The sequence below is a fragment of the Enterobacter cloacae complex sp. IR5428 genome, assembly GCF_049238585.1.
Taxonomy (GTDB): Bacteria; Pseudomonadota; Gammaproteobacteria; order Enterobacterales; family Enterobacteriaceae; genus Enterobacter; species Enterobacter intestinihominis.
In genome coordinates this window covers 114,644-345,329 of record NZ_JBMKHV010000004.1, presented here as the reverse complement: position 1 = coordinate 345,329, position 230,686 = coordinate 114,644, and the positions used below count along the sequence as shown (strand labels likewise).

Below are 230,686 nucleotides of genomic sequence, written 5' to 3'. Positions count from 1 at the left end.
CATTGAACATCCTGATCGGTACCTTCATGTTCACCGCTTTCTTCGGTGATGATGGTGTGCTGCGGGTAAGATTTGCGGATCGTTTCGATAATAATCGCTTCGGCGGCTTTATCGACGTTAGTCACGAAATCATTGCTGCCTTTCTGGCTGGTTTCTACGGAGTCTGGGGTTTCGTAGTGTTTGGCAATTACATTACCCGCCTTGCGCGCTGCGCGCACGGCGATGGTCAGCATCGGATGCATCGGTCTCTCTCACTGGATGTTAAAGAACAGGAAAATCGGCGCAGAGTATAGCAGCGGGATCGGATTATGTCTCTCGTTTATGATAATATGCCCGAATATTCTTCAGACACTGAATCCAGACATCTAAAAATTATGCTGCAAAACATTCGAATCGTGCTGGTCGAAACATCGCACACCGGCAACATGGGCTCTGTGGCCCGCGCTATGAAAACCATGGGCTTAACGAACCTGTGGCTGGTTAATCCGCTGGTGAAACCAGACTCTCAGGCTATTGCGCTGGCGGCCGGCGCCAGCGACGTGATAGGGAATGCACAGATTGTGGACACCCTGGACGAAGCCCTGGCCGGTTGCAGTCTGGTGGTGGGGACCAGCGCGCGCTCCCGTACGCTGCCCTGGCCGATGCTGGACCCGCGCGAATGCGGCCTGAAAAGTATCTCAGAAGCGGAACAGGCGCCGGTTGCGCTGGTGTTTGGTCGTGAACGCGTTGGCCTGACCAACGAGGAACTACAGAAGTGTCACTACCACGTGGCGATTGCCGCAAACCCGGAATACAGCTCGCTGAACCTGGCGATGGCGGTGCAGGTGATTGCCTACGAAGTGCGCATGGCATGGCTGGCGACGCAGGAGAAACCGGTCGAACCTAAAGAAGAGACGGCCTACCCGCTGGTGGACGATCTGGAGCGCTTCTACGGCCACCTGGAGCAGACGCTGCTCTCGACCGGCTTTATCCGTGAAGGCCATCCAGGGCAGGTGATGAACAAGCTGCGCCGTATGTTCACCCGGGCGCGCCCGGAAAGCCAGGAGCTGAACATCCTGCGCGGGATCCTGGCGTCTATTGAGCAGAAGAATAAAGAGTAGTGCCGTGTGTTCGCCGGGTGGCGCTTCGCTTACCCGGCCTACAAAGCCCGTAGGCCCGTGCAAGCGCAGCGCCGCCGGGCAAAAAATACGGCACAGAAGGTTAAATACCTGACTAAAACAGTCAAGTAAATAGTTGACCAATTTAGTCAGGAATGTCAGACTTGGCCCTGCTATGCAATACCCCCATTTTACAATAAAAAACCCCGGGCAGGGGCGAGTTTGAGGTTAAGTAAGACATGAGACTGACATCTAAAGGGCGTTATGCCGTGACCGCGATGCTGGACGTTGCGCTCAACTCCGAAGCGGGCCCGGTTCCGTTGGCTGATATTTCTGAACGACAGGGGATCTCCCTCTCTTATCTGGAACAGCTGTTCTCCAGACTGCGTAAAAATGGACTGGTTTCCAGCGTTCGTGGCCCAGGCGGCGGCTATCTGCTGGGTAAAGACGCGGGCAGTATTGCAGTTGGCGAAGTGATCAGCGCCGTTGACGAATCCGTTGACGCGACCCGTTGCCAGGGTAAAGGCGGCTGCCAGGGCGGCGATAAGTGCCTGACCCACGCGCTGTGGCGCGATCTGAGCGACCGTCTGACCGGCTTCCTGAATAACATCACCCTGGGTGAACTGGTGAATAACCAGGAAGTTCTGGACGTATCGGGTCGTCAGCAAAGCCATGAATCACAACGCAGCACCCGCGCGCAAGACGCTATCGACGTCAAACTGCGCGCGTAATAAAAAGATAAGTATTTCAGAATCAGGCCGGGGCGGTCACGCCCCGTGTACTCGGTCGTACATCCAGCCGGTTGCCTGATTCCTTGCATTGAAGCGATGTACGGAGTTTAAAGAGCAATGAAATTACCGATTTATCTCGACTACTCCGCAACCACGCCGGTGGACCCGCGTGTTGCCGAGAAAATGATGCAGTGTCTGACCCTGGACGGAAACTTTGGTAACCCAGCTTCCCGTTCACACCGTTTTGGCTGGCATGCTGAAGAGGCGGTTGATATCGCCCGTAATCAGATTGCTGACCTGGTCGGTGCCGATCCGCGTGAAATTGTTTTCACCTCCGGTGCGACCGAATCCGACAACCTGGCGATTAAAGGTGCAGCCAACTTTTATCAGAAAAAAGGCAAGCACATCATCACCAGCAAGACCGAACACAAAGCTGTGCTGGACACCTGCCGTCAGCTGGAGCGTGAAGGGTTCGACGTGACTTACCTGGCGCCGCAGAGCAACGGGATCATCGACCTGAAAGAGCTCGAAGCGGCCATGCGTGATGACACCATTCTGGTTTCCATCATGCACGTTAACAACGAAATCGGCGTCGTCCAGGACATCGCGACCATCGGTGAAATGTGCCGCGCGCGCGGTATCATCTACCACGTAGACGCGACCCAGAGCGTGGGCAAACTGCCTATCGACCTGAGCCAGCTGAAAGTCGACCTGATGTCCTTCTCCGGCCACAAAATCTATGGCCCGAAAGGGATCGGCGCGCTGTACGTTCGTCGTAAGCCACGTATCCGCATCGAAGCACAGATGCACGGCGGCGGTCATGAGCGCGGCATGCGTTCCGGTACGCTGCCTGTTCACCAGATCGTGGGCATGGGCGAAGCGTACCGCATCGCGAAAGAAGAGATGGAAACCGAGATGGCGCGCCTGCGCACGCTGCGTAACCGTCTGTGGGACGGCGTGAAGGATATGGAAGAAGTGTATCTGAACGGCGATCTCGAGCAGGGCGCACCGAACATCCTCAACGTCAGCTTCAACTATGTTGAAGGCGAATCGCTGATCATGGCGCTGAAAGACCTGGCCGTTTCTTCCGGTTCTGCCTGTACGTCTGCAAGCCTGGAGCCATCCTACGTGCTGCGTGCGCTGGGCATGACTGACGAGCTGGCACACAGCTCTATCCGTTTCTCTTTAGGTCGTTTCACTACCGAAGAAGAGATTGACTACACCATCAAACTGGTTCGTAACTCCATCGGCCGTCTGCGCGACCTTTCTCCACTGTGGGAAATGTTCAAGCAGGGCGTGGATCTGAACAGCATTGAATGGTCACATCACTAATCGGTACATAAGGAGAATTCAATCATGGCATACAGCGAAAAAGTTATCGATCATTACGAGAACCCGCGCAACGTTGGCTCTTTTGACAACAGCGACGAATCTGTCGGTAGCGGTATGGTTGGCGCGCCAGCGTGTGGCGACGTGATGAAGTTGCAGATTAAAGTCAACAATGAAGGTATCATTGAAGACGCGCGCTTCAAGACCTACGGCTGCGGTTCTGCTATCGCCTCCAGCTCCCTGGTCACCGAGTGGGTGAAGGGCAAGTCTCTGGACGAAGCACAGGCAATCAAAAACACGGACATTGCTGAAGAACTCGAACTGCCGCCGGTGAAAATTCACTGTTCAATTCTGGCAGAAGACGCGATCAAAGCCGCCATTGCGGATTACAAAAGCAAACGTGAAGCAAAATAATTGAGGTTTGAGTATGTCGATTACCCTTAGCGACAGCGCTGCCGCGCGAGTAAGCTCTTTTCTGGCGAACCGTGGTAAAGGCTTTGGCCTGCGACTGGGCGTACGTACCTCCGGCTGTTCTGGTATGGCTTACGTACTGGAGTTTGTTGACGAACCGGCGTCTGATGACACCGTGTTTGAAGACAAGGGCGTGAAGGTGGTGGTCGATGGCAAAAGCCTGCAATTTCTCAACGGCACTCAGCTGGACTTTGTAAAAGAAGGCCTGAACGAAGGGTTCAAATTTACGAACCCGAACGTCAAAGACGAGTGTGGTTGCGGCGAAAGCTTCCACGTTTAACCGCGTTCCGCTGTTATACCGATTAATTCGTGTTGCAGAAAGGCGGCAAGCGAGTGAATCCCCGGGAGCTTACTTAAGTAAGTGACTGGGGTGAACGAGCGCAGACAACGCATCTGCAGCGCGAAGTAAGAAGGTATAACCCCACCGTGGCTGTGCTACGCGTGGGGTTTGTTCTAACAGGCTACCCCTGAGATTGTTATGGATTACTTCACTCTCTTCGGACTACCCGCTCAATACCCGATTGATCTCCAGGCGCTGACGATCCGTTTTCAGGATCTCCAGCGTCAGTACCATCCGGATAAATTCGCCAGCGGGACGCAGGCAGAGCAGCTGGCTGCGGTATCACACTCCGCAACCATCAACCAGGCCTGGCAAACGCTGCGTCATCCGCTGGCGCGTGCAGAATATCTGCTCTCGCTCCACGGTTTTGATCTGGCGAGCGAACAGCATACCGTGCGCGACACCGCGTTTCTGATGGAGCAGCTGGAGCTTCGCGAAGAGCTGGATGAAATTGAACAGGCTAAAGACGAAGCGCGTCTGGAACGTTTTCTCCAGCGCGTAAAGGGCATGTTCGATACCCGCCATCAGCAGATGGTTGAGCAACTGAACAACGAGACCTGGGACGTGGCGGCAGACACTGTGCGCAAACTCCGTTTTCTCGATAAACTGCGAAGCAGTGCTGAACAACTCGAAGAAAAGCTGCTCGATTTTTAATTTCGGAAGCAATTATGGCCTTATTACAAATTAGTGAGCCAGGCTTAAGCGCCGCACCGCACCAGCGTCGTCTGGCGGTCGGTATTGACCTGGGCACCACCAATTCTCTCGTGGCGACCGTGCGTAGCGGCCAGGCGGAAACGCTGGCTGACGAGCAGGGCCGCCATCTGCTGCCTTCCGTGGTCCACTACCAGCAGCAGGGTCACGCGGTCGGCTTTGATGCCCGCGCCAATGCCGCGCGCGATCCGGCTAACACCATCAGCTCGGTTAAGCGCATGATGGGCCGCTCGCTGGCGGATATCCAGACCCGTTATCCGCATCTGCCGTACCAGTTACAGGCCAGCGAAAACGGCCTGCCGATGATTGCGACATCTGCCGGTCTGCTGAACCCGATTCGTGTTTCTGCTGACATCCTCAAAGCGCTGGCGGCGCGCGCGACGGCGACGCTCGGTGGCGATCTGGACGGCGTGGTAATCACCGTTCCGGCCTACTTTGACGATGCACAGCGTCAGGGCACCAAAGACGCCGCGCGTCTGGCGGGCCTGCACGTGCTGCGTCTGCTGAACGAACCGACAGCGGCAGCCATTGCCTACGGCCTCGATTCCGGTCAGGAAGGGGTGATTGCGGTTTACGATCTCGGCGGCGGGACGTTTGATATCTCTATCCTGCGCTTAAGCCGCGGTGTGTTCGAAGTGCTGGCCACCGGCGGGGATTCCGCGCTCGGCGGCGATGACTTCGACCATCTGCTGGCGGACTACATCCGCGAGCAGGCGGGCATCAGCGATCGCAGCGATGCGCGCGTCCAGCGTGAACTGCTGGATGCGGCCATCGACGCCAAAATCGCCCTGAGCGATGCGCAGTCCGTCAGCGTGAACGTCGCAGGCTGGCAGGGTGAGATCACCCGCGACCAGTTCAGCGAACTGATTGCGCCTCTGGTTAAGCGTACCCTACTGGCCTGCCGTCGCGCATTGAAAGATGCGGGCGTTGAGGCTAACGAGGTGCTGGAAGTGGTCATGGTTGGCGGCTCAACCCGCGTGCCGCTGGTACGTGAGCGCGTAGGGGAATTCTTTGGCCGCACGCCGCTAACCTCTATCGACCCGGACAAAGTGGTTGCCGTGGGTGCCGCTATCCAGGCCGATATCCTGGTCGGCAACAAGCCGGACAGCGAAATGCTGCTGCTGGACGTCATCCCGCTGTCTCTGGGTTTAGAAACCATGGGCGGCCTGGTGGAGAAAGTTATTCCCCGTAACACCACCATTCCGGTGGCGCGCGCACAGGAGTTCACCACCTTCAAAGACGGCCAGACCGCGATGTCCATCCACGTGATGCAGGGCGAGCGCGAGCTGGTGCAGGACTGCCGCTCTCTGGCGCGCTTTGCGCTGCGCGGAATTCCGGCGCTGCCGGCGGGCGGGGCGCATATTCGCGTCACCTTCCAGGTGGATGCGGACGGTCTCCTGAGCGTGACGGCGTTGGAAAAATCCACCGGCGTCGAATCGTCCATTCAGGTGAAGCCGTCCTACGGCCTGACCGATGGCGAAATCGCCTCCATGATTCAGGACTCAATGAGCTACGCCGAGCAGGATGTGAAGGCGCGTATGCTGGCGGAACAAAAAGTGGAAGCCGCACGCGTGCTGGAAAGCCTGAACGGCGCGCTTGCTGCCGATGCCGCGCTGTTAAGCGCCGCTGAGCGCCAGGTGATTGACGAGGCTGCTGCGCGCTTAAGCGTAGTCGCCGAAGGCAATGACGCTGACGCAATAGAAGAAGCCATTAAAAACGTTGATAAACAAACCCAGGACTTCGCTGCTCGCCGCATGGACAAATCTGTCCGCGTCGCGCTGAAAGGCCAGTCCGTGGACGAGGTTTAATATGCCAAAGATTGTTATTTTGCCTCATGCGGACCTCTGTCCGGATGGCGCTGTTCTGGAAGCGAAGACCGGTGAAACCATTCTCGATGTAGCCCTGCGTGCAGGTATCGAAGTGGAACACGCCTGTGAAAAATCCTGTGCCTGCACCACCTGCCACTGCATCGTGCGTGAAGGTTTTGATTCTCTCGCCGAGAGCACCGAAGACGAAGACGACATGCTGGATAAAGCATGGGGTCTGGAGCCTGACAGCCGCTTAAGCTGCCAGGCGGCGGTGACCGATGAAGATCTGGTCGTGGAATTCCCACGCTACACCATCAACCACGCACGCGAGCATTAATATGGGACTGAAGTGGACAGACAGCCGTGAAATCGGCGAAGCGCTCTACGACGCGAACCCGGATCTCGATCCGAAGACCGTACGATTCACCGACATGCATCAGTGGATCTGCGATTTAGAGGATTTTGACGACGATCCAAACGCATCCAATGAAAAAATTCTGGAGGCGATTCTGTTAGTCTGGTTAGATGAAGCAGAGTAAATCACTTAACGGGCTGCCTTCAGGCGGCCCGTTTGCTAATAAGGACAAATAAAATGACCGAAGCGATGAAGATTACGCTCTCCACGCAGCCAGCCGACGCACGCTGGGGCGAGAAAGCCACCTGGAGCATCAATAACGACGGTATTACCCTGCACCTGACGGGTAACGATGATTTGGGCCTGATCCAGCGCGCCGCGCGTAAAATTGACGGCCTGGGCATTAAGCATGTCACTCTGGCTGGCGAAGGCTGGGACACCGACCGCAGCTGGGCTTTCTGGGCGGGTTACAAAGGGCCGAAAGGCACCCGTAAAATTGAGTGGGCGAACCTCGATGAAGCCGGTCAGAAAGAGCTGGAAAGCCGCCTGAAAATTATCGACTGGGTGCGCGACACCATCAACGCCCCGGCGGAAGAGTTGGGGCCTGAGCAGCTGGCGCAGCGCGCGGTTGACCTGCTGTGCGGCGTGGCGGACGACAAGATGTCCTACCGCATCACCAAAGGTGAAGACCTGCGCGAACAAAATTACATGGGTATCCACACCGTGGGTCGTGGCTCCGAGCGTCCTCCGGTCCTGCTGGCGCTGGATTACAACCCAACCGGCGATAAAGAAGCGCCGGTCTTTGCCTGTCTGGTCGGGAAAGGTATCACCTTCGATACCGGCGGTTACAGCCTGAAGCAGAGCGCGTTCATGGATTCCATGAAGTCCGACATGGGCGGCGCGGCGACCATTACCGGCGCGCTGGCGTTCGCCATCACCCGTGGTCTGAACAAGCGCGTGAAGCTCTACCTGTGCTGCGCGGATAACATGGTGAGTGGCAACGCCTTCAAGCTGGGCGACATCATTCGCTACCGCAACGGTAAAAATGTTGAGGTGATGAACACCGATGCCGAAGGCCGTCTGGTGCTGGCCGATGGCCTGATCGACGCCTCTGCGCAGAAGCCGGAGCTGATTATCGACATGGCGACCCTGACCGGCGCGGCGAAAACTGCCCTTGGCAACGATTACCATGCGCTGTTCAGCTTCGACGACAAGCTGGCCGCTCGCCTGCTGGCCAGCGCGGCGGCGGAAAACGAGCCGTTCTGGCGTCTGCCGCTGGCCGAGTTCCACCGCAGCCAGCTGCCGTCTAACTTCGCCGAGCTGAACAACACCGCGAGCGCGGCGTACCCGGCGGGAGCCAGCACAGCAGCAGGCTTCCTGTCTCACTTCGTTGAGAACTACCATGAAGGCTGGCTGCACATTGACTGCTCCGCAACCTACCGTAAAGCGGCGGTTGAGCAGTGGTCAGCAGGCGCAACCGGTCTGGGTGTGCGTACCGTGGCGAACCTGCTGACGGCTGAGTGATCTTTTTTGCCGGGTGGCGCTACGCTTACCCGGCCTACAAAACCCGTAGGCCCGTGCAAGCGTTGCGCCGCCGGGCAATTGTGAAGTAGCCAAACTATGTCAGAAACCAAAAACGAATTAGAAACCCTGCTGGAGCAGGCGGCGACCGAGCCCGCCCACCGTCCGGCCTTTTTCCGCACGCTGCTGGAATCCACCGTCTGGGTGCCGGGCACCGCCGCGGAAGGGGAGCAGGTTGTCGAAGACAGCGCCCTGGATCTGCTGCACTGGGAGAAAGACGACGGCACATCGGTGATCCCGTTCTTTACCTCGCTCGAGGCTTTGCAGGAAGCGGTAGAAGACGAACAGGCGTTCGTGGTGATGCCGGTGCGCACGCTGTTCGAAATGACCCTGGGGCAGACGCTGTTCCTCAACGCCAAACTGCCGACCGGGAAAGAGTTCACTCCGCGTGAAATCAGCCATCTGATTGGTGAAGAAGGCAACCCGCTCAGCACCCAGGAGGTGCTGGAAGGGGGCGAAACGCTGCTGCTGTCTGAAGTGGCCGAGCCGCCCGCGCAGATGATTGACTCCCTGACCACGCTGTTTAAAACCATCAAGCCGGTAAAACGCGCGTTCCTCTGCTCCATCAAAGAGAGCGCTGACGAAAAGCCTGTTCTGCTGATTGGAATTGAGGCCGATGGCGATATCGACGAGATCATCCAGGCGGCGGGAAGCGTGGCGACCGACACCCTGCCGGGCGATGAGCCGATTGATATCTGTCAGGTGAAGAAAGGTGAGCAGGGCATCAGCCACTTTATTACCGAGCACATCACCCCGTTCTACGAGCGTCGCTGGGGCGGCTTCCTGCGCGATCTCAAGACCAACCGCATTATCTGATTACGGCGGGGTGACCTTCACCCCGTTGCTTCCAGCAACAGTAAATCCATCAGCAGCACCAGATTCGACTCAAACGACGTCACCCCTGCGGCTTCGGCAGCGAAATGTACCGCTTCGTCATAGAGGGCAAAATGCACGTCGGCCATACCTGCCAGCGTATTGGCCGACGCGCGGGTAAACGCGACAATCGTCATGCCGACGTTTTTGGCGATCCGCGCTTTATCCAGCACCTGCTCCGTTTCGCCGCTGCGCGAAACGGCAATAAATACCTGATAGCGTGCGGCGTTGCTGAGAAAAATATTCCGGCTGTCCCCCGGTCCGGAGATGAACGCGGTTTTTCCCAGCACCTGCAACTTCTTGGTCAGGTACTCGGCAAAAAGATATGAAAACCCGGCGCCGTAGAGAAAGAAGCTCTCTTTCTGGCGCAGCAGGCTGGCAAACTGCTGGCGTTTGTCCTGGGTAACCCACTGGAAGGTCTGCTGATAGTTGGCAATAAACCGGGCAAAAAGCGCGGGCATTTCTGCATGTTGCGCAGACTGTACGGTGATATGCGGCGTGTCAGAAAGCAGCTGCTTGCAGTGCCAGATAAACTCGCTAAATCCGCTGAAGCCCAGCTTCTGGCACAGCCGCATAATCGTCGCGGTGGAAACAAATGTCGCCTGCGCCAACTCGCGCACCGTGATATTGCCCACCAGCAGCGGATGCTCAGTGAGGTGGGCGAGGACGCGATACTCCGCGCGGGTCAGTGACGACCCGCGTGTTAACAGCGTTGCCAGGCGGTTATCCATTATTTCGCCGGTTCTACCGGCAGATCGTCCCGTGCACCCCATTCACTCCAGGCGCCGTCATACAGCGTCACGTCATTCGCGCCAAGGGTTGCCAGCGCCAGGATCACCACGCAGGCCGTCACGCCGGAGCCGCAGCTGGCAATAACCGGACGATGCAAATCCACGCCCTGACGTTCAAAAATGGCACGCAATTCATCGGTGGTTTTCAGCTCGCCTTCAAACACCAGATCGCCCCACGGCACGTTCAGCGCCCCCGGGATATGTCCGCGCTTCAGCCCCGGACGCGGCTCATCCGCTTCAGCGTTGAAGCGTGGAGCGGGACGCGCATCGACGATTTGCGCCGTGTTTTCATGGCTCACGACCAGCACATCGGTCAGGCGTTTCACCACGTGTGCGTCGAACGTGGCATCGAATTCGCCTTCCGGCAGCGTCACGTCGCCCTGCTGAAGCGGCAGCTCGTCGCGCTTCCAGCCCGCAAGCCCGCCCGCCAGAATCGACACTTTTTCCACGCCGAAGTTTTTCAGCATCCACCACGCCCGCGGGGCGGAGAAGAGGTTACCCTCATCGTAAACAACGAGGTGTTTGTCTTTGCTGATGCCGAGCTCGCGCATCGCCACGGAAAACGCTTCCGGACGAGGCAGCATGTGCGGCAGGGGAGAGGTGTGATCGGAGAGGGCTTCGATATCGAAAAAAACCGCGCCAGGCAGGTGCCCTGCGCGATATTCAGCGGGAACGTCACGATGCTCCTGGCCCGGAGGGGCCATGCGCGCGTCGATAATCTGAACTTCCGGGTCGTCGCCGTGCTCAATCAGCCAGTCGGCGGCGACAAAATATGAGGTGGACATGGTTGCCTCCATTCTTTTCCGTAAAAAAGGATTGTCGGTGTTTTTTCTGACACCGACAAGTTAACCACGTTCAACTCGCGAGCAAGCCCCTATTTTTTCACCGCTTCACCGTCCTGCCATGCCTTTTGCAGCGCAGGCCAGTAGTCGCGGTTGGCTTCGATCATCTCATCCAGAATCGCTTTCGCGTGCTCCATGGTCGGCACGGTGCGGTTCAGGGTGAACGCCTGAAGTGCTTTCTCATAGCTGCCTTCGATTGTCGCCTCAACCAGCAGCTGTTCAGAAGCGAGCTGCTGTTGCAGGAGCGTCTGGTGGAACAACGGCACCTGACCCACGCGGACAGGCTCCGGCCCTTCGGAGGTGATATAGGCAGGTACTTCCACCACCGCATCGTACGGCAGATTGGTAATCGCCCCGCGGTTTTCCACCATCACCAGATGACGTTGGCGCAGGTTGAACGCCAGCGAGCAGGCGACATCGACGATAAATTCGCCGTGAACACCTACGTGGAAGGCGTCCGGTAAGATCCCGCTGCGCTGGTACTCTTCGGCGGCGGCAAACAGCTTTTTCTCACGTCCGTTCATCACTTCGTTGGCACGGGTATAGTCCGGGTTCTGATGCTCCACAATCTGGTTCGGCATCAGGTAGTACTGTAGATACGGGTTCGGCAGATACTCCGGGAAGTTGTCCATGATCGGCTTAATGTTGCGCCAGGTTTTTACCCACGACGGATCCGAATGCTGCGGGTCGGTTTTGGCCGCATCTTCCGTCAGCAGGCCAAACTTCGCGATATGTTTGCGCAGCTCCGGCAGCTTGTCTTCGCCGTCCACCAGCACGCGGGTAAACCAGCCGAAGTGGTTCAGACCGAAGTAGTCGACCTCCAGCTTGCGACGATCGACCCCCAGAATCGCCCCCATGTTACGCATGGCAGCCACCGGCATATCGCAGATGTTCAGCACGCGCGCGTTCGGGCGCAGGCGGCGCACGCCTTCCGCGACGATCGCCGCCGGGTTGGAGTAGTTCACGATCCAGGCTTTCTCGTGCGCGTAGCGATCGACCAGATCGATAAGCTCCACCATCGGCAGGATCGTGCGCAGTCCGTACGCCAGCCCCCCGGGGCCGCATGTTTCCTGGCCGACCACGCCGTGACGCAGCGGGATCTTTTCATCCTGCTCGCGCATCTTGTACTGGCCGACGCGCATCTGGGCGAAGACAAAATGTGCGCCGCTGAAGGCCACTTCCGGGTCACTGGTGACGGTAAATTTGATGCTCTGGCTGTGGTCGCGAATGACCTTCTCTACGACGGGCGCAATGGTGTTCTGACGCGCCTCGTCGATATCGTAAAGGCGAATTTCGGCCAGCGGGAAATCCTGCAGGCGCACCATCAGGCTTTTCACAATACCCGGCGTGTAGGTGCTACCGCCGCCGGCAATCGACAGGATAAATGGGGGTGTAAACATCTTTAGCTCCTCTCAGAGAAACGTCTCAACGGCTTCTCGCATTTTTTTGACGTGCAGCCCGTAGACCACCTGAACGTTGTTACCTTGTTTGATAATCCCTTTCGCGCCAGTCGCCTTCAGGCGCGGCTCGTCGATGATGGAGACATCCTTCACCGTGACGCGCAAGCGGGTGTAGCAGTTATCTACCACTTCAATGTTTTCCCGGCCGCCCAGCCCCACCACGATGGATTCGCCAAGCCCGTCATTATTGCCTTTGGCCTGGTACTCCTGCTTGCTGTAGAGGCGCGTCTCTTTATCGTCATCCTCACGGCCCGGCGTCTTCATGTTGAAGCGCAGGATCAGGAAGCGGAACACCACAAAGTAGAGGGCGAACATGATCAGCCCGACCAGGAGGTACATCGGCCAGTTGGACTTCTCCGTGCCGAGCGGCAGGTTGTAAAGGATGAAGTCGATAATCCCATTGGCGCCGATGGCGTGAACGCCCAGCAGCGAGAACAGCATCATGCCGATGCCGGTCAGCACCGCGTGCACCACGAAGAGCAGCGGGGCGACAAACAGGAAGGAGAACTCAATCGGCTCGGTCACGCCGACCAGCAGCGAAGTCAGCGCCGCCGGGATCAAAATGGCTTTCGCAATGGCTTTACGCTCCGGCTTCGCGGTCATGTACATCGCCAGCGCGGCGGCAGGCAGGCCGAACATTTTGCTGATGCCGCGCGCATCCCACACCACGGTGCTGCTGAGCTGCTTCACGTCCGGGCAGGCCATCTCGGCAAAGTAGATATTGCGCGCGCCCTGATAGGTTGCGCCGCATACCTCCTGCGTGCCGCCCAGCTCGGTATAGAGGAACGGCGTATAAACCAGATGGTGCAGGCCGGTGGGGACCAGAATGCGTTCCAGGAAACCGTAGATTGCTACGCCAAACGGCCCGGAGCCTTTGATGGCCAGCGCCAGGGCGCTAATGCCGTGCTGGGCAAACGGCCACAATTCACTCATCACCACGCCGAGCAGCATGGAGACGGGGAGCATGACGATAGCGACAAAGCAGTGGCCGGAGTAAATCGCCATCGCGCCGTTAAACTGTACGCCGGAGTATTTGTTGTAGAGATAACCGGAGAGCGCGCCGGTCAGGATCCCGGCGAACACGCCCATCTCCAGCACCTGCACGCCCAGCACCATGGTCTGTCCGGCCGCTTTCATCTGCTCGGCAGGCGCAAGCGCGCCCTGTAGCTGCAGCGTGACGTTCATGGCGTTGATGAACACCACAAAGGTCACCAGCCCAATCAGCGCGGCATAGCCTTTATCACGTGTCGCCAGACCAATCGGGATACCGACGGCAAACACCAGTGCCAGGTTAACCAGTACCGATACGGCAGATTTCGCGATGAGTTGGCCGATATTCTGAATCAGAGGATGGCCAAGAAACGGCAGGTACTCGGCAAGATTGCCGTTACCCAGCACGTTACCAAAGGCGATAAAAAGACCGACAATCGGTAAGATAAGTACCGGTCCGTACAATGATTTTCCGAAATTTTGTAGGGCGTTCACGGCTCGTTTCATGGCTTTCTCTCTTATTGAACCGCGCACTCGGGGTGCGTCATGGTCATAAAACTAGCAGTCTTCAGGCACGCTTATCCAGCTATCTTCTTGTTTTAAAGACAAATGACGTGAAAGGTAACATGTGACGTTATGTGCTGTGATCGCGGTTCCATCACGGCGTAGCGGCGTGATGCGATTCTGCGAGGCGCTTTCAAGATTCTAAAATTGGACTTTTTGAATTAATGAAACTTGCGGATAATACTTATCCGGACGACGACCAACAGGCTCCATGGGCCAGGGACAAAGGATGAAACCGTTTCGCTTAGCCGCGCTCTCTCTTGCGCTGCTTACCACGTTTACGCTTGTCGGCTGTGATAACAGCGACGATAAATCTCAGGCTGCGGCTCCCGCGGCATCCTCCGCATCAACACCGAAAGCCGCGGAAAAGCCCAATGCAGAAACGCTGGCTAAACTCGCCGCCCAGAGTCAGGGAAAAGCGCTGACGTTGCTGGATACCTCTGAAGTTCAGCTCGACGGTGCCGCCACGCTGGTGCTGACCTTTTCTGTTCCGCTGAATCCCGATCAGGATTTCGCGAAAACAGTGCATGTCGTGGATAAGAAAAGCGGCAAGGTTGACGGGGCGTGGGAACTTGCGCCTAACCTGAAAGAGCTTCGACTGCGCCATCTGGAGCCTAACCGCAGCCTGGTCGTCACCGTTGAACGCGACCTGCAGGCGCTGAATAAAGCGACCTTTGGTATTGATTATGAAAAAGCCTTAACCACCCGGGATGTCGAACCGACGGTCGGTTTTGCCAGCCGGGGCTCACTGCTGCCGGGTAAAGTGGTGGAAGGCCTGCCGGTGATGGCGCTCAACGTTAACAACGTGGACGTGAACTTCTACCGCGTGAAGCCGGAGTCGTTGGCTTCCTTTGTCAGCCAGTGGGAATACCGCAATTCTCTGACCAACTGGGAATCTGATAACCTGCTGAAGATGGCAGAGCTGGTTTACACTGGTCGATTCGACCTTAATCCGGCGCGCAATACGCGCGAAAAATTGCTGTTGCCCCTGAAGGATATTAAACCACTCCAGCAGTCTGGCGTTTATATCGCGGTCATGAACCAGGCAGGGCACTACAACTACAGCAACGCCGCAACGCTCTTTACCCTGAGCGATATCGGCTTGTCCGCTCACCGCTATCACAACCGTCTGGACATCTTCACTCAGAGCCTGGAAAACGGTGCGGCGCAGTCCGGCGTGACCGTTACGCTGCTGAATGACAAAGGCCAGACGCTTGCCGAGGCGAACAGCGATGCCGACGGTCATGCGAAGCTTGAAACCGACAAAGAAGCCGCGCTGATCCTGGCCAGTAAAGACGGCCAGACCACGCTGCTCGATCTCAAGCTGCCTGCGCTCGACCTGGCGGAGTTCGATATCGCCGGTAGTCCTGGCTACAGCAAACAGTTCTTTATGTTTGGCCCGCGCGATCTCTACCGTCCTGGGGAAACTGTGATCCTTAATGGCCTGCTGCGCGACAGCGACGGAAAACCGCTTCCCGATCAGCCTGTGAAGCTTGACGTGCTGCGTCCGGATGGACAGGTCGCGCGTACGATTGTCGTCAAGCCAGAAAACGGACTCTATCGTTTTAACTATCCGCTGGACAGCGGGGCGCAGACCGGTATGTGGCATATTCGCGCTAACACCGGCGACAACCTGCAGCGGCTGTGGGACTTCAACGTTGAAGATTTTATGCCGGAGCGTATGGCGCTCAACCTGACCGGGCAAAAAGCCCCGGTATCACAGCAGGATAATGTCGACTTTAACGTTGTGGGGTACTACCTGTACGGCGCGCCAGCTAATGGCAATTCGCTGCAGGGCCAGCTTTACCTGCGTCCGCTGCGTGAGGCGGTGGCTACGCTGCCGGGCTTCCAGTTTGGCGATATCGCCGAGGAAAACCTGAGCCGCAGCCTGGATGAAGTACAGCTTACGCTCGACGAGCAGGGGCGTGGACAGGTTAGCACCGAAAGCCAGTGGAAAGAGGTACACTCTCCGCTGCAGCTGATCCTGCAGGCCAGTCTGCTGGAGTCCGGCGGCCGTCCGGTAACGCGTCGTGCTGAACAGGCTATCTGGCCTGCGGCTGAACTGCCGGGGATTCGTCCGCAGTTCGCCAGCAAGGCCGTTTACGACTACCGCACCGACACCACCGTCAACCAGCCGATTGTGGATGAAAACGGCAACGCCAGCTTCGACATCGTTTATGCCGACGCCAGCGGTACGAAAAAAGCGGTTTCCGGGTTACAGGTTCGCCTGATCCGCGAACGCCGGGACTATTACTGGAACTGGTCGGAGAGTGATGGCTGGCAATCCCAGTTTGATCAGAAAGACCTGGTCGAAGGTGAGCAGGAGCTGACGCTCAAGGCCGATGAGACGGGTAAAGTCACCTTCCCGGTGGAGTGGGGCTCATACCGCCTGGAAGTTAAAGCGCCTGACGAGATGGTCAGCAGCGTCCGTTTCTGGGCAGGATATAGCTGGCAGGATAACAGCGACGGCACCGGTGCGGCACGCCCTGATCGCGTGACGCTAAAACTGGATAAGCCAGCCTATCAGCCAGGCGATACCATCAACCTGCACATTGCAGCACCGGCTGCGGGCAAAGGCTATGCGATGATCGAATCCAGCGAAGGACCGCTGTGGTGGAAAGAGATCGACGTACCGGCAAATGGGCTGGATCTCTCCATTCCGGTAGATAAAGCCTGGAAACGTCACGATCTCTACCTCAGCACGCTGGTGGTTCGTCCTGGCGATAAGTCCAAATCCGCCACGCCGAAACGCGCGGTTGGTCTGTTGCATCTGCCGATGGGTGACGAAAATCGCCGTCTGAATATTGCGCTGGATACTCCGCAGAAGATGCGTCCGAACCAGACGCTCTCTGTGAAAGTGAAAGCCAGCGTGAAAGAGGGGGCTGTGCCACAGAAGGTGAACGTGCTGGTCTCGGCTGTTGATAGCGGCGTGCTGAACATTACCGACTACGTCACGCCGGATCCGTGGGAAGCTTTCTTCGGTCAGAAGCGCTATGGCGCGGACATCTATGATGTTTACGGCCAGGTGATTGAAGGTCAGGGACGTCTGGCCGCACTGCGCTTTGGCGGAGACGGCGATGAACTGAAACGCGGCGGTAAGCCACCGGTGAACCATGTCACCATTATTGCTCAGCAGGCGCAGCCGGTTACGCTTGATGCCAACGGTGAAGGCACCATCACGCTGCCGATCGGTGATTTCAACGGCGAACTGCGCCTGATGGCGCAGGCCTGGACGGAAGACGATTTCGGCAGCAGCGAAAGCAAAATCATTGTGGCGGCTCCGATTATCACCGAGCTTAACACGCCGCGATTCCTCGCAAGTGGCGATACCTCTCGCCTGACGCTGGACCTGACCAACCTTACTGACCAGCCGCAAACGCTGAACATTGCGTTAACCGCAACCGGTAAGGTGTCGCTCGAAGGTGCTCAGCCAGAGCCGGTTAAGCTGCCGCCTGGCGCTCGTAGCACTCTGTTTATTCCGGTGCGCGCGCTGGAAGGCTATGGCGATGGTGAAGTAACTGCTCAGGTGACGGGGCTTCAGCTCCCTGGTGAGACGTTTGCGCCGCAGCAGAAGAGCTGGAAAATTGGTGTACGCCCCGCATTCCCGGCGCAAACGGTGAATACGGGCACGATGCTGAACCCTGGCGAATCCTGGAGCGCGCCAGCACAGCATATCGACGGTTTCTCGCCTGCCACGCTACAGGGACAGCTGTTGCTCAGCGGTAAACCACCTTTGAACCTGGCGCGCTACATTCGTGAACTTCAGGCCTATCCATACGGATGTCTTGAGCAGACCACCAGCGGCCTGTTCCCGTCCCTCTACACCAACGCGGCACAGCTTACGGCGTTGGGCATTAAAGGCGACACCGACGATAAACGCCGTGCGGCCATTGATATCGGCATCTCCCGTCTGCTGCAAATGCAGCGTGACGATGGCGGTTTTGCCTTATGGGATAAAAACGGCCCGGAAGAGTACTGGCTTACCGCCTATGTTACGGACTTCCTGGTGCGGGCAGGGGAGCAGGGTTACAGCGTGCCTGCCGAGGCGGTGAATAACGCCAACAGCCGACTGCTGCGCTATTTACAGGATCCGGGGATGATGTCCATCCGCTACAGCGACGACACCCAGGCCAGCAAATTTGCTGTCCAGGCGTATGCTTCGCTGGTGCTGGCTCGTCAGCAAAAAGCGCCGCTCGGTGCATTGCGTGAAATCTGGGATCGCCACGCTCAGGCTGCTTCCGGGCTTCCGTTGATGCAGCTGGGCATGGCACTCAAACTGATGGGGGATACACCGCGCAGCCAGCAGGCGCTGGATCTGGCTCTCAAAACACCCCGTAACGACAGCCGAAACTGGATGGCGGATTACGGCAGCCAGCTGCGTGATAATGCCCTGATGCTCTCCCTGCTGGAAGAGTACAAGCTGCTGCCGGATGCGCAAAACAGGCTGTTGAACGCGTTATCTGAAGACGCGTTCAGCCAGCGCTGGCTGTCAACCCAGGAGAGCAATGCGCTGTTCCTGGCTGGACGTTCACTGCAAACCTTGTCAGGCGCGTGGCAGGCAACGACCACCCTCTCTGAACAGACCCAGAGCAGTGATAAAGCGCAGGTAGAAAACCTGAACGGCGACCAGCCTGGTGCCTTGCAGGTGACGAATACCGGCACGACGCCGCTGTGGGTACGACTGGACACTACTGGCTATCCGGAGTATGCGCCCCAGCCATCTTCTCACGTCTTGCAGATTGAACGTCATATCCTGGCGACAGACGGCAGCAGCAAGTCGCTCTCTTCACTTAAGAGCGGTGAGCTGGTTCTGGTGTGGCTGGAAGTGAAGGCAAGCCAGAACGTACCGGATGCGCTGGTGGTGGATCTGCTCCCGGCAGGTCTGGAGCTGGAAAACCAGAATCTGGCGAGCAGCAGCGCCAGCTTGCAGGACAGCGGCAGTGAAGTGCAAAACCTGCTGAATCAGATGCAACAGTCTGATATTCAGCACATGGAATTCCGCGACGATCGCTTTGTGGCCGCCGTGCCGGTCAATGAAGGTCAGCCGGTCACGCTGGTTTACCTGGCCCGTGCCGTTACGCCAGGAACCTATCAGGTGCCTGTTCCGATGGTCGAGTCCATGTACGTTCCGCAGTGGCGAGCAACGGGGTCGGCCAGTGGCCCGCTGATCGTTGTTCCGTAAGATGCAGATAGCACGCCTGATTCGCTCCCGCTGGCTGTGGCTTGCGGGAGCGCTTCTCTTTTTAGGGGGGCTGATTGTCGCCGCTGACCGCGTGTGGCCGTTGCCCCTGAAAGAGGTCAACCCTGCGCGAGTGGTGGTGGATGAGCAGGGTGTTCCGTTGTGGCGTTTTGCCGACAGCGAAGGCATCTGGCGCTATCCGGTTACCATTGAAGAGGTTTCCCCACGCTATCTTGAGGCGCTGATCCAGTATGAAGATCGCTGGTTCTGGGATCACCCTGGCGTCAATCCGCTTTCTGTACTGCGTGCCGCCTGGCAGGATCTCACCGCCGGGAGAGTGGTTTCTGGCGGGAGCACGCTTACCATGCAGGTGGCACGCCTGCTGGATCCGCATCCGCGTACCTTTGGCGGTAAAATTCGTCAGCTGTGGCGGGCGATGCAGCTGGAGTGGCATCTCTCCAAGCGTGAAATCCTGACGCTGTATCTCAACCGTGCCCCGTTTGGCGGCACGTTGCAGGGCGTGGGCGCGGCAAGCTGGACTTATCTTGGCAAACCGCCGTCTCAGCTGAGCTATTCCGACGCGGCGCTGCTGGCTGTACTGCCACAGGCACCCAGCCGTCTGCGCCCCGACCGCTGGCCGGAACGTGCCGAAGCGGCGCGGAACAAAGTGCTCGACCGCATGCTGACTCAGGGCGTCTGGTCTGAGAAGCAGGTGAAAGAGTCCCGTGAAGAGCCGGTCTGGCTGGCCCCCCGGCAGATGCCGCAGCTGGCGCCGCTCTTTTCCCGCATGATGTTGAGTAAAAGCCGCGACACAAAAATAGTCACCACGCTGGATGCAGCTTTGCAACGACAGCTTGAAGAGCTGGCAATGAACTGGAAATCGCGCCTGCCTGCCCGCAGTTCACTGGCGATGATCGTCGTGGATCATACATCCATGAAAGTGCGTGGCTGGGTAGGCTCGGTAGATATCAATGATGACAGTCGCTTTAGTCACGTGGATATGGTCAATGCGATCCGATCGCCGGGATCGGTCCTCAAGCCATTCATCTATGGCATGGCGCTGGACGATGGCCTGATCCATCCCGCTTCGTTATTACAGGATGTTCCAAGAAAAACGGGGGATTATCGCCCCGGCAACTTTGACAGCGGTTTTCATGGGCCGGTCAGCATGAGCGAAGCCCTGGTGCGTTCCCTCAACCTGCCTGCGGTGCAGGTGCTGGAAGCGTACGGCCCAAAACGTTTTGCAGGCATGCTGAGCAACGCGGGATTACCGCTCATACTCCCTGCGGGTGCGCAGCCCAACCTCTCCCTGATCCTGGGGGGCGCAGGGGCACGCCTGGCTGATATCGCTGCCGCCTACAGTGCCTTTGCGCGGCAGGGGCAGGCGGGTCGGTTGCGTTTACAGCCGGGCGATCCGCTGATCGAACGTCCGCTGCTGTCGCAGGGGGCGGCGTGGATCATTCGTCGCATTCTCGCCAGTGAAGCACAGCCCCTGCCGGACAGTGCGCTGCCCCAGGTTGCGCCGCTGGCGTGGAAAACGGGCACCAGTTACGGCTACCGGGATGCCTGGGCCATTGGGCTGAACGCCCGGTATGTCATTGGAATCTGGACCGGACGTCCGGACGGCACGCCCGTTGCCGGGCAGTTTGGTTTCGCCAGCGCAGTTCCGCTCCTGAATCAGGTCAATAACATGCTTCAGTCCCGCTCGATGGTGGATGAAGCCCGTCTGCCGCGCGATCCGCGTCCTGCAAGCGTAGGACGGGGCGTGATTTGCTGGCCGGGGGGCCAGTCCCTGCCTGAAGGGAGCGAAAACTGTCGGCGTCGGCTGTCAACCTGGCTGCTGGAAGGCAGTGAACCGCCTACGCTGCTGCTGCCGGAACAGGAAGGTATTCGCGGGATCCGTTTCCCGGTCTGGCTGGATAAAGAAGGCAAACGCGTCGCAGCGGATTGTCCTGATGCGACAGAAAAAGTGCTGGATGTCTGGCCGCTGCCTCTGGAGCCCTGGCTGCCTGCTGCCGAAAAACGGGCAGCTCGTCTCCCCGCCCGTTCAGCGGTTTGCCCTCCGCTGGATAACCATAATGCGGCGCCGCTGATGTTGTCAGGCGTCAGAGAAGGGGCGGTAATTAAACGTCTTCCGGGTGAGAAAAACATGACCCTGTTCGTTTCAACCAGCGGCGGGGAGGGGCAACGATGGTGGTTTTTGAATGGCGAACCGCTGGACGGACATCAGAAGAATTATTCACTGCAATTATATTTGTCGGGTAAATATCAGTTAGTTGTATTAGATGAAACAGGACAAACGGCGACGGTCAATTTTGAGTTAGATCGCTAAGTGTTACTCCTCAAGAGTTAGCTTGATAATTATCAATATCCGTTCCTGAAAAAAAACGAGAATGCGTTTTTATTTTAAGGAACGAGCAATGGAAAAAAATAAACATCAGGGAGAGGGGACTATTCCCGCCATATCCCGGCGTCAGTTTATTCAGGCAGGATCGGCGCTCGCCGCTCTGCCTTTTGTCGTCAAAACCGGCAAAGTACAGGCACAGGGCGCGGCGGTTTCAGACACTACGCCTGAAGAAAAAGTGGTGCAAACCTGTAGTACGTTTGACTGCGGCGGCAAGTGTGATATTCGTGCTCACGTCAGTGAGGGCGTTGTGACCCGAATTTCTACGCGTCCGGATGACGCGTTGGATCCGCAAATGCCCATAATGCGCGCCTGCGTGCGTGGCCGGGCTTATCGGAAATTTGTTTACCATCCCGATCGACTGAAATACCCAATGAAACGTGTAGGGAAACGTGGCGAAGGAAAATTCGAGCGTATTACCTGGGATGAAGCCACCACCCTTATTGCGAATCAATTAAAAACTATTACGCAAAAATACGGTGCGGCTTCACGCTATGTTCATGTGGGCACCGCTGTGTCCGGCGGGACTTTTTCCGGCGATAAAATGGTTCGTCGTCTGCTCAACTTAACCGGCGGCTATCTCGAAAGCTATCACTCGGTCAGTATGGGTAACACGGCGGCAGCAACGCCGTATACCTATGGCACCGCTGCCAGCGGCAGCTCTCTTGACACGCTGCTGGACACCAAACTGGTCATCCTCTGGGGACATAACCCGACGGAAACGATCTTTGGTCACAGCAACCACTTCTACCAGAAGATGAAGCAAAACGGCACTCGCTTTATTGTTGTCGACCCTCGCTATTCCGATACGGTTTCCTCCCTGGCCGATCAGTGGATCCCGCTGCTTCCCACCACGGACAACGCCCTGATGGACGCGATGATGTATGTGATCGTCACGGAGAACCTGCACGATCGCGACTTTATTCAGCGCTACACCCTGGGCTTTGACGAAGACACTATGCCAGAAGGCGTTCCGGCCAATGAATCCCTGATGGCTTACCTGAGCGGCGCAAAAGATGGCGTGGCGAAAACGCCCGAGTGGGCAGAGAAAATCACCCACGTGCCTGCACAAACAATTCGGCAACTGGCGCGCGACTACGCAACCACCAAACCCGCTGCGCTGATCCAGGGCTGGGGACCGCAGCGTCATAACTGCGGCGAGCGCACCGCGCGCGGCTCGACGTTGCTGGCTACGCTCACGGGTAACGTCGGGGTGAAAGGCGGTTGGGCAGCAGGCTATGGCGGCTGCGCAAACCGGAAATTTGCCGCAGGACCAGAAATGCCGGACAACCCGGTCAAAGCCAAAATATCGGTGATGAACTGGGTGCAGGCCGCCGACGATGCCTCTCAGGTCACCGCGGACGTCGGCCTGAAGGATGCCGAAAAGCTGGACAGCAATATCCGCATCCTGTTCTCGCTGGCGGGAAATTATCTGGCTAACCAGAACCCGGATCTTCATCAGGCAACCCGTGTCCTGGAAGACGAGTCGAAAATCGAGTTTATCGTCGCAAGCGATCTGTTTATGACGCCGAGCGCCCGATACGCCGACCTTCTTTTGCCGGAAACCAGCTTTATGGAACGCTGGAATATCGGCGAAACCTGGGGCACGGCAAGCTATCTGATCCTGTCAGAAAAGCTCATTGAACCTGAATTTGAACGCCGTTCAGACTACGACTGGCTGCGGGAGGTCGCTGCTAAGCTTGGCGTCGAACCCGCGTTCAGTGAAGGGCGTGACGAAAAAGCGTGGATTGAGCACATCTGGGAGCAGACGCGTCTTTCCATGCCTGACGAAAACCTGCCGGACTTCGCGACGCTACAGAAGACGCGTCAGCACCTTTTCAAAAGCGCGCCGTTCGTCGCCTTTGAAGACAATATTCGCGATCCGCAGAATCATCCGTTCCCGACGCCGTCCGGAAAAATTGAGATCTTCTCGAAGCGTCTGTACGACATGCATCACCCGGAAATTCCGGCGCTGTCGCACTACGTGCCTGCCCATGAAGGGCCGGAAGACGCGCTGGCGAAACGCTTCCCGCTCCAGCTGATTACCTGGAAAGGAAAAAACCGCGCTAACTCCACCCAGTACGCCAACCCGTGGTTAATTGAGGCGCAGCAGCAAAAGCTGTGGATCAACCCGCAGGATGCGCAAAATCGCGGCATTGCGCAGGGAGATACCGTGCGTATTCATAACGCGCGCGGCATTTGCGAGATCCCGGCGGAGGTCACGCCGCGCATCATTCCAGGCGTTGTGGCCATGCAGGCGGGTGCCTGGTGGCAGCCGGACGAGCAGGGTATTGATAAGGGCGGCTGCGCGAACGTGCTCAGTTCCGCACGTATTACCGCGCTTGCGAAAGGGAATTCCCATCAAACCATGCTGGTGGAGGTAGCTAAAGCATGAGTCAGTTTAAACATTACGCACCGGTAAGCGACAAACAGCTGGGTTTTTATATCGACTCTTCTCGCTGCTCGGGCTGCAAAGCATGTCAGGTAGCGTGCAAAGATAAAAACAACCTTGAGGTCGGACGTCGTTTCCGTCGCGTGTACGAAGTTAATGGCGGGAGCTTTATCCCGACCGGGCAGGGTGGCGTCAGCAATAACGTTTTTGCCTACACGCTCTCTATCTCCTGTAACCACTGTGCCGACCCAATCTGCACCAAAAACTGTCCGACCACTGCGATGCATAAGCGTCCGGGGGACGGTATTGTGCGCGTAGATACTGATAAGTGCGTCGGCTGCGGCTACTGCGCGTGGTCATGCCCTTACGGCGCGCCACAGCTCAACGAGCAGACCGGGCAGATGTCCAAATGTGATTTCTGCGTGGATCTACAGGCGAAGGGGGAACAGCCTGTCTGTGTGGCAACCTGTCCTCTCGAAGCGATTAAATTCGGGCCGATTGATGAACTGCGGGCGAAGTATGGTGCGGTCTGTGATGTGAAAGGCTTGCCTGATTCCTCCATCACCAAACCGAACCTGGTGATCAAAGCGCATCAGGGCGCAGAGAAAGAGGGGAAACGTCATGCATGAGTTACCGCTGCTGATTTTTACGCTGTTCCTGCAAGGATCGGTTGGCGTTACGCTGTGGCTGGCCTTCGGAAGCACGCAACGCAGCGCGCTGCTGCCGGCTGCCGGAGCGTTTGTGCTGGCCAGCCTCGGTCTGCTCGCCTCCGCGTTGCACATGGGCTATCCACTTAATGCGTTCAACGCGCTGCGTCACGTATCCAGCTCCTGGCTGAGCCGTGAGATTATCTTTGCCAGTCTTTATCTTGCGGCACTTGGCCTCGCAACGCTGCTGATGTTTGTCAAAAAACCAGGCTGGAAGCCGCTGTTGGTTGTGGCAGGTCTTGTCGGGCTGGTAGATGTGTTCTGCATGGCGCAGATCTACATGCATGCATCCGTGGTGACGTGGCATCACATTAATACCCTGGTGCTGTTTATCGGTTCGGTGGGAATTATCGGTTCAGCCTGCATGGCCGTTGGGGCACGTTCCCAGACTCGCGTGCGAACGGCGATTGTCATTATCACGCTGCTGGTGATTGCACGTCTGGTGATGCAGCCCGTCTGGCTGGCAGATATTACGGCTATGGACAACACCGTTGTGACGTTCCCACACGCACCGTTACAAATGCTGGAGCAACTGCGAACCGTGCATCTGCTGAGCTGGTGCGTTTCCGTTGCGGGTATGCTGTGCTTTGCTGCGGGCGGCTTAAAAGCGGCGCGAGGCACAATGCTGTTGGGCAGCGCCTTGCTGATTGTGGGTGAGCTGATGCTGCGCTTTGTTTTCTTCAGTATTGGCTGATGGGCGGATTAACCTTTGCCCCGGCGATGGACGTGACGCATGCGTGCGTCCGTCGCCGTTTTCGCCACTCTTCCTGCTGCGCCTGCGCGGACGTCTGTCCCGTGCAGGCTTTTTCTTTTACCGACACCGGCGTCTCGGTTGATGACAGCCGCTGTATTGAATGCGGTGACTGCCTGTTTGTCTGCCCCGCTGTAGCCATCACCGGCATCACGCCGCGAAAACGTTTTCTGTGTGGCGATACGCTTGTTGGGCCTTTTACTGACCGTGCGCCAGGGGTGAATGAGCTTCTGCTGTGGCACGCGCAGCACCACGTTCGTTTTATCAGTATCGACGCGGAGCAGAATCCTGACTGGTTGCTGGCGATTGCCCGGCTGAATCTGGCGCTTCGTCGACGTGGTGAAGCAGCGTGGGCGTTTAAACATATACCCGTCAACGAGGTAAATACCGCCCGGCGTGCGCTGATGCACGTTCCCCGTGAGGATGTCCGGGTCTGTTGCGTCGTGCCCGGTCAGCGTGAGCTGCGCAGGGCGTTTTCTGCGTTTAGCGAGGCAGAGATAACTCTCGATACCGAATCCTGCGTACTCTGCGGCGCGTGCTGGCGGAGTTGTACGGAAAACGCGATTCGGTTTGAGAACGCTGAACTGGTCGTGGAAACCGGACGCTGTACGGGGTGTGGCGGCTGCGAAGCGGTATGCCAGCATGCGGCGATAAACGTGACGCAAACAGACGGGACAGCGAAAAGCGTGACCATACCGGCATATGAAGCCGTTTGTTTGACGTGCCACCGGCATTTCTGGTCATTTAGTTCTGATGAAAAGCAGTGTCCGCTCTGTTTTCACCATCAGTACGGCATGCGAAATACGAGCTGTTGCTAATCTTCGTCTCATTTTAAAAAAATGTTATGCATAACCATAGGCAATGGCGCTATTGCTCTTTATAATCCGCGCCACACCATACTCAGGTATGCAAAAACAACAGAACATTTTACAGAGGTTATCAATGGCTATTGAACGTACTTTTTCCATCATCAAACCAAACGCGGTGGCAAAAAACGTTATTGGCAGCATCTTCGCTCGCTTTGAATCAGCAGGGTTTAAGATCGTTGGCACCAAAATGCTGCACCTGACCGTTGAACAGGCTCGCGGTTTCTACGCTGAGCACGAAGGTCGCCCATTCTTTGACGGTCTGGTCGAGTTCATGACTTCTGGCCCAATCGTGGTATCCGTACTGGAAGGCGAAAACGCGGTACAGCGTCACCGCGATCTGCTGGGTGCAACCAACCCGGACAACGCGCTGGCAGGTACTCTGCGCGCTGACTACGCAGACAGCTTCACCGAGAACGGCACCCACGGTTCCGACTCTGTTGAATCTGCTGCGCGCGAAATCGCGTTCTTCTTTGCAGAAGGCGAAGTGTGCCCGCGCACTCGCTAATAATTTCGTAAATGCCGCGTGCAAACGTGGCATCCCTGCGCCAGACTTTGTACAATGCAACGCCCCGGACGAGCAGACTGCTTACCGGGGCGTTTCTTTTCAACCCACCAAGGGCCACAACGTGTAACAACGAGGCCGGAAAAAATTATGTCTGAATTAGTGAATACCTCCGAAGTCGCCATTCCTGCGGTTCCCAATAAAAATGGAAAAATTAACCTGCTGGACCTGAACCGTCAGCAGATGCGCGAGTTCTTTAAAGAGATGGGCGAGAAGCCGTTTCGTGCCGATCAGGTCATGAAATGGATGTACCACTATTGCAGCGACAACTTTGATGACATGACGGACATCAACAAAGTGCTGCGCAATAAGCTTAAAGAAGTGGCGGAAATCCGCGCACCGGAAGTGGTGGAAGAGCAGCGCTCTTCAGATGGCACTATCAAGTGGGCCATTGCCGTTGGCGATCAGCGTGTTGAAACCGTGTATATCCCGGAAGACGATCGCGCCACGCTGTGCGTCTCTTCTCAGGTGGGCTGTGCGCTGGAGTGCAAATTCTGCTCTACGGCGCAGCAGGGCTTTAACCGTAACCTGCGCGTGTCGGAAATTATCGGCCAGGTCTGGCGTGCCGCGAAAATCGTGGGTGCAGCGAAAGTCACCGGTACACGTCCAATCACCAACGTGGTGATGATGGGGATGGGTGAACCGCTGCTCAACCTGACCAACGTCGTTCCGGCGATGGAAATCATGCTCGACGATTTCGGTTTTGGTCTGTCCAAGCGCCGCGTTACGCTCTCTACTTCCGGCGTTGTGCCTGCGCTGGACAAACTGGGTGACATGATTGACGTTGCGCTGGCCATCTCCCTTCACGCGCCAAACGACGCCATCCGTGACGAAATTGTGCCGATCAACAAAAAGTACAATATCGAAACTTTCCTGGCTGGCGTGCGCCGTTACCTGGAGAAATCCAACGCTAACCAGGGCCGCGTGACCATTGAATACGTGATGCTGGATCATGTTAACGACGGTACCGAGCATGCACATGAGCTGGCTGAACTGCTGAAAGATACGCCATGTAAGATCAACCTGATCCCATGGAACCCGTTCCCGGGCGCGCCGTATGGCCGTAGCTCGAACAGCCGTATCGATCGCTTCTCAAAAGTGCTGATGGAGTATGGTTTCACCACCATCGTACGTAAAACGCGTGGCGACGATATCGACGCAGCCTGTGGTCAGCTGGCGGGTGACGTTATTGACCGTACCAAACGTACGCTGCGTAAGCGTATGCAGGGTGAGTCAATCGCGGTTAAAACCGTTTGATTATTATGCAGACACGGCGCATTTTTTGCGCCGTGAAGCATTAATTTACTGAATAACCAGCCACAATCATCACGACTGATTAATAATTACGGTGCGTTTCATACGACTTTCGGGCAGTATGTAACGACGTAACAACAGTTTAGCGTGAAGGCCTGCCAGCGCTGTCATCTGCGGCCCGACAGTCTTATACTGTTTGTTCCAGGTTAACTGACCTAAAGTTTCGCGGTGCGGGTGGCATTGTGACTCACCGGCACCTGAACCCTTATTTTCACGTACCAGTAGTTGTAGCGAATGAATACTGAAGCCACTCACGATCAAAATGCAGCACCCTCCACTGGCGTTCGTCTTCGCAACGCCCGTGAACAACTCGGACTCAGCCAGCAAGCCGTTGCAGAACGCCTGTGCCTGAAGGTTTCCACCGTTCGCGACATTGAAGAAGATAAGGCACCCGCCGATCTGGCTTCAACGTTTCTGCGCGGTTATATCCGTTCTTACGCCAAACTGGTTCATATTCCTGAAGACGAATTACTGCCGATGATGGAGAAGCAGGCGCCTGTGCGTGCGGCAAAAGTTGCGCCGATGCAGAGCTTCTCTCTGGGCAAACGTCGTAAAAAACGCGATGGCTGGCTGATGAGCTTTACCTGGCTGGTCCTGTTCGTGGTTGTCGGCCTGACGGGCGCATGGTGGTGGCAAAACCACAAAGCGCAACAGGAAGAGATCACCACCATGGCCGATCAGTCCTCCGCTGAGCTTAATCAGTCTGGTACTAACGGCGCGCAAAGCGTGCCGCTGAGCACCGAAGGGGCTGCGACCTCCAGCGAACCTCAGGCGACAGCAACCAGCACCCCTGCAACCGATCCAGCGGCGACGCCAGAATCGACGGCGAATACCGCACCGGCTACCCAGGCCCAGGATCAGAACGCGGTCGTATCACCTTCTCAGGCCAATGTTGATACCGCCCCTGCGGCAACGGCACCGGCAGATAACACCGCGGCGTCACTGCCAACTGACCCGGCGGGTACGGCGGCACCTGCCGTTGACCCGAATGCGCTGGTGATGAATTTCACGGCTGATTGCTGGCTGGAAGTGACTGACGCGACAGGTAAAAAGCTGTTCAGCGGCCTGCAACGTAAAGATGGCACGTTAAATCTAACGGGCCAGGCACCATACAAGCTTAAAATCGGCGCACCGGCAGCGGTACAGATCCAGTATCAAGGAAAACCTGTCGATCTGAGCCGCTTTATCAGAACTAACCAGGTTGCGCGTCTTACCGTTAATGCCGAACAATCAGCAGCACAGTAACAGACGGGCAATGCGGGAGATTTTACATGCATAACCAGGCTCCTATTCAACGTAGAAAATCGAAACGGATTTACGTTGGGAACGTGCCAATCGGCGATGGGGCGCCTATCGCCGTCCAGTCGATGACCAATACGCGTACTACGGATGTAGAAGCGACGGTTAATCAAATCAAAGCATTAGAACGCGTCGGCGCGGACATTGTTCGCGTCTCAGTGCCGACCATGGACGCCGCTGAGGCGTTCAAACTGATCAAGCAGCAGGTGAGCGTTCCGCTGGTTGCCGATATTCACTTCGATTACCGTATCGCGCTGAAAGTCGCTGAATACGGTGTCGATTGTCTGCGTATTAACCCAGGCAACATCGGCAACGAAGAGCGCATTCGCATGGTGGTTGACTGCGCCCGCGACAAAAACATTCCAATCCGTATCGGCGTAAACGCTGGCTCTCTGGAAAAAGATCTCCAGGAAAAGTACGGTGAGCCGACGCCGCAGGCGCTGCTCGAATCCGCCATGCGTCACGTCGATCATCTGGATCGCCTTAACTTCGATCAGTTCAAAGTGAGCGTGAAAGCGTCTGACGTTTTCCTGGCCGTTGAATCGTATCGTCTGCTGGCAAAACAGATCGATCAGCCGCTGCACCTTGGCATCACCGAGGCGGGTGGGCTGCGCAGCGGCTCAGTAAAATCGGCAATTGGTCTCGGCCTGCTGCTCTCTGAAGGCATCGGTGACACGTTACGCGTCTCCCTGGCCGCCGATCCGGTGGAAGAGATCAAAGTCGGTTTCGACATCCTGAAATCACTGCGTATCCGCGCGCGTGGGATCAACTTCATCGCCTGCCCAACCTGTTCACGTCAGGAGTTTGACGTGATCGGCACCGTGAATGCCCTGGAGCAGCGTCTGGAAGACATCATCACCCCGATGGACGTTTCCATCATCGGCTGCGTGGTGAACGGTCCGGGTGAAGCGCTGGTGTCCACGCTGGGCGTTACCGGCGGTAACAAGAAAAGTGGTCTCTATGAAGATGGCGTTCGTAAAGATCGTCTGGATAATAGTGATATGATCGACCAGCTTGAAGCCCGCATTCGCGCAAAAGCGACGATGATGGACGAAGCGCAGCGCATCAGCGTTCAGCAGGTTGAAAAATAACGTGATGGGAAGCAGGCTGCTTCCCATGTATGATTGAACCCATTCTTTGGGTTCTTTTTTGTATATAGAAAGAGAATAAACGTGGCAAAAAACATTCAAGCCATCCGCGGCATGAACGATTATCTGCCTGGCGAAACCGCCATCTGGCAGCGCATTGAAGGCACACTGAAGCAGGTGCTCGGCAGCTACGGTTACAGCGAAATTCGTTTGCCGATTGTAGAGCAGACCCCGTTATTCAAACGCGCGATCGGCGAAGTAACCGACGTGGTTGAAAAAGAGATGTATACCTTTGAGGACCGCAACGGCGACAGCCTGACCCTGCGTCCTGAGGGGACGGCGGGTTGCGTACGCGCCGGCATCGAACATGGTCTCCTGTACAATCAGGAGCAGCGCCTGTGGTATATCGGCCCGATGTTCCGCCACGAACGTCCGCAAAAAGGCCGCTACCGTCAGTTCAACCAGCTTGGCGTGGAAGTGTTTGGTCTGCAAGGACCAGATATCGATGCCGAACTGATTATGCTGACTGCCCGCTGGTGGCGTGCGCTCGGTATTTCTGAGCACGTTTCCCTGGAGCTGAACTCTATCGGTTCTCTGGAAGCGCGTGCGAACTATCGCGATGCGCTGGTGGCGTTCCTGGAACAACACAAAGAGAAGCTCGACGAAGACTGTAAGCGTCGTATGTACAGCAACCCGCTGCGCGTACTCGATTCCAAAAATCCTGACGTACAGGCGCTGCTGAACGATGCGCCAGCGCTGGGTGACTACCTGGATGAGGATTCCCGCGAACACTTTGCTGGCCTGTGCAAGCTGCTTGAAGCGGCGGGCATTGCTTATACCGTTAACCAGCGTCTGGTGCGCGGTCTGGACTACTACAACCGCACCGTATTTGAGTGGGTCACCACCAGCCTCGGTTCGCAGGGCACCGTCTGTGCTGGCGGTCGTTATGACGGACTGGTCGAGCAACTGGGTGGTCGCGCAGCACCGGCTGTAGGCTTCGCGATGGGCCTTGAGCGACTTGTTTTGCTGGTTCAGGCAGTTAATCCGGAATTTAAAGCCGATCATGTTGTCGATATATACCTGGTGGCCTCAGGTGCGGATACGCAGTCTGCGGCGATGCAGCTTGCCGAACGCGTGCGCGATGCGCTGCCGGACGTAAAGCTGATGACCAACCACGGCGGCGGCAACTTTAAAAAACAGTTTGCTCGTGCCGATAAGTGGGGCGCAAGTATTGCACTGGTGCTGGGTGAGTCCGAAGTGGCCAACGGCGAAGTGGTGGTTAAAGACCTGCGCTCTGGTGAGCAAACTACGGTAACGCAGGATGGCGTTGCGGCGCACTTGCGCACTCTATTGGGCTAAGGAGAAGGACTGCGTGGAAATGTACGAGAACGAACACGACCAGGTTGATGCGGTTAAACGCTTCTTTGCTGAAAACGGCAAGGCACTGGTTGTAGGGGTTATTTTAGGTGTTGGTGCGCTGGTTGGCTGGCGTTACTGGAACAATCATCAGGCTGACTCTGCTCGCGGTTCATCCCTGAACTACGAAAACACCGTTAGCGCAATCCGTGCCGATCAGCCGCAAACGCTGACGGCTGCGGAGAAATTTGCCGCTGACAACAAAAACACCTACGGTGCGCTGGCTGCGCTGGAAGTGGCTCAGCAGTATGTTGATAAAAACGAACTGGACAAAGCCGCTGCGCAACTGTCTCAGGGGCTTGCTGCTGCCAGTGACGAAAATCTGAAAGCGGTGATCAATCTGCGCCTGGCACGTATTCAGGTTCAGCAGAAAAAAGCCGACGACGCGCTGAAAACGCTTGATACCATCAAAGGTGATGGCTTTGCCGCTATTGTCGCCGATCTTCGCGGTGAAGCACTGCTGAGTAAGGGTGATAAAGCGGGCGCGCGTAAAGCGTGGCAAGCTGGCGTGGATAGTAAAGCTTCACCTGCGCTGAGCGAAATGATGCAGATGAAAATAAATAATTTGTCCGTCTGAGAGGGACCCAATGCAATTGCGTAAATTACTTCTGCCAGGACTGCTTTCTGTTACGTTATTGAGTGGTTGTTCACTGTTCAGTGGCGAAGAAGACGTTGTCAAAATGTCCCCGCTGCCGACGGTTGAAAACCAGTTCACTCCGTCCACCGCCTGGGACACCTCCGTGGGTGATGGTATTGGCGATTTTTATTCCAACCTGCACCCGGCATTTGCTGACGGCGTGGTCTATGCGGCCGATCGCAAAGGCACCGTTAAAGCGCTGAACGCTGATGACGGAAAAGAAGTGTGGTCCATTAACCTGGCGGAAAAAGACGGCTGGTTCTCCCGTAAACCTGCGCTGCTTTCTGGCGGCCTGACCGTTGCCGGCGGTCACGTGTATGTGGGCAGCGAAAAAGCGCAGGTTTACGCGCTGAATGCCAGCGACGGTTCGGTTGCATGGCAGACCAGCGTTGCCGGTGAATCCTTGTCACGTCCGGTTGTCAGCGACGGCCTGGTGTTGATCCATACCAGCAACGGCCAGTTGCAGGCGCTGAACGAAGCCGATGGTCTGGTAAAATGGACGGTTAACCTGGATATGCCAGCGCTGTCTCTGCGTGGTGAATCTGCTCCGGCGACTGCATTTGGCGCCGCCATTGTGGGTGGTGACAACGGTCGTGTCAGCGCAGTACTGATGCAGCAGGGTCAGATGATCTGGCAGCAGCGTATTTCCCAGGCGACCGGTTCAACTGAAATCGACCGTCTGAGTGACGTGGACACCACGCCGGTCATCGTTGACGGTGTGGTTTACGCGCTGGCGTATAACGGCAACCTGACGGCGCTGGACCTGCGTAGCGGCCAGAACATGTGGAAACGTGAGCTGGGTTCCGTGAACGATTTCATTGTCGACGGCAACCGTATTTATATGGTGGATCAGAACGACCGTTTGCTGGCGCTGAGCACCGAAGGTGGCGTGACGCTGTGGACGCAGAGCGATCTGCTTCACCGTCTGCTGACCGCACCAGCACTGTATAACGGCAGCCTGGTGGTGGGCGACAGCGAAGGCTATATGCACTGGATCGATCCAGAGAATGGCCGCTTCGTGGCGCAGCAGAAAGTGGACGGCTCAGGCTTCCTGACCGACCCGGTTGTGGCTGACGGCAAACTGCTGATTCAGGCAAAAGACGGCACGCTGTACGCGATCACGCGTTAATTACACGGCGGTTGTAGTATACTAAACGGCTCCTGTTCACTCAGGAGCCGTTTTGACATTTTTAAGAACGCTGCGAAAGCGACGTTATTTTGAATTTTATGAGGCTTCAAACATGGTACCTGTGGTCGCGCTTGTCGGGCGCCCTAACGTTGGAAAATCCACTCTTTTTAACCGTTTAACACGCACCCGTGATGCGCTGGTTGCGGATTTCCCGGGGCTGACGCGTGACCGTAAGTACGGTCGTGCAGAGGTGGAAGGACGCGAGTTCATCTGTATCGATACCGGGGGTATTGACGGTACGGAAGACGGCGTAGAAACCCGCATGGCAGAGCAATCTCTGCTGGCTATCGAAGAAGCGGATGTGGTTCTGTTTATGGTGGATGCGCGCGCTGGCCTGATGCCCGCGGACTCCGCTATCGCTAAACATCTGCGTTCACGCGAAAAGCCAACCTTCCTGGTGGCGAACAAAACTGACGGCATTGATGCCGATCAGGCCGTTGCGGATTTCTGGTCTTTAGGTCTGGGTGATATTTATCCTATCGCGGCCTCGCATGGCCGTGGCGTCACCAGCCTGCTGGAAACCGTTCTGCTGCCGTGGGTTGATGAAGTAAACCCGCCGGAAGAGGTGGACGAAGACGCCGAATACTGGGCACAGTTTGAAGCCGGAGAGGAAGGCGAGGAAGAGCCGGAAGATGACTTCAACCCGCAGGATCTGCCGATTAAGCTGGCTATCGTTGGTCGCCCAAACGTAGGTAAGTCTACGCTTACTAACCGTATTCTGGGCGAAGAGCGCGTGGTGGTTTACGACATGCCAGGCACAACGCGCGACAGCATTTACATTCCAATGCAGCGCGATGAACGTGAGTACGTACTTATCGACACTGCAGGGGTGCGTAAGCGCGGGAAAATCACCGATGTAGTGGAAAAATTCTCGGTGATCAAAACACTTCAGGCGATTGAAGACGCCAACGTGGTGCTGCTGGTTATTGACGCACGTGAAGGTATCTCCGATCAGGATCTCTCTCTGCTCGGCTTTATCCTTAATAGTGGGCGCTCACTGGTTATCGTCGTCAACAAGTGGGATGGTCTGAGCAATGAAGTACGCGAACAGGTGAAAGAGACGCTGGACTTCCGTCTGGGCTTTATCGACTTTGCCCGCGTTCACTTCATCTCTGCCCTGCACGGCAGCGGCGTAGGCAACCTGTTCGAATCCGTTCGTGAAGCCTATGACAGCTCTACCCGCCGCCAGAGCACGGCGATGCTGACCCGTATCATGAATATGGCTGCTGAAGACCACCAACCGCCGCTGGTGCGTGGCCGTCGCGTGAAGCTGAAATATGCCCACGCCGGGGGGTATAACCCGCCTATCGTGGTGATCCACGGTAACCAGGTGAAAGACCTGCCGGACTCCTACAAACGCTACCTGATGAACTACTTCCGCAAGTCGCTGGACGTGATGGGTACGCCTATCCGTATTCAATTCAAGGAAGGGGAAAACCCGTTTGCGAATAAACGTAACACCCTGACGCCGAACCAGATGCGTAAGCGTAAGCGTTTGATTAAGCACATTAAGAAAAGCAAATAATTCTTACCGAACTCACTAAAACCCGCGCCTGTCGCGGGTTTTTTTCGCTCATTCAAAAGGTCTGCCTTCCCTGTGTGATGTCAATCACTATTCGCTTTTAACCATGTTTATATCTAAGAAAGTAGACAATCGTCGAATTTTCATCTTAAAGTCCAGGGTTCGGTACTAGACAAAACTAGCGCCTGGTTATCAAATGGTTAACCAATATTTCGCCGCATGTAAAAAATCGATCGGATACGTAACCGTTCGGCGTACATGCTGGTGTTTACAAGCACGACACATACCTTTCGGGAGAATTATGCAATCCTCTGTTAATCAAAAAGAGAGCCGAACCTTCTTCGGCCATCCTTATCCGCTCGGTTCGCTGTTCTTCACTGAGATGTGGGAGCGTTTCTCGTTTTACGGTATTCGCCCGCTATTGATCCTGTTTATGGCCGCCACCGTGTATGACGGCGGAATGGGCCTGGCGCGTGAAAACGCCTCGGCGATTGTCGGCATCTTCGCGGGCACCATGTACCTCGCCGCACTGCCGGGCGGCTGGCTGGCGGATAACTGGCTCGGCCAGCAGCGGGCCGTCTGGTACGGTTCGATTTTGATTGCACTTGGGCACCTGTCGATTGCCCTGTCGGCCATTATGGGCGACAACCTGTTCTTCATCGGCCTGATGTTCATCGTGCTCGGCTCCGGCCTGTTCAAGACCTGTATCTCGGTCATGGTCGGTACCCTCTACAAAAAGGGCGATGCGCGTCGTGACGGCGGTTTCTCGCTGTTCTATATGGGCATCAACATGGGCTCGTTCATTGCTCCTCTGATTTCCGGCTGGCTGATTAAAACCCACGGCTGGCACTGGGGCTTTGGTATCGGCGGTATCGGGATGTTGGTCGCCCTGATTATCTTCCGCGTGTTTGCCGTTCCGGCCATGAAGCGCTACGACAGCGAAGTCGGTCTGGACTCCACCTGGAACAGTCCAGTAGTGAAACGTAACGGCGTGGGTGCCTGGCTGCTGGCGCTGGCTGTGGGTGTTGCAATCATCGTCACGTTGATTGCCCAGGGCGTGATTGTGATTAATCCGGTCGCGGTGGCCAGCGTGCTGGTATATGTGATTGCCGCCTCCGTCGCGCTCTACTTCATCTACCTGTTCATCTTCGCCGGGCTGAATCGCAAAGAGCGCGCAAGGCTGCTGGTATGCTTTATTCTGCTGGTCTCCGCCGCGTTCTTCTGGTCCGCGTTCGAGCAGAAGCCAACCTCCTTCAACCTGTTCGCCAACGACTACACTAACCGCATGATCGGTGATTTTGAGATCCCGGCGGTGTGGTTCCAGTCGATTAATGCCCTGTTCATCATTCTGCTGGCACCGGTATTTAGCTGGGCATGGCCGAAGCTGGCGAGCAATAATATTCGCCCGAGCAGTATCACCAAGTTCGTGATCGGTATTTTGTGCGCGGCGGCGGGCTTCGGCCTGATGATGCTGGCGGCACAGAACGTGCTGAGCAACGGTGGAGCAGGGGTTTCTCCGTTCTGGCTGGTAGGCAGTATCCTGATGCTGACGCTCGGGGAACTGTGCCTGAGTCCGATTGGTCTGGCAACCATGACCCTGCTGGCGCCGGAAAGAATGCGCGGTCAGATGATGGGCCTGTGGTTCTGCGCCAGTGCGCTGGGTAACCTGGCTGCGGGCCTGATTGGTGGTCACGTGAAGGCCGACCAGCTGGATATGCTGCCAGACCTCTTTGCCCGTTGCTCCATCGCGCTGTTGATTTGTGCTGCGGTGCTGATCGTCCTCATTGTTCCGGTGCGTCGCATGCTGGAAAATGTGCAGACAAAACCGGCTACCGAAGCCTGATACTATTCAGCATGCCGGGGCAGTTATCCAGCCCCGGCCCACCTCAACAGGAGAGAGCATGTCGATAACCTGTCCGGATTGCCACGCAGCGCTCGAGCCGCAAAACGGTATCGCGCACTGCGACAGCTGCAATAACGATATTCCCCTCGAAGCGCGCTGCCCTGACTGCCATCAACCGCTTCAGGTACTCAAGGCCTGCGGTGCGGTGGACTATTTTTGCCAGAACGGCCACGGGCTTATCTCTAAAAAACGCGTGGAGTTTGTTCGGGCTGAAGGTTAATCGCACACGCAGCCTTCACCTTTCTGCCACAGTTCCACCAGCGACTCGGGTGCTTCCTGCTCGGGTACCAGCACGATGATATCGGCGTAGTGCGCCTGATTTTGGCCGGTCCAGATAATCTGGATGCGGAAATAGCGCTGGTCACCGCTGCCGGGGGAAGAGGCTTGCCCGGGCGGCTGGCCGCGCGGGAAAGCCTGCTCCAGAATGCTCACCAGGCGCTGGCGCTGGGCCTCATTAAGCGAGGAGAGCGCAATGGTGCGCTGGCCGCTCAGCTTAGGGATAAAAGCGACGCCGCCTTCCCGGGCCAGCTCAACCACGGCGTCATCCGTCAGTTCCGGAACCTGCATTACAGCACTCCTACCTGTTCCCAGGCTTGTTTTATAGCCGCCCCAACGTCGCTACCGGAGCGTTTCTCGCCGTGCGCTATCGTCAGTTTTGCAAAGGCATCAAAATCCGCATCCTGCGCCAGGTTGCGATCGCAAACCGTGTCGTACCAGGCATAACCCGCTTTTTCCCAGGCGTAGCCACCGATCGCCGTTGCGGCCAGGTAAAACGCGCGGTTGGGGATACCGGAGTTAAGGTGTACGCCGCCGTTATCCTCGCGCGTTTTGATGAAATCTTTCATATGCCCGGGCTGCGGATCTTTACCGAGCAGCGGATCGTTATAGGCCGTGCCGGGTTCAGACATGGAGCGAAGCCCTTTCCCGTTGATGCCCTCCGCCAGCAGCCCTTCACCAATCAGCCAGTCTGCTTTATCGGCGGTTTGCTTAAGATAGTATTGCTTCACCAGCGAACCGAACACGTCGGATAACGACTCGTTCAGCGCGCCCGATTGTTCAAAGTAGATGAGTCCGGCTTCGGTCTCCGTCACGCCGTGGCTAAGCTCATGCGCTACCACGTCGATGGCAATGGTAAAGCGGTTGAAGATTTCCCCGTCGCCATCGCCAAAGACCATCTGCTGGCCGTTCCAGAAGGCGTTTTGATACTCACGGCCATAGTGCACGGTGCCGGTGAGGATCAGCCCTTTGTTATCGAGCGAATCGCGCTGATATTCCTTCCAGAAGAAATCATGGGTAATACCCAGATAATCGTACGCTTCATCCACCGCCACATCTCCGTTGGAGGGCTGGCCTTCATAGCGTACCTGGGTACCCGGCAGCTCCTGGGTCTGTTTCGCATCGTAGATGTCACGCTCAAGCTGACCGGCTTTATTCACATGCGGCGCGGCGGGTTTGCCCGGCATATGGGCCATCAGCGTCTGGACGTGGGTTAAGGTCTGACGGGCGCAGCGCTGCTGCGGCTCAGAACCGCTTTCGATAATACGGCGAAGAATATACGGAGGGATGACGCTATGTAGATGGGGCATGCTGCTCTCCTTATTAAAAAAGGCAATAGCAGCAGTATAGTTTGTAACCGGCGAAGATTTATCCGCTTTTACGCTGACGCGTTTTTTTCACCGGTTTGATCTCTTTCACTTCACTCTCGACCCAGCCGTCAGAAAGCCGGGTGGTGAGCACATCCCCTGCTTTAACCTGCTTCGTCTGCTTCAGCACTTTGCCGTCCGTCGCGGTGGTCACGCTATAGCCGCGGGCCAGCGTGGAGAGTGGGCTGACGGCTTCCAGATGGGTGACCGCATTGCCAAAACGCTCGCGGGTGGCGCTCAGGCGTGAGCGGATATTTTCCGCGAGGCGGAACTCAAGCTGCTGGATCCGCGTTTGTGCGCGATAAATCTTTGGCTGCGGATTCTGCTGGTTCAGACGCTGAGTCGTGCGCTGCTGGCGCGATATCGCTTTCTTAAGCTGGTTATCCAGCGCGAAGTTCATCCGCTGACGCAGACGCTCCAGTACGGTTTGCTGACGCGCCAGACGCAATTGCGGATGCTGCTGTTGCAGACGATGATGAAGCTGGGTAAAGCGGCGGGTACGGTTGGCGAGGAAGTAGTCCATCGCCATCTCCAGGCGCTGCTGCCCGTTCTGGATCTGGCGCAGCAGCTCCTGCTGATTACGGCTGACCACCTCTGCCGCCGCGGACGGCGTGGGCGCGCGTAAATCCGCGACAAAATCGGCTATCGTCACATCCGTTTCATGGCCGACGGCGCTCACCACAGGGATAAGGCTGGCAAAGATTGCCCGCGCCACGCGCTCGTCGTTAAAGCTCCACAGGTCTTCCAGCGAGCCGCCGCCGCGCCCGACGATCAGGACATCGCACTCCTGACGCGCATTCGCCAGCTCAATCGCGCGCACGATCTGCCCCGGCGCATCGTCACCCTGAACGGCAGTTGGGTAGATAATGACGGGCAGGGAAGGGTCACGGCGCTTCAGGACGTGCAAAATATCGTGCAGCGCCGCGCCGGTTTTCGAGGTGATAACTCCAACACAGTGGGCAGGTGAGGGCAGGGGCTTTTTAAACCGCTGGTCAAACAATCCCTCAGCCGAAAGCATGGCTTTTAACTGCTCGTACTTCTGCTGCAACAAGCCTTCACCGGCGGGCTGCATGCTCTCGACGATAATCTGATAATCGCCGCGCGGCTCATACAGGGTAATGTTGGCGCGAACCAGAACCTGCTGGCCATGCTGAGGGCGGAACGTCACGCGACGATTGCTGTTGCGGAACATCGCGCAGCGCACCTGAGCGGTGTCGTCTTTTAGCGTAAAGTACCAATGACCGGAAGCAGGCTGCGTGAAGTTAGAGATTTCACCGCTGATCCAGACCTGTCCCATTTCCTGCTCAAGCAGCAAACGCACCGTCTGATTAAGGCGGCTGACAGTATAAATTGAGGGGGATTGAGAGGATAACATGTGAGCGGGATCAAATTCTAAATCAGCAAGTTATTCAGTCGATAGTAACCTGCTGAGAGGCGATCGCAAGCATTTTTTTCAAAAAAGTGTAGATGCAATCGGTTACGCTCTGTATAATGCCACGGCAATATTTAACCACCCAGGTCAGAGATATTGCCCATGCTACGTATCGCTAAAGAAGCACTGACGTTTGACGACGTCCTCCTCGTTCCCGCTCATTCCACCGTTCTGCCGAATACTGCCGACCTCAGCACGCAGTTGACGAAAACCATTCGTCTGAACATTCCTATGCTCTCCGCAGCAATGGACACCGTGACTGAAGCGCGTCTGGCTATCGCTTTGGCACAGGAAGGCGGCATTGGCTTTATCCACAAAAACATGTCTATCGAGCGTCAGGCGGAAGAAGTTCGCCGCGTGAAGAAACATGAATCCGGTATCGTGTCCGATCCTCAGACCGTTCTGCCAACCACCACCCTGCACGAAGTGAAAGCGCTAACCGAGCGTAACGGCTTTGCAGGTTACCCGGTTGTGACCGAAGACAACGAGCTGGTGGGCATCATCACCGGTCGTGATGTGCGTTTCGTGACTGACCTGAACCAGCCTGTCAGCGTCTATATGACACCAAAAGAGCGCCTGGTGACCGTTCGCGAAGGCGAAACCCGCGACGTGGTGCTGGCGAAAATGCACGAAAAACGCGTTGAGAAAGCGCTGGTTGTGGATGCGAACTTCCACCTGCGTGGCATGATCACCGTTAAAGATTTCCAGAAAGCAGAACGTAAACCGAACGCCTGTAAAGACGAGCATGGCCGTCTGCGCGTCGGCGCTGCGGTTGGCGCGGGCGCAGGTAACGAAGAGCGCGTTGACGCGCTGGTTGCCGCGGGCGTTGACGTGCTGCTGATTGACTCCTCACACGGCCACTCCGAAGGCGTTCTGCAACGTATTCGTGAAACCCGTGCTAAATACCCGGATCTCCAGATCATCGGCGGTAACGTGGCTACGGGCGCAGGTGCTCGCGCACTGGCGGAAGCCGGTTGCAGCGCGGTGAAAGTGGGTATCGGCCCTGGCTCTATCTGTACTACCCGTATCGTCACCGGCGTGGGCGTTCCGCAGATCACCGCGGTGTCTGACGCGGTTGAAGCGCTGGAAGGCACCGGTATTCCGGTTATCGCGGACGGCGGTATCCGCTTCTCTGGCGACATCGCCAAAGCGATCGCCGCAGGTGCCGCAGCCGTGATGGTGGGCTCCATGCTGGCCGGTACCGAAGAATCCCCGGGCGAAATCGAACTCTACCAGGGCCGTTCTTATAAATCCTACCGCGGTATGGGCTCCCTGGGCGCGATGTCCAAAGGTTCCTCCGACCGTTACTTCCAGACCGATAACGCCGCTGACAAACTGGTACCGGAAGGCATCGAAGGCCGCGTGGCCTATAAAGGCCGTCTGAAAGAGATCATCCACCAGCAGATGGGCGGCCTGCGTTCCTGTATGGGGCTGACCGGCTGTGGTACCATTGACCTGCTGCGTACCAAAGCGGAATTCGTACGCATCAGCGGTGCGGGTATCCAGGAGAGCCACGTGCACGACGTGACGATCACCAAAGAGTCCCCGAACTACCGTCTGGGATCATGATTTTCTTCGCCCGACCTCGTGTCGGGCGATTTATTTAATCTGTTTCACTTGCCTCGGAATTAGCGTCAATGACGGAAAACATTCATAAACATCGCATCCTCATCCTCGATTTTGGTTCTCAGTACACTCAACTGGTGGCGCGTCGCGTGCGTGAGCTGGGCGTTTACTGTGAGCTGTGGGCGTGGGATGTCACGGAAGCACAGATTCGCGAGTTCAATCCAAGCGGCATCATTCTGTCCGGCGGCCCGGAGAGCACCACCGAAGAGAACAGCCCGCGCGCGCCGCAGTACGTATTCGAAGCGGGCGTACCGGTGTTCGGCGTGTGCTACGGCATGCAGACTATGGCGATGCAGCTGGGCGGCCACGTAGAAGGCTCTAACGAGCGTGAGTTCGGCTACGCGCAGGTAGAAGTCGTCACCGACAGCGCGCTGGTGCGCGGAATCGAAGACTCCCTGACCGCAGACGGCAAACCGCTGCTGGACGTGTGGATGAGCCACGGCGACAAAGTCACCGCTATCCCGTCGGACTTCGTGACTGTAGCCAGCACCGAAAGCTGCCCGTTCGCGATTATGGCGAACGAAGAAAAACGCTTCTACGGCGTGCAGTTCCACCCGGAAGTGACTCACACCCGTCAGGGTATGCGCATGCTGGAGCGCTTCGTGCGTGATATCTGCCAGTGTGAAGCCCTGTGGACCCCGGCAAAAATCATCGACGACGCCGTGGAGCGTATCCGCCAGCAGGTTGGTGATGACAAAGTGATCCTCGGCCTCTCCGGCGGCGTCGACTCCTCCGTGACCGCGATGCTGCTGCACCGCGCCATCGGCAAAAACCTGACCTGCGTCTTCGTGGACAACGGCCTGCTGCGTCTGAACGAAGCCCAGCAGGTCATGGACATGTTCGGCGACCACTTCGGTCTGAACATCGTTCACGTGGAAGGCGAGCAGCGCTTCCTGGACGCGCTGAAAGGCGAGAACGATCCGGAAGCGAAACGTAAAATCATCGGCCGCGTATTCGTGGAAGTGTTCGACGAAGAAGCGCTGAAGCTGGAAGACGTGAAATGGCTGGCGCAGGGCACTATCTACCCTGACGTGATCGAATCCGCCGCCTCCGCAACCGGTAAAGCACACGTCATCAAATCTCACCACAACGTGGGCGGCCTGCCGAAAGAGATGAAGATGGGCCTGGTTGAGCCGCTTCGCGAGCTGTTCAAAGACGAAGTGCGCAAGATTGGTCTGGAACTGGGTCTGCCGTACGACATGCTCTACCGTCACCCGTTCCCGGGCCCGGGCCTCGGCGTACGCGTGCTGGGCGAAGTGAAGAAAGAGTACTGCGACCTGCTGCGTCGTGCGGACGCGATCTTCATCGAAGAGCTGCACAAGGCTGACCTGTACAACAAGGTAAGCCAAGCGTTCACCGTGTTCCTGCCGGTTCGTTCTGTAGGCGTAATGGGCGATGGACGTAAGTACGACTGGGTTGTTTCCCTGCGTGCTGTGGAAACCATCGACTTCATGACCGCGCACTGGGCGCACCTGCCGTATGACTTCTTAGGCCGCGTGTCTAACCGCATCATCAACGAAGTGAACGGCATTTCCCGCGTGGTGTATGACATCAGCGGCAAGCCACCGGCGACGATCGAGTGGGAATGATTTCGCGTCTGGCTACAGCCTGTAGGTAAATGCAGTAAAGTATCTCTAAGCCCGCGTAACTGCGGGCTTTTTTGTTTTTTATGTCTGGCACTTTCTGGCAGCGTTAGCAACGAAGAGCATAATTTCAGAACGCACTGTGGCGCAGAAAGTAACAGAAATTTATGCTGTTGGCCTCTCGTACCATGAATTAGAGAATTGGATATTCCCATCTACAATACGCCATGTGATTTTTTCATATTGCATAGAGACGGATTCCATATGATTTAACTTATCATTGCCTGATAATTTAACATTGGGCACACCACAATTAACACCCGTTATTTTTACATTTTCCATTAATACGGTGTAATAACACACCTCCTGGCCCGCATCATTGATATGATAAAATTTTACTTCTGCACTTTTTAATGTTTGCCCTGTAGCTGCTGCTTTGTAGAGATAGGGACTGGAACTGTCGACTTCTTTTTCAAAATTAAATGATGAATGTTGGCGTGTTCCGGTGATCTTTCCATTGGCAGTATCGACGGGAAGGTTAACACCATGGCCCATACTGATTACCTCGATAGAGCCCTCACGATCCTGAACATCTACAGAGCCTTTGATATCTGCACCACCATCATCTTTTAGCCAAAGATAGGGAGGGATAGGCATTTTATTTACTCCTTATTAGTTTAATTAACTTCATTGTTATGATGTAGAAAAAGATAGAGGTAAGAGTGTTGAATGAAATTAATACATAATCATAACTATAATAGATATCTTCGGGTGTTGGGTTGTTGCTAATTAAATAGGAAATTCTAATAGCTGTTTCGTGACTTATTAATGGATGTTCAGTTAAGTAGCAAACATCTAACCATGAAACAATAGCGAATATGCCGATGAAAAGAACCATTCTAACAGAACTAAGGACAAGTTTTCTGATAACCACCAATACTGACCTCAATTGTTCCATAGGATTCTAAATCAAGACCTTTAACCTTTGCTGTCTTTGTTCTTAATAGTGCGTTTCTTAATCTATTGTAATCTGATTGGCTTGGTAAAGTTATACACCCTTCTGATACCTGACCGGGATGTAGCCTAAATCCACCTCTGGCTACGCTTTTGTAAAATGTAGAATCATCTATATTCCCATCGTCGCGAAATAAAGCAAACCATTCAGAATGATCAACATGATAACTAAAAGTGCTTTTATATGTATCGACTCCCCAGGCTCTAAATCTGTTAGCCATACTTCCTTTAGGCCTGTCTACTATATAATATTTACCTTTTGGTAGCGGTCCAACGTTAGGAATGATGCCACATGCTCCTTTGTTTCTGTATGCACCGTTACCAGAAAAAGCCATAAAGACTCCAACACCATCAAATTCAAGTGGTGAGTAATCAGCATCATTTATAATAAACTTTCCATGCAAAGTCATGTATCTCTCTTTTCTTTATAGATGCTTATGAAAATTATCTGCATATAGTGCGTGTGTTTTTAAAATAAACTATACATAAAGTGCGCATTTAATTATTTTACTCTAAAAAAGGTTGGCTTGCCTTTGGAAAGTAGATCTATATCAATTTTACAGCTACACCCGATAGTAGATCGTTTTAAGGGATGTGTTCATAAAAATATAAAGTGAAGTTCCACAGATAATCCCGACAAAAATCATCCCTACAGTTGTGCTCGGAACCTCGACGCAACGAGATTAAGGACAATATATAAGAAAGCCGATTATCGAGAATAGCGTAAAGCCAAAATACAAGGACTGAGCTGATATGATTGAGTGGGAATAAGCCCGTAAACCTTTCTGCACGTCATAAGCAGTTAAGACTGATAACCCCCCCTTTTACAGAGGGTTTTTCTTTTGTAACTGATATCCGAACGGGACGTGAGCTACTGGCTCATCTGCCGGGATCCACGGCAGCCGATACTGCGTCGCCATGCCCCTGGCGCCAGACCATACTGACGCTTAAAGCTGCGGTTGAAGGACTGCTGAGAATCAAAGCCCAGCGCGATCGCCACGTTCAGAATCGGTTCATCGCTTTGGGCTAAGCGCTCAACTGATTTTTGCAGCTTTTGCGCGCGAATATATTCAGCGAGAGGGGAGCCGGTATGTTCTTTGAAGATCCGCTGGAGATGCCATTTCGAATAGCCGGCTCGCCTGGAGACGGTTTCAATGTCCAGGCGGCTATCAAGGTTGTTGTCGATCCAGTCGAGCAAATCGTGAATGAATGCACCCGTGTTCATCTTGCTTCCCCCTACGCCACGCATTAAAAGCATCTTTGTTTGTTGCACTTAAAGGTGGCCCGTTTTGATATTAATTGCAAGTTTTATTGTTACATTTAAATCCCTTCTCAAAACCCGTGATTTACCTTCGCCGCAAATAGCACATAAAGTGCAACAATTATTCTTGCACTTAATTAAGCGCCTTCCTACAATCGCCGCGATAGTGTATTCGCAACTGTTACAGTTTTGTGGCGATGAACGACACAAATGGCCTTAAGCCAGACCGGACAAAGGAAGTGGCGCGGCGCCTCCCGCTGCGTCTTGCCCGGCGGCTACAATAACCGGAATAAAAATAATGAGCCTGCAAAAAACCTGGGGTTACTTTCATCTGAGCGCGACGGGGGTGGTTTTACTCTCCGCGCTTCTCGTCGGGTGCGATGACAGCGTCGCGCAAAATGCCGCACCGCAAGCGCCCGTCGTCAGCGCAGCTGACGTGGTGGTGAAATCCATTAGCCAGTGGGACAGCTTTAACGGTCGCATTGAAGCGGTGGAAAGCGTTCAGCTGCGCCCACGCGTCTCCGGCTACATTGATAAAGTGAATTACACCGACGGCCAGGAGGTGAAAAAGGGCGAGGTGCTGTTCACGATTGATGACCGAACCTATCGCGCGGCGCTGGAACAGGCGCAGGCGAACCTGGCGAGAGCCAAAACGCAGGCCAGCCTGGCGCGAAGCGAGGCTAACCGTACCGATAAATTAGTCAATACCAACGTGGTATCTCGTGAAGAGTGGGAGCAGCGCCGTTCCGCCGCTACCCAGGCGCAGGCCGATATTCGCGCGGCGCAGGCGGCGGTTGATGCCGCGCAGCTCAACCTCGACTTCACCAAAGTGACCGCGCCTATCGACGGTCGCGCCAGCCGGGCGCTGATCACCAGCGGTAACCTGGTGACTGCGGGTGACAGCGCCAGCGTGCTCACCACCCTGGTCTCACAGAAGACGGTTTACGTCTACTTCGACGTGGACGAGTCCACCTATCTTCACTATCAGAACCTGGCCCGCAGCGGGCAGGGGGCGTCCAGTCACCACACGGCGCTGCCAGTGGAGATTGGTCTGACGGGTGAGGAGGGCTATCCCCATCAGGGCAAAGTGGATTTCCTGGATAACCAGCTCACGCCGAGTACCGGTACAATCCGCATGCGCGCGCTGCTGGATAACTCACAGCGTCAGTTCACGCCGGGACTCTTCGCACGCGTGCGCCTGCCGGGCAGTGCGGAATTTAAAGCCACGCTTGTTGACGATAAGGCGGTGCTGACCGATCAGGATCGTAAGTATGTTTATGTCGTTGATAAAGACGGGAAAGCGCAGCGCCGCGATATTACGCCGGGGCGTCTGGCCGACGGTTTACGTATTGTACAGCAGGGGCTGAATCCCGGGGATAAAGTCATCGTCGATGGTTTACAAAAAGTGTTTATGCCGGGTATGCCGGTTAACGCGAAAACCGTTGCCATGACCGCCAGCGCCGCCCTCAACTGATCCCTTACCTGAGAATCCAATCCATGGACTTTTCCCGTTTTTTCATCGACAGGCCGATTTTTGCCGCCGTACTGTCGATTCTGATTTTTATCACAGGATTAATCGCCATCCCGCTGCTGCCGGTGAGCGAATATCCTGATGTCGTGCCGCCAAGCGTGCAGGTGCGCGCCGAGTACCCGGGCGCTAACCCGAAAGTGATTGCCGAAACCGTGGCGACGCCGCTGGAAGAGGCGATCAACGGCGTTGAAAACATGATGTACATGAAATCCGTCGCGGGCTCCGATGGCGTGCTGGTGACTACCGTCACCTTCCGTCCGGGTACCGACCCGGATCAGGCGCAGGTACAGGTGCAAAACCGCGTCGCACAGGCCGAGGCGCGTCTGCCGGAAGACGTTCGGCGTCTGGGCATTACGACTCAGAAACAGTCGCCAACGCTGACGCTGGTGGTGCATCTCTTTTCGCCTGGCGGTAAGTACGATTCACTGTATATGCGTAACTACGCCACGCTGAAGGTGAAGGACGAGCTGGCGCGTCTGCCCGGCGTGGGTCAGATCCAGATTTTCGGCTCGGGTGAATACGCGATGCGCGTCTGGCTGGATCCAAACAAGGTGGCGGCGCGCGGACTGACGGCCTCGGACGTGGTGACGGCGATGCAGGAGCAAAACGTACAGGTATCCGCCGGGCAGCTTGGCGCCGAGCCGCTGCCGAAAGAGAGCGATTTCCTGATCTCCATTAACGCCCAGGGCCGTCTGCATACCGAAGAAGAGTTTGGCAATATTGTCCTGAAAACAACGCAGGACGGTACGGTCGTCCGCCTGCGCGACGTGGCGCGTATCGAGATGGGTTCCGGCAGCTATGCGCTGCGCTCCCAGCTGAACAATAAAGACGCGGTCGGGATTGGTATCTTCCAGTCGCCGGGGGCAAACGCCATCGATCTGTCTAACGCGGTGCGCGCCAAAATGGACGAACTGTCCACGCGATTCCCGGACGATATGAAGTGGGCGGCACCTTACGACCCAACGGTATTTGTGCGCGACTCGATCCGTGCGGTTGTACAAACGCTGCTGGAAGCGGTGGTGCTGGTCGTGCTGGTGGTGATCCTGTTCCTGCAAACCTGGCGCGCGTCGATCATCCCGCTGATCGCGGTGCCGGTATCGGTGGTGGGTACCTTCAGCATTCTTTACCTGCTGGGCTTCTCGCTGAATACCCTGAGCCTGTTCGGGCTGGTGCTGGCCATCGGTATCGTGGTGGATGATGCCATCGTGGTGGTGGAGAACGTCGAGCGAAATATCGAAGAGGGGCTCGCCCCGCTTGCGGCGGCGCATCAGGCGATGCGTGAAGTGTCCGGGCCGATTATCGCCATTGCGCTGGTGCTGTGTGCAGTGTTTGTGCCGATGGCATTCCTCTCTGGCGTGACCGGCCAGTTCTACAAACAGTTTGCGGTAACGATAGCCATTTCCACGGTGATCTCTGCGATCAACTCGCTGACGCTTTCTCCGGCGCTGGCCGCGCTGCTGTTGAAGCCGCATGGTGCCCCGAAAGATTTCCCGACCCGGCTTATCGATCGTCTGTTCGGCTGGATTTTCCGTCCGTTTAACCGCTTTTTCCATCGCAGCTCGACCGGCTATCAGGGACTGGTAGGTAAAACGCTTGGCCGACGCGGTGCAGTGTTTGCGGTTTATTTGCTGCTGCTTTGTGCCGCGGGTGTGATGTTTAAAGTCGTACCCGGCGGGTTTATTCCGACGCAGGATAAGCTGTACCTGATCGGCGGCGTGAAAATGCCGGAAGGCTCGTCGCTGGCGCGTACCGATGCGGTGATCCGCAAAATGAGCGAAATCGGGATGAATACCGAAGGCGTGGATTATGCGGTCGCGTTTCCTGGCCTGAACGCGCTCCAGTTCACCAATACGCCGAACACCGGGACGGTCTTCTTTGGCCTGAAGCCGTTCGACCAGCGTAAACATACTGCGGCGGAAATTAACGCGGAGATCAATGCGAAAATCGCGCAAATCCAGCAGGGCTTTGGCTTCTCGATTCTGCCGCCGCCGATTTTAGGGCTGGGTCAAGGGTCCGGTTATTCCCTGTATATTCAGGATCGTGCTGGTCTGGGCTATGGCGCGCTGCAAAACGCGGTGAACACCATGTCCGGGGCGATTATGCAGACGCCGGGTATGCATTTCCCCATCTCAACCTACCAGGCTAACGTTCCGCAGCTGGATGTGCAGGTTGACCGTGATAAAGCGAAAGCGCAGGGCGTATCGCTTACCGATCTTTTCGGCACGCTGCAAACCTATCTGGGCTCGTCATATGTAAACGACTTTAACCAGTTTGGACGGACCTGGCGCGTAATGGCACAGGCCGACGGGCAGTTCCGCGACAGCGTGGAAGATATCGCGAATTTACGCACACGCAATGACCAGGGCGAAATGGTGCCGATTGGCAGTATGGTGAAAATCACGACCACCTACGGGCCGGACCCGGTGATCCGCTACAATGGTTACCCGGCGGCGGATCTTATTGGTGATGCTGACCCGCGCGTGCTCTCTTCCGCGCAGGCGATGACGCAGCTGGACGCCATGTCTAAGCAGATCCTGCCGAACGGGATGAATATTGAATGGACGGACCTGAGTTTCCAGCAGGCCACCCAGGGCAATACGGCGCTGATCGTCTTCCCGGTCGCGGTGCTGCTGGCGTTCCTGGTGCTGGCGGCGCTGTATGAAAGCTGGACGCTGCCGCTGGCGGTGATCCTTATCGTGCCGATGACGATGCTCTCCGCGCTGTTCGGCGTCTGGCTGACCGGGGGCGATAACAACGTCTTCGTGCAGGTGGGGCTGGTCGTGCTGATGGGGCTGGCCTGTAAAAACGCGATACTTATCGTGGAGTTTGCCCGCGAGCTGGAAATTCAGGGCAAAGGCATCATGGAGGCTGCGCTGGAGGCGTGCCGCCTGCGTTTACGCCCGATTGTAATGACCTCTATCGCCTTTATTGCCGGGACCATTCCACTGATCCTTGGTCACGGGGCAGGGGCAGAAGTCCGCGGCGTCACCGGGATCACCGTCTTCTCCGGGATGCTGGGCGTGACGCTGTTTGGTCTGTTCCTGACGCCGGTCTTTTACGTGACGCTGCGTAAATTCGTGACGCGCGGCAAAGCGGAAAGAGAGGTGTTGCCTGCGTAGGACGTAGCAGATAACAAAAAGCCGCCTTCATTGTGAAGGCGGCTTTTTTTTCGCAATCCGTCAGGATTAAGGCGCTTTTTTATGCTGCGTACAGAGTTCCGGCACCGGATCGCACCCGCTGGTATCGGCTTTTTTCACCTCTTCCAGCGCGCTGGCGACGGTATGGCGCGCTAAAACCGCTAACGAAGCCTGCTCTGCTTCATCAGCGATTGATTTGAAGTACCAGCAGGCGTTGGCGCTGACCACACAGCGGGCCGGGACGTCAGGACGGGACGCCCACAGCTTTTTATCTTCAGTGACGGAAAGGTAGATATCACGCAGGGTGATCTCTTCAGCCGGGCGGCCAAGGTGAATAGAGCCGTTGCGGCCAAGCGTGGAGACGATAATGCCGTCCCGGGCGAGAGGAACCATTAATTTGCGGATAAAGCTCGGATTCGCTTCCAGGCCGTAAGCCAGGATTGCACTCGTCGAACGTTCACCCGATTGCTCCGCCATCGCTACGCTGAGAACCATCTGCAAAGCTGTCGGGAAGCGGTAATCTAACATTTTTCTGTCCTGGGTTGCGGTGAATCTTGTTCTTTTTGGCACCGCAGAGGTGAATAATCAGTAAGTAACAATATAACAAATACGGTAATTTTATTGAAGCAATCTGCGGCATACGTGAAGTAACGCTGCGCTGACACATGTCAGGACGTGTAGCGCCGGGTTTACGTTCATGCGAACGCCGGATTCGGGAAATCAACGGTCACCATAAGACCACCTTCGGCTGACGTATTCAGATTGACCCTGCCGTTGTGTTGCTGCGTAACGGCTTTGACGATGGCAAGCCCCAGTCCACTCCCGCTTTGGGTCTGATTAGGATCGCGGAAAAATCTGTCGAACACGCGCTCCCGCAGTTCAACCGGGATACCGGGGCCCGCGTCTGAGACGCGCAGCTGAGCGGACGTATCACGCGATTGCAGTTGTACCTCAATGCGTCCACCCTCAGGGCTGTACTTCACGGCATTCTCAATTAAATTGTCGATCAGCGACACCAGACGTTCCCGAATGCCTGCGACATGGATTTCATCGTCACCGAAGAATTCAAACTCAATCCCGCGTGCCGATGCCAGCGGCTCCAGTGCGGCCATTCGCTCCTGAATAAGCGTTGTCAGCGGCACAGGCTCCATTACCGTGTCGATGTGCGCTTCGCTGTGCTTCATCAGCAGAAGCTGATTGACGAGACGAGCAGCACGGCTATTGCTGCGAACAATGCCTGCAAGCAGCTCCTGCTGGCTTTCGCTGATGACCCAGGACTGCAGCGCCTCGACGTTGATTCGCATCGCGGCCAGCGGCGTACGCAGCTCGTGCGCGGCATCGGCAATAAATACCCTTTCCCTTTCGGCGCTTTTCCGCACCCTGGCGAGAAAGTCATTAATCGCGTCCACCGTCTGGCGCAGCTCCCTGTGCCTGGGAACGGCTTTTAAGGGAGAGAGATCGTCTGGCGTGCGCAATGAAATTTCATTCACAACCCTGTTCCAGGGGCGCATCGCGATGCGGATTGACAGCCACGCGGGAAAAAGAAGAAAAGGGATGCATACCAGCAGCGGCATGACGTAATAGCCGCGCGAGTTCAGGTAGATAAAGAAATTCCAGCTGCCAGCCGGGGTGAAAAGGGTGACTTCAACGTCGGAGCGCGCGGATTTGAGCGTGCGGCTCGTCCAGGTGTGGTCTCCGGTCCGGACGCGCTGCATTTCCCCCAGGCGGCTATTTTTCACCTCCGTTGGCGCGCCACGCGAAGAAAAAATAATCTCATTATGCTTGCGAACGATCAGGTTGATAGCGAGTTCCGGATCTTCACCGCCGCCATACCCCTCCCGCAGCGCCTTGCTGAACGCGGCCAGCACCTCATTACGCGCCTGCGGCCTATCCTCCATGCTCTCAACAAGGGAAAAGAGGGTTTCGTAAGTCTCACTGCCCGTGAGTATTGGAGGGCTGCGCAGGTCCTCCAGCAAAATGAAGGTTAAAAAGAAACACCAGAGCAACGTAAGCAGCAGCATCTGGGCGACCAGCATTCGCCTGACCAGCGTAGGGAGCCTGAGGCGGTACCAAAAATTACGCATCAACCTGCCGCCTTCTGAACCGGTACGGTATCAATGACGTACCCTACGCCCCGCACCGTTCGCACAAAGCCATCGCCAATTTTTCGCCGCAGGTTACCCATATGCACGTCGAGCGCGTTGCTGAGATTTTCTTTCGTGCCGAATATCCTCTCTTCCAGATACCGCCGCGTAAGCACGCGATCGGCGCGCAGCATTAACGTTTCAAGCAGCGCATATTCGCTTGCCGTCAGCTCAACGTGGCGTGCGCTCACCGTTACGCGACGCGTCGGAATATGAAGCGACAAACCGCGAATTTCTATTGCCTCATTTTCAAAACCGTAACTGCGTCGCGCAAGGGCTCTCACGCGTGCCAGCAGCTCGGCGAGAACAAAAGGTTTGACCAGATAGTCGTCCGCGCCCGCGTCCAGCCCGCACAGGCGGTCCTGCAGCGTGCCTCGCGCCGTCAGGATAATGACGGGGATCCCCCGGAGCTGCTGACGCAGACGCGTCATCAGGCTCATGCCATCGCCATCGGGCAGCCCCAGGTCGAGCAGGATAAGCTCCGGCACGCAGAGCTCAAGCTGATGCAGCGCATCCTCTTTCCGGCGTACCCATATGACATCAAATCCTTGATCTGCAAGGGCGAAACGTACGCCGTTGCCGAGATCCAGGTCGTCTTCAATTAGTAGAATTTTCACAAAGGTAACGGTATCAGCAGTGGATGAAGAACAGCTTAAGAAAAAAACGGTATCAGGAAATCATTCAACTTTACAGAACCAGCACGTGCTTCAGCGTTTCTTCATTTTCGGCTCATAAGAACCTTAGGGAGGGTATTCAGAATGAGCGCGCTGGCGTTTAACACCGCTTGAATCGTAACCATCTGAATCCAAAAGGGCTTCTTTAATGAGAAACTGCAAACTGCGTCACAGGTTCCCCCGTTCACTCATCGGTCGCAGCGTGAAAAGCATCCTGTCGGGGGCCGTCCTGGCGTTACTGGCTACCCCGGCGCTGGCGGCCGGGCAGCGCCAGGACAACGTGTTAACCCTGGGGGGCGGCGTGGATGTTGCGCCACGCTATTCCGGTTCGGATAAGAGCCGCGTTACTGCGGCTCAGGTGGTTGATTACGCGATGGCAAATGGGTTCTTTATCAGTACCACCCGCGGGCTCGGCTACGGCAACCGCGTTGGCAACCTGGATTACAGCGCTGCGCTGAGCTATCGCGCAGGACGTAAGGATCGCGACGTAAGCAGCGATTCAATCGCCTCCGGCAGCGACTATCTGCGGGGGATGGGTGACGTCAAAGGCTCAGCCGTCGTTGTGCCGGGGCTGGGGTACAGGGTAACTGACTGGCTTAACGTGCAGCTGCAGGCTGAGGTCCCGGTTTCGGAAAGAGACAACGGTGAGGCTGTGCACTTCGGCATTGCCAGCCCGCTCTACACCTCTCCTGAAAACTCGGTGACGCTGGCGCTGACCGGCAGCTGGGGATCCAGCAAGTACATGCAAACGTACTACGGGGTCAGCGCCGCCCAGTCGGCCGCATCGGGATTTGCCCGACATGATGCCGGATCGGGCATATACGCCTATTCGCTGAACCTGGACTGGACCCATAAGCTCACCTCCCGCTGGAGCCTGCTTGCCGCAGCTGGCGTTACGCAGCTGACGGGAGAGGCGGGCGATAGCCCCATTGTTCAGCGAAAAACGTCTCCTGTGGGAAGTTTGAAGGTGACGTATAGCTTCTGATGGTTCAGTGAGGGCGAAGGCGCGTTTGTGACAAAACCGCACATAACCCCGTTACAGGAGCCGGAAGTACATAAAGCCCGTAGGATGGCGTGGCCCGAAGTCGGACCGTTCATCATGCGGGCTTTTTTTATCACTGTTGACCCGATAACGCCTGTTCAATCGTACGGGTAACAACGTCCGGCTGGCTGACCATCGATACATGGCTTGCCGCAACCTCCGTGGTGTTGGCGTTGATTTTCTTCGCCATTGCGCGCTCAAGCTCAGGATTGATCATCCGGTCATTTTTGCTGACCACATACCAGCTCGGTTTGTCATGCCAGGCGGCATGCGCGACTTTCTCCCCAAACGCATTGGCCTTAATGGGGCTCTGCGTCGCGGCAATCACGCTGCGCTCAACGTCCTTCACGTCAGGGGCAAAATTCTCGCTGACCGCTTTTGTCGGCAGATATAAATACCCCTCTGCCGTTTTAGCGAGGCTGGCGCTCCCTGGCGGAGCAGGGAAGCTATTTGCCAGTTCTGCCGTCGACTGGCCGGAATCCGGCGCAAAAGCGGCAACGTAAACCAGTGACTTCAGCGGGCATTGTTTCCCGCCTCGCTGATTACCGTCCCGCCCCAGGAGTGACCGACCAGCACCACATCCCCATGAGCCCGGGCAATAGCACGCTGCGTGGCGGCGACATCATCTTTCAGAGACGTGAGCGGAAGTTGTACCGCAATGACCTCGGTATGGTGTTTTTGCAGCCGGGTGATCACCTTATTCCAGCTGCTCCCGTCGGCAAACGCCCCGTGCACCAGCACCACGCTGGCTTTCGTCTCTGCCAGCGCGCTGGTGGAAACCGCCAGCAGCGCCGCTGTTAATACAGACAATGCTTTCATAACAGGCTCCTTAAAAGTGATGAACCGCCGCGTGGGGCGGTACGGTGAATTCAACGGTTTTATGGTCGATGGGCTTATGCGTCGGGTCGGCAACGATGATGGTTACCTTGTGTTTCCCGGCGGGCAGCCCGACCAGGATCACCGGCTCGCCGCTGGTATCAGCCCAGTGCCAGGGCGCGTCATCCACCACTACGTGAATATGGCCGATACGCGGAGTGACTTTCAGCGCGTCGGGTCCAAATACAGGTTCAATGCGCAGGTTTTCGACGCGGTACTGAATAAAGACCGCACCTTTACTCAGCGGTCCCGCCAGCGGTGGGTCGACGATCAGTTTTGCTGGCGGCTGGGGTTTTTCCTGCGGTGCTACGGCGGCCGGGCCATTAACATCAGCGGCGCTCAGGCCATCCAACGGTGCGGCCAGTGCGCCAGCAAAGGACGTCAGCGCAAATACAGGAAGCAGGAAATATCGACGAATCATCTGTGGCTCTCCTCATCAGTTTATTATGGCGAGGGACACAGAAGACCATTTTTATGTATCGGGGATGTTTGCTTTTGCGGGCGTTTTGTACCGGTTTGTCAGCGTAGCGCTCGGGATACAGTGCGATACAGTTTGTTTGCCTGGGCTGCGCACGAGCGCCACTGCGAACCCCGCAATGACCAGCGTCAGTCCTGCGGAAACCCACATTCCGCCTGTTATACCCAGCGACTTATTCAGCCACGCATACGCAAACGGAGAGGCGGCTGCCATCAGTTGGCCTGGAATAAGCAGCAGCCCGGTGCGGCTGGCATAGCGCTCTGTACTAAACAGTTCCAGGGGTAGCGTCGCTTTGACGATAGTCACCAGCCCGTTAATGGCACCAAAGCCGAACACAAATCCGGCGGCACACCAGGCCAGCATGTCGCTGCTCAGTCCGATGAGAAAACAAAGCGGCATGGCGAGCGCAGTGAAAAGCGTCAGTTTTAGCGGAGTGATGCGCGCCCCTGCCAGCACCTCCATAAGGCGCGCACCGGTCTGCCCCATTCCCCACAGCATGCCGACGGCGACCGGCAGGCCGAAGCTGGCGATAAATTCGGGAAGGTGGGTAGAGGTGCCGTTAGAGACGAAGGTGATGAGAGCAATGAAGGTTGCATAAAGCCAGCCGTTACGCCTGTCATGAGGGGAGACCTGCGTACATGCTTTGGGCTTGACCGTAAAGCGCTGGCGCGGGAAGCGCCGAAGAAGCAGGGCACTGAGCAGACCGAACAGGGCGTAGATCTTCAGCGCATCCTGCCAACCCATCACGTTCAGTAAGGCGTCTCCCAGCGGCCAAAAGACAGCGGACGCCAGCCCGCCCGCCAGGGTGACACGAGAGATTGTCCTGCGTGCCTGCGGTCCGTATAGGTTCACAAGAGCAGAGAAAAGCGCATCATACAGCGACAGGCGCATCCCGATGCCGGTCAGCAACCAGGCGCCATACCAGCCTGAAAGTGTGGGCGTAAAGGCCATTGACAGACAGCTTACGGCGATCAGCAAGGTCCCGCTCATTACCACCCTTTGTCCACCAAAACGCGCCAGCAGAGGAGCGACAAACGGCGAGACAATAGCCATAACCAGCATGGCCAGCGTCAGGCCGAGATAGATTTCGAGGGACGACCAGCTTCGGTCTGCTGTAATGGCATGAGCAAAGGTTCCCGGCATGTAAAAGGAGATCCCCCAGTTAATGAGCTGATTACATCCCGCAGTGAGCGCAAGACGGCGAGGGAGTGCAGGTGTTTCCATTATTTTTCATTCCGTTAGGCAGTTGTCCCGAGCATACAGGGCGCGGTATTGTGCTGGCAGAGCCGTATCCTTATTCACCGTATAAGAGAAACTTTGCATGACGACGCTCAATCTGGGACACCTCGCCACTTTTCGTCTGGTCGTTCAACGCGGCAGCTTTTCTGCGGCAGCAGATGTAATGGGTATTTCCCAGCCCGCCGTCAGCCTGCAAATACGCCAGCTAGAGCAGTTTCTTCAGACGCGGCTGATCGAACGTACGGGGCGTGGAATCAAAGCCACTGCTGCCGGTGAGGCGCTACGGGTGCACGGTGAACGTCTTGAACTGGCGGTCGAGGAGACAATTCGTTCGGTTAGCGCGTTCAATCAGGAAGTGAGCGGCACCATCACGCTCGGCACGGGCGCGACGGCCTGTATTCATCTGCTTCCAGCGCTGTTGCAGCAGCTTCGTGAGGAGTATCCCCTGTTACGGATCGGAGTGACGACGGGAAATACGCCGGATATCGTCAGGGCGATTGAGGAGAATCGGCTGGATATGGGGCTGGTCACGCTACCGGCGAGCGGTCGTACGTTGGCGATTATGCACGCGATGGAGGAAGAGTTTGTCTGGATTAGCGCGCAGGTTCAGCTGGAAGAAGGGGAGCAGTTTACGCCAGACTCTTTATACGCTCAGCCGCTCATTGCGTTTGAGTCGGGCAGCGGTACGCGAACGTTGATTGACGGCTGGTTTGAAGCCCGCGGACTAGCCGTCTCACCGGTTATGCAGCTTGGCAGTATTGAGGCCATCAAACGCATGGTACGTGCAGGGCTGGGCTACAGTATTGTGCCGCGAATGGCGGTGGAGCATGCCGACGACCGGGAGGGATTACGCGTTCAATCGTTAACGCCCGTTCTGCGCCGGCAACTGGCGATAGTGATGCGTCAGGATAAGATCCTCAGCAAAGGGATGACGGTGATTATTCGGCTGTTACAGCGTGAACATGGACGTTAGCGCTCGGGCGAATCCACTACAAGACCTGATTGCTGCGACTGAATTTTGTCCTGATGGTGATACCAGGCGCCAATGGAGGAATAAACAAAGCGGCCAAAGAAAAACAGGAAACTGATGAGCAGTATGATGCGGGTCATCCGGGTGTTAAATCGATGTCGTTTTCGCATACGCGTAGCCTGACTCACTTTCTTTTCCTGAGTATACCCTTTTGGGCGATACGGCTATTAAGGCACAGCCGCAAGTCGGGGTCAATTCAGCGAAATGTAAAATACCGTCAATGCTTACATTAATTTATGTTATTAAAAACAACGCTTTTATTTATCGCATTGATAATTACAGGAAAAATATTCAAATAAAACGTAAGAAATGTTTATTCAGATAAATTAATTTGATTTAGGTCAACGGCATCTCGTCGTTGATATTTAAAATCCCACCTCCACTGTGCTTGCCAGGAATTTTCCGGGCATCGTGTACGTCAGGTTGGATGCCTGTCTTCATTTACCCTCTGGAGCGCAAGGGTTGTAAACGAGCATCTATGAATATTCACCACATCCTGAAGCAAAATAAAGACCGCTGGTGGGCACTTCCTCTTATATTACCCGTCGTGTTACTCCCGGTGCTTAGTGTGGCTAATACCTTAACGCAGCTGGGCGACGGTATCGTTGCGCTCTATTATCTCCCGCTCTCCTTTCTGCTGACGCTGATGTTGTTCTTTGGCCTGGAAGCCCTTCCCGGAGTGGTGGTGTCGCTGTTTTTACGTTATTACCCGTCCGTTGGGCTGTTTGAAACCGTGACCGGCATTCTACATTTTATCGTCCCCCTGGTGCTCAGCTGGGGCGGTTACCGCGTGTTTGCGCCCCGACGCAATATGACCGCTTACGGTGACATACGCCTGATGGGGCAACGTATCTTCTGGCAGGTGTTTTGCCCGGCAACGCTTTTTCTGGTGCTATTTCAGTTTGCGGTTTATCTCGGGGTCTATGAGAGCCGCCAGAGCCTTGCAGGATTGAATCCCCTCAATATTCGGACCCTTATTAACTATCAGGGGCTGCTGGTGAGCGGGCTGACGGGTGTGCCGCTAAGCTACCTGCTGATCCGCCTGATACGTCATCCGCGCTATTTCAAGGGACTGATGTCCCAGCTCCGCACGCAAATAGACAAAAAGGTGACGGCCGTTGAGTTTGTGGTGTGGTTTTTAGCTCTTGGTGGGTTGCTGGCCATGCTGCTGCTGCCCATGAATGAAAACAGTTCCATTTTCAGCACCAACTACACTTTGTCACTGCTGATGCCCGTGATGCTCTGGGGGGCGATGCGCTTTGGCTACAAGCTAATGTCAATCATCTGGACGCCGGTCCTGCTGGTGTCGATTCACTTTTTTTATCACTACATTCCGGTGCAGGGGGGTTATGGCATTCAGCTGGCGATCACCTCATCCAGCTATCTGGTCTTTTCCTTCGTTGTGACGTACATGTCGATGCTGGCGACACGTCAGCGGACCATCAATATTCGCTCCCGCAGTCAGGCTTTTCTCGATCCGGTGGTGCATATGCCCAACCTGCGGGCGCTGTCGCGAGAGCTGGCCAGTAACCCCTGGTCGGCGCTCTGTTTACTGCGCGTGCCCGAGCTGGAAGTGCTGGGGCGTAATTACGGCGTACTGCTACGGATCCAGTATAAGCAGCAGCTGGCGCAATGGATAAATGGCACCCTTCAGCCAAAAGAGCAAGTCTATCACCTCACCGGATATGACATGGCGGTGCGACTGGAGGCGGAGTCGCATCAACAGCGCATTGAGACGCTGGACGAGCATATTAAGCAATTTGTTTTTATCTGGGATGGTATGCCGGTGCAGCCTCAGGTTGGCGTGAGCTACTGCTATGTACGCTCACCCGTCAATCACCTCTATCTGGTACTGGGGGAACTGGGCATCGTGGCTGACCTCTCCCTCTCAACGAATCACCCGGAAAATCTTCAGCAGCGCGGGGCTGTTCACTTGCAGCGTAGCCTGAAAGATAAGGTGGCGATGATGAGCCGTTTGCAGACAGCGCTGGAGCAGAACGCTTTTAGCCTGTTAGTTCAGCCCGTTCGCGGCCTGCGCGGCGATCATTACCACGAAGTGCTGCTGCGAATGCGTGATGATAACGGGGCGCTGATCTTTCCCGAGCAGTTCCTGCCCATAGCACAGGAGTTTGGTTTATCGTCGCGTGTCGATTTATGGGTACTGGAGCGTACGTTGAGTTTCCTGGCACAGCACCGCCAGCGTTTGCCGGGCCAGCGCTTTGCCATCAACCTCGCACCTTCTACCGTCTACCGGGCGCAGTTCCCGCTTGAAGTGAGCCGCCTGTTAGCCAGATATGCCGTTGAAGCATGGCAGCTGATCTTTGAAGTGACCGAAAGTAGCGCCTTTGGTCATGCGGATCTGGCGGCATCCACCCTCAGGCAATTGCAAAAAATGGGAATACGGATCGCCATTGATGATTTTGGCACCGGCTACGCCAGCTATGCGCGGTTAAAAAGCGTGGACGCCGACATTCTCAAAATCGACGGCGGCTTTATTCGCAATATTGTCAGCAACAGCCTGGATTACCAGATCGTGGCATCCATTTGCCATCTGGCCCGGATGAAGAAAATGCTGGTGGTGGCAGAATGTGTGGAAACAGAAGAGATACGTAGCGCGGTGCACGCGCTAGGTATCGATTATGTGCAGGGCTACTTGATTGGATTGCCAGTTGAGCTTGATACGCTGCTCGAAACACAGCCTTCTCAGGAGAACGCCTTAGCCGTTACGCTGCCGCCTCAGAACTCTCTTCTTCAATCTTCAACAGCCAGCCGGTGACCGCTTCCCAGTACTGCTGCTCTTTTTCCAGATCCAGCAGCACCAGCGCGTTCTGGCTAAACCAGTCGTGCGGGAAGCTCAGCGTCCAGTGATAGTCATCCGTTTTAAGCTTCAACGTCGGCGGCGTGGTGGTCGCCTGTCGCTGATTATTGAGCAGCACGCCCAGGCGCAGAAGCTGAATGAGTGGCAGGAATTGCTTTTTCTTAAATAGCGTAAAGCGCGGCAGATCGTCGAGCTTGATGGCTTTGCGGTGATAGCGCACCAGCGTCGCCATCATGGTTTGCTGCTCCTGGTTGAAGCCAGGCAGATCGCTATTTTGCAGAATATAGGCTGAATGGCGATGCATTCCGCTGTGGTTAATGTTCAGCCCCACCTCATGCAGCATCGCGGCCCATTTTAACAGCGCGGCCAGCTGCGGATGCGCCAGCTTTGGATTCTGCTCCTCCCACTGCTCGTACATCTGAACCGTGGTTTCCAGCACCCGTTTCGCCTGTTCGCGGTCGATATTGTACTGGTTGGCAAGGCTCTGCGCGGTGCGGCTGCGAATATCCTGGTGACGGAAACGGCCTTCCATCTCATACAGCACACCTTCGCGCAGGGCGCCGTCAGAGAGGCGCAGCTCTTTGATCGCCAGCGCGTCAAACACGCCGCAGAGGATCGCCAGCCCCGGTACGAACACCGCTTTACGCTCGTCGGACAAGCCCGGCAGACTCAGGGCGTCGAAGCTCTTGTGCTTAAGCACCTCTTCGGTGAGTTTCACCAGGCGCTCAGGCGTAATAAACCCGTCCTTTTCACCCATCGCCAGCAGCACTTCATGGGCCGCTTTAATCGACCCCGATGCGCCCAGCGCCACGTTCCAGCCCTGAATACGATACTGCCAGGCCAGATTTTCCAGTTTTTGCACGGCGGCCATGCGCGCGCGCTGGAAGTTTTCGCGGGTGATGACGCCGCCCGGAAAATACATTTGCGCGAAGCTAACGCAGCCCATACGGCGGCTTTCAACCAGACGCGGCTCGAAATCTTCGCCAATCACCAGTTCGGTTGAGCCTCCGCCGATATCAATCACCAGCTTGCGGCCTTTTTCCGGCTGCGTATGCTCCACGCCCATAAAAATCAGGCGCGCTTCTTCGTTACCAGAGATGATCTCAATCGGGTAGGGGATAACCTTTTCCGCGCGCTTAAGAAATTCCGGCGCGTTCAGCGCCTGGCGTAGCGTATGCGTCCCGACGATGCAGACGCTGGACGGCGAAAAGCCTTGCAGACGTTCTGCGAACAGCGACAGGCAGTTAAGCCCGCGCTCCATTGCCTCTTCGCTCAGCATGTTACGCGCGTCGAGCCCATCGGCCAGATGCACGCGCTGCTTCAGACGACCGATGATCTGCATCGCGCCATCCACCTCGCGGGCGATGACCATATGGAAACTGTTTGAGCCAAGATCGACCGCAGCGAACTCCTGCGGGCGTGGGGTATTATCGTTTATTGGCATAGGTTAATCGGGTTGCTCAAGTGATTTGATGTAATCGTAAATCGCCAGCTGCGACCGCACTTTACGGCGATTGCCGCGCGGTACATAGCGATTACTGAGTTCTTTGTCGATATAACGTGCTTTCACCGTATCGCTGAACAGGATCTCGATAATGTCCAGGATACGCTGCTTCAGGCGAGGATCCAGCAGCGGTGCCGCCACTTCAATACGGTAATCAATATTACGCGTCATCCAGTCGGCGGACGAGAGGTATACGCGCTTATCACCGGCGTTATCGAAAATATAGACGCGATCGTGTTCAAGATAGCGATCCACAATGCTGATCACGCGGATGTTGTCGCTGATGCCTTCCAGTTCCGGAATGAGCGAGCACATGCCGCGAATGAGCAGATTTACCGGAACGCCGGAGCTGGAGGCCGCATACAGGCGATCCACCAGGCCTTTGTCCACCAGATTGTTGAGCTTCAGCGTGATGCCGGACGACAAGCCGTTCTGCGCATTGGCAATCTCTTTGTCGATCATATCGTACAGCAGGCGCCGTGAGTTCTGCGGTGACACCAGCAGATAATCGAAGCTCACCGGGCGGTACGGGTTCTCAATGAAGTTGAACACCCGACGCACTTCGTTGGTGATGCGGGCATCGGCAGTCAGCAGCGAATAGTCGGTGTAAATACGCGCGGTTTTCTCGTTAAAGTTCCCGGTACCGATATGGGCGTAGCGCACCACATCGTCGCCCTCTTTACGGGAGATCAGGAACAACTTGGCGTGAATCTTCAGCCCCGGCGCGGAGAAGATGACGTGCACGCCCGCTTCCGTCAGTCGGCGCGCCCAGTGGATGTTGGCCTCTTCGTCGAAGCGAGCCTGGAGCTCAACCACCACGGTCACTTTCTTGCCGTTGTGCGCTGCGTGGATCATCGCATCGATGATGCGGGAATCTTTCGCCACGCGATAAATGTTGATTTTAATCGCCAGCACGTTCGGATCGAACGAGGCCTGACGCAGCAATTCCAGCACGTGTTCAAAGGTGTGATACGGATAGTAGAGCAGCACATCCCGCTCGCGGATGGCATCGAACCCGTTGCGGAATTTATCGAACCAGATATGGCGCAGGCGCGGCAGCGGTTTGTTTACCAGATTGGCTTTGCCGACGTTCGGGAAGCCAATGAAATCTTTAAAGTTGTGGTAACGCCCACCGGGGATTATGGAGTCGTAGCGGGAGATGGTCAGCTTATCGCGCAGCATCTCCACCATCGCGTCCGGCATATCGCGCTGATAGACAAAACGCACCGGCTCTGCCGTCAGGCGCTGCTTGAGGCTGGAAGACATCAGCTCCATCAGGCTGGCCTCCATCTCATGCACCAGATCGTACTCGGCGTCACGGGTCATCTTCATCGAGTAGGCGTTGAGCGCGTCGTAATCGAAGAAACCTTTGAAGATATCGTCCAGACAGTAGCGCAGAATGTTATCCAGCAGGATCATCGGCTTACGTCGGCGCGGGGTTTCCGGCGGCAGATTTACAAAGCGCGGGACTTTATCAGACGGTATTTCCAGCAGCGCGTAGTTAATGGTCTCACCACGAATGATTTCTACCGCCAGATAGGTGTAATCATCTTTCAGGAACTGCACCAGATCGGTTTCACGGTTGATCAGAATCGGGGTGATATGCTGGCGCAGATAGTGTTTGAAATAGTGGCGCAGCCAGTTTTGCTGATTCGCGGAGAGCTGGCGTTCGTTGATCAGGAAGATTTGGTTGCGTGCCATTTCCAGCAGCAGCTCGTTATAGAGGCCATCAAATTCCTGATCGGCTTTCATGACGCGAGACTGGATTTTTCCAAGCAGATGCCGCGAGTGGGAGTTTAAGCCCTGTTCTTCGCTGATGATGATTCGGCGTTTCAGTTCGGCGAAGCGAACCTTGTAGAACTCATCCAGATTGTTGGAATAGATGCCTAAAAAACGCATACGCTCAATCAGCGGGTTGCTTTTATCGGCCGCTTCCTGAAGTACACGTTCGTTGAATGCTAACCAGCTTAGCTCTTTCTCGATATATAACTTTTCCTGACCCATTACAGCTCACACTCCAGTTCAATCACAGGACGTGGTAAATCCGTCTCGTCCTTATTATGGCGAGCATTTCCACGATATGTCCAACAGTGCCAGAAAAGTATGACAGTTATTTTTTTTGTTGGGGATTTTAGGGGGTTGGAGAAGGGAATATCGGGTAATGCAATATGTAGGTCGGGTAAGCGCAGCGCCACCCGACAGAACAAACTACTCTTCAGCCGCATGACCCTGCGGGGGCAACTTCACGCCGTCCAGCCAGGCGGCACCGTCGCGCATCTCAAGACGGCCGTCAACAAACCAGCTTACCACCAGCGGATAAATGGCATGTTCCTGAGCCTGTACACGTTCGGTCACGTCGTCTTCGTTGTCACCGTCAAAGACCGGTACTTTTGCCTGCAAAATGACCGGACCGCCGTCCAGCTCGTCGGTAACGAAATGCACGGAGGTACCATGCTCCTCATCGCCGTTCTCCAGCACCTGACGATGGGTATGCAGGCCAGGATATTTCGGCAGAAGAGAAGGGTGGATATTCAGCAAACGTCCGTTGTAATGCGCGACGAAGGCCGGGCTCAGGATACGCATGTAGCCCGCCAGCACCACCACGTCAGGCGCGTAGGCGTCAATCTCCTGCACCAGCTCACGGTCAAAGGCTTCACGCCCGGCGAACTGGCTGGCTTCCAGCGCGTGCGCAGGAATGTTCGCTTCCCGCGCGCGCTCAAGGCCGAACGCATCGGCCTTGTTGCTGAATACTGCCCGAATGGTGCCATTGATTTTCTTCTGTTTGCAGGCGTCTATGATTGCCTGCAAATTGCTTCCGTTGCCGGAAATGAGCACCACGATGTTTTTCATTCAATGACCACACGCTGTTCGGAATCGGAAGCTTTAATCGTACCGATTTTCCACGCGTTTTCACCTTTTTCTGTCAGCAGCTTAACCGCTTTATCCGCTTCGCTGGCGGGCAGGGCGATAACCATACCTACGCCGCAGTTAAAGGTGCGGTACATTTCATGCTCGCTCACGTTGCCTGCGGTTTGCAGCCAGTTGAAGACGGGCGGCCACTGCCATGAAGAGGCGTCGATCACCGCCTGGGTATTGTCCGGCAGCACGCGCGGAATGTTTTCCCAGAAGCCGCCGCCGGTAAGGTGAGCGATGGCGTGCACGTCAACGTTCTCAATCAGCTCCAGCACGTTTTTGACGTAGATACGGGTCGGGGCCAGCAGGTGATCGGCCAGCGGTTTGCCGTCCAGCTCGGTGGTCAGCGGGTCGCAACCGCTCACTTCGAGGATCTTACGCACCAGAGAGTAGCCGTTGGAGTGCGGACCGCTGGAGGCCAGCGCAACCAGCACATCGCCGTCAGCCACTTTGCTGCCGTCGATAATTTCTGATTTTTCTACCACGCCGACGCAGAAGCCTGCGACGTCATAATCTTCACCGTGATACATGCCAGGCATTTCTGCGGTTTCACCGCCGACCAGCGCACAGCCGGATTGCAGACAGCCTTCGGCGATACCGTTAATGACGCTGGCTGCGGTATCCACATCCAGCTTGCCGGTCGCGTAGTAATCCAGGAAGAACAGCGGCTCAGCGCCCTGTACCACCAGGTCGTTGACGCACATCGCCACCAGATCAATACCAATCGTATCGTGACGCTTAAGATCCATCGCCAGGCGCAGTTTTGTACCGACACCATCCGTACCCGAGACCAGCACAGGTTCACGATATTTTTGCGGCAGCGCGCACAGTGCGCCGAATCCACCCAGGCCACCCATCACTTCCGGGCGGCGGGTTTTTTTCACCACACCTTTGATTCGGTCAACCAGCGCATTACCTGCGTCAATATCAACACCGGCATCTTTGTAGCTGAGAGAAGTTTTGTTGGTCACGGCTTAAATCCCCACGCGATTGCATAGCTAGTAAGAAAAATCGGCGCAATTCTAACAGTCCAGGCAAACGTTTGCGAGCCTATTCTCGGCGCGGGGATCTTTTTTTCTGTGCGGACTGTCCAGGGCAACAAACTTGACTCCGTTCACGAAAATGAAACCGGTTTCGGCGATCTGCTTGCAACGGCTATCCCCTTTGCACATCATCAAAATGAAACCGGTTTCTGTAACTGTTTTTGCAGAAAATAACGCAGAATGAGGGAAAGCGAATGTCAGGATTTAAAGCAGGTTTTCTGTGGGGTGGGGCCGTTGCGGCGCACCAGCTTGAAGGCGGCTGGAAAGAGGGCGGCAAGGGCGTTAGCGTTGCCGATGTCATGACGGCAGGCGCCCACGGGGTACCGCGTGAAATCACCAACGGCGTGCTGGAGGGGAAAAATTACCCAAACCACGAAGCCATCGACTTTTACCACCGCTATAAAGAAGACATCAAACTCTTTGCCGAGATGGGGTTCAAATGCTTCCGCACCTCCATTGCCTGGACGCGTATCTTCCCGAAAGGCGACGAGCTGGAGCCGAACGAAGCGGGACTCAAATTCTATGACGATCTTTTCGACGAGTGCCTGAAGCACGGCATCGAGCCGGTGATCACGCTTTCCCACTTCGAGATGCCTTTCCACCTGGTAACGGAATACGGCGGCTGGCGTAACCGTAAGCTGATCGACTTCTTTGTCCGCTTCGCGAAGGTCGTTTTTGAGCGCTATCAGCATAAAGTGAAGTACTGGATGACCTTTAACGAGATCAATAACCAGGCCAACTTTCACGAAGACTTTGCGCCGTTTACCAACTCCGGGCTGAAATATGCCCCGGGAGAAGATCGCGAGCCGGTGATGTTCCAGGCGGCGCACTATGAGCTGGTGGCCAGCGCCCTGGCGGTGAAAGCGGGGCGTGAGATCAACCCGTCACTGCATATCGGCTGCATGATTGCCATGTGCCCCATCTATCCGCTGACCTGTGCCCCGGACGACATGATGATGGCGATGAACGCCATGCATCGCCGCTACTGGTTTACCGACGTTCACGTGCGCGGCAAGTATCCGCAGCATCTGCTCAACTACTTTGAACGTCGCGGCTTCGCGCTGGATATCACCGAAGAAGATAAAGTGGCGCTGACGCAAGGCTGCGTGGATTACATCGGGTTCAGCTACTACATGTCGTTCGCCACCAAAGCGACGGCGGATAATCCGACGCTGGATTACGACGAGAGCAAGAGCCTGGTTTCTAACCCGTACGTGCAGAAATCGGACTGGGGCTGGCAGATCGATCCTGTCGGGCTGCGCTACTCTCTGAACTGGTTCTGGGATCACTATCAGCTGCCGCTGTTTATTGTGGAAAACGGCTTTGGCGCGATCGACGTGCAGGAGAGCGACGGCACGGTGAACGACCAGTACCGCATCGACTACCTTTCCGCCCACATCCGCGAGATGAAAAAAGCGGTGGTGGAAGACGGCGTAGATCTGATGGGCTATACCCCGTGGGGCTGTATCGACCTGGTCTCTGCCGGCACTGGCGAGATGAAGAAACGCTACGGTTTTATCTTTGTCGATAAAGATAACGAAGGTAACGGCACGCTGAACCGCAGCAAGAAGAAATCGTTCGACTGGTATAAGCAGGTGATTGCGAGCAACGGCGATAACCTGTAATTGTCGGGTGGCGCTAACGCTTACCCGACCTACACTACACGTAGGCCCGCGTAAGCGCAGCGCCACCGGGCAAGACCCCGCACCCAAACCGGAGCCCAGCCTCCGGCTTTTTTGTTTTTGATTGATGTACATCAAGCAACATGGGTATGGCGCAATCCGAAAAAAGCGGTATAATCCCGCGATTTTTTTGCGGATGCCACCTCAGAGGAGAAAGAGAATGAAGATTGTGGAAGTGAAACACCCACTCGTTAAACACAAGTTGGGCCTGATGCGTGAGCATGACATCAGCACGAAGCGTTTTCGCGAACTGGCTTCTGAAGTGGGTAGCCTGCTGACCTACGAAGCGACCTCTGATCTGGAAACGGAAAAAGTGACCATCGAAGGCTGGAACGGCCCGGTACAGGTTGAGCAGATCAAAGGTAAAAAAATTACCGTGGTGCCCATCCTGCGTGCGGGTCTGGGCATGATGGAAGGCGTGCTGGAGCACGTCCCAAGCGCGCGTATCAGCGTGGTAGGTATCTACCGTAACGAAGAGACGCTTGAGCCGGTCCCATACTTCCAGAAGCTGGTCTCTAACATTGATGAGCGTATGGCGCTGGTAGTTGACCCGATGCTGGCGACCGGTGGTTCGATGATCGCCACCATTGACCTGCTGAAACAAGCAGGCTGCAGCAGCATCAAAGTGCTGGTGCTGGTCGCGGCGCCGGAAGGTATCGCGGCGCTGGAAAAAGCGCACCCGGACGTTGAACTCTATACCGCGTCTGTCGACCAGGGACTGAACGAGCACGGGTACATCATCCCGGGGCTCGGCGATGCCGGCGATAAGATTTTTGGGACTAAATAATCGAATAACGATAAAGAAGCCGACTTTGATAGTCGGCTTTTTTTTGAATAAAAACCAACAATGACACTCAGAGGAAAACACTATGACGCGCCGTGCTATCGGGGTGAGTGAAAGACCGCCGCTTTTACAGACAATCCCGCTTAGTTTGCAGCACCTGTTCGCCATGTTTGGCGCAACCGTGCTGGTGCCAATCCTGTTTCACATTAACCCGGCTACCGTGCTGCTGTTTAACGGCATCGGTACGCTGCTTTACCTCTTCATCTGTAAAGGCAAAATCCCGGCCTATCTCGGGTCGAGCTTCGCGTTTATCTCCCCGGTACTGCTGTTGCTGCCGCTGGGTTACGAGGTCGCGCTGGGCGGCTTTATCATGTGCGGCGTGCTGTTCTGCCTGGTCTCCTTCATCGTGAAGAAAGCGGGTACCGGCTGGCTGGACGTGATGTTCCCGCCTGCGGCAATGGGGGCAATCGTTGCCGTCATCGGCCTGGAACTGGCGGGTGTCGCGGCGAACATGGCTGGGCTGCTGCCTGCGGACGGTCAGTCACCGGATTCTAAAACCATTATTATTTCGCTGGTGACGCTGGGCGTGACGGTTTTCGGTTCCGTCCTGTTCCGCGGCTTTATGGCGATTATCCCGATCCTGATCGGCGTGCTGGCGGGTTACGCGCTCTCCTTCGTGATGGGCGTTGTGGATACCACACCGATTGCCGAGGCACACTGGTTCGCGCTGCCGACCTTCTACACCCCACGCTTCGAATGGTTTGCTATCTTCACCATTCTGCCTGCTGCACTGGTGGTGATTGCTGAGCACGTTGGCCACCTGGTGGTGACGGCGAACATCGTGAAGCGTGACCTGATCCGCGACCCGGGCCTGCATCGCTCCATGTTTGCCAACGGTTTCTCCACCATCATCTCCGGTTTCTTCGGCTCCACGCCAAACACGACTTACGGGGAGAACATCGGCGTAATGGCGATCACCCGCGTCTACAGCACCTGGGTTATCGGCGGCGCGGCGATCATCGCTATTCTGCTCTCCTGCGTCGGCAAACTGGCGGCGGCGATCCAGATTATCCCGGTTCCGGTGATGGGCGGCGTTTCCCTGCTGCTTTACGGGGTGATCGGTGCGTCCGGTATTCGCGTGCTGATTGAATCCAAAGTGGATTACAGCAAGGCGCAGAACCTGATCCTGACCTCCGTTATCCTGATCATCGGCGTGAGCGGCGCGAAGGTGCACATCGGCGCGGCAGAGCTGAAGGGTATGGCGCTGGCGACCATCGTCGGCGTGGGCCTGAGCCTGATTTTCAAGCTGATCTCGGTCATTCGTCCGGAAGAAGAAATCCTGGACGCTGACGATAGCGAAAAAGCACCACATTGATCCTTTAACCGGGCGGACGATCCGCCCGGTTCTCTCCTTGCTGGTTCCGTGTTAAACTCCATTCCGATTTTATGTAAGATCTCTGGTTGAGGTATTTCTGAACGGACCGGCACAGCTCTCTCTGCCACTTTATCTCCCTGACGACGAAACTTTCGCGAGTTTCTGGCCGGGTGATAACCCCTCTTTACTGGCTGCACTGCAAAACGTGCTGCGCCAGGAACACAGCGGATACATCTATATCTGGTCACGCGAAGGCGCGGGACGCAGCCACCTGCTGCATGCCGCCTGTGCGGAACTTTCGGCGCGCGGTGACGCGGTAGGCTATGTGCCGCTGGATAAACGCACCTGGTTTGTGCCTGAAGTGCTGGAGGGCATGGAACATCTCTCCCTGGTCTGCATCGATAATATTGAATGCGTGGCGGGAGACGAGCCGTGGGAAATGGCGATCTTTAACCTCTACAACCGCATTCTGGAGTCGGGCAAAACCCGGCTGCTGATCACCGGCGATCGTCCGCCGCGTCAGCTCAATCTGGGGCTGCCGGATCTGGCGTCTCGTCTGGACTGGGGGCAAATCTACAAGCTGCAACCGCTGTCGGATGAAGACAAACTCCAGGCACTTCAGTTGCGCGCCAGACTGCGCGGATTTGAACTGCCGGAAGACGTAGGGCGCTTCCTGCTCAAGCGTCTGGATCGGGAGATGCGCACGCTCTTTGATACGCTCGATCAGCTCGATCGCGCCTCCATCACCGCCCAGCGCAAGCTGACCATTCCGTTTGTGAAAGATATTCTTAAGCTGTAGTTATGCCGGGTGGCGGCTGCGCCTTACCCGGCCTACATTTGGCACCCGTAGGCCCGGTAAGCGCAGCGCCACCGGGCTAAAGATCCCCCATCAGGTGCTCAACCAGCAGCGGAATCGGTCTTCCCGACGCCACGCTTCTGCCGTTCTCACGCCACAGCGCCGTCCCGCTGATATCCAGATGTGCCCATGGGATCGCCGGCTGACAGAAGTGATGCAGCAGCCACGCCGCCGAGGCGCTTATCGCTGCATTGTTAGTCGGTGTGTTGCACAGATCGGCAATCGCGCTGTCGGTCTGCTTTTTCAGCCGTGCGTCCAGCGGCAGAGACCACACCTCGTCACCGCTCCGTTTTCCTGCCTGCGTCAACGCGGCGCGCAGCGGTTCATCCTGGGTCATCAGCCCGCTCAGCTCATACCCCAGCGCTTTCACCACTGCGCCCGTCAAAGTCGCCATATCAATGATGTAGCGGGCCTGCGGGTACCGCTGGCTGGCCCAGGCAATGGCGTCAGCCAGCACCAGCCGGCCCTCGGCATCGGTATTATTGATTTCAACGGTGGTGCCGTTACAGGCTGTTGCCACCGTGCCGGGCTGCATGGCGTCGGGGCCGATGGCGTTTTCCGCCAGCGCCAGCACGCCCATGATGCGCACGGGTAATTTCAGCTCCGCAACTGTCAGCATCAGCCCCAGTACGTTGGCCGCGCCGCACATGTCATATTTCATGGTGTACATGCCCGCGCCTTCCTTCAGCCACAGGCCGCCGGTGTCAAAGGTAATGCCTTTTCCCACGTAGCAGCGCATCGGGCCGTCGTTGGCACCATCATAATGAATAGCCAGCAGACGCGGCGGGCAGGTCGCCCCTTTGCCAACGGCGTGCAGCAGTCCAAGACCCTGCTCAGCAATATCTTTTTCGTTCAGCACCTCGCAGCGCAGGGCAGGGCTGGCGGCACACAGTTTTTGCGCCTCTTCCACCACAAACTGCGGCGTGCAGCGGTCGGACGGCATATCCGCCAGACGTCGCGCCGCGATCATGCCGAGCGCAATGGCCTGCTGCTGGCGGAAGGTCGTCTCCAGCTTCGCCTGCTGTTCCGGCAGGCAGAGGGCAGTGATGCAGGTAAGACGCACCGCTTCGTCCGTCTTCTTCAGCTTCAGGTCACTGAGCCTGTGCGCCTGATTAAAGAGAAAACGCAGCACCTGCGCCAGCACCACATCGTCGATATCCGTCACGTCCAGCACGAGTTCGGCGCTGGCGGGGGCGGTAAGCAGCGGTCGCAGGGCGGTGAGCAACCCTTCGGTCAGGGCGTCATGCCAGATCGTGTCCGGCAACAGAGTAATGCGCGCAAACGGCGCGCAGCCAAAGCGCGCGTCCGCGACGGTGCTCTGCTGGCGCATTTCAGCGATAAGAGCGCTATCCGGTAACAGGGAACTGTCAGCGCGCGCAATCAAATGGCTGTTCGGCTTCGCGTCTGAAAGCGCGTTGATAAACTGGTAAGTGATCATCATGATTCCTCAATCGGCGCGCGGATCCGTGCGGCATAGGCCTGCATCCACTCCTCATCTACCGCGTGATAGTGCGTTTTCTCCCGCAGGCGTTCAGTACGAAAAACGGTGAGGGGCTGGCGAGCCGTCGCCACCACGAACGAGAAGGTTTTTATGTTAGTCGCGGCGCCAAATTCTCCTTTGCTGTTCATGCACACCACGGAGAGATCGCCCGCGCGACCGAAGCGCGACATCAGCTTGTCTTCCAGTTCGAATACGACTGAATCCGCCGCCTGCTGCGGCGTCATCCCTTGCGCCATCCGGCGAACGATTTCGTAGCTGGTACAGCCCTTCATCAGGTCTTCACCGACGCCTGTGGCGGTGGCCGCGCCGGTTTCGCTGTCGCAGTAAAAGCCGGAGCCGATGATGGGTGAGTCACCGAGGCGACCGCGTTTTTTCATAAACAGGCCACTGGTGGAGGTGGCGACGCTCATCGAACCCTGTTTATCAAGGCCAATGATGCCGACGGTGTCATGTCCGTCGTAGGGGCTTAACCCCTTATCCAGCGTTTCGCGGCAGCGCTTGCGGTAGTGCTGCATGGCGCGATCCGTGAGCATGGTTTTGTCGGCAAAGCCCTGGCACAGCGCCCATTCGCGCGCGCCCTGGCCGACCAGCAGGCTGTTATAGCGCTGACGGCTGAGCGCGTGCGCCACGCGCACCGGGTTGGCGATATCCACCAGATTCCCCACGGCGCCGAACGCCAGCGTGTCGCCGTCCATATACGCCGCGTCCAGCTCCACCTCGCCGTTCTCGGTCGGCAGGCCACCGTAGCCGACGGATTTATACAGCGGAAAGTCTTCCACGGCAGCGACGGCATCGACCACCGCCGAAGCGACCGGTTTTCCCGCCGCCAGGGCAGACGCGGATTCCGTTACCCCTTCAAGTGCCATTCGCCAGGTTGCGATAATTCCCCACATGCTTTACTCCTGTTTTGCAAGGGTGGTGTCGGGTTGCGTAGCGGTAGTCAGCTCCGCGGCGCGGTACTGTTTATCCACGATACGCATGAAAGGCAGGTACAGCATGGCGCCAATCAGCAGGTTGATCAGCTGCATCACGCTGCCGCTCAGGTGCCCGGTGACGATAAAGCCGCTGATAACCGGCGGCAGGGTCCAGGGAATAAACACCCCGGTGGTGACGGCGACCGCGCCAATTTTCATCGCCGCATACTGCACGGTGACCAGCACCAGCGGCACCAGATTAAACGGGATGAGCATGATCGGGTTCATGATCACCGGCAGGCCAAACAGGATCGGTTCGTTGATGTTAAATACCGAGGCTCCTGCGCCGAGGCGCGCCACCTCACGCATGTTTTTGCTGCGGGCGAAAATCAGCATCGCTATCACCAGCGACAGCGTGGCGCCCGCGCCGCCCATCCAGATCATGTCAAAAAACTGTTCGGTGATGATGTGCGGCGGCGTCGTTCCCGCCTGGATCGCGGCGATGTTGTCGGTCTGGTTTTCCATCCACAGCGGGCGAATAATGCCGTTGATCATCGAACCGGAGTTAATGCCCACTGACCACAGAATGGTGATACTGAATACGGTCATCAGCGCACCGAAATAAGAGGTACCGTAGTGGCGCACCGGGGTGGCAACCACTTCATAAATAAACTGGTGGATGGTGTGGTAGTGGGTGTTTTCGAAGATGATGCGGATAATAAGCACCAGAATCATCACCAGCAGGGCCGGGATCAGCGCCGCGAACGACTCCTGCACCGCCGGTGGTACGCCGTCCGGCATTTTGATGACCAGTTTTTTGCGCTTCAGCCAGCAGAACAGTTCCGTCCACAGCAGGGAACCGATCATCGCCACAAACAACCCTTTGCTGCCAATCCACTCCACCGGCATCACGGTAATGCCGCCGTTTTCCGCCACTTTGATAAAGGGCGTCAGGATCAGGAAGGCGACCAGCGCCAGGATGCCGCAGGAGATGCGGTCCTCGCCATAGTGCTCAGCCAGGCGGTAGGCCACCAGGAAGCTGATAAACAGCGACATGGTTGAGAATACCGCGTTGAATGGAATCTCTATAATCGCACTCCAGCTCTCACCAAAGGCCTGAGACATAAACTGCTGATAGGCCTGATTCGGGAAGGAGGAGATCACCAGCAGGATGGAGCCGACGATGATAAACGGCATGAATGAAACGTAGGCCCCACGAATGGCCCCAAGATGACGCTGCTGGGCCGTTTTCGCCGCCAGCGGCATCAGTTTTGCTTCAAGAAATCCCAGAACATTGTTCATTGTGAACTCCGTACAAGATTGAGAGGTGTTGTTTATGTTATGTCTGTGGATTATCAGTGAAGCGCGGCGAGCGAAAGGTGAAATCGGTCACAAAGCATTCGCTGTTCTACTATAAATCTCATAAGATTAGTTGCGGAGAGAGACGCGATGGAAATCAAACTGCATGCTAACGCCACCACCACACCGCGTATCCGTCGCTATCTTCAGCAGTCAGATAAAAGCGACAGAGAGCTAGCTGTTGAACTGGGGATCTCGGTCACCACCGTCAGGCGCTGGCGCAACCGCGACCAGGTTTCGGATAACCACACAACGCCAAAAGTGATACACAAAGCATTGAGACAAGAGCAGGCGGCACTGATAAATGCCCTGCGGGATATCACTGGGGCACCGCTGGATGAACTGCTGCTGCTGGTGAATGACGGACTCGGGATCGCCGTTTCCCGCGCGACCCTGAACCGCTACCTCAAACCGGCTTCGGTAAGACAAAAGGGGGCGTCGTTGCAGGGCAAAAAGGCACTGAAGGCCGGTATCATGCCGCAGAAGCTACTTCTGCATCATCAGCCGCTATCGCTGCATATGGACGACGGTGGGGAGCAACACCTGCTCTGGGCGCGTGAACCCGTCAGCGGCTGGTGCTACGCCCGGCTTTATGCCGGTGTCTCGCCGCAGTTGCTGACCCGCTGGACGAACGAGGTGCTGGCTGCCTGTCCGGCTGATATTCAATCTATTGAGACTTTTGGGCTAGAAGTGAACTTGCCGGAGCATAACGTCACCGTAAAAGTGCATTCACAGTATTATCTTGCCCTTCAGGTCGCCGTGCCGTTACGTGAGATCATTCCGCGCGTGAATAGTGAACCGGCGGGAGAACTGTTGATCCAGCTGTGTGAATTTTTCAACCGGGGAAAAGCGCAGAAAAAGCTGGGGGAGAGTACGCCGCAGGCGTTTCTGGAAGCGCTGCGGCGTAACGATTAGACGATCCCGAGTACGTCTTCCGGCGGACGGCCGATACGCGCCTTGCCGTTCGCCACGACAATCGGGCGCTCAATCAGCTTAGGATTGTCGACCATCGCCTGAATCAGCCGATCTTCAGTGAGACTGGTATCGTTCAGATTGAGCGATTTATACAGATCTTCTTTCTGACGCATCAGCTCGCGTGCGCTGCCCATGTTCAGCATCTTCAGCAACTGGCGGATCGTCTGCGCGTCCGGGGGCGTCTCCAGATACAACACCACTTCCGGATCGATGTCGTTAGACTTCAGCAAATTCAGAGTCTCGCGGCTCTTGGAGCAGCGAGGGTTATGGTAAATTTTTACCGCGTCTGTCATGACTTCTCCTTTATTACATCTTCTCGTACGGCTTAAAGCGTTGTTGCAGGCCACGCAGCTGGTCGATTCGCGCATCGTAGCGGGCCTGTTGCAGGCTGCCGAGCTTCACCTGTGAGCTGGCGCTGCTTAGCAGGGAAATGGCCTGATCGAGGCGCCCCGCCAGCGCCAGACCTTCCGCACGCGCGGCCAGCTCCTGATCGCGATTACCCAGTTGCCCCTGTGCCTGGGCGAGCAGCTCCCAGCCGTTCTGGTCATCTTTATTGTTAAAGGTATAGCGGTTCAGAATGGTCACCGCCTCGCCGGGCTGGCCGCCCTGTAAGTAGGCGTTCGCCAGGTTAAGTTGCAATACCGGATTGTTGCGAATGTCTTTCGCCCCTTTCAGACGGTTGATCGCATCGGTCGCTTTTTTCTGTCCTAAATCGATATCGGTTGCGAGGTCGAGATACCACGGATTGTCAGGCGCCGACGCCAGCAGCGGCTGTAGCGCTTTACGCGCTTCATCGTACTTGCTGGCCTCCATCGCCTGGAGTGCCTGACCATACTGCGCGGCGTTCTTCTCGCGCACGTTGCCTTTCGCCAGCGCGTCCAGCAGATCGCTGGTGAGCTGATTACGTCCGGAGTTGTACATGCCAAGCGTTCTCACTTTGGCCATGTAGAAATCCTGCGAGGACTGCACGACGACCGGACGCATCTGGTTAGCACGGTTACGCGCATCCGAGAGACGGCTTTCCGGCAACGGGTGGGTCAACAGAATTTCAGGCGGGCGCGACGAGTAGCGTGCCTGGTCGAGCAGTTTTTCCAGGAAGCTCGGCATGGCCTGCGGGTCAAAGCCGGAACGCTGTAAAACCTGAATGCCGATGCGGTCTGCTTCCTGCTCGTTCTGCTGGGTAAAGCTGATCATCCCCTGACGCGTTCCCGCCAGCGTCCCGGTAAGCGCCGCCATCCCGGCCTGCGGGCTGGCCATCGCCAGCAGAATAGAGCCCAGCGCGCCCACCCAGGTCAGGGGGGCGTTACGCTTCTGATCTTCCATCGCACGCGCCAGATGGCGCTGGGTGACGTGCGAAATTTCGTGCGCCATGACGGACGCCAGCTGGCTTTCGTTATCGGAATAACGGAACAACGCCGAATGCAGCACCACGTTCCCGCCAAAGAAGGCGAAGGCGTTGATTTCGTCGTTATTGATTAAATAGAAGTGGAAGGGCGTTTTTACCGAGTCTGCGTGCGCCACCAGTCGCATCCCCAGACCGTTGATGTACTGCACCAGCAAAGGGTCATTAATCAGCGGAGCACTGCCGCGCAGCTGGCGTACGTAATAATCACCCATCTGCATCTCCTGCCCGATGGAGAGCGTGCTTCCTGCCGTGGTGCCCATGTCCGGCAATGAATCGGACGAGTCAGCGAAAGCGGGCAACACCTGACCCACCGTCACGGCGGCAATCAGTGTCGCAACCAGTGTTTTTCTCAACTGCCTGAACATAACCACTGTCCTGTATGTTGGATGTGCTAATTTGACCGATGAACCCGCATAACGTTCATCTCCGCTGCTCTGCGAGTGTAGCCGTGTTAAGAGATGAAGAAAATCCCATTCATCAGGGTTTTGCGAAACCTGACAGTGAAACAAAAAGGAAAGTCTTTTTTGTGACAGTTAGATACAATTCACCGTCTCACTCCCGCCATTCGATTCAGGGAAGGGTTGTATGCTCGAAATGTTAATGCAGTGGTATCGGCGTCGGTTTAGCGATCCGGAAGCCATTGCTTTGCTGGTCATTCTGGTTGCCGGATTCGGTATCCTGTTCTTCTTTAGTGGCCTGTTGGCACCGCTTCTGGTGGCAATTGTGCTGGCGTATCTGCTGGAGTGGCCCACCGCGCGTCTGGAACATATCGGCTGTTCCCGACGCTGGGCGACCAGCATTGTCCTGGTGCTGTTTGTCGGCATTCTGCTGCTGATGTCCTTCGTGGTGATGCCCATCGCCTGGCAACAGGGGATCTACCTGATCCGCGACATGCCCGGCATGCTGAATAAACTGTCTGATTTTGCCGCCACGCTGCCGCGCCGCTATCCTGCGCTGATGGACGCCGGGATCATCGATGCGATGGCCGAAAACATGCGCGCCCGCATCATGACCATGGGTGACTCGGTGGTGAAATACTCTCTGGCCTCGCTGGTGGGGTTGCTGACGCTGGCGGTTTACCTTGTTCTCGTGCCGCTAATGGTGTTTTTCCTGGTCAAAGATAAAGAGCAGATGCTGAATGCGGTGCGCCGCGTGCTGCCGCGCAATCGCGGTCTCGCAGGACAGGTCTGGCAGGAGATGAACCAGCAGATCACCAACTACATTCGCGGCAAAGTGCTGGAGATGATTGTGGTGGGCGTGGCGACCTGGATTGGCTTCGTGATTTTCGGGCTGAACTACTCGCTGCTGCTGGCGGTGTTGGTCGGATTCTCGGTTCTGATCCCGTATATCGGCGCGTTTGTGGTGACCATTCCGGTAGTCGGTGTGGCGCTGTTCCAGTTTGGTCTGGGTACGGAGTTCTGGAGCTGTTTCGCCGTATACCTGATTATTCAGGGACTGGACGGGAACCTGCTGGTACCGGTGCTGTTCTCAGAAGCAGTTAACCTGCATCCGCTGGTGATTATCCTGTCAGTGGTGATTTTCGGCGGGCTGTGGGGATTCTGGGGCGTGTTCTTCGCCATTCCGCTGGCGACGCTGATTAAAGCCGTGGTCCACGCGTGGCCGGATGTGCCGGCGGTGGAAGAGAAGTAGATTTAGTGCGGGCTGATGCCCTCACCCCAACCCTCAGCCCACGGGGAGAGGGGGCAAACACTAAAAACGGCAACCTGGGTTGCCGTTTTGCTGTTTATCAGGCGCTTTGTTTCAGCCAGTTCAACACCACGTCGTGGTGGTTGCTGGTTTTGAAATCATCAAACACGTGCTCAACTTTACCGTCAGCGTCAATCAGGAAGCTGATGCGATGAATACCGTCGTACGTTTTGCCCATAAAGGACTTCTCACCCCAGACGCCAAACTGCTCGCAAACCTGGTGGTCTTCATCGGAAAGCAGCGTGAAGTTCAGCAGCTCTTTTTCCGCAAAACGTGACAGCTTCTCTGGTTTATCGGTGCTGATGCCCAGCACTTCCACACCGACCTTTTTCAACTCATCCATGTTGTCGCGTAAACCGCAGGCCTGTACGGTACAGCCCGGGGTCATGGCTTTCGGGTAGAAATAGACCAGAACACGCTGTCCCTGGAAGTCGGTCAAATTTACTTGCTCGCCGTCTTGATCCGGTAAGCTAAATTTCGGTGCGATATCACCGGCTTTCAGTGGGTTCATTACTCAACTCCATCCTGTTCGTGCTGCGAATAATCGACGACGCTTATACTGCCTTGCGCGTGTAATTCTGTACAGAGGGCTTTGAACGCTTGCTCGATATTTGACGCATCCTGCGAGGCAGGGCTGTGGGCGGTAATTTGAATAAACAGCGTCGGGATGGCGTTTTCATCGCCAGGCTGCGTGCGGGAAACCAATTCGGCAATGTTCATCTGATGGCTGTCAAACAGTGCCGTAAAACGTTCAATCAGATGAGGTGAATCAGGCACTTCAACCTGTACCCAGACTGTGGCAGGCAGAGCCGGACGCGGGCGCGCGGTGGTGCGCTTCATCACAATCAGTAAATCCAGCTCTGCGCCTTTCAGCGGCAGGGTAGATTCGATGAGGGTAATGGCATTCCATGTTCCGGAAAGCAGCATGATGAACGTGAACTCTTCGCCAAGCATAGCCAGCCGGCTGTCTTCGATATTGCAACCGCAGCTGCTCACGTGGCGAGTGATGGTATTCACGATACCCGGCCTGTCAGCACCCAGCGCAGTGATAACCAGGTAATGTTGTGATGAGGTTGTCAAACCTGTTCTTCCTTTGCGTGGTTAAGTCTTCCTAAGGAAAGCATAAAAAAAACATGCATACAACCGCCTGAGAGCCTCAGGTCGCTTGCTTTTATTACAGTTCCAAACGTAACATTGAGGCTCTTGTTCGCACAGAGGATGGCTCATGTTCACGGGAAGTATTGTCGCGCTTGTTACACCGATGGATGAAAAAGGTAATGTCTGCCGGTCAAGCATGAAGAAGCTCATTGATTACCATGTCGCCAATGGAACCTCGGCGATCGTTTCGGTAGGGACTACCGGTGAATCCGCCACGCTGAGCCACGAAGAGCACGGCGACGTTGTGATGCTGACCCTGGAACTGGCGGACGGGCGTATTCCGGTCATCGCGGGTACGGGCGCAAACGCAACGGCAGAGGCCATTAGCCTGACTCAGCGTTTTAACGACAGCGGCATTGTTGGCTGTCTGACGGTGACCCCTTACTACAACCGTCCAACTCAGGAAGGTTTGTTCCAGCATTTCAAAGCCATCGCTGAACATACTGACTTGCCACAAATTCTGTATAATGTGCCGTCCCGTACCGGTTGCGATATGCTGCCGGAAACCGTTGGCCGTCTCTCGAAAGTAAAAAATATTATCGGGATTAAAGAGGCGACAGGGAACTTAAGCCGCGTTCATCAGATCAAAGAGCTGGTTTCAGACGACTTTATCCTGTTGAGCGGTGATGATGCGACCGCACTGGACTTTATGCAGCTCGGTGGTAACGGCGTTATTTCCGTGACGGCGAACGTGGCGGCGCGTGATATGGCTGACATGTGCAAACTGGCCGCAGCCGGTCACTTTGATGAAGCTCGCGTGATTAATCAGCGTCTGATGCCGTTGCATAATAAATTATTTGTCGAACCCAATCCGATCCCAGTGAAATGGGCATGTAAGGAGTTGGGGCTTGTAGCAACCGACACGCTGCGTCTGCCAATGACACCGATTACCGACCATGGTCGTGAAATTGTCGCTGGCGCGCTGAAGCATGCCGGTTTGCTGTAAAGTTTAGGGAGATTTGATGGCTTATTCAGTACAGAAGTCGCGCCTGGCCAAGGTTGCGGGTGTTTCGCTTGTTATGCTCCTCGCTGCCTGTAGTTCAGACTCGCGCTACAAGCGCCAGGTGAGCGGTGATGAATCCTATCTGGATGCGCCGCCGCTTGCTGAACTTCACGCGCCTGCCGGCATGATCCTGCCGATCCAGAACGGTGATTATAATATTCCGGTTACCAACGGCAGCGGCCTGGTGGGTAAAGCGCTCGATATTCGTCCGCCAGCTCAGCCTCTGGCGCTGGTGAGTGGCGCGCGCACGCAGTTCACCGGTGATACAGCTTCTCTGCTGGTGGAAAGCGCACGCGGTACCACGCTGTGGCCGCAGGTTGTGAGCGTCATTCAGTCGAAAAACTATACGATTGATAAACGCGACGACGCCAGCCAGACCTTAACCACCGACTGGATTGAGTGGAACCGTCTCGATGAAGACCAGCAGTATCGTGGTCGTTATCAAGTCTCCGTTAAGCCGCAGGGTTATCAGCAGGCGGTTACCGTTAAGCTGTTGAATCTTGAGCAGGCAGGTAAACCGGTTGCCGATCCGTCCGCCATGCAGCGGTACAGTACCGAAATGCTGAACGTGATTGCAGCGGGTCTGGATAAGAACGCTGCTGATGCCGCAAACGCCGCGCAGAACCGTAACGGCTCAACGTTTGACGTGCAGAGCGGTGCAGACGATACCGGCCTGCCAATGCTGGTGGTGCGTGCGCCGTTTAACCAGACCTGGCAGCGTCTGCCAGCCACGCTGGAAAAAGTGGGCATGAAGGTGACCGACAGCACCCGTTCAACGGGCAGCATCACAGCGACCTATAAGCCGCTGTCTGAAAGTGCCTGGCAGGAGCTGGGGGCAAGCGATCCACAGTTGCCTTCCGGTGACTACAAAATCCAGGTCGGCGACCTCGATAACCGCAGCAGCCTGCAGTTTATCGATCCGAAAGGACACACGCTGACCCAGGCGCAGAACGATGCGCTGGTCGCTGCCTTCCAGGCCGCATTCAGCAAATAATAGTGAGGGCTGGTTGATCCAGCCCTTTTTATTTTCGTGCCACGCAAACGTGTGCGTGGCATAATATAGCCAGTTTTGAATACAAATCATCACACCAGGAGTAATGAAGATGCAGAAGCAAGCTGAGTTGTATCGTGGCAAAGCGAAAACCGTATACAGCACGGAAAACCCGGATCTGTTGGTGCTCGAATTCCGCAATGATACGTCAGCAGGAGACGGCGCACGCATTGAGCAGTTCGATCGTAAGGGCATGGTGAACAACAAGTTCAACCACTTCATTATGACCAAACTGGCCGAAGCCGGTATCCCGACTCAGATGGAAGCGTTGTTGTCCGATACGGAATGTCTGGTAAAAAAACTGGATATGGTGCCGGTTGAGTGCGTGATCCGTAACCGTGCCGCAGGCTCCCTGGTGAAGCGTCTGGGCATTGAAGAGGGTATCGAACTGAATCCACCGCTGTTCGATCTGTTCCTGAAAAACGACGCCATGCATGACCCGATGGTCAACGAATCCTACTGCGAAACCTTCGGCTGGGTCAGCAAAGAGAACCTGGCGCGCATGCAGGAACTGACCTACAAAGCCAACGACGTGCTGAAAAAGCTGTTTGATGACGCGGGCCTGATCCTGGTCGACTTCAAGCTGGAGTTCGGTCTGTACAAAGGCGAAGTGGTGCTGGGCGACGAGTTCTCTCCTGACGGCAGCCGCCTGTGGGACAAAGAGACGCTGGATAAAATGGACAAAGACCGTTTCCGCCAGAGTCTGGGTGGCGTGGTCGAAGCGTACGAAGCGGTTGCTCACCGTTTAGGCGTTAAGCTCGACTAAACTGCGCATTTGCCAAAGGATGTTGGCATCCTTTGGCGTCTTATCCTTGTTTACTATGGTAATCCTTTCATTAACCGCCTACGATCATAGCTATTATAAATGGAATAGTTCGAGGTGTTTATGCGCTGGCAAGGGCGTCGTGAAAGTGACAACGTAGAAGACAGACGCAGCAGTGGTGGCGGTGGTCCGTCTATGGGCGGGCCAGGTTTCCGGTTACCCAGCGGCAAGGGCGGTATTATTCTGCTGGTCGTCGTGCTGGTAGCGGGCTACTACGGTGTCGACCTGACCGGTTTGATGACCGGTGAAACCGGGCAACAGCAGCAGTATTCTCAGCGCTCCATCAGCCCGAATGAAGATGAAGCGGCGAAATTTACTTCCGTTATTCTCGCGACGACCGAAGATACCTGGGGTCAGCAGTTCGAGAAAATGGGGCGGACTTATCAGCCGCCAAAACTGGTGATGTACCGGGGAGCAACCCGCACCGGCTGCGGCACCGGGCAGTCCGTTATGGGGCCGTTCTACTGCCCGGCGGACAGCACCGTCTATATCGATCTCTCCTTCTATGACGACATGAAAAGCAAGCTGGGCGCCGACGGCGATTTTGCCCAGGGCTACGTGATCGCGCATGAAGTCGGCCACCATGTGCAGAAGCTCCTCGGCATTGAACCTAAAGTGCGTCAGATGCAGCAGAATGCGTCTCAGGCGGAGGTGAATCATCTCTCCGTACGCATGGAGCTTCAGGCCGACTGCTTCGCTGGCGTCTGGGGACACAGCATGCAGCAGCAGGGCGTGCTGGAAACAGGCGATCTGGAAGAGGCCCTGAATGCCGCACAGGCGATTGGTGACGATCGCTTGCAGCAGCAAAGCCAGGGGCGCGTTGTGCCGGACAGCTTTACCCATGGCACCTCAGAGCAGCGCTACAGCTGGTTTAAGCGTGGCTTTGACAGCGGCAACCCGTCGCAGTGTAATACCTTCGGCAAAGCTATGTGATGTTGGGGGTTGAACAGCTGGTTAACCAGCTTCAGCGTACCGGGCACCGCCGGCTGGTGGTGCTTAGCGGCGATGAAGCGTGGACGTTGAGCCAGGCGACCATCCTGCGCGATACGTTACCAGGAGACTGGCTGTGGCTGGAGGAAAACCCCTCTAAGGCCATCAGCGGCCTGCTGGGACGTGAATATCTGCACGCCGTTTTTGACGCGCGTCGCGGGTTTGACGTCTCGGCCTTCGCCGCCCTCAGCGGGACCCTGCGCGCCGGAAGCCTTCTGGTGCTGCTGGTGCCGCCGTTCTCCGTCTGGGCTAACAGGCCCGACGCGGATTCTCTACGCTGGAGCGACAGCGCAGAGCCGATCGCCACCCCGCACTTTGTTTACCATTTTTGCCGGACGCTGGCCGCCGATTCAGATGCTATCGTCTGGCATCAACATCGTCCGCTGTGCCTTCCCGTTGCGCCAGATTTACCCGCCTGGCAGCCCGCCAGCGGTGAACCGCAGCGCGAGCAGGCTGCGATCCTCGATGCGCTTCTGACCATGCCTGCTGGCGTGGCTGCCGTGACGGCCCCGCGCGGACGAGGAAAGTCCGCCCTGGCGGGCATGTTGCTCAACGGCATTCAGGGTAGTGCTGTAGTGACCGCACCGGCAAAAGGGGCGACGGATGTCATCGCGCGTTTCGCCCGGGAACATTTTCACTTTATGGCCCCGGATGCGCTGCTGGCCTCCACAACAGAAGCTGACTGGCTGATTGTCGATGAGGCGGCCGCCATCCCCGGCCCGCTGCTCGAGAAACTGACGATGCGCTTTTCCCGCGTGTTGTTGACCACTACGGTGCAGGGTTATGAAGGCACGGGCAGGGGATTCCTGCTGAAGTTCTGCGCCCGGTTCAGCGGTCTGCGGCGATATACCTTATCAACTCCTGTACGCTGGGCTGCCGGATGTCCTCTTGAGCGAATCGTGGCGAACGCGCTGCTGTTCGACGATGCGCTTATCGATCGCAAACCGGCAGGGGAGGTAAGTTTAACGTCGCTGGAGCCCGGGGTGTGGGAGAGCGATCCGGCGCGCGGGGCAGGCGTGTATGAACTGCTGTGTGCCGCGCACTACCGGACGTCCCCCCTCGATTTACGCCGGATGATGGACGCGCCGGGACAGCATTTTACCGTTGCTGAAACCGACTCAACCCTCGCCGGTGCTCTCTGGCTGGTGGAGGAGGGCGGCTTATCCCCAGAGCTTAGTCGCGCGGTGTGGGCGGGGTTTCGTCGGCCGCGTGGAAATCTGGTGGCACAGTCGCTGGCGGCGCACGGCGGATCGCCTCTCGCGGCGACGCTGAAAGGCCGACGCGTCAGCCGTATTGCGGTTCATCCTCATCGCCAGCGGGAAGGCATCGGCCAGGGGCTGATCCGCAGTGCCAGCGGAGAAGATTATCTCTCGGTCAGCTTTGGCTATACCGACGAGCTGTGGCGTTTCTGGCGGCAGTGCGGGTTTGTGCTGGTGCGAATGGGCAGCCACCGGGAGGCCAGCAGCGGGTGCTATACGGCGATGACGTTGCTGCCGCTGAGCGAGGCGGGGCATCAGCTCTGCGAAGAGGCGCATCAGCGTTTATGTCGTGATATGCGCGTCCTGTCGGCCTGGAATGGCGAAAAGATCCCGGTGATGGATGCATGGGAAGCTACCCTTAATAGTGACGACTGGCTGGAGCTGGCGGGGTTTGCCTTTGCGCACCGGGCGTTTTCAACCTCGGTTGCGGCGCTAACGCGATTGTTGTTAGCCGTGGATATGCCGCTCCCGGCGCTGCGCGGGAAAATGGAAGGGAATACACACGATTTCGGGCGCAAAGCGTTGCTGGCGAAGCTACGCGAGGAAACCGCTCACGCGCTTGAAAGGCTTGATTACTCCCGTAGCCAGCGGCTGAAAGCCGACATTTTGCAATGGCAATTTTTTCAATGACTTCTTCAGTAAAGTGGCATGGTCATTACCCCGCAGAGGCGTAAAATCCTGCTTAACAATTAAGGAGATCGCCATGAAACATGACCATTTTGTTGTGCAAAGCCCGGATACACCTGCTAATCAGCTACTGCTTCTGTTTCATGGCGTGGGCGACAATGCCGTCAATATGGGACAGATTGGCAGCTGGTTTGCACCCGTTTTCCCACACGCGCTGATCGTCAGTATCGGCGGCGTGGAGCCCTGCGGTCCGGACGGGCGGCAGTGGTTTTCCGTCGAGGGCGTGACGGAGGAAAATCGTCAGGCACGTATTGATGCCGTTATGCCAGCCTTTATCGATATCGTGCGTTACTGGCAGCAGCAGAGCGGCGTAGGTGCCAATGCAACAGCGCTGATTGGCTTCTCTCAGGGCTCAATCATGTCGCTGGAAAGCGTAAAAGCGCAGCCCGGACTGGTGTCCCGCGTTATTGCCTTCAACGGGCGTTTTGCGACGTTACCGCAAAGCGCGACCACGCAGACCACGATCCATCTCATTCATGGGGGTGAAGACCGGGTAATTGAGCTTTCGCATGCGGTTGCGGCCCAGGACGCGCTGATGCGTGAAGGCGGGGATGTGACGCTGGATATCGTGGACGATCTGGGGCATGCCATTGACGATCGCAGCATGCAGTTCGCGCTCAATCATCTGCGTTATACCGTACCTAAGCACTACTTTGATGAAGCGCTCAGCGGCGGTAAGCCGAATGATGATGATATCGTCGAGTTTATGTGAGGTTTCCCCTCTCCTTAGGGAGAGGGAAAACAGAGCGATTACTTCTTCTGGTCCTTCTTCGGCCAGTCGTCTTCATCGTCCCACTTGTCGTTAAAATCACGGTGCGGCGGAAGATCCGGTTTGTTGGCAAGGAACTTTTTGTGGTCAACGCGCTTGAGATCTTTAATCACGTTAAGCAGCACGCCTACCAGAAACACCAACACCAGAATCCACCAGTACTTTGAAAGCCAGTCCATTCGCTAATCCTCTTTAAGCACCCGTCAGGCGACGAGCTGCTCCATAATACGTTGATACATGCGGGCCAGCAGTTGTAAATCGGCAGCGTTCACGCATTCATTGATTTTGTGAATCGTCGCGTTAACCGGACCCAGTTCGACAACCTGTGCGCCCATGCGGGCGATAAAGCGTCCGTCAGACGTGCCGCCCGTTGTCAGCAGCTGTGGCTTAATCTCATTATAGTGCGCGATGGCGTTCACTACCGCATCCACCAGTTTACCGCGCTGCGTCAGGAACGGCTGGCCAGACAGCCACCAGTCGAGGGTATAGCGCAGCTGGTATTTCTCTAGCAGCGCAATCACGCGCGCTTTTATCATCTCGTCGGTCAGTTCGGTGCTGAAGCGGAAGTTAAACTGGACGAAGAGATCGCCGGGAATGACGTTGTTGCTGCCGGTGCCGGCCTTGATGTTGGCTATTTGCATGCTGGTTGGCGGGAAAAATTCGTTGCCTTTATCCCATTCAATGCCCACCAGTTCGTTCAGCATCGGCGCGGCGCGGTGTACCGGGTTATCCGCCAGGTGCGGATAGGCAACGTGGCCCTGCACGCCATGAATAGTCAAATTGCAGGTCAGGGATCCACGGCGGCCATTTTTCACCACATCGCCCACCACTTCGGTGCTGGACGGTTCGCCCACCAGACAGTAGTCCAGACGTTCATTGCGCGCCATCAGCGCCTCAACGACCTTCACGGTGCCGTTGTGGGCGCTGGCTTCTTCATCGGAGGTAATCAAAAACGCAAGACGGTTTTTATGGTTCGGATGCTGGGCGACGAAACGCTCTGCCGCCACGACCATCGCAGCCAGGGAACCTTTCATATCCGCAGCGCCTCGTCCGAAAAGCATGCCGTCGCGGATGGTTGGCTCAAAAGGCGGGTTGATCCAGCGGTCTGCGTCGCCTGCGGGAACTACGTCGGTATGTCCGGCAAACGCCAGCGTCTCCCCCTGACCGCGCCATGCCCAGAAGTTCTGCGTATCGCCAAAATCCATGTGCTCGACGGTAAAACCGATGGCACGCAGGCGTTCAATCATTAATGCCTGACAACCTGCGTCGTCCGGGCTAAGGGAAGGACGGCGAATAAGCTGCTGAGTCAGCTCAATGACCGGGCATGACATAGACTACACCTCAACGAATAAATCTGAATAAAGGGTTTCACTGAAACCCAGCAGCATAGGCTGACCTGGCTTGCAGAGCAATGGGCGTTTGATGATTGCCGGCATTTCAAGCATCAGTTTGGCTGCGCTGTCGGCGTTGTTGATCGTGGCCCGGAGAGATTCATCCAGTTTTCGCCAGGTGGTCCCGCGGGTGTTCAGCAGCGCTTCCCAGCCCAGTTCGTTGATGGCGGAATGGAGAAACGCGGGGTCAAGCCCGTCGGCACGGTAATCATGGAAGCGATAGTCGATGTTGTGTGCTTCCAGCCAGCGGCGGGCTTTTTTAATCGTATCGCAATTCTTAATGCCGTACATCACAACCATAGTGAATCCTTTTGTTCTTGTGTGGATTAAAAGTTCAATATTTTCGAAGATATATCCTTAAGTGGAATATAACATATTCGGAATTTTTCGTGATTTACAATTCTCCATAATTCAACGAACAGCTGTACGCTGAATAGTGTTCCATCTTTTAAGCATAGTTGTCCACTCTGTATAAATTGCCAATAAACTCAGGGGGAAATTAAAAATGCTGTCATTTTTCTGACTATTTCAAAATATTGCTGTAGGTCACATAAAATTTACCCGTCAACGCTCATAGTGATCCTAAACCTACCTGCACAGCGAGGCTCAATCACAGCAATCGGTTAAAGTGGCTTCACAATGATGATACGTTTTCGTAGAATGCACATAATAATAAGAGAGGTTGTTATGATTGAACATGAACTGGGGAACTGGAAAGATTTTATCGAAGGCATGCTTCGTAAATGAATTTCCGGTAAGAAATGCAAGAGCACTTAATTAACTAAAATAACCATAGTGTGAAAGAATCACACAATAAAAAGGCGGCCTGTAAAGCCGCCTTTTTTTTATTTCAACGGGTTATTCCGGCTTATCCTTCAGCGGGAAACGACGGCGTATCAGCACAAAGAACAGCGGTACGAAATAGATAGCCAGAATCGTCGCGGAAATCATTCCCCCCATAACGCCCGTTCCCACCGCGTGCTGGCTGCTGGAGCCTGCACCGGAGCTGGTGGCCATCGGCAGGACGCCAAACACAAACGCCAGAGAAGTCATCAGGATCGGGCGCAGGCGCTGACGACAGGCGTGCAGCGTGGCGGCCATCAGTTCGTGACCTTTGGCATTCATCTCATTGGCAAATTCGACGATCAGAATGGCGTTTTTCGCCGACAATCCGATTACGGTGAGGAGTCCGACCTGGAAATAGACATCGTTTTCCAGGCCACGCATCCAGGTTGCCAGCAGCGCGCCGATGACCCCGAGAGGCACCACCAGCATTACCGAGAACGGCACTGACCAGCTTTCATACAGCGCCGCCAGGCAGAGGAACACCACCAGCAGCGAAAGGGCATACAGGGCAGGCGCCTGCGCGCCGGAAAGCCGTTCCTGGTAGGACATCGCCGTCCACTCCAGGCCAAAGCCGGTCGGTAACTGCTGAACCAGTTTTTCCATAATGTCCATTGCAGTACCGGTACTGACGCCAGGCGCGGCTTCACCGACAATCTCCAGCGCCGAATAGCCGTTGTAACGCTCCAGACGCGGCGAACCGGTCTCCCAGCGTGACGTCGCAAACGCCGAGAACGGCACCATGCCGCCGGTGTTATTGCGCACATACCAGCGGTTGATATCGTCCGGCAGCATGCGGTATTTGGCAGCAGACTGAACGTAGACCTTTTTCACGCGACCGCGATCCATAAAGTCATTCACGTAGCTTGAGCCCCATGCCGTTTGCAGGGTGTCGTTAATGTCGTCGATGGAGACGCCCAGCGCCTGCGCTTTACGCTGGTCGATATCCACCTGTAGCTGAGGGCTGTCATCCAGACCGTTATGACGAACGCGGGTAAGCTGCGGATCTTTCCCGGCCAGCTCGAGCAGTTTATCGCGAGCTGCCATCAACGCGTCATGCCCGGCACCCGCGTGATCCTGAAGCTCCATATCAAATCCGGCTGAGCTGCCCAGGCCACTGATAGCGGGCGGGCTGCTGGCGAAAACGCGCGCTTCCTTGATTTTGTTGAACGCTTTAGTTGCACGTTCAATGATGGCAAAGGAGGAGCCGCTATCGCTGTCGCGCTGGTCCCAGTCTTTCAGGCGCACAAACATACGCGCCACGTTCTGCCCGTTACCGCCAGGGCCAGAGCCGACGGTGGAGAAGACGGAGACCACGTTATCCTTCTCCTGAGTATGGAAGTAGTTCTCAACCTTCTGCACCACTTTCAGGGTCTGCTGCTGGGTCGAGCCGCTCGGTAACTGTACGGAGGTGATAAACATGCCGCGATCTTCCAGCGGCAGGAACGAGGTTGGCAGCCGCAGGAATAAGAAGACCATGCCGCCGAGCAGCAGGACATAGACCACCATCCAGCGCACGCTGCGGTGCAGTACTTTACCCACGCCCGCTTCATAGCGCGCCGCATTTCGGTTAAACATGCGGTTAAACCAGCCGAAGAAGCCTTTTTGACCGTGGTGTTCGCCCTTATGCAGCGGTTTGAGCAGCGTCGAGCACAGAGCAGGGGTAAGGATCATCGCCACCAGTACGGAGAGCACCATCGCAGAGACGATGGTGATCGAGAACTGGCGATAAATCGCGCCCGTAGTGCCGCCAAAAAACGCCATCGGGATAAATACCGCCGACAGCACCATGGCGATACCGACCAGCGCACCCTGAATTTGCCCCATCGATTTACGCGTGGCCTCGCGGGGCGAAAGCCCTTCCTCGCTCATGATGCGCTCGACGTTTTCCACCACCACGATGGCATCATCCACCAGCAGGCCGATGGCCAGCACCATGGCGAACATGGTCAGGGTGTTGATGCTGTAACCGAAGGCATACAGCACCGCAAAGGTTCCCAGCAACACCACCGGCACCGCAATGGTGGGGATCAGCGTGGCGCGGAAGTTTTGCAGGAACAGGTACATCACGAGGAACACCAGCGCGATAGCTTCGAGCAGGGTTTTCACCACATCTTCGATGGAGGCTTTTACGAATGAGGTGGTTTCGTAGGCGACTTTGTACTCCAGTCCGTGCGGGAAGTAATGCGACAGCTCATCCAGACGCTCTAACACCCGCTGCGCGGTCGCCATTTCGTTAGCGCCGGAGGCCAGTTTCACCCCCAGGCCGGACGCAGCATTGCCGTTAAAGCGGCTCAGGTAGTCATATTTTTCCGCCCCCATTTCCACGGTGGCGACATCCCCCAGACGCACTTCCGAACCGTCCTGATTCACGCGCAGAGTGATATTGCGGAACTGTTCAGGCGTCTGGAGCAGCGACTGGGAGTTGATGGTGGCGTTAAGCGCCTGGTTATCCACGGACGGCGTACCACCGAGCTGCCCCACGGCAATCTGTGCGTTCTGCGATTCGATGGCGTCGGTGACATCTTTGGCGGTCATCTGCACGCTGTTCAGCTTGTTGGGATCCAGCCAGATACGCATGGAATACTGCGAGCCGTAGGCGTCGATATCACCCACGCCGTTGATACGGCTGAGCGGGTCCTGAATATTACTGGCGACGTAGTCCGCGATGTCCTGCTTATCCATCGAGCCATCGGTTGAAACAAACGCGATGGTCAAAATATTGGTGTCACCGGTCTTACGCACGGTCACCCCCTGGTTCTGCACCGCCTGAGGCAGTTTACGCAGGGCCGATTGCAGCTGGTTTTGCACCTGCTGCACCGCTTCGTCCGGATCCGTGCCCGCCGTAAAGCTCAGGGTTACCGTCGCCTGGCCCGTGGCGCTGCTCTGCGAGGACATGTACATCAGGTTATCAAGACCCGTCATGTTCTGCTCGATAACCTGCGTGACGGTATTTTCCAGCGTCTGTGCCGAGGCGCCAGGGTAGTTCGCCGTGATACGCACGTTAGGGGGGGCGAGGTCGGGGTATTGCTCAACAGGAAGGGAAGTAATCGCCAGGACACCCGTCAGACACAACAGGATTGCTAGCACCCAGGCAAAAATGGGGCGATCGATGAAAAAATTCGCCATTAAAATGTGACCTCGTTTTGCTGCACGTCATTATTGTTTATTGCCCGCCTAACTTTAGCGGTAAGGCCTAGGTCAAACGTGGAGAAATAAAGGAGATAATGTAAATTATCATGCGCTTTTTTCAGCGCGCCTTCTTTCCCGCTATTTTTCAGCCTGCGCCGCAGGTGTCCGGAACGTCACGCTGACCTGTGTACCGCCCTGTGGCGGCTGAGAAAAGTGTAATGTTCCGCCGAGCCGTCCCGCGCGTTCGCGCATGATATTCAGCCCGTAATGCCCCGGCGGTTCACTGGCGTCGCCGATACCAATACCGTTGTCGCGGATCGTGACCGTGTGAGTACCGTCCGCGGTGGTGACGCAGCTGACCACAATCTCGCTGGCGTCGGCATGTTTAATCGCATTCAGCACTGCCTCACGCACAATCTGTAAGAGGTGCACCTGTTTTTGCGCGTCCAGCGCAAGCGATGAGAGACGGCAGTCAAGCACCAGCTTCGCGCTGGTCTGGCTTTGCAAACCGTCGAGAGACTCCTGTAGCGCGGCAGGAAGATTGGCGTGGTTGAGCGTCAGGCGGAAGGTGGTGAGCAGCTCGCGTAGCTGATGCCAGGCGTTATTCAGCTCGCGGGAGAAGGCCGTAATGATGGTCTGCGCCGGGGCATTGTCGCCCGGCACGGCATGCTTCAGCAGCGTAAGCTGAATACGCAAATAGGAGAGCACCTGCGCCAGCGAATCATGCAACTCGCGCGCGATGGTGGCGCGCTCTTCCATCAGCAGCAACTGCTGATAATGTTTCTGCGCCTGATTGAAATAGAGCCCCCGGCCCAGCATCGTCGCCACGCTTTCCATGAGCGGCAGCGGAACATCCCCGGTCGCGCTTTGCCAGCGCAGTTCGCCGTACAGGGTGTCCTGCATTAATACCGGTAAATTGTGCATTTTCTCACCCGGGGACTCCTGTCCTTCGTAAAGCTGCCAGTCGTCACTGGTGCGCAATTGCAGGTAATTCATCTGCGTATAGTCATGCACAATTTGCAAAATATGCCGGAAGCAGTGGCTGTCTATCTGCCCGGTATTCAACGCCTGTGAGCATTTGAACAGCATTTCGAGCTGCTGATGCGCTTCATTCAGGTGGCGGGTTTTTTCGGCAACGGAGTGCTCCAGGGAACGGTACAGGGTGTGTAATTCCGCCGACATATGGTTGAAGGCGCGGGAAAGCTGGCCCAGCTCGTTGGGAAGCATAATATCCGGCGCGGGGGTATCGAACTGCCCCTGTTCGATACGCTCGCTCGCTGCCACCAGATTATTCAGCGGCAGCACAACCTGACGGCGGATGCGCCGCAGGGTCATCACCGCCAGCAGCAGGATGCCCAGGCCGCCCGTCAGCGACATGAAAATCACCAGCTGAATCTTATGTTCGGTGTAGTGCTGTAGCGCCAGCACAAAGGCATCTATCCGGCCCACGAAATCCTCTATGTGGCTCTGATACCACCCGGTATCGCCGCTGGCGATACGCGTGTCCATCTCCTGCCAGCCAAGCTGCAACTGCTGGTAACGCTGTTTGACGTCCTCTGGCACATACCAGCGGTTTAGCTTCTGCAACGCAGGCGCGCTCAGCGTTTTCTGCCAGACCGCGCGGTGCTCTGCCAGTGACGGGCTGGCGCGCTGCATTTCGTAGCCCAGGCGGTAGCTCTGCATGCGCAGCGATCCGGCGATGTTAATCGCCTCGGCGTCGCGCTGGCTGCTGGCGAGTGTAACCAGCGCAATGGCGCTGATCAGAACGGACAAGACAATCATCGAAAAGAAAGCCCGAGCCAGGCTTCCCGATACGGGGCGTTTAACGGTCACTCATCAGCTTCCTGAATTAAATTGATCTGCCACAGGTTCACTGGAAATAGTTCGCCTTCCTGGGCATTTGAACATTGCGTCGCCATGCCACTGTGGGTAAATACGATAACAATATAAAGAATAAGGTTATTGAACCAAAAACAGGTGTTGTTATGAATCGTTTTATTATGGCCAACGCTCAACAGTGTATCGGTTGTCGCGCCTGCGAAGTTGCCTGTGTGATGGCGCACAACGGGGAGCAGCACGCGCTGAGCGAGCGCCATTTTCATCCCCGCATTACGGTCCTTACCTCTGGCTTGCGAAAAAGCCCAGTGACCTGCCACCACTGTGAAAATGCGCCCTGCGCGCAAAGCTGCCCGAACGGAGCCATCACGCAACACAGCGACAGCGTACAGGTCAATCAACAAAAATGCATTGGCTGTAAAGCCTGCGTGGTGGCCTGCCCGTTTGGCACGATGGACATGCTGATCACCCCGCTTGAAAACGACAGCGTAAAGGCCTCGGCGCACAAATGCGACCTCTGCCTGGAAAGGCCGCAAGGCCCGGCCTGCGTTGAAAACTGCCCGGCGGAGGTGCTTACGCTCGCCACCCCAGCCGTGCTGGATAAGCTGGTTAAACAGCGCCGACAGCGCAGCGCAAGGCTGGACGCGCTGCCGTGGCACAGCGAGGCGGTTCAATCAGCCCCTCCGCAAACCAAACGGCAACAGATGCAAAACACCCCGGCGCGCGGTGAGCCGGATAAGCTCAGCCCCGACGCGCGCGCCGGCCATTTTAACGAGATCTACTTGCCGTTTCGCCCGGAACAGGCGCAGCGCGAAGCATCCCGGTGCCTGAAATGTGGCGACCACAGCATTTGCGAGTGGACCTGCCCGCTGCATAACCATATTCCGCAGTGGATTGAGCGGATCAGGGCGGGGGATATCATCGGTGCGGCTGAGCTTTCTCACCAGACTAACTGTTTACCGGAAATTACCGGCCGCGTCTGTCCACAGGATCGATTATGTGAAGGCGCCTGCACCCTGCGGGATGCGTCAGGGGCGGTAACCATCGGTAATATCGAACGATATATCTCGGATCGGGCGCTGGCGATGGGCTGGACGCCGGACGTCAGCCACGTTACACCGGTCGGTAAGCGCGTCGCCATCATTGGTGCCGGTCCGGCAGGGCTGGCCTGTGCCGACGTACTGGTGCGCAGCGGCATCGGTGTGACGGTCTACGATCGCCATCCAGAAATCGGCGGATTGCTGACCTTTGGTATTCCGGCCTTCAAGCTGGATAAATCCCTGTTAGCGCGGCGCAGAGAGATATTCAGCGCGATGGGTATCCGCTTCGAGCTGAACTGCGAGGTGGGAAAAGACGTGTCGATGGCCCAACTGCAAAACGACTACGATGCCCTGTTCATCGGCGTAGGGACCTATCGTTCCATGAAAGCAGGTATCCCTCATGAAGACGCGCCGGGCGTGTACGACGCGCTGCCGTTTTTAGTGGCAAATACGCGGAATGTGATGGGCCTTGATCCTGCCGCAGACGAGCCGTTTATTGACACGCAGGGGTTAAACGTGGTGGTGCTGGGCGGGGGCGATACGGCGATGGACTGCGTGCGCACCGCGCTGCGACATGGCGCGGCGAAAGTAACCTGCGCCTATCGGCGGGACGAGGCCAACATGCCGGGCTCAAAGAAAGAGGTTAAAAACGCGAAAGAAGAGGGCGCGGCGTTTGAATTTAATGTCCAGCCGGTTGAGCTCACGCTGGATACCGACGGGAAGGTCAAGGGTATCCGGATGCTGCGCACCCGTCTGGGCGAGCCGGATGCGCAGGGGCGGCGTCGTCCTGTCCCGGTGGCGGGCAGTGAGTTTGTCATGCCAGCGGATGCGGTGATCATGGCGTTTGGGTTTAATCCGCACGCCATGCCGTGGCTTCAGGCGCAGGGCGTCGACACCGACGACTGGGGGCGCATCAGGGCCTCCGTGGAGAGCCGTTATCGTTACCAGACCTCGAATCCGCAGATTTTTGCTGGCGGTGATGCGGTACGTGGTGCGGATCTGGTGGTCACCGCGATGGCGGAAGGGCGCCATGCCGCGCAGGGGATCATGGACTGGCTTGGCGTGCCGCCGCGCAATATGCATTAACGCAGACGGGCGACAAAGCGGGCATCACGGCGTAGTATAAACAGACTCATTTTGCCGTGGAGCCCGTATGTCCCTGAACATTACCGTTATTAAAGACAAAATCCTTTCTGAAAATTACTTTGTCCTGCGTAACATCACTTACGATCTCACCCGTAAGAGCGGGGACGTCATTCGCCATAAACGCGAAGTCTACGACCGGGGCAATGGTGCAACCATTCTGCTGTATAACCGTGAAAAGCAAAGCGTGGTGCTGATCCGCCAGTTTCGCATCGCGACATGGGTCAATGGCAACGCGGACGGACGTCTGATTGAAACCTGTGCAGGTCTGCTGGACGACGATGAGCCGGAAGTGTGTATCCGCAAAGAAGCCATTGAAGAGACGGGCTTTGAGGTGGGGGCGGTGCAGAAAGTCTTTGAGCTGTTTATGTCCCCTGGCGGGGTTACCGAGCTGGTTCACTTCTTCATTGCGGAGTACACCGATGCCCAGCGCACGCACCGGGGCGGTGGCGTGGACGATGAAGACATTGAAGTGCTGGAAATGCCTTTCGCTCAGGCTGTCGACATGGTGAAAAGCGGCGAGATCCGCGACGGTAAAGCGGTGATCCTGTTGCAGTATCTGCAAACCAGCGGTTTGATGAATGCTGCGTCGGTAGCGTGATAAGTTGTATTTCAGATAAATCTATCCGATAAATCCGATTGAGCCAGCCCGCCCAGGGCACGAAGATACGCCCCAGATTGACCTATTCGTTTCCGGGGCTGTGCCGTTCATGCGCTACTGCGTTATTTTTCTCTTCTTCATTTGCGTGCTTCCCGCACCTTTGGTGTGGGCTGCGCCTGCGCAGCAGTCTTTTTCAGACTGGCAGGTGACCTGCAATAACCAGAATTTCTGCGTAGCGCGCAACACCGGCGAGCATCGCGGTCTGGTCATGACGCTGAGCCGCAGTGCGGGGGCAAAAACGGACGCCAGCCTGCGCATCGATCTCGGCGGTCTTTCGACGCCTCCGGTGAAAGAGCCTGACATTGCCCCGCGCCTGCTGCTCGACAATGTGCCGCTTCAGCTCACGTCGCAACACTGGCAGTTAACCCCCTGGCATCTTAAAACAGACGATACGGGCACCATCACCACGTTTCTGAAAACCATTCAGGAGGGGCAGGCGCTGACCCTGCGCGGGGGGAAGCAGACAATCTCTCTGGCCGGTCTGAAAGCGGCGCTGCTGTTTATTGATGCCCAGCAAAAACGCGTCGGAAGTGAAACGGCATGGATTAAAAAAGGAGATAGTCCACCGCTGAGCGTGCCGCCTGCGCCGGCATTAAAAAAGGTGGCAGTGGTGAACCCCACGCCAACGCCGCTGACGCATAACGAACTTAACGATCTGCTGGATTACGGTACCTGGCGCATGAACCACAGCCAGTGCTCCCTCGATCCGAACCGGCGTGAAGTGCGCGTGACCGCGTTGACCGATGACAAAGCGCTGATGATCATCAGCTGTGAGGCGGGGGCGTACAACACCGTCGATCTGGCGTGGCTGGTGTCGCGTAAAAAACCGTTTGCTGCCAGAAGCGTGAGATTGCGCCTGCCGTTTACCCCTTCCAGCCAGAGTAGCGACATGGAGCTGATGAATGCCAGCTTCGATGAAAAAACGCGCGAGCTGACCACGCTGGCACTGGGACGCGGGATTGGCGACTGTGGGATCCAGACCCGCTGGCGTTTTAACGGCCAGCGCTTCCGCCTGGTGCGCTACGCGGAAGAGCCAAGCTGCGATAACTGGAATGGGCCAGATGCCTGGCCCACGCTGTGGATCACAAGGTAGGGCGCTGTCGCTTACCGGGCCTACGTTTTAGCGATTTGTAGGCCCGGTAAGGCGTAGCCGCCACCGGGCACGAAGACTGCACTACAGCACGCTCAGCGCCTTCTCCACCACATTCTCAACGGTAAAGCCGAAGTACGGGAACAGCTTATCGGCCGGGGCGGATTCACCGTAACCCTTCATGCCGACAATCGCCCCTTTCAGACCCACATATTTGTACCAGTAGTCGGCAATGCCAGCTTCAACCGCCACGCGCGCCGCGACGTTTGAAGGCAGCACCGATTCGCGGTACGCCTCATCCTGGGCATCAAAGATATCCGTTGAAGGCAGGGAAACCACGCGCACCGCGTGACCCTCGGCGGTCAGTTTCTCGGCCGCTTTTACCGTGATTTCCACCTCTGAACCGGTGGCAATCAGGATCACGTCCGGCTTACCGCCGCTGTCTTTCAGGATGTACCCGCCGCGGGCGATATTTTTCACCTGCTCCGGCGTGCGCTCGATCTGCGCCAGGTTCTGGCGCGACAGGATCAGCGCTGTGGGTCCGTTATGGCGCTCTACGGCCAGCTTCCAGCCCACAGCCGCTTCAACCTGATCGCACGGACGCCAGGTGCTGAAGTTTGGCGTCAGGCGCAGGCTCGCCAGCTGCTCTACCGCCTGGTGCGTCGGCCCATCTTCACCCAGTCCGATGGAGTCGTGGGTATACACCATGATTTGCCGCGCCTTCATCAGGGCCGCCATACGCGCCGCGTTACGGGCATATTCGACAAACATCAGGAAGGTGGCGGTGTACGGCACGAAGCCGCCATGGTGGGCGATACCGTTGGCAATGGCGGTCATCCCGAACTCGCGCACGCCGTAGTGGATATAGTTCCCGGCAATGTCTTCCTTCAGGGATTTAGAGCCAGACCAGATGGTGAGGTTACTTGGCGCCAGATCCGCCGAGCCGCCCAGCAGTTCGGGCAGGACAGGGCCAATCGCGTTCAGGGTGTTTTGTGACGCCTTACGGGTGGCAATTTTCGCCGGGTTAGATTGCAGGTTTTCAATCAGCGCCTGAGTTTTCTCTTCCCAGTCTTCCGGCAGGCCACCGCTCATGCGGCGGTTAAATTCGGCCGCCAGCTCCGGATACGCTTTTTTGTAGGCAGCAAACTTCTCGTTCCAGGCCTGCTGCGCTTTTTCACCTGTTTCGCGAGCATCCCAGGCCCTGTAGATCTCTTTTGGGATCTCAAAGGCCGGGTGTTTCCAGCCCAGTTTCTGGCGGGTCAGCGCCACTTCCTCTTCACCCAGCGCCGCGCCGTGCGCCTCTTCTTTACCCGCTTTGTTCGGCGAGCCGAAGCCGATGGTGGTGCGGCAGACGATCAGGGACGGTTTGTCCTTTACACTCTGCGCTTCCTGAATCGCTTTTTTCACCGCCTCAGGATCGTGACCGTCGATTTCGTGCACCACGTGCCAGTGATAGGCTTCAAAGCGTTTTGCCGTGTCGTCGGTAAACCAGCCCTCGGTTTCCCCGTCAATGGAGATACCGTTGTGATCGTAGAAGCCAATCAGCTTGCCCAGCCCCAGGGTGCCCGCCAGCGAGCAGACCTCGTGGGAGATCCCCTCCATCAGGCAGCCATCACCCATAAAGACATAGGTGTAGTGATCGACAATCTCGTGGTCGGGCTGGTTGAACTGCGCGGCCAGCGTACGCTCTGCAATCGCCAGGCCGACAGCATTCGCCAGCCCCTGGCCCAGCGGGCCGGTAGTGGTTTCAACACCCGGCGTATAGCCGATCTCCGGGTGGCCCGGCGTTTTGGAGTGCAGCTGGCGGAAGTTTTTTAACTCCTCAAGCGGCAGATCGTAACCGGAGAGGTGCAGCAGGCTGTAGAGCAGCATCGAGGCATGACCGTTGGAGAGAATAAAACGGTCGCGATCGTACCAGGTCGGATCGGTCGGGTTGTGCTTCAGGAAGTCGTTCCACAGCACTTCGGCAATATCAGCCATACCCATGGGGGCGCCAGGGTGGCCGGAATTGGCTTTTTGTACGGCATCCATGCTGAGGGCGCGAATGGCGTTGGCGAGCTCTTTACGGGACATAGTTCACTCCGTGGCAAGGTTAAAGTTTGGCGGCGAGAAGATCTTCGAGTTTGCGCTGGTCGACGGCGAACTGGCGGATGCCATCTGCCAGTTTTTCCACGGCCATTGGATCCTGATTGTGCTCCCAGCGGAATTCCGCTTCGGTCATGGGTTTCGGTTTTGGCAGAACGGTAGAGGTCGGTACCAGCTTGCGGATCACCGTCTCTTCACTCTCCTGAAGCTTTTTCAGCAGGTCAGGAGAGATGGTCAGACGGTCACAGCCCGCGAGCGCCAGGATCTGCTCGGTGCGGCGGAAGCTGGCCCCCATCACGATGGTCTCGTAGCGATGCTGCTTGTAATAATCGTAGATATTACGCACCGATTTTACGCCAGGATCTTCTTCCACCACGTACGGATCCATTGGCTGTTTCGCCTGATACCAGTCGTAGATACGCCCGACAAACGGTGAAATCAGGAACACGCCCGCTTCGGCGCAGGCACGCGCCTGGGCGAAGGAGAACAGTAGCGTCAGGTTGCAGTGGATCCCCTCTTTCTCCAGCACTTCCGCCGCGCGGATGCCTTCCCAGGTAGACGCAAGCTTGATCAGAATGCGTGACTTATCGATCCCCTGCTCCTGGTAGAGTTCCACTATGCGGCGGGCCTTGTTAATGCTTTTTTCCTGGTCGAACGAGAGGCGGGCGTCCACTTCGGTAGAGACGCGCCCCGGTATGCTTTTAAGAATTTCCGCACCGATATTGACCGCCAGCTTGTCGCTGGCTTCGGCGACCTGCTGTTCCTGCGTTTTCCCGCGCTGTTTGCCGTAGGCAAGGGCGTCATCAATCAGATGACTAAAGTGCGCAAGACCGGCCGCCTTGAGTAGCAGAGAGGGATTGGTGGTCGCGTCTTCCGGCTGGTAGTGACGAATCGACTCGATGTCGCCGCTGTCTGCAACCACGGTGGTAAATTGTTTGATGCCGTCTAGCTGGTTCATAATTACTCCTTGGAAATAAAAGAGTTAGTCGAGTGCGTTAGTTCACACTTCTGAGAAAATCATGATGGACTTAACAAAAAAGCATAGCAGACGGGGGAGGCATTGCTTTCTGAGACGGGTAACATGGCTGTTATAAATTGATAACAATTTTTATTCTGCAATGGTGAGAGTTTGGCAGCCTTCAAAGTTTAGGAGCCTGCCTGCGGCGATACTATGCGGCACACCAGGGTGTGCATAGGAACGTCGACATCACCCTTTTTGACCGAAACGTGAAAGGAATAACAAGATGGATGATCAGTTAAAACAAAGCGCTCTCGATTTTCACGAGTTTCCTGTTCCGGGTAAAATCCAGGTATCCCCGACCAAACCGCTGGCGACCCAGCGCGATCTGGCGCTGGCCTACTCGCCGGGCGTGGCTGCTCCGTGTCTGGAAATCGAAAAAGATCCGCTGGCAGCGTACAAATACACTGCGCGCGGCAACCTGGTGGCCGTTATCTCTAACGGTACGGCGGTGCTGGGGTTAGGGAACATCGGTGCGCTGGCTGGTAAGCCGGTGATGGAAGGGAAGGGCGTTCTGTTTAAGAAATTTGCCGGTATCGACGTCTTCGATATCGAAGTGGACGAACTGGATCCGGATAAATTCATCAACGTGGTGGCGGCGCTGGAGCCGACCTTCGGCGGCATCAACCTGGAAGACATCAAAGCGCCGGAATGTTTCTATATCGAGCAGAAGCTGCGCGAGCGTATGAACATTCCCGTGTTTCATGACGACCAGCACGGCACGGCGATTATCAGTACCGCCGCCATTCTGAACGGCCTGCGCGTGGTAGAGAAAAATCTCTCCGACGTGCGCATGGTGGTCTCCGGCGCAGGCGCCGCGGCCATCGCCTGTATGAACCTGCTGGTGGCGCTGGGCATGCAGAAGCACAATATTGTGGTCTGCGACTCCAAGGGCGTGATCTACAAAGACCGCGAGCCAAACATGGCGGAAACCAAGGCGGCCTATGCGGTGGAAGACGACGGCAAGCGCACGCTTGAAGACGTGATTGACGGTGCTGACATTTTCCTCGGCTGTTCAGGCCCGAAAGTGCTGACCCAGGAGATGGTGCAGAAGATGGCGCGCGCGCCAATGATCCTGGCCCTGGCGAACCCGGAGCCGGAAATTCTGCCGCCGCTGGCGAAGGCGGTGCGTGAAGACGCTATCATCTGCACCGGACGTTCGGACTACCCGAACCAGGTGAACAACGTGCTCTGCTTCCCGTTCATCTTCCGCGGGGCGCTGGACGTCGGCGCCACGGCGATCAACGAAGAGATGAAGCTGGCCGCCGTTCATGCTATCGCAGAGCTGGCGCACGCCGAGCAGAGCGAAGTGGTGGCCTCCGCCTACGGCGATCAGGATCTGAGCTTCGGCCCCGACTACATCATCCCTAAACCATTTGACCCGCGTCTGATCGTGAAGATCGCGCCAGCGGTGGCCAAAGCGGCGATGGACTCCGGCGTGGCGACGCGGCCGATTGAAGATTTCGATGCCTACGTCGATAAACTCACCGAGTTCGTTTACAAAACCAACCTGTTTATGAAGCCGATCTTCTCCCAGGCGCGCGCCGACGCGAAGCGCGTGGTGCTGGCGGAAGGGGAAGAGGCGCGCGTGCTGCATGCCACGCAGGAGCTGATCACCTTAGGGCTGGCGAAACCGATCCTGATTGGTCGTCCGAGCGTGATCGAGATGCGTATTCAGAAGCTCGGCCTGCAAATAAAGCCGGGCGTGGACTTTGAGATCGTTAACAACGAATCCGATCCGCGCTTCAAAGAGTACTGGAACGAATACTATTCGATCATGAAGCGTCGCGGGATCACCCAGGAGCAGGCGCAGCGGGCGGTGATCAGCAACACCACGGTGATCGGCGCGATCATGGTTCATCGCGGTGAGGCGGATGCGCTGATCTGCGGCACCATCGGCGAGTACCATGAGCATTTCAGCGTGGTACAGGAGATCTTCGGCTATCGCGAGGGCGTCCATACTGCCGGCGCAATGAACGCGCTGCTGTTGCCAAGCGGTAACACCTTTATCGCCGATACCTACGTCAACGACGATCCCTCCCCGGACGAACTGGCGGAAATCACCGTGATGGCGGCGGAAACCGTGCGCCGCTTTGGTATCGAGCCGAAAGTGGCGCTGCTGTCGCACTCAAACTTCGGGTCATCCAAATCCGCAGCGGCGTGCAAAATGCGCCAGACGCTGGACCTGGTGCGCGAGCGTGCGCCGGAGCTGATGATCGACGGCGAGATGCACGGCGACGCCGCGCTGGTGGAGAGTATTCGTAATGAACGTATGCCGGACAGCCCGCTGAAAGGCTCGGCGAACGTGCTGATTATGCCGAACGTGGAAGCGGCGCGTATCAGCTACAACCTGCTGCGCGTGTCGAGTTCTGAAGGGGTGACCGTAGGGCCGGTACTGATGGGGGTGTCAAAACCGGTACATGTGTTAACGCCGATTGCCTCCGTGCGTCGTATCGTCAACATGGTGGCGCTGGCGGTGGTTGAGGCGCAGACGCAGCCGCTGTAATTTATTGCCCTCGCCCCTCACCCTAACCCTCTCCCCATAGGGGAGAGGGGACTGCTCTGAGCCGTCTTTTCACCCTCGCCCCTTTGGGGAGAGGGCCGGGGTGAGGGGTAAGGGTTAAACCCAGTCCCGAACCTTAATAAACTCACTCAAGGCAGCCTCCGGGCTGCCTTCTTTTGGCGCGTAGCTGTATTCCCAGCGCACCAGCGGCGGCATCGACATCAGAATGGACTCCGTGCGCCCGCCGGTTTGCAGGCCAAACAGCGTCCCGCGATCCCACACCAGATTAAACTCCACATAGCGCCCGCGACGGTAGAGCTGGAACTCACGCTCGCGCACGCCGTAGTCGGTGTCTTTGCGGCGTTCGACAATCGGAAGATAGGCGTCGGTAAAGCCTTCACCCACCGCGCGCATAAAGCTGAACGCGGTATCAAAATCCGGGGTATTGAGATCGTCAAAGAACAGCCCGCCGATGCCGCGCTGCTCGTCGCGGTGCTTCAGATAAAAATAGTCATCGCACCACTTTTTGTATTTCGGGTAAACGTCTTCGCCAAACGGCAGACAGAGGTCGCGCGCGGTGGTGTGCCAGTGCACGGCGTCCTCTTTAAAGCCATAGTAAGGCGTTAAGTCGAAACCGCCGCCAAACCACCAGACCGGATCGGCTCCCGGTTTTTCCGCGATGAAAAAGCGCACGTTGGCGTGGCTGGTTGGCACAAACGGGTTATGCGGATGCACCACCAGCGATACGCCCATCGCCTCGAAGCTGCGGCCCGCCAGTTCAGGCCGATGCGCCGTGGCGGACGCTGGCATTGCATCACCGTGGACGTGGGAGAAGTTGACCCCGGCCTGTTCAAAAATACCGCCGTTACGCAGCACGCGGCTGCGCCCGCCGCCGCCCGCTTCGCGCTGCCAGGTGTCTTCCTGGAATTCACCGCCGTCTGCGGCGGTCAGTTTCTGGCAAATCGCGTCCTGGAGCTGCATCAGGAAAGTTTTGACCAGCTGTGCATTCGGTTTCATCAACGTTTCCTGGAGTGCGCTTTTTGATTATCGAACCAGTTGAAATAACTGATGACCCCGGAGGCGATGGCGTTCGCGATCTTCTGACGAAACGCCTTAGTGCCGAGTAAACGCTCTTCTTCCGGGTTGGTAATGAACGAGGTTTCCACCAGCACGGACGGAATAGACGGTGACTTCAGCACCACAAACGCGGCCTGCTCGGTGCTTTTACTGTGCAGACGGTGCACGGGTTTAATCCGTTTGAGGATATGCGAGCCGAGCGTCAGGCTGTTTTTGATGGTATCGGTCTGCACGAGATCGAACAGAACCTGCTGTAACAGATGGTCTTTGTCGGTGGCTTTTTTCCCGGCCACTTCATCCGCCCGGTTTTCGCGATCGGAGAGGTATTTCGCCATGGCGCTACTGGCGCCACGGTTGGAGAGCGCAAATACCGAGGCGCCTGCGGCGGAAGGGTTTGTGAAGCCATCCGCGTGAATGGACATAAACAGATCTGCGCCGTGCTTGTGGGCAATCTCCACGCGATCGTACAGCGGGATAAACGTGTCGCCCGTGCGCGTCAGGCGGGCGTCAATACCGTTACTGCGTAAAATTGCGCGTACATTTTTTGCAATTGCCAGCACGACGTGTTTTTCTTTCGACCCGTTTCGGCCAATGGCGCCGGTGTCGATCCCGCCGTGGCCCGGATCGAGCATGACCAGACGCTTTGCGCCAGCTTTTTTGGTTTTCGGCTTGCTGTGTCCGTTACTGGTTTTAAGCGTGCTCTCTTCTTTTGCCTGAGCCTGCTTTGCGATACCCGATAACGTTAAGGCCGCCAGCCCCGCTTTGAGAACCTGACGACGCGATGTGAGTGCTTTTAATGGTTTGAATGTGCTCATGCGGCCTGAATTGTAAAAATTGGGGTCCTGGTGTTATATCGTATCGTGTTTCCCGTTACGACAGTCCTTATTGAGAATTGTTTTACTTTTCATTTCAATACGTGACAAAGTGACATTATGCCAAATTTTGGCGAGTTTTTCCCCGGTTATTGGCTAAACGCCCTGTTCACGCCATAATCACTGTTTTTAAACCCGAAAAGGCGGTTAATACCATGGAGATACGCGTTTTTCGCCAGGAAGATTTCGAAGAGGTGATCACCCTTTGGGAGCGCTGCGATCTGCTGCGTCCGTGGAACGATCCGGAAATGGACATCGAACGGAAGGTGAATCACGACGTCAGTCTGTTTCTGGTCGCTGAGGTCAACGGCGAAGTGGTCGGGACGGTGATGGGTGGGTACGACGGCCACCGCGGCTCGGCCTACTATCTGGGCGTGCACCCGGAATACCGCGCGCGCGGCATCGCCAACGCGCTGCTTAACCGTCTGGAAAAGAAACTGATCGCCCGTGGCTGCCCGAAAATCCAGATTATGGTCCGGGAAGATAACGACGTGGTGCTGGGCATGTATGAACGTCTGGGCTACGAGCACGCGGATGTACTGACGCTGGGTAAGCGCCTGATCGAAGATGAAGAGTACTGAGTTCCACCCTGGCGACTACGACGTTCACGGTCGTCTGCGTCTGCCTTTTTTGTTCTGGTGCGTTCTGCTGTTGCAGGCCCGCACCTGGGTGCTGTTCGTGATGGCTGGCGCGTCGCGCGGGCAGGGCGATACGTTACTGAATCTCTTTTATCCCGATCACGATGCGTTCTGGCTGGGGTTACTGCCGGGCGTACCGGCGGTCCTAGCGTTTCTGTGCAGCGGACGGCGGCAAGCCATTCCGCGCTTCTGGCGCGCGCTTCGCTGGCTGTTGATCCTGGCGCAGTTTGTGCTTCTGGTCTGGCAACCCTTGCTCTGGCTGTACGGCGAGCCGCTTTCGGGTATCGGGATTGCACTGGTGGTGGCGGATATTGTCGCGCTGCTGTGGCTGGTCACGAATCCCCGTTTACGCGCCTGTTTTACGCAAGAGCCAGATTAAAACGGCACTTTTTGCCGATACTGCACTCCAACAAGCGTTGATTTACTACGTAAGGACGTCTCAATGAAATCGCTGCGTTTACTTTTATGCGCTCTCCCGCTGGCGTTAACCGGCTGTTCCACGCTCTCATCCATCAACTGGTCTGCGGCCTATCCGTGGAACTGGTTTGGATCCTCAATGGAAGTGACCGAGCAGGGCGTGGGCAAAATCACCGCCTCGACGGCGCTGGATCAGGATGCCATTCAGGATGCCATCGGCAGTGATTATCGCCTGCGCAGCGGCATGAAAACCGAGAACGGCAACATCGTGCGCTATTTCGAAGCGTTGAAAGATGACAAGGTGGCAATGGTCATCAACGGCGATAAAGGTACGGTCAACCGCATTGCGGTGATGGATGAAGAGATCCCGACCTCAGGTGGCGTGAAGGTGGGAACGCCGTTTGGCGAACTCTATCAGAAAGCGTTTGGCCACTGCGCCAGTGTGCCATCGGAGGAGAGCGTGGCGGTCGAGTGTAAGGCCGACGGCAGCCAGCATATTAGCTATGTGTTCAGCGGCACCTGGAACGGTCCGGAAGGGTTAATGCCGTCTGACGACACCCTGAAAAAGTGGAAAGTGAGCAAAATTATCTGGCAGCAGTAATTTGCGCCTGAGCAAGCCGCCTCGCTGAAATCCGGGTATAATAGCCGCCATCAATGCCACGCTGTCGTGGCATCTTTATTTCAGGAGGAGCGATGTCTCAGGTTCAGAGTGGCATTTTGCCAGAACATTGCCGGGCGGCGATTTGGATTGAAGCCAACGTCAAAGGGGACGTGGATGCCCTGCGCGCGGCCAGCAAAGTTTTCGTTGATAAACTGGCCACCTTCCAGGCCAAATTCCCCGAAGCCCATCTGGGCGCGGTGGTCGCCTTTGGCAGCACCGTCTGGCGTCATCTGAGCGGCGGCGAAGGCGCAGAAGAGCTGAAAGACTTTATTCCTTATGGCAAAGGTCTTGCGCCCGCCACCCAGTATGACGTTCTGATCCATATCCTCTCCCTGCGTCACGACGTGAACTTTTCTGTCGCTCAGGCTGCGATTGAGGCCTTTGGTGACAGTATCGACGTGCAGGAAGAGATCCACGGTTTCCGCTGGGTGGAAGAGCGCGATTTGAGCGGCTTCGTCGACGGCACCGAAAACCCGGCCGGGGAAGAGACGCGTCGCGAGGTGGCTGTAATCAAGGATGGCGTGGACGCGGGCGGCAGCTATGTGTTCGTCCAGCGCTGGGAGCATAACCTCAGGCAGCTTAACCGCATGAGCGTGCATGACCAGGAGATGATGATTGGCCGTACCAAAGATGCCAATGAAGAGATTGACGGCGATGCGCGTCCGGTCACTTCCCACCTGTCCCGCGTTGACCTTAAAGAAGACGGTAAGGGGCTGAAGATTGTTCGCCAGAGCCTGCCGTACGGCACCGCGAGCGGTACGCACGGCCTGTACTTCTGCGCTTACTGCGCACGCCTCTACAACATCGAACAGCAGCTGCTGAGCATGTTTGGCGATACCGACGGTAAGCGTGACGCCATGCTGCGCTTCACCCGCCCGGTGACCGGCGGCTACTACTTTGCGCCGTCCGTTGAGCGCCTGCTGGCGTTGTAAATCGCTCTCCATTCGTAGGCCGGGCAAGCGTGAGCGCCACCCGGCAATTTCTCCCGCACCTCTTATTCCCTTTTCTGCTTCTAAATCACCAAACGGTATATAAAACCGTTACTCCTTTAGACTCCGTTATAAATATTATGACTATAAGATAGTCATCACATTTATAAGGGTGCGCAATGGCCGTTACTGTACTGAAAAAAGGATCGCTGGCACTGGCAGGTTTACTGCTGGTGGCGCAGGCGCAGGCAACCGAGTTGCTGAACAGTTCTTATGATGTTTCGCGCGAGCTGTTTGCCGCCCTTAATCCCGCATTTGAACAGCAGTGGGCGAAAGAGAACAACGGCGACAAGCTGACCATCAAGCAGTCGCACGCTGGCTCATCTAAGCAGGCGCTGGCCATTTTGCAGGGGCTGAAAGCGGACGTGGTGACCTACAACCAGGTCACGGACGTGCAGATCCTGCACGACAAAGGCAAACTGATCCCGGCGAACTGGCAAAGCCGCCTGCCGAACAACAGTTCGCCATTTTACTCCACCATGGGCTTCCTGGTGCGCAAGGGCAACCCGAAGAACATCCACGACTGGAACGACCTGGTGCGTTCAGACGTAAAGCTGATCTTCCCGAATCCGAAAACCTCCGGCAACGCACGTTACACCTATCTGGCGGCGTGGGGCGCGGCGGACAAAGCTGACGGTAACGATAAAGCGAAAACCGAACAGTTTATGACCCAGTTCCTGAAAAACGTCGAGGTGTTTGATACCGGCGGTCGTGGCGCAACCACCACCTTCGCCGAGCGCGGGCTGGGCGACGTACTGATCAGCTTTGAATCCGAAGTGAACAATATTCGTAAACAGTACGAAGCGCAGGGCTTCGAAGTGGTTATCCCGAAAACGAACATTCTGGCCGAGTTCCCGGTGGCGTGGGTGGATAAAAACGTTAAGGCTAACGGCACAGAAAAGGCGGCGAAAGCCTACCTGAACTATCTGTACAGCCCGCAGGCGCAAACCGTTATCACCGACTACTACTACCGTGTCAACAACCCGGACGTGATGAGCAAGCTGAAAGACAAACTCCCGCAGACCGAGCTGTTCCGCGTGGAAGATCATTTTGGCGCCTGGCCTGAGGTCATGAAAACGCATTTTGTCAGCGGCGGTGAGTTGGACAAACTGCTGGCAGCGGGGCGTAAGTAATGTTTGCAGTGTCCTCCAGACGTGTGCTGCCGGGCTTTACCTTAAGCCTCGGGACCAGCCTGCTGTTCGTCTGTCTGATTTTGTTATTACCGCTCAGCGCGCTGGTGATGCAGCTCGCTGAGATGAGCTGGTCCCAGTACTGGGAAGTGATTACTAACCCACAGGTGGTGGCGGCCTACAAGGTCACCCTGCTGTCTGCGTTCGTGGCCTCGATTTTTAACGGCGTGTTTGGCCTGCTGATGGCGTGGATCTTAACTCGCTATCGCTTCCCGGGCCGCACCCTGCTCGACGCGCTGATGGATCTGCCGTTTGCCCTGCCGACGGCGGTTGCCGGTTTGACGCTGGCGTCGCTGTTTTCCGTGAACGGCTTTTACGGTGAGTGGCTGGCTAAGTTTGATATCAAAGTGACCTATACCTGGCTCGGTATCGCGGTGGCCATGGCCTTTACCAGCATCCCGTTTGTGGTACGTACCGTGCAGCCGGTGCTGGAAGAGTTAGGACCCGAATACGAAGAGGCCGCAGAAACGCTCGGCGCCACGCGCTGGCAGAGTTTTCGCAAGGTCGTGCTGCCGGAACTCTCTCCGGCGTTGCTGGCGGGTATCGCGCTCTCCTTTACCCGCAGCCTCGGTGAGTTTGGCGCGGTCATTTTTATCGCCGGGAACATCGCGTGGAAAACCGAAGTAACCTCGCTGATGATTTTTGTCCGTTTGCAGGAGTTTGATTATCCGGCCGCGAGTGCGATTGCCTCGGTGATCCTTGCCGCGTCGCTGCTATTGCTGTTCTCGATTAACACTCTGCAAAGTCGCTTTGGTCGACGTGTGGTAGGTCACTGATGGCGGAAGTTACGCAATTGAAGCGCTATGACGCGCCCCGCATCAACTGGGGCAAATGGTTTCTGATTGGTACCGGCGTGCTGGTCTCCGCATTTATTCTGGTCGTGCCGATGGTGTACATCTTCGTTCAGGCCTTCAGTAAAGGGATTATGCCCGCGCTGCAAAACCTGGCCGATCCGGACATGCTCCACGCCATCTGGCTGACGGTCATGATTGCCCTGATCACCGTCCCGGTGAATCTGGTGTTTGGCGTATTGCTGGCCTGGCTGGTAACGCGCTTTAACTTCCCGGGGCGTCAGCTGCTGCTGACCCTGCTGGATATCCCGTTTGCGGTGTCACCGGTGGTGGCGGGTCTGGTTTATCTGCTCTTCTACGGTTCCAATGGCCCGCTGGGCGGCTGGCTGGATGAACACGACCTGCAGATCATGTTCGCCTGGCCGGGGATGGTGCTGGTGACCGTCTTTGTCACCTGTCCGTTCGTGGTACGCGAGCTGGTGCCGGTGATGCTCAGCCAGGGCAGCCATGAAGATGAAGCCGCGGTGCTGCTCGGCGCTTCCGGCTGGCAGATGTTCCGCCGCGTCACGCTGCCGAATATCCGCTGGGCACTGCTTTACGGCGTGGTGCTGACTAATGCCCGTGCGATTGGTGAGTTTGGTGCGGTGTCGGTGGTATCCGGCTCGATTCGCGGCGAAACCCTGTCGCTGCCGTTACAGATTGAATTACTGGAACAGGACTACAACACCGTCGGTTCCTTTACTGCCGCAGCGTTGCTGACGCTGATGGCGATTTTGACCCTGTTTTTGAAGAGTGTGGTGCAGTGGCGTTTAGAGAATCAGGAAAAACGTCAGCATCAGGAGGGAAATCATGAGCATTGAGATTGCCAATATTAAGAAGTCTTTTGGTCGCACCCAGGTGCTGAATGATATCTCGCTGGATATCCCTTCCGGACAAATGGTGGCGCTGCTGGGGCCGTCTGGCTCCGGTAAAACCACGCTGCTGCGTATTATCGCCGGGCTTGAGCACCAGACCAGCGGACATATCCGCTTCCACGGTACGGACGTAAGCCGTTTGCATGCCCGCGACCGTAAAGTGGGTTTTGTATTCCAGCACTACGCCCTGTTCCGCCACATGACGGTATTCGACAACATCGCGTTTGGTCTGACCGTACTGCCGCGTCGTGAGCGTCCGAATGCGGCCGCCATCAAAGCGAAAGTGACCAAACTGCTGGAGATGGTGCAGCTGGCTCATCTGGCGGACCGCTTCCCGGCACAGCTTTCTGGCGGGCAGAAACAGCGCGTGGCGCTGGCGCGTGCGTTAGCCGTGGAACCGCAAATCCTGCTGCTGGACGAACCGTTTGGCGCGCTGGATGCGCAGGTGCGTAAAGAGCTCCGCCGCTGGCTGCGTCAGCTTCATGAGGAACTCCAGTTCACCAGCGTTTTCGTGACCCACGATCAGGAAGAGGCGATGGAAGTAGCCGACCGCGTGGTGGTGATGAGTCAGGGCAACATTGAGCAGGTTGACGAGCCAGAGCAACTCTGGCGTGAACCGGCGACCCGCTTTGTGCTGGAGTTTATGGGGGAAGTAAACCGCCTTCAGGGTACTATTCGCGGCGGTCAGTTCCACGTTGGCGCGCACCGCTGGCCGCTGGGGTATACCTCCGCGCACCAGGGGCCGGTGGATCTGTTCCTGCGCCCGTGGGAAGTGGACGTCAGCCGCCGTACCAGCCTGGACTCACCGCTTCCGGTGCAGGTGCTGGAAGCTAGCCCTAAAGGTCACTACACCCAATTAGTGGTACAGCCCCTGGGCTGGTACACCGAGCCGCTGACCGTGGTTATGCGTGACGACGAGCCGCCGCACCGGGGGGAACGCCTGTTTGTGGGGCTGCAACACGCGCGCATTTATCACGGCAACGAGCGCATCGAGACGCGCGAGGATATTGCTCTGGCGGAGTCAGCCTGATAGGTTATTGAGTATGTTTTTCGCCCGGTGGCGTGATGCTTACCGGGCTTTTTATTGAGTAAAAAACGTGAATACACTCGAACACACCATCGGCAACACCCCTCTGGTCAAACTTCAGCGCATGGGGTGTGACAACGGCAGCGAAATCTGGGTCAAACTTGAAGGCAATAACCCGGCGGGGTCGGTGAAAGACCGGGCGGCGCTGTCGATGATTGTTCAGGCCGAAAAGCGCGGCGAAATAAAGCCCGGCGACGTGCTGATCGAAGCCACCAGCGGTAACACCGGTATCGCACTGGCGATGATAGCCGCCCTGAAAGGCTATCGTATGAAGCTGCTGATGCCGGATAACATGAGTCAGGAGCGCCGTGCCGCCATGCGTGCCTACGGGGCCGAGCTGATTCTGGTGAGCAAAGAGCAGGGGATGGAAGGGGCGCGAGATTTAGCGTTAGCGATGGCGGAGCGCGGGGAAGGCAAGCTGCTCGACCAGTTTAATAACCCGGACAACCCGTACGCGCACTACACCACCACCGGCCCGGAAATCTGGCAGCAAACCGGCGGGCGCATCACCCACTTTGTCTCCAGCATGGGGACCACGGGCACGATCACCGGTGTGTCACGTTTTCTGCGCGAGCAGGAGCAGCCGGTGACGATTGTCGGCCTCCAGCCGGAAGAGGGAAGCAGTATTCCGGGCATTCGCCGCTGGCCCGCGGAGTATATGCCGGGCATCTTTAATGCGCAGCTTGTGGACCAGGTGCTGGATATTCATCAGCGCGAGGCGGAAAATACCATGCGTGAGCTGGCCGTGCGTGAAGGCATCTTCTGCGGCGTCAGTTCGGGTGGCGCGGTAGCGGGGGCGATTCGGGTGGCTAAGGCAAACCCGGGTGCAGTAGTGGTAGCGATTATTTGCGATCGCGGCGATCGCTACCTGTCGACCGGCGTCTTTGGTGAAGAGAGTTATTCGCAGGGGGCGGGGATTTAAGCGTCATGGAGATGATTTTATTCCGGGATAACACCCGGGCGCAGCAAACCGATATTGTCGCCGTTCAGTCGCAGGTGGTGTACGGCAGTGTGGGAAACAGCATCGCGGTGCCAAATATTCGCACCCATCGACTGAACGTTACCGCCGTGCCGACGGTGCTGTTCAGCAATACGCCACACTACGACACCTTCTACGGCGGGGTGATCCCGGACGAGTGGTTCAGCGGCTACCTGAAGGCGCTGGAAGAGCGCGAGATCCTGCGCGAGCTTAAAGCAGTCACTACCGGCTATATGGGCAGCGCCAGCCAGATCGTGCTGCTGGCGCAGTGGCTGAAGGCGATCAAAGTGCAACATCCCGATCTGCTGGTGCTGGTCGACCCGGTAATCGGAGACATCGACAGCGGGATGTACGTGAAGCCGGATATTCCTGAAGCCTACCGTGAGCACCTGCTCCCGCTGGCCCAGGGCATTACGCCCAACGTGTTTGAGCTGGAAGTGCTGAGCGGCAAACCGTGCCGTACGCCGGAGAGCGCCATTGCCGCCGCGCAGGGACTGCTGTCTGACACGCTTAAATGGGTGGCGATCACCAGCGCGCCAGTGGCTGACGATCCGCAAAATATCCACGTCGTGCTGGTGAGCGAGGAGGGCGTTACCGTAAGCGCACACCCGCGCGTTGAGACGGACCTGAAAGGGACGGGGGATCTGTTCTGTTCGGAGCTGGTGAGCGGTATCGTCGGCGGTAAAACCGTGGCCGACGCCATTCGCATGGCGGGCGACAGGGTGACTGACGTGATGATCTATACGCAGTCGAAAGGCTACGACGAGCTTATTCTGCCTGCATAAACAAAAATGGCGCCCGAAGGCGCCATTTTACCGTGCGGCAAGAATTACTTCTTGATGCGGATAACCGGGGTTTCACCCACGGTAACGCTGCCAGACAGTTTGATCAGCTCTTTGATTTCGTCCATATTGGAGATAACAACCGGAGTCAGGGTAGACTTCGCTTTTTCTTCCAGCAGTGGCAGATCGAATTCAATTACAGGGTCGCCAACTTTAACACGCTGGCCTTCTTCCGCGATACGTTTGAAGCCTTCGCCTTTCAGTTCAACGGTGTCGATACCGAAGTGAACGAACAGTTCGATACCGCTATCGGATTCGATAGAGAACGCATGGTTGGTTTCAAAAATCTTACCAATGGTACCGTCAACTGGAGCAACCATTTTGTTGCCAGTTGGTTTGATAGCAATGCCATCACCAACGATTTTCTCAGCAAACACTACATCCGGCACGTCTTCGATATTGACGATCTCGCCGGAGAGCGGAGCAACAATCTCAATAGTTCCGGAGTCGCTATTGCTTTTGTCACCGAACAGTTTACTAAATAAACCCATTAGACTTATCTCCTAAGCAGTAATTTGGGCCGCATCTCGTGGATTAGCAGATTGTTTTTTCTTCAATGAACTTGTTAACCAGCGTCATTAACTCGTCCGTTGTCGGTTGAGCAAGAGCCTGCTCTGCTAATACCTTCGCATCTTCGAAGTTCGTGTTACGGATAATCTTCTTGATGCGCGGGATGGAAATGGCGCTCATAGAGAATTCGTCCAGACCCATACCCAGCAACAGAAGTGTAGCACGTTCGTCGCCTGCAAGCTCACCACACATGCCAGTCCATTTACCTTCTGCATGAGAAGCATCAATAACTTGCTTGATCAAATTCAGTACAGACGGCGACATTGGCTGGTAGAGATGTGAAATCATATCATTACCACGGTCAACTGCCAGGGTGTACTGCGTTAAATCATTGGTACCGATACTAAAGAAATCAACTTCTTTGGCTAAATGACGTGCAATGGTCGCGGCTGCCGGTGTTTCCACCATCACGCCGATCTCGATTGACTCGTCAAATGCTTTACCTTCGTCACGCAGTTCCTGCTTGTAGATTTCAATCTCTTTCTTCAGTGCACGCACTTCTTCAACAGAGATGATCATCGGGAACATGATGCGCAGCTTACCGAAAGCGGATGCACGCAGGATAGCGCGAACCTGGTCACGCAGGATCTCTTTGCGATCCATGGCGATACGCACAGCACGCCAGCCCAGGAACGGGTTCTCTTCTTTCGGGAAGTTCATGTACGGCAGCTCTTTGTCGCCACCGATATCCATGGTGCGGACGATAACGGCCTGCGAGCCGCACGCTTCCGCAACCGCTTTGTACGCTGCAAACTGCTCTTCTTCCGTTGGCAGGGCGTCGCGGTCCATGAACAAGAATTCAGTACGATACAGACCTACACCTTCCGCACCGTTGCGCTCAGCGCCGTCAACGTCACGTACGGTACCGATGTTAGCGCACACTTCAACCTGATGGCCGTCCAGCGTGATGGCTGGCAGATCTTTCAGTTTAGCGAGTTCCGCTTTCTCGGTAGCAACCTGCTCCTGAACGGAACGCAGCTGCTCGATCACATCGTTAGTTGGGTTGACGTAAACCACATTGTTTACGGCATCCAGAATCAGATAGTCGTCGTTTTTCACCTGCGAGGTGACGCTACCGGTACCCACGATGGCTGGCAGCTCCAGAGAACGCGCCATGATAGAGGTGTGGGAGGTACGTCCACCTGCATCAGTAATGAAACCCAGCACCTTGTTCAGGTTCAGCTGTGCGGTTTCAGACGGGGTCAGGTCAGCGGCAACCAGGATGACTTCGTCCTGAATCGCGCTCAGATCGATGATGGCCAGACCCAGGATGTTGCGCAGCAGGCGCTTACCGATGTCACGTACGTCAGCCGCACGCTCTTTCAGGTATTCATCGTCCAGCTCTTCCAGGGCAGTTGCCTGACCTTCGATAACTTCATGCGCAGCCGCGTCGGCCGTCATGCCTTTATCTTTAATCAGGGCTATGATTTCCTGCTCCAGCTCCTCATCTTCGAGCAGCATAATGTGCCCTTCGAAGATGGCTTCTTTTTCTTCACCGAAAGTTTCGCCAGCTTTAGTTTTAATCGCTTCCAGTTGCGCAGATGCCTTGGCACGACCGCTCAGAAAACGTTCAACTTCCTGATCAACCTTGTCGGCAGAAATTTTTTTCCGGTCAATGACGATTTCGTCTTCTTTCAGCAGCAATGCTTTGCCGAAAGCGATACCCGGGGATGCTAAAATGCCTGAAATCATAACCCTACCTTACTTGTGACTGATATTGAAAAGAACCCGGTAAACTTACTCGAGTTCAGCCATCAGCTTAACCAGATGCTCAACTGCTTTCTGCTCGTCTTCACCTTCAGCGGAGATGGTAACAACGGTACCCTGAGTCAGACCCAGAGTTTGCAGCTTGAACAGGCTTTTTGCGCTAGCGCTTTTGCCGTTGGAAGTCACAGTGATTTCAGAAGTGAAGCCTTTCGCTTCTTTAACAAACTGAGCAGCAGGGCGGGTGTGCAGACCGTTCGGAGCGGTAATGGTAACTTCTTGCTGGAACATTGTATTTCCCCAACTTATAGGTTTAGTGTTGTGGAACTAAAGTCTAGCCTGGCGACTTAACTTTAGCCTGTATAGTTAGCGCTGACGTTTCAATCGTCATTAAACATTATGCAGTGAAAGCAAGACTTGAACCAAATCATAAAATCGATTCAGCAGCGCTATTTCGTTCACCGATTAATTTCGCGCATCAAAATAATTGCTGGTTTAAATACCAGACCCAACGGGGTGAAGCAATGCCAGGAGGGGTAAAACTTTGAAGCAGGCCACAAAAAAGCACCTGAAAAGGTGCTTTTTTACGCGTTTTTAACATGCTGGCATCACTGTTGCAGTTCTTTCTCTGTGAACAGATCGGCAAACAGTGCTGTGCTTAAGTAACGCTCACCCGAAGACGGTAGGATAACCACAATATTCTTGTTGGTAAAGGTTTCGTCTTCCAGCAGTTTGAGAGCTGCAGCAACCGCCGCACCGGAAGAGATACCCGCCAGAATGCCTTCCTCGTCCATCAGGCGACGCGCCGTGGAGATGGCTTCTTCATTGGTGATGGCGACCACTTTATCGATCAGCTTCAGATCGAGGTTGCCTGGAATAAAGCCAGCGCCGATACCCTGGATTTTGTGCGGACCTGGTTTGATCTCTTCGCCTGCCAGCGCCTGAGCGATAACCGGCGAGTCGGTTGGCTCAACGGCAACGGTAATCAGATCTTTTTTACCTTTCGTGCCTTTAATATAGCGAGACACCCCGGTCAGCGTACCGCCGGTGCCTACGCCGGAGATAAACACATCAACCTGACCGTCGGTATCTTCCCAGATTTCCGGGCCGGTGGTTTTCTCATGAATTTCCGGGTTGGCCGGGTTGCTGAACTGCTGGAGCAGCAGATACTTTGCAGGATCGCTGGCGACGATTTCTTCGGCCTTCTGAATCGCGCCCTTCATGCCTTTCGCGCCTTCCGTGAGGACCAGATTCGCACCCAACGCTTTCAGCAGCTTACGGCGCTCAATACTCATGGTTTCAGGCATAGTCAGCGTCAGCTTATAGCCGCGCGCCGCCGCAACATAGGCCAGGGCGATACCGGTATTGCCGCTGGTGGGTTCAACCAGCTCAACGCCAGGTTTCAGCACGCCACGCTTTTCAGCATCCCAAATCATATTCGCACCGATACGGCATTTAACGCTGAAGCTTGGGTTACGAGATTCGACCTTCGCCAGAATGCGTCCATTACCGATACGGTTCAGTCGAACCAGGGGCGTATGACCGATAGTCAGCGAGTTGTCTTCATAAATCTTACTCATGGCCTGTCCTTAACTGTATGAAATTGGGATACCGACCCAGCATACCTGTTGAACAGGTATGGGGAAGTAAGGAAATCGCATATCTATATGCTGCAAGGAAATAATGGGGATCAGTATGGAATAAGGGGCGGCATAAGCCATCCCTCTTTTACACATTTTTGCATTACTTCCATAACGCGTGCTTAGCACGGTAGCAGTCCACCCACATCGCCGTCGCGCCGCAAACGGCAACGGGCATGATGAACAGATTCAGGAAAGGGATCATGGTGAACAGGCTGGTAAGGGCACCAAACTGCATATTGGCAACCTTCTGAGTGCGCAGGGCAGTGCGCATCTCTTTAAACGGCACTTTGTGGTTATCGAACGGATAATCACAGTACTGGATAGCAAGCATCCAGGCGCTGAACAGGAACCACAGCACGGGTGCGACCGTCTGGCCGATCCCGGGTACAAAATAAAGGATGAGCAGCACAATCGCCCGCGGCAGGTACCACGCAAACTTCTGCCATTCGCGCTTCATGATGCGGGGGACATCTTTCACGATCCCCAGTACGCCCGTGTCAGGCGGCGCCGCACCGGTCAGGCGCGCTTCCAGCTGTTCGGCCAGCAGACCGTTGAACGGCGCGGCTATCCAGTTAGCTATCGTCGAAAAGAAATAGCCGAAAACCAGCAGCACGGAGATAACCGCAATCGGCCAGAGCAGGTAGTCCAACCACTGTAACCAGTCCGGCACATAGCTCATCAGGGAAGGGATCCAGCTTTCCAGTCTGGTGAACAGCCACCAGAACGCGCCCCCCATCAGAATAATGTTGATCAGTAACGGCAAAACAACGAAGCGTCGAATGCCCGGCAGGGAGACCAGTTTCCAGCCCTGAGAAAAGTACCAGACCCCGCTACGTGGGGCAGAAGAAGATGTTGAAACCATACCAGGCTGTACTCCTTTTTACACAACCAGTGGAATTGCCCGCCTATATTATCCAGTTACGGGCCAATGACCAGTTCGGAAATGTTCGAAAAACCAGCAAAAAGCACGATTTAGTTCATCTTTATGCTGTGAATGCTCTGCATACACTTGCACTTGACGTAAACGGCAAATACTCTTAGTGAGTAAATGTTTGCCGTGGTGGCAAGGTGTTAGAACAACAGAGAATATAATGATGCAGGATTTGCGTCTGATATTAATCATTGTTGGCGCGATCGCCATAATCGCTTTACTGGTACATGGTTTCTGGACCAGCCGTAAAGAGCGTTCCTCTATGTTTCGCGATCGTCCACTGAAGCGCATGAAGTCCAGTCGCGAAGACGATGACGTTGAAGACGACATCGACGGTCTTGACGACGACGGCGTGGGTGAAGTTCGTGTTCATCGGGTCAATACTGCGCCCGGCGCAGCGCATGGAGAGCATGAAGCTCCCCGCGCTCCGCAGCACCAGTATCAACCACCGTATGCCTCTGCCCAGCCGCGCCAGCCAGCGCCGCCGCCAGTGGAAGAACCTGTTCGTCATCCGTCGCAGCAGCCTGTGCAACAGCAGCCCGTTGCGCCACAGCCTGTACAGCAGCAACCTGTGCAACAGCCTGCACAGCCAGTGCATCAGCCACAGCCAGTGCATCAGCCACAGCCAGTGCAACAGCCGCAGCCGGTAGAACAACCGCAGCCTGAATCTGCACCGCCTGCGCCACAGCCCGCTCCGCGCGTTGAGCCAGAGCCTGTTGTTGAGCCAGAACCGGTTGTTGAAAAGCCGCAGCGTAAAGAAGCGGTAATCATCATGAATGTGGCTGCTCATCATGGCACCCATCTGAACGGTGACGTGCTGCTCAACAGCATCCAACAGGCAGGCTTCAAGTTCGGCGACATGAATATTTTCCATCGCCACCTGAGTCCTGACGGCAGCGGTCCGGCGCTGTTCAGCCTGGCCAATATGGTCAATCCAGGCACGTTTGACCCGGAAATGACCGGTGATTTCGTCACGCCTGGGGTTACGATCTTTATGCAGGTGCCGTCCTACGGTGACGAGCTGCAAAACTTTAAGCTGATGCTACAGTCCGCTCAGCACATCGCCGACGAAGTGGGCGGTGTGGTGCTCGACGATCAGCGTCGTATGATGACGCCGCAGAAACTGCGCGAATATCAGGACCGCATCCGCGAAGTTAAGGAAGCTAACGCGTAATCGTCGCGTTTACTTCAACTCCTCCTCAACCCCCGCCTGTCGGGGGTTTTTCTCATTGATGGTGCGATATGGACTCAATCGAACAACAACTTACTGAACTGCGAACCACGCTTCGCCATCATGAATATCTCTATCATGTTATGGACGCACCGGAAGTGCCGGATGCGGAATATGATCGCCTGATGCGTGAACTGCGCGAGCTGGAAGCGCAGCACCCCGAACTGATTACGCCCGATTCCCCAACGCAGCGCGTTGGCGCGGAACCGCTGGGTGCTTTCAGCCAGGTGCGCCACGAAGTGCCGATGCTGTCGCTGGATAACGTGTTTGATGAAGAGAGTTTTCTGGCTTTCAACAAGCGCGTGCAGGATCGCCTGAAGAGCGTCGACAATCTGAGCTGGTGCTGCGAGCTAAAACTGGATGGTCTGGCCGTCAGCATTCTTTATGAGAACGGCGTGATGGTACGTGCCGCAACGCGCGGCGACGGCACCACCGGGGAAGACATCACCACCAATGTGCGCACCATTCGTGCGATCCCGCTGAAGCTGCGTGGCGATAACATTCCTGCGCGGCTGGAAGTGCGCGGGGAAGTTTTCCTTCCGCAGGCGGGGTTTGAGAAGATCAATGAAGAAGCGCGTCGTACCGGGGGTAAAGTGTTTGCAAACCCGCGTAACGCGGCGGCAGGTTCGCTGCGCCAGCTCGATCCGCGTATCACCGCGAAGCGACCGCTTACTTTCTTCTGCTACGGCGTCGGGATCCTGGAAGGCGGTGACCTGCCGGATACCCACCTGGGTCGTTTAATGCAGTTCAAAGAGTGGGGTTTGCCGGTAAGCAACCGCGTGCAGCTTTGCGACTCTCCAGAGGCGGTGCTGGCGTTCTATCACAAGGTTGAAGAAGATCGTCCCACGCTTGGGTTTGATATTGATGGCGTAGTGATCAAGGTTAACTCCCTGGCATTGCAGGAACAGTTGGGTTTTGTTGCCCGGGCGCCACGCTGGGCAGTGGCCTTTAAGTTCCCGGCGCAGGAGCAGATGACCTTCGTTCGCGACGTGGAATTTCAGGTAGGACGTACGGGGGCGATTACGCCTGTGGCGCGTCTGGAGCCTGTGCAGGTGGCTGGCGTGCTGGTCAGTAACGCTACGCTGCATAACGCCGATGAAATTGCCCGTCTGGGGCTGCGAATTGGTGACAAAGTGGTGATTCGCCGCGCGGGCGATGTGATCCCGCAGGTGGTTAACGTAGTGGAATCAGAACGTCCTGCCGATACCCGTGCCATCGAGTTTCCTGCCCATTGTCCGGTATGTGGTTCGGACGTTGAGCGCGTGGAAGGTGAAGCGGTAACGCGCTGTACGGGCGGGTTAATCTGCGGCGCGCAGCGTAAAGAGTCCCTGAAGCACTTTGTCTCCCGCCGGGCGATGGACGTCGACGGAATGGGTGACAAGATCATCGACCAGTTAGTTGAGAAAGAGTATGTGCATACGCCAGCGGACCTCTTTACCCTGACGGCAGGTAAGCTGACCGGTCTTGATCGTATGGGGCCGAAATCTGCCCAGAACGTGGTCAATGCGCTCGAGGCGGCCAAAAATACTACCTTTGCCCGTTTCCTTTACGCGCTCGGCATTCGTGAAGTCGGAGAGGCGACGGCGGCAGGGCTGGCGGCGTATTTCGGCACGCTGGAGGCTCTTGAGAAAGCCACCATCGACGAACTACAGAAAGTCCCTGACGTTGGTATAGTGGTCGCTACCCACGTCTTCAACTTCTTCGCCGAAGAGAGCAACCGTGAAGTGATCGGTAAATTACTGGAACAGGGCATTCACTGGCCCGCACCGGTAGTGGTTAATGCAGAAGAGATCGACAGCCCGTTTGCAGGTAAAACGGTGGTGCTGACCGGCAGTCTGAGCCAGCTCTCGCGTGATGACGCGAAAGCGCGCCTGGTGGCGCTTGGGGCAAAAGTGGCGGGAAGCGTGTCAAAGAAAACCGACCTGGTGATCGCCGGGGAAGCGGCCGGTTCGAAGCTGGCAAAAGCGCAGGAGCTCGGCATCGAGGTGATCGATGAAGCGGAAATGATGCGCCTTTTAGGAGAGTGATGTGGAAAAAGAGCAGCTCGTTGAGATCGCCAATACGGAGATGCCGTTCGGTAAATATAAGGGCCGCAGGCTGATTGATTTACCGGAAGAATATCTGCTGTGGTTTGCCCGTAAGGATGAGTTTCCTGCCGGGCGTCTTGGCGAGCTGATGGCTATCACATTACTGATCAAAACAGAGGGGCTGACCCAGCTGGTGCAGCCCCTGAAACGTCCTTAAACTTTCGCGGCGCGGGTCTCTTCCTGCGCCAGCTTTTCAGTCTGTGCCTTGTAACGCCGCGCCAGTACCGCACACACCATCAGCTGGATCTGATGGAAAATCATCAGCGGCAGTACCATCATCCCAATGACCGACGTCGGGAACAGAATATTGGCCATCGGGATCCCGTTGGCCAGGCTCTTTTTCGATCCACAGAATACGATGGTGATTTCATCGGCCTTATTGAAGCCGCATTTGCGGGCCACAAAGACGTTAACCGCGATCACAATGGTCAGCAGAACAATGCTTACCACCACAATAAACAGCAGCGATCCTGCACCCACCCTGTGCCAGATGCCGTTCACCACGGCTTCGCTGAAGGCCGTGTAAACCACCAGCAGAATGGAGCTTTGGTCCGTTTTCCCGATCCATTTTTTGTGTTTCGCCACAAACGCCCCAATCCAGGGGCGGGATAAGTGTCCGAGCACAAACGGCAGTAGCAGTTGCAGACAAATTTTACCCACCTGCTCCAGATTACCTTCTGCACCATGCATGTTCATCAGCAGACCGACCAGCAGCGGTGAAACAAAGATCCCGAGCAGGCTGGAAGCCGAAGCAGAACAGACCGCCGCCGCGACGTTGCCGCCCGCCAGCGAGGTAAAGGCAATAGCAGACTGCACGGTGGCCGGCAAAATGCACAGATAAAGGAAACCGGTATAGAGTTCCGGATCGACATTCACCGGCGCCCACCAGGCAAACAGCACGCCCAGAACAGGGAAGAGGATAAAGGTGCTGCACATTACCCAGAGGTGCAGTCGCCAGTGGCTACCGCCTGCAATAATGGCTTCCCGGGAGAGTTTGGCGCCATGCATAAAGAACAACAGGGCAATGGCTGCCGTGGTCAGCCCTTCAATGACCGGAACGAAACCGCCCCGTGCCGGGAAGAACGAGGCCAGCAAGACGACACCAATCAGGGTCAGCGTAAACGGATCAAGGATACGAAAAAGTTTCATAATCACTCCTGAAAACAGATGCCGCTATTGTGCTTTCTTCCCTTTGAGAAATAAAATTGATTTATTGCATCCATTCATGAATTAAACAGATGAATTATTCACTACGTCAGCTTCGTGTTTTCGTCACCGTCGCGCAGGCCCACAGCTTCAGTCGGGCAGGGGAGATGATTGGCCTCAGCCAGTCGGCGGTGAGCCATAGCGTGAAAGAGCTGGAAACTCAAACCGGCGTGAAACTGCTCGACCGCACGACGCGCGAAGTGGTGCTCACCGAAGCGGGACATCAGCTGGCAACGCGTCTGGAAAGGCTGCTGGATGAACTGAACAGTACGCTGAGAGACGTCGGACGGCTTGGACAACAGCTTTCCGGTACCGTGAGAGTGGCGGCGAGCCAGACGATTTCGGCGCATCTTATTCCCCAGTGCATCGCTGAAAGTAATCACCGCTATCCGGATATCGATTTTGTTTTGCACGACAGGCCGCAGCAGTGGGTACTGGAGAGTATTCGTCAGGGGGATGTGGATTTCGGGATTGTTATCGATCCCGGAGCGGTAAGCGACCTGGAATGTGAAGTGGTACTCTCGGAACCCTTTTTATTGCTCTGCCGCGATGATGATCCTCTGGCATCGCTGTCGCAGGTGGCCTGGCAAGCCTTACAGGGGGCAAACCTGGTGTTACAGGATTATGCATCAGGTAGCCGCCCGCTGATAGATGCCGCACTGGCCGCACAGGGCGTAAAGGCAACCATTGTGCAGGAGATTGGGCATCCTGCCACGCTCTTCCCCATGGTCGAAGCGGGGATTGGGATCAGCGTTCTGCCTGCGCTGGCGCTGCCACTGCCGCAAGGAAGTCGTTTAACGGTGAAGCGTTTCCTGCCCTGCATTGAACGCCAGCTGATGCTGGTACGCCGTAAAAACAGGTCTCTTTCCGGAGCGGCTCATGCCTGCTGGGATGTGGTGCGTATGCAGGCCAGGCGTCTGATGGAGGCCCGCACGCGCGATCCACTTTTTAACGAAACCAATGATCAGATATAGATATCAATCTGATGTTCTGCGGAGGGTTTATTGACGCCTTCCGCCACGGCCTGACCGCTTTCCTGTTTTGGCATCGCCTCTTCTGCCTGCTGACGCTGCAATTGCGCCAGCTGTGCCTGCAACATAGCCAGCTGAGATTCGAGCAATTCTTGCTGCTTTTGCTTTTCTTCCGCTGTGGCATCACCCATGGCGACTTCTTTGAGTTGCTGAGTGACTTTCGTTATCTGTTTGGTCAGACGGGTGATCTGGGAAGCAATGTCGTTTCCGCCGGAGCTGTTATCTACGCTGCCGATTTCCATCGCCGACAGAGAAACGGGCTTAAGAGTTGTCATATTGAGATCCTTTTCGCCATAAAATAGAGGTATCGGCAAAGAAGGCGTGAGCTTGAGTAAAACAAGCGGTTTGGCTGCAATGGGGATGTGCTATATCGCAGATAGCAAAAAAGCGCCTTTAGGGCGCTTTTTTACATTGGTGGGTCGTGCAGGATTCGAACCTGCGACCAATTGATTAAAAGTCAACTGCTCTACCAACTGAGCTAACGACCCGAAATGGTGGGCGATGACGGGCTCGAACCGCCGACCCCCTCCGTGTAAAGGAGATGCTCTACCAACTGAGCTAATCGCCCATTTCGGAACTGCTACGATAAGGTGAGAATGGTGGGCGATGACGGGCTCGAACCGCCGACCCCCTCCGTGTAAAGGAGATGCTCTACCAACTGAGCTAATCGCCCAATCTCAATTCTTATCTACACTGCGAGTCTACCGAAGTAGATGGTGGGTGATGACGGGCTCGAACCGCCGACCCCCTCCGTGTAAAGGAGATGCTCTACCAACTGAGCTAATCACCCCCGCTGTGTGGAGTCGCATTATAGGGAGAGTTGAAAATGAGTCAACGCATTTTCTAAAGTTTTTATTCGTTCGTCGTAAAATTAGTCAAAACGATCGCAAAACGGACTGTGGTGCATGATTTCTAAACAAAAACAGCAATCTCGAACCGGATAAAGTGATCGACATTGAGGAATCGGCCCACAGTGATAGAATATTGCCCATTGTTTTCTTCCCAGGATTTGCCGATTACCGGCATCTTTATAACGTAAGGCCATTTCATGAAAATCAAAACTCGCTTCGCGCCGAGCCCGACAGGCTATCTGCATGTCGGTGGTGCACGTACTGCTCTCTACTCCTGGCTTTTCGCACGCCACAACAAAGGTGAGTTTGTGCTGCGTATTGAAGACACCGACCTGGAGCGCTCAACGCCGGAAGCAATTGAAGCCATTATGGATGGGATGAACTGGCTGAATCTGGAGTGGGACGAAGGCCCATACTTCCAGACCAAACGTTTTGACCGCTATAACGCCGTAATTGACGAGATGCTGGTCGCAGGCACGGCCTATAAGTGTTACTGCTCAAGGGAGCGTCTGGATGCGCTGCGCGAAGAGCAAATGGCAAAAGGCGAAAAACCGCGTTATGACGGTCGTTGCCGTCATGACCACAGCGAGCATGCTGCTGATGAGCCTTGCGTAGTGCGTTTTGCTAACCCGCAGGATGGCTCTGTTATCTTTGATGACCAGATCCGTGGCCCGATCGAATTCAGCAACCAGGAGCTGGATGACCTCATCATTCGTCGTACTGACGGCTCGCCAACCTATAACTTCTGCGTGGTTGTGGACGACTGGGATATGGAAATCACTCACGTGATCCGTGGTGAAGACCATATCAATAACACCCCGCGTCAGATCAACATTCTGAAAGCGCTGAACGCGCCTGTACCGGTGTATGCGCACGTATCGATGATCAACGGTGACGACGGTAAAAAGCTGTCCAAACGTCATGGCGCGGTGAGCGTGATGCAGTACCGTGATGACGGCTATCTGCCGGAAGCGCTACTGAACTATCTGGTGCGTCTGGGCTGGGCTCATGGTGACCAGGAGATCTTCAGCCGCGAAGAGATGATCGAGCTTTTCTCTCTGAACTCGGTAAGCAAATCAGCCAGCGCGTTCAACACTGACAAACTGCTGTGGCTGAACCATCACTACATCAATACCATGCAGCCAGAGTATGTGGCGACTTATCTGCAATGGCACATTGAGCAGGCAAACATCGATACCCGTACGGGCCCTGAACTGGCGGATCTGGTGAAGCTGCTTGGCGAGCGTTGCAAAACGCTGAAAGAGATCGCCGAGAGCTGCCGTTACTTCTATGAAGAGTTTGACGCGTTCGACGCCGACGCGGCCAAGAAACACCTGCGTCCGGTTGCGCGTCAGCCGCTGGAAGTGGTGCGAGATAAACTCGAAGCCATTACCGAATGGACTGCAGAAAATGTTCACCACGCGATTCAGGCAACCGCTGATGAGTTGGAAATTGGCATGGGTAAAGTCGGTATGCCGCTGCGCGTTGCGGTGACGGGGGCAGGCCAGTCTCCGGCGCTGGACGTGACCGTTCATGCCATTGGCAAATCACGTAGCGTTGCGCGTATCAACAAGGCGCTGGGCTTTATTGCTGAGCGCGAAAGCCAGCAGTAATGCTCGTGAAATACAAATAACGGCAGGGTAACCTGCCGTTTTTTATGTCTGTTATTCAGCAATACCAAGACGCGTGAGAAAACCCTGCAAACCTTCGCGAGCGAGCAGCTTGTGCAAACGTTCCTGTTCGACAGTTGTCATGTTTTCCAGCGAGTCGATAATTTGTGGAAGCAGGCTGGATGAGGTCGCCACGCCATAGAGTGAAGGGCTTTCTGCCACATGGTAAACAGCCCGACTGTTACGAATGGCGGGAAGGCTAATGATGTGCTCCTTAACGTGCGCATCAATACATATCACCCTCGCTCTTCCGCCTTTTACACCGTTGATACCCTCCGTTTTCCATCCTTTCTGTCGTATCCAGCGATTAACGGTTTGTCGGGCGACGCCCAGACTGTCCGCCAGCTCTTCCGTGGTCATTTTGCTGCGTAATCTTTTCATATTAGCGTTGGTCGCGAATCCCTAAGCGTTGTAACAATCCGGTAATCCCTTCCCGCAGTAACAGAGATGTCATCTGCTTTTGCTCATCCGGCGTCATTTCATTCGCCAGCGTCAGGAGCAGGGCGTGAAGCGAGCCTTCGTGGTACGCCTTTTCTGGCATTTCCGGCGACTCTGTTACCCTGCGTGCGCTGCGAATAAAGTCGCGCACTTTTTCATTGACGTGTACCAGACGCGCCTTGCCGCCCTGAACGCCTGGTTTTGGCGATGTAATCCAACCCTCTTTGCGTACCCATTTATTGATGGTCTGTCGGCTATAGCCAGTCAGCAGGGCTAACTCTTCTGGCGTCATTCGTTCCTTGATCATACAATTTCCTGAATATCTGTGGGGTTAATTAGTGGTTCATTTTATAGCACCGTTTTACGTGAAAACGTGACAAGCTTAACTCCTGGCTGCGAGCAGACTCGCAAAGTGATTCATTTGCATGATTTTTCGGCGGTTGAAAGGCTGAGGTTGAATTTGCCGTTGACACTGTGCGGCGGAATTCATATTATGCCGCCCGTCAACATGACAGCTTTACGATGGGGCTATAGCTCAGCTGGGAGAGCGCCTGCATGGCATGCAGGAGGTCAGCGGTTCGATCCCGCTTAGCTCCACCAAACTCTGAACCCAACAGAGTACGGTAGGTAAAGTAACATATGGGGCTATAGCTCAGCTGGGAGAGCGCTTGCATGGCATGCAAGAGGTCAGCGGTTCGATCCCGCTTAGCTCCACCAAAATTTAAACCCTCGTCGTCAGACGGGGGTTTTTTATATCTTGTAAAATATTTAGACTGTTTTTGTTGCAATTAACGTCATTTTCTATACCTCACCTCAATCCAAATCAATAAATAAGTCCATAAATAGACCTAAACTTGATTCGTCCAATTAATAAACCTATTATCGATCCGGTCAATAAGACGATGGTTAAATAGATTACCCGGATTAATGAATAGAAAAATTTACAATAATGTAAAAATATTTATGATTGCCCTGGCGCTAAGCCTGATTGCGATCCCCTTTTCCCGTTATATCTCTCCGCGCGCTATCGTTAACGAAAATGATGTTTATTTAGCGTGGCTGCCCTTAAGCGCCATGCTCGCCATCGTGTTGTTATTTGGACGACGGGCAATCATTCCTTTGTTGCTAAGTTTTAGTGTTACTAATGCTTATTACTTTGATTTAGCCCCGCTACAATCTATCGTTTTATTATGTTGTCAGACGTTTTCCGTCTTCGCCGCCTGTGGCGTTATCCGTTTGATGCTGGGCAAGCGCTGGCGCCACAGCATGCCGAATAAGTACATTGGTATACGTATTTTATGGCTCGGATTTATGGTGCCTGTGGGCATCAAATTATCGATGTATCTGGCGGGGTATTTATTTGATTTCCCGGTAACAATCTCCTCCTATTTCGGCGAAGGCTCTGCAATTTATAACGTTATCGATATTCAGAGTCTGATTTGCGCCGCTCTGATTTTCACCATGATGTTCTATTATCCATTAAGAATGATTATTAATCCTCGCTATGCCCGAACATTCTGGCGGCGAAGCGTGAAGCCCCTCTTTTGCAACAAAAAAGCGTTATTTATCGTTGTGTGGCTGATGCTGTTGGTCTCAATGATCGCTATTTTATGCGCGCCTTTTGAGTCGCAGTTTATTGCGGGTTATTTGATGCCGACCGTTTTCATTCTTTTTACCCTGGGTATTGGTCGTTTGAGCTATGCGCTCATCTCTTTATTCTGGGCAGCCTCAGCGCTCATGTTGTTGACCTATAATTATAATTTTCTCAATGGCGTTGAATCGGGCCACTCGCTCTCCTTTATTCTGTCGGTACTCATCTCTTTCGCTATCTGCCTGCTTTACATGTCGCAGATCTATCAGAAAAGTGAATGGCTGAAACAGGGGTGGCAGGAGAGGGCGCTTACCGATCCGCTCACCGGTCTGCCTAACATTCGTGCGCTGGAAGTTTTTCTACAGCATCATCCTGAGGCCAAAGTCTGCTGCTTGCGTCTGGATAATCTGGAATTCCTGAGCCGTCACTACGGCATCCTCATGCGCGTGCACTGTAAAAAGATGATCACCGCGTCGCTGCAGCCGTTATTGCAAAAAGACGAGAAGCTCTTCCAGTTACCAGGCAGTGAACTGATGTTGGTCTTGCTGGGACCGGGCACGGCTGAACGTCTGCAATTTATGGTTGACCATCTGAACAGCCGTAAAATTATCTGGAACAAGACTGAGCTCGACATTGAGTTTGGTGCCTCCTGGGGGGAAGTGCCAAATGGAGAAAGCGTGCATCACACGCTGGGTCAGTTGAGCTGGCTGTCCGAGCAGTCCTGTTCCGGGCATAACGTCCTGGCGTTAACCAACAGTCTGGATGATGTTTCTGGTCATACGACGGACAGGGTGCTAATGCTGGCCCGTATAAAACGCGCCCTTGATATCGGTGGTCTCCATCTTTACGCGCAGCCAATTCACAACGCGCGCGGAGAAGGGTACTTTGAAATCCTTTCGCGTCTTGAAAGTGATGGTGAGATCATCACCCCTGACCGCTTTATTCCGCTGATTGCTCAGTTCAACCTGAGCCACCGATTCGACCTGAACGTGGTGGAAAAATTGCTGATGTGGATGCGCAGTCATCCATCCGGACGGGCCGGAACGCGGTTCTCCGTTAATCTGATGCCGCTGACGCTGATGCAGAACGAGATTGCAGCTGAGATCATCGCGCTTTTTGAACGCTACGCCGTTGCACCGCAAGATATCGTCATTGAGATCACCGAGGAACAGGCTTTCTCTGACTCGGGAAGCAGCATCAACAATATCCAGCAGCTGCGGGATTATGGCTTCCGCATTGCTATCGATGACTTTGGTACCGGCTATGCCAACTTTGAGCGCCTGAAGCGACTGGAGGCCGATATCATTAAGATCGATGGCTGCTTCGTGAAAGATATCTGCACCGACAGCATGGATGCGATGATCGTGCAGTCCATTTGCAACATGGCAAAAACGAAATCGCTTTGTGTGGTGGCTGAATATGTGGAATCGGCTGAACAACGCGAGATCTTGCTGCGATACGGCGTTGATTATTTGCAGGGCTATTTGATTGGTAAACCACTGCCCCTGACGGCGCTGGAGACATAAAAAAACCGGGAGCGATGGCTCCCGGTTTTCATTGAGCGGTATGGATTACAGCACCAATGCTGCGATAGAGGCAGACAGGACGCTCACCAGCGTTGAACCGTAAACCAGCTTCAGGCCAAAGCGAGAAACGACGTTACCTTGCTCTTCGTTCAGGCCTTTAATCGCACCAGCGATAATACCGATGGAAGAGAAGTTCGCGAAGGAGACCAGGAAGACGGACAGGATCCCTTCCGCACGCGGGGAGAGCGTGCTGGCAATCTTCTGAAGATCCATCATCGCCACGAATTCATTGGATACCAGTTTCGTTGCCATGATACTGCCCACCTGCAACGCTTCGTGAGCGGGCACACCCATTACCCAGGCGACCGGGTAGAAGATATAGCCCAGAATACCCTGGAACGAAATACCAAGTACGGCCGCAAACAGGGCGTTCAGCGCAGCGATCAGTGCGATAAAGCCAATCAGCATCGCGGCAACGATAATCGCAACCTTGAAACCCGCCAGAATGTATTCACCCAGCATTTCGAAGAAGCTCTGTCCCTCGTGCAGGTTTGACATCTGAATGTTCTCTTCGCTGGCATCCACGCGGTACGGGTTAATCAGCGAAAGAACGATAAAGGTGCTGAACATATTCAGAACCAGCGCTGCAACCACGTATTTAGGTTCCAGCATAGTCATATACGCGCCCACGATAGACATGGAAACGGTAGACATTGCTGTCGCCGCCATGGTGTACATGCGGTTACGGGACATCTTGCCGAGGATATCTTTATACGCAATGAAGTTCTCAGACTGACCCAGGATCAGCGAGCTGACTGCGTTAAAGGATTCCAGCTTGCCCATGCCATTAACTTTCGATAACAGGAAGCCGATTGCACGGATAACCACCGGCAGAACACGAATGTGCTGGAGGATCCCGATCAGGGCAGAGATGAAGACGATAGGGCAGAGCACTTTCAGGAAGAAGAAGGCCAAACCCTGATCGTTCATGTTGCCAAAGACAAAGTTAGTCCCGTCGTTGGCAAATCCGAGCAGTTTTTCGAACATTTCGGAGAAGCCTTTCACGAAGCCGAGGCCTACGTTGGAGTTCAGGAAGAACCACGCAAGTAAAACTTCAATGACCAGCAGCTGGACAACATAGCGAATACGAATATTTTTGCGGTCAGTGCTGACCAGCAATGCGAGTGCAGTAACGACAACGAGTGCCAGGACAAAATGAAGGACGCGGTCCATATTTGCTCCAAATATGAGGCAGGTTTAATTTCCGTGCACATTCTATGTAACAAGCACAAAGAAAACGAGATCAAGCCCACACTATAGTTACATCCTGTGACGAGTCTCAAAAATAGTGATCAACAATACATTTTTGTTATGTTAGGTAAATGAGTGAAAAGTTAAGTTTGTGTGCTACGCTTCACAAATGTCTGCGCATTTTCACATTCTGTGACCTTGCTCCACCTGCCTGTCTATTGTCCCTGGCTATCAGAGTAATCATGTTAACCATTACAAATGAACTTGATAATCATTCTCATTTTGATAGCATAAAACATAGCACAGGCTATATTTCCAGAGGCAGAAATGACGAATAGTCGCGTAGAGAGTAGCAGCGGCAGGGCGGCACGCAAGCTGCGGTTCGCATTAATGGGACCTGCATTCATTGCCGCGATTGGCTACATCGATCCGGGTAATTTTGCGACCAATATTCAGGCCGGGGCCAGTTTCGGCTATAAGCTGCTGTGGGTTGTGGTGTGGGCCAACCTGATGGCGATGCTGATTCAGATGCTTTCCGCGAAGCTGGGTATTGCCACCGGGAAAAACCTGGCGGAGCAAATCCGCGATCATTATCCGCGTCCGGCGGTATGGTTTTACTGGGTCCAGGCGGAAATTATCGCCATGGCCACCGATCTCGCCGAGTTTATCGGGGCGGCGATCGGCTTTAAGCTTATTCTGGGCGTCTCCCTGCTACAGGGCGCCGTGCTGACCGGTATCGCCACGTTCCTTATTTTGATGCTCCAGAGGCGGGGACAAAAACCGCTGGAGAAAGTCATCGGCGGCCTGCTGCTGTTCGTCGCTGCCGCCTATATTGTTGAGCTGATTTTCTCCCAGCCGAATCTGGTGCAGTTGACGAAAGGGATGGTGATCCCGTCGTTACCCACCTCTGAAGCCGTATTTCTGGCCGCCGGGGTGCTGGGGGCGACCATTATGCCGCACGTAATTTATCTGCACTCTTCTTTAACCCAAAATCTGCACGGCGGGACGAGTAAAGAGCGCTACTCCGCCTCGAAATGGGATGTGGCAATTGCGATGACCATTGCCGGATTTGTGAATCTGGCGATGATGGCGACTGCCGCCGCCGCGTTTCACTTTAACGGGCATACCGGGGTTGCCGATCTCGACCAGGCGTACCTGACGCTGGAGCCGTTGCTGAGCCATGCCGCTGCCACTATTTTTGGTTTAAGCCTGGTTGCTGCGGGACTTTCCTCTACGGTTGTGGGGACACTGGCCGGGCAGGTGGTGATGCAGGGGTTCGTACGTTTCCATATTCCACTGTGGGTTCGCCGTTCGGTAACGATGCTGCCTTCCTTTATTGTAATTCTGATGGGGCTGGATCCGACCCGCATTCTGGTGATGAGTCAGGTGCTGCTGAGTTTCGGTATTGCGCTGGCGCTGGTGCCGCTACTGATATTCACCAGCAACAAATCGCTGATGGGCGATCTGGTGAATTCGACGTGGGTGAAACGCGCCGGGTGGGCCATTGTGGTCGTGGTGGTGGCGTTAAACATGTGGTTGCTGATAGGCACAGCAGCAGGCCTGTAAAAGAAAAAGGAGCCGTGAGGCTCCTTTTTGCTGTTAATGGTGATGGCCGTGACCATGGCCTCTGCCTTTTCCGTGACCCCTGCCGCCACGGCGGTCGTCACGATCGTTCCAGCCTTCGCGGTAGCCGCGCTCGTAGGCCTTACGCTTATCCCAGCCACGGTGATAGCCGTTATCGTGTTTCCACCAGCGGTTTTTACGCCACTCATAATGTCGGTGCCAGTAGTCACGGTCGCGCCAGTAGCCACCGTCCCAGTATCTGCCGTAGTCATCACGATCGCCAATTTGTAATTTAATCGATGGCAACAGGGTGATTTCGCCCGCATTGGCGACCAGCGGGGCCGAAGCCAGTAGTACCGCTGCAAGAATCAGTGACCTGAACATACTCTTTCTCCTTCACGATCGGGGCCGCTGTGCGACCTGTTAACGCAATTTTACGAGTTGGTAAACATTCGTTTCATCGCCTCAACTCCTAAATCATGAACGAGAGCACTTTTTGCTAAAAGTGTTTTTAATCTGAACTGGACAGGATCGCTTCTATCGTCTTCAGCTCTTCTGCGGAGAAATGACGATTTTCAAGCATGCCTGCAGCATCATCAATTTGTCCGGTTTTGCTTGCGCCGATGAGCACGGATGTCACTGCATCGTGGCGCAGGATCCAGGCCAGTGCCATTTGCGAAAGCTTTTGCCCCCGTTTTTCCGCCAGCGCATTCAGCTTGCGTACCTTTTCCAGCTTTTTGTCGGTGATCTGGTCCGGATTAAGGAACTTACTGCCGCTTGCTGCGCGAGAATCCGCCGGGATGCCGTTCAGATAGCGATCGGTCAACTGTCCGCCCGCCAGGGGAGAGAAGGGGATACATCCCACCCCTTTTTGCTGCAACACGTCCAGCAACCCCTCTTCAGGCGCACGTTCAAACATGGAGTACTTCGGCTGGTGGATTAGACAGGGCGTACCCAGATCCTCCAGTATTTCAATCGCCTGCCGCGCCAGTTCTGCCGGGTAGTTGGACAGGCCGATGTACAGCGCTTTGCCCTGGCGCACCACATGGTCAAGCGCTTTCATCGTTTCACGTAGCGGCGTTTGTGGATCGGGGCGGTGATGATAGAAGATATCAACGTACTCCAGCCCCATACGCCTGAGGCTCTGGTCCAGGCTGGAAATCAGATATTTACGCGAGCCCCAGTCGCCGTAAGGCCCGTCCCACATGGTGTAGCCCGCTTTGGTGGAGATGATTAGCTCATCGCGCCAGGGCAGGAAATCCTCCTGCAGGATGCGCCCGAAGTTGCGTTCGGCTGAACCAGGAGGTGGGCCGTAATTATTGGCAAGGTCAAAATGTGTAATACCCAAATCGAAGGCGCGCTGTAAAAGTTGACGGCTGTTTTCGAGCAGCGTCGCGTCGCCAAAATTATGCCAAAGCCCCAGCGAGATGGCGGGAAGCTTGAGGCCGCTTTGCCCACAGCGGCGATATTGCATTGTCTGGTAACGATTTTTGTCAGGTTGATAACCCATGAGCGAGACCTCTGGCGCTGGAAAGAAAAATCAGTGTATGCGTTTACACTAACCTGAAGAAAATGAGCATAGCTCAGCTTTTTTCGTAAAGCATTCTTTCCAGCCCCTGATTGTCGCCAATTCTGGACACCCTTCACGCTTATTTAATACTCAGAGTGAGGTCAACGTCAGAAGGACACCTATAATATGCGTACCCCCTATTGCGTCGCCGATTACCTGCTGGACCGACTAACAGATTGCGGTGCCGATCATCTGTTTGGCGTGCCGGGCGACTATAACCTGCAGTTTCTCGACCATGTGATAGACAGCCCGGACATCTGCTGGGTGGGCTGTGCCAACGAGCTGAACGCGTCTTACGCCGCAGACGGCTATGCCCGCTGTAAGGGATTTGCCGCACTCCTTACGACTTTCGGCGTTGGGGAGTTAAGCGCCATGAACGGTGTGGCGGGCAGCTTTGCCGAACATGTCCCCGTGCTCCATATTGTGGGGGCTCCGGGTATGGCGGCGCAGCAGCGAGGAGAGTTACTGCACCACACCTTAGGCGACGGCGAGTTCCGCCATTTCTACCACATGAGCGAACCCATCACCGTTGCACAGGCGGTGCTTACCGAACAAAACGCCTGCTATGAAATTGACAGAGTCCTGACCACCATGCTGCGGGAGCGCCGTCCGGGCTACCTGATGCTGCCCGCCGATGTGGCGAAAAAAGCCGCTACGCCCCCTGTAAGCGCTCTCACTCTTAACTCCGCACCGGCCGATTCAGCCTGCATGCAAGCGTTCCGTGAGGCTGCCGAAAAGCGTTTGTCAACGAGCAAACGCACCGCGCTGTTAGCGGACTTCCTGGTGCTGCGCCACGGTTTGCGCGCGGCCCTTCAAACGTGGGTGAAAGAGGTGCCGATGGCACACGCCACCATGCTGATGGGCAAGGGCATTTTTGACGAACGACAGAGCGGTTTTTATGGCACCTACAGCGGATCGGCGAGCGCCGCGGCGGTCAAAGAGGCAATCGAGGGGGCTGATACGGTGCTGTGCATTGGCACGCGCTTTACCGATACGCTCACAGCCGGGTTTACCCACCAGCTGACGCCAGATCAGACGATAGAGGTTCAGCCCCACGCGTCCCGCGTCGGCGACGTCTGGTTTACGGGTATCCCGATGAGGGAGGCCATTGAAACGCTGACAGCGCTGTGTAAAACGCATGTGTGTGATACGCGAGCGCCATCTGATCACAGCAGCTCTTCTTTCCCCACTATCGAAGGGGCGCTGACTCAGGAGAGCTTCTGGCGTACCCTGCAAACGTTTATTCGCCCCGGAGACATTATTCTGGCTGACCAGGGGACGTCTGCTTTCGGCGCTATCGATTTGCGTTTACCGGCAGACGTGAACTTTATCGTCCAGCCGCTTTGGGGATCGATCGGCTACACGCTCGCGGCGGCGTTTGGCGCGCAAACAGCGTGTCCGAACCGACGCGTGATTGTCCTGACGGGTGACGGTGCCGCGCAGTTGACCATTCAGGAGCTGGGATCGATGCTGCGCGACAAGCAGCGCCCGATTATTCTGGTGCTTAACAACGAGGGATACACGGTTGAGAGAGCCATCCACGGGCCGGAGCAGCGCTATAACGATATTGCCCTCTGGAACTGGACGCAGATCCCGCAGGCGCTGAGCCTGGCGCCAGAAGCAGAATGCTGGCGCGTCAGCGAAGCGGAAACACTGGCGGAGGTGCTGGATAAAGTAGCACACCACGAGCGACTATCGCTGATCGAGGTGATGCTGCCGAAAGCCGATATTCCGCCGCTGCTGAGCGCGCTGACCAAAGCGCTGGAGGCGCGCAATAACGCCTGATTACCTGTCGTTTCGCCATGCCATCAACATCGGTTTGCCCGCCAGCAGGAGCCAGGCGGGCAACATCACGATACAAAGGAGCGGCAGAAGCGTGGTATCCGGCACCACAACGGCCGCCATAAACAGACTCAGCCATGCATCGCGCGTTACCACCAGTACCAGCCCCAGAATGGAGCAGGAGACGGTAATCGCCGCAGGGACAGCGTCGACGTGCTCATGCAGCATCAGCCCCAGCGCGACGCCAACAAATACCGCCGGGAAGATCCGTCCTCCCCGGAAACCACAGGCTGCAGCGATCACCAGCGCCGCCAGTTTTACCAGCGCGAACAGCAGATAATCGGAGACGCTAAAGACCTGGCTGAAGGCCAGTTGCTGCATCTCGTCCAGACCCTTAAACAGCGTAACCGTCCCGCCGATAGCGCCTAAAACGCCCAGAATAAAACCGCCCATACCCAGAATCAGCACCGGATGCTTCAGCCTGTGCATCAGACGATGCAGGCGCGGAAGACACCACACTGCGATCATTCCCAGCGCAATGGCTATCGCGACGACGACGGCACCGCTGACAATATCGGTGAGTTGCATCTGGCCATAGTGGGGGATGGGGAGTGAAAAATGGGGATGGAAAAACAGGCTGGTTGTGAGGGCCCCTGCTGCTGCGGCCATCAGTGGCGCAAAGAGTTTATCCCACAGCGGCACATCATTGTCGCTGCTGAGCGTTTGCGAAAAGATGAGCGCAGCCGCTATTGGGGTACCAAACAGTGCCCCGATGGTGCCGGCGGAAGCCAGAATCGTCCAGTCCAGCGCGCCAACGCGCGGGAAAAGACGCGTTCCCAGAAAGACCGCCAGCGCGATATTAACCGCCATAATGGGATGTTCAGGCCCGAGGCTTACGCCGCCCGCAAGACCGATAATCAGCGCGACAACAAGCCCCGGCAGAGCAGAGGGAGATACTGGCGCACCAATCAAGGGTTCCAGTGCCGGGTCCGGCCCGGCATGGCCCGGGCTATAGCGGATCACCAGACCTACGGCAATTCCGGTCAGGGTCAGCATCATCATGATCCACCCTGGCGAGTCAGTGCTGATGCCAAGTTTAACCGGCAGCGCGGTCCATAAAATCGTTTGCAGCACTGCCGCTACTTTCATGACGACGATGAGCACCAGGCTCGACGCTACGCCAATAATTAGCGCCGGGACAGCCAATAACAGCATGGTTCTGGCTCGCGGATGGAGCATGATGATTTCCTTGTACAAAACGGCTTAACGTTACTTTGCACAATCAGCATTGTGGCAATAGTGCAAAAGGTGCTGAAACGGTAAAGTTATTATGTGACGAAGATCGATAATCCATGGGCAGTCACCTTCTGGTCGTTGTTGTTATCACGCCTTGAATTTACAGTGTCCCAAAGATTTATTCTGACTTTAGCGGAGCAGTAGAAGAATGACAAAGTATGCTTTGGTAGGTGATGTTGGCGGCACCAATGCGCGCCTTGCCCTGTGCGATGTGAACAGCGGTGAAATTTCTCAGGCGAAAACCTATTCAGGGCTGGATTACCCAAGCCTGGAAGCGGTAGTTCGCGTCTATCTTGAAGAGCATAAAGTGAGCGTTGAAGACGGTTGTATCGCCATCGCCTGTCCGATCACTGGCGACTGGGTGGCGATGACCAACCACACGTGGGCCTTTTCAATTGCCGAAATGCGGAAAAACCTCGGCTTCTCGCACCTTGAAATTATCAACGATTTCACTGCGGTTTCCATGGCTATCCCAATGCTTAAACCTGAGCATCTGATTCAGTTCGGCGGTACGGCCCCGGTTGAAGGCAAACCCATTGCTGTTTACGGCGCCGGAACCGGTCTGGGGGTGGCGCACCTGGTCCACGTCGACAAACGCTGGGTGAGCCTGCCGGGTGAGGGCGGTCACGTGGATTTTGCGCCGAACAGCGAAGAAGAGGGCATTATTCTTGAGGAGCTACGCGCCGAAATTGGTCACGTGTCGGCCGAGCGCGTGCTTTCTGGCCCGGGTCTGGTGAACCTGTATCGGGCGATTGTAAAATCAGACGGACGTCTGCCGGAAAATCTGCAGCCTAAAGATGTGACCGAACGCGCGCTGGCCGACAGCTGTATTGACTGCCGTCGTGCTTTGTCGTTGTTCTGCGTCATTATGGGGCGTTTCGGCGGCAACCTGGCCCTGAATCTCGGCACCTTTGGCGGGGTCTATATTGCGGGCGGGATCGTGCCGCGCTTCCTCGATTTCTTTACCGCCTCCGGTTTCCGTGGTGGCTTTGAAGACAAAGGCCGCTTCAAAAGTTACGTGCAGGACATTCCGGTTTACCTGATTGTCCACGACAATCCGGGCTTGCTTGGCTCCGGGGCGCATCTGCGTCAGGTACTTGGCCAGATCCTCTGACATCCGTCTCCCTCTCCTGCGGGAGAGGGAACGCGCTACAGGTGCATGAGCTGGCGGAACGCTTTCACTCTGCTGCGGCTTACCGGCACCTGAAAATCCAGATCCTTCAGACGCAAAATATAGGTGTTATTAAACCAGGGTTCGATCTCGCGGATCTTGTTCAGGTTGACGCAGAACGAGCGGTGGCAGCGGAAGAAGTGCGCTGCCGGGAGTTTGTTGCAAAATTCGGTGATGTTCATCGCCATTACGTAGGCCTCACGCCGCGTATAGACAAACGTCATTTTTTCGTGCGCTTCAGCATAGTAAATATCGTCGACAGGCGTGACGATGATCCGTTCGTCCTTGACCAGATTAATGGTGTCGTTTTCCCGCGCTACCGGACTGGCACTGGCGGGCAGCGACTGCTGCTGCCATGCGGCTTCCAGCTTATGCAGCATGCTGATAATACGTGACTCCTGATACGGCTTGAGAATATAGTCAAACGCCTCCAGCTCGAAGGCTTCCACGGCATGCTCTTTCCACGCGGTGACAAACACAATAAACGGCTTGTGGGCGAACTGATTGATATTTTGCGCCAGCAGAACGCCGTCCAGAGACGGAATATTAATATCGAGAAAAATCGCGTCGACCCGGTTATGCTGCAAAAATTTCAGCACGTCCAGGCCATCCTCAAAACAGCCAACAATCTCCATCTGGCTGTGGGTTTTAATAAGCCAGCTCAACTCCTGCTGAGCCAGAATTTCATCTTCTACGATGATGACTTTCATCTGTTACTCCGGCCTACGGCAACAAGGATATGGGGGCATTAACGGGCGTTCGTTCGTTCGGAACATAAAAAGCAATCTCGGTGCCCGGCTCAAGGCGGTGAATGTGCAGCCCGTCACCGTACAGCAGCTTGACCCGGTGGTGCACGTTCAGCAGCCCGATTTTATTTCCCGGCATTTCGTTTGATTCGACGCGCTCGATAACTTTCGGATCGATGCCGTGTCCGGTATCGCGCACGGCGATTCGCACGCGGTTACCGCTTTCCGTCACGCTAATCGTGACCACGCCTTTTCCTTTACACGGCTGAATGCCGTGAACAATAGCGTTTTCCACCAGCGGCTGGATCAGCAGGCTTGGGATCACGCAGTTGACCTCTTCATCAATATCGTAAATGACCGTCAGCTTATCGCCAAAGCGTGCCTGCTCAATCGCGATGTAATCCTTGATTTGATACAGCTCTTTTTTGATGTCGATCTGCTCGTCGTCTTTTAACTCAATGTTGTAGCGCAGATAGCGCGACAGATTAAAAATCAGCTGCCGCGCGGTATCCGGATTAAGACGAATGGAAGAGGATATAGCGTTCAGCGCGTTAAACAGGAAATGGGGATTGATCTTGCTTTGCAGGGCACGCAGCTCTGCCTTATTTGCCATCTCGCGCAACTGCTCCGCACGCGAAACTTCGAGTTGGGTGGAGATAATCTGCGACAGGCCAATCGCCATCTCCTGGAGCGAGGAGGTGATTTGGTGCGCATGGCAGTAGTAAATTTTCAGCGTCCCCGTGACCACGCCTTTTTCCCACAGCGGGATCACCAGCATTGAGTGGATCTCTGGCGTCCGGTGGGCTTCATCATTGTTTTTAATGATGATTTTTCCGTAGTTAATCGCCTGTCTGGTGGTCGGGCTGATGGTATCGTCGCTGTCGCGATAATTGTGCTCACCGACGCCAACATAGGCCAGCACGTGGTCAATATTGGTGATGGCAACCGCATCGGCGTGAATATCCCGGCGGATGATATCGCAAACCTGACGTAAAGATTCGGTGTTAACGTGTCGGAAAAGCGGCAGCGTTTTGTTGGCAATATCCAGTGCCAGCTTCGCCTGACGCGCGGCGCTGGCCTCTTTTTCGCCCTCCACGCTTTGCACCAGCAGCACGATAAAACCGATACAGACGCTCCCGAGGATCATCGGAATACCGATCTTCGAGACGATATCCAGCCCCAGCGCAACGGTTGGCGCCCAGACGATGACCAGGATCATGGTCAGCGTTTCGCAGACCATCCCCGCGATAATCCCTGCACGCCAGTGCTGCTTTTTCGGGATTTTGCGGTTAATCCAGCCCGAGAGCAGCCCGGCAATAATGCTGGTGATAAAGCAGGGGACTGCCGTCACGCCGCCAATATCAATCAGGTATCGATGGGTGCCGGCGATGATGCCTGTGATAATCCCTACCCAGGGACCAAAGAGGATCCCGCCCGACATGACGGCGATGATGCGCACGTTCACCAGCGAGCCTTCTACCGGCACCCCGGACCAGGTGCTGAACAGGGCAAACATCGAAAAGATAAACGTGACGGCCAGCAGCTCTTTTGGCGAATGGGCAGATTTATGCAACAGTTCGCGGAACAAGCGGATGCGGATAAGGAAAAAGAGACAGATCAGCATTAATGCCGCGCGGTCGAACACCGCCAGGAGCATATTGAAGATTTCGTGCACGGTCAGGCCTGGGAAAACGGGAAAAATCTATGATAGAAAACATAGGGCCAGATGACCAGCTATCCATCAGATTTATCAAATGGGGAAAAACCATAATTCTCAAAGGGGATTGCTGGCTTTTGACTGAAAGTCGCTGCTTTTTCGTTTGGGGAGAAGCGTCAGGTAACGATACTGAAAATATTGTGTTAAATCGCAGCGCTTAAAACTGCCTGATCACGATAAGAGTTCCGCTTTTCACTGCAATCGCATTCCCGTTTTAGCGCAATATATTGTTTTGCCGTTATCCCCTCGACAGCGTCTTTTTCTTCAGGTTATTTTCTAAGCATGCCACACGGGTGGCAGCGTCGCTCGGACGGTCCGGGCGCTAACGTGACTCTGAGGAATCTATGGCTGAATTCAGTCCTGAACGCCGTTTTACGCGTATCGATCGTCTCCCCCCTTATGTTTTCAATATCACTGCTGAACTGAAAATGGCTGCGCGTCGGCGCGGTGAAGACATTATCGATTTCAGTATGGGTAACCCTGACGGCCCAACGCCGCCGCATATCGTTGAGAAACTCTGCACAGTTGCCCAGCGTCCCGATACCCATGGGTATTCAACCTCACGCGGCATTCCACGCTTGCGTCGGGCGATCTCCCGCTGGTATCAGGATCGTTATCAGGTGGATATCGACCCTGAAAGCGAAGCGATTGTGACCATTGGCTCCAAAGAGGGGCTGGCCCACCTGATGCTGGCGACGCTCGATCACGGCGATACCGTCCTGGTGCCGAATCCGAGCTACCCAATTCATATTTATGGGGCGGTGATTGCTGGCGCGCAGGTGCGTTCTGTTCCACTGGTGGAAGGCGTCGACTTCTTCAACGAGCTGGAACGGGCGATTCGTGAAAGCTATCCGAAGCCGAAAATGATGATCCTCGGTTTCCCGTCCAACCCAACGGCACAATGCGTCGAACTCGAATTCTTTGAGAAAGTGGTCGCGCTGGCTAAGCGTTACGACGTGCTGGTGGTACACGATCTCGCCTATGCTGATATCGTTTATGATGGCTGGAAAGCGCCGTCAATTATGCAGGTACCGGGTGCCCGTGATGTGGCGGTTGAGTTTTTCACCCTGTCGAAAAGCTACAACATGGCGGGCTGGCGAATTGGATTTATGGTGGGAAACAAAACGCTGGTGAGCGCCCTGGCGCGTATTAAAAGTTACCATGACTATGGTACGTTTACGCCATTGCAGGTCGCGGCCATCGCGGCGCTGGAAGGGGATCAGCAGTGCGTGCTTGATATTGCCGCCCAGTACAAGCGCCGCCGTGATGTGCTGGTAAAAGGGCTTCACGAAGCGGGCTGGATGGTTGAAATGCCTAAAGCTTCCATGTACGTCTGGGCGAAAATCCCCGAGCCGTATGCGGCGATGGGATCTCTGGAATTTGCCAAAAAACTGCTTCAGGACGCGAAGGTTTGCGTTTCTCCAGGCATTGGCTTTGGTGACTACGGTGACACGCATGTGCGTTTCGCGCTGATCGAAAACAGCGACCGTATCCGTCAGGCTGTGCGGGGGATTAAAAGCATGTTCCGCGCGGATGGCCTGCTTGCAGTTAAGAGCGTCGTGGAACAACCCGAGTCGTAACGGACACCAAAAAAACAGGCGCCAACGGCGCCTGTTTTTTTGACTGCATTTTCTTAACTAGATCATCAGAGCAAACGTTCCGGCCCAAACTAAAACAATAACCGAAATGCCCATAAAGAAATATTTCACGTTTCATCGCTCCGCGTATCTTCCGGTACGCATTAAAAAAACAGAGTCCAACTGAGTATAGAGAGTTGAAATCATGCGAAAGGGGAAATCGGAATTATCCCGTTACGTCGCTAACTTCAGCTCTGAATTCTGTGCTTTCCTGTCGCCAGACGGCGCTAATGTACGCCTAAATTTCAGGAGTGACAAGAGGCATTTTTTTAAATAATTTCCGATACTTACGAGTGTCGTGTAACGGCGACAGTTTGATTTCGGTACGCAATAAATGCCTGTTGAGCGACGGTCGAAAAAAGCCGTTACGCACTGCGATTACAGGTGCTTGAAAAGGTTAGTTTCTTAGCGAAACTAACCTTCGAAAGGGGTTAGATATAAAGTGAGGCTTCGCCCAGAGGGCGGGTTTTAAAGCGGCGGTGCATCCACAGATACTGCTCAGGTGCTCGCATAATCTCAAACTCAATCACCTTATTGATAAAGGTCGCGGCTTCACTCTCATCCTCAGGATAGTTCGCCATCTCCGGTGAGATATGCAGACGATAGCCTGACTTATCCGCTTTTCTGACCATGGTCACCGTTAACATCGAGGCGCCAGAGAGACGTGAAATCACAAAGGTACCGTTCGTCGTAGCGACATCTTTAACCGCAAAGAAAGGGGCAAAGCTGCTGCCTTTAGGGCCGTAGTCCTGGTCCGGGGCAAACCAGACGGCTTCACCTTTTTTCAGGGCGCCAACCATACCGCGCAGATTGTTACGGCTGATCATCGCCTTATTTGAACGCATGCGGCCCCGCGTTTGTACCCATTCCATCAGTGCGCTGTTATGCGGGCGATAGGTTGCCATCATCGGCTGACAAAGACCCATAACGCGGCCGCCCAGCTCAAGCGACATAAAATGCACACCCACAACCATCACGCCGCGTTTTTGCATCTGGGCATGTTTGAGGTTATCCAGACCTTCAACGTCAAACCATTTACGGACACGCTCGTCTGGCCAGAACCAGGCCATACCGGTTTCAAGCAGCGCCATACCGATAGATTTAAAGTTTTCAGCGATCAGCGTTTCACGCTGCTGCGCGTTGTAATGCGGAAAGCAAAGTTCAAGATTTTTTCGGGCAATGGACTCGCGACGCTTAAGAAAGTGACGCGATGCGCTGCCGAGCTTCGAACCCAGGAAGCGAATCACGGGATAAGGAAGCTGGACCAGCAGCCAAAGTACGCCAAGGCCGAACCATGTAAACCAGTAGCGCGGGTGCAGAAAAGCCCGCTGAAATTTGGATTGAGACAAAATAGTGGAACCTTTGTAAAGCCTGTGAAGGTAGCGCAGACTTCGCGATACCACGTGCCATTGAGACCGTAGGACGAGGTCATGGTTGCAGGCTTTACCGTTCTTTACGACGTTGCCTGGCCATTGCTGACTTGGGTGGGCGGCTTAATGTAGCACCGTTATACATTATGAGCTATTACTCGTTTTTGCTTAAAAAAGCGGCAATTGCAAAGCGGATTGATAAATCAGGGATTATAGGGGGAAATTAAAAGTGTCCCCTGCAGGAATCGAACCTGCAACTAGCCCTTAGGAGGGGCTCGTTATATCCATTTAACTAAGGGGACGAAGCGGCAAGAGTATAGCGTTATTTACACTTCTCGTTAAGCGCATTGCCGCCTGACTGGTCAAAGAGTCACCGTTCACGCCGATTTTACGGCAGTTTTATCCTTTTTTTCCTGAGCCTTAAGTTCGGCCTTACGCTTGTTGGACATGTCGTTACGGATTTGCGCATGGCTCAGCAGTGCAAAGATAAAGGTTCCGCCACAAATGTTGCCTGCGAGAGTAGGCAGGGCGAACGGCCAGAAAAAGTCGCTCCAGTGGAGTGTGCCGTTAAATACCAGATAAAGGATTTCAACGGTCCCGACAACAATGTGCGTGGTATCGGCGAGTGCGATAAGCCAGGTCATCAGGATAATCACCACGATTTTCGCGCTGCCCGCTGACGGGAACATCCAGACCATAGTGGCGATGATCCAGCCGGAGATAATGGCATTAGAGAACATTTCAACCGGCGTATTTTTCATTACATCCATGCCAATCTTCACGAATGCGTCGCGGGTCGGTTCATCAAAGATTGGCATATACTCGAAGGCCCAGGCTGCAACGCCCGTACCGATCAGGTTCCCCAGCAGCACGACGCTCCACAGGCGCATCAGTAAACCAAAATTACCAAGGGTCGGATTTTGCATGACGGGCAGTACGGCAGTGACGGTGTTCTCCGTGAAAAGCTGCTGTCGCGCCATAATGACGATAATAAAGCCGAACGTGTAGCCTAAATTCTCCAGCAAAAAACCGCCCGGCACGCCTTCCAGCTGAACGTGAAATATACCTTTGGCGAGCAGAGAGGCACCCATCGACAGACCGGCTGCGATGGCCGACCACAGCAGGGCCATTGCGTCACGCTCCATCTCCTTTTCGCCATCCTGGCGAATATGCTCATGAATGGCCATGGCGCGCGACGGCAGGCGATCCTCATCGACTTCTATCTCTTCTCCCCGGTCTTTCTCCTCACTTTCAATCTCATGTTCCTCATTGTTCTCGCCAATTTTTTCTTCGTTAATATCTTTCATAACTGCTCCTTCGGGGTAATCGCTCATTTAAGCGTAGCGGCTTTTGGCGCCTTGCCCGTGGGGAAGCTCTTAAATTGCTGAAAATGGCAATAAAGGTGAGACATCTCTTTCAAAGCCAATATAAAATTGCCAGCGAAACGAATTCTTAAAGACAGGCTATGCTGAAATTAGCGTGATGACGCGAGCGGGTCGTCATTGTCCTCGTAGACATCGGTAAGCGTGCTGTTACAATCACTTGCACGTTTCAGGCGGAGCCTCACAGGCTCCGTCACAGATGGCATTCAACGATAGCCATATTGAACAGGGAGAAATATATGAAGCTTCGGCTGTCGGCGCTTGCGCTGGGCGTAACGATGCTTGTGGGCTGCGCCAGCTCTGGCGAGCAAACGGGACGCTCCGATCCTCTCGAAGGATTTAACCGTTCAATGTACAACTTTAACTATAATGTGCTGGATCCATATCTGGTTCGTCCGGTTGCCGTGGCATGGCGTGACTACGTTCCGCAGCCAGCGCGTAACGGGCTGAGCAACTTTACCAGTAACCTGGAAGAGCCAGCGGTGATGGTGAACTACTTCCTCCAGGGCGACCCGTATCAGGGGATGGTGCATTTCACCCGTTTCTTCCTGAACTCTCTGCTGGGTATGGGCGGCTTAATAGATGTCGCAGGCATGGCGAACCCGAAATTACAGCGTGAACAGCCGCATCGTTTCGGCAGCACACTGGGGCATTATGGCGTAGGTTATGGGCCGTATGTGCACCTGCCATTCTACGGCAGCTTTACCGTGCGTGATGATGGCGGCGATATGGTGGATACGCTGTATCCGGTGCTGTCATGGCTCACCTGGCCGCTGTCGATTGGTAAATGGACCGTGGAAGGGATTGAAACGCGTGCGCAACTGCTGGACTCTGACGGTCTGCTGCGTCAGTCTTCCGATCCGTACATCATGGTCCGCGAGGCCTATTTCCAGAACCATGACTTTATTGCCAACGGCGGTAAGCTGAAGCCGGAAGATAATCCGAACGCGAAAGCCATCGAGAACGAATTAAAAGATATCGATTCGGAATAAATAAAAAAGGTGAGCGATGCTCACCTTTTTTAATCGTGTTGGGATTAGAACGCGTAGTTGAAGTTGGTACCAAACAGCCAGGCTTTACCTTCAGAGGTAAACTCGTAAGGGCCTTCCTGGAAGGTCACTTTCTGTCCATGCATGTACGACACGCCCGCGTCGATAGAGGCATTCTCGTTGAACGCGTAGGTTGCCCCCGCACTTACCCAGAAACGGTCCTGATCCGGAATGGAGATAGAACGCTTATCTGCCGGTACCGGGCTGTCATCAAATGCCACGCCGGTACGGAACGTCCAGTTGTCATCCATATAATAGGTCGTACCAAGTGCGATACGGTAAGCATCGTGGAAGCTTTCGTCTTTATAGAACAGCGTCTGGCCGTTGCTGCCGGTGGCTTTCAGCTCCTGGAACTGGCTCCAGCTGGTATACGCGAGGCTGTAGTGAATAGCCCACTGCGGCGCAACGCGGTTATAACCTGACACTTCCCACATTTCTGGCAGATGCAGTGACAGTGAACCCGGTACAGTTTGATTCGAGGTACCCCATGGAATGGTGGTGCCTGCACCCGGCACCATACCGTTGACTGGGCTCAGGATGCCGCTTTTGTAATCGCCATCGAAGTCAATCTTCACTTCTGAGCGGTAGGTCAGACCCCAGCGGTTGTTTTTATCCAGTTCATACAGGATACCGGCGTTCCAGCCGTAACCCCACTCGTCACCTTTCAGGCTGGCAATTTTATTGCTGTTTTTCGGCAGCGCAGCAGTTTGCTCCCCGGAATAACGCTCGATTTTTGCATCAGCGTAGACAGCATCAAAGCCCAGACCAAAGCTCCAGTTATCGTTCAGACGATATGCGCCGCTCAGGTTAAGGTTCAGGGTCGTCAGGTCGGTTTTACCGCCGTATTCCCCGGCCGGGTAGTTGTTATTGAACTCCGTTGCCAGGCCATAGTTAGAGGTGACAGAGGCACCCCAACCAAACTGTTCATTGATTGGCGCAACAAAGTGCAGGTTAGGCACCCACGCCGTTGGTGCAATGTTATCCGCCTTCAGATCTGCGCCGGTATACTGAGATTTGCCAGAAATGTTGACATCAGGATCGATGTAAACCGCACCGGCAGAGAAGGTAGGGCGATCAAACATCATGATAAGCGCCGGGTTACGGCTTGCGTTGCCTGCGTCATCGGCAATCGCACCTTCCCCGGAATACGCACGGCCAAGGCCAGAGGAAGAAAATTCGTTTAACTGGAAGCCCGCTGACCAGGCGGACGTTGAGACGATTGCCACTGCAACTGCTAAAGCAGTTTGTTTGAACAGGGTTTTCTGGCTCATGACCATAACCTCATTGAGTTATTTTTATTCAATAATTGTTACATACCGTAACAGGAGCGCGAAGTGTAGGGTCTGAGGTATGACATACAAATCAGACCAGTGGCGAGAGTATAGGTCTGACCAGCTGGGATGTTGCAAGTTTGTTTATTAATATTTTCAAACATGTTTCATGAAACGAGATCTGGTTGGCAAAATTGTGACCAGTACGATTCATCCGAAAAGGTGAATTTTGTTTTAGATCATTTTTTAGTGTGATATTGCTCACTTATCCGGTTTTGCGCCATTAACGGCTGGAGGGGGCTCGTCCGGGGGCGTAAAATAGTCGCATCGTGTTTATCTCGCGCGCTGCGCGAATACAGAGGAAATTGAGCTATGAGTAAATGCAGTGCTGATGAAACCCCGGTTTGCTGCTGTATGGATGTTGGCACCATTATGGACAACACCGATTGCACCGCCTCTTACAGCCGCGTATTCCCTAACCGCGCTGAAGCGGAAGAGACGCTGGCCGCGCTGAGCAAGCGTGCGCGTGAAGTCGAATCCGATCCATGTGAAATCAAATCTACCTTCACTGAAGTGGAAGGCGGCGTACAGCTGGATATCGACTTTGTGTTCGCCTGCGAGGCAGAAACGCTGATCTTCCAGCTGGGCCTGCGTTAATTCCTGCGGTCTGGTGCCCTCACCCCAACCCTCTCCCACGGGAGAGGGCGCAAACACTAAAAACGGTAACCCACGGGTTACCGTTTTGCTTTTACCCTGGGCATTTTCTTTTTCTTCTCTGTGCCTTAGCTCGCATTTTTTCGCTTCCCCGATTGGCTCAATGTAAAAAAATAGTTAAGACTATTATCAGGTCAGACCACTTAACGTGCGCGCAAAAGTTTTTTACAGGGGAGTGTTATGAGTCAGGCATTACCGCTTATCACCCGACACGGTGACCGCATTGCCATTGTCAGCGGGTTACGTACGCCGTTTGCACGTCAGGCAACCGCGTTTCACGGTATACCGGCTGTCGATCTGGGAAAAATGGTGGTGGGGGAGATGCTGGCTCGCAGCGAGATCCCGCCAGAGGTTATTGAGCAACTGGTTTTCGGCCAGGTGGTGCAGATGCCGGAAGCACCCAATATCGCGCGTGAAATCGTGCTGGGTACCGGCATGAATGTTCATACCGACGCCTACAGCGTCAGCCGCGCCTGCGCCACAAGTTTCCAGGCGGTGGCGAACGTGGCGGAAAGCCTGATGGCGGGGACCATTCGCGCGGGGATCGCCGGCGGCGCGGATTCCTCCTCCGTGCTGCCCATCGGCGTCAGCAAACAGCTGGCCCGCATCCTCGTGGATGCCAACAAAGCTCGCACTACCGGTGCAAAGCTTAAACTTTTCTCGCGTTTACGCCTGCGCGACCTCATGCCCGTGCCACCTGCTGTTGCTGAATACTCCACCGGCCTGCGCATGGGCGATACAGCCGAGCAGATGGCAAAAACCTACGGTATTACCCGCGAACAGCAGGATGCACTGGCGCATCGCTCGCATCAGCTCGCTGCGAAGGCCTGGTCGGAAGGCAAACTTGCCGACGAGGTGATGACGGCTTACATCCCGCCTTTCCGCGAACCGCTGGTGGAAGATAACAATATCCGTGGCACCTCGACGCTGGAGGATTACGCAAAACTGCGCCCGGCGTTTGATCGTAAACATGGCACCGTTACGGCGGCCAACAGTACGCCACTGACGGACGGTGCCGCCGCCGTGATCCTGATGACGGAATCCCGGGCGAAAGAGCTTGGCATCACACCGCTGGGCTATTTGCGTAGCTACGCCTTTACCGCCATTGATGTCTGGCAGGACATGCTGCTCGGTCCGGCCTGGTCCACGCCCCTGGCGCTGGAGCGTGCGGGGTTGACGCTGGCTGACTTAACCCTGATCGATATGCACGAAGCCTTTGCCGCCCAAACCCTGGCAAACATTCAGCTGCTGGCAAGCGAGCGCTTCGCGCGCGATGTACTGGGCCGCGCCCACGCGACCGGCGAAGTGGATCAGAGTAAGTTTAACGTGCTTGGCGGATCCATCGCCTACGGCCATCCATTTGCGGCGACCGGCGCGAGAATGATCACCCAGACGTTGCACGAACTGCGTCGCCGTGGCGGCGGCTTTGGTCTCGTTACCGCCTGTGCGGCGGGCGGCCTGGGCGCAGCAATGGTTCTGGAGGCTGAATAATGGAAACGACATCTGCATTTAACCTTGTTGTTCGCCTTGATAACGTGGCCGTTATCACCATTGATGTGCCCGACGAAAAAATGAATACCCTGAAGGCGGAGTTCGGCGTTCAGGTGCGTGCGATGCTCAGACAGATCCGCGAAAACAAAGCGATACGTGGCCTGGTATTTATCTCGGCAAAGCCGGATAACTTTATTGCCGGGGCCGATATCAACATGATTGCCCGGGCGACAAGCGCTCAGGAAGCAGAAGATCTGGCGCGTCAGGGGCAGCAGGTGATGGCGGAGATCCATGCGCTGTCGATACCCGTTGTCGCTGCGATCCACGGGGCTTGCCTGGGCGGCGGGCTTGAGCTGGCGCTGGCCTGCCACAGTCGCATCTGTACCGACGATGCGAAAACCGTACTCGGACTGCCTGAAGTACAGCTTGGATTGCTGCCCGGTTCAGGTGGCACGCAGCGCTTGCCGCGGCTGGTGGGCGTCAGTACTGCGCTGGAGATGATTTTAACCGGTAAACAGCTGCGCGCCCGTCAGGCGTTAAAGGCGGGTCTGGTTGATGAGGTCGTTCCGCACGCAATCTTGCTTGAGGCTGCCGTTGAGCGGGCGCTGAAAGGTCGTCAGGCGAAACGCCCCCTGCCGGTGCGTGAGCGTATCCTCGCCGGGCCGCTGGGGCGCACGCTGCTGTTTAATATGGTGGGTAAAAAAACCGAGCAAAAAACCAGAGGGAATTATCCGGCAGCGACGCGCATTCTGAAGGTGATTGAAACCGGTTTATCCCAGGGCAGCAGCAGCGGTTATGCCGCGGAAGCGAAAGCGTTTGGCGAGCTGGCGATGACGCCGCAGTCGCAGGCGCTGCGCGGCATTTTCTTTGCCAGCACGGAGGTTAAAAAAGATCCGGGCAGTGAAGCTGAACCGGCTCCGCTGCGCGCCGTTGGGGTTCTGGGTGGTGGGCTGATGGGCGGCGGCATCGCGTTTGTCACCGCCTGCAAAGGCAAATTGCCCGTACGTATCAAAGATATCAATTCTCAGGGCATCAACCACGCGTTGCAGTACAGCTGGCAGAACCTTGATCGCAAAGTGAAACGCCGCCATATCAAGGCCAGCGATCGCGATAAAACCCTCGCGATGATCACTGGCGCCACCGACTACAGTGGGTTTGCACACCGCGATCTGGTGATTGAAGCCGTGTTCGAAGATCTGGCCCTTAAGCAGCAGATGGTAGCGGACGTTGAACAGCATTGCGCGCCGCACACCATTTTCGCGTCAAACACCTCGTCTTTGCCGATCGGCGACATCGCGGCGAAAGCCATGCGCCCGGAGCAGGTGATAGGGCTGCACTATTTCAGTCCTGTCGAAAAAATGCCGCTGGTGGAGGTTATCCCTCATGCCACAACCAGCCCGCAAACTATTGCCACCGTTGTGAAGCTGGCGAAAAAACAGGGCAAAACTCCTGTTGTGGTCGCGGACAAAGCCGGCTTCTACGTCAACCGCATTCTGGCGCCGTATATTAACGAAGCGATGCGGTTGCTGACGGAAGGGGAGAAAATTGAGCACGTCGATGACGCCCTGGTGAAGTTTGGTTTCCCCGTCGGCCCAATCCAACTTTTGGATGAGGTAGGAATTGATACGGGGACTAAAATTATCCCTGTGCTGGAAGCGGCTTATGGCGATCGTTTTGCGCCGCCTGCAAACTTTGTTTCCGCAATTTTGAAGGACGATCGCAAAGGCAGAAAAAATGAACGCGGTTTCTATCTTTACGCCGCGAAAGGGCGTAAAAGCAAGAAACAGGTCGACCCTTCGGTTTATGCGCTTATTCCTGTCACGGGTCAGGGAAAACTGTCGGCGGTTCAGTGTGCTGAGCGCTGCGTGATGATGATGCTCAATGAAGCGGCGCGCTGCTTTGGTGAGCAGGTGATCAAAAGCGCGCGCGACGGAGACATCGGTGCCGTGTTTGGTATCGGTTTTCCGCCATTCCTTGGCGGCCCGTTCCGATATATGGATACCCTCGGGGCGGGTGAAGTGGTTGCGATCCTGCAACGTCTGGCCTCGCAATACGGTCCACGGTTTACACCTTGTGACGAATTATTGCAGATGGCGGAACGGGGTCAGACATTCTGGCCCGCAAGGGAAACTGATTGCGTAAACTGAAGTCAAAGAAGGGTAAATCCTGAGGTGATGGAACCTGTTCTGGCGAAATTGTAAACAGAGATTGACTATACTTACGCCATTGAGGTAAAAAACAGCGTTTCATTCACCGAATGGATCAGGCACAATGCCCGGCCATCGGGTTTTCTACCTCAGAGCATTAATCGCGGGTAGTTAACGCCGGTGATTCTGGTTAACAAAAGCGGTGCAATATGCAAGTTTTTATCATGCGTCACGGCGACGCGGCACTCGATGCCGCCAGTGACTCAGTACGTCCTTTAACCGTCTGTGGCTGCGACGAATCCCGTCAGATGGCGACATGGCTTAAAGGTCAAAAAGTGGACATTGAACGCGTTCTGGTGAGTCCGTTCCTGCGGGCAGAACAGACGCTGGATGTGGTAGGGGAGTGTATGAACCTGCCATCCAGTGTAGATGTTCTCCCTGAACTCACGCCGTGTGGCGATGTTGGCCTTGTCAGTGCTTACCTTCAGGCGCTGTGCAACGAAGGTGTCGCTTCCGCACTGGTCATTTCCCACCTGCCGCTGGTCGGCTATCTGGTATCTGAGCTGTGCCCGGGCGAAACGCCGCCGATGTTCACAACGTCCGCCATTGCCAACGTCACCCTCGACGAAACCGGCAAAGGGGTCTTTAACTGGCAAATGAGTCCGTGCAACCTGAAGATGGCTAAAGCCATCTGACGTGACGTGCGATATGGCGGGGTGCCGCGTGCCTCCCGCCATCCTGTCAGGGCAACTCTGGCGGCTGCCACTCCTCCACCTCAATCAATACCAGCAATGCGGCATCTCCGCCGTACTCTTTTGGTGCCTGATGAAAAGCCATTACGTGCGGATGCTGAGCCAGCCACAGCGGCGTCTGTTGTTTGAGAATATGTTTACCGTGACCGTGCATCACGCAGGCGCAAAAAACATGCTCGCGTCGGCACGCCGCGATCAACGCCCCCAGCTCCTGCTTCGCCTGCATCTGGGTCAACCCATGCAGATCGAGGAACAGCTCCGGCGAGTAATCTCCCCGGCGTAATTTTTTCAGTTCAAAATGGCTGACGTCTTCGCGCACGTATTTCACCGCGCCCTGCGTATTTAGCAGCGGCTGAAACTCATCTGAAAAATAGTGGCTGTTATCGGCCTGCTCCTGGAGCAGACGTTTGACCGGAACCTCGCTGATTTTTTTACGCTGCGGGCGATGGACAATGGTGTCGTGCGTGATTTTACGCGTCCCGGTCATCAGCTGGCGGAAGAGAGCCTGATCCTCCTCGCTGAGCGATGTTTTCTTTTTCATTCGTCATTCTCATCTCGTATTTCCGATAGTGTACCCGACTAAACGCATTTTTTAACCTCAAGCGACACGCGTCATTGCTGATTTATCGCCGTCTTCATGGCAAACTAGCCGCCGAAAATTATGCGAGCATGCCCTGGAGGAAAGAGTGGATAAAATTTTTGTCGATGAAGCAGTAAACGAGCTGCATACCATACAGGACATGTTGCGCTGGTCGGTTAGCCGCTTCAGCGCCGCCAATATCTGGTACGGACACGGCACCGATAACCCGTGGGATGAGGCCGTCCAGCTGGTGCTGCCGTCACTCTACCTGCCGCTGGATATTCCGGAAGACATGCGCACCGCGCGCCTGACCTCCAGTGAAAAACACCGCATCGTTGAGCGCGTGATCCGTCGCGTGAACGAGCGTATTCCGGTGGCTTACCTGACCAACAAAGCCTGGTTCTGCGGCCATGAGTTCTATGTTGATGAGCGTGTGCTGGTGCCACGTTCGCCGATTGGCGAGCTGATCAACAACCACTTTGACGGCCTGATTAACCATCAGCCGCAGCACATACTTGATATGTGCACCGGCAGCGGCTGCATCGCGATTGCCTGCGCGTACGCCTTCCCGGAAGCGGAAGTGGACGCCGTCGATATCTCCACCGACGCGCTGGCCGTCACCGAACATAACATTGAAGAGCACGGCCTGATCCATCACGTCACGCCTATCCGCTCTGACCTGTTCCGCGACCTGCCGACGCTGCAATACGACCTGATCGTCACCAATCCACCGTACGTGGATGCCGAAGACATGTCCGATCTGCCGAACGAGTACCGTCACGAGCCGGAGCTGGGCCTGGCGTCAGGCTCTGACGGGCTGAAGCTGACCCGCCGCATCCTGGCCTGCGCGCCGGATTATCTGACCGACGATGGCGTTCTGATTTGTGAAGTGGGTAACAGCATGGTACATCTGATAGAGCAGTACCCGGATGTGCCGTTCACCTGGCTTGAGTTCGACAACGGCGGTGACGGCGTCTTTATGCTGACCAAAACGCAACTGCTTGATGCACGCGAATACTTCAGCATTTACAAAGATTAATCCAGCGGGCTTCGGCCCGTTTCACAACGCTCAAACACAAACAACAACATCGGAGCCGTGATGGCAGGAAACAGTATTGGACAGGTATTCCGTGTGACCACCTTTGGCGAGTCGCACGGTCTGGCACTGGGTTGTATCGTTGATGGCGTCCCGCCAGGCATCGAACTGACCGAAGCCGATTTACAGCATGACCTTGACCGTCGTCGTCCGGGTACCTCTCGCTACACCACGCAGCGTCGCGAGCCGGACCAGGTCAAAATTCTCTCCGGCGTTTTTGAAGGCCGTACCACCGGGACCAGCATTGGTCTGCTGATTGAAAACACCGATCAGCGCTCCCAGGACTACGGCGCGATTAAAGACGTCTTCCGTCCGGGCCACGCCGACTATACCTACGAACAAAAATATGGCTTTCGCGACTATCGCGGCGGTGGACGTTCTTCCGCGCGTGAAACCGCGATGCGCGTGGCGGCAGGTGCGATTGCCAAAAAATATCTCCAGCAGAAATTCGGCATCGTTATCCGCGGCTGTCTGACCCAGATGGGCGACATTCCGCTGGCAATCAAAGACTGGGATCAGGTAGAACTTAACCCGTTCTTCTGCGCCGATGCCGACAAGCTGGACGCGCTGGACGAGCTGATGCGTGGCCTGAAAAAAGAGGGCGACTCCATTGGTGCGAAAGTCACCGTGGTGGCCGACGGTGTGCCGGCTGGCTGGGGCGAGCCGGTATTTGACCGCCTCGACGCTGACATCGCCCACGCGCTGATGAGCATCAACGCGGTGAAAGGCGTTGAAATCGGCGACGGTTTTGACGTGGTTAAGCTTCGCGGCAGCCAGAACCGCGACGAAATCACGAAGGCGGGTTTCCAGAGCAACCATGCGGGCGGCATTCTGGGCGGCATCAGCAGCGGGCAGCAAATTATTGCCAATATCGCGCTGAAGCCAACGTCCAGCATTACCGTGCCGGGCCACACGATTAACCGCTCAGGCGATGAAGTAGAGATGATCACCAAAGGGCGGCACGATCCATGCGTGGGGATCCGCGCGGTACCGATCGCAGAAGCGATGCTGGCGATCGTGCTGATGGATCACTTCCTGCGCCAGCGCGCGCAGAATGCGGATGTGTCGACCACCATTCCACGCTGGTAACTATGAAAAAAACCGCAATCGCTCTGCTGGCGCTGCTGGCCAGTGGAGCAAGCCTGGCCGCCACGCCGTGGCAGAAAATCACCCACCCGGTAGCGGGAAGCGCGCAGTCCATTGGCGCTTTCTCCAACGGGTGTATCGTCGGCGCGCAGGAACTTCCGCTGCAGTCGGACACCTATCAGGTGATGCGCACCGACCAGCGCCGTTACTTCGGCCATCCTGACCTGGTGCTGTTTATTCAGCGTCTTGGCAACCAGGTGCATAACCTGGGGCTGGGGACGATGCTGATTGGCGATATGGGGATGCCTGCAGGTGGTCGCTTCAACGGCGGTCACGCCAGCCACCAGACCGGACTGGATGTGGACATCTTCCTGCAACTGCCGAAAACGCGCTGGAGCTCAGCGCAGCTGCTGAAACCGCAGGCGCTGGATCTGGTCTCGGCCGACGGTAAACGGGTCGTGGCCTCGCGCTGGTCGCCGGAAATTTCCAGCATGATTAAGCTGGCGGCAGAGGATAACGACGTCACACGGATCTTTGTTAACCCGGCCATAAAGCAGCAGCTTTGCCTGGATGCGGGAACGGATCGCGACTGGCTGCGTAAAGTGCGCCCATGGTTCCAGCACCGGGCGCATATGCATGTTCGCCTGCGCTGCCCGGCGAACAGCCTGGAATGTGAAGATCAGCCGCTGCCACCGCCTGGCGATGGTTGTGGTTACGAACTGCAAAGCTGGTTTGAACCGGCCAAGCCTGGAACCTCTAAGCCTGAGAAGAAGACACCGCCTCCGTTGCCGCCTTCCTGCCAGGCGCTACTGGATGAGCATGTACTTTAATGGATAATTTCGTCGATCTGTTTATGGTGTCACCGCTGCTGCTGGCGGTGCTCTTTTTTGTTGCGATGTTAGCCGGATTTATCGATGCCCTGGCGGGCGGTGGCGGGTTGCTCACCGTTCCGGCGCTGCTGGCGGCAGGCATGAGCCCTGCCCAGGCGCTTGCCACCAACAAACTCCAGGCATGCGGCGGTTCGCTCTCCTCATCGCTCTACTTTGTTCGGCGCAAAGTGGTGAATCTCGCCGATCAGAAGCTCAATATCCTGATGACGTTTATTGGCTCGACGGCGGGCGCGCTGCTGGTCCAGCACGTACAGTCCGACATTCTGCGCCAGATCCTGCCGATTCTGGTTATCTGTATTGGCCTCTATTTCTTACTGATGCCAAAGCTCGGCGAGGAAGACCGGGCGCGGCGACTGCACGGCCTGCCGTTTGCGCTGATTGCCGGTGGCTGCGTCGGTTTTTACGACGGCTTCTTTGGTCCGGGAGCAGGCTCGTTTTACGCGCTGGCATTCGTGACGCTGGCCGGGTTCAACCTCGCCAAATCCACCGCCCACGCCAAAGTCCTCAACGCAACCTCCAACGTTGGCGGTCTGCTGCTGTTTATCATTGGCGGCAAGGTTATCTGGGCTACCGGATTTGTGATGATGGCGGGGCAGTTTTTGGGCGCGCGCGCAGGCTCGCGTCTGGTATTAAGCAAAGGGCAAAAGCTGATCCGCCCGATGATTGTTGTCGTCTCGGCGGTGATGAGCGCCAAACTTCTTTATGACAGCCATGGACAGGAGATCCTCACCTGGTTGGGGATGAACTAATGAACAGTACGCATAAATACGAACAGCTGATTGAGATCTTCGACAGCTGTTTTGCTGATGATTTTAATACCCGTCTGATTAAAGGCGACGACGAACCGATCTATCTTCCTGCTGATGACCAGGTTCCATACAACCGCATCGTCTTTGCCCACGGCTTTTACGCCAGCGGTTTGCACGAGATTTCGCACTGGTGCATCGCGGGGAAAGCGCGTCGCGAGCTGGTGGACTTTGGTTACTGGTACTGCCCGGACGGGCGCGACGCCGCCACCCAGGGGCAGTTCGAAGATGTGGAGGTGAAACCGCAGGCGCTGGAGTGGCTGTTCTGCGTGGCGGCGGGTTTCCCGTTCAACGTCAGCTGTGACAACCTTGAAGGCGACTTCGAGCCAGACCGTATCGTCTTCCAGCGCCGCGTGCATGCGCAGGTGATGGAATATCTTGAGAAAGGCATCCCGGAACGTCCGGCACGCCTGATCGAGGCTTTACAAAATTATTACCATACGCCGGAGATCACGGCGGAATGCTTCCCGTGGCCGGAAGATTTATAACAGAGGAAAGAAGATGATCGCAGAATTTGAATCACGCATTCTGGCGTTAATTGATGACATGGTGGAACACGCCAGCGATGATGAGCTGTTCGCCAGCGGTTATCTGCGTGGTCACCTGACGCTGGCGGTAGCCGCGCTGGAAGCAGGGGACGATCACTCTGCCGACGCCGTTCACGCGGAAGTTACTCGCAGCCTTGAAAAAGCCATTCTGGCCGGGGAACTGTCTCCACGCGACCAGTCTTTAGTGCTGGGCATGTGGGACAATTTGTTCCAGCAGGCTAAACGCTAAGTTGCCGCCTTCTCTTCCCTCTCCCTTTTGGGGAGAGGGCCAGGGTGAGGGCACCAGACCGCACCCTACTTAACCCTTTTCCCCTTCAGCAATTTCCGCACCCACAGTCGGTTCGGATTAAGTCCCGCGAGCGTAACCCTGTCCAGCGGAACCGGCTCATCGCTCATTTGCGCGGCTAGCACTTCAGCCAGCAATGGCGCGGAGCATAATCCCCGCGAGCCTAAGCCACCCAACATAAACAGTTCCGGATAAACGGGCGCACTTACCGCCGTTTCTTTGTTGTCTGCAAGATCCTGATAGACTTCAAGCGTGGCGTCATAGTCCGGCACGTTTCCCGCCATCGGCAGGTGATCGCGGGTCGCGCAGCGTACGCCGCAGCGCGCCTGACCCTCACTGACATCAACCTCTTTCGCCCACGACGCATTCGGGAAACAGTCGAGCAGGCGTTGGCGGTTTTGCTGCTGATCCGCTTCGCTGTACTGCATATCTGTTTCACCGCGATGATAGCTGGCACCGATGCAGTGATGGCCGTTGGACGGATTTTGTGGCGTCGCGTAGCCGTCGTAACACAGCACCTGACGCAGTTTGCTCAGTTCGGGCGCGGTCGGGATATGGCTCACCTGGCCGCCGACTGGATAAACCGGCAATGACGCTGTCTGGGTAAACTGAGTGATGTGATGTCCGTTGGCCAGTACAACGCTGGCATGCTGCGACGCTTTGCCGTCAGCAAAACGCAGTTCCCAGTGCGCAGTGCGACTTAGCGATTGAACCTTGTGGGCATAATGCACTGTCAACCCACGCGACTGCCCGAGGGCTATCGCCGCAGAAGTCAGTTCAGCCGGACACAGCCAGCCGCCGAGTGGATACTGAATTCCGCCGCAGCCGGTGTCGACGCCAGCGGTCTCAGCAACCTGCTGAGCCGTCACTGCATGGGCGATGGTTTCCGGCAGCCCCAGCGACAGCATTTGGGTGATTTTCTGTTGGCTCTTCTCATCCCAGCCCAACTGCGTCACACCGCACCAGTCGTGGTCGAACGCAACCGGCAGGCTATCGTAAAGGCGACGAGCAAACGTAAACGCAGCCGGGAAGAACTGGAACAGTGCGGGATCGTGTGAACTTAATAAGGGATAAAGCGCGCCCTGACGGTTGCCTGATGCACCCATCGCCGGTGCCTCGTCAGCGCAGTAGAGCGTCACCTGCCAGCCACGGTGCAGCAGAGCCAGTGAGAGCAGGGCGCTGGCAATACCTCCGCCCACAATGGCGACCTCACGCGACGCACTGGGGCGGCGAGCAAACCAGGGTGCCTGTGCCGGGATCGCCAGATCCTGCTCCATCACCCCCACCAGCATGTCGCGTTTGCGGCCAAAGCCTTTGGTTTTCCGCATGGTAAACCCCGCCTCCTGCAACCCACGGCGGACAAAGCCCGCCGAGGTGAAGGTGGCAAGCGTCGCGCCCGGGCGTGCCAGACGTGCCATTGCGCTGAACAGGTGCGGACTCCACATGTCAGGGTTTTTGGCGGGCGCAAAACCGTCCAGGAACCAGGCGTCCACTTTCTGATGCATTGAGTCATCGAGCTTATCGGTCAGGTCGTTAATGTCGCCAAGCCACAGGTCGAGCGTGACGCGTCCGTCGTCCAGAATCAGACGATGACAGCCGCCGATAGCTGGTGGCCACTGGGCCTGAAGCTGTTCCGCCCAGTGGGCAAGCTCCGGCCAGCGCTGATGGGCAAGCCGCAGATCGTGCGCGGTAAGCGGAAATTTTTCAAAACTGATGAAATGTAATCTTTGTAAGGTAGCTTCGGGGTGTGCAGCGCGAAACTGATCGAAGGCCTGCCAGAGGGTCAAAAAATTCAGCCCGGTGCCGAAACCGCTCTCCGCGACGACAAACAGGCTGCGCGGATGCTCAGGGAAGCGGGTGCTGAGATGATTTCCTTCGAGGAAGACATAGCGCGTCTCTTCCAGTCCGTTATCATTAGAAAAGTAGACGTCATCAAAATCTCGGGAAACAGGTGTACCCTCAGCGTTGAATTCGAGGTTGGCAGGTTGTATGGCGTTTTGTTTCACGTAAGTTACTCGTCCGACAGGCAGTGGCACGATCTTAGCGATGTGAGCCCATCGGTGCAAATTTCCACAGAAAATCGCTGATCGGACTTGTTCGGCGTACAAGTGTACGCTATTGTGCGACTCGAAACTTTTTATAGTGCGACTTACAGAGGTATTGAATGAAACGTGCAGTGATTACTGGCCTGGGCATCGTTTCCAGCATCGGTAATAACCAGCAGGAAGTCCTGGCATCTCTGCGTGAAGGACGCTCCGGGATCACTTTCTCTGAAGAGTTTAAAGATTCTGGAATGCGTAGCCACGTATGGGGTAACGTTAAACTGGATACCACCGGTTTAATTGACCGTAAAGTGGTTCGTTTCATGAACGATGCCTCTATCTACGCCTATCTTTCCATGCAGGAAGCGATCAAGGATTCTGGTCTGAGCGAAGACGCTTACCAGAACAACCCACGCGTGGGCCTGATTGCAGGCTCCGGCGGTTCCTCTAAAGCTCAGGTGTTCGGTGCTGACGCCATGCGCAGCCCGCGCGGCCTGAAAGCGGTCGGTCCATATGTTGTGACCAAAGCCATGGGTTCAGCGGTTTCCGCGTGCCTGGCAACGCCGTTCAAAATCCACGGTGTGAACTACTCCATCAGCTCTGCATGTGCGACCTCCGCACACTGTATCGGTAATGCGGTTGAGCAGATCCAGCTGGGCAAACAGGACATCGTATTTGCTGGCGGCGGCGAAGAGCTGGGCTGGGAAATGGCCTGTGAGTTCGACGCGATGGGCGCACTGTCCACCAAATACAACGAAACGCCAGACAAAGCATCCCGTACCTATGATGCACACCGCGACGGTTTTGTTATCGCTGGCGGCGGCGGTATGGTTGTGGTTGAAGAGCTGGAACACGCGCTGGCGCGTGGCGCGCACATCTACGCTGAGATCGTGGGCTACGGCGCAACGTCTGACGGCGCTGACATGGTTGCTCCATCCGGCGAAGGCGCGGTGCGCTGCATGAAGATGGCGATGCACGGCGTTGATACCCCAATCGACTACCTGAACTCCCACGGCACCTCAACTCCGGTAGGTGACGTGAAAGAGCTGGGTGCGATCCGTGAAGTGTTCGGCGACAACAGTCCGGCTATCTCTGCAACCAAAGCCATGACCGGTCACTCTCTGGGTGCGGCGGGTGTGCAGGAAGCGATCTACTCTCTGCTGATGCTGGAAAACGGTTTTATCGCGCCAAGCATCAACATCGACGAGATGGACGAGCAGGCGGCAGGCCTGAACATCGTGACCGAAACCACCGAACGTGAGCTGACGACCGTTATGTCCAACAGCTTCGGTTTCGGCGGCACCAACGCCACGCTGGTGATGCGTAAGCTGAAAGCGTAAGCGTTTGAAGATATAGTAGAAGGGAGCCACGCGGCTCCCTTTTTTTATGCCTGAACACGGAGTTATGCATGAAGGCTGTTACCCCTGAGAAGAGCGCTCCTTCCGGGAACCTTTCCCTTTTCCGCATCGCCTTTGCGGTGTTTCTGACCTACATGACCGTTGGTCTGCCGCTGCCGGTGATCCCCTTGTTCGTTCACCAGGAGCTGGGCTATGGCAACACCATGGTCGGTATTGCGGTGGGCATTCAGTTTTTAGCGACGGTTTTAACCCGGGGCTACGCCGGTCGCCTGGCGGATCAGCACGGCGCAAAACGCTCGGCGTTGCAGGGCATGTTTGCCTGCGGGCTGGCGGGGGGAGCCTGGCTGCTGGCGGCGCTGTTGCCGATAGATGCAGCGTATAAATTCGCGCTGCTGGTGGCGGGGCGCCTGATCCTCGGCTTTGGCGAAAGCCAGCTGCTGACCGGCACCCTGACCTGGGGAATGGGGCTGGTGGGACCTGCGCGTTCCGGAAAAGTGATGTCCTGGAACGGGATGGCGATTTACGGCGCGCTGGCGGCAGGCGCACCACTGGGGCTGCTGATCCACAGCCAGTTTGGTTTTGCGGCGTTGGCAGGCACCACCATGGTATTACCGCTGCTGGCGTGGGCGTTTAACGGTTCGGTGCGTAAGGTGCCCGCCCATAAAGGCGAGCGTCCTTCGCTGTGGAGCGTGGTGGGGCAAATCTGGCAACCGGGGCTTGGGCTGGCGCTTCAGGGGGTAGGCTTCGCGGTTATTGGTACCTTTGTCTCCCTCTATTTCATGAGCCGCGGCTGGGCGATGGCGGGCTTTACGCTGACGGCCTTTGGCGGCGCGTTTGTATTGATGCGCGTGCTGTTTGGCTGGATGCCGGATCGCTTTGGCGGCGTGAAGGTGGCGGTGGCGTCATTGGTCATTGAGACCGTGGGTCTCGTACTGCTCTGGCAGGCGCCGTCCGCATCCGTTGCGCTGCTGGGTGCGGCGTTAACCGGCTGCGGCTGCTCACTGATCTTCCCGGCGCTGGGCGTTGAAGTGGTTAAGCGCGTGGCTCCGCAGGTGCGCGGCACGGCGCTGGGCGGCTATGCGGCGTTTCAGGATATCTCTTACGGCATCACCGGGCCGCTGGCCGGGGTGTTAGCCACCTCGTTTGGCTACCCGTCCGTCTTCCTGGCCGGTGCGGTGTCAGCGGTGGTGGGGATTGTGGTGACGCTGGTGGCGTTTCGCAGGTCGTAGTTTTTTGCCGGGTGGCGGCTTCGCCTTACCCGGCCTACTATTCGAGCCGTTGTAGGCCCGGTAAGCGAAGCGCCACCGGGCAAATCCTCACGCAACCAGCCAGAAAATCGCCAGCGCAATCACCAACGCGATAAACATCAATCCCGGACGGGCAGAAAGCGTTTTGAATGTATCAACTACGGGGGCAAACAGCGGGTTGTAGATCGGCTGAATGTTTCTTACCTCCGGCACACCGCCTTCCCGCTCGGCGCGGCGAACGAAGATCTGATTCAGTAAATCCTGTACCTGCGCGGTGGTCAGCACGGTTTGCGGTGTCGCCTGCCAGCTCTGCTGGGCGTAATCCCGGATCATATCGAACTCGTGCGGTTCCAGCGGTTGTTTCAGTGCCGCCTGTACGCTGTGCAGGGTCGGAGCGCTCTGGGTGCTGAGCGTCTGACGCGCCTGGAGCCAGGTGACCAGATGGGTAAACTGTTTTGCCGGGATCATCTCGCCCGCTTTCACACCGGAAAGTTCCAGCATGGATTGCCAGATAAGCTTTGTCGGTTCGCCGGTGGCGGCAGCCAGCTTAGTGACCATCTGCTTGAGCGTATTATGCTCCGCAGGCTGCAATGGCCGCTCTGTAGACGGGCGCTGTTGCGGCTGCGGGATAGAAAGCTGATTGCTTTGCAGCAGGGTCAACACGGTTTTCAGCTGTTCCGGCGAAAGCTGGCTCAGGGCGGTATGACCGTACTGTTGACGGATAAAATCACTCACTGCCTGACGATTATTCCCCTGGCCCAACAGCTCGGTCAGCTGCGAGATAATCTGGCGGGTAGTATGTTGCTGCTGTGCGCTGGTAAGACGCTGGTTCAGGTTTTGTTCGGCGGCAGGGAAATGGCGCGACTGTAGCGGCGCATCGTTTCTTACGCCCAAATCGTGCTTAACGCCGGCCCATACCTCTGCGTTTTGCTGTGAGGTCAACGCAATAAGACGCGTGATAAGACGCTCCAGTACGGTGCGTTGCTGCGTGGAGAGCGGTTGTTCGCCTGGCGTGTTGGGCGTTACGGGGCCTTCACCCGGAGGGCGCGGAGGCGTACCTGAAATGGGCTGCATCGTCAAAAATCCTTAAAGTCAAACTCTGCGTAACCGGGCGGAGATATATGCCCGGCGGCGAGATTATGGCACACTTGGCAGGTTTACTTCCTCTCAAACAGGTACTCAGACGTGAAAATCCTCGTTGATGAAAATATGCCTTACGCCCGTGAGCTGTTCAGCCGCCTGGGTGAGGTTAAGGCTGTCCCTGGTCGCCCGATTCCGGTCAGCGAACTGGACGATGCAGACGCCCTGATGGTGCGCTCGGTGACCAAAGTAAATGAGGCGCTGCTCACCGGCAAAGGGGTTAAATTTGTCGGGACGGCAACGGCCGGGACCGATCATGTGGATGACCAGTGGCTTAAGCAGGCGGGGATTGGTTTTTCTGCGGCACCAGGCTGTAACGCCATTGCCGTCGTGGAATATGTATTCTCCTCGCTATTGATGCTGGCCGAGCGCGATGGTTTTGCGCTGAAAGACCGCACCGTCGGGATTGTGGGTGTGGGCAACGTGGGCGGACGTCTGCAAAAGCGTCTGGAAGCCTGGGGCATCCGCACTCTGCTGTGCGATCCGCCGCGTAAGGATAACGGCGATGAGGGCGATTTCCGCACGCTGGATGAGCTGGTCGACGAGTGCGACGTCATCACCTTCCATACGCCGCTCTTTAAAGAAGGGCCGTACAAGACTCTGCACCTGGCCGACGAAAAGCTGATCCGCCGTCTGAAGGCTGGCACTATTCTGATAAATGCCTGCCGGGGACCGGTGGTGGATAACGCGGCGCTGCTGACATGTCTCGACGAGGGACAAGATCTTAGCGTCGTACTGGACGTCTGGGAGCCAGAGCCGGATCTCAACGTCGCATTGCTGAATAAGGTGGACGTGGGTACCGCACATATCGCGGGTTATACCCTTGAAGGCAAAGCGCGTGGTACAACCCAGGTGTTTGAGGCTTACAGCGCCTTTATCGGCCATCCGCAGCAGGTCGCGCTGGATACGCTGCTGCCCGCCCCGGAATTTGGTCGCATTACCCTTCATGGACCGCTGGATGAGGCAACGCTGAAAAGACTGGTGCATTTGGTGTATGATGTGCGCCGCGATGACGCGCTGCTGCGTAAAGTGGCGGGTATTCCGGGTGAGTTTGACAAGCTGCGCAAAAATTACCTTGAGCGCCGCGAGTGGTCCTCCCTGTATGTGATGTGCGATGACGCCCCCGCGGCGGTGCTGTTGCATCAGCTGGGATTTAACGCCGTTCACCACCCGGCACGTTAATGTCTTCTTAATGCTCCCTGTCGGATATTCCGGCAGGGACGCTTTTTTATTTCTGGAGTAAACCACCATGTCTGAAGGCTGGAACATTGCCATTTTGGGTGCCACTGGCGCCGTGGGCGAAGCCCTGCTTGAAACCCTTGCTGAGCGTCAGTTCCCGGTGGGCGACATTTACGCGCTGGCGCGTACCGACAGCGCAGGAGAACATCTGCGTTTCGGCGGGAAATCCGTGATGGTGCAGGATGCCGCCGCGTTTGACTGGACACAGGCTCAGCTGGCGTTTTTTGCCGCAGGTGCGGAAGCCACGGCATCCTACATTGAAGAAGCGACCAATTCAGGCTGTCTGGTGATCGACCTGAGCGGCCTGTTCTCCCTGGAGCCGGATGTGCCGCTGGTGGTGCCGGACGTCAACCCGTTTGTGCTGGCGGACTACCGCAACCGCAATATCATTGCAGTACCGAACAGCCTCACCAGCCAGCTGCTGACCGCGCTGAAGCCGCTGATCGACGACGGTGGCCTGTCGCGTATTTCCGTGACCAGCCTGCTGTCAGCCTCCGCTAACGGCAAAAAAGCCGTAGACGCACTGGCAGGGCAGAGCGCGAAGCTGCTGAACGGTATCCCGATCGACGAAGATGATTTCTTTGGCCGCCAGCTGGCGTTCAACATGCTGCCGCTGCTACCGGATCGTGAAGGTTCGGTGCGGGAAGAGCGTCGTATCGTCGATGAAGCACGCAAAATTCTGCAGGATGACGGTCTGATGATCTCCGCGAACGTCGTGCAGTCTCCGGTCTTTTACGGCCACGCGCAGATGGTCGGGTTTGAAGCCCTGCGTCCGCTGGCGGCTGAAGAAGCCCGCGACGCGTTTGGCCGCGGAGAGGACCTTGTCCTGTCCGAAGAGAGTGAATTCCCGACGCAGGTGGGCGACGCTACCGGCAGCGCGCATCTCTCTGTGGGCTGCGTGCGTAACGATTACGGTATGCCTGAGCAGGTGCAGTTCTGGTCCGTTGCCGACAACGTGCGTTTTGGCGGCGCGCTGATGGCGGTCAAAATCGCGGAAAAACTGGTGCAGGAGTATCTGTACTGATGTCAGATGTGGAACAAAAGCCGGTCCACAGAATTGCCCTCGGCATTGAATACGATGGCAGTAAATACTATGGCTGGCAGCGGCAGAATGAGGTGCGCAGCGTCCAGGAGAAGCTGGAGAAAGCGCTCTCTCAGGTGGCGAATGAACCGATAAGCGTCTTCTGTGCGGGCCGCACCGATGCCGGCGTTCACGGCACGGGGCAGGTGGTGCATTTTGACACCACCGCCGTGCGCAAAGACGCGGCCTGGACGCTGGGTGTAAATGCGAATTTGCCTGGTGACATTGCCGTGCGTTGGGTGAAAGCTGTGCCGGATGATTTTCACGCGCGTTTCAGCGCGACGGCGCGGCGCTACCGTTATGTCATCTACAACCAGCGCCTGCGTCCGGCGGTGTTAAGCCAGGGCGTGACGCATTTTTATGAACCGCTGGATGCAGAACGTATGCAGCGTGCGGCGCAGTGTCTGATTGGAGAGAATGATTTTACGTCGTTTCGTGCGGTGCAGTGTCAGTCCCGTACGCCGTGGCGTAACGTCATGCACATTAACGTCAGTCGTTATGGCGCGTATGTGGTGGTGGATATCAAAGCCAATGCCTTTGTACATCATATGGTGCGGAATATTGTAGGCAGCCTGATGGAAGTGGGCGCCGGACACCAGCCGGAGAGCTGGATTGCAGAACTGCTGGCAGCGAAGGACAGAACGCTTGCGGCAGCAACGGCGAAAGCGGAAGGTCTGTATCTGGTTTCGGTGGATTATCCGGACCGGTTCGACCTGCCAAAACCGCCAATGGGCCCGCTGTTTTTAGCGGACTAAACAAAGGCGCAATTAGGGCTTAGACAATATGGACGTAATACGTTTTCTGATTGATTTCATCCTGCACATTGATGTTCACCTGGCGGAGCTGGTCGCGCAGTACGGCGTCTGGGTATACGCCATTCTGTTCCTCATTCTGTTCTGTGAAACCGGCCTTGTGGTTACGCCGTTCCTGCCGGGAGATTCACTGCTGTTCGTGGCGGGCGCGTTATCCGCGCTGCCAACGAATGACCTGAATGTCCATCTGATGGTCGTCCTGATGATCATCGCCGCGATTATTGGTGATGCGGTCAACTACACTATCGGGCGGGTGTTTGGCGAGCGGTTGTTCAGTAATCCGGACTCGAAGATTTTCCGCCGCAGTTATTTAGATAAGACCCATGCGTTCTATGAGCGCCATGGCGGTAAAACCATTATCCTTGCCCGTTTTGTGCCTATTGTGCGCACATTTGCACCGTTTGTGGCGGGAATGGGTCACATGTCCTATCGTCATTTTGCCATGTACAACGTGGTGGGCGCGCTGCTGTGGGTACTGCTGTTTACCTATGCGGGCTACCTGTTTGGCGATCTGCCGGTGGTTCAGGAAAACCTTAAGTTACTGATTGTAGCGATTATTGTGCTTTCCGTTCTGCCGGGTGTGATCGAAATTATTCGTCACAAACGCGCGGCGGCAAAACAAGCGAAGTAAATGCACGCTGGCGGTTCGACCACTTTTTTATCCAAAGTTTCGGGCTGTTATGTTTTAATGTGCAACATTCATGGTCTGTTGGAGGCAAAAATGGCATTATTCGCCTCTTACAGCAAAACTGGCATACGACCAGGTTCAGGCAGAAAGGTTATCAATGAGCTGGATTGAACGAATTAAAAGCAACATTACCCCAACGCGTAAAGCGAGCATTCCTGAAGGGGTATGGACGAAGTGTGATAGCTGCGGCCAGGTTCTGTATCGCGCAGAGCTGGAACGCAATCTTGAGGTGTGTCCGAAGTGTGACCACCATATGCGTATGTCGGCGCGCAACCGCCTGCATAGCCTGCTGGACGAAGGTTCTCTGGTAGAACTGGGCAGCGAACTGGAGCCAAAAGATGTGCTTAAGTTCCGCGACTCCAAAAAATACAAAGATCGTCTGGCCTCTGCACAGAAAGAGACCGGCGAGAAAGACGCGCTGATCGTCATGAAAGGCACCCTGCATGAGATGCCGGTGGTTGCCGCCGCGTTTGAGTTCGCCTTTATGGGCGGCTCAATGGGCTCTGTGGTTGGTGCGCGTTTCGTGCGTGCCGTTGAGCAGGCGCTGGAAGACAACTGCCCGCTGATCTGCTTCTCTGCCTCCGGTGGCGCACGAATGCAGGAAGCGCTGATGTCCCTGATGCAGATGGCGAAAACCTCTGCCGCGCTGGCGAAAATGCAGGAGCGCGGTCTGCCGTACATCTCGGTACTGACCGACCCAACCATGGGCGGCGTTTCTGCAAGCTTCGCGATGCTGGGCGACCTGAACATCGCTGAGCCAAAAGCGCTGATCGGCTTTGCCGGTCCTCGCGTTATCGAGCAGACCGTACGTGAGAAACTGCCGCCGGGCTTCCAGCGCAGTGAGTTCCTCATTGAGAAGGGTGCTATCGACATGATCGTCCGCCGCCCGGAGATGCGCCTCAAACTGGCAAGCGTCCTGGCGAAGCTGATGAATTTGCCGTCGCCGAGCCCGGACGAGCCGCGCGAAGGCGTGGTGGTACCGGATCAGGAACCCGAGGCCTGATAACTGAAAAGGGCAGGGCCAAATGGCGCTGCCCTTTTGCTTTCTAAACCGTTAATGACAACCGGGCATCATGGAAAATAAAAGCATTCCTCAAGCCACGTCGCCCCTGGCCGCGTGGCTTTCTTATCTGGAAAACCTGCACAGTAAAACTATCGACATGGGCCTTGAGCGCGTAAGCCAGGTTGCCGCGCGCCTTGACGTGCTGAAACCTGCGCCTTTCGTGTTTACCGTGGCTGGCACTAACGGTAAAGGCACCACCTGCCGCACGCTGGAATCTGTCCTGATGGCAGCCGGTTATAAGGTAGGCGTTTACAGCTCGCCGCATCTGGTGCGCTACACCGAGCGGGTGCGGGTGCAAAACACCGAGCTGGCCGAATCGGCCCATACGGCGTCGTTTGCCGCTATCGAAGCCGCGCGCGGCGATACCTCATTAACCTATTTCGAATACGGCACCCTGTCGGCGCTGTGGCTGTTTAAGCAGGCGCAGCTGGACGTGGTGATCCTGGAAGTGGGTCTGGGTGGACGTCTGGATGCCACAAATATGGTAGATGCGGATGTCGCCGTCGTCACCAGCATCGCGCTGGATCACACCGACTGGCTGGGGCCCGACCGCGAAAGCATTGGCCGTGAGAAGGCCGGTATTTTCCGGGCCAATAAGCCTGCCCTGGTTGGCGAACCGGACATGCCACATACCATCGCTGAGGTAGCTAAAGAGAAGGGCGCTCGTCTGCTGCGTCGCGGCGTGGACTGGCAGTATGAGGTGCAGGACAACGGCTGGCGCTTCAGCGATGCGCAGGGCGTGCTGGAGAATCTGCCGCTGCCGCAGGTGCCACAGCCTAACGCGGCGACTGCGCTGGCAGCCCTGCGCGCCAGCGGGTTAGCGGTGAGCGAGCAGGCAATCCGCGATGGCATTCAGAACGCACTGCTGCCGGGACGTTTTCAGATTGTGAGTGAGTCACCGCGTCTGATTCTGGATGTTGCACATAACCCGCATGCGGCGGCGTACCTCGCAGGACGTCTCAAATCGTTACCAAAAACCGGGCGCGTGCTGGCGGTTATCGGTATGCTTCATGATAAAGATATCGGCGGCACGCTGGCCTGCATGGAGAGTGTGGTCGATAGCTGGTATTGTGCTCCTCTGGAAGGGCCGCGCGGCGCGACTGCTGAGCAGTTGATGGAACATCTCGGCAAAGGCGAAATCTACAGCAGTGTGGTTTCGGCCTGGCGTGCCGCGATGGCGGAGGCTAAACCAGAAGATACCGTGCTGGTGTGTGGGTCATTCCACACGGTGGCACATGTCATGGAAGTGATGGACGCGGGGAGAACCGGTGGCGAGTAAGTTTCAGAACCGTTTAACAGGAACCATTGTGCTGGTCGCGCTCGGGGTGATTATTCTCCCGGGATTGCTCGACGGGCAAAAAAAGCATTACCAGGATGAATTTGCGGCCATTCCGCTGGTACCCAAACCGGGCGATCGCGACGAGCCCGATATGCTGCCAGCGGCAACGCAGGCGCTGCCAGCCCAGCCGCCTGAAGGCGCAGCGGAAGAGGTGCGCGCAGGTGATGCAGCCGCGCCGTCTCTTGACCCGTCGCGTCTGGCGACGAACAATAACATCGAGATTGATCCGGTGCCGGTAGAACAGCCTAAGCCTGTTGAGAAGCCGAAACCGGTGGAGAAGCCGCAGCCGAAACCGCAGCGGGATAAAGCGGCCGAGCAACTGGCAGCCGCTTCAGAAACGCCACCGCCGGCGAAACAGGACGCGGCCCCTACCGGCAAAGCCTATGTCGTTCAGCTCGGTGCATTGAAAAATGCAGATAAGGTCAATGAGATTGTGAGTAAACTGCGCGGCGCGGGATACCGTGTTTATACTTCACCCACCACGCCGGTACAGGGTAAAATTACCCGTATCCTCGTGGGGCCGGATGCGTCTAAAGATAAGCTCAAAGGTTCGCTTGGCGAGCTGAAGCAAATCTCCGGCCTGAGCGGTGTGGTGATGAACTTCAGCGCAAACTGATAAGGCTCCCCTCACCCCGGCCCTCTCCCCAAAGGGGAGAGGGTGCAAATAATTCCCTCTCCCCTTTGGGGAGAGGGTTAGGGTGAGGGGGAGAAAGCAGACGTCCACAGAGACGTCAGGCGGAGGGGCGTTGAGCATTTTTTCAGCGCCTTTTTTATTTACGCGTGGGAAGGAAATCCCTACGCAAACGTTTTCTTTTTCTGTTAGAATTCGCCCCGAACTGGATGACAGGGCGTTTAATCGTGGGACACATATGGTCTGGATTGATTACGCCATCATTGCGGTGATTGGTTTTTCCTGTCTGGTTAGCCTGATCCGTGGCTTTGTTCGTGAAGCGTTATCGCTGGTAACCTGGGGTTGTGCTTTCTTTGTTGCCAGTCATTACTACACTTACCTGTCTGTCTGGTTCACGGGCTTTGAAGATGAACTGGTCCGAAACGGAATCGCCATCGCGGTACTGTTTATCGCGACGCTGATTGTCGGCGCTATCGTCAATTACGTGATAGGTCAGCTGGTCGAGAAAACCGGTCTGTCAGGAACGGACAGGGTGCTCGGCATCTGTTTCGGCGCGTTGCGAGGCGTGCTGATTGTGGCCGCGATCCTGTTCTTTCTGGATACCTTTACCGGGTTCTCCAAAAGTGAAGACTGGCAAAAATCGCAGCTCATTCCGGAGTTCAGCTTCATCATCAGATGGTTCTTTGACTATCTGCAAAGCTCGTCGAGTTTCTTGCCCAGGGCATAAACCCTGAGATGTGGCTTAACGAGGAAAAGACGAATGTGCGGTATTGTCGGTATCGCCGGTTTCATGCCGGTAAACCAGTCGATTTATGACGCGTTAACGGTGCTTCAGCACCGTGGGCAGGATGCTGCGGGTATCATCACCATTGATGCAAACAACTGCTTCCGTTTACGCAAGGCGAACGGCCTGGTAAACGATGTGTTTGAAGCCCGCCATATGCAGCGTCTGCAAGGTAATATGGGGATCGGTCACGTTCGTTATCCTACTGCTGGCAGTTCCAGCGCCTCTGAGGCTCAGCCTTTTTACGTTAACTCCCCGTATGGCATCACGCTTGCCCACAATGGCAATCTGACCAATGCCCACGAGCTGCGTAAAAAGCTGTTTGAAGAGAAACGTCGCCACATTAATACCACCTCTGATTCTGAAATCCTGCTCAATATCTTTGCCAGCGAGCTGGATAACTTCCGCCATTATCCGCTGGAAGCAGACAACATTTTTGCCGCCGTTGCCGCGACTAATCGCCAGATCCGTGGCGCGTACGCTTGCGTGGCGATGATTATCGGTCACGGCATGGTGGCCTTCCGCGATCCAAATGGCATTCGCCCGCTGGTGCTCGGCAAACGTGACCTCGGCGATGGCCGTTCCGAGTACATGGTTGCCTCCGAAAGCGTGGCGCTGGACACGCTGGGCTTCGAATTCCTGCGTGATGTCGCGCCAGGCGAAGCGGTCTACATCACCGAGAAGGGCCAGCTGTTTACCCGCCAGTGCGCCGACAATCCGGTGAGCAACCCGTGCCTGTTCGAATACGTTTACTTCGCGCGTCCGGACTCGTTCATCGACAAAATTTCCGTTTACAGCGCGCGCGTCAACATGGGGACGAAGCTGGGCGAGAAGATTGCCCGCGAGTGGGACGATCTCGACATCGACGTCGTGATCCCAATCCCTGAAACCTCCTGTGATATCGCGCTGGAAATTGCCCGTATTCTGGACAAGCCGTACCGTCAGGGCTTCGTGAAAAACCGCTACGTTGGCCGCACCTTTATCATGCCGGGCCAGCAGCTGCGTCGTAAGTCCGTACGTCGTAAGCTGAACGCTAACCGTGCCGAGTTCCGCGACAAGAACGTGCTGCTGGTGGACGACTCCATTGTGCGCGGCACGACGTCTGAGCAGATCATCGAGATGGCGCGTGAGGCCGGGGCGAAGAAAGTATATCTCGCCTCCGCAGCGCCGGAAATTCGCTTCCCGAACGTGTATGGCATTGATATGCCAACCGCTAATGAGCTGATTGCGCATGGCCGTGAAGTGGATGAGATTCGCCAGATCATCGGGGCCGACGGCCTGATTTTCCAGGATCTGAACGATCTGATCGATGCGGTGCGCGCCGAGAACCCGGATATTCAGCAGTTCGAATGCTCGGTATTCAATGGGATCTACGTGACAAAAGACGTAGACCAGCAGTATCTCGACTACCTTGATTCTCTGCGTAACGACGATGCGAAAGCCGTCCAGCTGCAAAACGATCTCGAAAGCTTAGAGATGCACAACGAAGGTTGATGCTCCGGCAAGTGAGGGGGCTCGCCCTCACTTGCAACTCCCCGTAAAATCCTGCACAGTCAGCCCTGAAATCAGCAAGGGCAAAAATCATGAAACGACTCATTGTAGGGATCAGCGGTGCCAGCGGCGCGATTTATGGCGTCCGGCTGTTACAGGTGCTGCGTGACGTTGCTGGCGTAGAAACCCATCTGGTGATGAGCCAGGCGGCGCGTCAGACCCTCTCTCTTGAAACCGATCTCTCTCTGCGCGACGTTCAGGCGCTGGCTGATGTTGTCCACGATGCCCGCGATATCGCCGCCAGCATCTCTTCGGGCTCGTTTAAAACGGCCGGCATGGTTATTTTGCCCTGTTCGATTAAAACCCTCTCCGGTATCGTAAACAGCTATACCGACACGCTGGTGACGCGTGCGGCGGACGTGGTGCTGAAAGAGCGTCGTCCTCTGGTGCTCTGCGTGCGGGAAACGCCGCTGCACCTGGGACATCTGCGTTTAATGACGCAGGCAGCCGAACTGGGAGCTGTGATAATGCCGCCGGTCCCCGCGTTCTATCATCGTCCGCAAACGCTGGACGATGTCATCAACCAGACCGTTAACCGCGTGCTGGATCAGTTCGATATAGACCTGCCGGAAGATCTCTTTACCCGCTGGCAGGGGGCGTGAAGCTGTGCACAAACAAGGTGCATGAAATGACTGTTTGCCCTGTTTCAGGGCAAAACTGCAACCGCGATCATATCCTCGACATTTAATTCGCTTTTTCCCTTTTTCTCTTTCCGGTTCGTTCGGCAGACCTGCTATCTTTCACCATTAAGGCAGTATCGCAACGTTTTATTAACATATTTAACGTCGTAGTTTTAACCCGACGACAATGTGGCATAAGACCTGCAAGAGCAGCCTGCAACACAACACACAACATAAACCATAATAAAATCACGGTTCTTGAGGGTAAATGTATGAAGAAGACGGTTCTGGCTCTGTCTTTGCTCGTGGGCTTGAGTGCAGCAGCAAGTAGCTATGCAGCGCTACCACAGACAGTTCGTATCGGTACAGACGCAACCTACGCGCCATTCTCCTCCAAGGATGCGAAAGGCGACTTCGTGGGGTTTGATATCGATCTGGGAAATGAGATGTGCAAACGCATGGAAGTGAAATGCACATGGGTGGGCAGTGACTTTGACGCGCTGATCCCGTCGCTGAAAGCCAAGAAAATTGATGCCATTATCTCTTCTCTCTCCATCACGGAAAAACGTCAGCAGGAGATCGCCTTCTCAGAGAAGCTCTACGCTGCCGACTCACGTTTGATTGCCGCGAAAGGCTCGCCAATCCAGCCGACCATCGACTCGCTGAAAGGCAAACATGTTGGCGTGCTTCAGGGCTCGACCCAGGAAGGTTACGCCAATGCTAACTGGCGCGAGAAAGGCGTCGATGTGGTCGCTTACCAGAACCAGGATCTGATCTACTCTGACCTGGCGGCAGGCCGTCTGGATGCCGCGTTTCAGGATGAAGTCGCCGCGAGCGAAGGCTTCCTGAAACAGCCTGCGGGTAAAGAGTACGCCTTTGCCGGCCCGTCGGTGAAAGACAAAAAATACTTTGGCGACGGCACCGGTATTGGCCTGCGTAAGGATGATACCGAGCTGAAAGCCGCCTTCGACAAAGCGTTTAATGAGCTTCGTAAAGACGGTACCTACGACAAACTGGCGAAGAAATACTTTGATTTCAACGTCTACGGTGATTAATACCTGAATGAGATGCACTGATGTGGTGCATCTTTAGGGGAAGTGTTCCAGTATGGTGCAAGCAATGCACCATATTGGACCGCCGTGTGCATAGTTAAGCATTTTAAATGCAAAAATTCCCGTTCAGAGGCATTAATCTTTGCCTGAGTGAGGGGATTAATGGCACATTAACGGCACCCCGTAGTCGTAAAATCTCGTATTTAGACAGTTTGTTGAGGACAGATATGAAAAAACTGGTGTTGTCACTTTCTCTGGTACTGGCCTTTTCCAGCGCCACCGCAGCATTCGCAGCCATTCCGCAGAAAATTCGTATTGGGACTGACCCAACCTACGCGCCTTTCGAATCGAAAAATGCGAAGGGGGAACTGGTCGGTTTTGACATCGATCTGGCTAACGAGCTGTGCAAACGCATTAAAGCGCAATGTACCTACGTTGAAAACCCGCTGGACGCGCTAATCCCGTCCCTGAAAGCGAAAAAAATTGACGTGATCATGTCCTCCCTGTCTATCACCGAAAAACGTCAGCAGGAGATTGCCTTCACGGACAAACTCTACGCGGCTGACTCACGTCTGGTGGTGGCGAAATCCTCTGACATTCAGCCAACCCTTGAATCTCTGAAGGGCAAACGCGTGGGCGTGTTGCAGGGTACGACGCAGGAAACCTACGGTAACGAGCACTGGGCGCCAAAGGGGATTGAAATTGTCTCTTACCAGGGTCAGGAAAACATCTACGCAGACCTGACGGCAGGCCGTATTGACGCGGCATTCCAGGATGAAGTGGCGGCAAGCGAAGGCTTCCTGAAACAGCCTGTGGGTAAAGATTACAAGTTCGGCGGTCCGTCCATTAAGGACGAAAAACTCTTTGGCGTTGGCACCGGTATGGGCCTGCGGAAAGAAGACAACGAACTGCGTGAAGCCCTGAACAAAGCGTTCGCCGAGATGCGCGCGGACGGCACCTACGACAAGCTGGCGAAAAAGTACTTCGATTTTAATGTTTACGGCGGCTAATCGCCCCGTCTGATAACGTGCGGCCCCTCCCGTTGCGGGAGGGGAAAAGACACGGTTCTACCACTCACGAGACGACAGGGCACGCGGTATGCTGTACGGATTTTCTGGCGTTATTTTACAGGGCGCGCTTGTCACCCTTGAGCTGGCTATCAGCTCCGTGGTGCTGGCGGTGCTGATAGGCCTGGCGGGCGCGGGGGCAAAGTTATCCGCCAACAGACCGCTGGCGCTGATATTTGAAGGCTATACCACGCTGATTCGCGGCGTGCCTGACCTGGTGCTGATGCTGCTGATCTTTTATGGCCTGCAAATCGCACTTAACGGCGTCACGGATGCCATCGGCATGGATCAGATCGATATCGACCCGATGGTGGCCGGTATTATTACCCTTGGTTTTATCTACGGTGCTTATTTCACTGAGACCTTTCGCGGCGCTTACATGGCCGTGCCGAAAGGGCACATTGAAGCGGCGACCGCCTACGGTTTTACCTCCTCACAAACGTTTCGCCGGATCATGTTCCCGGCCATGATGCGCTACGCGCTGCCGGGCATCGGTAACAACTGGCAGGTTATTCTCAAGGCAACGGCGCTGGTCTCCCTGCTGGGTCTGGAAGATGTGGTGAAGGCCACGCAGCTGGCGGGTAAAAGCACCTGGGAACCGTTCTATTTTGCGGTAGTCTGCGGCGTAATCTATCTGGTCTTTACGACCGTCTCCAATGGTGTGCTGCTTCTGCTCGAACGTCGCTACTCCGTGGGTGTGAAGAGGGCTGACCTGTGATTGAGATTATTCAGGAGTACTGGAAATCCCTGCTGTGGACGGATGGCTACCGCTTTACTGGCGTGGCGATCACGCTGTGGCTGCTGATCTCCTCGGTGGTCATGGGCGGCATTCTGGCGGTGTTCCTCGCCATTGGCCGCGTGTCGAACAATAAATTTATCCAGTTTCCGATCTGGCTGTTCACCTACGTGTTTCGCGGTACGCCGCTGTACGTGCAACTGCTGGTGTTCTATTCCGGAATGTACACGCTGGAGATCGTGAAAGGCACCGAGATGCTGAACGCGTTCTTCCGCAGCGGTCTGAACTGTACGGTGCTGGCGCTGACCCTTAATACCTGCGCCTATACCACCGAAATCTTCGCCGGGGCCATTCGTTCCGTGCCGCACGGTGAGATTGAGGCGGCGCGTGCGTACGGCTTCTCCTCCGTGAAGCTCTATCGCTGTATTATTTTGCCTTCAGCGCTGCGCATTGCGCTGCCGGCGTACAGCAACGAAGTGATTTTAATGCTGCATTCGACGGCACTGGCGTTTACCGCCACGGTGCCGGATCTGTTAAAGATTGCCCGCGATATTAACTCTGCCACCTACCAGCCGTTTACGGCGTTTGGCATTGCGGCAGTGCTCTATTTGATCATTTCTTACGTCCTGATCAGCCTGTTCCGTAAGGCTGAAAAACGCTGGTTGCAGCATATAAAACCGTCGACGCACTGAGAATTTATGATGGCTGAGAACAAATTAAACGTAATTGATTTGCACAAGCGCTACGGCGAACATGAAGTGCTGAAAGGGGTGTCGCTGGAGGCTAATGCGGGCGACGTGATCAGTATTATCGGCTCATCAGGTTCGGGTAAAAGTACCTTCCTGCGCTGCATCAACTTCCTCGAAAAGCCGAGCGAAGGATCGATTGTGGTGAGCGGACAGAACATCAACATGGTCCGTGATAAAGACGGTCAGCTTAAAGTGGCGGATAAAAACCAGCTGCGCCTGCTGCGTACGCGTCTGACAATGGTATTCCAGCACTTCAATCTCTGGAGCCACATGACGGTGCTGGAGAACGTGATGGAAGCGCCGGTTCAGGTGCTCGGCTTAAGCAAGCAGGAAGCCCGCGAGCGTGCGGTCAAATACCTGGCGAAAGTGGGTATCGACGAGCGGCAGCAGATCAAATATCCGGTGCACCTGTCAGGGGGACAGCAGCAGCGTGTTTCCATCGCCCGCGCGCTGGCGATGGAGCCGGAAGTATTGCTGTTTGACGAACCGACTTCCGCGCTGGACCCGGAACTCGTTGGCGAAGTGCTGCGCATCATGCAGAAGCTGGCGGAAGAGGGCAAAACGATGGTGGTGGTGACGCACGAGATGGGCTTCGCCCGTAACGTTTCTAACCACGTTATCTTCCTGCATCAGGGCAAGATTGAGGAGCAGGGGCATCCGGACGAAGTGCTGGCGAACCCGCAAAGCCCGCGTTTGCAGCAGTTCCTGAAAGGCTCGTTGAAGTAGGTTTGGCCTTTCTCCCTCTCCCTGTGGGAGAGGGCCGGGGTGAGGGCATCAGCCCCAGAGCCGCCCAATTGCCCGGTGGCGCTTCGCTTTCCGGGCCTACAAAAACCGTAGGCCGGGCAAACGCAGTGTCGCCCGGCATTCAGACCGCACCACACTCCAGCCGATACACCCAGTCGTCATACCGTACGCCGTTAATCTCGTACGCCTTCTCCAGTACCTGTGTGCGCACAAAACCTGCTTTCTCAAGAACCCGCACCGACCCGCCATTATCCGCCAGCACGTACGCGTTAAGCGCCTTCACGTCCGTCTGGTTAAATGCATACTCACACACCGCGCGCAGCGCCTCGCTGGCAATGCCTTTTCCCTGCGCGTCAGGCACAACCGTGTAGCCAATATCCGCCTCTTCACGGTTCGCCGCACTGATTTGCAGGCCGATATCCCCGAGCGGCGTAACGTCGTTATGCAGACGGATCACAAAGACATGCTCCGCCATCAGGCGCGCGGCAAATACGCGGCGCGTCTCTTTTTCAGGCATGATAGCGGCCATATAGCGCATGATGTTGGGGTCTTCGCGCAGAGAGCGAAAGAACGCCCAGTCAGAAGGTTCGAAAGGGGTGAGGTGAAGCCGGGTTGTGGTGATGGTTGCCATAGTTACGCCATATCATCCAGAGATGGCGTATAACTCTAACATATTCACTGCACCACATCCCCCAGCGCCTCTTCCAGGTCATACCAGCGGAACGTAAATCCGGCCGCTTCCAGCCGTTTTGGCAGCGCGCGCTGGCCGCCCAGCACCAGCACCGAAGATTCGCCCATCAACAGCCGAATCGCCGTCGCAGGCACGCGCAGTACCGCCGGGCGATGCAGGGCATGACCCAGGGCGTGAGCAAACTGTTCATTACGTACGGGGTAGGGAGATACCATGTTAAACGGCCCGCGCAGGTCGTTATCCAGCAGCCAGAGAATACCGTTGACCATATCGTCGATATGGATCCACGCCAGATACTGACGACCGTTGCCGATGGGCCCGCCAAGCCCCATTTTAAACGGCGGCAACATTTTACCGAGAATACCGCCTTTCGGAGCAAGCACCACGCCGGTGCGCAGCAGGCAGACGCGGGTGTTATCGCTCTGCGCCCCGCAGGCAATGCGCTCCCACTGGGCGCAGAGTTTATGGGTAAACTCGTTGTGCGGCGGCTCTTCTTCGGTCACCACCACTTCACCGAGATCGCCATAATAGCCTGTTGCAGAGCCGGAAATCAGCACCGAGGGCGGCATATCGCTGTTTCGAATCAGCTCAACCAGCTTTTCAGTCATGTTCCAGCGGCTGCTGCATAAACGCTGTTTTTGCTCTTCGGTCCAGCGTTTATCAGCGATAGGCTCGCCTGCGAGGTTGATGACGGCGTCAAAGCCGTTCAGATCCTGCCGTTCCGCCAGGCCTTTCCAGATCTCAACGCCGGTGCCCAGCACCTGGCGCGCTTTCTCCGGGCTGCGCGTGACCACGGTAATGTCGTGATGCAACGCCTGCAAACGTGGAATGAGATGGCGACCAATCAGCCCCGTACCGCCGGTGAGCAGGATCTTCATACAACCTCCAGGTTTACGCCTGGCGCTGCCAGCTTAACGTCATGGAGACGGAGTCGGCGTAGCGCAGGGCGTGAAGTTTATCGATCTCCACTTCAGCATAAGTGACCCAGTGGTGTTCGCGTGCGATGTCGAGCACATCCTGAGTTAATTTTTCCAGTAGCGCAAAACGGTTGTTCTCAACGTACTGGATGATGCTTTTGGTGATCGTGCGATAGTTCAGCGCGTCATTGATGTCTTCGCTGGCGCGCGCCTTGTCTGCCGGGTAATGGATCACGACATTCACCACGATATCCTGGCGATTCGCGATCTCTTCCTCTTTGATACCAATGAATGTGCGTAAGCGAAGGTTTTTTATACGAATAATAGCGTCATGCTGGGACATTGCAGGTCTTCTCCGTGTCAGTATTTTTACCTCATCATACATGAGGAGAACACCTGCACCCAACGGGGCACAGGCTCAAATCTGATGGATTTTTTGCATGGCGCGTTCGGTTGCCGGGCGGGTCCGGATGCGCTCAAACCAGTTGTTAACCGCCGGATAAGTGGCCAGGTCGATCCGGTGGCGTTCATGGGTGTTGATCCACGGCCAGCAGGCGATATCTGCGATGCTGTAATGCTCACCTCCCAGCCACGGTGATTTTTCCAGCCGACGGTTCAGTACCCCGTACAGGCGCTGGGTTTCGACCTGATATCGCTCAATGGCGTAAGGGATCGTCTGCGGCGCATAGGCGGTAAAGTGATGATTCTGCCCCAGCATCGGCCCCAGGCCGCTCGACTGCCAGAATAACCATTGCAGCGTGTGATGACGCTCGCGCAACTCCCCGCTCAGGAGCTTGCCGGTTTTCTCTGCCAAATAAAGCAAAATCTCTCCGGACTCAAACAGGCTTAACGGTTTGCCCCCGTCAGAAGGCAGGTTATCAATGATGGCCGGAATTTTATTGTTGGGCGAGATGGCCAGAAAAACGGGGCGGAACTGATCGCCTTTGCTGATATCCACGCGAATGATCCGGTAGTCCAGTTCGGCTTCTTCAAGAAAGAGGGTGATCTTATGGCCATTAGGGGTGGGGGCATAATAGAGATCTATCATTCTCAACTCCTGTCAGTGCGAATAGTGTTGCCATGAAAAATCAGTATAGGTGCTTGTTGTAAATCGTGAGTTTTCATCAAGTGACAGCGAGGCAAAGAGATTATATGTTGAGTGAAAACCGATCAGCCGATGAGGATGTTATGAGCCAGCCTGTAATAACGTTGTGGTCCGATGCGAACTTTTTTTCTCCTTATGTCATGAGCGTTTATGTGGCGCTGGCAGAAAAGGGGCTAACTTTTAGTCTGAAAACCGTTGACCTGGACAGCGGCGAACATCTAAAGCCTCAGTGGCAGGGCTACGCGCTCACCCGCCGTGTCCCTGTGCTGGAGATTGACGGTTTTGAGTTGAGTGAATCCTCAGCGATTGACGAGTACCTTGAAGACCGCTTTGCCCCACCAGAGTGGGAACGCATCTATCCTCACGATCTGCAAAAGCGCGCCCGCGCCCGCCAGATCCAGGCGTGGCTGCGTAGCGACCTGGTGCCGATTCGCACAGAACGCTCCACGGACGTGGTGTTCGCTGGCGTCAAAAAGCCCGCCCTCAGTGAGGAAGGCTTATCCAGCGCCCGGAAGCTGATTGAAACGGCGTCATCGCTGCTGGCGCAGGGTAACCCCAACCTGTTTGGCGAGTGGTGTATTGCCGACACCGATCTGGCGCTGATGCTCAATCGCCTTATCCTCAACGGCGATGACGTCCCACAGCTACTGGTGGATTACGCCACCTTCCAGTGGCAACGCGCGTCGGTACAGCGCTATCTGGCACTCTCTGCTAAGCGCGCGGGCTGATAAGACGGGGCGCTTGAGGTATGATAGGGGCAGTCTGAATTCCCGAGGAGTAACTGATGAAACTGATGTTTGCGTCGGATATTCATGGATCGCTGCCCGCGACCGAACGCGTGCTTTCTCTGTTCGTCCAAAGCGGGGCGCAATGGCTGGTGATCCTGGGCGATGTGTTAAACCACGGCCCACGCAATGCGTTGCCGGAAGGCTATGCTCCCGCGCAGGTGGCGGAAAAACTTAATCATTTTGCCTCGCGCATTATCGCCGTTCGCGGCAACTGCGACAGCGAAGTTGACCAGATGCTGCTGCAATTTCCCATCACCGCTCCCTGGCAACAGGTGTTGATGGAAAACAGCCGTTTGTTCCTGACCCACGGGCACCTGTTCGGCCCGGATAACCTGCCGTCACTCGCCGCTGGCGATGTCCTGGTTTATGGTCATACTCATATTCCGGTGGCGGAAAAACGCGGGGCGTTTTACCACTTTAACCCCGGGTCTGTCAGCATTCCTAAAGGCGGTAACCCGGCAAGCTACGGCATGTATGAAGACGGGACATTAAGCGTTATCGCACTTAATGATCAGCAAGTTATTGCGCAGATAGCGATTAATCCGTAAGTTACACCACAACTGCAAACGCGCCGAAAGAGCGCTTAGACGAGAAGGTTTCCCGATGGTGGAGCAGAATCATTTGGCAAGTACTGAGTGGGTTGACATTGTCAGCGAAGAGAATGAAGTGATCGCGCAGGCCAGCCGCGAACAAATGCGTGCGGAGCGTCTGCGTCACCGCGCGACGTACATCGTTGTTCATGACGGCATGGGCAAGATTCTGGTCCAGCGTCGCACTGACACCAAAGATTTTCTTCCTGGTATGCTAGATGCCACAGCGGGTGGCGTCGTGCAGGCCGATGAAGTATTGCTGGATTCCGCGCGTCGTGAAGCGGAAGAAGAGTTAGGTATCGCTGGCGTGCCGTTTGCCGAGCACGGACAGTTTTATTTCGAAGATGAGCATTGTCGCGTCTGGGGCGGGCTGTTTAGCTGCGTTTCCCACGGACCTTTCGCCTTGCAGGAAGAGGAAGTGAGCGAAGTGTGCTGGATGACGCCGGAAGAGATCACCGCGCGTTGCGACGAATTCACGCCGGATTCCCTTAAAGCACTGGCGCTGTGGATGACCCGCAACGCCAAAAACGAATCCGCTAAACCGGAAAATAAGGCGGAAAAAGAGGAAGAGGCTGAGTAAGCCTTAACAGCTTTCCCGCAAACACAGGCTGGACGCGATGGGTTTATGGTCGCGCCAGTCTCCGTCATTCAGACGTTCCAGTAACGCTTTCCCGGCTTCAATCCCAATCTTGCGATGCGGTACTGCCATCGTCGTCAGCGGCGGCTGACAGACGCGGCTGACGTCGCTGTCGCCAAAGCCCACGACCGCTAAATCGTCCGGCACCTTGATGCGCCGACGCTGGCACTCATATAGCGCGCCGCAGGCCAGTTCATCCGATACGCACACCAGCGCATCCAGCTCCGGCCACGCCAGCAGAAACTCCGGCAATTGTGCCGCACCGGTGGAAAAGCTCGGCGGCATGGCGGCATTAATCACTCTGTTTGGCGACAGGTGGTGGCGCAGCATCGCCTTGTACCAGCCCTGCAAATGCTGCTGAAAAATCCACTGCTCCTGGTTAGCGCACAGCAGGCCGATATTCTGGTAGCCGCGCTGAATCACCATTTCGGTAAGTTCATACATGGCGGCGACGTTATCAATCCCGATATTCATATCAATAGGATCGGCACGCATTGCACCCATTTCCATCACCGGGATAGAGGCGTTTTTTAGCCAGTGTCGCACGGTATCGGAGTGCTCGACGCTGAGCAGTATCGCCGCGGCGATGTTCGAGGCCAGCAGCGTTTCAAGCAGTTTCTCTTCCTGTTCAAGACGATGCTGAGATTCCGCCAGCATGATCTGATATCCGGCTGGCTGGAGCACCTGCTGTAGCCCGGCGAACATCTCGGAACAGCCAGCTTCGGAAAGATTGGGTACAACCATCGCAATCGTCCATGACGATGCCGATGCCAGTGCGCTGGCGGCAAGATTGGGCATGTAACCCAGCTCCTGCACCGCGGCTTCAATTTTTTCACGCAGTTTATCGGAAACCTGTTCGGGCGTGCGGAGGGCACGGGATACAGTCATCGTGCCTACGCCGGCAAGCTGCGCGACATCCGCGAGCGTTACTTTTCCGGTACTGCGCCGTTTTCGGGTTAAAGACATACATCTTCCTGCTGACAGGACGCGATTTAGTTTCATCCTTCATTTTACGTGACAGGCAGTATACGCCTTAAATCCCTTTTTTTGCTGTGATTTCGCACCAGGATAGCAATTTGATAGCGCTATCACAGTTCTGCATGTTAGTCGTTGGTAGCGCTATCTTTGTGATCGCGATCGCAGTCATTAATTGATGGGTTGAATAGAGTTTGCCCATGTCTGGTCTTTAGCGGGAGTGAAAAATGCTCAAAAAGTGGATATATGATACAACCATCATCCTACAGGATAGCGTTGAAAGCTGGCCCCAGGCGCTGGAACTGTGCGCGAAACCGCTGCTGGATTTGCAGGTCATTGCGCCGAAATATGTCACGGCTATCATTGAGCAGCATCACAGGTTAGGTCCCTACTATGTGCTGGCTCCTGGGCTGGCAATGCCACACGCGCGACCGGAAGAAGGGGCGAAAGGACTTGGCCTGTCATTATTAAAACTGAAACAGGGCGTCTCATTTGGTGCTGGTGAGTTTGACCCCGTCGATGTGATTGTGATGCTGGCGGCGCCGGACAAACATAGCCATATCGAAATGATCTCCGCCTTAGCAGAATTATTTTCCAGCGACGAAGATATGGCTGAATTACATCGGGCGAATACGCTGGAGGAGATAAAAACCGTTATCAATCGCTTCTGATTTAATTATTTAATCCGATTCATCTCAACATTACGCGTCAGCGTGATGGGGCGTACTCTACTCAAAAAAGGGGATAACAATGAAAATTATGGCTATTTGCGGCTCCGGCCTGGGCAGCAGTTTTATGGTCGAAATGAATATTAAAAAGGTGCTCAAAAAACTGGAAATTGAGGCAGAGGTTGAACACTCCGATCTCTCCTCGGCCACGCCGGGCGCGGCGGACCTGTTTGTAATGGCGAAAGACATTGCCGCCAGCGCCAGCGTGCCGGAAAGCCAGCTGGTGGTGATCAACAATATTATCGATATCAACGAACTCGAAGCGCAGCTGCGCGCCTGGTTCGAAAGACAATAATCCTGAAAAGGCGAGGTGGATATGTTTATCCTTGAAACGCTGAATTTCGTTGTTGATATTTTAAAAGTCCCTTCAGTCCTGGTCGGGTTAATTGCCCTGATTGGTCTGGTGGCGCAGAAAAAAGCCTTTTCAGATGTGGTAAAAGGCACAATTAAAACCATTCTCGGCTTTATTGTACTGGGCGGCGGCGCAACCGTGCTGGTGGGCTCTTTAAATCCGCTCGGCGGTATGTTTGAGCACGCCTTTAATATTCAGGGCATTATTCCCAACAATGAAGCTATTGTGTCAATTGCCCTGGAAAAATATGGTGCCTCCACCGCGCTCATTATGGCTTTCGGGATGGTGGCGAATATTATTGTCGCGCGCTTTACCCGCCTGAAGTACATCTTCCTGACCGGGCATCACACCTTCTACATGGCGTGCATGATTGGCGTGATCCTGACGGTCGCAGGCTTCGAAGGGGTAGGGCTGGTCTTCACCGGTTCGTTGATCCTCGGCCTGATTATGGCCTTCTTCCCGGCGATTGCGCAACGCTATATGAAGCGTATTACCGGCAACGATGAGATCGCCTTCGGTCATTTCGGCACGCTGGGCTACGTGCTGTCCGGCTGGATTGGCAGCAAGGTCGGTAAAGGCTCGCGCTCCACCGAAGAGATGAACCTGCCGAAGAACCTCAGCTTCCTGCGCGACAGTTCGATCTCCATCTCACTGACCATGATGATTATCTACCTGATTATGGCGGTGAGCGCCGGGCGTGAGTACGTGGAGGCCACCTTCAGCGGCGGCCAGAACTACCTGGTGTACGCCATCATTATGGCCATCACCTTCGCGGCAGGCGTGTTTATCATCTTGCAGGGTGTGCGCCTGATTCTGGCGGAAATTGTCCCGGCCTTTACCGGCTTCTCGGAAAAACTGGTGCCCAATGCGCGACCTGCGCTGGACTGCCCGGTGGTCTACCCGTATGCGCCAAACGCGGTGCTGATTGGCTTCCTGTTCAGCTTCCTCGGCGGGATTGTAGGCTTGTTCATCTGCGGTCAGTTTAGCTGGGTGCTGATCCTGCCGGGCGTCGTGCCGCATTTCTTCACCGGTGCAACGGCGGGCGTGTTTGGGAACGCCACCGGCGGACGTCGCGGGGCGATGATTGGCGCCTTTGCTAACGGCCTGCTGATCACCTTCCTGCCGGTCCTGCTGCTGCCTGTTCTGGGCGCGATTGGCTTTGCGAATACGACCTTCTCGGACGCCGACTTTGGCGCCGTCGGGATTGTGCTCGGCAACCTGGCGCGCTTCCTGTCGCCGCTTGCCATCACCGGACTGGTTGTTGTGTTGTTTGCGCTGCTGGTGGCCTACAACGTCTTCGCTAAAAACAAACCTGCAAGCGGTAACGCGCAGGAAAACCCCGGAGCCAAATCATGAATGAGAATGAAATAACCGAACTGGCGCGTCAGATCCGCCTTGAGACGCTGAAATCCCTGACGCAGCTGGGTTTTGGTCACTACGGCGGCAGCATGTCAGTCGTTGAAACGCTGGCCATTCTGTACGGCGCGGTGATGAAAATAGACCCGGCCGATCCGGACTGGCCAGAGCGCGATTACTTTGTGCTGTCGAAGGGACATGCGGGCCCGGCGCTGTACAGCACGCTGGCGATTAAGGGCTACTTCCCGATTGAAGAGCTGAGCACGCTAAACCAGAACGGAACGCGTCTGCCAAGCCACCCGGATCGCCTGAAAACACGCGGCGTGGATGCCACCACCGGATCGCTGGGGCAGGGGATCTCCATTGCAGGCGGCATGGCGCTGTCGCACAAGCTGGCAGAAAGGCCAAACCGGGTGTTTTGCATCGTTGGCGATGGGGAGCTGAACGAAGGGCAGTGCTGGGAAGCCTTCCAGTTTATTGCTCACCATCGACTGAACAATCTGACGGTGTTCGTGGACTGGAACAAACAGCAGCTCGACGGCGAGCTGGACGAAATCATCAGCGCCTTCGATCTGGAAGGCAAATTCCGGGCCTTTGGTTTTGACGTGGTGACGGTGAAAGGGGACGACATTCCGGCGCTGCTGGAGGTGACCGCGCCGATCCCTGCGACCGATGCGCGTCCGCGGGTGGTGATCCTCGACAGCATCAAAGGGCAGGGGGTGCCATACCTGGAACAGCTCAGCAACTCGCATCACCTGCGATTAACTGAGGAGAGCAAAGCGGCGCTCAACGAGACGATTCGCCAACTGGAGGCTTCACATGATTAAGGTTGCACCGACAGGACAGAAAGATTCGGTTGAGATGCGTAAGGTCTATGCGGGTTTTGTGGCAAAACAGATTGAGGCCGGGAGCGAGATTATTGCGCTCGAAGCGGATCTGATGAGTTCGATGGCGATGGACGGCGTAGCGCGTGATTATCCACAGCACGTCATCAACTGCGGCATTATGGAGGCCAACGTGATTGGGACGGCCGCCGGGCTGTCGCTCACCGGACGTAAGCCGTTCGTCCATACCTTTACCGCCTTTGCCAGCCGTCGCTGCTTCGACCAGCTGTTTATGTCCCTGGACTACCAGCGCAATAACGTGAAGGTGATTGCCTCGGATGCGGGCGTGACGGCCTGCCACAACGGCGGGACGCATATGTCGTTTGAGGATATGGGCATCGTGCGCGGTCTGGCGCATTCAGTGGTGCTGGAGGTGACCGATGCGGTGATGTTCGAAGATGTGCTGCGTCAGCTTATCGACCTGGAAGGCTTCTACTGGGTGCGGACCATCCGTAAACAGGCGCCGAGCGTGTATGCCCCGGGGTCAACCTTCACCATCGGCAAGGGCAACGTGCTGCGCGAGGGAACCGATATTACCCTGATTGCTAACGGCATTATGGTGGCGGAAGCGCTGGAGGCGGCGCGCCAGCTGGAGCAGGAGGGGGTAAGCGCAGCGGTCATCGACATGTTTACCCTGAAGCCCATCGATCGGATGCTGGTGAAAAATTATGCCGAGAAAACCAGGCGTATTGTGACCTGCGAAAACCACAGCATTCACAACGGGCTGGGGTCGGCGGTGGCGGAAGTGCTGGTGGAAACCTGTCCGGTGCCGATGCGGCGGGTTGGGGTGAAGGAGCGTTACGGTCAGGTAGGCACGCAGGACTTCCTGCAGAAGGAGTATGGCCTGACGGCACATGACATTGTGTCGGCGGCACGAGAGTTGCTGTAATAAAAAAGGCGACCGTTGAATGGTCGCCTTTTTTTGCCGGATGGCGCTTCGCTTATCCGGCCTACAAAACCCTGGGCCCGGTAAGCGCTAGCGCCACCGGGCTTTTTAGCTTACTGCTGCTGCGAAGACTGAATCGCCGTCAGCGCGATGGTGTAGACGATATCGTCAACCAGCGCACCACGAGACAGGTCGTTCACAGGCTTGCGCATACCTTGCAGCATTGGCCCGATGGAGATCAGGTCTGCTGAACGCTGTACCGCTTTATAGGTGGTGTTACCGGTGTTCAGATCCGGGAAGATGAACACGGTAGCGCGACCTGCAACCGGCGAGTTAGGCGCTTTAGATTTCGCAACGTCAGCCATTACCGCGGCATCGTACTGGAGCGGGCCGTCGATCATCAGATCCGGACGTTTTTCCTGCGCAATGCGGGTCGCTTCACGGACTTTCTCTACGTCGCTGCCTGCACCAGAGGTACCGGTGGAGTAGGAGAGCATCGCGACGCGCGGTTCGATACCGAAGGCAGTCGCGGAGTCCGCAGACTGGATTGCGATTTCTGCCAGCTGCTCTGCGGTTGGGTCCGGGTTGATCGCGCAGTCGCCATAAACGTAAACCTGTTCAGGCAGCAGCATGAAGAACACGGAGGAGACCAGAGAGCTGCCCGGTGCGGTTTTGATCAGCTGCAACGGTGGACGGATGGTGTTCGCGGTGGTGTGAACCGCACCGGAAACCAGGCCGTCAACTTCGTCCTGCTCCAGCATCAGCGTACCCAGCACGACGTTGTCTTCCAGCTGCTCGCGCGCAACGGCTTCGGTCATGCCCTTGTTCTTACGCAGCTCAACCAGGCGGGCAACGTAGCTTTCGCGAACCACTTCCGGGTCAACGATCTCAATGCCAGCGCCCAGCTCAACGCCCTGAGACGCCGCAACGCGGTTGATCTCATCCGGGTTACCCAGCAGCACACAGGTCGCGATACCGCGCTCTGCACAGATGGCCGCCGCTTTAACGGTACGTGGTTCGTCACCTTCTGGCAGAACCACGCGTTTGCCCGCTTTACGCGCCAGCTCGGTCAGCTGGTAACGGAAGGCTGGAGGAGACAGACGACGGCTGCGCTCGGACGTCGCCGTCAGGGATTCGATCCAGTCTGCGTTGATGTAGCCCGCAACGTATTCCTGAACTTTCTCGATACGCTCGTGGTCATCAACCGGCACTTCGAGGTTGAAGCTTTGCAGGCTCAGGGAGGTCTGCCAGGTGTTGGTGTTCACCATGAAGACTGGCAGGCCAGTGGCGAACGCACGTTCGCACAGCTTGCTGACGCGCGGGTCCATCTCGTAGGCACCGGTCAGCAGGATCGCACCGATTTCCACGCCGTTCATCGCAGCCAGGCACGCTGCAACCAGCACGTCTGGACGGTCAGCAGAGGTCACCAGCAGGGAACCTGCGCGGAAGTGTTCCAGCATGTGCGGAATGCTGCGCGCGCAGAAGGTCACGGACTTCACGCGGCGGGTGTTGATATCGCCTTCGTTAACGATGGTGGCATTCAGGTGACGCGCCATATCGATTGCACGGGTGGCAATCAGATCGAAGCTCCATGGCACCGCACCCAGCACCGGCAGTGGGCTGGAATCCTGCAGCTTAGCCGGGTCAACTTTGATGACTTTCGCTTTGGAAGAGTCGTCGAAGATTTCGGACAGGTCAGGACGCGTACGGCCCTGCTCATCTACTGGCGCGTTCAGCTTGTTAACAATCACGCCGGTGATGCTGGTGTTTTTCGCACCGCCGAAGCTGCTGCGCGTCAGTTCGATACGCTCTTTCAGCTGCTCTGGGGTGTCCGTGCCCTGAGACATCACGAAAACAATCTCTGCGTTCAGGGTTTTCGCGATTTCAAAGTTCAGAGACTGGGCAAACTGGTGTTTACGGGTCGGGACCAGGCCTTCAACCAGCACCACTTCAGCGTCCTGCGCGTTTGCGTGGTAGTTGGCGATGATCTCTTCCATCAGCACGTCTTTCTGGTTGCTGGAGAGCAGAGATTCAACGTGGCTCATCTTCAGCGGTTCAGCCGCTGGCAGATTGGAGTTCTTACGAACGATGGAGGTGGTCTGGTCTGGCGCATCGCCACCGGCACGTGGCTGGGCGATAGGCTTAAAGACGCTCAGACGAACGCCTTTGCGTTCCATAGCGCGGATCACGCCGAGGCTGACGCTGGTCAGGCCGACGCTGGTTCCGGTAGGGATCAGCATAATAGTACGGGACACGGTTTATCCTCTTTCGTTACCGCCGCGTTGGGCGGGCTACAAAACAGCACCGCCAGCATTGCTGGCGGTGTGGAATCAGGCAGTCAGGCGGCACGCGTCTTGCGCGATGACCAGCTCTTCGTTAGTTGGGATAACGATAGCCGGGCGGGTGCCTTCTTTGTTGATGAAGCCAGACTTGCCGAAGCGGGCAGCCAGGTTACGCTCGTGATCGACTTCGAAGCCCAGTACGCCCAGTTTGCCCAGGGACAGCTCACGTACCATTGCCGCGTTCTCACCGATGCCGCCGGTGAAGATAACCGCGTCCAGACGACCGTCCATCAGCGCGGTGTAAGAACCGATGTACTTCGCCAGACGGTGGCAATAAACGTCCATTGCACGTTTAGCGTCAGCTTTTTCTGCGTAGTTGTCTTCAACGTAACGGCAGTCGCTGGTGACTTCGGTCAGACCCAGCAGGCCAGACTCTTTGGTCAGCATTTTGTTGATGTCGTCAACGCTCATGCCCAGGGTGTCGTGCAGGTGGAAGATGATCGCCGGGTCGATATCACCGGAACGGGTACCCATCACCAGACCTTCCAGCGGGGTCAGACCCATAGAGGTATCAACACACTTACCGTTGCGGATAGCAGAAACAGAACCACCGTTGCCCAGGTGGCAGGTGATGATGTTGACTTCTTCAACCGGCTTGTTCAGTACTTTTGCGGCTTCCTGAGTCACATAGAAGTGGCTGGTGCCGTGTGCGCCGTAGCGACGTACGCCGTGCTCTTTGTACAGGCTGTATGGCAGGGCATAGAGGTAAGACTCTTCCGGCATGGTCTGATGGAACGCGGTGTCAAACACGGCCACGTTTTTATCTTTCAGATTCGGGAAGGATTTCAGTGCTTCAGCGATACCGATCAGGTGAGCCGGGTTATGCAGCGGTGCGAAAGACGCAGAGTCTTTGATGCCCTGAATCACAGAGTCGTCGATTACCACGGAGCTGGTGTATTTTTCGCCGCCGTGGACGATACGGTGACCAATCGCAGTCAGCTGAGCAGACAGTTCTGGTTTTTGTGCCAGAATAGTGTTAACGATAAAGTTCAGCGCTTCACTGTGAGCGGCGCCTGCACCTAAAGCCGCTTCTTGTTTGCTGCCGTCCATCTTCCACTTGATACGTGCTTCAGGCAGATGGAAACATTCGGCCAAACCAGAGAGGTACTCATCACCGTTGAGCGCATCGATGATGGCGAATTTCAGTGAAGAGCTACCGCAGTTCAGAACCAGTACTAACTTACTCGACATGGAAGTACCTATAATTGATACGTGGCTAAAAAAACGTCAATGAGTCTAAAGCGTAACGCATGCTGACTCAGACATTTATGATTAACATCATGCCAAACGAACATTCTGGCAGGATGGAAGAAATACCTATGATTTTAAGCCATTTTGAACATTTTTCAGACAATGGCATAATATGCGATAATTTGACGAGTTAACGCTTCTCGTCTACGGCCTATCAGGCTGGCACAGGATACCCGATACGGGGTAGCGATGACAAAATATTTTGAACGTTGTCATAGCCTGTTGTGGTTTTGCACGAAAATTTTAATTTTTATATGTGAAGTTGAGGTACAGCCATGTCAACACCTGAAATCCCGTCCGTGAACTTTTTTAGTCTGTTTCGTCGGGGACAGCATTACGCAAAGACATGGCCGATGGAAAAGCGCCTCGCGCCCATGTTTATTGAAAATCGCACTATTCGCGCCACGCGCTATGCGATTCGCTTTATGCCCCCGATCGCCGTCTTTACTCTTTGCTGGCAAATTGCGCTGGGTGGACAGCTTGGACCTGCCGTCGCGACGGCGCTCTTTGCTTTAAGCCTGCCGATGCAGGGATTGTGGTGGTTAGGTAAACGTTCCGTCACGCCACTTCCGCCTTCTATTTTACACTGGTTTTATGAAGTGCGTGGAAAACTGGAGGAGGCCGGCCAGGCGCTCGCCCCGGTTGAAGGCAAGCCGGATTATCAGGCGCTGGCGGACACCCTCAAGCGCGCGTTTAAACAGCTTGATAAAACATTCCTCGATGACTTGTGATTGATCATCGAAACGACGACCAAAAGAAGGCACAGTAACAATCAGTTACCGTGTCTTTTTTTTACAGTGCAATGCGCTACAGGAGTCGAAAGATGGAAATGACCCATGCTCAACGTCTGATTTTGTCTAACCAGTACAAGATGATGACTATGCTTGATCCCGATAACGCTGCGCGCTACAGCCGCCTGCAAACCATTGTTGAACGTGGTTTTGGCTTGCAGATGCGCGAACTGGATCGCGAATTTGGCGAACTGAAAGAGGAAACCTGCCGTATCGTTATCGACATCATGGAGATGTACCATGCACTGCATGTGTCCTGGACCAATCTGAAAGACCAGCAGTCCATTGACGAGCGCCGCGTAACGTTCCTGGGCTTTGATGCCGCGACAGAAGCGCGCTATCTGAGCTATGTGCGCTTTATGGTGAACACTGAAGGGCGCTACACTCATTTTGATGCGGGTACGCACGGCTTCAACGCCCAGACCCCGATGTGGGATAAGTATCAACGTATGCTGAGCGCGTGGCACGCCTGTCCGCGTCAGTACCATTTAAGCAGCAACGAAATTCAACAAATCATTAATGCCTGACGGAGGTGCGTGTGCAGTGTAAAGGTTTTCTGTTTGATCTGGACGGTACGCTGGTGGATTCGCTGCCGGTAGTGGAGCGTTCCTGGTGTCATTGGGCCGACAGGCACGGCATCGACCATCAGGATGTACTGAATTTCATCCATGGCAAACAGGCCATTACCTCATTGCGGCACTTCCTGGCGGGACGTTCTGAGGAAGAGATTCAGGCGGAGTTCAAATATCTGGAGCAGATTGAAGCTACCGACACTGAGGGCATCACCGCGCTGCCCGGTGCGCGCGAACTGCTTGAGCATCTGAATGAAGCGCAGATCCCGTGGGCTATCGTCACCTCCGGCTCGGTTCCTGTCGCGCATGCCCGCCATAAGGCGGCCGGTTTACCGACGCCGGACGTCTTCATTACCGCTGAGCGCGTAAAGCGCGGCAAGCCCGAACCGGATGCGTTTCTGCTCGGCGCTGAAATGCTCGGCCTTGCGCCAGCGGAGTGCGTGGTGGTGGAAGACGCGGCGGCAGGCGTGCTGGCCGGACTGAACGCCGGAAGCCACGTCATTGCCGTTAACGTCCCGGCGGGGTCCCCCCGGCTGGAGGAGGCGGATTTTGTGCTTAATACTCTGACCGCCATCGACGTCTCGAAGGCATCAGACGGCGTTGTAACCGTCTCGCTAAAAATGTAATCCCATGATATAGCCCCGCATTACCGGGGCTTTTTTATGGCAGAATTGCTTCTCCTCCACTGACAAGGACATGTTGTGAACGGTGAACTGATTTGGGTCCTGAGCCTGCTGTTAATCGCCATCATTCTTTTTGCCACGGGCAAGGTGCGCATGGATGCCGTCGCCCTGTTTGTGATTGTCGCGTTCGTTCTGAGCGGTACCCTTTCCCTGCCAGAAGCCTTTTCCGGGTTTAGCGATCCCAACGTTATTTTGATTGCCGCCCTGTTTATTATTGGCGACGGGCTGGTACGCACCGGCGTAGCGACGATGATGGGGTCGTGGCTGGTTAAAGTGGCGGGCAGCAGCGAAACCAAAATGCTGATTTACCTGATGCTGACGGTCGCCGGACTGGGTGCGTTTATGAGCTCGACGGGGGTCGTGGCCATCTTTATTCCGGTTGTGCTGAGCGTCTGCATGAGGATGCAGATCTCCCCGTCGCGGCTGATGATGCCGTTGAGCTTTGCCGGGCTCATCAGCGGCATGATGACGCTGGTCGCGACCCCGCCGAACCTCGTCGTGAACAGCGAACTGATCCGTGAGGGGCTTGAGGGGTTTAGCTTTTTCAGCGTCACGCCGATCGGGCTGGTTGTACTGGTGATGGGCATTATCTATATGCTGTTGACCCGTTTCGCGCTGAAAGGGGAGAAGCAGGACAAAGCCAAAGAGGGCTGGAAGCGGCGAACTTTTCGCGATTTGATCAAAGAGTACCGTCTGACCGGGCGCGCCCGTCGGCTGGCTATCCGCCCCGGTTCGCCGATGATAGGCCAGCGGCTGGACGACCTTAAGCTACGCGAACGCTATGGCGCGAACGTCATCGGGGTTGAGCGCTGGCGTCGTTTTCGTCGGGTAATCGTTAACGTGAATGGGGTGTCAGAGTTTCGCGCGCGTGACGTCCTGCTGATTGATATGTCCACCGCGGACGTGGATCTGCGAGAGTTTTGTAGCGAGCAGCTGCTGGAGCCGATGGTGCTGCGCGGCGAGTATTTCTCCGACCGGGCGCTGGATGTGGGAATGGCCGAGGTGTCGCTGATCCCGGAATCGGAGTTATTGGGCAAAACCGTGCGCGAAATCGGCTTTCGTACCCGCTATGGCCTCAACGTGGTGGGCCTGAAGCGCGATGGCGTAGCCCTTGAAGGGGCGGTGGTGGATGAGCCGATCCTGCTGGGGGATATCTTCCTCGTGGTCGGCAACTGGAAACTGATTAGCCAGCTCGGGCAGAAAGGCCGCAATTTTGTGGTGCTGAATATGCCGATTGAAGAGAGCGACGCGTCACCGGCGCACAGTCAGGCGCCCCATGCGATTTTTTGCCTGGTGTTGATGGTCGCGTTGATGCTGACGGACGAGATCCCTAACCCGGTGGCGGCGACAATCGCCTGTCTGTTAATGGGCAAATTCCGCTGTATCGACGCCGAAAGCGCTTACAAAGCGATTCACTGGCCAAGCATCATTCTCATCGTTGGGATGATGCCCTTCGCCCTGGCGCTACAGAAAACCGGCGGGGTGGATTTGATCGTAAAAGGCTTAATGGACGCGGGCGGGGGATATGGTCCGTACCTGATGATGGTTTGCCTGTTCGTCATGTGCGCCACCATTGGTTTGTTCATCTCCAATACCGCAACGGCGGTGCTGATGGCGCCTATTGCGCTGGCGATGGCAAAATCGATGGGCGTTTCGCCCTATCCGTTTGCGATGGTGGTAGCGATGGCGGCGTCCGCGGCATTTATGACGCCGGTATCTTCCCCGGTCAATACCCTGGTGCTGGGGCCGGGAAACTATCGATTCAGCGATTTTGTAAAGCTGGGCGTGCCGTTCACCGTGCTGGTGATGCTGGTATGCGTGGTGCTGATTCCGGTGTTATTCCCGTTCTGAGAACATCGCCGGGTGGCGGCTACGCCTTACCCGGCCTACGTGATTCGTAGGCCCTGCAAGCGCAGCGCCGCTGGGCGAAAAACTACAGCGGCGAATCCTTGCTAATCTCATCCAGCGACTTCGTGAAATTGGCGTGCCGTTCACCGTGCTGGTGATGCTGGTATGCGTGGTGCTGATTCCGGTGTAATTCCCGTTCTGAGAACATTGCCGGGTGGCGGCTACGCCTTACCCGGCCTACGTGATCCGTAGGCCCTGCAAGCGCAGCGCCGCTGGGCGAAAAACTACAGCGGTGAATCCTGACTGATCTCATCCAGCGACTTCGTGAAATTGGCGTGCCGTTCACCGTGCTGGTGATGCTGGTATGCGTGGTGCTGATTCCGGTGTAATTCCCGTTCTGAGAACATCGCCGGGTGGCGGCTACGCCTTACCCGGCCTACGTGATCCGTAGGCCCTGCAAGCGTAGCGCCGCTGGGCGAAAAACTACAGCGGCGAATCCTTGCTAATCTCATCCAGCGACTTCGTGAAATTGGCGTGCCGTTCACCGTGCTGGTGATGCTGGTATGCGTGGTGCTGATTCCGGTGTTATTCCCGTTCTGAGAACATTGCCGGGTGGCGGCTACGCCTTACACGGCCTACGTGATCCGTAGGCCCTGCAAGCGCAGCGCCGCTGGGCGAAAAACTACAGCGGTGAATCCTGACTGATCTCATCCAGAGACAAATGGAAGCTCGGCACAAACACCTGCATAAAGTAATCCATCTCTTCGCTACGGCGGGAGTCGAGCGTTTTCTCCAGGCGCGTTTTCGCCAGCAGGAACTCGTTATTCCCCGCGGATAACTCTTCCAGACATTTCAGGTAGGCGCACAGCGCATCGGCCTGCTTAACCAGGGATTTCTCCTCTTCCGTATACTGATGCTCGTCGATCAGTGGCCCGAAGATATCACGCAGCTCATCAGGCACCATATCGATCAGCTTCTGCTGGGCAATCTTCTCAATGGCCTTATATTCCTGGGCAATCTGCGAGTTGAAATATTTCACCGGCGTAGGCAGATCCCCGGTCAGCACTTCCGATGCATCGTGGTACAACGCCAGCAGGGCGATACGTTCGGCATTAACCTGCCCGTTGAATTTGCGGTTTTTAATTGCTGCCAGCGCATGAGCGACCATAGCAACCTGCAAACTGTGCTCAGACACATTTTCAGTGCGCACGTTGCGCATCAGCGGCCAGCGGTTGATGAGTTTCAGGCGGGAGAGGTGGGCAAAGAAATGACTCTGACTCATAGGTTACCTTATGTCTTCACTGCGACGGACTTCATTGTGCGGGGAGGGGAGGGAAGATGCAAATTTGCAGATGTTACAGGCCGGGTAAGCGCAGCGCCACCCGGCGGAAAGTCAGCGTTACTGATGGTACCCCGAGAGGAATCGCCCGAAGCGGCTGATGGCCATTTCGAGATCGTCTTCGCGCGGCAGGGTTACAATACGCACGTGATCCGGCCACGGCCAGTTAAACGCCGTCCCCTGAACCAGCAGCACTTTTTCCTGCAACAGGAAGTCGAGCACCATTTTCTGGTCGTCGTGAATATTGAAGCGCTTCGCGTCGATTTTCGGGAACATATACAGCGCGCCGTTAGGCTTCACGCAGGAGACGCCCGGAATATCATTAATTAATTCCCATGCACGGTTGCGCTGTTCATAGAGGCGGCCGCCTGGAACGATAAACTCGCTGATGCTTTGATAGCCCCCGAGTGCTGTCTGGATCGCATGTTGCGCCGGTACGTTGGCGCACAGACGCATGGATGCCAGCATCTCCAGCCCTTCAATGTAGCCTTTCGCATGTTTTTTCGGACCGTTCAGTACCATCCAGCCCTGACGGAAACCGGCAACGCGGTAAGTTTTAGACAGTCCGTTAAAGGTGACCGTCAGCAGATCGGGCGCCAGCGCGGCGATAGAGTGGTGCTGCGCCGCGTCGTACAGGATCTTGTCGTAAATCTCGTCGGCAAAGATGATCAGGTTGTGCAGGCGGGCGATCTCGACGATCTCCATCAGCAGCTCTTTTGAATAGACCGCGCCCGTCGGGTTATTCGGGTTAATGATCACGATTCCCCGGGTGCGCGGTGTTATTTTGGCGCGAATGTCATCCAGATCCGGGAACCAGTCCGACGATTCATCGCAAAGATAGTGCACCGCTTTACCGCTGGAGAGCGATACCGCAGCCGTCCACAGCGGATAGTCTGGAGCGGGAACCAGCATTTCATCGCCGCTGTTCAGGAGCGCCTGCATCGCCTGAACGATCAGCTCCGAGACACCGTTGCCAATGTAGATATCTTCAACGGTGACGTCGCGCATACCGCGAGCCTGGTAGTGCTGCATAATGGCTTTACGGGCGGAGTAGAGCCCTTTTGAATCGCAGTAGCCTTGTGCAGTGGGCAGGTTACGGATCACATCCACCAGGATCTCATCCGGCGCTTCAAAACCAAATGGCGCGGGGTTGCCGATGTTGAGTTTCAGAACCTTATTGCCTTCCTCTTCAAGGCGTTTTGCCTCTTTGAGTACCGGGCCACGGATGTCGTAACAGACGTTGTCGAGCTTGCTGGATTTTTCGATAGGGGACATGAACCTTTAACCTTTTCGCTATTATTGCAACTTCCTGCCGTGGAAGCAGCACGGAACAATGTACTCCCACCGCGCTTCGTTTTGAAGGGCGCACAGAAGAAGATTTTGTCCAACCAGGCAGCACTGCTGTGATTGCTTAATCTAATGATGGAGTGATTTTGCGCCTGAAATTACCGTGAAAACGCTTAATGTTGGGTTTTTTATGCTGAAAGTTCCACATAAATATTAATATTATTCTGATTTAATTAAAAAGACGATCCGGGCTGAAGCGTTAGTCCCCCTGAGTGACCATTCGTAAAACCTGAATGCTGAGATACAGTTTGCTCTATTAGCAAAGCCAGGTTAAAAGTTACTCATGTGAAATTAATGTTAAGTGTTATTAATGAATGGCCTGAATCTAAATTAAACTTTATTTATTATTAACGACGAAAATGCAACTTTCGTTAATTTTAATAAAAAGAGTGTAGTTGCTTATCATTGGCGTTAAATCCGTTATATTGCAATAAGACTTATAAATATAGTGGATTTGGGTTAAGATGTGTTTTGGGAATGCAGCGTAGCGATAGGCCTGTTACGTATATCAGCTTCTGCCTTCCTGTATTAATCGATTGTTATTGTTAAAGTAATCTCTGGCTGATTGGGTAAGTCACATCTTGCTACGCTGGCAACGCTGCGATATAGATGGCAGAAAACATGTCTTACTCTTAATGGAATTTACATCTACCTTCAGATAACGAAATATCCTGAACGCAAGAGAATAAAAATAACGTCATGAAACGTGATTTCTGACTGTTGATATACCAAAGTACAATAACTATCTGTCAGGCAGTCTGCCGGGCCGGGACGCGAGGGAAACTCTTCAGAAGGAATTGCTTAACTGTTACACACAGCTTCAACCCGGGCAGCTCCGCACGAGCAACCTGAAAGTGAAAAGATATGATAAATGCAAATCGTCCGATAATGAATCTCGACCTCGATCTGCTGAGAACGTTTGTTGCGGTCGCCGATCTCAACACTTTTGCAGCAGCTGCTGCCGCCGTTTGCCGTACCCAGTCCGCCGTGAGTCAGCAAATGCAGCGGCTGGAACAACTGGTTGGTAAAGAGCTTTTTGCGCGTCATGGACGTAATAAGCTTTTAACAGAACATGGTATTCAGCTTCTGGGTTATGCCAGAAAGATACTGCGCTTTAATGATGAAGCCTGTATGTCATTAATGTTTAGCAACCTTCAGGGAGTGTTAACATTAGGGGCGTCAGATGAATCAGCAGATACCATTTTGCCCTTCCTTCTCAACCGAATTAGCTCGGTTTATCCGAAGCTTGCCCTGGACGTTAGCGTTAAACGCAATGCCTTCATGGTTGAGATGCTGAAAGAAAACGAGGTTGACCTGGTGGTCACCACGCATCGACCTGGCCAGTATGACTGCCTGACGCTGCGTACTTCTCCTACGCACTGGTACTGTGCCGCGGAGTACGTATTGCAAAAAGGTGAGCCAATACCCCTGGTCCTGCTGGACGATCCTAGTCCGTTCCGCGATATGGTGCTGACTGCGCTCAACGAAGCCAGTATTCCGTGGCGCCTGGCGTACGTTGCGTCAACGTTGCCTGCGGTACGAGCGGCAGTGAAGGCCGGACTTGGCGTAACAGCCCGTCCGGTGGAGATGATGAGCCCCGATCTGCGTGTGCTGGGTCAATCTGAGGGACTCCCGTCGTTGCCGGATACGGAGTACCTGCTGTGCCATAATGCCGCCAGCAACAACGAGCTAGCGAAAGTGGTATTCGAGGCAATGGAAAACTACCACAATCCATGGCAGTACGCGCCTGTTACTCCGGAAGGAGGGGATGACTCCCTGATTGTGGAAAGGGATTTTGAGTGATCATTCCCCCAAAATTCTCGTAACAAAATGTAAGTGCAAAAAAGAGCCACTCGCATGATTTTTTCCTGCGAGTGGTTTTTTTTGCTATTCATAACCGCGAACGGAGCAGGGTTAAAGCAAATACCGCTTATTTATCAATGCAGAAAATGCTTTTGGTTAAGTTATAAACGATACCTCTTCTAACTTGCCTAATACCCCGCCGATGTTAAAAAAACAGGAAATATGTTGCTGTTTTTTTGATTGAATTAACAAAAGCGTGTCTCAGATCAAGAAAATACTCCCATTTGGGGGGAGGAATCGTTGGCAAATCCTGTCAAAATAGGAGGGTTATTTTTTTTACTTCCAAAACGGACACGATTCAACAAGATGCATTTGACGTAAAGTCATGTACCCACCAGGGTTAAAGGGCACCAAATGTTAATGAGAATCGCACGTTGTAATTTAATGTGAAGAAACCTTTGTTAAAGTTGACAAAAGGTTATAGAAAGGAGTAAAAAACCCCATCATTTTGCTGTCTATGTCTCATTTCTGACAGTTAGTGTAAGGTTATTTTGTTCCTCCCCATGAATCGATGTGATGCCCATCTGCCAGCAAGAGCAGTGTCGTCGGTATCACTTTTGATGAGTAAGCAATGAGTATGTCAACATCCACAGAAGTCATCGCTCATCACTGGGCATTCGCAATCTTTCTTATTGTAGCCATTGGCCTGTGCTGCCTGATGTTAGTCGGCGGCTGGTTCCTGGGCGGTCGCGCCCGCGCAAGGCACAAAAACACACCTTTCGAATCAGGTATTGATTCAGTAGGTACCGCTCGCTTACGCCTGTCTGCCAAGTTCTACCTGGTAGCCATGTTCTTCGTCATTTTCGACGTGGAAGCGCTTTACCTCTTCGCGTGGTCTACCTCCATTCGCGAAAGTGGTTGGGTGGGCTTTGTCGAGGCCGCAATTTTCATTTTAGTGTTACTGGCCGGTCTGGTTTATCTGGTGCGTATTGGCGCGCTGGACTGGACACCTGTGCGTTCACGCCGTGAACACATCAACCCGGAAAACAGTATCTCTAATCGTCAGCAGTAACAGCGAGGCAATAAGATGGATTATACGCTCACCCGCATAGATCCTAACGGTGAGAATGACCGTTACCCCCTGCAAAAACAGGAGATCGTAACCGACCCCCTGGAGCAAGAAGTCAACAAAAGCGTGTACATGGGCAAGCTCGAACATGCCATGCACGATATGGTCAACTGGGGTCGTAAGAACTCCATCTGGCCATACAACTTTGGCCTTTCTTGCTGCTACGTTGAAATGGTGACGTCATTCACTGCGGTGCATGACGTTGCGCGTTTTGGGGCCGAGGTACTGCGTGCTTCTCCACGTCAGGCTGACCTGATGGTGGTGGCCGGGACCTGCTTTACCAAGATGGCACCGGTTATTCAGCGTCTTTATGACCAGATGCTGGAGCCAAAATGGGTAATCTCCATGGGCGCATGTGCAAACTCCGGCGGTATGTACGACATTTATTCCGTTGTGCAGGGCGTTGATAAGTTCATTCCGGTGGATGTGTACATCCCGGGCTGCCCGCCGCGTCCAGAGGCCTATATGCAGGCGCTGATGCTGCTGCAGGAGTCAATCGGTAAAGAACGCCGTCCGCTCTCCTGGGTTGTTGGCGATCAAGGTGTCTATCGCGCGAACATGCAGTCTGAGCGCGAGCGTAAACGTGGTGAACGTATTGCCGTCACCAACCTGCGTACGCCTGACGAAATTTAATTTGCGCCTGTGGGCCTGGAGAACACCTTCGCATATCACTACTCAAATAGCGCGAAGCCAGGCTTAACAGTCACCACGGACCATTTGCAATGGTGAACAATATGACCGACTTAACCGCGCAAGAAGCCGCCTGGCAGACCCGGGATCATCTCGATGACCCCGTCATTGGCGAACTGCGCAACCGTTTTGGGCCGGATGCCTTTACTGTTCAGGCCACCCGCACCGGGGTACCCGTTGTTTGGGTGAAGCGTGAGCAATTACTGGAAGTTGTCGATTTCCTCAAGAAATTGCCAAAACCTTACGTCATGCTGTTTGACTTACACGGCATGGACGAACGTCTGAGAACGCACCGCCAGGGTCTCCCTGCTGCGGATTTTTCCGTTTTCTACCACCTGATCTCAATAGACCGCAACACGGATATCATGCTCAAGGTGGCATTGTCTGAAAACGACATGCATCTGCCGACGATCACCAAACTTTTCCCGAACGCTAACTGGTACGAGCGTGAAACCTGGGAAATGTTCGGCATGACCTTCGACGGCCACCCGCATCTGACGCGCATCATGATGCCGCAGACCTGGACCGGCCACCCGCTGCGTAAAGACTACCCGGCACGCGCCACCGAATTCGACCCGTTTGAGCTGACCAAAGCCAAGCAGGATCTGGAGATGGAAGCGCTGACCTTCAAGCCGGAAGACTGGGGCATGAAGCGCGGCACCGAAAACGAGGACTTCATGTTCCTTAACCTCGGTCCAAACCACCCGTCTGCGCACGGTGCATTCCGTATTATTCTTCAGCTTGACGGCGAAGAGATTGTCGACTGCGTGCCTGACATCGGCTACCACCACCGTGGTGCTGAGAAGATGGGCGAGCGTCAGTCCTGGCACAGCTACATTCCGTATACCGACCGTATCGAATACCTCGGCGGCTGCGTAAACGAGATGCCATACGTGCTGGCTGTTGAGAAACTGGCAGGCATCACCGTCCCGGATCGCGTTAATGTGATTCGCGTGATGCTGTCTGAACTGTTCCGTATTAACAGCCACCTGCTGTACATCTCCACGTTCATTCAGGACGTCGGCGCGATGACGCCGGTCTTCTTCGCCTTTACCGACCGTCAGAAAATCTACGATCTGGTGGAAGCGATTACCGGTTTCCGTATGCACCCGGCCTGGTTCCGCATCGGCGGCGTGGCGCACGATCTGCCGCGCGGCTGGGACCGCCTGCTGCGTGAATTCCTCGACTGGATGCCGAAACGTCTGGCGTCTTACGAGAAAGCCGCGCTGCGTAACTCCATCCTGAAAGGCCGCTCCCAGGGCGTTGCCGCCTACGGCGCGAAAGAGGCGCTGGAGTGGGGAACCACAGGTGCTGGCCTGCGTGCGACCGGTATTGATTTCGACGTGCGTAAAGCCCGTCCTTACTCTGGCTACGAGAACTTCGACTTTGAAGTCCCGGTTGGCGGCGGCGTTTCCGACTGCTACACCCGCGTGATGCTGAAAGTGGAAGAGCTGCGCCAGAGCCTGCGCATCCTTGAGCAGTGCCTCAACAACATGCCGGAAGGCCCGTTCAAGGCGGATCACCCGCTGACGACGCCGCCACCGAAAGAGCGCACGCTGCAACATATCGAAACCCTGATCACCCACTTCTTGCAGGTTTCCTGGGGCCCGGTCATGCCGGCACAAGAATCCTTCCAGATGATTGAAGCGACCAAGGGTATCAACAGCTACTACCTCACCAGCGACGGCAGCACCATGAGCTACCGTACCCGCGTGCGTACGCCAAGCTTTGCGCACCTGCAGCAGATCCCGGCCGCCATTCGCGGCAGTCTGGTCTCCGACCTGATTGTGTATCTGGGTAGTATCGATTTTGTTATGTCAGATGTGGACCGCTAATTATGCACGAGAATCAACAACCACAAACCGAGGCTTTTGAGCTGAGTGAAGCAGAGCGTGCCGCCATTGAGCACGAGATGCACCACTACGAAGACCCGCGTGCGGCGTCCATTGAAGCGCTGAAAATCGTACAGAAACAGCGTGGTTGGGTGCCGGATGGGGCGATCTATGAGATCGCAAAAGTGCTGGGCATTCCGGCGAGTGACGTAGAAGGCGTAGCCACGTTCTACAGCCAGATCTTCCGTCAGCCGGTCGGCCGCCATGTGATCCGCTACTGTGACAGCGTTGTCTGCCACATTACCGGTTATCAGGGCATTCAGGCTGCGATTGAGAAGAAACTTAATATTAAGCCGGGCCAGACCACGTTCGACGGACGCTTTACCCTGCTGCCAACCTGCTGCCTGGGTAACTGCGACAAGGGACCGACCATGATGATTGATGAGGACACTCACAGCCATCTGACGCCGGAAGCGATTCCTGACCTGCTGGAGCAGTACAAATGAAAACTGTAATTCGTACTGCTGAGACGCATCCGCTGACCTGGCGTCTGCGCGATGACAAACAGCCGGTCTGGCTCGACGAATATCAGAGCAAAAACGGCTATGCCGGTGCGCGTAAAGCCCTCGGCGGCATGGCGCCAGACGACATCGTTAATGCGGTAAAAGATTCTGGCCTGAAAGGGCGCGGCGGTGCGGGCTTCTCCACCGGTCTGAAGTGGAGCCTGATGCCGAAAGATGAATCCATGAACATCCGTTACCTGCTGTGTAACGCCGATGAAATGGAGCCGGGTACCTATAAAGACCGCCTGCTGATGGAACAGCTGCCGCACCTGCTGGTGGAAGGCATGCTGATCTCCGCGTTCGCGCTGAAAGCGTACCGTGGCTACATCTTCCTGCGCGGCGAATACATCGAAGCGGCTGAAAACCTGCGTCGCGCGATTGCCGAAGCCACTGAAGCCGGACTGCTGGGTAAAAACATCCTGGGCACCGGGTTTGACTTCGAGCTGTTCGTGCACACCGGTGCCGGGCGTTATATCTGCGGTGAAGAAACCGCGCTGATTAACTCCCTGGAAGGCCGCCGCGCGAACCCGCGCTCCAAGCCACCGTTCCCGGCAAGCTCCGGCGTATGGGGTAAACCGACCTGTGTAAACAACGTCGAAACCCTGTGTAACGTTCCGGCTATCCTTGCGAACGGCGTGGAGTGGTATCAGGGCATCTCATCAAGTAAAGATGCCGGTACCAAGCTGATGGGCTTCTCCGGTCGCGTGAAGAATCCTGGCGTCTGGGAGCTGCCGTTCGGCACCACCGCACGTGAAATTCTTGAAGACTACGCCGGCGGCATGCGCGATGGCCTGAAATTCAAAGCCTGGCAGCCGGGTGGGGCAGGGACAGACTTCTTAACCGAAGCCCACCTTGACCTGCCAATGGAGTTCGAAAGCATTGGTAAAGCAGGCAGCCGTCTGGGTACCGCGCTGGCGATGGCCGTCGACCACGAGATCGGCATGGTATCCCTGGTGCGTAACCTGGAAGAGTTCTTCGCCCGCGAGTCCTGCGGCTGGTGTACACCATGCCGTGACGGTCTGCCGTGGAGCGTGAAGATCCTGCGCGCTATCGAACGTGGCGAAGGCCAGCCTGGCGATATCGAGACACTTGAGCAACTGTGTCGATTCTTAGGGCCAGGTAAAACCTTCTGTGCTCACGCACCGGGTGCCGTCGAGCCGCTGCAGAGCGCGATTAAATATTTCCGCGACGAATTCGAAGCAGGCATCAAGCAGCCGTTCAGCAATACCCATTCTATCAATGGTATTCAGCCGAACCTGCTGAAAGCACGCTGGTAAAAACAGAATTTTGATTAACGCTCGGTTTCGGCCGAGCCAACTGGAAGCATGCTAATGGCTACGATTCATGTAGACGGCAAAGAATACGAAGTCAACGGGGCGGACAACCTGCTGGAAGCTTGTCTGTCTCTTGGCCTCGATATTCCGTACTTTTGCTGGCATCCGGCGCTGGGCAGCGTCGGTGCTTGCCGCCAGTGTGCGGTGAAGCAATATCAAAACGCGGAAGACACGCGTGGTCGACTGGTGATGTCCTGTATGACGCCAGCCACCGAAGGCACTTTTATTTCGATTGATGACGAAGAAGCCAAACAGTTCCGCGAAAGCGTAGTGGAGTGGTTGATGACCAACCACCCACACGACTGTCCGGTGTGTGAGGAGGGAGGTAACTGCCACCTTCAGGATATGACCGTCATGACCGGTCACAGCTTCCGTCGCTATCGCTTTACCAAGCGTACCCACCGAAATCAGGATCTGGGGCCGTTCATCTCTCACGAAATGAACCGCTGCATCGCCTGCTACCGCTGCGTGCGTTACTACAAAGATTATGCAGACGGTCAGGATCTGGGCGTGTATGGCGCGCATGACAACGTTTACTTCGGTCGTCCGGAAGACGGTACGCTTGAAAGCGAATTCTCCGGTAACCTGGTAGAAATCTGCCCGACCGGCGTGTTCACGGATAAAACCCACTCCGAGCGTTACAACCGTAAATGGGACATGCAGTTTGCGCCAAGCATCTGCCAGCAGTGCTCCCTCGGCTGTAACACCAGCCCGGGTGAACGTTACGGTGAACTGCGACGTATCGAAAACCGTTACAACGGTACCGTTAACCACTACTTCCTCTGCGATCGCGGTCGTTTTGGCTATGGCTATGTGAACCTGAAAGACCGTCCGCGTCAGCCGGTTCAGCGCCGTGGCGACGACGTCATTACCCTCAACGCTGAACAGGCGATGCAGGGCGCGGCAGATATTCTGCGCCAGTCGAAGAAAGTGATCGGCATCGGCTCCCCGCGCGCCAGCATCGAAAGCAACTTCGCGCTGCGCGAGCTGGTTGGGGCGGAAAACTTCTATACCGGTATCGCCCATGGCGAGCAGGAACGTCTGCAACTGGTGCTGAAAGTACTGCGTGAAGGCGGTGTACACACGCCTGCGCTGCGCGAAATCGAATCCTATGATGCGGTTCTGGTGCTCGGGGAAGACCTGACGCAGACCGGCGCACGCGCGGCTCTGGCGGTTCGTCAGGCGGTGAAGGGTAAAGCACGTGAAATGGCAGCGGCGCAGAAAGTGGCTGACTGGCAGATTGCGGCGATCCTCAACATCGGCCAGCGCGCGAAGCATCCTCTGTTTGTGACTAACGTCGACAACACCCGTCTGGACGATATCGCCGCGTGGACCTACTGCGCACCGGTTGAAGATCAGGCGCGCCTCGGCTTTGCCATTGCCCACGCGCTGGACAGCAACTCGCCGGCCGTTGAACTGGATCGCGACCTGCAGAACAAGGTCGACGTGATTGTTCAGGCGCTGGCGGGGGCGAAGAAACCACTGATCATTTCCGGTACCAACGCCGGTAGCGCTGAAATCATTCAGGCCGCAGCGAACGTTGCCAAAGCCCTGAAGGGCCGTGGCGCTGACGTCGGTGTGACCATGATTGCCCGTGCGGTGAACAGCATCGGACTGGGCATGATTGGCGGCGGCTCGCTGGAAGAAGCGTTAAGCGAACTGGAATCCGGTTCTGCTGATGCGGTGGTAGTGCTGGAAAATGACCTGCATCGCCACGCTTCCGCCGCTCGCGTTGACGCCGCGCTCTCCAAAGCACCGCTGGTGATGGTTATCGACCATCAGCGCACCGCGATCATGGACAAAGCACACCTGGTGCTCTCTGCTGCAAGCTTCGCAGAAAGCGACGGGACGGTGATCAACAACGAAGGCCGCGCACAGCGCTTCTTCCAGGTTTATGACCCGGCCTACTACGACAGCAACACCGTGATGCTGGAAAGCTGGCGCTGGCTGCACTCTCTGCACAGCACCGTGCAGAGTCGTGAAGTGGACTGGACGCAGCTCGACCACGTAATCGACGCGGTTGTTGAGAAACTGCCTCAGCTGGCGGGCATTAAAGACGCCGCGCCTGACGCAAGCTTCCGTATTCGCGGCCAGAAACTGGCGCGTGAGCCGCACCGCTACAGCGGTCGTACTGCGATGCGTGCCAACATCAGCGTGCACGAACCGCGTCAGCCGCAGGATAAAGACACCATGTTCGCCTTCTCGATGGAAGGGAACAACCAGCCGTCTGCGCCGCGTTCGCAAATCCCGTTTGCATGGGCACCGGGCTGGAACTCCCCACAGGCATGGAACAAATTCCAGGCTGAAGTGGGTGGTCATCTGCGCCACGGCGATCCGGGCGTGCGTCTGATTGAAGCCTCCGAAACCGGTCTGGACTTCTTCTCTACCGTTCCGGAACGTTTCCAGGCTCAGGAAGGCCACTGGCGTATTGCGCCGTACTACCATCTGTTCGGTAGCGACGAAATGTCCCAGCGTTCTCCGGTATTCCAGCAGCGTATGCCGCAGCCGTACATCAAGCTCAACCCGGCGGATGCCGCGAAGCTTGGCGTTAACGCGGGTGCGAACATTGCCTTTAGCTACGACGGCCAGACAATCAGCCTGCCGCTGATTATTTCTGAAAGCCTGTCAGCAGGGCAGGTGGGTCTGCCGATGGGTATGCCTGGCATCGCGCCGGTCCTGGCGGGTGCGCATCTTGATAACCTTCAGGAGGCAAAAGCATGAGTTGGTTAACGCCGGATCTTATCGACATCCTGCTGAGCATTCTGAAAGCGGTCGTCATTCTGCTGGTGGTCGTCACCTGCGGCGCGTTCATGAGCTTTGGTGAACGTCGTCTGCTCGGTCTGTTCCAGAACCGTTACGGACCGAACCGCGTGGGCTGGGGTGGTTCACTCCAGCTGGTGGCGGACATGATCAAGATGTTCTTTAAAGAGGACTGGGTTCCGCGCTTCTCGGACCGCGTGATCTTTACGCTGGCGCCGATGATCGCCTTTACCTCGTTGCTGCTGGCGTTTGCTATCGTTCCCGTCAGCCCGACCTGGGTGGTGGCTGACCTGAACATCGGCATTCTGTTCTTCCTGATGATGGCAGGCCTCGCGGTGTACGCGGTGCTGTTCGCAGGCTGGTCCAGTAACAACAAATACTCGCTGCTGGGTGCGATGCGTGCTTCCGCGCAGACGCTGAGCTACGAAGTGTTCCTGGGACTCTCCCTGATGGGCGTGGTGGCGCAGGCCGGTTCATTCAACATGACCGACATCGTCAACAACCAGGCCGACATCTGGAACGTTATCCCGCAGTTCTTTGGTTTTGTGACCTTTGCTATCGCGGGCGTGGCGGTGTGTCACCGTCACCCGTTTGACCAGCCAGAAGCCGAACAGGAACTGGCCGACGGTTACCACATTGAATATTCCGGTATGAAATTCGGTCTGTTCTTCGTGGGCGAGTACATCGGTATCGTCACCATTTCCGCGTTGATGGTAACGCTGTTCTTTGGTGGCTGGCATGGCCCGTTCTTACCGCCGTTCATCTGGTTCGCGCTGAAAACCGCGTTCTTCATGATGATGTTCATTTTGATTCGTGCGTCCTTACCGCGTCCGCGTTATGACCAGGTAATGTCCTTCGGCTGGAAAGTGTGCCTGCCGCTGACGCTCGTCAACTTGTTGGTAACGGCGGCTGTCATTCTCTGGCAGCAGCCATAAGGGGCTTTGAGATCATGACCTTAAAAGAATTACTCGTAGGCTTTGGCACCCAGGTACGCAGTATCTGGATGATCGGCCTGCACGCGTTTGCCAAACGCGAAACCCGGATGTATCCGGAAGAGCCGGTATATCTGCCGCCGCGCTACCGTGGCCGTATCGTGCTGACGCGCGACCCGGACGGCTCCGAGCGCTGCGTAGCCTGTAACCTGTGTGCGGTAGCGTGTCCGGTAGGCTGTATCTCTCTGCAGAAAGCCGAGACGGTAGACGGCCGCTGGTACCCTGAGTTCTTCCGCATCAACTTCTCACGCTGCATTTTCTGCGGTCTGTGTGAAGAAGCGTGCCCAACCACGGCGATTCAGCTGACTCCAGACTTCGAGCTGGGTGAGTACAAGCGTCAGGACCTGGTGTACGAGAAAGAGGATCTGCTGATTTCCGGTCCGGGCAAATACCCGGAATATAACTTCTACCGGATGGCGGGTATGGCAATCGACGGCAAAGATAAGGGCGAAGCAGAGAACGAAGCTAAGCCTATCGACGTCAAGAGCCTGTTACCGTAAGGAGAGGGCAATGGAATTCGCTTTTTATATCTGTGGCCTTATCGCCATCCTGGCTACGCTGCGAGTGATCACGCACACCAATCCGGTGCATGCGTTGCTGTATTTAATCATTTCGCTGCTGGCTATTTCCGGGGTGTTCTTTGCGCTGGGCGCGCATTTTGCCGGTGCGCTGGAAATTATCGTCTACGCGGGTGCCATTATGGTGCTGTTCGTGTTCGTGGTGATGATGCTCAACCTGGGCGGCTCTGAAATTGAGCAGGAACGTCAATGGTTAAAACCGCAGGTGTGGATTGGCCCGGCAATTTTGTCGGCCATCATGCTGGTGGTGATTGTTTACGCTATTCTGGGCGTTAACGACCAGGGCATTGACGGCACGCCAATCAGCGCCAAGGCTGTTGGTATTGCGCTGTTTGGTCCGTACGTTCTGGCGGTTGAACTGGCCTCTATGCTGCTGCTGGCGGGCCTGGTTGTTGCCTTCCACGTCGGTCGCGAAGAACGTGTTGGTGAGGTGCTGAGCAACCGCACTGATGACCGTGCGAAAAGAAAAACGGAGGAGCGCGCATGATCCCCTTAACACATGGACTGATCCTCGCTGCGATTTTGTTCGTTCTGGGCTTAACCGGTCTGGTTATCCGCCGCAATCTGCTGTTTATGCTGATCGGTCTGGAAATCATGATCAACGCTTCCGCGCTGGCCTTTGTGGTCGCCGGTAGCTACTGGGGCCAGGCCGACGGTCAGGTGATGTACATTCTCGCCATCAGCCTCGCGGCTGCCGAAGCGAGTATTGGCCTGGCGCTGTTGCTGCAGCTCCATCGTCGCCGCCAGAACCTGAACATAGATTCAGTAAGTGAGTTGCGTGGATGAACATGCTTGCCTTAACCATTATTTTTCCGCTGATTGGCTTCGTGCTGCTGGCATTTTCTCGCGGCCGCTGGTCTGAGAATCTGTCTGCCACTGTGGGCATTGGCTCAATCGGTCTGGCTGCGCTGGTGACAGCGTATGCGGGTATCGATTTCTTTAACAATGGACGTCAGGCCTACAGCGTGCCGCTGTGGAACTGGATGTCGGTCGGTAACTTCAACATCGGTTTCAACCTGGTGCTGGATGGTCTGTCTCTGACCATGCTCTCCGTGGTCACCGGCGTGGGCTTCCTGATCCACATGTTCGCCTCCTGGTATATGCGCGGTGAAGAGGGATACTCCCGCTTCTTCGCCTACACCAACCTGTTTATCGCCAGCATGGTGGTTCTGGTGCTGGCCGATAACCTGCTGCTGATGTATCTGGGCTGGGAAGGCGTGGGTCTGTGCTCTTACCTGCTGATCGGTTTCTACTACACCGATCCGAAGAATGGCGCAGCGGCCATGAAAGCGTTCGTCGTGACCCGCGTGGGTGACGTCTTCCTCGCTTTCGCGCTGTTCATTCTCTACAACGAACTGGGCACGCTGAACTTCCGCGAAATGGTGGAACTGGCGCCAGCGCACTTCGAAGCAGGCAACAACATGCTGTGGTGGGCAACGCTGATGCTGCTGGGTGGTGCTGTGGGTAAATCCGCACAGCTGCCGTTGCAGACATGGCTTGCCGACGCGATGGCGGGTCCAACCCCTGTCTCCGCGCTGATCCACGCTGCGACCATGGTCACCGCCGGTGTCTACCTGATTGCGCGTACCCATGGCCTGTTCCTGATGACCCCGGAAATTCTGCATCTGGTGGGTATCGTCGGTGCGGTTACGCTGGTGCTGGCAGGCTTTGCCGCACTGGTGCAGACCGACATCAAACGCGTTCTCGCGTACTCCACCATGAGCCAGATTGGTTACATGTTCCTGGCGCTGGGCGTTCAGGCGTGGGACGCAGCCATTTTCCACCTGATGACGCACGCGTTCTTTAAAGCGCTGCTGTTCCTCTCATCCGGTTCGGTGATCCTGGCCTGCCACCACGAGCAGAATATCTTCAAAATGGGCGGACTGCGTAAGTCCATCCCGCTGGTCTATATCTGCTTCCTGGTAGGCGGCGCGGCGCTGGCGGCACTGCCGCTGATTACCGCAGGCTTCTTCAGTAAGGATGAAATCCTGGCGGGCGCCATGGCGAATGGTCATATCAATCTGATGGTTGCGGGTCTGGTCGGTGCGTTTATGACCTCCCTGTACACCTTCCGTATGATTTTCATCGTCTTCCACGGTAAAGAACAAATTCACGCCCACGCAGGGAAGGGGATTACCCACCACCTGCCGCTGATTGTGCTGCTGGTACTCTCCACCTTCGTTGGCGCGATGATTGTGCCACCGTTGCAGGGCGTACTGCCGGCAACAAACGAGCTTGAGCACGGTCGCGTTCTGACGCTTGAAATCACCTCGGGCGTTGTGGCTATCGCGGGCATCCTGATTGCCGCATGGCTGTGGCTGGGCAAACGCACGCTGGTGACTGCCGTTGCCAACAGCGCGCCGGGCCGTCTGCTGGGCACCTGGTGGTACAACGCATGGGGCTTCGACTGGCTGTACGACATGATCTTCGTGAAGCCGTTCCTGGGCATTGCGTGGCTGTTGAAGCGCGATCCGCTGAACAGCCTGATGAATATCCCGGCGATCCTCTCTCGCTTTGCAGGTAAAGGCCTGCTGTACAGCGAGAACGGCTATCTGCGCTGGTATGTGGCATCCATGAGCATCGGTGCGGTTGTCGTGCTGGCGCTGCTGATGGTGTTGCGATAGTGGTTTTTGCCCGGTGGCGCTGCGCTTACCGGGCCTACGAGACCGTAGGTCGGGTAAGCGTGAGCGTCACCCGACACCACAAACCGCACTAACACGTGAATTTTGTCGAATTCGTTGAAAATCGGTCCCTGAGGGACTTTAACAAGGAATAAAAATCGCCATGTTATTACCCTGGCTAATATTAATTCCCTTCATCGGCGGCTTCCTGTGCTGGCAGACTGAACGCTTTGGCGTGAAGATGCCGCGCTGGATCGCGCTGATCACCATGGGATTGACGCTCGCGCTTGGCCTGCAACTGTGGTTGCAGGGTGGCTACTCATTGACCCAGTCTGCGGGCCTTCCGCAGTGGCAGTCTGAGTTCATTCTGCCGTGGATCCCACGTTTCGGTATCACGATCCACCTTGCGATTGACGGTCTGTCGCTGCTGATGGTCGTGCTGACCGGTCTGCTCGGCGTTCTGGCGGTACTCTGCTCCTGGCGAGAAATCGAAAAATACCAGGGCTTCTTCCACCTGAACCTGATGTGGATCCTGGGCGGCGTTATCGGCGTGTTCCTGGCCATCGACATGTTCCTGTTCTTCTTCTTCTGGGAGATGATGCTGGTGCCGATGTACTTCCTGATCGCGCTGTGGGGCCACAAGGCATCCGACGGTAAAACGCGTATCACGGCGGCCACCAAGTTCTTCATCTACACCCAGGCGAGTGGTCTGGTGATGTTGATTGCCATCCTGGCGCTGGTGTTTGTGCATTACAACGCCACCGGCGTCTGGACCTTCAACTATGAAGATCTGCTGAAGACCCCGATGTCCCACGGCGTGGAATACCTGCTGATGCTCGGCTTCTTCATCGCCTTCGCGGTGAAAATGCCGGTGGTTCCGCTGCACGGCTGGCTGCCGGACGCCCACTCTCAGGCGCCAACGGCGGGTTCCGTTGACCTGGCGGGTATCTTGCTGAAAACGGCGGCCTACGGTCTGCTGCGTTTCTCCCTGCCGCTGTTCCCGAACGCCTCCGCAGAGTTTGCGCCGATTGCCATGTGGCTTGGCGTGATCGGTATCTTCTACGGTGCATGGATGGCCTTCACGCAGTACGACATCAAACGTCTGATTGCTTACACCTCCGTTTCCCACATGGGCTTCGTACTGATTGCCATCTACACCGGTAGCCAGCTGGCGTACCAGGGCGCGGTGATCCAGATGATTGCGCACGGTCTGTCCGCAGCCGGTCTCTTCATCCTGTGCGGTCAGCTGTACGAACGTCTGCATACCCGCGACATGCGTATGATGGGCGGCCTGTGGGGCAAAATGAAATGGCTGCCTGCACTCTCCATGTTCTTCGCGGTTGCCACCCTGGGTATGCCAGGTACCGGTAACTTCGTTGGCGAATTTATGATTCTGTTCGGCAGCTTCAAAGTGGTTCCGATGATTACCGTCATCTCCACCTTTGGTCTGGTGTTCGCCTCCGTGTACTCGCTGGCGATGCTGCACCGCGCCTACTTCGGTAAAGCGAAGAGCGAAATTGCTGCTAAAGAACTGCCGGGGATGTCGCTGCGTGAGCTGTCCATCATCCTGCTGCTGGTCGTACTGCTGGTGCTGCTGGGCTTCTATCCGCAGCCGATTCTGGATACCTCGCACTCCGCGATGGGTAACATCCAGCAGTGGTTTGTTAATTCTGCTTCTACTACAAGGCCGTAATTCGCCATGACAATAACTCCACAACAACTGATCGCGCTGCTACCGCTGCTGATCGTCGGATTGACGGTGGTGGTTGTGATGCTCTCCATTGCGTGGCGACGCAATCACTTCCTGAATGCGACCCTGTCCGTTCTGGGTCTGAACGCTGCGTTAGTCTCCCTCTGGTTTGTTGGCCAGGCGGGCGCAATGGACGTCACGCCGCTGATGCGCGTTGACGGCTACGCCATGCTCTACACCGGTCTGGTGCTGCTGGCGAGCCTGGCAACCTGTACCTTTGCGTACCCGTGGCTCGAAGGGTACAACGACAACAAAGAAGAGTTTTACCTGCTGGTACTGATTGCCGCACTGGGCGGCATTCTGCTGGCGAACGCGAACCACATGGCCGCGCTGTTCCTCGGTATTGAGCTGATCTCACTGCCGCTGTTCGGCCTGATTGGTTACGCTTTCCGTCAGAAGCGCTCTCTGGAAGCGGCGATCAAGTACACCATCTTGTCCGCTGCTGCGTCGTCGTTCCTGCTGTTCGGTATCGCGCTGCTGTATGCACAGACGGGTAACCTCTCCTTCCTGGCGCTCGGTAAGAGCCTCGGCGACGGTATGATGCACGAGCCGCTGCTGCTGGCGGGTCTGGGCATGATGATTGTTGGCCTTGGCTTTAAACTCTCTCTGGTGCCGTTCCACCTGTGGACGCCAGACGTTTATCAGGGTGCGCCAGCGCCGGTCTCTACCTTCCTGGCGACGGCGAGTAAAATCGCTATCTTTGGCGTGGTCATGCGTCTGTTCCTGTACGCCCCGGTGGGTGACAGCGAAGCGGTTCGCGTGGTGCTGGGCATTATCGCGTTCGTCTCCATCATCTTCGGTAACCTGATGGCGCTGAGCCAGACCAACATTAAGCGTCTGCTGGGCTACTCCTCAATCTCCCATCTGGGCTACCTGCTGGTGGCGCTGATTGCGCTGCAAAGCGGTGAGATGTCGATGGAAACCGTGGGTGTGTATCTGGCCGGTTACCTGTTCAGCAGCCTCGGCGCGTTCGGCGTGGTGAGCCTGATGTCCAGCCCGTACCGTGGCCCGGATGCAGATTCCCTGTTCTCCTACCGTGGTCTGTTCTGGCACCGTCCGATTCTGTCTGCGGTAATGACCGTGATGATGCTCTCTCTGGCGGGTATCCCGATGACGCTGGGCTTTATCGGTAAGTTCTACGTGCTGGCCGTCGGTGTGCAGGCGGGTCTGTGGTGGCTGACTGCCGGTGTCGTTATCGGCTCCGCGATTGGTCTTTACTACTACCTGCGTGTGGCTGTGAGCCTGTACCTGAGCGCGCCTCAGCAGCTCAACCGTGATGCGCCGTCCAACTGGCAGTACAGCGCCGGGGGGATCGTGGTGCTGATCTCCGCGCTTCTGGTGCTAATCTTCGGTATCTATCCGCAGCCGCTGATTGAGATTGTGCAGCGCGCGATGCCGCTGATGTAAAAGCAAAAAACCCGCCTCGGCGGGTTTTTTATTGCCCAACGGCGCTACGCTTGCAGGGCCTACAGGTCTTGTAGGTCGGGTAAGCGAAGCGCCACCCGACTAAGCTAACTGCTTCCTGCTTATAAGCGGCCCGTCAATCTTCTTCATCGAGCGGTCCAGCACCTCTTCAATCACCGACGACAGCTCATTCAGCTCAAACTTCGCCACATAGCCGTCAGCCTTCACTTTGCGTATATGATCTTCGTTCGCGTTGCCGGAAAGAGACGAGTGGATCACCACCGGAATATCTTTCAGTACCGGGTCAGTTTTGATTTTGCGCGTCAGCGTAAAGCCGTCCATCTCCGGCATTTCGAGGTCGGTTAATACCAGGGCAATCTTATCGGTAACGGGGACGCCCTCTGCCTGAGCCTGCGCGGCCAGCTGAGTGATTTTCTCCCATGCGTCTTTGCCGGTGATATGCAGCTGAGCCGGGATCTCCATTGCCTGCAATCCCTTCTCCAGCATTGAGCGCGCTACTTTCGAGTCTTCAGCAACAATTGCGACAGAGCCAGGCTTGATGTTGAATTTGGTGGTTTCCAGATGGGTGGCGTGCAGATCGTGGTTCGCCGGGGTGATGTCATACAGGATCTGCTCCACGTCGAGCACCATTGCCAGATCGTTGGTATCGGTCTTTTCGTCCAGACAGGCAATGCTGGTGATGTAGCGACCGCTGACGGCGGTTTCCGCGGCGTGCACCTGCTTCCAGTCGAGACGCATGATGTTCTCCACCGATTCCACGGCAAACGCCTGCACGCTGCGGGCATATTCGGTGATCAGCAAAATGTTTAGCCCGGTGGCTGGCTTGCAGCCGGCGACGGCGGCCAGATCGATCACCGGGATCACCTGGTCGCGAATATTTACCATCCCCATCAGCGGAGACTTCATTCCCGCTGGTTTGGTGAAGGTCGGCATCGGCACAATTTCGCGCAGTTTGAACACGTTGATGCCGAACAGCTCGGATTTATTTTCGTTCAGAGAGGTGCCAAGACGGAACAGCAACAGTTCAAAACGGTTGGACTGGGTCAGGTTCGCCCTGTCATCAATATCTTTCTGGAAATTATCCATTCTACCCTCAAGAGAAATGCTGGCCTTTTAATCGTTATCGGCACCCTGAGGGAAAAATGAAGGACTAAACGCTGACCTGAGCAAAATCTTCCGCCAGCTCGCATGCCGGGAACACCTCCCGACACTCTGCCAGCAGGCTTTCACAGCCGCGGACGTCATAGCGTGAGCTGACGTGAGTGACAATCAGTTTCCGGACGCCAGCCTCGCGCGCCAGCTGCGCGGCCTGACGCGTTGAGCTGTGCCCCCGGCTATTGGCTTTTTCTTCCATCGCCGCTTCCAGCGTTGCCTCATGCACCATCACATCCACACCCCCGGCAAGCCGGAGCGCCGAAGGGCAGGGGGCGGTATCCCCAAAAATAGCCAGTTTTTTGCCCGGCTGCGGCGGCGCAAGGTAATCCTGACCGTTGATAACGCGCCCGTCTTCCAGCGTGACGGTCTCGCCGTGCTTCAGACGCTGGAACAGCGGGCCAGGTTTCACCCCATCGGCCTGCAACGCGGCGGCGTTCAGCGCCCCGGGCTTGTCATGCTCCTCAACGCGATAGCCGTAGCATTCCACCGGATGGTTAAGCGGGTAAGCGCGCACCTGGTATTCTCCGTCGTCGAACACCAGACCTTCGCCGATCTCAACCACCTCCAGCGGATAATCGGTCCACGAGCCGCTCAGGCGCAGCGTGGTCTCAACGAATGCCTGAATACCCGCAGGGCCATAAATGGTCAGCGGGTTAGCGTTACCGGCCATCGAACGGCTACACAGCAGGCCCGGCAGGCCAAACAGATGGTCGCCGTGCAGATGGGTGATAAATATTTTATCCACTTTCCCCGGGTGGTATGAGGTATGCAGCAACTGATGCTGCGTACCTTCGCCGCAGTCAAACAGCCACAGCCCGCCGCGGGTAGGATGCTTAAGATCCAGCAGAATCGCCGTCACGTTGCGTGAGCGGGTTGGTACGCCCGCGGACGTACCCAGAAAAATCAGTTCCATAACGCAATCAGCCCTTTGCCGAATGGGAAGGGGTTTAGTATAACGTGATGAACCCCAGGAAGGAGAAACACATGATCCAGTGGCAAGATCTACACCACAGCGAACTGACTATTCAGTCACTCTACGCCCTGCTCAAACTGCGCTGCGAAGTTTTTGTGGTTGAACAAACCTGCCCGTATCAGGATATCGACGGCGATGACCTGGTCGGCGAGAACCGGCACATCCTCGGCTGGCGCGATAACGAGCTGGTGGCGTATGCGAGGATTCTGAAAAGCGAAGAGGATTTTGACCCTGTCGTCATTGGCCGCGTCATTATCAGCGGAAGCGCGCGCGGTGAAAAGCTGGGCTATCAGCTGATGGAAAAAACGCTGGACGCATGCCTGAAACGGTGGCCAGACAAGGCGTTATACCTGGGCGCGCAGGCGCATTTGCAATCATTCTATGGCCATTTTGGTTTTACCCCGGTCACGGACATTTACGATGAAGATGGCATCCCACACATCGGTATGGCGCGCGAAGCGAAACAGGCGCAATAGCGAGACGTTGTCTATAGTTATCGGACTGGTGTACTAACATGGAGAAAAATATGTCATTTCAATCCTGGGATACCCGAGCAGACGACGATTTAACGCTGTTAAGCGAAACGCTGGAAGAAGTACTGCGCTCTTCAGGCGATCCTGCCGATCAGAAGTACATTGAGCTCAAAGCCCGCGCCGAGCAGGCGCTGCATGACGTGAAAAACCGCGTCAGCAACGCATCCGACAATTACTACTACCGCGCCAAACAGGCGGTTTATCGTGCCGACGATTATGTGCACGAAAAGCCGTGGCAGGGCATTGGGGTCGGTGCGGCCGTAGGGCTGGTGCTGGGCCTGCTGTTAGCCCGTCGTTAAGCCGGTAAACCCCTCCCTACACGTGGGTACTGCTATTTATCATCAGTACCCCGTATAATGTAAGGTTTTAACAGGGAGAGGTTCGCGTGCATTCGATTTCCATCGCGCTGGAACGCCTGCGCACTCAGCTTGCGCAAGCGTTACCCGCTACACCCGGTTTACGCCATTTCGATGTCTCTTTCCCGTTAAACGACGCCTTCGATCCGCTGGCCTGGCTGGGTGTGCAGCGATGCTATCCCCAGTTTTACTGGCAACAGCGGAGCGGTGATGAAGAACTTGCCGCGCTCGGAAGCCTCGCCCATTTTGACTCTCTGGCCTCGGCCTCCCGGTTTTTGCACACCCATGACGTAGCCAATGATACCCGTATCTGCGGCCTGAACGCCTTCAACCCGGCACAGGGAAATCTGTTTTTACCGCGCCTTCTCTGGCGACGGTCTGGCGGGGTCGCCACGCTGCGCCTGCAACTGTGGAGCGAAACGTCGCTGTGTGATGATGCCGGTGACGCACTGAAGTTTATTGATAACCTGCGCGACGCCGCGCCGATCCGCCCGTTGTCCGTGCAGATTGTGCAGGAAACCCATCATCCGGAAAAACCGGAATGGCTGGCGTTGATTCGTCAGGCGACGGATACCCTTGCTCGCGGCGATTTTGAGAAAGTGGTGCTCGCACGTGCTACAGACGTGCAGTGCCAGCAGCCCGTGAACGCCATCGCGCTAATGGCCGCCAGCCGCGCGCTAAACCTCAACTGCTATCATTTTTGTATGGTCTTTGACGCCAGCAACGCGTTCCTCGGCTCGACGCCCGAGCGACTTTGGCGGCGACGCGGCATGCTGCTGCGCACTGAAGCGCTGGCAGGCACCGTCGCCAGCCATTCTGACGATAAGCAGGCCCAGCGTCTGGGCGACTGGCTGATGAACGACGACAAAAATCAGCGGGAAAATATGCTGGTGGTGGAAGATATCTGCCAGCGTCTTCAGCACCATACCCGGACGCTGGAGATCCTCCCAGCGCAGGTGCTGCGTCTGCGCAAGGTGCAGCATTTACGCCGCTGTATCTGGACCGAACTCAAACAGTCTGATGACGAGCAGTGTCTGCATATTCTGCAACCGACGGCCGCGGTGGCCGGGCTGCCGCGTCAGGCAGCGCGAGAATTTATTGCGAAAGTGGAGCCGTTCGACCGGGAGTGGTACGCCGGATCGGCGGGCTATTTATCGCGCGATCAAAGCGAGTTCTGCGTGGCATTACGCTCCGCCCGCGTTCATGACGCCGCGCTGCGTCTTTATGCGGGGGCGGGCATCGTCAGCGGCTCCGATCCAGAGCAGGAGTGGCAGGAGATCGAAAATAAGGCCGCCGGGCTGCGTTCCCTCCTCCTGAGGGATTAATACTGATTCGTGCAATCCCGATTCATATCAAAATTCTGACTTTTTCTATTATTTATACTGTGTCGCATTCTTGATACTGGACAATCTCATGTCAGTAAGTTCTTTTAACCGACGCTGGGCGACGGTGATCCTTGAAGCCCTGACCCGCCATGGTGTCAGGCATGTGTGTATTGCTCCGGGCTCTCGCTCCACGCCGCTCACCCTTGCTGCGGCGGAAAACAGGGCTTTTATTCATCACACCCATTTTGACGAGCGTGGTCTCGGCCACCTGGCGCTCGGGCTGGCGAAAGTCAGCAACGCGCCCGTGGCGGTGATAGTGACTTCCGGCACGGCGGTGGCAAACCTCTATCCGGCCCTGATTGAAGCGGGGTTAACCGGCGAAAAGCTGATTTTACTCACCGCCGATCGTCCTCCGGAACTTATTGACTGCGGCGCGAACCAGGCGATTCGTCAGCCTGGCATTTTTGCCTCGCATCCTTCACAGACGGTCTCGTTGCCGCGCCCCACCCAGGATATTCCCGCCAGCTGGCTGGTCTCAACTCTCGACCACGCCATGAACGCACTGCGCAGCGGCGGGCTGCACATTAACTGCCCGTTTGCCGAACCGCTGTACGGCGAAATGAACGAGACCGGCCTAGCCTGGCAACAGCAGCTGGGAGAATGGTGGGAGAGCGAAAAGCCCTGGCTGCGTGAGCAGACGCATCTGGAAAGCGCTAAGCAGCGCGACTGGTTCTTCTGGCGCCAGAAGCGCGGGGTGGTGATTGCCGGGCGGATGAGTGCGGCGGAAGGCAAGCTGGCGGCGGAGTGGGCACAAACGCTTGGCTGGCCGCTGATTGGTGACGTGCTTTCCCAGACGGGCCAGCCGCTGCCCTGCGCTGACCTCTGGCTGGGGAACGCGAAAGCGGTCACCGAGCTGGCGCAGGCGCAAATTGTCGTCCAGCTGGGCTCGAGCCTGACGGGCAAGCGACTGCTCCAGTGGCAGGCCACCTGTACGCCAGAAGAGTACTGGCTGGTGGATCCGCTCGAAGGACGCCTTGACCCGGCGCACCATCGCGGTCGCCGCCTGGTGAGCGATATTGACAGCTGGCTGGAATTGCATCCGGCGGAAAAACGCAAACCCTGGGCGGTGGAGATCCCGGCGCTGTCGCGTCAGGCGTGGGAACTCACCAAAGCGCAGTGCGAGGAGTTCAGTGAAGCCGGGCTGGCGCACCGTATCCGCAAATATCTTCCCGAGCAGGGGCAACTTTTTGTCGGTAACAGCCTGGTGGTGCGCCTGATTGACGCCTTTTCGCAGCTGCCCGCGGGTTATCCGGTATACAGCAACCGGGGCGCGAGCGGCATTGACGGGCTGATCTCCACCGCCGCTGGCGTACAGCGGGCCAGCGCAAAATCCACGCTGGCGATTGTGGGGGATCTCTCAGCCCTCTACGATCTCAACGCGCTGGCGCTCCTGCGTCAGGCGTCGGCTCCGTTCGTGCTGATTGTTGTTAACAATAACGGCGGACAGATTTTCTCCCTGCTGCCGACGCCGCAAAGCGAACGTGAGCGCTTCTATCTGATGCCGCAAAACGTGCAGTTCGAACACGCCGCCGCCATGTTCAGCCTGAAGTACCATCGCCCGGAAAACTGGGACGCGCTGGAGACGGCGCTGAACACCGCCTGGCGGCAGCCTGGCGCGACGCTGATTGAGCTGGTGGTAAACGATTCTGACGGCGCGCAGAAGCTGCAACATCTGCTGGCGCAGGTGAGTCACCTGTGATCCTCGCTGGCGTCACTCAGCCCGGAAAACCAGGCTACCCCTGGCTGGTTTTCCTGCACGGTTTTTCCGGTGACTGTCGTGAGTGGCAGACCGTTGGGGCGTCGCTGCATGACTACCCCAGACTCTACCTTGACCTGCCCGGGCACGGTGGTTCAGCGGATACGGGCGTGACGGGTTTTGCAGAGGTAAGTGAATTGCTCACGCATACCTTAATTAGTTACAACATACTAAATTACTGGCTGGTAGGGTACTCTCTCGGTGGCCGCATTGCGATGTTCCATGCCTGCCAGCATCCTGCGGGGTTAGACGGGGTGATTGTGGAAGGTGGACACCCTGGGCTGCAAGACGTCGAGGCGCGTCAGGCGCGGCTGACCTCGGACCGCCGCTGGGCGTCACGTTTTCGCAGTGAGCCGCTTGAAGCCGTCTTTGCCGACTGGTATCAACAGCCGGTCTTTTTCTCCCTTACGGATGAACAGCGCAACGCGCTGATCGCGCTGCGTAGCCGGAACAACGGCCCGAGGCTGGCTGAGATGCTGGAAGCCACCTCGCTTGCCGTTCAGCCTGATTTACGTCCCGCGCTCACCGCGCGTGATTTTTCTTTCGACTATCTCTATGGCGAACGTGACGGGAAGTTTGCAGCCATCGCTGCTGAACTTAACGCCATGCGTCATGCTATCCCTCATGCCGGACACAACGCCCACCGGGACAACCCGGAAGCGGTTGCCGCGAGTCTGGCTCAGATACTACGTTATCGAACAAAGGACACGCTATGATCTATCCTGATGAAAACATGCTTTACGCGCCGGTTGAATGGCAGGACTGCTCCGAAGGCTACACCGACATTCGCTACCACAAATCCACCGATGGTATCGCCAAAATCACCATCAATCGTCCACAGGTACGCAACGCGTTTCGTCCGCTGACCGTAAAAGAGATGATCCAGGCGCTGGCGGATGCACGCTACGACGACAACATCGGCGTCATCGTCCTCACCGGGGAAGGGGAGAAAGCCTTTTGCTCGGGCGGCGATCAGAAAGTCCGCGGCGACTACGGCGGATACCAGGATGATGCCGGCACGCACCACCTGAACGTGCTGGATTTCCAGCGCCAGATCCGCACCTGTCCAAAACCGGTGGTTGCGATGGTGGCAGGTTATTCCATCGGCGGCGGTCACGTGCTGCACATGATGTGTGACCTGACTATCGCGGCGGAAAATGCCATTTTCGGCCAGACTGGCCCGAAAGTTGGCTCCTTCGACGGCGGCTGGGGGGCGTCCTACATGGCGCGCATCGTCGGCCAGAAAAAAGCCCGCGAAATCTGGTTCCTGTGCCGTCAGTACAACGCCCAGGAAGCGCTGGACATGGGGCTGGTTAACACCGTGGTGCCGATCGCCGATCTGGAAAAAGAGACCGTGCGCTGGTGTCGCGAAATGCTGCAAAACAGCCCAATGGCGCTGCGCTGCCTGAAAGCGGCCCTCAATGCCGACTGTGACGGTCAGGCGGGACTTCAGGAGCTGGCGGGTAACGCCACCATGCTGTTCTATATGACCGAAGAGGGTCAGGAAGGGCGCAACGCGTTCAACGAAAAACGCCAGCCAGACTTCAGCAAATACAAACGGAACCCGTGATGCGTCGCGCGCAGGTTTACCGCTGGCAGATACCGATGGACGCGGGCGTGGTACTGCGTGAAAGGCGGTTAAAAACCCGTGATGGCTTTTTCGTGCATCTCCGGCAGGGCGAGAGGGAAGGGTGGGGCGAAATCGCCCCGCTTCCGGGCTTTAGCCTGGAAACGCTGGATGAGGCGCAGGCGGCGCTGATGGCCTGGACGCACGAATGGCGTGAGGGGGCAGATCCGTCGCTGCCGGACGTTCCTTCTGTCGCGTTCGGCATCAGCTGCGCGCTGGCAGAGCTGGACGGCCGTTTGCCGGATGCGGCGAATTATCGCGCCGCGCCGCTCTGTTCCGGCGATCCGGATGAACTTTTCGCGCTGCTCTCCGGGATGCCTGGCGAGAAGGTGGCGAAAATTAAGGTCGGCCTGTACGAAGCGGTGCGCGACGGAATGGTGGTTAACCTGTTACTGGAAGCCATTCCCGATCTGCACCTGCGCCTGGACGCCAACCGCGCCTGGACGCCGCTCAGGGCGCAGCAGTTTGCGAAGTACGTCAACCCGGCGTACCGCAACCGCATCGCGTTTCTCGAAGAGCCGTGCAAAACGCGCGACGACTCTCGCGCCTTCGCCCGGGAAACCGGCATTGCCATTGCCTGGGATGAGAGCCTGCGCGAAGCCGGTTTTACGTTTGCCGCCGAGCCGGGCGTCGGTGCCGTGGTCATTAAGCCAACGCTGACCGGCAGCCTCGACAAGGTGCGCGAGCAGGTTGCGGCGGCCCATGCCGCAGGGCTGACGGCGGTGATCAGTTCATCCATCGAATCCAGCCTCGGGCTGACGCAACTGGCGCGCATCGCTGCATGGTTAACGCCGGACACCGTTCCCGGTCTTGATACGCTAAACCTGATGCAGGCCCAGCTGATTCGCCAGTGGCCGGACAGCACCTTACCGTGCCTCGACGTCGGGACGCTGGAGCCGCTGCAATGACTTTTACCGACTGGCCGTGGCGGCACTGGCGCTCCAGGAGTGCCGATACACCCGCGCTGCGTTTAGACGATATAACGCTCAACTGGTCACAGTTGGGCGAGCGTATCGATCGTCTGGCAGCCGGTTTTCAGTCTCAGGGTGTCAGGGACGGGGACGGCGTCATGCTGCTCGCCCACAACCATCCGCAGACCCTGCTGGCCTGGCTGGCGCTGCTTCAGTGCGGCGCCCGCATTTTGCCGGTGAACCCTCAGCTTCCCCGTCCGCTGCTGGACGTCCTCCTGCCGCAGATGACCCTGCGCTTTGCGCTGGTGCTTAACGGTGAGTATGACGGTCTGCCTGGGCTGGTATTAAGAGAGGGCGAGGAGCAGGGCGGCGTGACGTGGCGGGCAGAACGGCTGGCCTCGATGACGCTCACCTCCGGCTCCACCGGCTTGCCGAAAGCGGCCGTGCACACCTGTGCCGCCCACCTTGCCAGCGCAAAAGGCGTGTTGTCGCTGATGCCTTATGGCGGTGATGACGACTGGCTGCTGTCCTTGCCGCTGTTTCACGTCTCCGGTCAGGGGATTTTGTGGCGCTGGTTGCAGGGCGGAGGCCGTCTCACCGTGCGTGAAAAACAGCCGCTGGAGCAGGCCCTGCAGGGCTGTACCCACGCCTCGCTGGTGCCGACGCAGCTGTGGCGGCTGCTCAATTCACACCATCCCGTTGCGCTGAAAGCCGTGCTGCTCGGCGGGGCGGAAATCCCCGTTGAGCTGACCGAACAGGCGCGCAAGCAGGGGATCCGCACGTTCTGCGGCTACGGTCTGACCGAGTTCGCCTCCACCGTCTGCGCCAAAGAGGCCGACGGCGCGCCGGACGTGGGCAGCGCGCTGCCGGGCAGAGACCTTCAGGTGGTGAACGGTGAAGTCTGGATCCGGGCGGAAAGCATGGCGGCGGGCTACTGGCGAGACGGCGCCTTACTGCCGCTGGTCAACGAGCAGGGCTGGTTCGCCACCCGCGATCGCGGCGAGTGGCATGACGGACGCCTGACCATTCTGGGCCGAATGGACAATCTCTTTTTCAGCGGCGGAGAAGGGATCCAGCCGGAAGCGCTGGAGCGCGTTATCGTCACACATCCGCAGGTTAGCCAGGTGTTTATCGTCCCGCTGGATGACGCCGAATACGGGCAACGCCCGGTGGCGGTAGTGGAATGTGAGCCGGGCACGGATATCACGCTGTTGCCGGAGTGGGTTCAGGGCAGGCTGGCGCGCTTTGAGCAGCCGGTACACTGGCTGGCGCTGCCGTCAGAACTGAAAAATGGCGGGATAAAGATCTCCCGCCAGTCGTTAAGGCAGTGGGTCAATGCCCTGTTGAGGGGCTAATCAGCCGATATCCGGCTGCGGTTTCTGCTGGCGTCGACGCATCCAGCGCAGCACCGGCGGCACGACAATCACCATGATCGCCATCGCCAGCAGGATCTTCGTCACGCTGCTCTCCCACAGGATCGCCATGTTGCCATTGCTGATGGAGAGGGCGCGGCGCAGGTTCTGCTCCAGCATTTCGCCCAGCACAAACCCTAAAATCAGCGGCGACATCGGGAAGTGCATCTTGCGCAGAATGTAGCCCAGCACGCCGAGCAGCACCATTAACACCAGGTCGAAGGTGGTGCTGTGCACCGCGTATACCCCAACCGCAGAGACGGCGGCGATGGCCGGGACCAGGAACCACAGGGGAATGGTCAGCATGCGGGTGAACAGCCCGATCAGCGGGATGTTCATCACCAGCAGCATCACGTTGGCGATCAGCAGCGCCGCAATCAAGCCCCAGACGATATCGGGCTGCTCGGTAAACATCGCCGGACCGGGAGTGATGTTATAGAGCGTCAGCGCGCCCATCATCACCGCCGTGGTGCCGGAGCCCGGCACGCCGAGGGTCAGCATCGGGATAAACGAGCCGCAGGCCGAGGCGTTATTCGCCGCCTCTGGCGCCGCCACGCCGCGTATATCGCCCTTACCGAAGCTGTCGCTGTTGCCGCTCAGCTTTTTCTCGGTCATGTAGGTGATGGCGCTGGCGATAGTCGCCCCCGCGCCTGGCAGAATGCCGACGAAGAAACCGATCACCGACGAACGCAGAGTAGCACCCACACACTGCGCCCCCTCTTTGGCATTAAAGAGCATACGTCCGGTTTTACGCACCAGCGTCTGCCCGCTGCTGGTATGTTCCAGCATCAGTAAGATTTCTGAGACAGAGAACAGACCAATCACCACGACGATAAACTGCACGCCGTCGGAGAGATGAACGCTGTCGAAGGTAAAGCGATAAACCCCGGTGTTGGCATCCACGCCGACGGTGGCCAGACTGAGGCCAATCAACGCAGACAAAAACGACTTCAGCGGATTCTGCGCCATCATGCTGCCGAGACAAGCGATGGCAAATACCATCAGGGCAAAATACTCGGCCGGACCAAATGCCAGCGACCACTGGGCCAGCGCCGGGGCGAAGAGGATGATGCCGCCAATGGCGATCAGGGAGCCAAAGAACGAGCTGACGGCGGAAATAGAGAGCGCCACGCCGCCGCGTCCCTGCTGCGCCATCGGATAACCATCCAGCGCGGTCATAATGGCAGCGGCATCGCCGGGCACGTTAAGCAGTATCGAGGAAATACGCCCCCCGTATTCGCAGCCGATATAAACCGTCGCCAGCAGGATCAACGCCGATTCCGCAGGCAGGTGCAGCGCAAAGGCCAGCGGCAGTAAAATCGCCACGCCGTTGATAGGCCCAAGGCCCGGCAGCAGGCCAACGATCGTCCCGACGAAACAGCCGATCAGGGCGATCACCAGGTTTTCCGGGGTCATCGCTACCGCGAACCCCTGAGAGAGATAGATCCAGGTATCCATAGCGTGCTCCGTTAGTTAAACCATGCGCCGAGCGGCAGGGTCACGTCCAGCAGGCGGTCGAAGGCGTACCAGAGTAAAATGCCCAGTACGACCCCGGAGATCCCCGCCGCAGGCAGCGAGGCGTTAAACAGTATGCCAATCACCATCGTCAGCAGGGCGGTGGCGATCGGGAAGCCGAGCCACTCAAAGCCCCACGCGTACATCAGCAGAACAATCACCATTACCAGCAGACGTTGCAGCGTGCGGCGTGGCGGCCACTCCACGGTGTCCGGATGGCGCAGCAGCAGGGCCACCGAGCAGAGCAGCATCAGGCCGACAATGCCTACGGGAAAGGGGCGTGGCCCCACGGGTTCATAGCTGTATTCGCTGTGGATCTGCCAGGCGACGAACAGGCCGCCAATGCAGAGCAGCAGCCATATCCCGGCAAAAATGCGATCGCTCATAGCGCCTCCGGTTATTTCGCAAGACCAAAGGCTTTCGCCTGTTCGCGATAGTCATTCACCTGTTTTTTCACGTACTCGTCCAGCTGCTTGCCGTTCAGGTTGAACTCAAACAGCCCGCGCAGATCGCGCTGTTTTTTGAACTCCTCGGTTTGCTGAAGTTTTGCGAAGGTATCCACCCACCACTGGTACTCGGCGTCGGTCACTTTTGGCCCGACGAAGAAGCCACGGATGATCGGCCAGACCAGGTTATAACCCTGCTCTTTGGCGGTTGGGACGTCTGCCAGCTGGCCCGGCAGACGGTTTTCTGAGAAGACCGCCAGCACGCGGATCTTATCCCCGCTCAGGTAGGGCACCATTTCGCTGAGATCGCCCGATACTGCCTGCACGTGATTGCCCATCAGCGCCGTCACCGGCTCACCGCCGCCTTCAAAGGCCACGTAACGCATTTTGTGCGGATCCACTTTGGCCTGCTGCGCCAGCAGCGCGGCTTTCATCCAGTCCTGGCTGCCGATAGAGGCGCCTGCGCCAATCACCACGCTGTTCGGATCTTTTTCCATGGCGGTCAGCAGATCTTTCAGGGATTTCCACGGGGAGTCCGCGCGAACGGCGATCATGCCGTAATCGGTGCCCACAGTGGCGAGCCAGCGCACGTCATTTACGTCATAACGACCAAATTTCCCCTGCGACAGGTTCAGCAGCGAGCCGCCGGAGAAGGCCACCACGGTGCCGGGTTCAGCAGGGCGCTGGGCGACGATGGCGTTATAGGCTACCGCGCCCACGCCGCCGGGCATGTAGGTGACGCGCATCGGTTTCTCAATGGCCTTCGTCTCCAGCAGGCTGACCTGAATCAGCTTACAGGTCAGGTCGAAGCCGCCGCCGGGTTTGGCCGGGGCGATACACTCGGTGCGGGACGGGGTGTCCTGCGCCTGGACGACAGAGGCACTCAACAGCAATGCGCTTGCAGCAAGGGTAGAAAGTAATTGTTTTTTCATCGTTTATCCTCACGCCGGAGAACCGGGAGTACGAGTACGGGTGTCTTTTTTCTGATTATGTGAACCACCTTGTAGCGGTTCCGTTGCGTGATTGTTAAAACAATAACCTTTCATTTCCCTTTCACTGCGACACCAACTTTACAGGATGTGATATGCGTCTCTTACTCGCGGAAGATAATCGTGAGCTGGCTCACTGGCTGGAGAAAGCGCTGGTACAAAGCGGATTTGCCGTGGATTGCGTCAACGATGGACGGGCGGCCGATCACCTTTTACAGGGGGAAAACTATGCCGTCGCGATCCTTGATATCGGCATGCCCGGCTTCGACGGGCTGGAAGTGGTGCATCGTCTGAGAAAGCGCGGGCAGACGCTGCCGGTGCTGTTTCTTACCGCCCGCAGCAACGTGGCAGACAGGGTGAAAGGGCTGAATGCCGGGGCGGATGACTATCTGCCGAAGCCGTTCGAGCTGGAGGAGCTTGATGCCCGCCTGCGTGCGCTGCTGCGCCGCAGTGAAGGGCGAACCCAGGAGCGCCAGCGGCTGGGAGAGCTGGAGTACGATGATGAAGGCTTTTTTCTGCTGCGCGATGAACCCCTTTCCCTCACGCCGCGCGAGCTCTCTTTACTGAAGGTGCTGATGCACCGCCGGACCCGTCCCGTCTCCCGGCAGCAGCTCTTCGACCAGGTGTTCAGCCTGAACGACGACGTCAGCCCCGAGAGTATCGATCTCTATATTCACCGCCTGCGTAAGAAGCTGACCGGCAGCGGCGTGCGGATCACCACCCTCCGGGGACTGGGCTACGTGCTGGAGTGCGGCGATGAAGTGGGTTAAGCCGCAGTCGCTTTACCTGCAACTTTTGCTTTTTCTGGGTTTGCCGCTGCTGCTGTTATGGGGGCTGTCAGCCTTTAACAGCTACGTTAGCGCGCTACAGGCGGCGACGCAGGCCTATGACCGTACGCTGTTATCCTCGGCGCGCACCGTGTCTGAGCGGCTGGTGGTGCACAAGGGCAAGCTGCTGGTGAACGTGCCCTGGGTCGTGCTCGACAGCTTTGAGCTGAACATGAACGATCGCCTCTACTACAAGGTGGTTGACCCTGACGGGCGGACGATCTCCGGCTATGACGATCTGCCAAATATGCCTCCCTCCACGTCGCGCACCACTCACTATCCGGCGCTGGCGTGGTTTTATCATACCGAGTATCGCGGGCAGGCGATCCGCGTGGCGAAGCTGCTCCAGCCGGTTAACGAAGATAATGTGTTCGGGATGGCGGAAATTTATGTCGCAGAAACGTTGCAGTCGCGGCGCTATCTGGCCACACAGCTGCTGTTTTCCTCACTCGTGTCGCAGGGGCTGCTGGTGCTGCTGACGCTGGTCCTGACCGCCTGGCTGCTGCGCCGCGTGCTGCGCCCAATGCGGCAACTCTCTTCGCTGATGGTGCGCCGTGAGCCCGGGCTGCTGGCCCCGCTGCCGGAGCTGCTGCCCTGGTCGGAAACGCGGCTGCTGATTGTGGCGTTTAACCGTTACATCGACCGGTTGCGCGGCGTACTTTCGCGGCAGGAGCGCTTCAATGCCGATGCCTCACACCAGCTCAAAACGCCGCTGGCGGTGCTGAAAACGCAGGTATCCGTTGCTCTGACGCGTAACGATCCGGCGCTGTGGCAGGAGAGCTTACGGGCAATGAACGTTACGCTGGATAACACCATCGTGCTGACGGAAAGGCTGTTACAGCTTTCGGCGGTGAAGCGGAAAGAGCAGGGGGAGCGACAGTTTGCCCCTGTCGATCTGGTGCAGGTGGTGCAAAACTGCTGCTTTTCGCGGCTGGCACAGGCGCGCAGCAAGGGTATCG

208 protein-coding genes, 7 tRNA genes and 2 pseudogenes (2 of these 217 cut by a window edge) are annotated in these 230,686 nt (G+C 56.0%); 138 read left to right on the top strand and 79 right to left on the bottom strand.

Annotated elements, in window-relative coordinates:
• Positions 1-242 carry the 5' portion of an inositol-1-monophosphatase gene (gene suhB / locus ACOTXC_RS08120; protein ID WP_022649020.1) on the bottom strand. It extends 562 nt beyond the left edge of the window, so the window shows 242 of its 804 coding nt (coding positions 1-242); the start codon lies at positions 240-242; its stop codon lies beyond the left edge, outside the window.
• Between the two features lie 132 nt (positions 243-374).
• Between suhB and trmJ the strand changes: the two genes are divergently transcribed.
• From trmJ to sseB, 11 genes are all read left to right on the top strand, one after another.
• A complete protein-coding gene (gene trmJ, locus ACOTXC_RS08115) occupies positions 375-1,100 on the top strand; it encodes a tRNA (cytosine(32)/uridine(32)-2'-O)-methyltransferase TrmJ (RefSeq protein ID WP_015572157.1) in 726 nt (241 codons plus the stop codon).
• Positions 1,101-1,336: 236 nt separating this feature from the next.
• Complete coding sequence (gene iscR, locus ACOTXC_RS08110) at positions 1,337-1,828, top strand: Fe-S cluster assembly transcriptional regulator IscR (RefSeq protein ID WP_089597799.1); 492 nt, start codon at positions 1,337-1,339, stop codon at positions 1,826-1,828.
• Positions 1,829-1,945: 117 nt separating this feature from the next.
• The gene (iscS, locus tag ACOTXC_RS08105) at positions 1,946-3,160 is read left to right on the top strand and encodes a cysteine desulfurase (RefSeq protein ID WP_020883022.1); all 1,215 of its coding nucleotides are present in this window, start codon (positions 1,946-1,948) and stop codon (positions 3,158-3,160) included.
• Positions 3,161-3,184: 24 nt separating this feature from the next.
• Positions 3,185-3,571 carry a Fe-S cluster assembly scaffold IscU gene (gene iscU, locus ACOTXC_RS08100; RefSeq protein ID WP_003860661.1) on the top strand — a complete coding sequence of 129 codons (387 nt, stop codon included), beginning with the start codon at positions 3,185-3,187 and terminating at the stop codon, positions 3,569-3,571.
• Between the two features lie 13 nt (positions 3,572-3,584).
• The gene (gene iscA / locus ACOTXC_RS08095; protein ID WP_003860659.1) at positions 3,585-3,908 is read left to right on the top strand and encodes an iron-sulfur cluster assembly protein IscA; all 324 of its coding nucleotides are present in this window, start codon (positions 3,585-3,587) and stop codon (positions 3,906-3,908) included.
• A 198-nt stretch (positions 3,909-4,106) separates the two neighbouring features.
• On the top strand, positions 4,107-4,622 hold the full coding sequence (gene hscB / locus ACOTXC_RS08090) for a co-chaperone HscB (protein WP_022649017.1): 516 nt from the start codon (positions 4,107-4,109) through the stop codon (positions 4,620-4,622).
• A gap of 14 nt (positions 4,623-4,636) precedes the next feature.
• Entirely contained in the window at positions 4,637-6,487 is a 1,851-nt protein-coding gene (hscA, locus tag ACOTXC_RS08085) for a Fe-S protein assembly chaperone HscA (RefSeq protein WP_421767555.1), read from the top strand.
• A 1-nt stretch (position 6,488) separates the two neighbouring features.
• Positions 6,489-6,824 (top strand): ISC system 2Fe-2S type ferredoxin, encoded by a 336-nt coding sequence (gene fdx, locus ACOTXC_RS08080; protein WP_003860652.1) that lies wholly within the window; start codon positions 6,489-6,491, stop codon positions 6,822-6,824.
• A 1-nt stretch (position 6,825) separates the two neighbouring features.
• Positions 6,826-7,026 (top strand): Fe-S cluster assembly protein IscX, encoded by a 201-nt coding sequence (gene iscX, locus ACOTXC_RS08075; protein WP_003860650.1) that lies wholly within the window; start codon positions 6,826-6,828, stop codon positions 7,024-7,026.
• Between the two features lie 53 nt (positions 7,027-7,079).
• Entirely contained in the window at positions 7,080-8,366 is a 1,287-nt protein-coding gene (gene pepB, locus ACOTXC_RS08070; RefSeq protein ID WP_022649015.1) for an aminopeptidase PepB, read from the top strand.
• A gap of 96 nt (positions 8,367-8,462) precedes the next feature.
• Positions 8,463-9,239: an enhanced serine sensitivity protein SseB gene (sseB, locus tag ACOTXC_RS08065; protein WP_058646163.1), complete on the top strand. Its 777-nt coding sequence runs from the start codon at positions 8,463-8,465 to the stop codon at positions 9,237-9,239.
• Between the two features lie 17 nt (positions 9,240-9,256).
• Here sseB and ACOTXC_RS08060 read toward each other — a convergent pair whose 3' ends face one another.
• From ACOTXC_RS08060 to ACOTXC_RS08045, 4 genes are all read right to left on the bottom strand, one after another.
• Positions 9,257-10,027, bottom strand: coding sequence for a MurR/RpiR family transcriptional regulator (locus tag ACOTXC_RS08060; RefSeq protein ID WP_058646164.1), 771 nt, complete (start codon positions 10,025-10,027; stop codon positions 9,257-9,259).
• On the bottom strand, positions 10,027-10,872 hold the full coding sequence (sseA, locus tag ACOTXC_RS08055) for a 3-mercaptopyruvate sulfurtransferase (protein ID WP_023300716.1): 846 nt from the start codon (positions 10,870-10,872) through the stop codon (positions 10,027-10,029). The genes ACOTXC_RS08060 and sseA overlap by 1 nt, the downstream gene beginning before the upstream one ends.
• A gap of 89 nt (positions 10,873-10,961) precedes the next feature.
• On the bottom strand, positions 10,962-12,329 hold the full coding sequence (locus tag ACOTXC_RS08050; RefSeq protein ID WP_421767554.1) for a 6-phospho-alpha-glucosidase: 1,368 nt from the start codon (positions 12,327-12,329) through the stop codon (positions 10,962-10,964).
• Between the two features lie 12 nt (positions 12,330-12,341).
• Positions 12,342-13,886, bottom strand: a complete 1,545-nt coding sequence (locus ACOTXC_RS08045) for a PTS transporter subunit EIIC (RefSeq protein WP_421767553.1) — start codon at positions 13,884-13,886, stop codon at positions 12,342-12,344.
• Between the two features lie 286 nt (positions 13,887-14,172).
• Here ACOTXC_RS08045 and ACOTXC_RS08040 point away from each other — a divergent pair, with 286 nt between their 5' ends.
• The 16 genes from ACOTXC_RS08040 (at position 14,173) to ACOTXC_RS07965 (ending at position 37,395) form a co-directional block, all read left to right on the top strand.
• The gene (locus ACOTXC_RS08040) at positions 14,173-19,125 is read left to right on the top strand and encodes an alpha-2-macroglobulin family protein (RefSeq protein WP_421767552.1); all 4,953 of its coding nucleotides are present in this window, start codon (positions 14,173-14,175) and stop codon (positions 19,123-19,125) included.
• A gap of 1 nt (position 19,126) precedes the next feature.
• Positions 19,127-21,454, top strand: a complete 2,328-nt coding sequence (gene pbpC / locus ACOTXC_RS08035; protein WP_022649008.1) for a peptidoglycan glycosyltransferase PbpC — start codon at positions 19,127-19,129, stop codon at positions 21,452-21,454.
• An 88-nt stretch (positions 21,455-21,542) separates the two neighbouring features.
• Positions 21,543-23,921, top strand: coding sequence for a DMSO/selenate family reductase complex A subunit (locus tag ACOTXC_RS08030; protein ID WP_421767551.1), 2,379 nt, complete (start codon positions 21,543-21,545; stop codon positions 23,919-23,921).
• Positions 23,918-24,547 (top strand): DMSO/selenate family reductase complex B subunit, encoded by a 630-nt coding sequence (locus ACOTXC_RS08025; RefSeq protein ID WP_022649006.1) that lies wholly within the window; start codon positions 23,918-23,920, stop codon positions 24,545-24,547. The genes ACOTXC_RS08030 and ACOTXC_RS08025 overlap by 4 nt, the downstream gene beginning before the upstream one ends.
• The gene (locus tag ACOTXC_RS08020; RefSeq protein WP_022649005.1) at positions 24,540-25,319 is read left to right on the top strand and encodes a dimethyl sulfoxide reductase anchor subunit family protein; all 780 of its coding nucleotides are present in this window, start codon (positions 24,540-24,542) and stop codon (positions 25,317-25,319) included. The genes ACOTXC_RS08025 and ACOTXC_RS08020 overlap by 8 nt, the downstream gene beginning before the upstream one ends.
• Positions 25,319-26,194: a 4Fe-4S binding protein gene (locus ACOTXC_RS08015; RefSeq protein WP_022649004.1), complete on the top strand. Its 876-nt coding sequence runs from the start codon at positions 25,319-25,321 to the stop codon at positions 26,192-26,194. Before ACOTXC_RS08020 ends, ACOTXC_RS08015 begins: the two co-directional genes overlap by 1 nt.
• Positions 26,195-26,318: 124 nt before the next feature.
• Positions 26,319-26,750: a nucleoside-diphosphate kinase gene (ndk, locus tag ACOTXC_RS08010; protein ID WP_003860625.1), complete on the top strand. Its 432-nt coding sequence runs from the start codon at positions 26,319-26,321 to the stop codon at positions 26,748-26,750.
• Positions 26,751-26,897: 147 nt separating this feature from the next.
• Positions 26,898-28,064, top strand: coding sequence for a bifunctional tRNA (adenosine(37)-C2)-methyltransferase TrmG/ribosomal RNA large subunit methyltransferase RlmN (locus tag ACOTXC_RS08005; protein ID WP_003860623.1), 1,167 nt, complete (start codon positions 26,898-26,900; stop codon positions 28,062-28,064).
• Positions 28,065-28,355: 291 nt separating this feature from the next.
• Complete coding sequence (gene rodZ / locus ACOTXC_RS08000; RefSeq protein ID WP_421767550.1) at positions 28,356-29,366, top strand: cytoskeleton protein RodZ; 1,011 nt, start codon at positions 28,356-28,358, stop codon at positions 29,364-29,366.
• Between the two features lie 26 nt (positions 29,367-29,392).
• A complete protein-coding gene (gene ispG, locus ACOTXC_RS07995) occupies positions 29,393-30,511 on the top strand; it encodes a flavodoxin-dependent (E)-4-hydroxy-3-methylbut-2-enyl-diphosphate synthase (RefSeq protein WP_003860619.1) in 1,119 nt (372 codons plus the stop codon).
• 81 nt (positions 30,512-30,592) lie between these two features.
• Positions 30,593-31,867 (top strand): histidine--tRNA ligase, encoded by a 1,275-nt coding sequence (gene hisS / locus ACOTXC_RS07990; RefSeq protein ID WP_421767549.1) that lies wholly within the window; start codon positions 30,593-30,595, stop codon positions 31,865-31,867.
• A gap of 13 nt (positions 31,868-31,880) precedes the next feature.
• Entirely contained in the window at positions 31,881-32,501 is a 621-nt protein-coding gene (locus ACOTXC_RS07985; RefSeq protein ID WP_032622338.1) for a YfgM family protein, read from the top strand.
• Between the two features lie 10 nt (positions 32,502-32,511).
• Complete coding sequence (gene bamB / locus ACOTXC_RS07980; protein ID WP_421767548.1) at positions 32,512-33,690, top strand: outer membrane protein assembly factor BamB; 1,179 nt, start codon at positions 32,512-32,514, stop codon at positions 33,688-33,690.
• Between the two features lie 112 nt (positions 33,691-33,802).
• Entirely contained in the window at positions 33,803-35,275 is a 1,473-nt protein-coding gene (gene der, locus ACOTXC_RS07975) for a ribosome biogenesis GTPase Der (protein ID WP_022648998.1), read from the top strand.
• A 298-nt stretch (positions 35,276-35,573) separates the two neighbouring features.
• Positions 35,574-37,115 carry a peptide MFS transporter gene (locus ACOTXC_RS07970; protein WP_023306697.1) on the top strand — a complete coding sequence of 514 codons (1,542 nt, stop codon included), beginning with the start codon at positions 35,574-35,576 and terminating at the stop codon, positions 37,113-37,115.
• A gap of 58 nt (positions 37,116-37,173) precedes the next feature.
• Positions 37,174-37,395: a zinc ribbon domain-containing protein gene (locus tag ACOTXC_RS07965; RefSeq protein WP_023300707.1), complete on the top strand. Its 222-nt coding sequence runs from the start codon at positions 37,174-37,176 to the stop codon at positions 37,393-37,395.
• On the opposite strand, the gene ACOTXC_RS07960 is transcribed toward ACOTXC_RS07965, so the two are convergent.
• Genes ACOTXC_RS07960 through xseA form a run of 3 tightly spaced genes read right to left on the bottom strand, consistent with a single transcriptional unit; the run spans position 37,392 to position 40,193 of the window.
• Positions 37,392-37,742, bottom strand: coding sequence for a protealysin inhibitor emfourin (locus ACOTXC_RS07960; protein WP_006811517.1), 351 nt, complete (start codon positions 37,740-37,742; stop codon positions 37,392-37,394). The genes ACOTXC_RS07965 and ACOTXC_RS07960 overlap by 4 nt on opposite strands.
• On the bottom strand, positions 37,742-38,761 hold the full coding sequence (locus tag ACOTXC_RS07955) for a M4 family metallopeptidase (RefSeq protein WP_180256899.1): 1,020 nt from the start codon (positions 38,759-38,761) through the stop codon (positions 37,742-37,744). The genes ACOTXC_RS07960 and ACOTXC_RS07955 overlap by 1 nt, the downstream gene beginning before the upstream one ends.
• 58 nt (positions 38,762-38,819) lie before the next feature.
• Positions 38,820-40,193: an exodeoxyribonuclease VII large subunit gene (xseA, locus tag ACOTXC_RS07950; protein WP_421767547.1), complete on the bottom strand. Its 1,374-nt coding sequence runs from the start codon at positions 40,191-40,193 to the stop codon at positions 38,820-38,822.
• Positions 40,194-40,352: 159 nt separating this feature from the next.
• On the opposite strand from xseA, the gene guaB reads away from it, so the two are divergent.
• Together guaB and guaA are read left to right on the top strand one after the other, a co-directional pair.
• The gene (gene guaB, locus ACOTXC_RS07945; RefSeq protein WP_003860601.1) at positions 40,353-41,819 is read left to right on the top strand and encodes an IMP dehydrogenase; all 1,467 of its coding nucleotides are present in this window, start codon (positions 40,353-40,355) and stop codon (positions 41,817-41,819) included.
• A gap of 68 nt (positions 41,820-41,887) precedes the next feature.
• Positions 41,888-43,465, top strand: a complete 1,578-nt coding sequence (gene guaA, locus ACOTXC_RS07940) for a glutamine-hydrolyzing GMP synthase (RefSeq protein WP_006811514.1) — start codon at positions 41,888-41,890, stop codon at positions 43,463-43,465.
• A 159-nt stretch (positions 43,466-43,624) separates the two neighbouring features.
• Here guaA and ACOTXC_RS07935 read toward each other — a convergent pair whose 3' ends face one another.
• From ACOTXC_RS07935 to ACOTXC_RS07925, 3 genes are all read right to left on the bottom strand, one after another.
• A complete protein-coding gene (locus tag ACOTXC_RS07935; protein ID WP_421767546.1) occupies positions 43,625-44,116 on the bottom strand; it encodes an Hcp family type VI secretion system effector in 492 nt (163 codons plus the stop codon).
• Positions 44,117-44,367: 251 nt separating this feature from the next.
• The gene (locus ACOTXC_RS07930) at positions 44,368-44,883 is read right to left on the bottom strand and encodes a DUF2778 domain-containing protein (RefSeq protein WP_421767545.1); all 516 of its coding nucleotides are present in this window, start codon (positions 44,881-44,883) and stop codon (positions 44,368-44,370) included.
• A 461-nt stretch (positions 44,884-45,344) separates the two neighbouring features.
• On the bottom strand, positions 45,345-45,698 hold the full coding sequence (locus ACOTXC_RS07925; protein ID WP_421767544.1) for a helix-turn-helix domain-containing protein: 354 nt from the start codon (positions 45,696-45,698) through the stop codon (positions 45,345-45,347).
• Positions 45,699-46,032: 334 nt separating this feature from the next.
• Between ACOTXC_RS07925 and ACOTXC_RS07920 the strand changes: the two genes are divergently transcribed.
• On the top strand, positions 46,033-47,208 hold the full coding sequence (locus ACOTXC_RS07920; RefSeq protein ID WP_022648992.1) for an efflux RND transporter periplasmic adaptor subunit: 1,176 nt from the start codon (positions 46,033-46,035) through the stop codon (positions 47,206-47,208).
• A 23-nt stretch (positions 47,209-47,231) separates the two neighbouring features.
• Complete coding sequence (gene oqxB, locus ACOTXC_RS07915) at positions 47,232-50,384, top strand: multidrug efflux RND transporter permease subunit OqxB (protein WP_023300700.1); 3,153 nt, start codon at positions 47,232-47,234, stop codon at positions 50,382-50,384.
• 66 nt (positions 50,385-50,450) lie between these two features.
• Here the strand turns inward: oqxB and ACOTXC_RS07910 are convergent, their stop codons facing one another.
• From ACOTXC_RS07910 to ACOTXC_RS07900, 3 genes are all read right to left on the bottom strand, one after another.
• A complete protein-coding gene (locus tag ACOTXC_RS07910; RefSeq protein ID WP_003860591.1) occupies positions 50,451-50,930 on the bottom strand; it encodes an RrF2 family transcriptional regulator in 480 nt (159 codons plus the stop codon).
• Positions 50,931-51,097: 167 nt separating this feature from the next.
• Positions 51,098-52,486: a sensor histidine kinase gene (locus ACOTXC_RS07905; RefSeq protein ID WP_421767543.1), complete on the bottom strand. Its 1,389-nt coding sequence runs from the start codon at positions 52,484-52,486 to the stop codon at positions 51,098-51,100.
• Entirely contained in the window at positions 52,486-53,163 is a 678-nt protein-coding gene (locus tag ACOTXC_RS07900) for a response regulator (RefSeq protein ID WP_038416495.1), read from the bottom strand. The genes ACOTXC_RS07905 and ACOTXC_RS07900 overlap by 1 nt, the downstream gene beginning before the upstream one ends.
• A gap of 205 nt (positions 53,164-53,368) precedes the next feature.
• On the opposite strand from ACOTXC_RS07900, the gene ACOTXC_RS07895 reads away from it, so the two are divergent.
• Positions 53,369-54,205, top strand: a complete 837-nt coding sequence (locus ACOTXC_RS07895) for a MipA/OmpV family protein (RefSeq protein ID WP_058676992.1) — start codon at positions 53,369-53,371, stop codon at positions 54,203-54,205.
• Between the two features lie 130 nt (positions 54,206-54,335).
• On the opposite strand, the pseudogene ACOTXC_RS07890 reads toward ACOTXC_RS07895, so the two are convergent.
• The 3 genes and pseudogenes from ACOTXC_RS07890 to ACOTXC_RS07880 form a co-directional block, all read right to left on the bottom strand.
• Positions 54,336-55,081, bottom strand: a pseudogene (locus tag ACOTXC_RS07890) (alpha/beta fold hydrolase).
• A 10-nt stretch (positions 55,082-55,091) separates the two neighbouring features.
• Entirely contained in the window at positions 55,092-55,559 is a 468-nt protein-coding gene (locus tag ACOTXC_RS07885) for a DUF6130 family protein (RefSeq protein WP_003860582.1), read from the bottom strand.
• A gap of 51 nt (positions 55,560-55,610) precedes the next feature.
• Positions 55,611-56,840 carry an MFS transporter gene (locus ACOTXC_RS07880; RefSeq protein WP_193543635.1) on the bottom strand — a complete coding sequence of 410 codons (1,230 nt, stop codon included), beginning with the start codon at positions 56,838-56,840 and terminating at the stop codon, positions 55,611-55,613.
• Positions 56,841-56,937: 97 nt separating this feature from the next.
• On the opposite strand from ACOTXC_RS07880, the gene ACOTXC_RS07875 reads away from it, so the two are divergent.
• Entirely contained in the window at positions 56,938-57,828 is an 891-nt protein-coding gene (locus ACOTXC_RS07875) for a LysR family transcriptional regulator (protein ID WP_023300684.1), read from the top strand.
• On the opposite strand, the gene ACOTXC_RS07870 is transcribed toward ACOTXC_RS07875, so the two are convergent.
• Complete coding sequence (locus ACOTXC_RS07870; RefSeq protein WP_017383512.1) at positions 57,825-57,995, bottom strand: YfgG family protein; 171 nt, start codon at positions 57,993-57,995, stop codon at positions 57,825-57,827. The genes ACOTXC_RS07875 and ACOTXC_RS07870 overlap by 4 nt on opposite strands.
• 368 nt (positions 57,996-58,363) lie before the next feature.
• Here ACOTXC_RS07870 and ACOTXC_RS07865 point away from each other — a divergent pair, with 368 nt between their 5' ends.
• Entirely contained in the window at positions 58,364-60,661 is a 2,298-nt protein-coding gene (locus ACOTXC_RS07865; RefSeq protein WP_421767542.1) for an EAL domain-containing protein, read from the top strand.
• Here the strand turns inward: ACOTXC_RS07865 and ppx are convergent.
• The 4 genes from ppx to purM form a co-directional block, all read right to left on the bottom strand.
• Positions 60,609-62,147, bottom strand: coding sequence for an exopolyphosphatase (ppx, locus tag ACOTXC_RS07860; protein WP_003860570.1), 1,539 nt, complete (start codon positions 62,145-62,147; stop codon positions 60,609-60,611). The two genes, ACOTXC_RS07865 and ppx, sit on opposite strands and share 53 nt — an antisense overlap.
• A 3-nt stretch (positions 62,148-62,150) precedes the next feature.
• Positions 62,151-64,211: a polyphosphate kinase 1 gene (gene ppk1 / locus ACOTXC_RS07855; protein WP_006811494.1), complete on the bottom strand. Its 2,061-nt coding sequence runs from the start codon at positions 64,209-64,211 to the stop codon at positions 62,151-62,153.
• Between the two features lie 204 nt (positions 64,212-64,415).
• Entirely contained in the window at positions 64,416-65,057 is a 642-nt protein-coding gene (gene purN, locus ACOTXC_RS07850; RefSeq protein ID WP_023300681.1) for a phosphoribosylglycinamide formyltransferase, read from the bottom strand.
• Positions 65,054-66,091 (bottom strand): phosphoribosylformylglycinamidine cyclo-ligase, encoded by a 1,038-nt coding sequence (gene purM, locus ACOTXC_RS07845; protein WP_063146745.1) that lies wholly within the window; start codon positions 66,089-66,091, stop codon positions 65,054-65,056. Before purM ends, purN begins: the two co-directional genes overlap by 4 nt.
• Before the next feature lie 266 nt (positions 66,092-66,357).
• On the opposite strand from purM, the gene ACOTXC_RS07840 reads away from it, so the two are divergent.
• The 4 genes from ACOTXC_RS07840 (at position 66,358) to ACOTXC_RS07825 (ending at position 70,803) form a co-directional block, all read left to right on the top strand.
• Complete coding sequence (locus tag ACOTXC_RS07840) at positions 66,358-67,788, top strand: 6-phospho-beta-glucosidase (RefSeq protein ID WP_045308563.1); 1,431 nt, start codon at positions 66,358-66,360, stop codon at positions 67,786-67,788.
• A gap of 217 nt (positions 67,789-68,005) precedes the next feature.
• Entirely contained in the window at positions 68,006-68,632 is a 627-nt protein-coding gene (gene upp / locus ACOTXC_RS07835) for a uracil phosphoribosyltransferase (RefSeq protein WP_022648979.1), read from the top strand.
• Between the two features lie 82 nt (positions 68,633-68,714).
• Positions 68,715-70,004 (top strand): uracil permease, encoded by a 1,290-nt coding sequence (gene uraA, locus ACOTXC_RS07830; RefSeq protein WP_022648978.1) that lies wholly within the window; start codon positions 68,715-68,717, stop codon positions 70,002-70,004.
• Between the two features lie 97 nt (positions 70,005-70,101).
• Positions 70,102-70,803, top strand: coding sequence for a DnaA inactivator Hda (locus ACOTXC_RS07825; RefSeq protein ID WP_211482948.1), 702 nt, complete (start codon positions 70,102-70,104; stop codon positions 70,801-70,803).
• Between the two features lie 76 nt (positions 70,804-70,879).
• On the opposite strand, the gene ACOTXC_RS07820 is transcribed toward ACOTXC_RS07825, so the two are convergent.
• The 3 genes from ACOTXC_RS07820 to celB are packed head-to-tail and all read right to left on the bottom strand — an operon-like array spanning position 70,880 to position 74,577.
• Positions 70,880-72,298 carry a leucyl aminopeptidase family protein gene (locus tag ACOTXC_RS07820; protein ID WP_337258160.1) on the bottom strand — a complete coding sequence of 473 codons (1,419 nt, stop codon included), beginning with the start codon at positions 72,296-72,298 and terminating at the stop codon, positions 70,880-70,882.
• Positions 72,298-73,254, bottom strand: coding sequence for a N(4)-(beta-N-acetylglucosaminyl)-L-asparaginase (locus ACOTXC_RS07815; RefSeq protein ID WP_058676997.1), 957 nt, complete (start codon positions 73,252-73,254; stop codon positions 72,298-72,300). The genes ACOTXC_RS07820 and ACOTXC_RS07815 overlap by 1 nt, the downstream gene beginning before the upstream one ends.
• A gap of 3 nt (positions 73,255-73,257) precedes the next feature.
• Positions 73,258-74,577: a PTS cellobiose transporter subunit IIC gene (gene celB, locus ACOTXC_RS07810; protein WP_023306683.1), complete on the bottom strand. Its 1,320-nt coding sequence runs from the start codon at positions 74,575-74,577 to the stop codon at positions 73,258-73,260.
• Between the two features lie 147 nt (positions 74,578-74,724).
• Between celB and ACOTXC_RS07805 the strand changes: the two genes are divergently transcribed.
• Positions 74,725-75,549 carry a hypothetical protein gene (locus tag ACOTXC_RS07805; RefSeq protein ID WP_022648974.1) on the top strand — a complete coding sequence of 275 codons (825 nt, stop codon included), beginning with the start codon at positions 74,725-74,727 and terminating at the stop codon, positions 75,547-75,549.
• On the opposite strand, the gene arsC is transcribed toward ACOTXC_RS07805, so the two are convergent.
• Positions 75,546-75,902: an arsenate reductase (glutaredoxin) gene (gene arsC / locus ACOTXC_RS07800; RefSeq protein ID WP_022648973.1), complete on the bottom strand. Its 357-nt coding sequence runs from the start codon at positions 75,900-75,902 to the stop codon at positions 75,546-75,548. The two genes, ACOTXC_RS07805 and arsC, sit on opposite strands and share 4 nt — an antisense overlap.
• Before the next feature lie 13 nt (positions 75,903-75,915).
• Positions 75,916-77,379, bottom strand: a complete 1,464-nt coding sequence (bepA, locus tag ACOTXC_RS07795) for a beta-barrel assembly-enhancing protease (protein WP_003860547.1) — start codon at positions 77,377-77,379, stop codon at positions 75,916-75,918.
• Between the two features lie 220 nt (positions 77,380-77,599).
• On the opposite strand from bepA, the gene ACOTXC_RS07790 reads away from it, so the two are divergent.
• On the top strand, positions 77,600-78,664 hold the full coding sequence (locus ACOTXC_RS07790) for an AI-2E family transporter (RefSeq protein WP_003860546.1): 1,065 nt from the start codon (positions 77,600-77,602) through the stop codon (positions 78,662-78,664).
• A gap of 97 nt (positions 78,665-78,761) precedes the next feature.
• On the opposite strand, the gene bcp is transcribed toward ACOTXC_RS07790, so the two are convergent.
• Both bcp and ACOTXC_RS07780 read right to left on the bottom strand, forming a co-directional pair.
• Positions 78,762-79,232: a thioredoxin-dependent thiol peroxidase gene (gene bcp, locus ACOTXC_RS07785; protein WP_022648972.1), complete on the bottom strand. Its 471-nt coding sequence runs from the start codon at positions 79,230-79,232 to the stop codon at positions 78,762-78,764.
• Entirely contained in the window at positions 79,232-79,801 is a 570-nt protein-coding gene (locus ACOTXC_RS07780; RefSeq protein WP_000213743.1) for a glycine cleavage system transcriptional repressor, read from the bottom strand. The genes bcp and ACOTXC_RS07780 overlap by 1 nt, the downstream gene beginning before the upstream one ends.
• Before the next feature lie 145 nt (positions 79,802-79,946).
• Between ACOTXC_RS07780 and dapA the strand changes: the two genes are divergently transcribed.
• From dapA to ypfH, 6 genes are all read left to right on the top strand, one after another.
• Positions 79,947-80,825 (top strand): 4-hydroxy-tetrahydrodipicolinate synthase, encoded by an 879-nt coding sequence (dapA, locus tag ACOTXC_RS07775; protein WP_003860542.1) that lies wholly within the window; start codon positions 79,947-79,949, stop codon positions 80,823-80,825.
• A gap of 16 nt (positions 80,826-80,841) precedes the next feature.
• Positions 80,842-81,876, top strand: coding sequence for an outer membrane protein assembly factor BamC (gene bamC / locus ACOTXC_RS07770; protein WP_022648971.1), 1,035 nt, complete (start codon positions 80,842-80,844; stop codon positions 81,874-81,876).
• A 109-nt stretch (positions 81,877-81,985) separates the two neighbouring features.
• Positions 81,986-82,699: a phosphoribosylaminoimidazolesuccinocarboxamide synthase gene (purC, locus tag ACOTXC_RS07765; RefSeq protein WP_001171626.1), complete on the top strand. Its 714-nt coding sequence runs from the start codon at positions 81,986-81,988 to the stop codon at positions 82,697-82,699.
• Between the two features lie 120 nt (positions 82,700-82,819).
• The gene (locus ACOTXC_RS07760; RefSeq protein ID WP_022648970.1) at positions 82,820-83,689 is read left to right on the top strand and encodes a neutral zinc metallopeptidase; all 870 of its coding nucleotides are present in this window, start codon (positions 82,820-82,822) and stop codon (positions 83,687-83,689) included.
• Positions 83,689-85,635: a tRNA(Met) cytidine acetyltransferase TmcA gene (locus tag ACOTXC_RS07755; RefSeq protein WP_421767541.1), complete on the top strand. Its 1,947-nt coding sequence runs from the start codon at positions 83,689-83,691 to the stop codon at positions 85,633-85,635. Before ACOTXC_RS07760 ends, ACOTXC_RS07755 begins: the two co-directional genes overlap by 1 nt.
• A 73-nt stretch (positions 85,636-85,708) precedes the next feature.
• Positions 85,709-86,404 carry an esterase gene (gene ypfH, locus ACOTXC_RS07750; RefSeq protein ID WP_421767540.1) on the top strand — a complete coding sequence of 232 codons (696 nt, stop codon included), beginning with the start codon at positions 85,709-85,711 and terminating at the stop codon, positions 86,402-86,404.
• Between the two features lie 38 nt (positions 86,405-86,442).
• On the opposite strand, the gene ACOTXC_RS07745 is transcribed toward ypfH, so the two are convergent.
• From ACOTXC_RS07745 to ACOTXC_RS07735, 3 genes are read right to left on the bottom strand one after another with little or no spacing between them, the layout of a single operon-like run.
• The gene (locus ACOTXC_RS07745) at positions 86,443-86,640 is read right to left on the bottom strand and encodes a YpfN family protein (RefSeq protein ID WP_000383991.1); all 198 of its coding nucleotides are present in this window, start codon (positions 86,638-86,640) and stop codon (positions 86,443-86,445) included.
• A 24-nt stretch (positions 86,641-86,664) separates the two neighbouring features.
• The gene (gene dapE / locus ACOTXC_RS07740; protein ID WP_017383496.1) at positions 86,665-87,792 is read right to left on the bottom strand and encodes a succinyl-diaminopimelate desuccinylase; all 1,128 of its coding nucleotides are present in this window, start codon (positions 87,790-87,792) and stop codon (positions 86,665-86,667) included.
• A 3-nt stretch (positions 87,793-87,795) separates the two neighbouring features.
• The gene (locus tag ACOTXC_RS07735; RefSeq protein WP_045309148.1) at positions 87,796-88,152 is read right to left on the bottom strand and encodes an ArsC family reductase; all 357 of its coding nucleotides are present in this window, start codon (positions 88,150-88,152) and stop codon (positions 87,796-87,798) included.
• Between the two features lie 387 nt (positions 88,153-88,539).
• On the opposite strand from ACOTXC_RS07735, the gene ypfM reads away from it, so the two are divergent.
• Entirely contained in the window at positions 88,540-88,599 is a 60-nt protein-coding gene (gene ypfM / locus ACOTXC_RS07730) for a protein YpfM (protein WP_100181659.1), read from the top strand.
• Between the two features lie 111 nt (positions 88,600-88,710).
• On the opposite strand, the gene acrD is transcribed toward ypfM, so the two are convergent.
• Positions 88,711-91,824 (bottom strand): multidrug efflux RND transporter permease AcrD, encoded by a 3,114-nt coding sequence (gene acrD / locus ACOTXC_RS07725; RefSeq protein WP_022648965.1) that lies wholly within the window; start codon positions 91,822-91,824, stop codon positions 88,711-88,713.
• 141 nt (positions 91,825-91,965) lie between these two features.
• On the bottom strand, positions 91,966-93,660 hold the full coding sequence (gene narQ, locus ACOTXC_RS07720; protein ID WP_421767539.1) for a nitrate/nitrite two-component system sensor histidine kinase NarQ: 1,695 nt from the start codon (positions 93,658-93,660) through the stop codon (positions 91,966-91,968).
• A gap of 152 nt (positions 93,661-93,812) precedes the next feature.
• Here narQ and aegA point away from each other — a divergent pair, with 152 nt between their 5' ends.
• The 3 genes from aegA (at position 93,813) to ACOTXC_RS07705 (ending at position 97,600) form a co-directional block, all read left to right on the top strand.
• A complete protein-coding gene (aegA, locus tag ACOTXC_RS07715) occupies positions 93,813-95,789 on the top strand; it encodes a formate-dependent uric acid utilization protein AegA (RefSeq protein WP_074143517.1) in 1,977 nt (658 codons plus the stop codon).
• 67 nt (positions 95,790-95,856) lie between these two features.
• A complete protein-coding gene (gene nudK / locus ACOTXC_RS07710; RefSeq protein WP_022648962.1) occupies positions 95,857-96,447 on the top strand; it encodes a GDP-mannose pyrophosphatase NudK in 591 nt (196 codons plus the stop codon).
• 109 nt (positions 96,448-96,556) lie between these two features.
• Positions 96,557-97,600, top strand: coding sequence for a DUF1176 domain-containing protein (locus ACOTXC_RS07705; RefSeq protein WP_023306673.1), 1,044 nt, complete (start codon positions 96,557-96,559; stop codon positions 97,598-97,600).
• 81 nt (positions 97,601-97,681) lie between these two features.
• Here ACOTXC_RS07705 and tkt read toward each other — a convergent pair whose 3' ends face one another.
• Complete coding sequence (gene tkt / locus ACOTXC_RS07700) at positions 97,682-99,670, bottom strand: transketolase (RefSeq protein ID WP_022648960.1); 1,989 nt, start codon at positions 99,668-99,670, stop codon at positions 97,682-97,684.
• A gap of 19 nt (positions 99,671-99,689) precedes the next feature.
• Positions 99,690-100,640, bottom strand: coding sequence for a transaldolase (tal, locus tag ACOTXC_RS07695; RefSeq protein ID WP_022648959.1), 951 nt, complete (start codon positions 100,638-100,640; stop codon positions 99,690-99,692).
• Positions 100,641-100,926: 286 nt separating this feature from the next.
• Here tal and maeB point away from each other — a divergent pair, with 286 nt between their 5' ends.
• A complete protein-coding gene (maeB, locus tag ACOTXC_RS07690) occupies positions 100,927-103,206 on the top strand; it encodes an NADP-dependent oxaloacetate-decarboxylating malate dehydrogenase (protein WP_023300666.1) in 2,280 nt (759 codons plus the stop codon).
• Positions 103,207-103,320: 114 nt separating this feature from the next.
• On the opposite strand, the gene hemF is transcribed toward maeB, so the two are convergent.
• Together hemF and amiA are read right to left on the bottom strand one after the other, a co-directional pair.
• The gene (hemF, locus tag ACOTXC_RS07685; RefSeq protein WP_022648957.1) at positions 103,321-104,220 is read right to left on the bottom strand and encodes an oxygen-dependent coproporphyrinogen oxidase; all 900 of its coding nucleotides are present in this window, start codon (positions 104,218-104,220) and stop codon (positions 103,321-103,323) included.
• Positions 104,220-105,095 (bottom strand): N-acetylmuramoyl-L-alanine amidase AmiA, encoded by an 876-nt coding sequence (amiA, locus tag ACOTXC_RS07680; protein WP_023306670.1) that lies wholly within the window; start codon positions 105,093-105,095, stop codon positions 104,220-104,222. Before amiA ends, hemF begins: the two co-directional genes overlap by 1 nt.
• 212 nt (positions 105,096-105,307) lie before the next feature.
• On the opposite strand from amiA, the gene ACOTXC_RS07675 reads away from it, so the two are divergent.
• From ACOTXC_RS07675 to pdxK, 10 genes are all read left to right on the top strand, one after another.
• Positions 105,308-105,733: a GNAT family acetyltransferase gene (locus ACOTXC_RS07675; protein ID WP_003861292.1), complete on the top strand. Its 426-nt coding sequence runs from the start codon at positions 105,308-105,310 to the stop codon at positions 105,731-105,733.
• Positions 105,720-106,169, top strand: a complete 450-nt coding sequence (locus tag ACOTXC_RS07670) for a DUF2919 domain-containing protein (RefSeq protein WP_023306669.1) — start codon at positions 105,720-105,722, stop codon at positions 106,167-106,169. The genes ACOTXC_RS07675 and ACOTXC_RS07670 overlap by 14 nt, the downstream gene beginning before the upstream one ends.
• Before the next feature lie 63 nt (positions 106,170-106,232).
• Positions 106,233-106,808, top strand: coding sequence for an RpoE-regulated lipoprotein (locus ACOTXC_RS07665; protein WP_022648954.1), 576 nt, complete (start codon positions 106,233-106,235; stop codon positions 106,806-106,808).
• 92 nt (positions 106,809-106,900) lie between these two features.
• A complete protein-coding gene (locus ACOTXC_RS07660) occupies positions 106,901-107,800 on the top strand; it encodes a Dyp-type peroxidase (RefSeq protein WP_022648953.1) in 900 nt (299 codons plus the stop codon).
• Positions 107,801-107,976: 176 nt separating this feature from the next.
• A complete protein-coding gene (locus ACOTXC_RS07655; RefSeq protein WP_421767538.1) occupies positions 107,977-108,990 on the top strand; it encodes a sulfate ABC transporter substrate-binding protein in 1,014 nt (337 codons plus the stop codon).
• Positions 108,990-109,823 carry a sulfate/thiosulfate ABC transporter permease CysT gene (gene cysT / locus ACOTXC_RS07650; protein WP_022648951.1) on the top strand — a complete coding sequence of 278 codons (834 nt, stop codon included), beginning with the start codon at positions 108,990-108,992 and terminating at the stop codon, positions 109,821-109,823. Before ACOTXC_RS07655 ends, cysT begins: the two co-directional genes overlap by 1 nt.
• Positions 109,823-110,698 (top strand): sulfate/thiosulfate ABC transporter permease CysW, encoded by an 876-nt coding sequence (gene cysW / locus ACOTXC_RS07645; protein ID WP_003861305.1) that lies wholly within the window; start codon positions 109,823-109,825, stop codon positions 110,696-110,698. The genes cysT and cysW overlap by 1 nt, the downstream gene beginning before the upstream one ends.
• The gene (gene cysA, locus ACOTXC_RS07640) at positions 110,688-111,782 is read left to right on the top strand and encodes a sulfate/thiosulfate ABC transporter ATP-binding protein CysA (protein WP_022648949.1); all 1,095 of its coding nucleotides are present in this window, start codon (positions 110,688-110,690) and stop codon (positions 111,780-111,782) included. Before cysW ends, cysA begins: the two co-directional genes overlap by 11 nt.
• Before the next feature lie 67 nt (positions 111,783-111,849).
• Positions 111,850-112,761: a cysteine synthase CysM gene (gene cysM, locus ACOTXC_RS07635; RefSeq protein WP_022648948.1), complete on the top strand. Its 912-nt coding sequence runs from the start codon at positions 111,850-111,852 to the stop codon at positions 112,759-112,761.
• 5 nt (positions 112,762-112,766) lie between these two features.
• On the top strand, positions 112,767-113,603 hold the full coding sequence (pdxK, locus tag ACOTXC_RS07630; RefSeq protein WP_022648947.1) for a pyridoxine/pyridoxal/pyridoxamine kinase: 837 nt from the start codon (positions 112,767-112,769) through the stop codon (positions 113,601-113,603).
• 44 nt (positions 113,604-113,647) lie between these two features.
• Here the strand turns inward: pdxK and crr are convergent, their stop codons facing one another.
• From crr to cysZ, 5 genes are all read right to left on the bottom strand, one after another.
• A complete protein-coding gene (gene crr / locus ACOTXC_RS07625; protein WP_022648946.1) occupies positions 113,648-114,151 on the bottom strand; it encodes a PTS glucose transporter subunit IIA in 504 nt (167 codons plus the stop codon).
• Between the two features lie 43 nt (positions 114,152-114,194).
• Positions 114,195-115,922, bottom strand: a complete 1,728-nt coding sequence (gene ptsI / locus ACOTXC_RS07620) for a phosphoenolpyruvate-protein phosphotransferase PtsI (RefSeq protein ID WP_022648945.1) — start codon at positions 115,920-115,922, stop codon at positions 114,195-114,197.
• A gap of 45 nt (positions 115,923-115,967) precedes the next feature.
• Positions 115,968-116,225 (bottom strand): phosphocarrier protein Hpr, encoded by a 258-nt coding sequence (gene ptsH / locus ACOTXC_RS07615; RefSeq protein ID WP_000487600.1) that lies wholly within the window; start codon positions 116,223-116,225, stop codon positions 115,968-115,970.
• Between the two features lie 317 nt (positions 116,226-116,542).
• Positions 116,543-117,514: a cysteine synthase A gene (cysK, locus tag ACOTXC_RS07610; RefSeq protein WP_006811453.1), complete on the bottom strand. Its 972-nt coding sequence runs from the start codon at positions 117,512-117,514 to the stop codon at positions 116,543-116,545.
• A gap of 163 nt (positions 117,515-117,677) precedes the next feature.
• Complete coding sequence (gene cysZ, locus ACOTXC_RS07605; RefSeq protein ID WP_022648944.1) at positions 117,678-118,439, bottom strand: sulfate transporter CysZ; 762 nt, start codon at positions 118,437-118,439, stop codon at positions 117,678-117,680.
• 229 nt (positions 118,440-118,668) lie between these two features.
• Here cysZ and zipA point away from each other — a divergent pair, with 229 nt between their 5' ends.
• From zipA to ACOTXC_RS07590, 3 genes are all read left to right on the top strand, one after another.
• Complete coding sequence (gene zipA, locus ACOTXC_RS07600) at positions 118,669-119,682, top strand: cell division protein ZipA (RefSeq protein WP_023300661.1); 1,014 nt, start codon at positions 118,669-118,671, stop codon at positions 119,680-119,682.
• Between the two features lie 68 nt (positions 119,683-119,750).
• A complete protein-coding gene (ligA, locus tag ACOTXC_RS07595) occupies positions 119,751-121,766 on the top strand; it encodes an NAD-dependent DNA ligase LigA (RefSeq protein ID WP_032623825.1) in 2,016 nt (671 codons plus the stop codon).
• Position 121,767: 1 nt separating this feature from the next.
• A complete protein-coding gene (locus tag ACOTXC_RS07590; RefSeq protein ID WP_003861328.1) occupies positions 121,768-121,983 on the top strand; it encodes a DUF3820 family protein in 216 nt (71 codons plus the stop codon).
• On the opposite strand, the gene ACOTXC_RS07585 is transcribed toward ACOTXC_RS07590, so the two are convergent.
• Positions 121,980-122,975, bottom strand: coding sequence for a bile acid:sodium symporter family protein (locus tag ACOTXC_RS07585; protein WP_421767537.1), 996 nt, complete (start codon positions 122,973-122,975; stop codon positions 121,980-121,982). The two genes, ACOTXC_RS07590 and ACOTXC_RS07585, sit on opposite strands and share 4 nt — an antisense overlap.
• Before the next feature lie 89 nt (positions 122,976-123,064).
• Between ACOTXC_RS07585 and ACOTXC_RS07580 the strand changes: the two genes are divergently transcribed.
• A complete protein-coding gene (locus ACOTXC_RS07580; RefSeq protein WP_032676151.1) occupies positions 123,065-124,006 on the top strand; it encodes a LysR family transcriptional regulator in 942 nt (313 codons plus the stop codon).
• Here the strand turns inward: ACOTXC_RS07580 and ACOTXC_RS07575 are convergent.
• From ACOTXC_RS07575 to ACOTXC_RS07555, 5 genes are all read right to left on the bottom strand, one after another.
• The gene (locus ACOTXC_RS07575; RefSeq protein WP_022648939.1) at positions 123,997-124,338 is read right to left on the bottom strand and encodes a FlxA-like family protein; all 342 of its coding nucleotides are present in this window, start codon (positions 124,336-124,338) and stop codon (positions 123,997-123,999) included. The two genes, ACOTXC_RS07580 and ACOTXC_RS07575, sit on opposite strands and share 10 nt — an antisense overlap.
• Before the next feature lie 137 nt (positions 124,339-124,475).
• Positions 124,476-124,551: transfer RNA gene (locus ACOTXC_RS07570), tRNA-Lys, on the bottom strand.
• Positions 124,552-124,555: 4 nt separating this feature from the next.
• Positions 124,556-124,631: transfer RNA gene (locus tag ACOTXC_RS07565), tRNA-Val, on the bottom strand.
• A gap of 29 nt (positions 124,632-124,660) precedes the next feature.
• Positions 124,661-124,736: transfer RNA gene (locus ACOTXC_RS07560), tRNA-Val, on the bottom strand.
• A 41-nt stretch (positions 124,737-124,777) separates the two neighbouring features.
• A tRNA-Val gene (locus tag ACOTXC_RS07555) sits at positions 124,778-124,853 on the bottom strand.
• Between the two features lie 258 nt (positions 124,854-125,111).
• On the opposite strand from ACOTXC_RS07555, the gene gltX reads away from it, so the two are divergent.
• Positions 125,112-126,527, top strand: coding sequence for a glutamate--tRNA ligase (gltX, locus tag ACOTXC_RS07550; RefSeq protein ID WP_022648938.1), 1,416 nt, complete (start codon positions 125,112-125,114; stop codon positions 126,525-126,527).
• A 51-nt stretch (positions 126,528-126,578) separates the two neighbouring features.
• Here gltX and ACOTXC_RS07545 read toward each other — a convergent pair whose 3' ends face one another.
• Together ACOTXC_RS07545 and ACOTXC_RS07540 are read right to left on the bottom strand one after the other, a co-directional pair.
• A complete protein-coding gene (locus tag ACOTXC_RS07545) occupies positions 126,579-126,965 on the bottom strand; it encodes a YfeC-like transcriptional regulator (protein WP_032622330.1) in 387 nt (128 codons plus the stop codon).
• A 1-nt stretch (position 126,966) separates the two neighbouring features.
• Positions 126,967-127,329, bottom strand: coding sequence for a YfeC-like transcriptional regulator (locus ACOTXC_RS07540; protein ID WP_022648936.1), 363 nt, complete (start codon positions 127,327-127,329; stop codon positions 126,967-126,969).
• 217 nt (positions 127,330-127,546) lie between these two features.
• Between ACOTXC_RS07540 and ACOTXC_RS07535 the strand changes: the two genes are divergently transcribed.
• The 3 genes from ACOTXC_RS07535 to ACOTXC_RS07525 all read left to right on the top strand — a co-directional run bounded on the left by ACOTXC_RS07535 (position 127,547) and on the right by ACOTXC_RS07525 (position 130,139).
• Positions 127,547-127,622: transfer RNA gene (locus tag ACOTXC_RS07535), tRNA-Ala, on the top strand.
• A gap of 41 nt (positions 127,623-127,663) precedes the next feature.
• A tRNA-Ala gene (locus tag ACOTXC_RS07530) sits at positions 127,664-127,739 on the top strand.
• A 210-nt stretch (positions 127,740-127,949) separates the two neighbouring features.
• Complete coding sequence (locus ACOTXC_RS07525) at positions 127,950-130,139, top strand: EAL domain-containing protein (RefSeq protein WP_421767536.1); 2,190 nt, start codon at positions 127,950-127,952, stop codon at positions 130,137-130,139.
• Between the two features lie 45 nt (positions 130,140-130,184).
• Here the strand turns inward: ACOTXC_RS07525 and nupC are convergent, their stop codons facing one another.
• Positions 130,185-131,372 (bottom strand): nucleoside permease NupC, encoded by a 1,188-nt coding sequence (gene nupC / locus ACOTXC_RS07520; protein ID WP_022648934.1) that lies wholly within the window; start codon positions 131,370-131,372, stop codon positions 130,185-130,187.
• 345 nt (positions 131,373-131,717) lie between these two features.
• Between nupC and ACOTXC_RS07515 the strand changes: the two genes are divergently transcribed.
• Complete coding sequence (locus ACOTXC_RS07515; protein ID WP_023300656.1) at positions 131,718-132,956, top strand: Nramp family divalent metal transporter; 1,239 nt, start codon at positions 131,718-131,720, stop codon at positions 132,954-132,956.
• A gap of 33 nt (positions 132,957-132,989) precedes the next feature.
• On the opposite strand, the gene ypeC is transcribed toward ACOTXC_RS07515, so the two are convergent.
• A complete protein-coding gene (gene ypeC / locus ACOTXC_RS07510) occupies positions 132,990-133,337 on the bottom strand; it encodes a DUF2502 domain-containing protein YpeC (RefSeq protein ID WP_022648932.1) in 348 nt (115 codons plus the stop codon).
• 127 nt (positions 133,338-133,464) lie between these two features.
• On the bottom strand, positions 133,465-134,463 hold the full coding sequence (gene mgrA / locus ACOTXC_RS07505; RefSeq protein WP_275062169.1) for an L-glyceraldehyde 3-phosphate reductase: 999 nt from the start codon (positions 134,461-134,463) through the stop codon (positions 133,465-133,467).
• A gap of 186 nt (positions 134,464-134,649) precedes the next feature.
• Between mgrA and ipdC the strand changes: the two genes are divergently transcribed.
• Complete coding sequence (gene ipdC / locus ACOTXC_RS07500; protein WP_038416470.1) at positions 134,650-136,308, top strand: indolepyruvate decarboxylase; 1,659 nt, start codon at positions 134,650-134,652, stop codon at positions 136,306-136,308.
• Here the strand turns inward: ipdC and ACOTXC_RS07495 are convergent, their stop codons facing one another.
• Entirely contained in the window at positions 136,309-137,544 is a 1,236-nt protein-coding gene (locus ACOTXC_RS07495; RefSeq protein ID WP_421767535.1) for an ion channel protein, read from the bottom strand. It lies immediately after the preceding gene.
• 205 nt (positions 137,545-137,749) lie between these two features.
• Here ACOTXC_RS07495 and glk point away from each other — a divergent pair, with 205 nt between their 5' ends.
• On the top strand, positions 137,750-138,715 hold the full coding sequence (gene glk, locus ACOTXC_RS07490) for a glucokinase (RefSeq protein WP_022648928.1): 966 nt from the start codon (positions 137,750-137,752) through the stop codon (positions 138,713-138,715).
• A 35-nt stretch (positions 138,716-138,750) separates the two neighbouring features.
• Here the strand turns inward: glk and ACOTXC_RS07485 are convergent, their stop codons facing one another.
• Both ACOTXC_RS07485 and ACOTXC_RS07480 read right to left on the bottom strand, forming a co-directional pair.
• Complete coding sequence (locus ACOTXC_RS07485) at positions 138,751-139,482, bottom strand: LytR/AlgR family response regulator transcription factor (RefSeq protein WP_032622329.1); 732 nt, start codon at positions 139,480-139,482, stop codon at positions 138,751-138,753.
• A 13-nt stretch (positions 139,483-139,495) separates the two neighbouring features.
• On the bottom strand, positions 139,496-141,193 hold the full coding sequence (locus ACOTXC_RS07480) for a LytS/YhcK type 5TM receptor domain-containing protein (RefSeq protein ID WP_421767534.1): 1,698 nt from the start codon (positions 141,191-141,193) through the stop codon (positions 139,496-139,498).
• A gap of 386 nt (positions 141,194-141,579) precedes the next feature.
• Here ACOTXC_RS07480 and alaC point away from each other — a divergent pair, with 386 nt between their 5' ends.
• A complete protein-coding gene (alaC, locus tag ACOTXC_RS07475; protein WP_023300650.1) occupies positions 141,580-142,815 on the top strand; it encodes an alanine transaminase in 1,236 nt (411 codons plus the stop codon).
• Between the two features lie 57 nt (positions 142,816-142,872).
• Here the strand turns inward: alaC and ypdK are convergent, their stop codons facing one another.
• The 4 genes from ypdK to ACOTXC_RS07455 form a co-directional block, all read right to left on the bottom strand.
• Entirely contained in the window at positions 142,873-142,944 is a 72-nt protein-coding gene (ypdK, locus tag ACOTXC_RS07470) for a membrane protein YpdK (protein WP_099458937.1), read from the bottom strand.
• A 359-nt stretch (positions 142,945-143,303) separates the two neighbouring features.
• Complete coding sequence (gene lpxP, locus ACOTXC_RS07465) at positions 143,304-144,224, bottom strand: kdo(2)-lipid IV(A) palmitoleoyltransferase (protein WP_168713920.1); 921 nt, start codon at positions 144,222-144,224, stop codon at positions 143,304-143,306.
• A 248-nt stretch (positions 144,225-144,472) separates the two neighbouring features.
• Positions 144,473-144,544 (bottom strand) — tRNA-Arg (locus ACOTXC_RS07460).
• Positions 144,545-144,619: 75 nt separating this feature from the next.
• On the bottom strand, positions 144,620-145,549 hold the full coding sequence (locus ACOTXC_RS07455) for a formate/nitrite transporter family protein (RefSeq protein WP_421767533.1): 930 nt from the start codon (positions 145,547-145,549) through the stop codon (positions 144,620-144,622).
• A 314-nt stretch (positions 145,550-145,863) separates the two neighbouring features.
• On the opposite strand from ACOTXC_RS07455, the gene mlaA reads away from it, so the two are divergent.
• The gene (mlaA, locus tag ACOTXC_RS07450; RefSeq protein WP_022648871.1) at positions 145,864-146,616 is read left to right on the top strand and encodes a phospholipid-binding lipoprotein MlaA; all 753 of its coding nucleotides are present in this window, start codon (positions 145,864-145,866) and stop codon (positions 146,614-146,616) included.
• Positions 146,617-146,660: 44 nt separating this feature from the next.
• On the opposite strand, the gene fadL is transcribed toward mlaA, so the two are convergent.
• Complete coding sequence (gene fadL / locus ACOTXC_RS07445; RefSeq protein WP_022648870.1) at positions 146,661-147,944, bottom strand: long-chain fatty acid transporter FadL; 1,284 nt, start codon at positions 147,942-147,944, stop codon at positions 146,661-146,663.
• Between the two features lie 372 nt (positions 147,945-148,316).
• On the opposite strand from fadL, the gene ACOTXC_RS07440 reads away from it, so the two are divergent.
• The 4 genes from ACOTXC_RS07440 (at position 148,317) to sixA (ending at position 152,991) form a co-directional block, all read left to right on the top strand.
• On the top strand, positions 148,317-148,601 hold the full coding sequence (locus ACOTXC_RS07440) for a YfcZ/YiiS family protein (RefSeq protein ID WP_022648869.1): 285 nt from the start codon (positions 148,317-148,319) through the stop codon (positions 148,599-148,601).
• Positions 148,602-148,838: 237 nt separating this feature from the next.
• Positions 148,839-150,149 (top strand): acetyl-CoA C-acyltransferase FadI, encoded by a 1,311-nt coding sequence (fadI, locus tag ACOTXC_RS07435; RefSeq protein WP_017692982.1) that lies wholly within the window; start codon positions 148,839-148,841, stop codon positions 150,147-150,149.
• The gene (gene fadJ, locus ACOTXC_RS07430) at positions 150,149-152,296 is read left to right on the top strand and encodes a fatty acid oxidation complex subunit alpha FadJ (protein WP_421767532.1); all 2,148 of its coding nucleotides are present in this window, start codon (positions 150,149-150,151) and stop codon (positions 152,294-152,296) included. Before fadI ends, fadJ begins: the two co-directional genes overlap by 1 nt.
• 209 nt (positions 152,297-152,505) lie before the next feature.
• Positions 152,506-152,991, top strand: coding sequence for a phosphohistidine phosphatase SixA (gene sixA, locus ACOTXC_RS07425; protein ID WP_003861375.1), 486 nt, complete (start codon positions 152,506-152,508; stop codon positions 152,989-152,991).
• A gap of 46 nt (positions 152,992-153,037) precedes the next feature.
• On the opposite strand, the gene smrB is transcribed toward sixA, so the two are convergent.
• A complete protein-coding gene (gene smrB / locus ACOTXC_RS07420; protein ID WP_022648866.1) occupies positions 153,038-153,589 on the bottom strand; it encodes an endonuclease SmrB in 552 nt (183 codons plus the stop codon).
• Positions 153,590-153,734: 145 nt separating this feature from the next.
• On the opposite strand from smrB, the gene prmB reads away from it, so the two are divergent.
• From prmB to ACOTXC_RS07390, 6 genes are read left to right on the top strand one after another with little or no spacing between them, the layout of a single operon-like run.
• The gene (gene prmB, locus ACOTXC_RS07415; RefSeq protein WP_022648865.1) at positions 153,735-154,667 is read left to right on the top strand and encodes a 50S ribosomal protein L3 N(5)-glutamine methyltransferase; all 933 of its coding nucleotides are present in this window, start codon (positions 153,735-153,737) and stop codon (positions 154,665-154,667) included.
• Between the two features lie 60 nt (positions 154,668-154,727).
• Positions 154,728-155,813: a chorismate synthase gene (gene aroC, locus ACOTXC_RS07410; protein WP_022648864.1), complete on the top strand. Its 1,086-nt coding sequence runs from the start codon at positions 154,728-154,730 to the stop codon at positions 155,811-155,813.
• A 2-nt stretch (positions 155,814-155,815) separates the two neighbouring features.
• Positions 155,816-156,640, top strand: a complete 825-nt coding sequence (mepA, locus tag ACOTXC_RS07405; RefSeq protein ID WP_003861385.1) for a penicillin-insensitive murein endopeptidase — start codon at positions 155,816-155,818, stop codon at positions 156,638-156,640.
• Entirely contained in the window at positions 156,640-157,449 is an 810-nt protein-coding gene (locus tag ACOTXC_RS07400; protein ID WP_022648863.1) for a sulfite exporter TauE/SafE family protein, read from the top strand. The genes mepA and ACOTXC_RS07400 overlap by 1 nt, the downstream gene beginning before the upstream one ends.
• Positions 157,449-157,994 (top strand): elongation factor P hydroxylase, encoded by a 546-nt coding sequence (locus tag ACOTXC_RS07395; RefSeq protein WP_022648862.1) that lies wholly within the window; start codon positions 157,449-157,451, stop codon positions 157,992-157,994. Before ACOTXC_RS07400 ends, ACOTXC_RS07395 begins: the two co-directional genes overlap by 1 nt.
• Before the next feature lie 13 nt (positions 157,995-158,007).
• Entirely contained in the window at positions 158,008-158,283 is a 276-nt protein-coding gene (locus ACOTXC_RS07390; RefSeq protein WP_022648861.1) for a YfcL family protein, read from the top strand.
• A 65-nt stretch (positions 158,284-158,348) separates the two neighbouring features.
• Here the strand turns inward: ACOTXC_RS07390 and mnmC are convergent, their stop codons facing one another.
• The gene (mnmC, locus tag ACOTXC_RS07385) at positions 158,349-160,346 is read right to left on the bottom strand and encodes a bifunctional tRNA (5-methylaminomethyl-2-thiouridine)(34)-methyltransferase MnmD/FAD-dependent 5-carboxymethylaminomethyl-2-thiouridine(34) oxidoreductase MnmC (RefSeq protein WP_023300645.1); all 1,998 of its coding nucleotides are present in this window, start codon (positions 160,344-160,346) and stop codon (positions 158,349-158,351) included.
• Positions 160,347-160,504: 158 nt separating this feature from the next.
• Between mnmC and fabB the strand changes: the two genes are divergently transcribed.
• Complete coding sequence (fabB, locus tag ACOTXC_RS07380) at positions 160,505-161,722, top strand: beta-ketoacyl-ACP synthase I (RefSeq protein ID WP_022648859.1); 1,218 nt, start codon at positions 160,505-160,507, stop codon at positions 161,720-161,722.
• A gap of 68 nt (positions 161,723-161,790) precedes the next feature.
• Positions 161,791-162,969, top strand: a complete 1,179-nt coding sequence (locus tag ACOTXC_RS07375; RefSeq protein ID WP_017692989.1) for an MFS transporter — start codon at positions 161,791-161,793, stop codon at positions 162,967-162,969.
• Positions 162,970-163,056: 87 nt separating this feature from the next.
• Here the strand turns inward: ACOTXC_RS07375 and flk are convergent, their stop codons facing one another.
• Entirely contained in the window at positions 163,057-164,061 is a 1,005-nt protein-coding gene (gene flk, locus ACOTXC_RS07370; protein WP_046619052.1) for a flagella biosynthesis regulator Flk, read from the bottom strand.
• A 111-nt stretch (positions 164,062-164,172) separates the two neighbouring features.
• On the opposite strand from flk, the gene pdxB reads away from it, so the two are divergent.
• The 15 genes from pdxB (at position 164,173) to hisP (ending at position 178,265) form a co-directional block, all read left to right on the top strand.
• Positions 164,173-165,309: a 4-phosphoerythronate dehydrogenase PdxB gene (gene pdxB, locus ACOTXC_RS07365; RefSeq protein ID WP_421767531.1), complete on the top strand. Its 1,137-nt coding sequence runs from the start codon at positions 164,173-164,175 to the stop codon at positions 165,307-165,309.
• A 67-nt stretch (positions 165,310-165,376) separates the two neighbouring features.
• The gene (locus tag ACOTXC_RS07360) at positions 165,377-166,390 is read left to right on the top strand and encodes an aspartate-semialdehyde dehydrogenase (RefSeq protein WP_023306649.1); all 1,014 of its coding nucleotides are present in this window, start codon (positions 165,377-165,379) and stop codon (positions 166,388-166,390) included.
• Positions 166,390-167,202: a tRNA pseudouridine(38-40) synthase TruA gene (gene truA / locus ACOTXC_RS07355; protein WP_001286071.1), complete on the top strand. Its 813-nt coding sequence runs from the start codon at positions 166,390-166,392 to the stop codon at positions 167,200-167,202. Before ACOTXC_RS07360 ends, truA begins: the two co-directional genes overlap by 1 nt.
• A 28-nt stretch (positions 167,203-167,230) precedes the next feature.
• Positions 167,231-167,890 carry a DedA family protein gene (locus ACOTXC_RS07350; RefSeq protein WP_006811410.1) on the top strand — a complete coding sequence of 220 codons (660 nt, stop codon included), beginning with the start codon at positions 167,231-167,233 and terminating at the stop codon, positions 167,888-167,890.
• A gap of 154 nt (positions 167,891-168,044) precedes the next feature.
• Positions 168,045-168,950 (top strand): acetyl-CoA carboxylase, carboxyltransferase subunit beta, encoded by a 906-nt coding sequence (accD, locus tag ACOTXC_RS07345; RefSeq protein WP_022648854.1) that lies wholly within the window; start codon positions 168,045-168,047, stop codon positions 168,948-168,950.
• A 70-nt stretch (positions 168,951-169,020) separates the two neighbouring features.
• On the top strand, positions 169,021-170,289 hold the full coding sequence (folC, locus tag ACOTXC_RS07340) for a bifunctional tetrahydrofolate synthase/dihydrofolate synthase (RefSeq protein WP_421767530.1): 1,269 nt from the start codon (positions 169,021-169,023) through the stop codon (positions 170,287-170,289).
• Complete coding sequence (dedD, locus tag ACOTXC_RS07335; RefSeq protein WP_063150327.1) at positions 170,279-170,965, top strand: cell division protein DedD; 687 nt, start codon at positions 170,279-170,281, stop codon at positions 170,963-170,965. Before folC ends, dedD begins: the two co-directional genes overlap by 11 nt.
• A 253-nt stretch (positions 170,966-171,218) precedes the next feature.
• Complete coding sequence (cvpA, locus tag ACOTXC_RS07330) at positions 171,219-171,707, top strand: colicin V production protein (RefSeq protein ID WP_000262116.1); 489 nt, start codon at positions 171,219-171,221, stop codon at positions 171,705-171,707.
• Between the two features lie 33 nt (positions 171,708-171,740).
• Positions 171,741-173,258, top strand: coding sequence for an amidophosphoribosyltransferase (gene purF, locus ACOTXC_RS07325; protein WP_008502595.1), 1,518 nt, complete (start codon positions 171,741-171,743; stop codon positions 173,256-173,258).
• 89 nt (positions 173,259-173,347) lie between these two features.
• Positions 173,348-173,917 (top strand): UbiX family flavin prenyltransferase, encoded by a 570-nt coding sequence (locus tag ACOTXC_RS07320; RefSeq protein ID WP_015572254.1) that lies wholly within the window; start codon positions 173,348-173,350, stop codon positions 173,915-173,917.
• A gap of 290 nt (positions 173,918-174,207) precedes the next feature.
• Entirely contained in the window at positions 174,208-174,990 is a 783-nt protein-coding gene (gene argT, locus ACOTXC_RS07315) for a lysine/arginine/ornithine ABC transporter substrate-binding protein ArgT (RefSeq protein ID WP_015572255.1), read from the top strand.
• A 224-nt stretch (positions 174,991-175,214) separates the two neighbouring features.
• Positions 175,215-175,997: a histidine ABC transporter substrate-binding protein HisJ gene (hisJ, locus tag ACOTXC_RS07310; RefSeq protein WP_003861421.1), complete on the top strand. Its 783-nt coding sequence runs from the start codon at positions 175,215-175,217 to the stop codon at positions 175,995-175,997.
• Positions 175,998-176,085: 88 nt separating this feature from the next.
• Positions 176,086-176,772, top strand: a complete 687-nt coding sequence (locus ACOTXC_RS07305; RefSeq protein WP_006811404.1) for a histidine ABC transporter permease HisQ — start codon at positions 176,086-176,088, stop codon at positions 176,770-176,772.
• Positions 176,769-177,482 (top strand): ABC transporter permease, encoded by a 714-nt coding sequence (locus tag ACOTXC_RS07300; RefSeq protein ID WP_003861424.1) that lies wholly within the window; start codon positions 176,769-176,771, stop codon positions 177,480-177,482. The genes ACOTXC_RS07305 and ACOTXC_RS07300 overlap by 4 nt, the downstream gene beginning before the upstream one ends.
• Before the next feature lie 9 nt (positions 177,483-177,491).
• A complete protein-coding gene (hisP, locus tag ACOTXC_RS07295) occupies positions 177,492-178,265 on the top strand; it encodes a histidine ABC transporter ATP-binding protein HisP (protein WP_003861426.1) in 774 nt (257 codons plus the stop codon).
• Between the two features lie 139 nt (positions 178,266-178,404).
• Here hisP and ACOTXC_RS07290 read toward each other — a convergent pair whose 3' ends face one another.
• From ACOTXC_RS07290 to yfcG, 4 genes are all read right to left on the bottom strand, one after another.
• Positions 178,405-178,914, bottom strand: a complete 510-nt coding sequence (locus tag ACOTXC_RS07290) for a GNAT family N-acetyltransferase (protein ID WP_421767529.1) — start codon at positions 178,912-178,914, stop codon at positions 178,405-178,407.
• 44 nt (positions 178,915-178,958) lie between these two features.
• Complete coding sequence (locus ACOTXC_RS07285) at positions 178,959-179,852, bottom strand: TIGR01777 family oxidoreductase (protein ID WP_276349404.1); 894 nt, start codon at positions 179,850-179,852, stop codon at positions 178,959-178,961.
• Between the two features lie 13 nt (positions 179,853-179,865).
• Positions 179,866-180,234 (bottom strand): dihydroneopterin triphosphate 2'-epimerase, encoded by a 369-nt coding sequence (folX, locus tag ACOTXC_RS07280; RefSeq protein WP_003861432.1) that lies wholly within the window; start codon positions 180,232-180,234, stop codon positions 179,866-179,868.
• Between the two features lie 75 nt (positions 180,235-180,309).
• Positions 180,310-180,939, bottom strand: coding sequence for a GSH-dependent disulfide bond oxidoreductase (gene yfcG, locus ACOTXC_RS07275; protein WP_022648841.1), 630 nt, complete (start codon positions 180,937-180,939; stop codon positions 180,310-180,312).
• A 140-nt stretch (positions 180,940-181,079) separates the two neighbouring features.
• Here yfcG and yfcF point away from each other — a divergent pair, with 140 nt between their 5' ends.
• From yfcF to yfcD, 3 genes are read left to right on the top strand one after another with little or no spacing between them, the layout of a single operon-like run.
• The gene (gene yfcF / locus ACOTXC_RS07270; RefSeq protein ID WP_017692996.1) at positions 181,080-181,724 is read left to right on the top strand and encodes a glutathione transferase; all 645 of its coding nucleotides are present in this window, start codon (positions 181,080-181,082) and stop codon (positions 181,722-181,724) included.
• Between the two features lie 56 nt (positions 181,725-181,780).
• The gene (gene yfcE, locus ACOTXC_RS07265) at positions 181,781-182,332 is read left to right on the top strand and encodes a phosphodiesterase (protein WP_045621141.1); all 552 of its coding nucleotides are present in this window, start codon (positions 181,781-181,783) and stop codon (positions 182,330-182,332) included.
• A gap of 55 nt (positions 182,333-182,387) precedes the next feature.
• Positions 182,388-182,954, top strand: a complete 567-nt coding sequence (gene yfcD, locus ACOTXC_RS07260) for an NUDIX hydrolase YfcD (RefSeq protein ID WP_006811396.1) — start codon at positions 182,388-182,390, stop codon at positions 182,952-182,954.
• 3 nt (positions 182,955-182,957) lie between these two features.
• Here the strand turns inward: yfcD and ACOTXC_RS07255 are convergent, their stop codons facing one another.
• On the bottom strand, positions 182,958-183,977 hold the full coding sequence (locus ACOTXC_RS07255; RefSeq protein WP_023300631.1) for a LacI family DNA-binding transcriptional regulator: 1,020 nt from the start codon (positions 183,975-183,977) through the stop codon (positions 182,958-182,960).
• 236 nt (positions 183,978-184,213) lie between these two features.
• On the opposite strand from ACOTXC_RS07255, the gene ACOTXC_RS07250 reads away from it, so the two are divergent.
• From ACOTXC_RS07250 to ACOTXC_RS07230, 5 genes are all read left to right on the top strand, one after another.
• The gene (locus ACOTXC_RS07250) at positions 184,214-184,657 is read left to right on the top strand and encodes a PTS sugar transporter subunit IIA (protein ID WP_063147687.1); all 444 of its coding nucleotides are present in this window, start codon (positions 184,214-184,216) and stop codon (positions 184,655-184,657) included.
• A gap of 79 nt (positions 184,658-184,736) precedes the next feature.
• Positions 184,737-185,009: a PTS sugar transporter subunit IIB gene (locus tag ACOTXC_RS07245; protein ID WP_003861447.1), complete on the top strand. Its 273-nt coding sequence runs from the start codon at positions 184,737-184,739 to the stop codon at positions 185,007-185,009.
• A gap of 21 nt (positions 185,010-185,030) precedes the next feature.
• Entirely contained in the window at positions 185,031-186,422 is a 1,392-nt protein-coding gene (locus ACOTXC_RS07240) for a PTS ascorbate transporter subunit IIC (RefSeq protein WP_017383437.1), read from the top strand.
• Positions 186,419-187,249, top strand: a complete 831-nt coding sequence (locus ACOTXC_RS07235; RefSeq protein WP_032623854.1) for a transketolase — start codon at positions 186,419-186,421, stop codon at positions 187,247-187,249. Before ACOTXC_RS07240 ends, ACOTXC_RS07235 begins: the two co-directional genes overlap by 4 nt.
• Positions 187,242-188,195, top strand: coding sequence for a transketolase family protein (locus ACOTXC_RS07230; RefSeq protein WP_023306640.1), 954 nt, complete (start codon positions 187,242-187,244; stop codon positions 188,193-188,195). Before ACOTXC_RS07235 ends, ACOTXC_RS07230 begins: the two co-directional genes overlap by 8 nt.
• 110 nt (positions 188,196-188,305) lie before the next feature.
• Here the strand turns inward: ACOTXC_RS07230 and pta are convergent, their stop codons facing one another.
• Together pta and ackA are read right to left on the bottom strand one after the other, a co-directional pair.
• Positions 188,306-190,447, bottom strand: coding sequence for a phosphate acetyltransferase (pta, locus tag ACOTXC_RS07225; protein WP_022648836.1), 2,142 nt, complete (start codon positions 190,445-190,447; stop codon positions 188,306-188,308).
• 75 nt (positions 190,448-190,522) lie between these two features.
• Positions 190,523-191,725: an acetate kinase gene (ackA, locus tag ACOTXC_RS07220; protein ID WP_022648835.1), complete on the bottom strand. Its 1,203-nt coding sequence runs from the start codon at positions 191,723-191,725 to the stop codon at positions 190,523-190,525.
• Between the two features lie 335 nt (positions 191,726-192,060).
• On the opposite strand from ackA, the gene yfbV reads away from it, so the two are divergent.
• The 5 genes and pseudogenes from yfbV to ACOTXC_RS07195 all read left to right on the top strand — a co-directional run.
• Positions 192,061-192,516, top strand: coding sequence for a terminus macrodomain insulation protein YfbV (gene yfbV, locus ACOTXC_RS07215; protein WP_003861459.1), 456 nt, complete (start codon positions 192,061-192,063; stop codon positions 192,514-192,516).
• 92 nt (positions 192,517-192,608) lie between these two features.
• Positions 192,609-193,103 (top strand): YfbU family protein, encoded by a 495-nt coding sequence (locus tag ACOTXC_RS07210; RefSeq protein WP_008502874.1) that lies wholly within the window; start codon positions 192,609-192,611, stop codon positions 193,101-193,103.
• An 11-nt stretch (positions 193,104-193,114) separates the two neighbouring features.
• Positions 193,115-193,774 (top strand): sugar phosphatase, encoded by a 660-nt coding sequence (locus tag ACOTXC_RS07205; RefSeq protein WP_126490275.1) that lies wholly within the window; start codon positions 193,115-193,117, stop codon positions 193,772-193,774.
• A gap of 75 nt (positions 193,775-193,849) precedes the next feature.
• Positions 193,850-195,682, top strand: coding sequence for an SLC13 family permease (locus ACOTXC_RS07200; protein ID WP_421767528.1), 1,833 nt, complete (start codon positions 193,850-193,852; stop codon positions 195,680-195,682).
• Positions 195,683-196,187: 505 nt separating this feature from the next.
• Positions 196,188-196,279: pseudogene (locus ACOTXC_RS07195) on the top strand (hypothetical protein); the annotation flags it as partial.
• A gap of 82 nt (positions 196,280-196,361) precedes the next feature.
• Here the strand turns inward: ACOTXC_RS07195 and yfbR are convergent.
• Together yfbR and alaA are read right to left on the bottom strand one after the other, a co-directional pair.
• Positions 196,362-196,961: a 5'-deoxynucleotidase gene (gene yfbR / locus ACOTXC_RS07190; protein ID WP_022648832.1), complete on the bottom strand. Its 600-nt coding sequence runs from the start codon at positions 196,959-196,961 to the stop codon at positions 196,362-196,364.
• A gap of 117 nt (positions 196,962-197,078) precedes the next feature.
• Complete coding sequence (alaA, locus tag ACOTXC_RS07185; RefSeq protein ID WP_022648831.1) at positions 197,079-198,293, bottom strand: alanine transaminase AlaA; 1,215 nt, start codon at positions 198,291-198,293, stop codon at positions 197,079-197,081.
• A gap of 936 nt (positions 198,294-199,229) precedes the next feature.
• Here alaA and lrhA point away from each other — a divergent pair.
• The 14 genes from lrhA (at position 199,230) to nuoN (ending at position 215,824) form a co-directional block, all read left to right on the top strand.
• Positions 199,230-200,168: a transcriptional regulator LrhA gene (gene lrhA, locus ACOTXC_RS07180; protein WP_032622483.1), complete on the top strand. Its 939-nt coding sequence runs from the start codon at positions 199,230-199,232 to the stop codon at positions 200,166-200,168.
• Between the two features lie 631 nt (positions 200,169-200,799).
• Positions 200,800-201,240, top strand: a complete 441-nt coding sequence (nuoA, locus tag ACOTXC_RS07175) for an NADH-quinone oxidoreductase subunit NuoA (protein WP_003861475.1) — start codon at positions 200,800-200,802, stop codon at positions 201,238-201,240.
• A 15-nt stretch (positions 201,241-201,255) separates the two neighbouring features.
• Positions 201,256-201,930 carry an NADH-quinone oxidoreductase subunit NuoB gene (gene nuoB, locus ACOTXC_RS07170; RefSeq protein ID WP_003861482.1) on the top strand — a complete coding sequence of 225 codons (675 nt, stop codon included), beginning with the start codon at positions 201,256-201,258 and terminating at the stop codon, positions 201,928-201,930.
• A gap of 89 nt (positions 201,931-202,019) precedes the next feature.
• Positions 202,020-203,822: an NADH-quinone oxidoreductase subunit C/D gene (gene nuoC / locus ACOTXC_RS07165; protein ID WP_003861484.1), complete on the top strand. Its 1,803-nt coding sequence runs from the start codon at positions 202,020-202,022 to the stop codon at positions 203,820-203,822.
• Between the two features lie 2 nt (positions 203,823-203,824).
• Positions 203,825-204,325 (top strand): NADH-quinone oxidoreductase subunit NuoE, encoded by a 501-nt coding sequence (nuoE, locus tag ACOTXC_RS07160; RefSeq protein ID WP_006176513.1) that lies wholly within the window; start codon positions 203,825-203,827, stop codon positions 204,323-204,325.
• Positions 204,322-205,659: an NADH-quinone oxidoreductase subunit NuoF gene (gene nuoF / locus ACOTXC_RS07155; RefSeq protein ID WP_006811381.1), complete on the top strand. Its 1,338-nt coding sequence runs from the start codon at positions 204,322-204,324 to the stop codon at positions 205,657-205,659. The genes nuoE and nuoF overlap by 4 nt, the downstream gene beginning before the upstream one ends.
• Before the next feature lie 54 nt (positions 205,660-205,713).
• Positions 205,714-208,437: an NADH-quinone oxidoreductase subunit NuoG gene (nuoG, locus tag ACOTXC_RS07150; RefSeq protein WP_058677681.1), complete on the top strand. Its 2,724-nt coding sequence runs from the start codon at positions 205,714-205,716 to the stop codon at positions 208,435-208,437.
• A complete protein-coding gene (gene nuoH, locus ACOTXC_RS07145; protein ID WP_022648828.1) occupies positions 208,434-209,411 on the top strand; it encodes an NADH-quinone oxidoreductase subunit NuoH in 978 nt (325 codons plus the stop codon). The genes nuoG and nuoH overlap by 4 nt, the downstream gene beginning before the upstream one ends.
• A gap of 14 nt (positions 209,412-209,425) precedes the next feature.
• Entirely contained in the window at positions 209,426-209,968 is a 543-nt protein-coding gene (gene nuoI, locus ACOTXC_RS07140; protein WP_003861491.1) for an NADH-quinone oxidoreductase subunit NuoI, read from the top strand.
• Positions 209,969-209,978: 10 nt separating this feature from the next.
• Positions 209,979-210,533 carry an NADH-quinone oxidoreductase subunit J gene (gene nuoJ / locus ACOTXC_RS07135; protein WP_006176507.1) on the top strand — a complete coding sequence of 185 codons (555 nt, stop codon included), beginning with the start codon at positions 209,979-209,981 and terminating at the stop codon, positions 210,531-210,533.
• Complete coding sequence (gene nuoK / locus ACOTXC_RS07130) at positions 210,530-210,832, top strand: NADH-quinone oxidoreductase subunit NuoK (protein WP_006176506.1); 303 nt, start codon at positions 210,530-210,532, stop codon at positions 210,830-210,832. Before nuoJ ends, nuoK begins: the two co-directional genes overlap by 4 nt.
• Positions 210,829-212,670 (top strand): NADH-quinone oxidoreductase subunit L, encoded by a 1,842-nt coding sequence (nuoL, locus tag ACOTXC_RS07125; protein WP_280005361.1) that lies wholly within the window; start codon positions 210,829-210,831, stop codon positions 212,668-212,670. Before nuoK ends, nuoL begins: the two co-directional genes overlap by 4 nt.
• Positions 212,671-212,830: 160 nt before the next feature.
• Positions 212,831-214,360, top strand: coding sequence for an NADH-quinone oxidoreductase subunit M (gene nuoM / locus ACOTXC_RS07120; protein WP_023300624.1), 1,530 nt, complete (start codon positions 212,831-212,833; stop codon positions 214,358-214,360).
• A 6-nt stretch (positions 214,361-214,366) separates the two neighbouring features.
• A complete protein-coding gene (gene nuoN / locus ACOTXC_RS07115; protein WP_022648825.1) occupies positions 214,367-215,824 on the top strand; it encodes an NADH-quinone oxidoreductase subunit NuoN in 1,458 nt (485 codons plus the stop codon).
• Between the two features lie 99 nt (positions 215,825-215,923).
• On the opposite strand, the gene ACOTXC_RS07110 is transcribed toward nuoN, so the two are convergent.
• Positions 215,924-216,928, bottom strand: coding sequence for a chemotaxis protein (locus ACOTXC_RS07110; protein ID WP_022648824.1), 1,005 nt, complete (start codon positions 216,926-216,928; stop codon positions 215,924-215,926).
• A gap of 64 nt (positions 216,929-216,992) precedes the next feature.
• Positions 216,993-217,910, bottom strand: coding sequence for a ribonuclease BN (rbn, locus tag ACOTXC_RS07105; RefSeq protein WP_063849965.1), 918 nt, complete (start codon positions 217,908-217,910; stop codon positions 216,993-216,995).
• A gap of 71 nt (positions 217,911-217,981) precedes the next feature.
• Here rbn and ACOTXC_RS07100 point away from each other — a divergent pair, with 71 nt between their 5' ends.
• From ACOTXC_RS07100 to menE, 8 genes are all read left to right on the top strand, one after another.
• The gene (locus ACOTXC_RS07100; protein ID WP_023300622.1) at positions 217,982-218,446 is read left to right on the top strand and encodes a GNAT family N-acetyltransferase; all 465 of its coding nucleotides are present in this window, start codon (positions 217,982-217,984) and stop codon (positions 218,444-218,446) included.
• Between the two features lie 50 nt (positions 218,447-218,496).
• Positions 218,497-218,802, top strand: coding sequence for a stress response protein ElaB (elaB, locus tag ACOTXC_RS07095; protein ID WP_022648821.1), 306 nt, complete (start codon positions 218,497-218,499; stop codon positions 218,800-218,802).
• A gap of 86 nt (positions 218,803-218,888) precedes the next feature.
• A complete protein-coding gene (menF, locus tag ACOTXC_RS07090; RefSeq protein WP_063147689.1) occupies positions 218,889-220,184 on the top strand; it encodes an isochorismate synthase MenF in 1,296 nt (431 codons plus the stop codon).
• Positions 220,185-220,272: 88 nt separating this feature from the next.
• Positions 220,273-221,943 (top strand): 2-succinyl-5-enolpyruvyl-6-hydroxy-3-cyclohexene-1-carboxylic-acid synthase, encoded by a 1,671-nt coding sequence (gene menD, locus ACOTXC_RS07085; RefSeq protein ID WP_022648819.1) that lies wholly within the window; start codon positions 220,273-220,275, stop codon positions 221,941-221,943.
• Positions 221,940-222,716, top strand: coding sequence for a 2-succinyl-6-hydroxy-2,4-cyclohexadiene-1-carboxylate synthase (gene menH / locus ACOTXC_RS07080; RefSeq protein WP_421767527.1), 777 nt, complete (start codon positions 221,940-221,942; stop codon positions 222,714-222,716). Before menD ends, menH begins: the two co-directional genes overlap by 4 nt.
• On the top strand, positions 222,713-223,570 hold the full coding sequence (menB, locus tag ACOTXC_RS07075) for a 1,4-dihydroxy-2-naphthoyl-CoA synthase (protein WP_014832749.1): 858 nt from the start codon (positions 222,713-222,715) through the stop codon (positions 223,568-223,570). The genes menH and menB overlap by 4 nt, the downstream gene beginning before the upstream one ends.
• Positions 223,570-224,535: an o-succinylbenzoate synthase gene (gene menC / locus ACOTXC_RS07070; protein WP_023300619.1), complete on the top strand. Its 966-nt coding sequence runs from the start codon at positions 223,570-223,572 to the stop codon at positions 224,533-224,535. The genes menB and menC overlap by 1 nt, the downstream gene beginning before the upstream one ends.
• Positions 224,532-225,893 (top strand): o-succinylbenzoate--CoA ligase, encoded by a 1,362-nt coding sequence (gene menE, locus ACOTXC_RS07065; protein WP_058677677.1) that lies wholly within the window; start codon positions 224,532-224,534, stop codon positions 225,891-225,893. The genes menC and menE overlap by 4 nt, the downstream gene beginning before the upstream one ends.
• Here menE and ACOTXC_RS07060 read toward each other — a convergent pair whose 3' ends face one another.
• The 3 genes from ACOTXC_RS07060 to ACOTXC_RS07050 are packed head-to-tail and all read right to left on the bottom strand — an operon-like array spanning position 225,894 to position 228,843.
• Positions 225,894-227,408 carry a tripartite tricarboxylate transporter permease gene (locus tag ACOTXC_RS07060; protein ID WP_023300617.1) on the bottom strand — a complete coding sequence of 505 codons (1,515 nt, stop codon included), beginning with the start codon at positions 227,406-227,408 and terminating at the stop codon, positions 225,894-225,896.
• 11 nt (positions 227,409-227,419) lie between these two features.
• Positions 227,420-227,851: a tripartite tricarboxylate transporter TctB family protein gene (locus ACOTXC_RS07055; protein WP_022648813.1), complete on the bottom strand. Its 432-nt coding sequence runs from the start codon at positions 227,849-227,851 to the stop codon at positions 227,420-227,422.
• Between the two features lie 11 nt (positions 227,852-227,862).
• Positions 227,863-228,843 (bottom strand): Bug family tripartite tricarboxylate transporter substrate binding protein, encoded by a 981-nt coding sequence (locus tag ACOTXC_RS07050; protein ID WP_022648812.1) that lies wholly within the window; start codon positions 228,841-228,843, stop codon positions 227,863-227,865.
• A 152-nt stretch (positions 228,844-228,995) separates the two neighbouring features.
• Here ACOTXC_RS07050 and tctD point away from each other — a divergent pair, with 152 nt between their 5' ends.
• On the top strand, positions 228,996-229,670 hold the full coding sequence (tctD, locus tag ACOTXC_RS07045; RefSeq protein WP_046619087.1) for a transcriptional regulator TctD: 675 nt from the start codon (positions 228,996-228,998) through the stop codon (positions 229,668-229,670).
• A protein-coding gene (locus ACOTXC_RS07040) for a sensor histidine kinase (RefSeq protein WP_023306632.1) crosses the window boundary here: on the top strand, positions 229,657-230,686 show its 5' portion. 380 nt of this gene lie beyond the right edge of the window; the window shows 1,030 of its 1,410 coding nt (coding positions 1-1,030); it begins with the start codon at positions 229,657-229,659; its stop codon lies off the right edge, out of view. Before tctD ends, ACOTXC_RS07040 begins: the two co-directional genes overlap by 14 nt.

Coding starts and splice junctions, on each gene's coding strand:
- ligA (WP_032623825.1), top strand. CDS start 119,751: ATGGACTCAATCGAACAACAACTTACTGAACTGCGAACCACGCTTCGC.
- uraA (WP_022648978.1), top strand. CDS start 68,715: ATGACGCGCCGTGCTATCGGGGTGAGTGAAAGACCGCCGCTTTTACAG.
- ACOTXC_RS07760 (WP_022648970.1), top strand. CDS start 82,820: ATGCGCTGGCAAGGGCGTCGTGAAAGTGACAACGTAGAAGACAGACGC.
- tctD (WP_046619087.1), top strand. CDS start 228,996: ATGCGTCTCTTACTCGCGGAAGATAATCGTGAGCTGGCTCACTGGCTG.
- yfcG (WP_022648841.1), bottom strand. CDS start 180,939: ATGATAGATCTCTATTATGCCCCCACCCCTAATGGCCATAAGATCACC.
- ACOTXC_RS08060 (WP_058646164.1), bottom strand. CDS start 10,027: ATGGATAACCGCCTGGCAACGCTGTTAACACGCGGGTCGTCACTGACC.
- ACOTXC_RS07400 (WP_022648863.1), top strand. CDS start 156,640: ATGGATAATTTCGTCGATCTGTTTATGGTGTCACCGCTGCTGCTGGCG.
- ACOTXC_RS07255 (WP_023300631.1), bottom strand. CDS start 183,977: ATGTCTTTAACCCGAAAACGGCGCAGTACCGGAAAAGTAACGCTCGCG.
- ACOTXC_RS07935 (WP_421767546.1), bottom strand. CDS start 44,116: ATGCCTATCCCTCCCTATCTTTGGCTAAAAGATGATGGTGGTGCAGAT.
- bamB (WP_421767548.1), top strand. CDS start 32,512: ATGCAATTGCGTAAATTACTTCTGCCAGGACTGCTTTCTGTTACGTTA.
- ACOTXC_RS07655 (WP_421767538.1), top strand. CDS start 107,977: ATGGCCGTTACTGTACTGAAAAAAGGATCGCTGGCACTGGCAGGTTTA.
- ACOTXC_RS07250 (WP_063147687.1), top strand. CDS start 184,214: ATGCTCAAAAAGTGGATATATGATACAACCATCATCCTACAGGATAGC.
- fabB (WP_022648859.1), top strand. CDS start 160,505: ATGAAACGTGCAGTGATTACTGGCCTGGGCATCGTTTCCAGCATCGGT.
- aegA (WP_074143517.1), top strand. CDS start 93,813: ATGAATCGTTTTATTATGGCCAACGCTCAACAGTGTATCGGTTGTCGC.
- cysW (WP_003861305.1), top strand. CDS start 109,823: ATGGCGGAAGTTACGCAATTGAAGCGCTATGACGCGCCCCGCATCAAC.
- ACOTXC_RS07360 (WP_023306649.1), top strand. CDS start 165,377: ATGTCTGAAGGCTGGAACATTGCCATTTTGGGTGCCACTGGCGCCGTG.
- ACOTXC_RS07540 (WP_022648936.1), bottom strand. CDS start 127,329: ATGATCAAGGAACGAATGACGCCAGAAGAGTTAGCCCTGCTGACTGGC.
- ACOTXC_RS07815 (WP_058676997.1), bottom strand. CDS start 73,254: ATGTGGGGAATTATCGCAACCTGGCGAATGGCACTTGAAGGGGTAACG.
- ACOTXC_RS07055 (WP_022648813.1), bottom strand. CDS start 227,851: ATGAGCGATCGCATTTTTGCCGGGATATGGCTGCTGCTCTGCATTGGC.
- ACOTXC_RS07670 (WP_023306669.1), top strand. CDS start 105,720: ATGAAGAGTACTGAGTTCCACCCTGGCGACTACGACGTTCACGGTCGT.
- ACOTXC_RS07665 (WP_022648954.1), top strand. CDS start 106,233: ATGAAATCGCTGCGTTTACTTTTATGCGCTCTCCCGCTGGCGTTAACC.
- ACOTXC_RS07390 (WP_022648861.1), top strand. CDS start 158,008: ATGATCGCAGAATTTGAATCACGCATTCTGGCGTTAATTGATGACATG.
- ACOTXC_RS07515 (WP_023300656.1), top strand. CDS start 131,718: ATGACGAATAGTCGCGTAGAGAGTAGCAGCGGCAGGGCGGCACGCAAG.
- ACOTXC_RS07440 (WP_022648869.1), top strand. CDS start 148,317: ATGAGTAAATGCAGTGCTGATGAAACCCCGGTTTGCTGCTGTATGGAT.
- ispG (WP_003860619.1), top strand. CDS start 29,393: ATGCATAACCAGGCTCCTATTCAACGTAGAAAATCGAAACGGATTTAC.
- guaA (WP_006811514.1), top strand. CDS start 41,888: ATGACGGAAAACATTCATAAACATCGCATCCTCATCCTCGATTTTGGT.
- nuoB (WP_003861482.1), top strand. CDS start 201,256: ATGGATTATACGCTCACCCGCATAGATCCTAACGGTGAGAATGACCGT.
- cysZ (WP_022648944.1), bottom strand. CDS start 118,439: ATGGTTTCAACATCTTCTTCTGCCCCACGTAGCGGGGTCTGGTACTTT.
- pepB (WP_022649015.1), top strand. CDS start 7,080: ATGACCGAAGCGATGAAGATTACGCTCTCCACGCAGCCAGCCGACGCA.
- ACOTXC_RS07320 (WP_015572254.1), top strand. CDS start 173,348: ATGAAACGACTCATTGTAGGGATCAGCGGTGCCAGCGGCGCGATTTAT.
- hisP (WP_003861426.1), top strand. CDS start 177,492: ATGGCTGAGAACAAATTAAACGTAATTGATTTGCACAAGCGCTACGGC.
- ACOTXC_RS07820 (WP_337258160.1), bottom strand. CDS start 72,298: ATGATCACTTACCAGTTTATCAACGCGCTTTCAGACGCGAAGCCGAAC.
- mepA (WP_003861385.1), top strand. CDS start 155,816: ATGAAAAAAACCGCAATCGCTCTGCTGGCGCTGCTGGCCAGTGGAGCA.
- nuoN (WP_022648825.1), top strand. CDS start 214,367: ATGACAATAACTCCACAACAACTGATCGCGCTGCTACCGCTGCTGATC.
- cvpA (WP_000262116.1), top strand. CDS start 171,219: ATGGTCTGGATTGATTACGCCATCATTGCGGTGATTGGTTTTTCCTGT.
- folX (WP_003861432.1), bottom strand. CDS start 180,234: ATGTCCCAGCATGACGCTATTATTCGTATAAAAAACCTTCGCTTACGC.
- smrB (WP_022648866.1), bottom strand. CDS start 153,589: ATGAAAAAGAAAACATCGCTCAGCGAGGAGGATCAGGCTCTCTTCCGC.
- ACOTXC_RS07970 (WP_023306697.1), top strand. CDS start 35,574: ATGCAATCCTCTGTTAATCAAAAAGAGAGCCGAACCTTCTTCGGCCAT.
- dapE (WP_017383496.1), bottom strand. CDS start 87,792: ATGTCATGCCCGGTCATTGAGCTGACTCAGCAGCTTATTCGCCGTCCT.
- ACOTXC_RS07660 (WP_022648953.1), top strand. CDS start 106,901: ATGTCTCAGGTTCAGAGTGGCATTTTGCCAGAACATTGCCGGGCGGCG.
- glk (WP_022648928.1), top strand. CDS start 137,750: ATGACAAAGTATGCTTTGGTAGGTGATGTTGGCGGCACCAATGCGCGC.
- aroC (WP_022648864.1), top strand. CDS start 154,728: ATGGCAGGAAACAGTATTGGACAGGTATTCCGTGTGACCACCTTTGGC.
- dapA (WP_003860542.1), top strand. CDS start 79,947: ATGTTCACGGGAAGTATTGTCGCGCTTGTTACACCGATGGATGAAAAA.
- ACOTXC_RS08005 (WP_003860623.1), top strand. CDS start 26,898: ATGTCTGAATTAGTGAATACCTCCGAAGTCGCCATTCCTGCGGTTCCC.
- nuoH (WP_022648828.1), top strand. CDS start 208,434: ATGAGTTGGTTAACGCCGGATCTTATCGACATCCTGCTGAGCATTCTG.
- hscA (WP_421767555.1), top strand. CDS start 4,637: ATGGCCTTATTACAAATTAGTGAGCCAGGCTTAAGCGCCGCACCGCAC.
- ppx (WP_003860570.1), bottom strand. CDS start 62,147: ATGCCAATAAACGATAATACCCCACGCCCGCAGGAGTTCGCTGCGGTC.
- arsC (WP_022648973.1), bottom strand. CDS start 75,902: ATGACAGACGCGGTAAAAATTTACCATAACCCTCGCTGCTCCAAGAGC.
- lrhA (WP_032622483.1), top strand. CDS start 199,230: ATGATAAATGCAAATCGTCCGATAATGAATCTCGACCTCGATCTGCTG.
- ACOTXC_RS07885 (WP_003860582.1), bottom strand. CDS start 55,559: ATGATTCGTCGATATTTCCTGCTTCCTGTATTTGCGCTGACGTCCTTT.
- ppk1 (WP_006811494.1), bottom strand. CDS start 64,211: ATGGGTCAGGAAAAGTTATATATCGAGAAAGAGCTAAGCTGGTTAGCA.
- iscA (WP_003860659.1), top strand. CDS start 3,585: ATGTCGATTACCCTTAGCGACAGCGCTGCCGCGCGAGTAAGCTCTTTT.
- ACOTXC_RS07305 (WP_006811404.1), top strand. CDS start 176,086: ATGCTGTACGGATTTTCTGGCGTTATTTTACAGGGCGCGCTTGTCACC.
- sseB (WP_058646163.1), top strand. CDS start 8,463: ATGTCAGAAACCAAAAACGAATTAGAAACCCTGCTGGAGCAGGCGGCG.
- ACOTXC_RS07870 (WP_017383512.1), bottom strand. CDS start 57,995: ATGCGAAAACGACATCGATTTAACACCCGGATGACCCGCATCATACTG.
- ACOTXC_RS07495 (WP_421767535.1), bottom strand. CDS start 137,544: ATGCTCCATCCGCGAGCCAGAACCATGCTGTTATTGGCTGTCCCGGCG.
- ACOTXC_RS07920 (WP_022648992.1), top strand. CDS start 46,033: ATGAGCCTGCAAAAAACCTGGGGTTACTTTCATCTGAGCGCGACGGGG.
- ACOTXC_RS07910 (WP_003860591.1), bottom strand. CDS start 50,930: ATGTTAGATTACCGCTTCCCGACAGCTTTGCAGATGGTTCTCAGCGTA.
- ACOTXC_RS07240 (WP_017383437.1), top strand. CDS start 185,031: ATGTTTATCCTTGAAACGCTGAATTTCGTTGTTGATATTTTAAAAGTC.
- hemF (WP_022648957.1), bottom strand. CDS start 104,220: ATGAAACCGAATGCACAGCTGGTCAAAACTTTCCTGATGCAGCTCCAG.
- ACOTXC_RS07865 (WP_421767542.1), top strand. CDS start 58,364: ATGAATATTCACCACATCCTGAAGCAAAATAAAGACCGCTGGTGGGCA.
- ACOTXC_RS07905 (WP_421767543.1), bottom strand. CDS start 52,486: ATGCGTAATTTTTGGTACCGCCTCAGGCTCCCTACGCTGGTCAGGCGA.
- oqxB (WP_023300700.1), top strand. CDS start 47,232: ATGGACTTTTCCCGTTTTTTCATCGACAGGCCGATTTTTGCCGCCGTA.
- ypeC (WP_022648932.1), bottom strand. CDS start 133,337: ATGTTCAGGTCACTGATTCTTGCAGCGGTACTACTGGCTTCGGCCCCG.
- ndk (WP_003860625.1), top strand. CDS start 26,319: ATGGCTATTGAACGTACTTTTTCCATCATCAAACCAAACGCGGTGGCA.
- fdx (WP_003860652.1), top strand. CDS start 6,489: ATGCCAAAGATTGTTATTTTGCCTCATGCGGACCTCTGTCCGGATGGC.
- menE (WP_058677677.1), top strand. CDS start 224,532: ATGACTTTTACCGACTGGCCGTGGCGGCACTGGCGCTCCAGGAGTGCC.
- nudK (WP_022648962.1), top strand. CDS start 95,857: ATGTCCCTGAACATTACCGTTATTAAAGACAAAATCCTTTCTGAAAAT.
- xseA (WP_421767547.1), bottom strand. CDS start 40,193: ATGTTATCCTCTCAATCCCCCTCAATTTATACTGTCAGCCGCCTTAAT.
- amiA (WP_023306670.1), bottom strand. CDS start 105,095: ATGAGCACATTCAAACCATTAAAAGCACTCACATCGCGTCGTCAGGTT.
- ACOTXC_RS07395 (WP_022648862.1), top strand. CDS start 157,449: ATGAACAGTACGCATAAATACGAACAGCTGATTGAGATCTTCGACAGC.
- purF (WP_008502595.1), top strand. CDS start 171,741: ATGTGCGGTATTGTCGGTATCGCCGGTTTCATGCCGGTAAACCAGTCG.
- maeB (WP_023300666.1), top strand. CDS start 100,927: ATGGATGATCAGTTAAAACAAAGCGCTCTCGATTTTCACGAGTTTCCT.
- hisJ (WP_003861421.1), top strand. CDS start 175,215: ATGAAAAAACTGGTGTTGTCACTTTCTCTGGTACTGGCCTTTTCCAGC.
- elaB (WP_022648821.1), top strand. CDS start 218,497: ATGTCATTTCAATCCTGGGATACCCGAGCAGACGACGATTTAACGCTG.
- mgrA (WP_275062169.1), bottom strand. CDS start 134,463: ATGGGTTATCAACCTGACAAAAATCGTTACCAGACAATGCAATATCGC.
- cysK (WP_006811453.1), bottom strand. CDS start 117,514: ATGAGTAAGATTTATGAAGACAACTCGCTGACTATCGGTCATACGCCC.
- der (WP_022648998.1), top strand. CDS start 33,803: ATGGTACCTGTGGTCGCGCTTGTCGGGCGCCCTAACGTTGGAAAATCC.
- tkt (WP_022648960.1), bottom strand. CDS start 99,670: ATGTCCCGTAAAGAGCTCGCCAACGCCATTCGCGCCCTCAGCATGGAT.
- ACOTXC_RS07755 (WP_421767541.1), top strand. CDS start 83,689: ATGTTGGGGGTTGAACAGCTGGTTAACCAGCTTCAGCGTACCGGGCAC.
- hscB (WP_022649017.1), top strand. CDS start 4,107: ATGGATTACTTCACTCTCTTCGGACTACCCGCTCAATACCCGATTGAT.
- cysA (WP_022648949.1), top strand. CDS start 110,688: ATGAGCATTGAGATTGCCAATATTAAGAAGTCTTTTGGTCGCACCCAG.
- ACOTXC_RS08045 (WP_421767553.1), bottom strand. CDS start 13,886: ATGAAACGAGCCGTGAACGCCCTACAAAATTTCGGAAAATCATTGTAC.
- yfcD (WP_006811396.1), top strand. CDS start 182,388: ATGGTGGAGCAGAATCATTTGGCAAGTACTGAGTGGGTTGACATTGTC.
- ipdC (WP_038416470.1), top strand. CDS start 134,650: ATGCGTACCCCCTATTGCGTCGCCGATTACCTGCTGGACCGACTAACA.
- ACOTXC_RS07895 (WP_058676992.1), top strand. CDS start 53,369: ATGAGAAACTGCAAACTGCGTCACAGGTTCCCCCGTTCACTCATCGGT.
- ACOTXC_RS07745 (WP_000383991.1), bottom strand. CDS start 86,640: ATGGACTGGCTTTCAAAGTACTGGTGGATTCTGGTGTTGGTGTTTCTG.
- nuoM (WP_023300624.1), top strand. CDS start 212,831: ATGTTATTACCCTGGCTAATATTAATTCCCTTCATCGGCGGCTTCCTG.
- ACOTXC_RS08050 (WP_421767554.1), bottom strand. CDS start 12,329: ATGTTTACACCCCCATTTATCCTGTCGATTGCCGGCGGCGGTAGCACC.
- iscU (WP_003860661.1), top strand. CDS start 3,185: ATGGCATACAGCGAAAAAGTTATCGATCATTACGAGAACCCGCGCAAC.
- ACOTXC_RS08020 (WP_022649005.1), top strand. CDS start 24,540: ATGCATGAGTTACCGCTGCTGATTTTTACGCTGTTCCTGCAAGGATCG.
- tal (WP_022648959.1), bottom strand. CDS start 100,640: ATGAACCAGCTAGACGGCATCAAACAATTTACCACCGTGGTTGCAGAC.
- ACOTXC_RS08015 (WP_022649004.1), top strand. CDS start 25,319: ATGGGCGGATTAACCTTTGCCCCGGCGATGGACGTGACGCATGCGTGC.
- ACOTXC_RS07375 (WP_017692989.1), top strand. CDS start 161,791: ATGAAGGCTGTTACCCCTGAGAAGAGCGCTCCTTCCGGGAACCTTTCC.
- ACOTXC_RS07575 (WP_022648939.1), bottom strand. CDS start 124,338: ATGACAACTCTTAAGCCCGTTTCTCTGTCGGCGATGGAAATCGGCAGC.
- ACOTXC_RS07930 (WP_421767545.1), bottom strand. CDS start 44,883: ATGACTTTGCATGGAAAGTTTATTATAAATGATGCTGATTACTCACCA.
- alaA (WP_022648831.1), bottom strand. CDS start 198,293: ATGTCCCCTATCGAAAAATCCAGCAAGCTCGACAACGTCTGTTACGAC.
- ACOTXC_RS07100 (WP_023300622.1), top strand. CDS start 217,982: ATGATCCAGTGGCAAGATCTACACCACAGCGAACTGACTATTCAGTCA.
- accD (WP_022648854.1), top strand. CDS start 168,045: ATGAGCTGGATTGAACGAATTAAAAGCAACATTACCCCAACGCGTAAA.
- ACOTXC_RS07875 (WP_023300684.1), top strand. CDS start 56,938: ATGACGACGCTCAATCTGGGACACCTCGCCACTTTTCGTCTGGTCGTT.
- ACOTXC_RS07455 (WP_421767533.1), bottom strand. CDS start 145,549: ATGAAAGATATTAACGAAGAAAAAATTGGCGAGAACAATGAGGAACAT.
- pdxK (WP_022648947.1), top strand. CDS start 112,767: ATGGAGATGATTTTATTCCGGGATAACACCCGGGCGCAGCAAACCGAT.
- ACOTXC_RS07955 (WP_180256899.1), bottom strand. CDS start 38,761: ATGCCCCATCTACATAGCGTCATCCCTCCGTATATTCTTCGCCGTATT.
- ACOTXC_RS07545 (WP_032622330.1), bottom strand. CDS start 126,965: ATGAAAAGATTACGCAGCAAAATGACCACGGAAGAGCTGGCGGACAGT.
- ACOTXC_RS07840 (WP_045308563.1), top strand. CDS start 66,358: ATGTCAGGATTTAAAGCAGGTTTTCTGTGGGGTGGGGCCGTTGCGGCG.
- ackA (WP_022648835.1), bottom strand. CDS start 191,725: ATGTCGAGTAAGTTAGTACTGGTTCTGAACTGCGGTAGCTCTTCACTG.
- ACOTXC_RS07960 (WP_006811517.1), bottom strand. CDS start 37,742: ATGCAGGTTCCGGAACTGACGGATGACGCCGTGGTTGAGCTGGCCCGG.
- gltX (WP_022648938.1), top strand. CDS start 125,112: ATGAAAATCAAAACTCGCTTCGCGCCGAGCCCGACAGGCTATCTGCAT.
- rbn (WP_063849965.1), bottom strand. CDS start 217,910: ATGGAACTGATTTTTCTGGGTACGTCCGCGGGCGTACCAACCCGCTCA.
- mlaA (WP_022648871.1), top strand. CDS start 145,864: ATGAAGCTTCGGCTGTCGGCGCTTGCGCTGGGCGTAACGATGCTTGTG.
- celB (WP_023306683.1), bottom strand. CDS start 74,577: ATGAACAATGTTCTGGGATTTCTTGAAGCAAAACTGATGCCGCTGGCG.
- nuoG (WP_058677681.1), top strand. CDS start 205,714: ATGGCTACGATTCATGTAGACGGCAAAGAATACGAAGTCAACGGGGCG.
- nuoE (WP_006176513.1), top strand. CDS start 203,825: ATGCACGAGAATCAACAACCACAAACCGAGGCTTTTGAGCTGAGTGAA.
- ACOTXC_RS07580 (WP_032676151.1), top strand. CDS start 123,065: ATGAATTATTCACTACGTCAGCTTCGTGTTTTCGTCACCGTCGCGCAG.
- nuoL (WP_280005361.1), top strand. CDS start 210,829: ATGAACATGCTTGCCTTAACCATTATTTTTCCGCTGATTGGCTTCGTG.
- iscS (WP_020883022.1), top strand. CDS start 1,946: ATGAAATTACCGATTTATCTCGACTACTCCGCAACCACGCCGGTGGAC.
- fadI (WP_017692982.1), top strand. CDS start 148,839: ATGAGTCAGGCATTACCGCTTATCACCCGACACGGTGACCGCATTGCC.
- crr (WP_022648946.1), bottom strand. CDS start 114,151: ATGGGTTTATTTAGTAAACTGTTCGGTGACAAAAGCAATAGCGACTCC.
- ACOTXC_RS08030 (WP_421767551.1), top strand. CDS start 21,543: ATGGAAAAAAATAAACATCAGGGAGAGGGGACTATTCCCGCCATATCC.
- ACOTXC_RS07110 (WP_022648824.1), bottom strand. CDS start 216,928: ATGGATAATTTCCAGAAAGATATTGATGACAGGGCGAACCTGACCCAG.
- ACOTXC_RS08040 (WP_421767552.1), top strand. CDS start 14,173: ATGAAACCGTTTCGCTTAGCCGCGCTCTCTCTTGCGCTGCTTACCACG.
- trmJ (WP_015572157.1), top strand. CDS start 375: ATGCTGCAAAACATTCGAATCGTGCTGGTCGAAACATCGCACACCGGC.
- nuoF (WP_006811381.1), top strand. CDS start 204,322: ATGAAAACTGTAATTCGTACTGCTGAGACGCATCCGCTGACCTGGCGT.
- bamC (WP_022648971.1), top strand. CDS start 80,842: ATGGCTTATTCAGTACAGAAGTCGCGCCTGGCCAAGGTTGCGGGTGTT.
- ypfH (WP_421767540.1), top strand. CDS start 85,709: ATGAAACATGACCATTTTGTTGTGCAAAGCCCGGATACACCTGCTAAT.
- truA (WP_001286071.1), top strand. CDS start 166,390: ATGTCAGATGTGGAACAAAAGCCGGTCCACAGAATTGCCCTCGGCATT.
- ACOTXC_RS07285 (WP_276349404.1), bottom strand. CDS start 179,852: ATGAAGATCCTGCTCACCGGCGGTACGGGGCTGATTGGTCGCCATCTC.
- argT (WP_015572255.1), top strand. CDS start 174,208: ATGAAGAAGACGGTTCTGGCTCTGTCTTTGCTCGTGGGCTTGAGTGCA.
- ACOTXC_RS07245 (WP_003861447.1), top strand. CDS start 184,737: ATGAAAATTATGGCTATTTGCGGCTCCGGCCTGGGCAGCAGTTTTATG.
- nuoA (WP_003861475.1), top strand. CDS start 200,800: ATGAGTATGTCAACATCCACAGAAGTCATCGCTCATCACTGGGCATTC.
- ptsI (WP_022648945.1), bottom strand. CDS start 115,922: ATGATTTCAGGCATTTTAGCATCCCCGGGTATCGCTTTCGGCAAAGCA.
- yfbR (WP_022648832.1), bottom strand. CDS start 196,961: ATGAGTCAGAGTCATTTCTTTGCCCACCTCTCCCGCCTGAAACTCATC.
- yfbV (WP_003861459.1), top strand. CDS start 192,061: ATGTCAACACCTGAAATCCCGTCCGTGAACTTTTTTAGTCTGTTTCGT.
- ACOTXC_RS07675 (WP_003861292.1), top strand. CDS start 105,308: ATGGAGATACGCGTTTTTCGCCAGGAAGATTTCGAAGAGGTGATCACC.
- yfcE (WP_045621141.1), top strand. CDS start 181,781: ATGAAACTGATGTTTGCGTCGGATATTCATGGATCGCTGCCCGCGACC.
- iscX (WP_003860650.1), top strand. CDS start 6,826: ATGGGACTGAAGTGGACAGACAGCCGTGAAATCGGCGAAGCGCTCTAC.
- ACOTXC_RS07230 (WP_023306640.1), top strand. CDS start 187,242: ATGATTAAGGTTGCACCGACAGGACAGAAAGATTCGGTTGAGATGCGT.
- guaB (WP_003860601.1), top strand. CDS start 40,353: ATGCTACGTATCGCTAAAGAAGCACTGACGTTTGACGACGTCCTCCTC.
- ACOTXC_RS07965 (WP_023300707.1), top strand. CDS start 37,174: ATGTCGATAACCTGTCCGGATTGCCACGCAGCGCTCGAGCCGCAAAAC.
- bepA (WP_003860547.1), bottom strand. CDS start 77,379: ATGTTCAGGCAGTTGAGAAAAACACTGGTTGCGACACTGATTGCCGCC.
- folC (WP_421767530.1), top strand. CDS start 169,021: ATGGAAAATAAAAGCATTCCTCAAGCCACGTCGCCCCTGGCCGCGTGG.
- purN (WP_023300681.1), bottom strand. CDS start 65,057: ATGAAAAACATCGTGGTGCTCATTTCCGGCAACGGAAGCAATTTGCAG.
- nuoI (WP_003861491.1), top strand. CDS start 209,426: ATGACCTTAAAAGAATTACTCGTAGGCTTTGGCACCCAGGTACGCAGT.
- flk (WP_046619052.1), bottom strand. CDS start 164,061: ATGCAGCCCATTTCAGGTACGCCTCCGCGCCCTCCGGGTGAAGGCCCC.
- fadL (WP_022648870.1), bottom strand. CDS start 147,944: ATGAGCCAGAAAACCCTGTTCAAACAAACTGCTTTAGCAGTTGCAGTG.
- ACOTXC_RS07585 (WP_421767537.1), bottom strand. CDS start 122,975: ATGAAACTTTTTCGTATCCTTGATCCGTTTACGCTGACCCTGATTGGT.
- upp (WP_022648979.1), top strand. CDS start 68,006: ATGAAGATTGTGGAAGTGAAACACCCACTCGTTAAACACAAGTTGGGC.
- ACOTXC_RS07350 (WP_006811410.1), top strand. CDS start 167,231: ATGGACGTAATACGTTTTCTGATTGATTTCATCCTGCACATTGATGTT.
- ACOTXC_RS07210 (WP_008502874.1), top strand. CDS start 192,609: ATGGAAATGACCCATGCTCAACGTCTGATTTTGTCTAACCAGTACAAG.
- menC (WP_023300619.1), top strand. CDS start 223,570: ATGCGTCGCGCGCAGGTTTACCGCTGGCAGATACCGATGGACGCGGGC.
- sseA (WP_023300716.1), bottom strand. CDS start 10,872: ATGTCCACCTCATATTTTGTCGCCGCCGACTGGCTGATTGAGCACGGC.
- nuoC (WP_003861484.1), top strand. CDS start 202,020: ATGGTGAACAATATGACCGACTTAACCGCGCAAGAAGCCGCCTGGCAG.
- alaC (WP_023300650.1), top strand. CDS start 141,580: ATGGCTGAATTCAGTCCTGAACGCCGTTTTACGCGTATCGATCGTCTC.
- acrD (WP_022648965.1), bottom strand. CDS start 91,824: ATGGCGAATTTTTTCATCGATCGCCCCATTTTTGCCTGGGTGCTAGCA.
- menD (WP_022648819.1), top strand. CDS start 220,273: ATGTCAGTAAGTTCTTTTAACCGACGCTGGGCGACGGTGATCCTTGAA.
- ACOTXC_RS07525 (WP_421767536.1), top strand. CDS start 127,950: ATGAATAGAAAAATTTACAATAATGTAAAAATATTTATGATTGCCCTG.
- nupC (WP_022648934.1), bottom strand. CDS start 131,372: ATGGACCGCGTCCTTCATTTTGTCCTGGCACTCGTTGTCGTTACTGCA.
- ACOTXC_RS07050 (WP_022648812.1), bottom strand. CDS start 228,843: ATGAAAAAACAATTACTTTCTACCCTTGCTGCAAGCGCATTGCTGTTG.
- zipA (WP_023300661.1), top strand. CDS start 118,669: ATGATGCAGGATTTGCGTCTGATATTAATCATTGTTGGCGCGATCGCC.
- iscR (WP_089597799.1), top strand. CDS start 1,337: ATGAGACTGACATCTAAAGGGCGTTATGCCGTGACCGCGATGCTGGAC.
- pbpC (WP_022649008.1), top strand. CDS start 19,127: ATGCAGATAGCACGCCTGATTCGCTCCCGCTGGCTGTGGCTTGCGGGA.
- ACOTXC_RS07880 (WP_193543635.1), bottom strand. CDS start 56,840: ATGGAAACACCTGCACTCCCTCGCCGTCTTGCGCTCACTGCGGGATGT.
- yfcF (WP_017692996.1), top strand. CDS start 181,080: ATGAGCCAGCCTGTAATAACGTTGTGGTCCGATGCGAACTTTTTTTCT.
- cysT (WP_022648951.1), top strand. CDS start 108,990: ATGTTTGCAGTGTCCTCCAGACGTGTGCTGCCGGGCTTTACCTTAAGC.
- nuoJ (WP_006176507.1), top strand. CDS start 209,979: ATGGAATTCGCTTTTTATATCTGTGGCCTTATCGCCATCCTGGCTACG.
- ptsH (WP_000487600.1), bottom strand. CDS start 116,225: ATGTTCCAGCAAGAAGTTACCATTACCGCTCCGAACGGTCTGCACACC.
- bcp (WP_022648972.1), bottom strand. CDS start 79,232: ATGAACCCACTGAAAGCCGGTGATATCGCACCGAAATTTAGCTTACCG.
- purC (WP_001171626.1), top strand. CDS start 81,986: ATGCAGAAGCAAGCTGAGTTGTATCGTGGCAAAGCGAAAACCGTATAC.
- ACOTXC_RS07925 (WP_421767544.1), bottom strand. CDS start 45,698: ATGAACACGGGTGCATTCATTCACGATTTGCTCGACTGGATCGACAAC.
- ACOTXC_RS07705 (WP_023306673.1), top strand. CDS start 96,557: ATGCGCTACTGCGTTATTTTTCTCTTCTTCATTTGCGTGCTTCCCGCA.
- ACOTXC_RS07485 (WP_032622329.1), bottom strand. CDS start 139,482: ATGAAAGTCATCATCGTAGAAGATGAAATTCTGGCTCAGCAGGAGTTG.
- sixA (WP_003861375.1), top strand. CDS start 152,506: ATGCAAGTTTTTATCATGCGTCACGGCGACGCGGCACTCGATGCCGCC.
- ACOTXC_RS08025 (WP_022649006.1), top strand. CDS start 23,918: ATGAGTCAGTTTAAACATTACGCACCGGTAAGCGACAAACAGCTGGGT.
- ACOTXC_RS07805 (WP_022648974.1), top strand. CDS start 74,725: ATGGAAATCAAACTGCATGCTAACGCCACCACCACACCGCGTATCCGT.
- ACOTXC_RS07790 (WP_003860546.1), top strand. CDS start 77,600: ATGCTCGAAATGTTAATGCAGTGGTATCGGCGTCGGTTTAGCGATCCG.
- ACOTXC_RS07735 (WP_045309148.1), bottom strand. CDS start 88,152: ATGGTTGTGATGTACGGCATTAAGAATTGCGATACGATTAAAAAAGCC.
- ACOTXC_RS07060 (WP_023300617.1), bottom strand. CDS start 227,408: ATGGATACCTGGATCTATCTCTCTCAGGGGTTCGCGGTAGCGATGACC.
- ACOTXC_RS07290 (WP_421767529.1), bottom strand. CDS start 178,914: ATGGCAACCATCACCACAACCCGGCTTCACCTCACCCCTTTCGAACCT.
- rodZ (WP_421767550.1), top strand. CDS start 28,356: ATGAATACTGAAGCCACTCACGATCAAAATGCAGCACCCTCCACTGGC.
- nuoK (WP_006176506.1), top strand. CDS start 210,530: ATGATCCCCTTAACACATGGACTGATCCTCGCTGCGATTTTGTTCGTT.
- menB (WP_014832749.1), top strand. CDS start 222,713: ATGATCTATCCTGATGAAAACATGCTTTACGCGCCGGTTGAATGGCAG.
- fadJ (WP_421767532.1), top strand. CDS start 150,149: ATGGAAACGACATCTGCATTTAACCTTGTTGTTCGCCTTGATAACGTG.
- ACOTXC_RS07235 (WP_032623854.1), top strand. CDS start 186,419: ATGAATGAGAATGAAATAACCGAACTGGCGCGTCAGATCCGCCTTGAG.